This is a genomic window from Duganella sp. BJB1802 (assembly GCF_013369445.1).
GTDB lineage: Bacteria > Pseudomonadota > Gammaproteobacteria > Burkholderiales > Burkholderiaceae_D > Rugamonas > Rugamonas vulcania_A.
Genome location: NZ_JABWEF010000002.1, coordinates 114689 through 340406 on the forward strand (window position 1 = coordinate 114689; position 225718 = coordinate 340406).

At 64.7% G+C, this 225718-nt stretch carries 214 protein-coding genes, 2 tRNA genes, 4 pseudogenes and 2 riboswitches (2 of these 222 cut by a window edge); of the genes and pseudogenes, 103 read left to right on the forward strand and 117 right to left on the reverse strand.

Features of this window, described 5'->3' with window-relative positions; translation table 11 throughout:
• The 7 genes from ispC to rpsB form a co-directional block, all read right to left on the reverse strand.
• Positions 1 to 595: the 5' end (the start) of a 1-deoxy-D-xylulose-5-phosphate reductoisomerase gene (gene ispC, locus HUX88_RS03615; protein WP_176360884.1), read on the reverse strand. It extends 599 nt beyond the left edge of the window; the window shows 595 of its 1194 coding nt (coding positions 1–595); its start codon is at positions 593 to 595; its stop codon lies beyond the left edge, outside the window.
• 11 nt (positions 596 to 606) lie between these two features.
• Positions 607 to 1446, reverse strand: coding sequence for a phosphatidate cytidylyltransferase (locus HUX88_RS03620; RefSeq protein WP_176360885.1), 840 nt, complete (start codon positions 1444 to 1446; stop codon positions 607 to 609).
• Entirely contained in the window at positions 1446 to 2198 is a 753-nt protein-coding gene (uppS, locus tag HUX88_RS03625; protein WP_117011324.1) for a polyprenyl diphosphate synthase, read from the reverse strand. The genes HUX88_RS03620 and uppS overlap by 1 nt, the downstream gene beginning before the upstream one ends.
• Positions 2199 to 2307: 109 nt before the next feature.
• Positions 2308 to 2868: a ribosome recycling factor gene (gene frr, locus HUX88_RS03630; protein ID WP_116988648.1), complete on the reverse strand. Its 561-nt coding sequence runs from the start codon at positions 2866 to 2868 to the stop codon at positions 2308 to 2310.
• A gap of 27 nt (positions 2869 to 2895) precedes the next feature.
• Positions 2896 to 3612, reverse strand: coding sequence for a UMP kinase (gene pyrH, locus HUX88_RS03635; RefSeq protein WP_020702755.1), 717 nt, complete (start codon positions 3610 to 3612; stop codon positions 2896 to 2898).
• A gap of 154 nt (positions 3613 to 3766) precedes the next feature.
• Positions 3767 to 4678: a translation elongation factor Ts gene (tsf, locus tag HUX88_RS03640; RefSeq protein WP_117011325.1), complete on the reverse strand. Its 912-nt coding sequence runs from the start codon at positions 4676 to 4678 to the stop codon at positions 3767 to 3769.
• A 117-nt stretch (positions 4679 to 4795) separates the two neighbouring features.
• Positions 4796 to 5548, reverse strand: coding sequence for a 30S ribosomal protein S2 (gene rpsB / locus HUX88_RS03645; RefSeq protein ID WP_117011326.1), 753 nt, complete (start codon positions 5546 to 5548; stop codon positions 4796 to 4798).
• Positions 5549 to 5914: 366 nt separating this feature from the next.
• On the opposite strand from rpsB, the gene HUX88_RS03650 reads away from it, so the two are divergent.
• The 7 genes from HUX88_RS03650 (at position 5915) to HUX88_RS03680 (ending at position 16410) form a co-directional block, all read left to right on the forward strand.
• Positions 5915 to 6733 (forward strand): MHFG family PEP-CTERM protein, encoded by an 819-nt coding sequence (locus tag HUX88_RS03650; RefSeq protein WP_117011327.1) that lies wholly within the window; start codon positions 5915 to 5917, stop codon positions 6731 to 6733.
• Between the two features lie 172 nt (positions 6734 to 6905).
• Positions 6906 to 7727, forward strand: coding sequence for a type I methionyl aminopeptidase (map, locus tag HUX88_RS03655; protein ID WP_176360886.1), 822 nt, complete (start codon positions 6906 to 6908; stop codon positions 7725 to 7727).
• Between the two features lie 7 nt (positions 7728 to 7734).
• Complete coding sequence (locus tag HUX88_RS03660) at positions 7735 to 10317, forward strand: [protein-PII] uridylyltransferase (protein WP_229219189.1); 2583 nt, start codon at positions 7735 to 7737, stop codon at positions 10315 to 10317.
• Between the two features lie 31 nt (positions 10318 to 10348).
• Positions 10349 to 11098 carry a pseudouridine synthase gene (locus tag HUX88_RS03665; RefSeq protein ID WP_008449305.1) on the forward strand — a complete coding sequence of 250 codons (750 nt, stop codon included), beginning with the start codon at positions 10349 to 10351 and terminating at the stop codon, positions 11096 to 11098.
• Between the two features lie 226 nt (positions 11099 to 11324).
• The gene (locus HUX88_RS03670) at positions 11325 to 11996 is read left to right on the forward strand and encodes a flagellar brake protein (protein ID WP_117011330.1); all 672 of its coding nucleotides are present in this window, start codon (positions 11325 to 11327) and stop codon (positions 11994 to 11996) included.
• 66 nt (positions 11997 to 12062) lie between these two features.
• On the forward strand, positions 12063 to 15473 hold the full coding sequence (locus HUX88_RS03675; RefSeq protein WP_176360888.1) for an ATP-binding protein: 3411 nt from the start codon (positions 12063 to 12065) through the stop codon (positions 15471 to 15473).
• Positions 15457 to 16410 (forward strand): response regulator transcription factor, encoded by a 954-nt coding sequence (locus tag HUX88_RS03680; protein ID WP_176360889.1) that lies wholly within the window; start codon positions 15457 to 15459, stop codon positions 16408 to 16410. The genes HUX88_RS03675 and HUX88_RS03680 overlap by 17 nt, the downstream gene beginning before the upstream one ends.
• Here the strand turns inward: HUX88_RS03680 and HUX88_RS03685 are convergent.
• The 9 genes from HUX88_RS03685 to HUX88_RS03725 form a co-directional block, all read right to left on the reverse strand.
• Entirely contained in the window at positions 16352 to 16948 is a 597-nt protein-coding gene (locus tag HUX88_RS03685) for a trimeric intracellular cation channel family protein (RefSeq protein ID WP_117011333.1), read from the reverse strand. The two genes, HUX88_RS03680 and HUX88_RS03685, sit on opposite strands and share 59 nt — an antisense overlap.
• A gap of 102 nt (positions 16949 to 17050) precedes the next feature.
• Positions 17051 to 17323, reverse strand: a complete 273-nt coding sequence (locus HUX88_RS03690; RefSeq protein ID WP_147330530.1) for a hypothetical protein — start codon at positions 17321 to 17323, stop codon at positions 17051 to 17053.
• A gap of 89 nt (positions 17324 to 17412) precedes the next feature.
• On the reverse strand, positions 17413 to 18111 hold the full coding sequence (gene urtE, locus HUX88_RS03695) for an urea ABC transporter ATP-binding subunit UrtE (RefSeq protein ID WP_117011335.1): 699 nt from the start codon (positions 18109 to 18111) through the stop codon (positions 17413 to 17415).
• Positions 18112 to 18116: 5 nt separating this feature from the next.
• A complete protein-coding gene (urtD, locus tag HUX88_RS03700) occupies positions 18117 to 18926 on the reverse strand; it encodes an urea ABC transporter ATP-binding protein UrtD (protein ID WP_176360890.1) in 810 nt (269 codons plus the stop codon).
• Entirely contained in the window at positions 18923 to 20005 is a 1083-nt protein-coding gene (urtC, locus tag HUX88_RS03705; RefSeq protein WP_117011337.1) for an urea ABC transporter permease subunit UrtC, read from the reverse strand. Before urtC ends, urtD begins: the two co-directional genes overlap by 4 nt.
• On the reverse strand, positions 20002 to 21576 hold the full coding sequence (gene urtB, locus HUX88_RS03710) for an urea ABC transporter permease subunit UrtB (protein ID WP_176360891.1): 1575 nt from the start codon (positions 21574 to 21576) through the stop codon (positions 20002 to 20004). Before urtB ends, urtC begins: the two co-directional genes overlap by 4 nt.
• 70 nt (positions 21577 to 21646) lie before the next feature.
• Entirely contained in the window at positions 21647 to 22846 is a 1200-nt protein-coding gene (urtA, locus tag HUX88_RS03715; RefSeq protein ID WP_229213436.1) for an urea ABC transporter substrate-binding protein, read from the reverse strand.
• Positions 22847 to 22925: 79 nt separating this feature from the next.
• The gene (locus HUX88_RS03720; protein ID WP_229213562.1) at positions 22926 to 24038 is read right to left on the reverse strand and encodes a porin; all 1113 of its coding nucleotides are present in this window, start codon (positions 24036 to 24038) and stop codon (positions 22926 to 22928) included.
• A 129-nt stretch (positions 24039 to 24167) separates the two neighbouring features.
• Positions 24168 to 25535, reverse strand: a complete 1368-nt coding sequence (locus HUX88_RS03725) for a S41 family peptidase (RefSeq protein WP_176360892.1) — start codon at positions 25533 to 25535, stop codon at positions 24168 to 24170.
• A gap of 118 nt (positions 25536 to 25653) precedes the next feature.
• Here HUX88_RS03725 and HUX88_RS03730 point away from each other — a divergent pair, with 118 nt between their 5' ends.
• Both HUX88_RS03730 and HUX88_RS03735 read left to right on the forward strand, forming a co-directional pair.
• Positions 25654 to 25881 (forward strand): hypothetical protein, encoded by a 228-nt coding sequence (locus HUX88_RS03730; protein WP_161084789.1) that lies wholly within the window; start codon positions 25654 to 25656, stop codon positions 25879 to 25881.
• A 74-nt stretch (positions 25882 to 25955) separates the two neighbouring features.
• Positions 25956 to 27059 carry a DNA topoisomerase IB gene (locus tag HUX88_RS03735; RefSeq protein ID WP_176360893.1) on the forward strand — a complete coding sequence of 368 codons (1104 nt, stop codon included), beginning with the start codon at positions 25956 to 25958 and terminating at the stop codon, positions 27057 to 27059.
• On the opposite strand, the gene HUX88_RS03740 is transcribed toward HUX88_RS03735, so the two are convergent.
• Positions 27036 to 28061 (reverse strand): hypothetical protein, encoded by a 1026-nt coding sequence (locus HUX88_RS03740; protein WP_176360894.1) that lies wholly within the window; start codon positions 28059 to 28061, stop codon positions 27036 to 27038. The two genes, HUX88_RS03735 and HUX88_RS03740, sit on opposite strands and share 24 nt — an antisense overlap.
• A 117-nt stretch (positions 28062 to 28178) precedes the next feature.
• Here HUX88_RS03740 and HUX88_RS03745 point away from each other — a divergent pair, with 117 nt between their 5' ends.
• Entirely contained in the window at positions 28179 to 28601 is a 423-nt protein-coding gene (locus HUX88_RS03745; protein ID WP_117011505.1) for a hypothetical protein, read from the forward strand.
• Here HUX88_RS03745 and HUX88_RS03750 read toward each other — a convergent pair.
• The 7 genes and pseudogenes from HUX88_RS03750 to HUX88_RS03780 all read right to left on the reverse strand — a co-directional run bounded on the left by HUX88_RS03750 (position 28598) and on the right by HUX88_RS03780 (position 38717).
• Positions 28598 to 29563 carry an ion channel gene (locus HUX88_RS03750; RefSeq protein WP_117011345.1) on the reverse strand — a complete coding sequence of 322 codons (966 nt, stop codon included), beginning with the start codon at positions 29561 to 29563 and terminating at the stop codon, positions 28598 to 28600. The genes HUX88_RS03745 and HUX88_RS03750 overlap by 4 nt on opposite strands.
• 12 nt (positions 29564 to 29575) lie before the next feature.
• Positions 29576 to 30112 carry a peptide deformylase gene (def, locus tag HUX88_RS03755; RefSeq protein ID WP_176360895.1) on the reverse strand — a complete coding sequence of 179 codons (537 nt, stop codon included), beginning with the start codon at positions 30110 to 30112 and terminating at the stop codon, positions 29576 to 29578.
• Positions 30109 to 31007 (reverse strand): annotated as a pseudogene (galU, locus tag HUX88_RS03760) (UTP--glucose-1-phosphate uridylyltransferase GalU). Before galU ends, def begins: the two are co-directional and overlap by 4 nt.
• 15 nt (positions 31008 to 31022) lie before the next feature.
• Positions 31023 to 33359 carry an NAD-dependent DNA ligase LigA gene (gene ligA / locus HUX88_RS03765; protein WP_176360896.1) on the reverse strand — a complete coding sequence of 779 codons (2337 nt, stop codon included), beginning with the start codon at positions 33357 to 33359 and terminating at the stop codon, positions 31023 to 31025.
• 12 nt (positions 33360 to 33371) lie between these two features.
• A pseudogene (locus HUX88_RS33235) lies at positions 33372 to 34515 on the reverse strand (cell division protein ZipA C-terminal FtsZ-binding domain-containing protein).
• Complete coding sequence (gene smc, locus HUX88_RS03775; RefSeq protein ID WP_176360897.1) at positions 34512 to 38039, reverse strand: chromosome segregation protein SMC; 3528 nt, start codon at positions 38037 to 38039, stop codon at positions 34512 to 34514. The pseudogene HUX88_RS33235 and the gene smc overlap by 4 nt, the downstream one beginning before the upstream one ends.
• Positions 38040 to 38132: 93 nt before the next feature.
• Positions 38133 to 38717: a phosphatase PAP2 family protein gene (locus HUX88_RS03780; protein ID WP_229213428.1), complete on the reverse strand. Its 585-nt coding sequence runs from the start codon at positions 38715 to 38717 to the stop codon at positions 38133 to 38135.
• 190 nt (positions 38718 to 38907) lie between these two features.
• Between HUX88_RS03780 and HUX88_RS03785 the strand changes: the two genes are divergently transcribed.
• The 3 genes from HUX88_RS03785 to HUX88_RS03795 are packed head-to-tail and all read left to right on the forward strand — an operon-like array spanning position 38908 to position 40491.
• Positions 38908 to 39531 carry a glutathione S-transferase family protein gene (locus tag HUX88_RS03785; protein WP_176360898.1) on the forward strand — a complete coding sequence of 208 codons (624 nt, stop codon included), beginning with the start codon at positions 38908 to 38910 and terminating at the stop codon, positions 39529 to 39531.
• Positions 39532 to 39555: 24 nt separating this feature from the next.
• Positions 39556 to 40212, forward strand: a complete 657-nt coding sequence (locus HUX88_RS03790; protein ID WP_176360899.1) for a LysE family translocator — start codon at positions 39556 to 39558, stop codon at positions 40210 to 40212.
• A gap of 30 nt (positions 40213 to 40242) precedes the next feature.
• A complete protein-coding gene (locus HUX88_RS03795) occupies positions 40243 to 40491 on the forward strand; it encodes an addiction module protein (protein WP_176360900.1) in 249 nt (82 codons plus the stop codon).
• Here the strand turns inward: HUX88_RS03795 and HUX88_RS03800 are convergent.
• Positions 40488 to 43109, reverse strand: a complete 2622-nt coding sequence (locus tag HUX88_RS03800) for a DUF1631 family protein (protein ID WP_373886749.1) — start codon at positions 43107 to 43109, stop codon at positions 40488 to 40490. The genes HUX88_RS03795 and HUX88_RS03800 overlap by 4 nt on opposite strands.
• 244 nt (positions 43110 to 43353) lie before the next feature.
• On the opposite strand from HUX88_RS03800, the gene HUX88_RS32915 reads away from it, so the two are divergent.
• Together HUX88_RS32915 and HUX88_RS03810 are read left to right on the forward strand one after the other, a co-directional pair.
• Positions 43354 to 45129 carry a methyl-accepting chemotaxis protein gene (locus tag HUX88_RS32915; protein ID WP_176360902.1) on the forward strand — a complete coding sequence of 592 codons (1776 nt, stop codon included), beginning with the start codon at positions 43354 to 43356 and terminating at the stop codon, positions 45127 to 45129.
• Between the two features lie 157 nt (positions 45130 to 45286).
• A complete protein-coding gene (locus HUX88_RS03810; protein ID WP_176360903.1) occupies positions 45287 to 45496 on the forward strand; it encodes a hypothetical protein in 210 nt (69 codons plus the stop codon).
• Positions 45497 to 45545: 49 nt separating this feature from the next.
• Here HUX88_RS03810 and HUX88_RS03815 read toward each other — a convergent pair whose 3' ends face one another.
• Positions 45546 to 46106 carry an ATP-dependent Clp protease proteolytic subunit gene (locus HUX88_RS03815; RefSeq protein ID WP_117011358.1) on the reverse strand — a complete coding sequence of 187 codons (561 nt, stop codon included), beginning with the start codon at positions 46104 to 46106 and terminating at the stop codon, positions 45546 to 45548.
• Between the two features lie 131 nt (positions 46107 to 46237).
• Positions 46238 to 46324: riboswitch (glycine riboswitch) on the forward strand.
• 29 nt (positions 46325 to 46353) lie between these two features.
• Positions 46354 to 46471: riboswitch (glycine riboswitch) on the forward strand.
• Positions 46472 to 46549: 78 nt separating this feature from the next.
• Here HUX88_RS03815 and gcvT point away from each other — a divergent pair.
• The 3 genes from gcvT to gcvP all read left to right on the forward strand — a co-directional run bounded on the left by gcvT (position 46550) and on the right by gcvP (position 51125).
• Positions 46550 to 47671, forward strand: coding sequence for a glycine cleavage system aminomethyltransferase GcvT (gcvT, locus tag HUX88_RS03820; protein WP_176360904.1), 1122 nt, complete (start codon positions 46550 to 46552; stop codon positions 47669 to 47671).
• A gap of 35 nt (positions 47672 to 47706) precedes the next feature.
• The gene (gene gcvH / locus HUX88_RS03825; protein ID WP_117011360.1) at positions 47707 to 48087 is read left to right on the forward strand and encodes a glycine cleavage system protein GcvH; all 381 of its coding nucleotides are present in this window, start codon (positions 47707 to 47709) and stop codon (positions 48085 to 48087) included.
• A 143-nt stretch (positions 48088 to 48230) separates the two neighbouring features.
• Positions 48231 to 51125, forward strand: coding sequence for an aminomethyl-transferring glycine dehydrogenase (gcvP, locus tag HUX88_RS03830; RefSeq protein WP_176360905.1), 2895 nt, complete (start codon positions 48231 to 48233; stop codon positions 51123 to 51125).
• 83 nt (positions 51126 to 51208) lie between these two features.
• Here gcvP and HUX88_RS03835 read toward each other — a convergent pair whose 3' ends face one another.
• The 3 genes from HUX88_RS03835 to HUX88_RS31790 are packed head-to-tail and all read right to left on the reverse strand — an operon-like array spanning position 51209 to position 52507.
• Positions 51209 to 51586, reverse strand: coding sequence for a hypothetical protein (locus HUX88_RS03835; RefSeq protein WP_176360906.1), 378 nt, complete (start codon positions 51584 to 51586; stop codon positions 51209 to 51211).
• Between the two features lie 29 nt (positions 51587 to 51615).
• Positions 51616 to 52215, reverse strand: coding sequence for a putative adenosine monophosphate-protein transferase Fic (locus HUX88_RS03840; protein WP_176360907.1), 600 nt, complete (start codon positions 52213 to 52215; stop codon positions 51616 to 51618).
• Entirely contained in the window at positions 52205 to 52507 is a 303-nt protein-coding gene (locus tag HUX88_RS31790; RefSeq protein ID WP_217916218.1) for a YhfG family protein, read from the reverse strand. Before HUX88_RS31790 ends, HUX88_RS03840 begins: the two co-directional genes overlap by 11 nt.
• 149 nt (positions 52508 to 52656) lie before the next feature.
• Here HUX88_RS31790 and HUX88_RS03850 point away from each other — a divergent pair, with 149 nt between their 5' ends.
• Genes HUX88_RS03850 through HUX88_RS03860 form a run of 3 tightly spaced genes read left to right on the forward strand, consistent with a single transcriptional unit; the run spans position 52657 to position 53668 of the window.
• On the forward strand, positions 52657 to 52944 hold the full coding sequence (locus HUX88_RS03850) for a winged helix-turn-helix domain-containing protein (protein ID WP_229213427.1): 288 nt from the start codon (positions 52657 to 52659) through the stop codon (positions 52942 to 52944).
• 8 nt (positions 52945 to 52952) lie between these two features.
• Positions 52953 to 53210: a hypothetical protein gene (locus HUX88_RS03855; RefSeq protein WP_176360909.1), complete on the forward strand. Its 258-nt coding sequence runs from the start codon at positions 52953 to 52955 to the stop codon at positions 53208 to 53210.
• Positions 53211 to 53266: 56 nt separating this feature from the next.
• Entirely contained in the window at positions 53267 to 53668 is a 402-nt protein-coding gene (locus HUX88_RS03860; RefSeq protein WP_229219191.1) for a hypothetical protein, read from the forward strand.
• A gap of 5 nt (positions 53669 to 53673) precedes the next feature.
• Here the strand turns inward: HUX88_RS03860 and HUX88_RS03865 are convergent, their stop codons facing one another.
• Both HUX88_RS03865 and HUX88_RS03870 read right to left on the reverse strand, forming a co-directional pair.
• On the reverse strand, positions 53674 to 55305 hold the full coding sequence (locus HUX88_RS03865; protein ID WP_176360911.1) for a methyl-accepting chemotaxis protein: 1632 nt from the start codon (positions 55303 to 55305) through the stop codon (positions 53674 to 53676).
• A 9-nt stretch (positions 55306 to 55314) separates the two neighbouring features.
• Positions 55315 to 55752, reverse strand: coding sequence for a cache domain-containing protein (locus tag HUX88_RS03870; RefSeq protein ID WP_117011366.1), 438 nt, complete (start codon positions 55750 to 55752; stop codon positions 55315 to 55317).
• Between the two features lie 88 nt (positions 55753 to 55840).
• Here HUX88_RS03870 and HUX88_RS03875 point away from each other — a divergent pair, with 88 nt between their 5' ends.
• Together HUX88_RS03875 and HUX88_RS03880 are read left to right on the forward strand one after the other, a co-directional pair.
• Complete coding sequence (locus tag HUX88_RS03875; RefSeq protein WP_117011367.1) at positions 55841 to 56170, forward strand: hypothetical protein; 330 nt, start codon at positions 55841 to 55843, stop codon at positions 56168 to 56170.
• Between the two features lie 52 nt (positions 56171 to 56222).
• Positions 56223 to 56631 (forward strand): annotated as a pseudogene (locus tag HUX88_RS03880) (cupin domain-containing protein).
• Between the two features lie 6 nt (positions 56632 to 56637).
• On the opposite strand, the gene HUX88_RS03885 reads toward HUX88_RS03880, so the two are convergent.
• Genes HUX88_RS03885 through HUX88_RS03895 form a run of 3 tightly spaced genes read right to left on the reverse strand, consistent with a single transcriptional unit; the run spans position 56638 to position 59332 of the window.
• Positions 56638 to 58065, reverse strand: a complete 1428-nt coding sequence (locus HUX88_RS03885; protein WP_176360912.1) for a hypothetical protein — start codon at positions 58063 to 58065, stop codon at positions 56638 to 56640.
• The gene (locus tag HUX88_RS03890) at positions 58062 to 58937 is read right to left on the reverse strand and encodes an ABC transporter ATP-binding protein (RefSeq protein ID WP_117011370.1); all 876 of its coding nucleotides are present in this window, start codon (positions 58935 to 58937) and stop codon (positions 58062 to 58064) included. Before HUX88_RS03890 ends, HUX88_RS03885 begins: the two co-directional genes overlap by 4 nt.
• Positions 58934 to 59332, reverse strand: a complete 399-nt coding sequence (locus HUX88_RS03895; protein WP_117011371.1) for a GntR family transcriptional regulator — start codon at positions 59330 to 59332, stop codon at positions 58934 to 58936. Before HUX88_RS03895 ends, HUX88_RS03890 begins: the two co-directional genes overlap by 4 nt.
• 127 nt (positions 59333 to 59459) lie before the next feature.
• Here HUX88_RS03895 and xth point away from each other — a divergent pair, with 127 nt between their 5' ends.
• Positions 59460 to 60245, forward strand: a complete 786-nt coding sequence (xth, locus tag HUX88_RS03900; protein WP_176361087.1) for an exodeoxyribonuclease III — start codon at positions 59460 to 59462, stop codon at positions 60243 to 60245.
• A 13-nt stretch (positions 60246 to 60258) separates the two neighbouring features.
• Here xth and HUX88_RS03905 read toward each other — a convergent pair whose 3' ends face one another.
• The 9 genes from HUX88_RS03905 to HUX88_RS03945 all read right to left on the reverse strand — a co-directional run bounded on the left by HUX88_RS03905 (position 60259) and on the right by HUX88_RS03945 (position 72105).
• Positions 60259 to 61926 (reverse strand): peptide chain release factor 3, encoded by a 1668-nt coding sequence (locus HUX88_RS03905; RefSeq protein ID WP_161091475.1) that lies wholly within the window; start codon positions 61924 to 61926, stop codon positions 60259 to 60261.
• 81 nt (positions 61927 to 62007) lie between these two features.
• Complete coding sequence (locus tag HUX88_RS03910; protein ID WP_176360913.1) at positions 62008 to 66678, reverse strand: pilus assembly protein; 4671 nt, start codon at positions 66676 to 66678, stop codon at positions 62008 to 62010.
• A gap of 29 nt (positions 66679 to 66707) precedes the next feature.
• Positions 66708 to 67286 (reverse strand): hypothetical protein, encoded by a 579-nt coding sequence (locus tag HUX88_RS03915; protein WP_229213425.1) that lies wholly within the window; start codon positions 67284 to 67286, stop codon positions 66708 to 66710.
• Positions 67286 to 68473, reverse strand: coding sequence for a PilW family protein (locus HUX88_RS03920; protein ID WP_176360914.1), 1188 nt, complete (start codon positions 68471 to 68473; stop codon positions 67286 to 67288). Before HUX88_RS03920 ends, HUX88_RS03915 begins: the two co-directional genes overlap by 1 nt.
• Before the next feature lie 3 nt (positions 68474 to 68476).
• Positions 68477 to 68893, reverse strand: a complete 417-nt coding sequence (locus HUX88_RS03925; RefSeq protein WP_229213424.1) for a hypothetical protein — start codon at positions 68891 to 68893, stop codon at positions 68477 to 68479.
• An 8-nt stretch (positions 68894 to 68901) separates the two neighbouring features.
• Positions 68902 to 69543 carry a prepilin-type N-terminal cleavage/methylation domain-containing protein gene (locus HUX88_RS03930; protein WP_176360915.1) on the reverse strand — a complete coding sequence of 214 codons (642 nt, stop codon included), beginning with the start codon at positions 69541 to 69543 and terminating at the stop codon, positions 68902 to 68904.
• Positions 69531 to 69956 (reverse strand): type IV pilin protein, encoded by a 426-nt coding sequence (locus tag HUX88_RS03935; RefSeq protein WP_176360916.1) that lies wholly within the window; start codon positions 69954 to 69956, stop codon positions 69531 to 69533. Before HUX88_RS03935 ends, HUX88_RS03930 begins: the two co-directional genes overlap by 13 nt.
• 98 nt (positions 69957 to 70054) lie before the next feature.
• Positions 70055 to 71425, reverse strand: coding sequence for a sensor histidine kinase (locus tag HUX88_RS03940; RefSeq protein ID WP_176360917.1), 1371 nt, complete (start codon positions 71423 to 71425; stop codon positions 70055 to 70057).
• Positions 71422 to 72105: a response regulator transcription factor gene (locus HUX88_RS03945; protein WP_117011379.1), complete on the reverse strand. Its 684-nt coding sequence runs from the start codon at positions 72103 to 72105 to the stop codon at positions 71422 to 71424. Before HUX88_RS03945 ends, HUX88_RS03940 begins: the two co-directional genes overlap by 4 nt.
• Before the next feature lie 217 nt (positions 72106 to 72322).
• Here HUX88_RS03945 and HUX88_RS03950 point away from each other — a divergent pair, with 217 nt between their 5' ends.
• A complete protein-coding gene (locus tag HUX88_RS03950; RefSeq protein ID WP_117017720.1) occupies positions 72323 to 73129 on the forward strand; it encodes a Crp/Fnr family transcriptional regulator in 807 nt (268 codons plus the stop codon).
• Here the strand turns inward: HUX88_RS03950 and HUX88_RS03955 are convergent.
• The 12 genes from HUX88_RS03955 to HUX88_RS04010 form a co-directional block, all read right to left on the reverse strand.
• Positions 73026 to 74576 (reverse strand): CHASE3 domain-containing protein, encoded by a 1551-nt coding sequence (locus HUX88_RS03955; RefSeq protein WP_117011381.1) that lies wholly within the window; start codon positions 74574 to 74576, stop codon positions 73026 to 73028. The genes HUX88_RS03950 and HUX88_RS03955 overlap by 104 nt on opposite strands.
• 129 nt (positions 74577 to 74705) lie before the next feature.
• A complete protein-coding gene (locus tag HUX88_RS03960; RefSeq protein ID WP_117011382.1) occupies positions 74706 to 75338 on the reverse strand; it encodes a response regulator transcription factor in 633 nt (210 codons plus the stop codon).
• A gap of 141 nt (positions 75339 to 75479) precedes the next feature.
• The gene (locus HUX88_RS03965) at positions 75480 to 75896 is read right to left on the reverse strand and encodes a MerR family transcriptional regulator (protein WP_176360918.1); all 417 of its coding nucleotides are present in this window, start codon (positions 75894 to 75896) and stop codon (positions 75480 to 75482) included.
• Between the two features lie 17 nt (positions 75897 to 75913).
• A complete protein-coding gene (locus HUX88_RS03970) occupies positions 75914 to 76261 on the reverse strand; it encodes an integration host factor subunit alpha (protein WP_019919772.1) in 348 nt (115 codons plus the stop codon).
• 141 nt (positions 76262 to 76402) lie between these two features.
• A complete protein-coding gene (pheT, locus tag HUX88_RS03975; RefSeq protein WP_176360919.1) occupies positions 76403 to 78829 on the reverse strand; it encodes a phenylalanine--tRNA ligase subunit beta in 2427 nt (808 codons plus the stop codon).
• Between the two features lie 67 nt (positions 78830 to 78896).
• Positions 78897 to 79916, reverse strand: a complete 1020-nt coding sequence (gene pheS, locus HUX88_RS03980) for a phenylalanine--tRNA ligase subunit alpha (protein WP_117011385.1) — start codon at positions 79914 to 79916, stop codon at positions 78897 to 78899.
• A gap of 104 nt (positions 79917 to 80020) precedes the next feature.
• Positions 80021 to 80380, reverse strand: a complete 360-nt coding sequence (rplT, locus tag HUX88_RS03985) for a 50S ribosomal protein L20 (RefSeq protein ID WP_008449404.1) — start codon at positions 80378 to 80380, stop codon at positions 80021 to 80023.
• Positions 80381 to 80401: 21 nt separating this feature from the next.
• A complete protein-coding gene (gene rpmI / locus HUX88_RS03990) occupies positions 80402 to 80599 on the reverse strand; it encodes a 50S ribosomal protein L35 (RefSeq protein ID WP_008449407.1) in 198 nt (65 codons plus the stop codon).
• 212 nt (positions 80600 to 80811) lie between these two features.
• Positions 80812 to 81351: a translation initiation factor IF-3 gene (gene infC / locus HUX88_RS03995; protein WP_071658961.1), complete on the reverse strand. Its 540-nt coding sequence runs from the start codon at positions 81349 to 81351 to the stop codon at positions 80812 to 80814.
• A gap of 19 nt (positions 81352 to 81370) precedes the next feature.
• Positions 81371 to 83278, reverse strand: a complete 1908-nt coding sequence (gene thrS / locus HUX88_RS04000; RefSeq protein WP_176360920.1) for a threonine--tRNA ligase — start codon at positions 83276 to 83278, stop codon at positions 81371 to 81373.
• A 196-nt stretch (positions 83279 to 83474) separates the two neighbouring features.
• A tRNA-Val gene (locus HUX88_RS04005) sits at positions 83475 to 83551 on the reverse strand.
• A gap of 46 nt (positions 83552 to 83597) precedes the next feature.
• Positions 83598 to 83674: transfer RNA gene (locus HUX88_RS04010), tRNA-Val, on the reverse strand.
• Between the two features lie 141 nt (positions 83675 to 83815).
• Here HUX88_RS04010 and HUX88_RS04015 point away from each other — a divergent pair.
• Both HUX88_RS04015 and HUX88_RS04020 read left to right on the forward strand, forming a co-directional pair.
• Positions 83816 to 84763, forward strand: a complete 948-nt coding sequence (locus tag HUX88_RS04015; RefSeq protein ID WP_176360921.1) for a cation diffusion facilitator family transporter — start codon at positions 83816 to 83818, stop codon at positions 84761 to 84763.
• Positions 84756 to 85397: a CatA-like O-acetyltransferase gene (locus HUX88_RS04020; protein WP_176360922.1), complete on the forward strand. Its 642-nt coding sequence runs from the start codon at positions 84756 to 84758 to the stop codon at positions 85395 to 85397. The genes HUX88_RS04015 and HUX88_RS04020 overlap by 8 nt, the downstream gene beginning before the upstream one ends.
• A gap of 79 nt (positions 85398 to 85476) precedes the next feature.
• On the opposite strand, the gene HUX88_RS04025 is transcribed toward HUX88_RS04020, so the two are convergent.
• Positions 85477 to 86340 (reverse strand): LysR family transcriptional regulator, encoded by an 864-nt coding sequence (locus HUX88_RS04025; protein ID WP_176360923.1) that lies wholly within the window; start codon positions 86338 to 86340, stop codon positions 85477 to 85479.
• Between the two features lie 93 nt (positions 86341 to 86433).
• Between HUX88_RS04025 and gstA the strand changes: the two genes are divergently transcribed.
• The gene (gene gstA, locus HUX88_RS04030; protein WP_176360924.1) at positions 86434 to 87033 is read left to right on the forward strand and encodes a glutathione transferase GstA; all 600 of its coding nucleotides are present in this window, start codon (positions 86434 to 86436) and stop codon (positions 87031 to 87033) included.
• Here gstA and HUX88_RS04035 read toward each other — a convergent pair.
• From HUX88_RS04035 to HUX88_RS04045, 3 genes are read right to left on the reverse strand one after another with little or no spacing between them, the layout of a single operon-like run.
• A complete protein-coding gene (locus tag HUX88_RS04035) occupies positions 87030 to 89282 on the reverse strand; it encodes a bifunctional (p)ppGpp synthetase/guanosine-3',5'-bis(diphosphate) 3'-pyrophosphohydrolase (RefSeq protein ID WP_176360925.1) in 2253 nt (750 codons plus the stop codon). The genes gstA and HUX88_RS04035 overlap by 4 nt on opposite strands.
• Positions 89283 to 89289: 7 nt before the next feature.
• Positions 89290 to 89640 carry a RidA family protein gene (locus HUX88_RS04040; protein ID WP_117011392.1) on the reverse strand — a complete coding sequence of 117 codons (351 nt, stop codon included), beginning with the start codon at positions 89638 to 89640 and terminating at the stop codon, positions 89290 to 89292.
• Between the two features lie 16 nt (positions 89641 to 89656).
• Positions 89657 to 90535 carry an alpha/beta fold hydrolase gene (locus HUX88_RS04045; RefSeq protein ID WP_176360926.1) on the reverse strand — a complete coding sequence of 293 codons (879 nt, stop codon included), beginning with the start codon at positions 90533 to 90535 and terminating at the stop codon, positions 89657 to 89659.
• Positions 90536 to 90669: 134 nt separating this feature from the next.
• Here HUX88_RS04045 and HUX88_RS04050 point away from each other — a divergent pair, with 134 nt between their 5' ends.
• From HUX88_RS04050 to HUX88_RS04060, 3 genes are all read left to right on the forward strand, one after another.
• Positions 90670 to 91464 (forward strand): 3-hydroxybutyrate dehydrogenase, encoded by a 795-nt coding sequence (locus HUX88_RS04050; RefSeq protein ID WP_176360927.1) that lies wholly within the window; start codon positions 90670 to 90672, stop codon positions 91462 to 91464.
• 49 nt (positions 91465 to 91513) lie between these two features.
• Complete coding sequence (locus HUX88_RS04055) at positions 91514 to 92872, forward strand: dicarboxylate/amino acid:cation symporter (protein WP_217916219.1); 1359 nt, start codon at positions 91514 to 91516, stop codon at positions 92870 to 92872.
• Positions 92873 to 92943: 71 nt separating this feature from the next.
• Positions 92944 to 93582, forward strand: coding sequence for a M949_RS01915 family surface polysaccharide biosynthesis protein (locus HUX88_RS04060; RefSeq protein ID WP_373886750.1), 639 nt, complete (start codon positions 92944 to 92946; stop codon positions 93580 to 93582).
• Positions 93583 to 93594: 12 nt separating this feature from the next.
• Here HUX88_RS04060 and HUX88_RS04065 read toward each other — a convergent pair whose 3' ends face one another.
• From HUX88_RS04065 to HUX88_RS04075, 3 genes are all read right to left on the reverse strand, one after another.
• Entirely contained in the window at positions 93595 to 96000 is a 2406-nt protein-coding gene (locus HUX88_RS04065) for a DUF3857 domain-containing transglutaminase family protein (protein WP_176360929.1), read from the reverse strand.
• A 126-nt stretch (positions 96001 to 96126) separates the two neighbouring features.
• Complete coding sequence (locus tag HUX88_RS04070; RefSeq protein WP_117011398.1) at positions 96127 to 96777, reverse strand: CoA transferase subunit B; 651 nt, start codon at positions 96775 to 96777, stop codon at positions 96127 to 96129.
• Between the two features lie 21 nt (positions 96778 to 96798).
• The gene (locus HUX88_RS04075) at positions 96799 to 97497 is read right to left on the reverse strand and encodes a CoA transferase subunit A (RefSeq protein WP_176360930.1); all 699 of its coding nucleotides are present in this window, start codon (positions 97495 to 97497) and stop codon (positions 96799 to 96801) included.
• Between the two features lie 141 nt (positions 97498 to 97638).
• Here HUX88_RS04075 and HUX88_RS04080 point away from each other — a divergent pair, with 141 nt between their 5' ends.
• Positions 97639 to 98199, forward strand: coding sequence for a LuxR C-terminal-related transcriptional regulator (locus HUX88_RS04080; protein WP_117011400.1), 561 nt, complete (start codon positions 97639 to 97641; stop codon positions 98197 to 98199).
• Here HUX88_RS04080 and HUX88_RS04085 read toward each other — a convergent pair whose 3' ends face one another.
• Positions 98200 to 98976 carry an SDR family oxidoreductase gene (locus HUX88_RS04085; protein ID WP_070359926.1) on the reverse strand — a complete coding sequence of 259 codons (777 nt, stop codon included), beginning with the start codon at positions 98974 to 98976 and terminating at the stop codon, positions 98200 to 98202. It abuts the gene before it with no gap.
• 252 nt (positions 98977 to 99228) lie between these two features.
• Between HUX88_RS04085 and HUX88_RS04090 the strand changes: the two genes are divergently transcribed.
• The 3 genes from HUX88_RS04090 (at position 99229) to HUX88_RS04100 (ending at position 103098) form a co-directional block, all read left to right on the forward strand.
• On the forward strand, positions 99229 to 100857 hold the full coding sequence (locus HUX88_RS04090) for an electron transfer flavoprotein-ubiquinone oxidoreductase (RefSeq protein ID WP_117011401.1): 1629 nt from the start codon (positions 99229 to 99231) through the stop codon (positions 100855 to 100857).
• A 280-nt stretch (positions 100858 to 101137) separates the two neighbouring features.
• Positions 101138 to 102046 carry a flagellin gene (locus tag HUX88_RS04095; RefSeq protein ID WP_117011402.1) on the forward strand — a complete coding sequence of 303 codons (909 nt, stop codon included), beginning with the start codon at positions 101138 to 101140 and terminating at the stop codon, positions 102044 to 102046.
• 101 nt (positions 102047 to 102147) lie between these two features.
• Positions 102148 to 103098 (forward strand): hypothetical protein, encoded by a 951-nt coding sequence (locus HUX88_RS04100; protein WP_176360932.1) that lies wholly within the window; start codon positions 102148 to 102150, stop codon positions 103096 to 103098.
• Positions 103099 to 103165: 67 nt separating this feature from the next.
• On the opposite strand, the gene HUX88_RS04105 is transcribed toward HUX88_RS04100, so the two are convergent.
• The 7 genes from HUX88_RS04105 to HUX88_RS04135 are packed head-to-tail and all read right to left on the reverse strand — an operon-like array spanning position 103166 to position 109483.
• Positions 103166 to 105253, reverse strand: a complete 2088-nt coding sequence (locus HUX88_RS04105; RefSeq protein WP_117011404.1) for a flagellar biosynthesis protein FlhA — start codon at positions 105251 to 105253, stop codon at positions 103166 to 103168.
• On the reverse strand, positions 105250 to 106389 hold the full coding sequence (locus HUX88_RS04110; protein ID WP_117011405.1) for a flagellar biosynthesis protein FlhB: 1140 nt from the start codon (positions 106387 to 106389) through the stop codon (positions 105250 to 105252). The genes HUX88_RS04105 and HUX88_RS04110 overlap by 4 nt, the downstream gene beginning before the upstream one ends.
• Positions 106382 to 107170 (reverse strand): flagellar biosynthetic protein FliR, encoded by a 789-nt coding sequence (locus HUX88_RS04115; protein ID WP_117011406.1) that lies wholly within the window; start codon positions 107168 to 107170, stop codon positions 106382 to 106384. The genes HUX88_RS04110 and HUX88_RS04115 overlap by 8 nt, the downstream gene beginning before the upstream one ends.
• Before the next feature lie 13 nt (positions 107171 to 107183).
• A complete protein-coding gene (gene fliQ, locus HUX88_RS04120) occupies positions 107184 to 107456 on the reverse strand; it encodes a flagellar biosynthesis protein FliQ (RefSeq protein WP_008449457.1) in 273 nt (90 codons plus the stop codon).
• Positions 107457 to 107473: 17 nt separating this feature from the next.
• Positions 107474 to 108232 (reverse strand): flagellar type III secretion system pore protein FliP, encoded by a 759-nt coding sequence (gene fliP, locus HUX88_RS04125; RefSeq protein ID WP_117011407.1) that lies wholly within the window; start codon positions 108230 to 108232, stop codon positions 107474 to 107476.
• Positions 108229 to 108600, reverse strand: coding sequence for a FliM/FliN family flagellar motor switch protein (locus tag HUX88_RS04130; RefSeq protein WP_175001393.1), 372 nt, complete (start codon positions 108598 to 108600; stop codon positions 108229 to 108231). Before HUX88_RS04130 ends, fliP begins: the two co-directional genes overlap by 4 nt.
• A 4-nt stretch (positions 108601 to 108604) precedes the next feature.
• On the reverse strand, positions 108605 to 109483 hold the full coding sequence (locus HUX88_RS04135; RefSeq protein ID WP_217916220.1) for a FliM/FliN family flagellar motor switch protein: 879 nt from the start codon (positions 109481 to 109483) through the stop codon (positions 108605 to 108607).
• A gap of 590 nt (positions 109484 to 110073) precedes the next feature.
• Here HUX88_RS04135 and HUX88_RS04140 point away from each other — a divergent pair.
• The 9 genes and pseudogenes from HUX88_RS04140 (at position 110074) to HUX88_RS04180 (ending at position 117927) form a co-directional block, all read left to right on the forward strand.
• Positions 110074 to 110418 carry a flagellar hook-basal body complex protein FliE gene (locus HUX88_RS04140; protein ID WP_161093165.1) on the forward strand — a complete coding sequence of 115 codons (345 nt, stop codon included), beginning with the start codon at positions 110074 to 110076 and terminating at the stop codon, positions 110416 to 110418.
• A gap of 21 nt (positions 110419 to 110439) precedes the next feature.
• Positions 110440 to 112209, forward strand: a complete 1770-nt coding sequence (gene fliF / locus HUX88_RS04145) for a flagellar basal-body MS-ring/collar protein FliF (protein ID WP_117011410.1) — start codon at positions 110440 to 110442, stop codon at positions 112207 to 112209.
• Complete coding sequence (locus HUX88_RS04150; RefSeq protein WP_161087729.1) at positions 112193 to 113239, forward strand: flagellar motor switch protein FliG; 1047 nt, start codon at positions 112193 to 112195, stop codon at positions 113237 to 113239. The genes fliF and HUX88_RS04150 overlap by 17 nt, the downstream gene beginning before the upstream one ends.
• A pseudogene (fliH, locus tag HUX88_RS04155) lies at positions 113236 to 113942 on the forward strand (flagellar assembly protein FliH). Before HUX88_RS04150 ends, fliH begins: the two are co-directional and overlap by 4 nt.
• Positions 113939 to 115249 carry a flagellar protein export ATPase FliI gene (gene fliI / locus HUX88_RS04160; RefSeq protein ID WP_176360933.1) on the forward strand — a complete coding sequence of 437 codons (1311 nt, stop codon included), beginning with the start codon at positions 113939 to 113941 and terminating at the stop codon, positions 115247 to 115249. Before fliH ends, fliI begins: the two are co-directional and overlap by 4 nt.
• On the forward strand, positions 115246 to 115677 hold the full coding sequence (gene fliJ / locus HUX88_RS04165) for a flagellar export protein FliJ (RefSeq protein ID WP_117011414.1): 432 nt from the start codon (positions 115246 to 115248) through the stop codon (positions 115675 to 115677). Before fliI ends, fliJ begins: the two co-directional genes overlap by 4 nt.
• A gap of 102 nt (positions 115678 to 115779) precedes the next feature.
• On the forward strand, positions 115780 to 117195 hold the full coding sequence (fliD, locus tag HUX88_RS04170; RefSeq protein ID WP_176360934.1) for a flagellar filament capping protein FliD: 1416 nt from the start codon (positions 115780 to 115782) through the stop codon (positions 117193 to 117195).
• 32 nt (positions 117196 to 117227) lie between these two features.
• On the forward strand, positions 117228 to 117617 hold the full coding sequence (fliS, locus tag HUX88_RS04175; protein ID WP_117011509.1) for a flagellar export chaperone FliS: 390 nt from the start codon (positions 117228 to 117230) through the stop codon (positions 117615 to 117617).
• On the forward strand, positions 117610 to 117927 hold the full coding sequence (locus HUX88_RS04180; RefSeq protein ID WP_117011416.1) for a hypothetical protein: 318 nt from the start codon (positions 117610 to 117612) through the stop codon (positions 117925 to 117927). Before fliS ends, HUX88_RS04180 begins: the two co-directional genes overlap by 8 nt.
• Positions 117928 to 118643: 716 nt before the next feature.
• Here HUX88_RS04180 and HUX88_RS31795 read toward each other — a convergent pair.
• Complete coding sequence (locus HUX88_RS31795; RefSeq protein WP_217916221.1) at positions 118644 to 118892, reverse strand: hypothetical protein; 249 nt, start codon at positions 118890 to 118892, stop codon at positions 118644 to 118646.
• A gap of 130 nt (positions 118893 to 119022) precedes the next feature.
• On the opposite strand from HUX88_RS31795, the gene HUX88_RS04185 reads away from it, so the two are divergent.
• From HUX88_RS04185 to HUX88_RS33075, 8 genes are all read left to right on the forward strand, one after another.
• The gene (locus HUX88_RS04185) at positions 119023 to 119415 is read left to right on the forward strand and encodes a flagellar hook-length control protein FliK (RefSeq protein ID WP_176360935.1); all 393 of its coding nucleotides are present in this window, start codon (positions 119023 to 119025) and stop codon (positions 119413 to 119415) included.
• A 7-nt stretch (positions 119416 to 119422) separates the two neighbouring features.
• Positions 119423 to 119914: a flagellar basal body-associated FliL family protein gene (locus tag HUX88_RS04190; RefSeq protein WP_117011418.1), complete on the forward strand. Its 492-nt coding sequence runs from the start codon at positions 119423 to 119425 to the stop codon at positions 119912 to 119914.
• Between the two features lie 45 nt (positions 119915 to 119959).
• On the forward strand, positions 119960 to 120697 hold the full coding sequence (locus HUX88_RS04195) for a FliA/WhiG family RNA polymerase sigma factor (protein ID WP_117011419.1): 738 nt from the start codon (positions 119960 to 119962) through the stop codon (positions 120695 to 120697).
• Between the two features lie 54 nt (positions 120698 to 120751).
• Complete coding sequence (gene motA, locus HUX88_RS04200) at positions 120752 to 121672, forward strand: flagellar motor stator protein MotA (RefSeq protein WP_117011420.1); 921 nt, start codon at positions 120752 to 120754, stop codon at positions 121670 to 121672.
• Positions 121656 to 122678 carry a flagellar motor protein MotB gene (locus HUX88_RS04205; RefSeq protein WP_117011421.1) on the forward strand — a complete coding sequence of 341 codons (1023 nt, stop codon included), beginning with the start codon at positions 121656 to 121658 and terminating at the stop codon, positions 122676 to 122678. Before motA ends, HUX88_RS04205 begins: the two co-directional genes overlap by 17 nt.
• Before the next feature lie 38 nt (positions 122679 to 122716).
• Positions 122717 to 122992, forward strand: coding sequence for a flagellar biosynthesis anti-sigma factor FlgM (flgM, locus tag HUX88_RS04210; RefSeq protein ID WP_176360936.1), 276 nt, complete (start codon positions 122717 to 122719; stop codon positions 122990 to 122992).
• Positions 122989 to 123441: a flagellar export chaperone FlgN gene (gene flgN, locus HUX88_RS04215; protein ID WP_373886751.1), complete on the forward strand. Its 453-nt coding sequence runs from the start codon at positions 122989 to 122991 to the stop codon at positions 123439 to 123441. The genes flgM and flgN overlap by 4 nt, the downstream gene beginning before the upstream one ends.
• A gap of 488 nt (positions 123442 to 123929) precedes the next feature.
• Positions 123930 to 124178, forward strand: a complete 249-nt coding sequence (locus HUX88_RS33075; protein ID WP_308937112.1) for a glucosaminidase domain-containing protein — start codon at positions 123930 to 123932, stop codon at positions 124176 to 124178.
• Here HUX88_RS33075 and flgA read toward each other — a convergent pair.
• Entirely contained in the window at positions 124159 to 124872 is a 714-nt protein-coding gene (flgA, locus tag HUX88_RS04225) for a flagellar basal body P-ring formation chaperone FlgA (protein WP_229219192.1), read from the reverse strand. The two genes, HUX88_RS33075 and flgA, sit on opposite strands and share 20 nt — an antisense overlap.
• A 173-nt stretch (positions 124873 to 125045) precedes the next feature.
• On the opposite strand from flgA, the gene flgB reads away from it, so the two are divergent.
• From flgB to HUX88_RS04285, 12 genes are all read left to right on the forward strand, one after another.
• Positions 125046 to 125408 (forward strand): flagellar basal body rod protein FlgB, encoded by a 363-nt coding sequence (flgB, locus tag HUX88_RS04230; RefSeq protein WP_161091811.1) that lies wholly within the window; start codon positions 125046 to 125048, stop codon positions 125406 to 125408.
• Positions 125409 to 125418: 10 nt separating this feature from the next.
• Positions 125419 to 125841, forward strand: a complete 423-nt coding sequence (flgC, locus tag HUX88_RS04235) for a flagellar basal body rod protein FlgC (RefSeq protein WP_117011425.1) — start codon at positions 125419 to 125421, stop codon at positions 125839 to 125841.
• Positions 125842 to 125844: 3 nt separating this feature from the next.
• Complete coding sequence (locus tag HUX88_RS04240; protein WP_117011426.1) at positions 125845 to 126531, forward strand: flagellar hook capping FlgD N-terminal domain-containing protein; 687 nt, start codon at positions 125845 to 125847, stop codon at positions 126529 to 126531.
• A 14-nt stretch (positions 126532 to 126545) separates the two neighbouring features.
• Positions 126546 to 127811 (forward strand): flagellar hook protein FlgE, encoded by a 1266-nt coding sequence (locus tag HUX88_RS04245; RefSeq protein ID WP_176360938.1) that lies wholly within the window; start codon positions 126546 to 126548, stop codon positions 127809 to 127811.
• A 14-nt stretch (positions 127812 to 127825) separates the two neighbouring features.
• Positions 127826 to 128551 carry a flagellar basal-body rod protein FlgF gene (flgF, locus tag HUX88_RS04250; RefSeq protein WP_117011428.1) on the forward strand — a complete coding sequence of 242 codons (726 nt, stop codon included), beginning with the start codon at positions 127826 to 127828 and terminating at the stop codon, positions 128549 to 128551.
• Positions 128552 to 128582: 31 nt separating this feature from the next.
• A complete protein-coding gene (gene flgG, locus HUX88_RS04255) occupies positions 128583 to 129374 on the forward strand; it encodes a flagellar basal-body rod protein FlgG (RefSeq protein WP_175041667.1) in 792 nt (263 codons plus the stop codon).
• Entirely contained in the window at positions 129374 to 130054 is a 681-nt protein-coding gene (gene flgH, locus HUX88_RS04260) for a flagellar basal body L-ring protein FlgH (protein WP_176360939.1), read from the forward strand. Before flgG ends, flgH begins: the two co-directional genes overlap by 1 nt.
• A 28-nt stretch (positions 130055 to 130082) precedes the next feature.
• Positions 130083 to 131216 carry a flagellar basal body P-ring protein FlgI gene (locus HUX88_RS04265; protein WP_117011431.1) on the forward strand — a complete coding sequence of 378 codons (1134 nt, stop codon included), beginning with the start codon at positions 130083 to 130085 and terminating at the stop codon, positions 131214 to 131216.
• Between the two features lie 8 nt (positions 131217 to 131224).
• Positions 131225 to 131683, forward strand: a complete 459-nt coding sequence (locus HUX88_RS04270; RefSeq protein ID WP_176360940.1) for a hypothetical protein — start codon at positions 131225 to 131227, stop codon at positions 131681 to 131683.
• A 94-nt stretch (positions 131684 to 131777) separates the two neighbouring features.
• Positions 131778 to 133148 carry a flagellar hook-associated protein FlgK gene (flgK, locus tag HUX88_RS04275; protein ID WP_117011433.1) on the forward strand — a complete coding sequence of 457 codons (1371 nt, stop codon included), beginning with the start codon at positions 131778 to 131780 and terminating at the stop codon, positions 133146 to 133148.
• 11 nt (positions 133149 to 133159) lie between these two features.
• Positions 133160 to 134071 (forward strand): flagellar hook-associated protein FlgL, encoded by a 912-nt coding sequence (gene flgL / locus HUX88_RS04280; protein WP_117011434.1) that lies wholly within the window; start codon positions 133160 to 133162, stop codon positions 134069 to 134071.
• Between the two features lie 18 nt (positions 134072 to 134089).
• On the forward strand, positions 134090 to 135130 hold the full coding sequence (locus HUX88_RS04285) for a hypothetical protein (RefSeq protein WP_176360941.1): 1041 nt from the start codon (positions 134090 to 134092) through the stop codon (positions 135128 to 135130).
• Between the two features lie 10 nt (positions 135131 to 135140).
• Here HUX88_RS04285 and HUX88_RS04290 read toward each other — a convergent pair whose 3' ends face one another.
• The 4 genes from HUX88_RS04290 to HUX88_RS04305 form a co-directional block, all read right to left on the reverse strand.
• Positions 135141 to 137336, reverse strand: coding sequence for a bifunctional diguanylate cyclase/phosphodiesterase (locus HUX88_RS04290; RefSeq protein ID WP_176360942.1), 2196 nt, complete (start codon positions 137334 to 137336; stop codon positions 135141 to 135143).
• A gap of 71 nt (positions 137337 to 137407) precedes the next feature.
• Positions 137408 to 138073: an amino acid ABC transporter permease gene (locus HUX88_RS04295; RefSeq protein ID WP_117011437.1), complete on the reverse strand. Its 666-nt coding sequence runs from the start codon at positions 138071 to 138073 to the stop codon at positions 137408 to 137410.
• A gap of 2 nt (positions 138074 to 138075) precedes the next feature.
• Positions 138076 to 138879 carry a transporter substrate-binding domain-containing protein gene (locus HUX88_RS04300; RefSeq protein WP_176360943.1) on the reverse strand — a complete coding sequence of 268 codons (804 nt, stop codon included), beginning with the start codon at positions 138877 to 138879 and terminating at the stop codon, positions 138076 to 138078.
• 24 nt (positions 138880 to 138903) lie between these two features.
• Positions 138904 to 139311: a hypothetical protein gene (locus HUX88_RS04305; RefSeq protein WP_176360944.1), complete on the reverse strand. Its 408-nt coding sequence runs from the start codon at positions 139309 to 139311 to the stop codon at positions 138904 to 138906.
• A 74-nt stretch (positions 139312 to 139385) separates the two neighbouring features.
• Here HUX88_RS04305 and HUX88_RS04310 point away from each other — a divergent pair, with 74 nt between their 5' ends.
• Positions 139386 to 139604 (forward strand): DUF3460 family protein, encoded by a 219-nt coding sequence (locus HUX88_RS04310; RefSeq protein WP_176360945.1) that lies wholly within the window; start codon positions 139386 to 139388, stop codon positions 139602 to 139604.
• Positions 139605 to 139608: 4 nt separating this feature from the next.
• Here the strand turns inward: HUX88_RS04310 and HUX88_RS04315 are convergent, their stop codons facing one another.
• From HUX88_RS04315 to HUX88_RS04325, 3 genes are all read right to left on the reverse strand, one after another.
• Entirely contained in the window at positions 139609 to 140307 is a 699-nt protein-coding gene (locus tag HUX88_RS04315; protein WP_229213481.1) for a DUF882 domain-containing protein, read from the reverse strand.
• A 167-nt stretch (positions 140308 to 140474) separates the two neighbouring features.
• Entirely contained in the window at positions 140475 to 140912 is a 438-nt protein-coding gene (locus HUX88_RS04320; protein WP_147330566.1) for a hypothetical protein, read from the reverse strand.
• 106 nt (positions 140913 to 141018) lie between these two features.
• On the reverse strand, positions 141019 to 141843 hold the full coding sequence (locus HUX88_RS04325; protein ID WP_176360946.1) for an EAL domain-containing protein: 825 nt from the start codon (positions 141841 to 141843) through the stop codon (positions 141019 to 141021).
• A gap of 155 nt (positions 141844 to 141998) precedes the next feature.
• On the opposite strand from HUX88_RS04325, the gene HUX88_RS04330 reads away from it, so the two are divergent.
• On the forward strand, positions 141999 to 142796 hold the full coding sequence (locus HUX88_RS04330; protein ID WP_117011513.1) for a class II glutamine amidotransferase: 798 nt from the start codon (positions 141999 to 142001) through the stop codon (positions 142794 to 142796).
• Here HUX88_RS04330 and HUX88_RS04335 read toward each other — a convergent pair.
• Positions 142793 to 143338 carry a GNAT family N-acetyltransferase gene (locus HUX88_RS04335; protein WP_176360947.1) on the reverse strand — a complete coding sequence of 182 codons (546 nt, stop codon included), beginning with the start codon at positions 143336 to 143338 and terminating at the stop codon, positions 142793 to 142795. The two genes, HUX88_RS04330 and HUX88_RS04335, sit on opposite strands and share 4 nt — an antisense overlap.
• Positions 143339 to 143638: 300 nt before the next feature.
• On the opposite strand from HUX88_RS04335, the gene HUX88_RS04340 reads away from it, so the two are divergent.
• The 3 genes from HUX88_RS04340 to HUX88_RS04350 all read left to right on the forward strand — a co-directional run bounded on the left by HUX88_RS04340 (position 143639) and on the right by HUX88_RS04350 (position 146146).
• Complete coding sequence (locus HUX88_RS04340; protein ID WP_176360948.1) at positions 143639 to 144661, forward strand: sulfate ABC transporter substrate-binding protein; 1023 nt, start codon at positions 143639 to 143641, stop codon at positions 144659 to 144661.
• 83 nt (positions 144662 to 144744) lie between these two features.
• Positions 144745 to 144969 (forward strand): molybdopterin-binding protein, encoded by a 225-nt coding sequence (locus tag HUX88_RS04345; protein ID WP_117011445.1) that lies wholly within the window; start codon positions 144745 to 144747, stop codon positions 144967 to 144969.
• A gap of 304 nt (positions 144970 to 145273) precedes the next feature.
• Positions 145274 to 146146, forward strand: coding sequence for a serine hydrolase (locus HUX88_RS04350; RefSeq protein ID WP_176360949.1), 873 nt, complete (start codon positions 145274 to 145276; stop codon positions 146144 to 146146).
• 140 nt (positions 146147 to 146286) lie between these two features.
• On the opposite strand, the gene recD is transcribed toward HUX88_RS04350, so the two are convergent.
• Genes recD through HUX88_RS04370 form a run of 4 tightly spaced genes read right to left on the reverse strand, consistent with a single transcriptional unit; the run spans position 146287 to position 158571 of the window.
• The gene (gene recD, locus HUX88_RS04355) at positions 146287 to 148263 is read right to left on the reverse strand and encodes an exodeoxyribonuclease V subunit alpha (protein WP_176360950.1); all 1977 of its coding nucleotides are present in this window, start codon (positions 148261 to 148263) and stop codon (positions 146287 to 146289) included.
• Positions 148253 to 152008: an exodeoxyribonuclease V subunit beta gene (recB, locus tag HUX88_RS04360; protein ID WP_176360951.1), complete on the reverse strand. Its 3756-nt coding sequence runs from the start codon at positions 152006 to 152008 to the stop codon at positions 148253 to 148255. The genes recD and recB overlap by 11 nt, the downstream gene beginning before the upstream one ends.
• Entirely contained in the window at positions 152005 to 155418 is a 3414-nt protein-coding gene (recC, locus tag HUX88_RS04365) for an exodeoxyribonuclease V subunit gamma (RefSeq protein WP_176360952.1), read from the reverse strand. Before recC ends, recB begins: the two co-directional genes overlap by 4 nt.
• A gap of 36 nt (positions 155419 to 155454) precedes the next feature.
• A complete protein-coding gene (locus HUX88_RS04370; RefSeq protein ID WP_176360953.1) occupies positions 155455 to 158571 on the reverse strand; it encodes a CHASE domain-containing protein in 3117 nt (1038 codons plus the stop codon).
• Positions 158572 to 158767: 196 nt separating this feature from the next.
• Here HUX88_RS04370 and HUX88_RS04375 point away from each other — a divergent pair, with 196 nt between their 5' ends.
• The 4 genes from HUX88_RS04375 to HUX88_RS04390 all read left to right on the forward strand — a co-directional run bounded on the left by HUX88_RS04375 (position 158768) and on the right by HUX88_RS04390 (position 168290).
• Positions 158768 to 160363, forward strand: coding sequence for a CehA/McbA family metallohydrolase (locus tag HUX88_RS04375; RefSeq protein ID WP_176360954.1), 1596 nt, complete (start codon positions 158768 to 158770; stop codon positions 160361 to 160363).
• Between the two features lie 169 nt (positions 160364 to 160532).
• Positions 160533 to 162413: a bifunctional diguanylate cyclase/phosphodiesterase gene (locus HUX88_RS04380; protein WP_117011451.1), complete on the forward strand. Its 1881-nt coding sequence runs from the start codon at positions 160533 to 160535 to the stop codon at positions 162411 to 162413.
• 4 nt (positions 162414 to 162417) lie between these two features.
• Positions 162418 to 167322: a HAMP domain-containing protein gene (locus tag HUX88_RS04385; protein ID WP_117011452.1), complete on the forward strand. Its 4905-nt coding sequence runs from the start codon at positions 162418 to 162420 to the stop codon at positions 167320 to 167322.
• Entirely contained in the window at positions 167322 to 168290 is a 969-nt protein-coding gene (locus tag HUX88_RS04390; protein WP_176360955.1) for a CheR family methyltransferase, read from the forward strand. The genes HUX88_RS04385 and HUX88_RS04390 overlap by 1 nt, the downstream gene beginning before the upstream one ends.
• 6 nt (positions 168291 to 168296) lie before the next feature.
• Here HUX88_RS04390 and HUX88_RS04395 read toward each other — a convergent pair whose 3' ends face one another.
• Positions 168297 to 168923, reverse strand: coding sequence for a glutathione S-transferase family protein (locus HUX88_RS04395; protein WP_176360956.1), 627 nt, complete (start codon positions 168921 to 168923; stop codon positions 168297 to 168299).
• Between the two features lie 161 nt (positions 168924 to 169084).
• Between HUX88_RS04395 and HUX88_RS04400 the strand changes: the two genes are divergently transcribed.
• From HUX88_RS04400 to HUX88_RS04415, 4 genes are all read left to right on the forward strand, one after another.
• Positions 169085 to 171739: a M1 family metallopeptidase gene (locus HUX88_RS04400; RefSeq protein ID WP_176360957.1), complete on the forward strand. Its 2655-nt coding sequence runs from the start codon at positions 169085 to 169087 to the stop codon at positions 171737 to 171739.
• A gap of 379 nt (positions 171740 to 172118) precedes the next feature.
• Entirely contained in the window at positions 172119 to 172823 is a 705-nt protein-coding gene (locus HUX88_RS04405) for a YceI family protein (RefSeq protein ID WP_176360958.1), read from the forward strand.
• Between the two features lie 25 nt (positions 172824 to 172848).
• Positions 172849 to 173211 carry a glucosaminidase domain-containing protein gene (locus HUX88_RS04410; protein ID WP_229219212.1) on the forward strand — a complete coding sequence of 121 codons (363 nt, stop codon included), beginning with the start codon at positions 172849 to 172851 and terminating at the stop codon, positions 173209 to 173211.
• A complete protein-coding gene (locus HUX88_RS04415; RefSeq protein WP_176360959.1) occupies positions 173208 to 173558 on the forward strand; it encodes a hypothetical protein in 351 nt (116 codons plus the stop codon). The genes HUX88_RS04410 and HUX88_RS04415 overlap by 4 nt, the downstream gene beginning before the upstream one ends.
• A 179-nt stretch (positions 173559 to 173737) precedes the next feature.
• Here the strand turns inward: HUX88_RS04415 and HUX88_RS04420 are convergent, their stop codons facing one another.
• From HUX88_RS04420 to HUX88_RS04450, 8 genes are all read right to left on the reverse strand, one after another.
• Positions 173738 to 174586: a hypothetical protein gene (locus HUX88_RS04420; RefSeq protein ID WP_176360960.1), complete on the reverse strand. Its 849-nt coding sequence runs from the start codon at positions 174584 to 174586 to the stop codon at positions 173738 to 173740.
• Positions 174587 to 174772: 186 nt separating this feature from the next.
• Entirely contained in the window at positions 174773 to 175111 is a 339-nt protein-coding gene (locus HUX88_RS04425; protein ID WP_176360961.1) for a hypothetical protein, read from the reverse strand.
• 252 nt (positions 175112 to 175363) lie between these two features.
• Positions 175364 to 175540: a hypothetical protein gene (locus HUX88_RS31800; protein ID WP_217916223.1), complete on the reverse strand. Its 177-nt coding sequence runs from the start codon at positions 175538 to 175540 to the stop codon at positions 175364 to 175366.
• Between the two features lie 58 nt (positions 175541 to 175598).
• Positions 175599 to 176063, reverse strand: coding sequence for a hypothetical protein (locus HUX88_RS04430; RefSeq protein WP_176360962.1), 465 nt, complete (start codon positions 176061 to 176063; stop codon positions 175599 to 175601).
• 65 nt (positions 176064 to 176128) lie between these two features.
• A complete protein-coding gene (locus tag HUX88_RS04435) occupies positions 176129 to 176599 on the reverse strand; it encodes a hypothetical protein (protein WP_176360963.1) in 471 nt (156 codons plus the stop codon).
• Between the two features lie 387 nt (positions 176600 to 176986).
• Positions 176987 to 177205: a hypothetical protein gene (locus HUX88_RS04440; RefSeq protein WP_176360964.1), complete on the reverse strand. Its 219-nt coding sequence runs from the start codon at positions 177203 to 177205 to the stop codon at positions 176987 to 176989.
• A gap of 21 nt (positions 177206 to 177226) precedes the next feature.
• Positions 177227 to 177628: a biopolymer transporter ExbD gene (locus tag HUX88_RS04445; RefSeq protein ID WP_176360965.1), complete on the reverse strand. Its 402-nt coding sequence runs from the start codon at positions 177626 to 177628 to the stop codon at positions 177227 to 177229.
• A gap of 69 nt (positions 177629 to 177697) precedes the next feature.
• Entirely contained in the window at positions 177698 to 178327 is a 630-nt protein-coding gene (locus tag HUX88_RS04450) for a LysE family translocator (RefSeq protein ID WP_373886752.1), read from the reverse strand.
• A gap of 160 nt (positions 178328 to 178487) precedes the next feature.
• On the opposite strand from HUX88_RS04450, the gene HUX88_RS04455 reads away from it, so the two are divergent.
• From HUX88_RS04455 to HUX88_RS04465, 3 genes are all read left to right on the forward strand, one after another.
• The gene (locus HUX88_RS04455) at positions 178488 to 181364 is read left to right on the forward strand and encodes a hybrid sensor histidine kinase/response regulator (RefSeq protein ID WP_229219193.1); all 2877 of its coding nucleotides are present in this window, start codon (positions 178488 to 178490) and stop codon (positions 181362 to 181364) included.
• 86 nt (positions 181365 to 181450) lie between these two features.
• Positions 181451 to 182839: an MFS transporter gene (locus HUX88_RS04460; RefSeq protein ID WP_176360967.1), complete on the forward strand. Its 1389-nt coding sequence runs from the start codon at positions 181451 to 181453 to the stop codon at positions 182837 to 182839.
• 39 nt (positions 182840 to 182878) lie between these two features.
• Positions 182879 to 183538, forward strand: coding sequence for a class I SAM-dependent methyltransferase (locus HUX88_RS04465; RefSeq protein WP_176360968.1), 660 nt, complete (start codon positions 182879 to 182881; stop codon positions 183536 to 183538).
• Between the two features lies 1 nt (position 183539).
• Here the strand turns inward: HUX88_RS04465 and HUX88_RS04470 are convergent, their stop codons facing one another.
• Positions 183540 to 186665 carry an NAD(P)-binding protein gene (locus HUX88_RS04470; protein ID WP_176360969.1) on the reverse strand — a complete coding sequence of 1042 codons (3126 nt, stop codon included), beginning with the start codon at positions 186663 to 186665 and terminating at the stop codon, positions 183540 to 183542.
• A 122-nt stretch (positions 186666 to 186787) separates the two neighbouring features.
• On the opposite strand from HUX88_RS04470, the gene HUX88_RS04475 reads away from it, so the two are divergent.
• Positions 186788 to 187429, forward strand: a complete 642-nt coding sequence (locus tag HUX88_RS04475; RefSeq protein ID WP_176360970.1) for a phosphohydrolase — start codon at positions 186788 to 186790, stop codon at positions 187427 to 187429.
• On the opposite strand, the gene HUX88_RS04480 is transcribed toward HUX88_RS04475, so the two are convergent.
• Positions 187419 to 188126, reverse strand: coding sequence for a PEPxxWA-CTERM sorting domain-containing protein (locus HUX88_RS04480; protein ID WP_229213456.1), 708 nt, complete (start codon positions 188124 to 188126; stop codon positions 187419 to 187421). The two genes, HUX88_RS04475 and HUX88_RS04480, sit on opposite strands and share 11 nt — an antisense overlap.
• Positions 188123 to 188851 carry a PEPxxWA-CTERM sorting domain-containing protein gene (locus HUX88_RS32090; RefSeq protein ID WP_229219194.1) on the reverse strand — a complete coding sequence of 243 codons (729 nt, stop codon included), beginning with the start codon at positions 188849 to 188851 and terminating at the stop codon, positions 188123 to 188125. The genes HUX88_RS04480 and HUX88_RS32090 overlap by 4 nt, the downstream gene beginning before the upstream one ends.
• 170 nt (positions 188852 to 189021) lie before the next feature.
• Here HUX88_RS32090 and HUX88_RS04490 point away from each other — a divergent pair, with 170 nt between their 5' ends.
• Positions 189022 to 189426, forward strand: a complete 405-nt coding sequence (locus tag HUX88_RS04490; RefSeq protein ID WP_117015623.1) for a hypothetical protein — start codon at positions 189022 to 189024, stop codon at positions 189424 to 189426.
• Between the two features lie 15 nt (positions 189427 to 189441).
• On the opposite strand, the gene HUX88_RS04495 is transcribed toward HUX88_RS04490, so the two are convergent.
• From HUX88_RS04495 to HUX88_RS04505, 3 genes are all read right to left on the reverse strand, one after another.
• A complete protein-coding gene (locus HUX88_RS04495; protein WP_176360971.1) occupies positions 189442 to 189693 on the reverse strand; it encodes a hypothetical protein in 252 nt (83 codons plus the stop codon).
• A gap of 138 nt (positions 189694 to 189831) precedes the next feature.
• Entirely contained in the window at positions 189832 to 191271 is a 1440-nt protein-coding gene (locus HUX88_RS04500; protein WP_176361091.1) for a polysaccharide lyase family 1 protein, read from the reverse strand.
• Between the two features lie 188 nt (positions 191272 to 191459).
• A complete protein-coding gene (locus tag HUX88_RS04505) occupies positions 191460 to 191801 on the reverse strand; it encodes a hypothetical protein (RefSeq protein WP_176360972.1) in 342 nt (113 codons plus the stop codon).
• Positions 191802 to 191873: 72 nt separating this feature from the next.
• On the opposite strand from HUX88_RS04505, the gene HUX88_RS04510 reads away from it, so the two are divergent.
• Together HUX88_RS04510 and HUX88_RS32920 are read left to right on the forward strand one after the other, a co-directional pair.
• Positions 191874 to 192773 carry a PAS domain S-box protein gene (locus tag HUX88_RS04510; RefSeq protein ID WP_176360973.1) on the forward strand — a complete coding sequence of 300 codons (900 nt, stop codon included), beginning with the start codon at positions 191874 to 191876 and terminating at the stop codon, positions 192771 to 192773.
• A gap of 55 nt (positions 192774 to 192828) precedes the next feature.
• On the forward strand, positions 192829 to 192951 hold the full coding sequence (locus tag HUX88_RS32920) for a hypothetical protein (protein ID WP_301547081.1): 123 nt from the start codon (positions 192829 to 192831) through the stop codon (positions 192949 to 192951).
• Between the two features lie 78 nt (positions 192952 to 193029).
• Here HUX88_RS32920 and HUX88_RS04515 read toward each other — a convergent pair whose 3' ends face one another.
• Positions 193030 to 193221 (reverse strand): hypothetical protein, encoded by a 192-nt coding sequence (locus HUX88_RS04515; RefSeq protein WP_229213454.1) that lies wholly within the window; start codon positions 193219 to 193221, stop codon positions 193030 to 193032.
• Positions 193222 to 193386: 165 nt separating this feature from the next.
• Between HUX88_RS04515 and HUX88_RS04520 the strand changes: the two genes are divergently transcribed.
• Together HUX88_RS04520 and HUX88_RS04525 are read left to right on the forward strand one after the other, a co-directional pair.
• The gene (locus tag HUX88_RS04520; protein ID WP_117015619.1) at positions 193387 to 193965 is read left to right on the forward strand and encodes a chromate transporter; all 579 of its coding nucleotides are present in this window, start codon (positions 193387 to 193389) and stop codon (positions 193963 to 193965) included.
• Positions 193962 to 194549 carry a chromate transporter gene (locus HUX88_RS04525; RefSeq protein ID WP_117015618.1) on the forward strand — a complete coding sequence of 196 codons (588 nt, stop codon included), beginning with the start codon at positions 193962 to 193964 and terminating at the stop codon, positions 194547 to 194549. The genes HUX88_RS04520 and HUX88_RS04525 overlap by 4 nt, the downstream gene beginning before the upstream one ends.
• 1 nt (position 194550) lies before the next feature.
• Here HUX88_RS04525 and HUX88_RS04530 read toward each other — a convergent pair whose 3' ends face one another.
• The 7 genes from HUX88_RS04530 to ssuE form a co-directional block, all read right to left on the reverse strand.
• On the reverse strand, positions 194551 to 196326 hold the full coding sequence (locus HUX88_RS04530; RefSeq protein ID WP_176360974.1) for an amidohydrolase: 1776 nt from the start codon (positions 196324 to 196326) through the stop codon (positions 194551 to 194553).
• A 98-nt stretch (positions 196327 to 196424) separates the two neighbouring features.
• Complete coding sequence (locus tag HUX88_RS04535) at positions 196425 to 196991, reverse strand: YceI family protein (RefSeq protein WP_117015616.1); 567 nt, start codon at positions 196989 to 196991, stop codon at positions 196425 to 196427.
• 264 nt (positions 196992 to 197255) lie between these two features.
• Positions 197256 to 198059: an ATP-binding cassette domain-containing protein gene (locus HUX88_RS04540; protein WP_176360975.1), complete on the reverse strand. Its 804-nt coding sequence runs from the start codon at positions 198057 to 198059 to the stop codon at positions 197256 to 197258.
• 13 nt (positions 198060 to 198072) lie between these two features.
• Complete coding sequence (gene ssuC / locus HUX88_RS04545) at positions 198073 to 198843, reverse strand: aliphatic sulfonate ABC transporter permease SsuC (protein ID WP_117015614.1); 771 nt, start codon at positions 198841 to 198843, stop codon at positions 198073 to 198075.
• A gap of 1 nt (position 198844) precedes the next feature.
• On the reverse strand, positions 198845 to 199987 hold the full coding sequence (gene ssuD, locus HUX88_RS04550; protein ID WP_176361092.1) for an FMNH2-dependent alkanesulfonate monooxygenase: 1143 nt from the start codon (positions 199985 to 199987) through the stop codon (positions 198845 to 198847).
• Between the two features lie 16 nt (positions 199988 to 200003).
• Positions 200004 to 200960: a sulfonate ABC transporter substrate-binding protein gene (locus tag HUX88_RS04555; protein WP_176360976.1), complete on the reverse strand. Its 957-nt coding sequence runs from the start codon at positions 200958 to 200960 to the stop codon at positions 200004 to 200006.
• 21 nt (positions 200961 to 200981) lie between these two features.
• The gene (gene ssuE, locus HUX88_RS04560) at positions 200982 to 201569 is read right to left on the reverse strand and encodes an NADPH-dependent FMN reductase (protein WP_176360977.1); all 588 of its coding nucleotides are present in this window, start codon (positions 201567 to 201569) and stop codon (positions 200982 to 200984) included.
• A gap of 204 nt (positions 201570 to 201773) precedes the next feature.
• Between ssuE and HUX88_RS04565 the strand changes: the two genes are divergently transcribed.
• Genes HUX88_RS04565 through HUX88_RS04575 form a run of 3 tightly spaced genes read left to right on the forward strand, consistent with a single transcriptional unit; the run spans position 201774 to position 204119 of the window.
• Positions 201774 to 202586 (forward strand): methionine ABC transporter ATP-binding protein, encoded by an 813-nt coding sequence (locus HUX88_RS04565; RefSeq protein ID WP_176360978.1) that lies wholly within the window; start codon positions 201774 to 201776, stop codon positions 202584 to 202586.
• A complete protein-coding gene (locus HUX88_RS04570; protein ID WP_117015609.1) occupies positions 202579 to 203259 on the forward strand; it encodes a methionine ABC transporter permease in 681 nt (226 codons plus the stop codon). The genes HUX88_RS04565 and HUX88_RS04570 overlap by 8 nt, the downstream gene beginning before the upstream one ends.
• A gap of 14 nt (positions 203260 to 203273) precedes the next feature.
• On the forward strand, positions 203274 to 204119 hold the full coding sequence (locus HUX88_RS04575) for a MetQ/NlpA family ABC transporter substrate-binding protein (protein ID WP_176360979.1): 846 nt from the start codon (positions 203274 to 203276) through the stop codon (positions 204117 to 204119).
• Between the two features lie 10 nt (positions 204120 to 204129).
• Here the strand turns inward: HUX88_RS04575 and HUX88_RS32095 are convergent, their stop codons facing one another.
• The 3 genes from HUX88_RS32095 to epsC all read right to left on the reverse strand — a co-directional run bounded on the left by HUX88_RS32095 (position 204130) and on the right by epsC (position 206748).
• Positions 204130 to 204813, reverse strand: a complete 684-nt coding sequence (locus HUX88_RS32095; RefSeq protein WP_229219195.1) for a PEP-CTERM sorting domain-containing protein — start codon at positions 204811 to 204813, stop codon at positions 204130 to 204132.
• A gap of 130 nt (positions 204814 to 204943) precedes the next feature.
• Positions 204944 to 205786, reverse strand: a complete 843-nt coding sequence (yghU, locus tag HUX88_RS04585) for a glutathione-dependent disulfide-bond oxidoreductase (RefSeq protein ID WP_176360980.1) — start codon at positions 205784 to 205786, stop codon at positions 204944 to 204946.
• A 38-nt stretch (positions 205787 to 205824) separates the two neighbouring features.
• Positions 205825 to 206748 carry a serine O-acetyltransferase EpsC gene (gene epsC / locus HUX88_RS04590; RefSeq protein ID WP_176360981.1) on the reverse strand — a complete coding sequence of 308 codons (924 nt, stop codon included), beginning with the start codon at positions 206746 to 206748 and terminating at the stop codon, positions 205825 to 205827.
• A 114-nt stretch (positions 206749 to 206862) separates the two neighbouring features.
• On the opposite strand from epsC, the gene HUX88_RS04595 reads away from it, so the two are divergent.
• Both HUX88_RS04595 and HUX88_RS04600 read left to right on the forward strand, forming a co-directional pair.
• Entirely contained in the window at positions 206863 to 208044 is a 1182-nt protein-coding gene (locus HUX88_RS04595) for a multidrug effflux MFS transporter (protein ID WP_176360982.1), read from the forward strand.
• Positions 208045 to 208057: 13 nt separating this feature from the next.
• Entirely contained in the window at positions 208058 to 208843 is a 786-nt protein-coding gene (locus tag HUX88_RS04600) for an ATP-grasp domain-containing protein (RefSeq protein WP_176360983.1), read from the forward strand.
• Between the two features lie 33 nt (positions 208844 to 208876).
• Here HUX88_RS04600 and HUX88_RS04605 read toward each other — a convergent pair whose 3' ends face one another.
• On the reverse strand, positions 208877 to 209146 hold the full coding sequence (locus HUX88_RS04605; RefSeq protein ID WP_117015605.1) for a hypothetical protein: 270 nt from the start codon (positions 209144 to 209146) through the stop codon (positions 208877 to 208879).
• Between the two features lie 74 nt (positions 209147 to 209220).
• Here HUX88_RS04605 and HUX88_RS04610 point away from each other — a divergent pair, with 74 nt between their 5' ends.
• Positions 209221 to 210654, forward strand: coding sequence for a PLP-dependent aminotransferase family protein (locus tag HUX88_RS04610; RefSeq protein WP_117015604.1), 1434 nt, complete (start codon positions 209221 to 209223; stop codon positions 210652 to 210654).
• A gap of 53 nt (positions 210655 to 210707) precedes the next feature.
• Positions 210708 to 211160, forward strand: a complete 453-nt coding sequence (locus HUX88_RS04615) for an Rrf2 family transcriptional regulator (RefSeq protein WP_117015603.1) — start codon at positions 210708 to 210710, stop codon at positions 211158 to 211160.
• Between the two features lies 1 nt (position 211161).
• Here the strand turns inward: HUX88_RS04615 and HUX88_RS04620 are convergent, their stop codons facing one another.
• Complete coding sequence (locus HUX88_RS04620; protein ID WP_176360984.1) at positions 211162 to 211824, reverse strand: GntR family transcriptional regulator; 663 nt, start codon at positions 211822 to 211824, stop codon at positions 211162 to 211164.
• 131 nt (positions 211825 to 211955) lie between these two features.
• On the opposite strand from HUX88_RS04620, the gene dctP reads away from it, so the two are divergent.
• The 10 genes from dctP to HUX88_RS04670 are packed head-to-tail and all read left to right on the forward strand — an operon-like array spanning position 211956 to position 220987.
• On the forward strand, positions 211956 to 212972 hold the full coding sequence (gene dctP / locus HUX88_RS04625) for a TRAP transporter substrate-binding protein DctP (RefSeq protein ID WP_176360985.1): 1017 nt from the start codon (positions 211956 to 211958) through the stop codon (positions 212970 to 212972).
• Positions 212969 to 213532, forward strand: a complete 564-nt coding sequence (locus tag HUX88_RS04630; protein WP_161091208.1) for a TRAP transporter small permease — start codon at positions 212969 to 212971, stop codon at positions 213530 to 213532. Before dctP ends, HUX88_RS04630 begins: the two co-directional genes overlap by 4 nt.
• Positions 213529 to 214878 carry a TRAP transporter large permease gene (locus tag HUX88_RS04635; protein WP_117015599.1) on the forward strand — a complete coding sequence of 450 codons (1350 nt, stop codon included), beginning with the start codon at positions 213529 to 213531 and terminating at the stop codon, positions 214876 to 214878. The genes HUX88_RS04630 and HUX88_RS04635 overlap by 4 nt, the downstream gene beginning before the upstream one ends.
• 1 nt (position 214879) lies before the next feature.
• Entirely contained in the window at positions 214880 to 216532 is a 1653-nt protein-coding gene (gene mdcA, locus HUX88_RS04640; RefSeq protein ID WP_176360986.1) for a malonate decarboxylase subunit alpha, read from the forward strand.
• 10 nt (positions 216533 to 216542) lie between these two features.
• Positions 216543 to 216857: a malonate decarboxylase acyl carrier protein gene (mdcC, locus tag HUX88_RS04645; RefSeq protein WP_176360987.1), complete on the forward strand. Its 315-nt coding sequence runs from the start codon at positions 216543 to 216545 to the stop codon at positions 216855 to 216857.
• Positions 216854 to 217747 carry a biotin-independent malonate decarboxylase subunit beta gene (locus HUX88_RS04650; protein ID WP_176360988.1) on the forward strand — a complete coding sequence of 298 codons (894 nt, stop codon included), beginning with the start codon at positions 216854 to 216856 and terminating at the stop codon, positions 217745 to 217747. Before mdcC ends, HUX88_RS04650 begins: the two co-directional genes overlap by 4 nt.
• Position 217748: 1 nt before the next feature.
• Positions 217749 to 218465, forward strand: coding sequence for a biotin-independent malonate decarboxylase subunit gamma (mdcE, locus tag HUX88_RS04655; protein WP_117015595.1), 717 nt, complete (start codon positions 217749 to 217751; stop codon positions 218463 to 218465).
• Positions 218449 to 219150 (forward strand): malonate decarboxylase holo-[acyl-carrier-protein] synthase, encoded by a 702-nt coding sequence (mdcG, locus tag HUX88_RS04660; RefSeq protein WP_229219196.1) that lies wholly within the window; start codon positions 218449 to 218451, stop codon positions 219148 to 219150. Before mdcE ends, mdcG begins: the two co-directional genes overlap by 17 nt.
• Positions 219150 to 220064 carry a triphosphoribosyl-dephospho-CoA synthase MdcB gene (gene mdcB, locus HUX88_RS04665; RefSeq protein ID WP_176360989.1) on the forward strand — a complete coding sequence of 305 codons (915 nt, stop codon included), beginning with the start codon at positions 219150 to 219152 and terminating at the stop codon, positions 220062 to 220064. The genes mdcG and mdcB overlap by 1 nt, the downstream gene beginning before the upstream one ends.
• On the forward strand, positions 220061 to 220987 hold the full coding sequence (locus HUX88_RS04670) for an ACP S-malonyltransferase (protein ID WP_176360990.1): 927 nt from the start codon (positions 220061 to 220063) through the stop codon (positions 220985 to 220987). The genes mdcB and HUX88_RS04670 overlap by 4 nt, the downstream gene beginning before the upstream one ends.
• Positions 220988 to 221000: 13 nt before the next feature.
• Here the strand turns inward: HUX88_RS04670 and trxC are convergent, their stop codons facing one another.
• From trxC to HUX88_RS04695, 5 genes are all read right to left on the reverse strand, one after another.
• The gene (trxC, locus tag HUX88_RS04675) at positions 221001 to 221462 is read right to left on the reverse strand and encodes a thioredoxin TrxC (protein ID WP_161083229.1); all 462 of its coding nucleotides are present in this window, start codon (positions 221460 to 221462) and stop codon (positions 221001 to 221003) included.
• Positions 221463 to 221585: 123 nt separating this feature from the next.
• Positions 221586 to 222233, reverse strand: coding sequence for a phasin family protein (locus HUX88_RS04680; RefSeq protein WP_117015591.1), 648 nt, complete (start codon positions 222231 to 222233; stop codon positions 221586 to 221588).
• Between the two features lie 189 nt (positions 222234 to 222422).
• Positions 222423 to 223997, reverse strand: coding sequence for a hypothetical protein (locus HUX88_RS04685; RefSeq protein ID WP_176360991.1), 1575 nt, complete (start codon positions 223995 to 223997; stop codon positions 222423 to 222425).
• Positions 223994 to 224863 (reverse strand): ABC transporter ATP-binding protein, encoded by an 870-nt coding sequence (locus HUX88_RS04690; RefSeq protein ID WP_117015589.1) that lies wholly within the window; start codon positions 224861 to 224863, stop codon positions 223994 to 223996. Before HUX88_RS04690 ends, HUX88_RS04685 begins: the two co-directional genes overlap by 4 nt.
• Positions 224864 to 224949: 86 nt before the next feature.
• Positions 224950 to 225718 carry the final stretch of an OFA family MFS transporter gene (locus tag HUX88_RS04695; RefSeq protein ID WP_176360992.1) on the reverse strand. Its footprint extends 866 nt past the window's final position, so 769 of the gene's 1635 nt are visible here — the last part of the coding sequence; its start codon lies off the right edge, out of view — the gene reads right to left on this strand; its stop codon occupies positions 224950 to 224952.

The window sequence follows — 225718 nt, forward strand, 5'->3', positions numbered from 1 at the left end:
CATCCAGCGTGGCGACGTCGCGCGTCAGGAACGGGCCGCCGGAAGCGGTCAGCAGGATCTTGGCGATACCGGCCGCCTCGTCGCGCACCGCCGGCATGCGGCCGCCGAACTGCGGCATGCACTGGAAGATCGCATTGTGTTCACTGTCGATCGGCAGCAGCACCGCGCCGGCCTGCCGGGCGGCGTCGATGAACAGCTGGCCGGACATCACCAGCGCCTCCTTGTTGGCCAGCAGGACCTTCTTGCCGGCGCGGGCCGCGGCCAGCGTCGGCGCCAGGCCGGCCGCGCCAACGATGGCGGCCATCACGCTGTCGACTTCGGGCGCGCTGGCGATGCTGCACAGGGCGGCCTCGCCATATTCCACTTCGGTGTTGACGCCGGCGGCGCGCAGCAGTGCGCTCAGTTGACTGGCGCCGGCCGCCGTGCCGACCACCGCGCGCGCGGGACGGAACTGGATGCACTGGGCCGCCAGCTCCTCGACGCGGCTATGCGCCGACAGCGCGTAGACGCCGTAGCGCTCGGGATGGCGGGCCAGCACGTCCAGCGTGGACACGCCGATCGAACCGGTGGCGCCAAGGATGGTGATGCGTTGCATAGTCAATTCTTTCAGAACCAGGAGCCGATCAGCGCGGCCAGCGGCAGGACCGGGATCAAGGCGTCAATACGGTCAAGCACGCCGCCGTGGCCCGGCAGCAGGTTGCTGCTGTCCTTGATCGCGGCGCGGCGCTTGAGTTGGGATTCGAACAGGTCGCCGATCACCGACGCGGCGACGATCAGCAGCAGCACCAGCAAGGCCAGCGGCCAGCCGAAGCGCGCCTGCAATTGGACGGCGAAGGTGTCGCGCAGCCACGGCTGGCCGGCGGCCAGCAGCACGCTCGCCGACGAGATCGCCAGCACGGCGATGCCGCCGCCGATGGCGCCCTCCCACGACTTACCCGGCGAGATGGACGGCGCCAGCTTGCGCTTGCCGAAGGCCTTGCCGGAGAAGTAGGCGCCGATGTCGGCGATCCACACCAGCACCATCACCGACAGCAAATACAGCGCGGAGTGCTGGTACAGGCCGACGATGGCGAAGAAGCAGGCGAAGATGGCGAAGCTGAACGTGATCGCCAGCGACCAGTTGGCCGCGCCGGCCAGCGGCGGCAGGCCCAGGCCCAGCGACGGCGCATAGCGGATCAGCCACAGCAGGCAGGCCGCGCCGTACAGCGCGGTCAACGCGCCCGGCTTGCCCGAGTGCTGCAGCAGGAACACGAACAGCACGGCGCCGGCGATGCCGACCACGCGCGCGCGCATGGCGGACAGGCCGAACAGGCGGGCGGCCTCCCACATCGCGGCGCCCAGGAAGAGCGTGGCGACGACGGCAAACGCTGGGAAGTAGTTGAAGAACAGGACCGGCAGCAGCACCGCCAGCAAGACCACAGCGGTAATAATCCTCGTTTTCAGCATCAGCTTTTCTTTTCTGCCAGTTGCGCGCCGGTGCGGCCGAAGCGCCGCTCCCGGTGCTGGTAGGAGGCGATCGCCTCGTCGAGGCTCTCGATCGAAAAATCGGGCCAGTAGGTGTCGGTGAAGAACAGCTCGGTGTAGGCGAGCTGCCACAGCAGGAAATTGGAGATGCGCTGCTCGCCGCCGGTGCGGATGAACAGGTCGGGCTCGGGCGCGTAGGCCATCGCCAGGTGCGGCGCCAGCTGCTCTTCCGTGAAGTTGGCGGCGCCGGGATGGGCGGCCACCATCTGGCCGACCGCCTGCATGATGTCCCAGCGGCCGCCGTAGTTGGCGCACACGGTCACGGTCATGCGGGTGTTGTTGGCGGTCTTGCGCTCGGCGCTGGCGATCATGCCTTGCAGCTTCTCGTCGAAGCGCGACAGGTCGCCGACCACCTTGAGGCGGATGTTGTTGGCGTGCAGCTTGGAGACTTCGCGGTCGAGCGCCGTCACGAACAGGCGCATCAGCAGGGACACTTCCTCTTCCGGGCGGCGCCAGTTTTCGGAACTGAAGGCGAACAGGGTCAGGTACTCGACGCCGCGGCGGGCGCAGGCCTCGACCACGGTGCGCACCGCGTCCACGCCCTTGACGTGGCCCGCCACGCGCGGCAGGTAGCGCTTGGTCGCCCAGCGGCCGTTGCCATCCATGATGATCGCGACATGGCGCGGCACGGACGGCGCGTCTGGAACCTCAGTAGTCGAACTCGTATATTTCATGAAAACTTTGGTGCCAAAGTGTAAAGTATTGCAGGTGTGGCGCAAAAAAACAAGACGCCAGAGCGCCCCTCGGACGAGTCCGCGGGCCGGCTGCTGGCGTCCGCGGGTGTTAAACCGTCAGAACTTCTTTTTCCTTCTCGGCGACCATCTTGTCGATGTCGACGATGAACTTGTCGGTCAGCTTCTGCACTTCGTCGGTGCCGCGGCGCTCGTCGTCTTCCGAGATCGCCTTGTCCTTGACCAGCTTCTTCATGCCTTCATTGGCGTCGCGGCGGATGTTGCGGACGGCGATCTTCGCGTCTTCCGCTTCGCTCTTGACCAGCTTGACCATTTCCTTGCGGCGTTCCTCGGTCAGCGGCGGGGTCGGCACGCGGATCATGTCGCCCTGCGCCGACGGGTTCAGGCCCAGGTCGGCGTCGCGGATGGCCTTCTCGATGGTCGCGGCCATCTTCTTCTCGAACGGCTGCACACCGATGGTGCGGGCGTCGATCAGGGTCACGTTGGCGACCTGGGTCAGCGCGGTCGGCGAACCGTAGTACTCGACCTGCACGTGGTCCAGGATGCCGGTGTGGGCGCGGCCGGTGCGAACCTTGGCCAGATCGGCGCGCAAGGTTTCCAGCGATTTGATCATGCGTTCTTGCGCACTCTTTTTAACGTCAGCTACGGACATTGCTGCTCTCCTGTAATCGGGATATGTTTAAACGTGAACCAGTGTACCCTCATCCTCGCCCATGATGACACGCATCAGCGCGCCCGGCTTGGTGATGGAAAACACTTTGATCGGCAGTTTCTGGTCGCGGCACAGCGCGAAGGCGGTGGCGTCCATGACTTGCAGATGCTTGGCGATGGCTTCGTCGAAGGTGATGGAGCTGTACAGCGTGGCGTTCGGGTCTTTCTTCGGATCGGCGGTGTACACACCGTCGACCTTGGTGGCCTTGAGCACGATCTCCGCGCTCATCTCCGAGCCGCGCAATGCCGCCGCGGTGTCGGTGGTGAAGAACGGGTTGCCGGTGCCGGCCGCGAACACCACGACCTTGCCTTCTTCCAGATACTGCAAGGCTTTCGGGCGCACATACGGCTCGACCACCTGTTCGATGCCGATCGCCGACATCACGCGGGCGGTGATGCCGACATGGCGCATCGCGTCGGCCAGCGCCAGCGCGTTCATGACGGTGGCCAGCATGCCCATGTAGTCGGCGGTGGCGCGGTCCATGCCTTGCGCACCGGGGGCGACGCCACGGAAGATGTTGCCGCCGCCAATGACGATCGCCAGTTCCACGCCCAGTTTCGCGACCTCTGCCACATCGGCGACCATCCGTTCGATCGTGCCGCGGTTGATGCCGTAAGGATCATCGCCCATCAGGGCTTCGCCGGACAATTTGAGGAGGACGCGCTTGTAGGCTGGTTTTGACATGAGACGAGGCTCCTAAGTTGGGTTTATTCGGGTAAGGCTGCCGGCGCCTATGATACCTTGGTCGACGCCGGGAACGACTGAATGACTACGGGTGCTGCGGGTAAAACTTTGGTCAGGCTAAAAAAACGGGCCTCTCGGCCCGTTTTCTTTGGTATTACGCTCCTTTGGAAGCAGCCATCTGTGCGGCCACCTCTGCGGCGAAGTCGTCCACTTTCTTCTCGATGCCCTCGCCCACCACGTACATGGTGAAGGCCTTGACGGTGGTGGCTTTCTCTTTCAGCATCTGCTCGATCGATTGCTTGTCGTTCTTCACGAAAGCCTGGTTCAGCAGCGACACTTCTTTCAGGAACTTCTGTACCGAGCCTTCCAGGCGCTTGGCCAGGATTTCCGGCGATTGCGCTGGCTTGCCCTCGGCGGCGGCCTTGGCTGCGTCTTCTTCAGCTTTCAGTTTTGCAACCGAACGCTCTTTTTCGATCAGTTCCGCCGGAACCTGTTCCGACGACAGCGACACCGGCTTCATCGCGGCGATGTGCATGGCCACGTCTTTACCCACTTGCTCGTCGGCGCCTTCGAAGTCGACGATCACGCCGATGCGCGAGCCGTGCAGGTAGGAAGCCAGCTTGCCGGTGGTTTCGAAACGCTGGAAGCGGCGGATCGACATGTTTTCGCCGATTTTGCCGATCAGTGCTGCGCGCACTTCGTCCAGGGTCTTGCCGTCCAGCGGCAGCGCCAGCAGGGCTGCAACGTCGGCTGGGTTGTGCTCGACAACCAGGCGTGCTGCGTTGTTGGCCAGGGCCAGGAAGTCGTCGTTCTTGGCGACGAAGTCGGTTTCGGAGTTGACTTCAACCAGCGCGCCTACGCCGCCGGCGATGAAGGTTGCAACAACGCCTTCGGCGGTGATGCGTGCCGAGGCTTTCGATGCCTTGCCGCCCAGCTTGACGCGCAGGATCTCTTCCGCACGACCCATGTCGCCTTCGGCTTCGGTCAGTGCCTTTTTGCATTCCATCATAGGCGCGTCAGTCTTCGCGCGCAGTTCGCCTACCATTGCTGCAGTAATAGCTGCCATGTGATTCTCCTGTATTCGGTGTTCGGGTGGGATGGTGAGCGCAGCTCTAACCATTTACGTTAAAAAAAAGGGGGAGCTGTTGGCCACCCCTTTTTCCTTACAGCTTGTTGCGAACGATTAAGCCTGTTCGGAAACTTCGACGAATTCGTCGCCAGCTGCAGCTTTAACCATTTCAACTACTTCGTTACCGGCAGCAGCACGGCCTTCCAGGATCGCATCTGCGACGCCGCGGGCGTACAGAGTGATGGCTTTCGACGAGTCGTCGTTGCCTGGAATGACGAACTGAACGCCTTCTGGCGAGTGGTTGGTATCGACCACGCCGATAACTGGGATGCCCAGTTTTGCGGCTTCGGTGATGGCGCCTTTATGGTAGCCAACGTCAACGACGAAGATTGCGTCAGGAACGCCGCCCATGTCCTTGATGCCGCCGATCGATTTTTGCAGCTTGATCATTTCGCGTTGGAACATCAGCGCTTCTTTTTTCGACAGCTTCTCAACCGAACCGTCTTCGATCGAGGCTTCCATGTCTTTCAGGCGCTTGATCGAGGTCTTGATGGTCTTGAAGTTGGTCAGCATGCCGCCCAGCCAACGCTGGTCGACGAAAGGAACGCCTGCGCGTGCCGCTTCAGCAGCGATGATCTCGCGGGCTTGACGCTTGGTGCCGACCATCAGGATGGTGCCACGGTTCGAAGCGACCTGTTTCACGTGCTTCATCGCTTCTTGATACATACCCATCGTCTTTTCCAAGTTGATGATATGGATCTTGTTGCGGTGACCGAAGATGAACGGAGCCATCTTTGGGTTCCAGAAACGGGTTTGGTGACCGAAGTGGACACCGGCTTCCAGCATTTCGCGCATAGTTACGGACATATTAAACTCCAGGGTTGGGTCTGGAATCCGATCAGTCACCATAGAGGCACCCTTGTCGACCGGATTCGCGTTTATTAATAGAAATTAACAACTTGATTTTGCAACATTGCTCAAACCGAATTCAAGCAACCCGAGATTCTACCCTGAAAACAGCCACTTAGGCAAGCACCGCACACCGCCAACCAGCCGACGCCCCAACCTGGTGCGCCGCCCCGAATTTTCGCACCCAATTGTTGCGCATCAAATAAAAAGTTATTTTTTTAGGCATGAGTAGCGATTTTGTAATACCATTGCGTAAATTAAAATTACATCTCAACAATAGATATTGATTTGCAAGACACAAATCCTTGGTAAAGGCACAACCTTATGTCCATCCTGTTAGCCATGACGCTTGCTGCAGCCTCCACTGTCCAGCCCAGCTGTTCCTGGGATCATCCGGGCGTCAATCCCTACACCGGCAAGACCTCGGCCGCGATCGACCGCTACACCGATATCCCGGACGCCGTGCGCAGCACGCTCAAGCGCCGCATGGAGGAAGGTCAGTCCGACGACAAGGTCACCATCACCCGTGACGGCATCGCCGGCAAGAACCAGTACGACCCGACCATCCGCGACATGCACTTCGGCGCCGCCTCGGTGTGCACCACCGTCACCCGCGGCAAATGGAGCCCGCAGCGCCAGGAGCCGGGCGCGGTCTACTGCGTCGGCGAGCACTGCATCCTGGTGCCGAAAATCTGCGGCAACGTCAGCCGCATCACCCGCAAGCCGGACACGGTCGCCAAGGCGCCGGTCGCGCCGCCTCCGGTCGCCAAACTGGGCAACAAGGTGGGCAACAAGGACCTGGGCTTGGTCGATGCCGAGCCCGTCGAGCCGGAAGAAGCGGAACCGGCGGATCGCACCAGCCAGCAACGCCAGGCCGCCCTGGACGCCTTCAAGCAAATCAATCCGCCGGGCGTCGAAGAATTCAACCTGCCGGAGAAGTTTGAATTCGAGACCGACCCAGACGGCAATCTGGTGGTGATCGACCCGCATCCGCTGACGCCCTTCCTGCCGCACGGCGGCGACGACGGCATCTCGCCCGGCCCCAGCGCCGTGCCGGAAGCCGACACCTGGGCCATGCTGCTGGCCGGCCTGGGCATCCTGGGCGTGGCCGCGCGCCGCCGCCAGCGCCGCCAGCCGGGCTGAGTCCCCCGCACCCGGCTGTGGCGCCCGCGCGCCACAGCGGGCACCATCCTTGCATTCCCGAGCGGGGCCGCCCCGCGTCGTTTATAATTTCAACATATTTGCACGCCGCGAGCCGATCCGATCCGCTCGCCGCCTGCGTTTTTACCGTTTACTTTGCTGATTGCGATCCACTATGTCTATTTCCATTAAATCCGCCGAAGATATCGCCGGCATGCGCGTGGCCGGCCGCTTGGGCTCCGAAGTGCTGGACTACATCACGCCCTTCGTCAAGGCCGGCGTGACCACCGGCGAACTGGATCGCCTCTGCCACGAATACATGGTCAACGTGCAGGGCACCATCCCGGCGCCGCTGAACTACTGCCCGCCCGGCTACACGCCCTACCCCAAGGCCATCTGCACCTCGGTCAACGACGTCATCTGCCACGGCATCCCCGGCGACAAGGTGCTCAAGAACGGCGACGTGGTCAACCTCGACATCACCGTCATCAAGAACGGCTACCACGGCGACAACAGCCGCATGTTCTTCATCGGCGAACCGTCGATCCTGGCCAAGCGCCTGTCCGACATCACCTACGAGTGCATGTGGCTGGGCATTTCCAAGGTCAAGCCGGGCGCCCACCTGGGCGACATCGGCCACGTGATCCAGCAGCACGCGGAAAAAGCCGGCTACAGCGTGGTGCGCGAGTTCTGCGGCCACGGCATCGGCAAGATCTTCCACGAGGAACCGCAGGTGCTGCACTACGGCCGCCCCGGCACGCTCGACGAGCTGCAGCCGGGCATGATCTTCACCATCGAGCCGATGATCAACGCCGGCAAGCGCGAGATCCGCGAAATGGGCGACGGCTGGACCATCAAAACCAAGGACCGCAGCCTGTCGGCCCAGTGGGAACACACCATCCTGGTCACCGAGACCGGCTACGAGGTGCTGACGCTGTCGGCCGGCAGCCCGCCGCCGCCGGCGTTTATCGCCAACGCCGCTGCCGTCGCGGCATAGGTACGGGATGCCAGCCGCGGCGATGAAGAAGGAACTGCGCGAACAACTCAAGCGTCAGCTGAAGGCCGACCGCCAGGTCGTCATCGCCGGCTTCCAGGCGGACGGCATGCCGGAGAAGCTGCTGCGCAGCCTGCGCCAGAGCGTGGACGCGGTGCTGACCACGGCCTGGCACGAAGCCCGGCTGCCGGCCAACACGGCGCTGGTCGGCGTGGGCGGCTACGGCCGCGGCGAGCTGTTCCCCTATTCCGACGTCGACCTGCTGATCCTGCTGGAGCGCGCCCCCGACGCCGACACCACCGCCAAGCTGGAGGAGCTGGTGCAACTGCTGTGGGACCTGGGCCTGGAGATCGGCCACAGCATCCGCACCGTGGACGAGTGCCTGAGCGAATCGGCGGCCGACATCACCGTGCAGACCAGCCTGCTGGAAGCGCGCCTGATCGTCGGCGACGAGCCGCTGTTCCAGCAACTGCAGCAGCGCTACCAGGCGGCGATGGACCCGCGCGCCTTCTACCACGCCAAGGTGCTGGAGATGCGCCAGCGCCATGCCAAGTACGAGGACACCGCCTTCAGCCTGGAGCCGAACTGCAAGGAAAGCCCGGGCGGCCTGCGCGACCTGCAGGTGATCCTGTGGATGGTCAAGGCCGCCGGCCTGGCGAGCTCGTGGCGCACCCTGGCCACCAGCGGCCTGATCACGCAGACCGAGGCCAAGCAGCTGATGGAGAAGGAGCGTGCCTTCAAGGACATCCGCGTGCGCCTGCACCTGCACGCCGGCCGCCGCGAGGACCGGCTGGTGTTCGACGTCCAGACCGCCATCGCCGAATCGCTGGGCCTGCAGGCCACCGGCAGCGGCGTCAACATGCGCCGCGCCAGCGAGTACCTGATGCAGCGCTACTACTGGGCCGCCAAGACCGTCACGCAGCTGAACACCATCCTGCTGCAGAACATCGAGGAGCGGCTGTTCCCCAAGTCGGGCGAGGCGGTACGCATCAACGAACGCTTCAACGACGTCAACGGCCTGATCGACATCAGCGACGACGACACCTTCGCCACCACGCCGTCGGCGATGCTGGAGATCTTCGTGCTGATGACCGAGCGCCCCTCGCTGCAAGGGATGACCTCGCGCACCATGCGCGCGCTGTGGCACGAGCGCTTCAAGATCGACGCCGCCTTCCGCGCCGATCCGGTCAACCGCGCGCTGTTCCTGCGCATCATGCAGGCGCCGGTGGGCATCATCCACGCGCTGCGCCGCATGAACGACCTGTCCATCCTGGGCCGCTACCTGCCCAACTTCCGCAAGATCGTCGGCCAGATGCAGCACGACCTGTTCCACGTCTACACGGTGGACCAGCACATCCTGATGGTGGTGCGTAACATGCGCCGCTTCACGATGGCCGAGCACGCGCACGAATACCCGTTCTGCAGCCAACTGATGGCCAACTTCCCGCAGCCGTGGCTGCTGTACCTGGGCGCGCTGTTCCACGACATCGCCAAGGGCCGCGGCGGCGACCACTCCAAGCTGGGCACGGTCGACGCCGAGCAGTTCTGCGTCGAGCACGGCCTGAGCGCCGAGGACACCGAGTTGGTGGTGTTCCTGGTCGAGAACCACCTGACCATGTCGCAGGTGGCGCAGAAGCAGGACCTGTCGGACCCGGACGTCATCGCCGCCTTCGCCAAAGTGGTCAAGGACGAGCGCCACCTGACCGCGCTGTACCTGCTGACGGTGGCCGACATCCGCGGCACCAGCCCCAAGGTGTGGAACGCGTGGAAGGCCAAGCTGCTCGAAGACCTGTACCGCATCACGCTGCGCGTGCTGGGCGGCGAGCCGCACAGCGCCGACCACGAACTGAAGAACCGCCAGCAGGAGGCGCTGGCCACCTTGCGCCTGTACGGCCTGCCGCCGGACGCGCACGAGCCGTTCTGGAAGCAGCTCGACGTCGCCTACTTCCTGCGCCACGACGCCTCCGACATCGCCTGGCAGACGCGCGCGCTGTACGACCGCTTCACCAGCGACCGGCCGGTGGTCAAGTGCCGCCTGGCGCCAATTGGAGAGGGCTTGCAGATCGCGGTCTACATCAAGGACCAGCCGGACCTGTTCGCGCGCATCTGCAGCTACTTCGACCGCAAGAACTTCAGCATCCTGGACGCCAAGATCCACACCACGCGCCACGGCTACGCGCTCGACACCTTCCTGGTGACCGAGCAGAACTTCGCCAAGAGCTACCGCGACATCATCAGCCTGATCGAGCACGAGCTGTGCGCGCTACTGACCAACCCGGAACCGCTGCCGGCGCCGGGCAAGGGCCGGCTGTCGCGGCTGTCGCGCACCTTCCCGATCCAGCCGACGGTGGACCTGCGCCCGGACGAGCGCGGCCAGTACTACCTGCTGTCGGTGGCCGCCAACGACCGCACCGGCCTGCTGTACTCGATCGCCAACGTGCTCACCAAGTACAAGATCAACCTGCACACCGCCAAGGTGATGACGCTGGGCGAGCGCGTGGAGGACGTGTTCCTCATCGACGGCGCCACACTCAACAACGCCCGCAGCCAGATCCAGCTCGAAACCGACCTGCTGGACGCGATCAAGGTATAAACTTAGCTTCACCTTTCATAGAAAACGCATCATGTCCGAAGAATTATTACGCCTGTCCAAACGCATGTCCGAACTGGGCCTGTGCTCGCGCCGTGAGGCCGACGAGTGGATAGCGCGCGGCTGGGTACGGGTGGACGGCCAGGTCGTCTCCGAACTCGGCACCAAGATCTACCCGAGCCAGCGCGTCACGGTCGAGCGCCAGGCCGCCGCCGAGCAGTCCAAGCGCGTGACCGTGCTGATCAACAAGCCGATGGGCTACGTCAGCGGCCAGGCCGAGGACGGCTACCAGCCGGCCGTGGTGCTGGTCAAGCCGGAGAACCGCTGGCCGGACGATCCGTCGCCGGAGATCTTCCACCCCACCCAGCTGCGCTCGCTGGTGCCGGCCGGCCGCCTGGACATCGACTCGGTCGGCCTGCTGGTGCTGACCCAGGACGGCCGCGTGGCCAAGCACCTGATCGGCGAAACCACCGACGTCGACAAGGAATACCTGGTGCGGGTCGAATACACCAAACCGGGCAAGCTGCCCGATAGCGACCTGAAAAAACTCAACCACGGCCTGTGGATGGACGGCAAGCCGCTGCTGCCGGCCAAGGTGCGCTGGCAGAACGACGACCAGCTCAGCTTCACGCTGCGCGAAGGCAAGAAACGCCAGATCCGCCGCATGTGCGACATGGTCGGCCTCAAGGTAGTCGGTTTGAAACGTGTACGTATCGGCAAGGTCAAGCTGGGCGACCTGCCGGTGGGCCAATGGCGCTATCTGCGCCCCGAAGAACAGTTCTGATCAGGCAGGCGTGGACCAGAACGCACAGTGACCGAAATATTCTTGCCATTTAGCAAGCCAAGAGCGCGAATAGATTGTAAACTGTGTGGATCGACCTCGCATCGTAGAGTCATTACCAAAGAGATATGCCGTCGTGAACGATCCTATACCAAATGAATTTCGCCGCGGCCCGCCCAGCCTAAAAGACGCTGTGGAACCCATACCGGCGGGTTCGAAGCCGCATGACATGACCGATGAGCATGACATCGGCGATTCGCTGACCCTGCTCGCCGACAACGGCGACCCGATCTCGATTTATCCGTCCAGCACCACCAATGTGGTGATGGCGCGCATCAAGTCGGTCGATCCCGAGAATCCGTACTTTGTGCTGGAGCTCAACGAGGGCGAGTTCCTGCCGCCCGGCGACGCCATCTTCGTGGCCTGGCTGCGCTCGGCCAAGATCCAGTTCAAGCTCACCTCGGCGGACTGGGCATGCAAGCCCGGCGAGCCGACGCTGATCCCGCTGGAATTCCCGCTCAAGTGCCAGGTGCTGAACCGCCGCGCCTCGACCCGGCTGGAAACCCCGCTCGGCATCTACTACATGGCCTCGTTTGTCCTGAACGGCAAGCCCTACGAACTGCAGCTGTACGACTTCTCGGCCGGCGGCGTCGGCATGCGGGCGCCGCCGCGCGACTGCGTCGGCCTGTACGTGGGCCGCAAGCTGCAGCGCGTGCGGCTGGAGCTGGGCCCGGATTCGGTGATGATCGCCGACCTGGAGATCCGCCTGTCGCGCACCTTCCGCTCCTTCCTGCTGGGCGAGCAGGTGCAGATCGGCTGCCAGTTCCTCAACCTGTCGCCGTCGATGCAGGAAGAACTGTCCCGCCTGCTGGACAAACTCAACAGCGGCAAGCAACGCTGAACTTGCCGGGCATGCAACTTGCTTAAAAAAAGCAGCTTAATAGCTGCTTTTTTTTATGGGCCCGGCATGGCAACGACAGAGACCGAACCGACGCAGCGCATCGTCAAGATCCGCCGCGACTACAACACCTGGGTGGCCAGCGAAACCATCGAGGACTACGCGCTGCGCTACACGCCGCGCGCGTTCCGCAAATGGTCGGTGTTCCGGGTCTCCAACACGGCCTTCGGCGCGATCTCCTTCCTGGTGCTGGAGGCGATCGGCGGCACCATCACCGTCAACTACGGCTTCATCAACGCGCTGTGGGCCATCATGGCGGTGGGCCTGATCATCTTCCTCACCGGCCTGCCGATCAGCTACTACGCCGCCACCTACGGCGTCGACATGGACCTGCTGACGCGCGGCGCCGGCTTCGGCTACATCGGCTCGACGATATCGTCCTTCGTCTACGCCTCGTTCACCTTCATCCTGTTCGCGCTGGAGGCGGCCATCATGGCCTACGCGCTGGAGCTGTACTTCCACCTGCCGCTCTACCTGGGCTACATGGTCAGCGCCCTGATCGTGATCCCGCTGGTGACGCACGGCGTCACGCTGATCAGCCGCATCCAGATGCTGACGCAGCCGGTGTGGCTGGTGCTCATGGCCCTGCCTTTCATCGCCATCCTGCGCAAGCAGCCGGAATTGCTGCCGCAGCTGCTGCACTACGCCGGCCGCTCCGGCGAGAACGGCCACTTCAACGTGCTGATGTTCGGCGCCGCCACGGCGGTCGGCGTGGCGCTGATCACGCAGATCGGCGAGCAGGTCGACTTCCTGCGGTTCATGCCGCAAAAGACCGCCGCCAACCGCTTCCGCTGGCACATGGGCGTGTTGATCGCGGGGCCGGGCTGGATCCTGCTCGGCATCGCCAAGATGCTGGGCGGCGCGCTGCTGGCCTTCCTGGCGTTCAGCAGCGCGGTGCCGCTGGCGCAGGCCGTCAACCCGACGCAGATGTACCTGGCCGGCTTCGGCCAGGTGTTCGCCAACCCGTCGACGGCGCTGCTGGCCACCGCGCTGCTGGTGGTGATCTCGCAGGTCAAGATCAACATGACCAACGCCTACGCCGGCTCGCTGGCCTGGTCCAACTTCTTCGCGAGGCTCACGCACAGCCATCCGGGGCGCGTGGTGTGGGCCGTGTTCAACGCGCTGATCGCGGTGCTGCTGATGGAGCTGGACGTGTTCCAGGCGCTCGACCAGGTGCTCGGCCTGTACTCCAACATCGCCATCTCGTGGATCACGGCGGTGGTGGCGGACCTGGTGGTCAACAAGCCGCTGGGCCTGAGCCCCAAGGGCATCGAGTTCCGCCGCGCCTACCTGTACGACATCAACCCGGTCGGCGTCGGCGCCATGCTGCTGGCGTCGGCCCTGTCGGTGGCGGCGTTCATGGGATTGTTCGGCCACCAGGCGCAGGCCTTCTCCGCCTTCATCGCGCTGCTGACGGCCTTCGTGGCCGCGCCGCTGATCGCCATCGCCACCAAGGGTAAGTACTACACCGCCCGCAAGCCGGTGCATGTGCACAGCAAGACCTGCGTGATCTGCGAAAAGGAATACGAGTCCGAGGACATGGCGCACTGCCCCGCCTACCAAGGCTCGATCTGCTCCCTGTGCTGCTGCCTGGACGCGCGCTGCAACGACGTCTGCAAGCCGCACGCGAAGGTGTCGTCGCAATGGCAAGCGGCGATGCAGGCGCTGCTGCCCAAGTCCCTGTGGCGCTACCTGAGCAGCGGACTGGGACACTACCTGCTGCTGATGATCGTCACGGTGCTGTTCTTCGGCGCGCTGCTTGGCCTGATCTACTACCACGAACAATCGGTGCTGCCGGCCGGCGACGCCGCGCTGCTGCCGCAACTGCGGCTGGTGTTCTTCAAGATCTTCGCGGCGCTGCTGCTCACCAGCGGCATCGTCGCCTGGTGGCTGGTGCTGACCAGCGAAAGCCGGCGCGTGGCGCAGGAGGAATCGAACCGGCAGACCGGCCTGCTGACGCGCGAGATCGAACTGCACAGCCAGACCGACGCCCAGCTCCAGCAAGCCAAGAAGACCGCCGACCTGGCCAACCAGGCCAAAAGCCGCTACATCGCCGGCATCAGCCACGAGATTCGCACGCCGCTCAACTCCATCCTCGGCTACGCGCAGCTGCTGGACAACGACCCGTCGATACCGGAGCACCGCCAGCAGGCGATCCGTGTGATCCGGGGCAGCGGCGAGCACCTGCTGTCGCTGATCGAGGGCACGCTCGACATCGCCCGCATCGAGGGCGGAAAATTCAACTTCGACATGAAGGAGCTGAACTTCCCCGACTTCATCGGCCAGATCGTGCGTATGTTCGAACTGCAGGCGGCCAACAAGGGCCTGGCCTTCCGCTACGAGCTGACCGGCGTGCTGCCGCGCATCGTGCGCGCCGACCGCAAGCGGCTGGGGCAAATCCTCATCAACATCCTCGGCAACGCAGTCAAGTTCACCAGCAGCGGCGGCATCGTGCTGCGGCTGCAGTATGCGCGCGAGATGGCCTCGTTCGAAATCGAGGACACCGGCCCCGGCATCCTGCAGGAGGAGATCGACCATATCTTCGAGCCCTTCTCGCGCGGCAGCGCCAGCGCGCACGCCAACGCCAGCGGCACCGGCCTTGGCCTGCCGATCTCCAAGATGCTGACGCAGCTGATGGGCGGCGAACTGAATATCCGCAGCACGCCGCAGCAAGGCAGCGTGTTCCACATCCGCCTGTTCCTGCCCAGCGTGCACGCCTCAGCGCGCGAGCTGCAACGGCTGGAGCAACCCTCGGCGCAGCGCACCGGCTACCACGGCACGCGGCGCCGCATCCTGGTGGTGGACAACGAGCGGGTGGACCGCGAGATGCTGCTCAATATCCTGCAGCCGCTGGGGTTCGAGGTGGCGCTGGCCGAATCCGGGCTGGAATGCCTGGACCTGCACGCCTCCTTCCAGCCGGACCTGATCCTGATGGACCTGGCCATGCCGGCCATGGACGGCTGGGAAGCCAGCTACATCCTGCGCCGCCGCCAGCTGTCGCAGGTGCCGATCGCCATCGTCTCCGCCAACGCCTTCGACAAGGGCATGGAAAACGCGGCCGGCATCACGGCGGCGGACTTCATCGTCAAGCCGGTCAACGTGGCCGAGCTGCTGGACTGGATAGGCCAGCGCCTGGCGCTGGAGTGGATCACGCAGCCCGCCATCAGCATCGAGGTGGCTGCGGCCGCGCCGGAGCTGAAGCAATTGATACTGCCGCCCGCCGCGTACCTGGAAGCCTTGAATGAACTGGTCCGCATCGGCTATGTGCGCGGCATCCAGAACAAGCTCGATGAAATCAGCGCGCTCGATGCGCGCTACCTGCACTTCACGCAAACCATGCGCAACTACGCCGCCCGCTTCCAATTGGACGCGATGGCCGACTTCCTCCGAAAGAACCAAGACAATGAACTTCAACACTGACCGCGCCGTGGTCCTGGTGGTGGACGACGTGCCGGAAAACCTGGCCGTGCTGCACGATGCGCTGGACGAATCGGGCTACACCGTACTGGTGGCGAACAACGGCGCAACCGCCTTGCAGCGCGCCGCCGAGGCGCAGCCGGACGTCATCCTGCTGGACGCCGTCATGCCTGGCATGGACGGCTTCGAAACCTGCCGCCATCTAAAAGCCAGCCTGGCCACGCGCCACATTCCGGTGGTGTTCATGACCGGGCTGACGGAAGCGGAGCACGTGGTGGCGGCCTTCGCGGCTGGCGGCAACGATTATGTCAGCAAGCCGGTGCGCACGAGCGAGGTGCTGGTGCGGATCGCCGCCCACATGCAGACCGCCCGCCTGATGGACCAGGCCCGCAGCGCGCTGGACGCCTTCGGCAACGCGGTGATCGCGATGACGCCTGGCGACGGCAAGATCGTCTGGCAAACGCCGCTGGCGCGCACGCTGATGCAGGGTTACGCGGTCGATACGGAGTTGACGGCGTGGCTGGCGGCAACGCAGCTGGCGCACAGCCAGGGCCAGTCGCATCCGCCGCTGACGCTGCAGCGGGCCAGCCGCCGCCTGATCTTCTCGGCGGCGGAGTTCAGCGAAAACGAGCAGTGGATGATCGTGCTGCGCGAGGAATCGGACAGCGCACAGATCGAGAAGCTGATGGCGTCCTTCAAACTGACGCAGCGCGAATCGGAGGTGCTGAACTGGGTCATCAAGGGCAAGACCAACCGCGACATCGGCGACATCCTCGGCACCAGCCCGCGCACCGTGAACAAGCACCTGGAACACGTGTTCGTCAAGCTGGGCGTGGAAACGCGCACCTCGGCCGCGGCGGTCGCGATGGGCAAGCTGCGGATCAGAACGACGGCAGACGCAAGCCCAGTTGAATCGCCAGCAGGCGCACCACCACGATAGAAACCAGGCCGGCGCCGAACGCCCAGCGCTGCGGCATGCCGGCCTTCTTAAGCAGGATGTACAACAGGATGCCGGCGATGGCGGCGGTCGCGTAGATATCCTTGCGCAGTATCAGCGGCACCTTGGCCGACAGGATATCGCGCACCAGGCCACCGCCAACGCCGGTCAGTGTGCCCATCAGGATGACGATCAGCGCGCGGCAGCCCTGCGCCTCCGCCACCTTGGCGCCGGACATGGCGAACAGCGCCAGCCCCAACGCGTCGGCGATCAGCAAGGCATCGGTCGGTATCGGCAGCACCTGCACCCACAGGATCGTAAAGAGCGCCGAACCGACGATCACCAGCAGCGGCTTGGGGTCTTCGATCCAGAACACCGGATGGCGGTTCAGCAGCAAGTCGCGCACGGTGCCGCCGCCGATGGCGGTCATCGCGGCCAGCACCATCACTCCCAACAGATCCAGATGGGAAGCCATCGCCGCCAGCGTGCCACTGGCGGCGAAGACGGCAACGCCGATCAGATCGAGGATATAAAAAAGCAAACGCAACTCCACGGGGAACCTGACAAATAAAAAAGGACCGATACTTTATCAGTTATCGTGGAAGCGGCCAACTTCCGGGCGCATGGCGCGCGGGCGCGACGTCTACTCCGACGATTCGGCCGAGCCGGCGCACCGCGACTCTTCCGCGGATTTCTCGGCATCGGTCGCCGGCCGTACATGGTCGCCATCCGGCACGCTCAGATTGCCGGTGCGTTGGAAGTCCGAACAGCTACGCGCCAGCCTGACGTCGTCGTGGGCAGCGTCCCGGCGCGCCGTCACCGCCGGGCCATCGCCGGGGCGGCTCGATATCCAGTAAAGCACCAACAGCACAAACGGCACCAGCAAAAATACATAACGTGACAATCGTGGATTCATGATGACTACAAAGTGACAAGAAGGACAATGTAGCATGAAATTTAAGTGCGAAATGCACGCTTTGTCACTGCCGTGCAGCCGGCGCCCGCCTAGACGGCCAGATGGCGCTTGACCTCCGGGTCGTTCATCGCCGCCTGCGCGCCGGATGCCACCACCTCGCCGCGCGACAGCACGATGAACTGGTCGGCCAGTTCATGGGCAAAATCGAAGTACTGCTCGCACAACAGGATGGCCATGTCGCCGCGCTGGCGCAGCAGCCGGATCACGTTGCCGATGTCCTTGATGATGGAGGGCTGGATGCCTTCGGTCGGCTCGTCGAGGATGATCAGCTTGGGCTCCGCCAGCAGCGCCCGGGCGATCGCCAGCTGCTGCTGCTGGCCGCCGGACAGGTCGCCGCCGCGCCGGTGCAGCATGTCCTTCAACACCGGGAACAGTTCGTACACCTCGCCCTTGATGGTGGAGGCCTTCCTGCCGCTGTGCGTGGCGAGGCCCATCAGCAGGTTCTCCTCCACCGTCAGGCGGGCGAAGATCTCCCGTCCCTGCGGCACGTAGGCGATGCCGGCCCGCGCGCGCTGGTGCGGCGCCATGCGCGTGATGTCGCGCCCTTCCAGCCTCACCGTGCCGGCCGATACCGGCAGCACGCCCATCAGGCATTTGAGCAGCGTGGTCTTGCCGACGCCATTGCGGCCCAACAGCGCCATGCACTTGCCCCGCTCCAGCTCCAGCGATACGCCGCGCAGCGTGTGCGAGGAGCCGTAGTACTGGTTGATTTTTTCGACTTGCAGCATATTCGTCAGCGCCCCAGATAAACTTCAATCACTCGCTCGTCGGACTGCACTTGCGCCATCGTCCCCTGCGCCAGTACCGAGCCCTCGTGCAGCACCGTCACCACGCCTTGCTGCGCGATCTCCGTCACGAACGCCATGTCGTGTTCCACCACCATGATCGAATGCTTGCCGCGCAATTCGTTGAGCAGTTCCGCCGTGCGCGCCGTTTCGGCGTCGGACATGCCGGCCACCGGTTCATCGAGCAGGATCAGTTGCGGCTCCTGCATCAGCAGCATGCCGATCTCCAGCCACTGCTTCTGCCCATGCGACAGCAGGCCCGCCAGCCGCCGCTCGCTGCCGTTCAGGCGTATCAGCTTGAGGATCTCGTCGATCTTGCCGTGCTGTTCGGACGACAGGCGCGCGAACAAGGAGGGCCGCACGCGCTTGTCGGTCTTCATCGCCAGTTCGAGGTTTTCAAACACCGTGTGCTGTTCGAAGATGGTCGGGCGCTGGAACTTGCGGCCGATGCCGGCGTGGGCGATCTGGTATTCCGTCATGCGGCTCAGGTCCATGGTCTGGCCAAAGAACGCCGTGCCGGATGTGGGCCGCGTCTTGCCGGTGATGACGTCCATCATCGTGGTCTTGCCCGCGCCGTTAGGCCCGATGATGCACCGCAGCTCGCCCACCGAAATATCCAGACTCAGTTTATTCAAGGCGCGGAAGCCGTCGAACGACACCGTGATCTCTTCCAGGTACAGGATGGCGCCGTGCGTGGTGTCCAGCCCCGGCTCCGCCACGCGCCCCGACGAGATGTTCAAATGTTCGTTGGCGCTCATGGCTGCTCCTTGCGCAAGCGCGCGGCCAGTCCGGCTATGCCCTGCGGCAGATAGCGCGTCACCAGGATAAAAATCAGGCCAAGCGCGAACAGCCACAGGTTCGGGAAGGCGCCGGTGAACCAGCTTTTCAAACCATTGACCGAGAACGCGCCGATGATGGGGCCCAGCAGCGTGCCGCGTCCGCCCACCGCCGCCCAGATCACCATCTCGATCGAATTCGCCGGCGACATCTCGGACGGATTGATGATGCCGACCTGCGGCACGTACAGCGCGCCGGCGATCCCGCACAGCACCGCCGACAGCGTCCAGACGAACAGCTTGAACCACAGCGGGTTATAGCCGATGAACATCAGCCGCGATTCCGAATCGCGTACCGCCTGCAGCACGCGCCCCAGCTTGGACTTGACGATCCAGCGGCACAGCAGCAGCGAGCCGGCCAGCATCGCCAGCGTGACCAGGTACAGCGTGGCCTTGGTGGCGGGTGCGCTGATGGAGTAGCCCAGTATCCGCTTGAAGTCCGTGAAGCCGTTGTTCCCGCCAAAGCCGGTGTTATTCCGGAAGAACAGCAGCATGAACGCATACGTCATGGCTTGCGTGATGATCGAGAAGTACACGCCCTTGATGCGCGAGCGGAAAGCGAAGAAACCGAACACGAACGCCAGCACGCCAGGCACCAGCACCACCAGCGCAAGGCAGTACCAGAAGCTGTCGGTGGCGGTCCAGTACCAGGGATAGGTTTTCCAGTCGAGGAAGACCATGAAATCCGGCAGGTCGCTCTGGTACACGCCTTCCCTGCCGATGGCGCGCATCAGGTACATGCCGTGTGCGTAGGCACCCAGCGCGAAGAACACGCCGTGGCCCAGCGACAGGATGCCCGCGTAGCCCCACACCATGTCGAGCGCCAGCGCGGCCAGCGCGTAGCACATGAATTTGCCGACCAGGCTGACCATGTAGCTCGGCACATGCAGCGGATGGCCGTCCGCAAAGGCCAGGTTCAGCACCGGCAGCGCGGCCAGCACAAGGCAGCAGGCGGCGATGCCGCTCCACGCCCGATGGGAAAAGAGAGAGGGTTGATTCATTCCGCGCTCCTGCCTTTCATGGCGAACAGGCCCTGCGGCCGCTTCTGGATAAACATGATGATGAAGACCAGGATGGCGATCTTGGCCAACACCGCGCCCGCCACCGGTTCCAGGAATTTGTTCGCTTCGCCCAGTCCCAGCGCGGCGATGATGGTGCCCGCCAGTTGGCCGACGCCGCCCAACACCACCACCATGAAGGAATCGACGATGTAGCTCTGGCCCAGGTCCGGCCCCACGTTACCCAGCTGCGACAAGGCCACTCCGCCCAGCCCCGCGATGCCGGAGCCCAAACCGAAGGTCATCATGTCGATCTTCGCGGTGGACACGCCGACGCAGCCGGCCATGCGGCGGTTCTGCATTACGGCGCGGACGAACAGGCCAAGCCGCGTCTTGTTCAGTATCAGCCAGACGCCGGCCACCACCAGCAGCGCGAAGACGATGATGACGATGCGGTTGTAGGCCAGCACCAGCGAGCCAAGCACCGTCACGCCGCCGGACATCCACGACGGATTGGCCACTTCGACGTTCTGCGCGCCGAAGATGGTGCGTACCGCCTGCATCAGTATCAGGCTGATGCCCCAGGTGGCAAGCAGGGTTTCGAGCGGACGCCCGTACAGCCAGCGGATCACCGTGCGCTCCAGCGCGATACCGACAGCGGCCGTGACCAGGAAGGCGGCGGGCAGCGCGGCGATCAGATAGCAGTCCACAGCCGAGGGAAAGTAGTTGCGGAAGGCGAGCTGGCACAGGTAGGTGGTGTAGGCGCCGATCATCAGCAGCTCTCCGTGGGCCATGTTGATGATGCCCATCAGACCGAAGGTGATGGCCAGGCCCAGTGCCGTCAGCAGCAGCACGCTGGCCAGCGAGATGCCATAGAAGACGTTACCGATAAATTCGGTGCGCGCGAGGCGGCTGTCCAGCGCCTGCAAGGTGTGGGCGGCGGCCACGCGCACGGCCTGGTCGGGCTCCTTCTCGCCCTGCATCGCTTGCAGCAGCGGGCGCAGATTGGCGTTGCTGCTGTCGGACAGCGCTTCGACGGCGGCCTTGCGCTTGGCGGCGTCCGGCGATTGCAGGTTGGCGGTGCCGGCGACCAGTTGCAGCATGGTGCGGATGTCCGGGTCCTGCTCCTTCGCCAGCGCTTTTTCGATCAGCGGCGCCTGTGCCAGCGTGACGTTTTTTTGCAGCTCGGTGGCTGCGGCAAGGCGTTGCGCGCGATCCGGCGAGAACAGCTTGAGCGCGGACAGCGCGTCGTCGACGGCACCGCGCAGGCGGTTGTTGACCATCACGCCGTCCAAGCCTTCGGGCAGAGGGCCGGTTTCGCCGGTCGCCGGGTTGTAGGCCTTGTCGTCGGTGACGATGAAGACGTGGCCGTCCGGCGTGGCGTACAGCGCGTCGGTCTTGAGGGCCGTCAGCAGGCGGGTGGCGTCGTCGTTGGCCAGCGCGCCGATCTTGACGATGGCGTCGACACGGGCGTCGGGATCGCCACCGGCCAGGGGCGCCAGCAAAGCGCTGTCGATGGCGGCATGTGCGGCGCAGGACAGCAGCAGGCAAGCCAGGAGCAGGAGTTTTTTCAAAATAGTGTCCTCAGGTGATGCAGGTTTGGCGCCCGGCCCCGTCGCACCGACCGGGGCCGTGCCGCACGGCTTACAGCTTCTGCTTACCCTCGTTACCCGGAATGTACGGGCTCCAGGGATTCGCGCGCACCGGGCCAGGCGTTTTCCACACGACGCTGAACTGGCCGTCCGGGCGGATCTCGCCGATGAACACCGGCTTGTGCAAGTGGTGGTTGGTCGGGTCCATCGTCAACGTAAAGCCAGATGGCGCCTTGAAGGTCTGGCCGGCCATCGCCGCGATCACCTTGTCGGTGTCGGTCGACTTGGCCTTCTCCACCGCCTGCGCCCACATGTGGATGCCGACGTAGGTCGCTTCCATCGGATCGTTGGTCACGACCGTGTTCGCGTTCGGCAGCTTCTTCGCGACCGCGTAGGCCTTCCACTTCTTGATGAATTCCGTATTCACCGGATTCTTCACCGACTCGAAGTAGTTCCACGCCGCCAGGTGGCCCAGCAGCGGCTTGGTGTCCACGCCGCGCAGCTCCTCCTCGCCCACCGAGAACGCGACCACCGGCACGTCGGTCGCCTTCAGGCCGGCGTTGCCCAGCTCTTTGTAGAACGGCACATTGGAATCGCCGTTGATGGTGGAGATCACCGCCGTCTTGCCGCCGGCCGAGAACTTCTTGATGTTGGCGACGATGGTCTGGTAATCCGAGTGGCCGAACGGCGTGTACACCTCGTCGATGTCGCTATCCTTCACGCCCTTGCTCTTCAGGTAGGCGCGCAGGATCTTGTTGGTGGTGCGCGGATAAACGTAGTCGGTCCCCAGCAGCACGAAGCGCTTGGCGCCGCCGCCCTCCTTGCTCATCAGGTATTCCACGGCGGGTATGGCCTGCTGGTTGGGCGCCGCGCCGGTGTAGAACACATTCTTCTCCAGCTCCTCGCCCTCGTACTGCACCGGGTAGAACAGCAGGCTATTGAGCTCCTTGAACACCGGCAGCACCGACTTGCGCGACACCGACGTCCAGCAGCCGAATACCACGGACACCTTGTCCTGCGCGATCAGGCCGCGCGCCTTTTCTGCGAACAGCGGCCAGTTGGAGGCCGGATCGACCACCACCGCCTCCAGCTTCTTGCCCATCACGCCGCCCTTGGCGTTGATTTCGTCGATGGTCATCAAGGCCACGTCCTTCAGCGACGTTTCGGAAATGGCCATCGTGCCGGACAGCGAGTGCAGGATGCCGACCTTGATGGTGTCGGCGGCATAAGCTTGCGCCCCGGCGGCCAGCATGGCGGTGGCTGCGGCGATGCGGCTCAGGGAGGCGATGAAATTGCGGCGATTTTGCATGAGATAGCTCCGTGTGGTGGAATTAGAATTGCAGCTGCAAGGTGACAGAGAACTTATCCGTATCGGCGGCGTTGGTGATCTTGGTCTTCGAATACACGGCGCTGACCTGCGCGTTGTAGCCGTCGATGATGTAGTTCACGCCCGCGTCGTACTGTTTGGTGTCGATGTCGGTGTCGGCGGCGAACTTCTGCCAGCGCACGAAGGGCTGGAACTTGCCCCAGCCGGCCTTCTGATCGAAGATCCAGGAAGCGCCGGCCGAATAGGCCTTGCCCTGTTCGGACTTGATGATGTCGTCGGTGTTGTAGTCGTACCAGGCAGCTTCCAGCGCGAAGGCGCCGGAGCCCTTGACCCGCTTCTCCATCAGGAAGTCGACGTTGTAGGAGCTGTACTTGCCGCTCTTGGCGACGGTGAGGATGCCGTCCTTCTGGTAGCGTCCCGCCACGCCGATGGAGAGGATGTCGGCGGCGCCGAGGTAGTTGCCGGTGCCGTAGTAGCCAGGCTCCGCGTCCCAGAAGTCGTATTGCAGGCGGCCCGCGTACATCAGCGAATCGTCGGCCTTGATACCGGCCGCCTTGGCCTGCGACTGCGTCATCGAACCGATGCCGAAGGTATGGCCCTCGAAGGCGCCGAAGGAGTAACCCAGCTTGCCCTCGGCGGCATTGCCCCACACGACCACGCCATCGTCGCGGCCACGGAAGATGCCGCCGTTGTAGCCGTAGCGCGAGGCCACGCCAGCCCAGTAGCCGCCGCCCAGCGAGTAGTATGGGCCTGCCATGTTGGCGCGGTCGCTCGGCGACAGCAGGCGGCCCGCCCAGATGTTGAGCTCAGGCGAAATGGCGAACTGGCCGGCGGCGTCCAGGATGCGGATCTTGTCGCCGTCCCACTCGGTGTTCAGCATGCCCTTGATGTTCTTGTTGAGCGAAGCGCCGAAGAACAGCCGGGCAGAATCCAGATTGAAATCGCTGGAGCGGTCGGTGCCGTCGGGCGCGCCGTTCTTGGCGCTGGTGTAGCTCTCGCGCATGCCGAAGCCGACGCTGACCGACTTGTCATCGCCAAAATTGATCGTGGCGCCGGCGCACGCATTACCTGCCACCGCCACTGCCGCCGCCAGCAGCATTCCCCGTTTCACACCCATCTTGTTCCCCTTTTCGGTTTTGGATGCTGCAAGGTTAGCCAGCAGACAAGCCGTGAGGAATACGTCGAATGACGTAGTGGTATCGGAGGGACAGGAGGAAGCGCCGCCGCGCGGGCGGCGCCGGAAGGCTTACTGTTTGCGCAGTTCGGCGACGGCGCGGTCGAGCACCGGATCGGCGCCGGAGCGCAGCGAGGCCACGGTGGGGTGTACCTCGACGTCGGGCGTTACGCCCTTGCCGACAAACTCGGTGCCGTCCGGGAAAACGTCGCGCTTGATGCAGATGCGCGCCTTGCCACCGCCCGGCAGGTCGAGGAATAAAGGCTGGCCGGTGCTGCCGCCGGTGGGCTCGCCGACGATGATCCCGCGCTTCAGCATCCTGAAGGAGACCGCGAAGTCTTCCGCCGCAGAGAAGCTTTGCGCGCTGGTAAGCACCGCGACCGGGCCGTTGAATACATCCTTATGCTGCGCCTTGTACGTCTCGCCATTTAAACTCATCGGCGTCCAGCGGATGGCGGAAGTGCCTTGCGCGCGCCGGTAGGCATCGTCGTCGCGCCGGTACGCGTAGGCGCTGCCGATAGGCTGGCGGGTAAGCCAGGACAAGATCCGCAAGCCGTATTCGCTGGAACCTCCACCGTTGCGGCGCACGTCGATCACCAGTCCCTTGGCCTTCAGGATCTCGGGGACGACGATCTCGAACATCGCCACGCTTTCGTCGCTTTCGAAATGGTCGATGGAGATATAGGCGATATCGCCCGGCAGCGTCTTGAAGACAAAGCGCGGGGGGCCCTGATAGCTGCCGGAGCGGTCCACCACTTCATCGCGCTCGGCGCCGTCCGCAGTGCGCAAGCGCAGCGTGACCGGCTTGCTGGCGGGGCCCGTCAGCAGTTGATAGGAGTACGTGCGCATCTCCCGATCCTGCGGCGTGGACGCGCTGACGAAAGGCTCGATATGCCGCCGCCCATATTCCAGCGCCGGTTCGCCGTCGATGGCGACGACCTCCTCGCCGACATGCAGGCGCGCCTGCAGCGCCGGATTGCCCACCCACTCGACCAGCACCGTGCCCTCGACCAGCGCGGTGCGCATGGGCGGGCGCGCAAAAAATTCGTTACCCAGCTCCCTGGGCGGATAAATATTGGTGTGGCCATCCTGCAGCAGAGGCGCCAGCTGCATCATGATCCGATAGTAGTCGCGCGTGGTCGGCGCGGCGATCACCTTGGTCAGGTATTCCATGTAGACCTGGTCCCACGCCAAGTCGGGCACGTGATCGAAATGAACGAAGCTGCTGCGCGCCTCGGCCCAGAACAAGGACAGGCCGGCGACTTTTTCCTCCACCGTCAATACCGGCTTGTACGGCGTGGCGATGGCGGGCGCCTTGTACAACCGTTCCGACAACGGCGATGTCTGCGGTGCGGCTTTGAAGCGCGGCACATCGGCGGCATTGGCCAGCTGCGCGGCCAACGCGAACGTCATCAGCATGGCTAGGGGTTTGATTTGCATGGTGTCCCGGGTTGGTTGCGAAAGTACGCGCGATGTTGACATAAAAGCACGCCCACCGCAATCGCCGGCTGGCCGGATTTGGTGGCACAATAACGGCTTCATTTTTGGGAGTACCACCATGACTATTTTTGCCGCCTCCGTTTTCGACGCTACCGTGATCTACGAAGGCAATGAACTCTTCAAGGGCCAGGGCGCGGCGCGCGGCTGGGCCGAAAAGCTGGCGAAGGAACTGGAATGCGAGATCGGCGTCGAGAAGATCGGCACCGGCTGGGTACTGACCGGCACCGTCGACGGCGAAGCCTGCAAGTGGAGCATCGTCGGCCAGCGTCTCAAGCGCATGGACTAAAGCGTGCGTTAGCGCACAACATCGCCAATCCTTGCCGGGTACGATTTCCGATAATCTGCCCACCAAGGATAGCGATGAAACGCGATACGCCCGCAGCGCCCGGCGAAGCCGCCCTGTCCGCCCCCACCGCCGCCAGGTCGGCCGGCCTGTGTTATGTGCACGACTATCAGCCCGGCATCGCCCGCCGCAAGCGCGGCAAGCACTTTTATTACGTCGCCGCCGACGGCAATACCATCAAGGATGCCGACACGCTGGCCCGCATCAAATCGCTGGCGATTCCTCCCGCCTGGACCGACGTCTGGATCTGCGTTCACCCACGCGGCCACCTGCAGGCCACGGGGCGCGATGCGCGCGGCCGCAAGCAGTACCGCTACCACCCGCGCTGGCGCAGCCACCGCGACGAATCCAAGTACGACCGCATCCTAGGCTTCGGCAAGGCCCTGCCGGCGATACGCCGCGCGGTCGGCGCCGCGCTCCAGCTGCCAGGCCTGCCGCGCGAGAAAGTGCTGGCCACCGTCGTCTACCTGCTGGAGGCGACCATGATGAGGATCGGGAACGAGGAGTACGCGCGCACGAACAAATCCTTCGGTCTGACCACGCTGCACGACCGCCATGTGCGGCTGGACGGCGGCAAGATTGAATTCCGCTTCCGGGGCAAGAGCGGCGTGCATCATGCCGTCGCGGTCGAGGACCGCCGGCTGGCCAGCATCATCCGCCGCATCCGCGACCTGCCCGGCCAGGAGCTGTTCCAGTACATCGGCGACGACGGCCTTCCTCACGCCATCGGTTCGTCGGACGTGAACGAGTACCTGCAGGCCATCGCCGGCGAGGACTACACCGCCAAGGACTTCCGTACCTGGTCCGGCACGGTGCTGGCGGCGGTGGCGCTGCGCGAATATGAAAAGTTCGATTCCGAAGCCCAGGCCAAACGGAACGTGGTGCAGGCCATCGAAGCGGTGGCGAAAAAGCTGGGCAATACGCCCACCATCTGCCGCAAGTGCTATGTGCATCCGAGCGTGATCGAGTGCTACCTGGACGGCACGATGTTGAAGGCGGCGCGCAGCCGCGCGAAGCAGCAGCTACAGGATGGCCTGCACACGCTGCGACCGGAAGAGGCGGCGGTGCTGGCGTTGTTGCAGCACCGCCTGCAGGCCTCAGCGGCCAGCGACCGGCGGTGACGCCTCGGCGCGCAGGACAATCACGGCGGTGGCGATATCCTCATGGCGATTGCGCGCCGGCGAATTGACGGTCATGTAAACCTTCACCGCCGCCAGCGAAGCGTGGTCGCCGAAAAACGCACCCTCCGCATCGTAGCGCTCCGGGAAGTTCTCGTTATTCAGCGGACAGGCCGTCGATTCATTCTTCCCGCGGTTCGGGCGATTTTCGCACCGTGTGTAGCTGTCGCCATTGACGGCGGCGGCGATCAGATGGTCGGTGGGCTGATCCAGCATCACGGGAAAACTGAAGCGGCGCGGAACCCCGTCCACCTTCATCTCGAAACTGAGCACGCCCTTGTAGGCAGGCAGGTTGTCCAGTTTGAGTTTTGCGTCCGATATTTTTCCGGGCGGGATAAAGCCGTCGCCACCCAACCCGCCACGGAACGTCGCGTCGGTACCGCCGATCTGGCGGTACTCCATGCTGCGGTGTATGAATAGCAGATTGTCATAGGCCGATTGCGGAATCGGCTTGTTGGCCGCCATCGCCTGGGCCTGCGCCACTATCGCCAGCATACGCGCCTGCCGTTCCGCCGGGCCAGGCACAGGCCCGCGGCCGGCCTCCATATTCAGGCGCACCTTCGACTCCTGGCCGACAAACAAATGCATATTGTCGCGCCGGCCCCACCACAACTCGCCAACCGGGCCACTGCTGCCGGACTGCTCCCATGCGGCGGGATCGTAGGTGTCTTTGGGCGTCGGATCTTCGCGGCCCAGATCGGGATTGCGAAGACCGGCCAGCTTACCGTCCTTGCTGAACGCCGCCATCTTGTACGAGCCACCGTAATTGATGGCGCCGACGCCGCCATTGGACGCATATTGCGAACAGGCGTTCTGGCTGGCGCCAGGGGGCAGCCATGGCTTGACCGTCGGCGGGCAGCGCTCCAGCGTTTCCGGGCCAGCGACGGCGGGCAGCGTCACCCACAGCGCGGCGAACAGCGGCAGCATCGAGTACGTGTTTTTCATGAGGCGTCTGTTTGAATTTAAAAAAATATTATATATACAATAATAATTTGATGCCGCACGACGTGGGGGTTCGGAGTAGAATTTAGCTCCCGCGTGTTGTCGCCGAGCCGTTTCGCCATGCCTGAAGCATTGCCCTTCCAGATTCGAAAAGAATGCCCGCCGGGCGCCTGCGAATGCCGGCGCGACGAGCTGCTGGAACAATGGGACAAGGCGCCCGACGATACCGACATCCGCATCCTGCGCCTCACCCGCGAACAGGAGAAGGTGCTGATCGCCCGCATCGAGAGCATCGCCAGCTACGAAGAACTGGGCCGCATCGAACAACGCATGCAGGAACAGCTGGGCATCCGCCTGACGATCACGCCCAGCGCGAATGGCGTACGCACCGTGATGGGCCTGCAGATCCGCCTGGCGGAGCAGCCGGGCCTGTGCCGCCGCACCCGCGAGCAGGTGCCGGCGGCGGTGCGCCGCTGCCTGAACAAACATCCCGATATCGTCTACGCGCTGCTGAACGCGCGCGACCTGCTGGGCGCCGGTTAGCCGGGGTGCGCCAGCGCCGCGCCGGGCATGCTGCCGCCGGTCGATCCGTCCGGGTAGATGTCGTGGAATTTGCTGTAGTCCAGTATCCGCACGTTGCCGTCCTGCTTATCCGACATGATGTCGGCGAAGTGGTGGTTGAAGAAGATATGCTCGGCCGAGTAGGTCTGGCGGGCGTGGACGAAATCGTTGAGCGTATCGTCGGTGCCGGAGACGGCCACCGACAGCGTGGCGCCCTCCTTCTGCAGGTCTTCCTTGGTCTTGCCCCAGAACGGGCTCGATTCGTCGATCTTGTGCAGGATGGTCCAGGTCAGCGCGAACACGCCGGAACGCTCGCGCTCCAGCTGCAGGTCGTAGAACCGGGTGAAGATCTGTCCTTCCAGCGTCATCTCGCGGCGGATCAGCGTGGCGCGCACCGAGGCTTCCAGTATCAGGTTGCCGCGTTCGTTGCCGGACCTGAGCATCAGCGTCGGCACGCCGTTGAATGGCGTGATCACGGCGACGTCGGAGAACATGATGCGCGACGTGGGCCGCGAGAAGCGCGCGAACAGCAGGCCCGTTACCGTCGCCACCTCCACCATGCCGAGCAGGATTTCGGTCGAGGCGACAACGTGGCCGTAGGTGGAGCCGGGGTTCATGTAGCCGTAACCGACCGTGGCCAGCGTCTCGATCGAGAAGAAGAAGGTGTCGAGGAAGGAGCCGGGCCGCGCATTGGAGACCGAGCCTGGCACCAGGTAGAACGCCAGCGCGAAGCCCACGTTGGTGACCATGTACAGCACACCGACCAGCAGGAAGAAACGCGGCCAGCTCAGGGTCAGCATCCAGTGGTAGATGTCGCCCCAGTACCTGGGCCCGAGGCCCACGCGCTTGATCTGCGAAGTCCCCATCCTGAACACACCGCGGTCGTTGCCCACCCGTGGACGGATAACCTTTTGCGCCGGTTGGCGCACCGGACCTTCACTCATGATAGACCTGCCTTAGTCGTCGTCGTTGGGATCGAGGCCGGGGAACATCACCTCGGTGTAGCCGAATTTGGAGAAGTCGGCGATACGCATCGGGTACAGCACGCCGAGCAGGTGGTCGACTTCATGCTGCACCACGCGCGCGTGGAAGCCGTCGACGTCGCGGCTGATCGGCTGCTGGAACTGGTCCACGCCCTCGTAGCGCAGCTGGGTGAAGCGCGGCACGCTGCCGCGCAGGCCAGGCACCGACAGGCAGCCTTCGAAGCCCTCTTCCTTTTCGTCCGACAGCGGCGTGAGGACGGGATTGATCAATACCGTTTCCGGCACCTGCGGCGCATCGGGATAGCGGGCGTTCTGCTTGAAGCCGAAGATCACCAGCTGCAGGTTGACGCCGATCTGCGGCGCCGCCAGGCCGGCGCCATTGGCCGCGTGCATGGTGTCGAACATGTCGGCGATCAGCTCGCGCATGGCCGGGGTATCGAACTCGGTCACCGGTTCGGCCACGCGCAGCAGGCGCGGGTCGCCCATCTTCAGGATTTCGCGCACCGTCATTTGCCGCCTCCGTTGATCTCGCACTGCATCTCGCGCAGGAACTTGCAGTATTCGGCGCCGGTCTCCGGGTGCTTGAGGCCCATGGCGGTCATCGCCTTCAGGTAGCCCAGCTTGGAGCCGCAGTCGTAGCGCTGGCCGTCGTAGCGGTAGGCCAGCACGCGTTCGTCCTTCATCAGCGCGGCGATGCCGTCGGTCAGCTGGATCTCGCCGCCGGTGCCGGTGCCGAGGTTCTCCAGGTACTGGAAGATACGGCCCGACAGCACATAGCGGCCCACCACCGCCAGCGTGGACGGCGCCACGTCCGGCGACGGCTTCTCGACGATGCCGTTACCAGCTCCAGCTTGGGCTGGTAGGCCGAGGCGCTGACGATGCCGTACTGGCGCGTGGCTTCACGCGCCACTTCCTGCACCGCCAGGATGCTGCAGCGTTCATAGGCATACAGGTCGGTCATCTGCGCCAGCACCGGCTTGACGCCGTCGGCGGTGTCCATGAAGTCGTCCGCCAACAGCACGGCGAACGGCTCATCGCCGATGACGGGGCGCGCGCACAGCACCGCGTGGCCCAAGCCCAGCGGCTCCGACTGGCGGATGTAGATGCAGTTGACGTTTTTCGGAATGACGTTTTGCACCAGCTCCAGCAAGGCTTGCTTGTTGGCCGCTTCCAGTTCCGCTTCCAGTTCGTAGGCCTTGTCGAAGTGGTCCTCGATGGCGCGCTTATTGCGGCCGGTGATGAACACCATTTCCGTGATGCCGGCGGCGACCGCCTCCTCCACCGCGTACTGGATCAGCGGCTTGTCGACGATGGGCAGCATCTCCTTCGGCTGCGCCTTGGTCGCGGGAAGAAAACGGCTGCCAAGACCGGCGACCGGGAATACTGCTTTTCTGATTTTGGACATGATATCGATCTGTTTTTATCCGGCTTCCAGCAGTGCCAGCAGGCCTGCTTCGTCCAGTATAGTGACTTCAAGTTCCTGGGCCTTGGCCAGCTTGCTGCCGGCGTCGGCCCCTGCTACCAGGTAGTGCGTTTTCTTGGATACCGAACCGGATACCTTGCCGCCCTGCGCCTCGATCATGGCGCCAGCCTGGTCGCGGCTCAGATTCGGCAGAGTGCCCGTCAATACAAAGGTCTTGCCGGTCAGCGGGCCTTCTGCCGCCTGCTCGGGCAGCTGCGCCAGCAGATCCTTGCGCAGTTGGTCCAGCGCCAGCAGTTGGTCGCGGTGGCCTGGTTCGGCCATCCACGCTTCCAGCGCTTCGGCCACGCCAGCCGGCAGGCCGAACACCGTGAACACCTGCAGGTGCGCCAACACTTCCAGCGTTATCTCCTGTTCGACCAGCTGCTTGCTGCGCGGTTCGGTCAACTTCGGAATGCCCATCGCGGCCAGCAGCTTGACGGGGTCGAGCTTTTCGCGCAGCTTGGCGCTGGGCGCATGCTCGCCGGTCGGCGCGACGCCGGCGGCCAGCAAGGCATCGATGGCTTCCTGGTTCTTCGGTTCGGCGAAGAAGTCGGCGATCGATTCGGCGACGATGCCGCCGATATCGGGCAGCACGCGCAGCAGCGCGGCCGGCACGCGGCGCACCAGGTCGAAGCGGCCCAGCCATTCGGCCAGTGTCTTGGCGGTCGACTCGCCCACATGGCGGATGCCGAGCGCGAACAGCATGCGCTCCAACGGCGGGTTCTTGCTGGCGGCGATGGCTTCCAGCAGATTGTCCGCCCACTTGGTGGCGATCTTGCCCTGTGCGACAGTCTCCGGCGTGGTGCCTTCGCGCTCGTCGGCGAGGCGCTTCATCTCGAGCAGGTCTTCAAGCTTCAACGCATACAGGTCGGCGACCCGCTGCACCAGGCCATGTTCAACCAGGTTGTCGATGTAGCGGTCGCCCAGGCCTTCGATGTCCATCATGCGGCGGCCGGCGAAGTGGCGGATCGCCTCCTTGCGCTGGGCGGAGCAGAACAAGCCGCCGGAGCAGCGCGCGATCGCTTCGCCCTCTTCGCGCACGACGTGCGAGCCGCACACCGGGCAGGTCTTCGGCAGCACGTAGGCCTCCGGCTCCGGCGACGGCCGGCGCTCCAGCACCACGGACAGCACCTCGGGGATGACGTCGCCGGCGCGGCGGACGATGACGGTGTCGCCAACGCGCACGTCCTTGCGGCGTACCTCATCCTCGTTGTGCAGCGTGGCGTTGGTGACGTTGACGCCGCCGACGAACACGGAGGCCAGCCGCGCCACCGGCGTGATGGCGCCGGTGCGGCCGACCTGCACTTCAATCGCCTGCACGGTGGTCAGCGCTTCCTCGGCCGGGAACTTGTGCGCCAGCGCGAAACGCGGCGCGCGCGAGACGAAGCCCAGTGTGCGCTGGTCCTGCAGCAGGTTGGCCTTGTAGACCACGCCGTCGATTTCGTATGGCATGGTCGGGCGGGCTTCGCCGATCCGTTTGTAGTAGGCCATCAGGCCGTCGTAGCCGCGCACCACGTCCGCTTCTTTCGCCACCGGCAGGCCCATGCCGCGATACCAGTCCAGCAGCGCGGAATGCGACAGCGGCATCTCCGCGCCTTCCAGCGCGCCGACGCCATAGGCGAAGAAACTCAGCTTGCGCGACGCGGTGATGCGCGAATCGAGCTGGCGCAGGCTGCCCGCCGCCGCGTTGCGCGGGTTGACGAACTCCTTCAGGCCGGCCTCGCGCTGGCGGGCGTTCATCGCTTCGAAATCGCTCTTGAACATCAACACTTCGCCGCGCACATCGAGGACGGCCGGCGGCGTCGGAGTGTTCAGGCGCAGCGGAATCGAGCGGATGGTGCGGATATTGGTGGTGACATCCTCGCCGGTGTAGCCGTCGCCGCGCGTGGCGGCTTGCACCAGCAGTCCGTCGACGTAGCGCAGGTTGATGGCCAGGCCGTCGTATTTGACTTCGGCCGCGTATTCGACGGCGGCCGCCGCGTCCAGGCCTTCGCGCACGCGGCGGTCGAAGTTCTCGATATCCTCGTCGGTGAAGCCGTTATTCAGCGACAGCATCGGCACCGTGTGCGTGACCTGGTCGAACTGCGGCAGCGGCGCCGCGCCCACGCGCTTGGTGGGCGAGTCGGGCAGCGCGAACTGCGGGTGGGCTTCTTCCAGCTTTTGCAGTTCGATGAACAGCTTGTCGTACTCCGCGTCCGGGATGGTGGGCGCGTCTTCAACGTGATAGGCGTGCAGGTGCTTGTTGAGTTCTGCGCTCAACGATTCGATGCGCGCCTTGTAATCCACTTCAGTCATTACCGCTTCCTGCTAGCTAAACAAACGCAACGCGCGAATCGAACCGGCCGGAATATCGGCGTCGTTCATCTCGGCGTAGAAATCCTGAACCTGGCCTGCGATCTCCGCCAGCGAGGCGTCCGACAACGGCTGGTTGTAGTCGTCGACGATGGTTGCGTCCAGGCGGCCCACCAGCGACTTGGCGCAGGCGACCATGGCGCCGAAGCCGTCGCGGGACGGCGCCACGCAAGGCACGTCCAGCAGCAGCGTCAAACGCGGCGTGGTTTCCTCGGCCAGCGTGACGTTGGTCGACAGCGAGAACAGGTGGCCGCCTTCGCCATCCGGCATCACGTAGCGGCCGTCGGGACGCACGTCGAAGCCCTGCTTCTCCAATGCGCCCAGCAGCGTGGTGATGGCCCACGGCGCGCCGTTGGTCTGAAGGTTCACGCCCAGCTGCGCGTCGTGGCCGGCGACGAAGCGGTGCAGGTTGCGCGCTTCGGCCATCACTTCGATCATGTCCGGGATTTCCGGCTCGGCGCCGATTTCGTCGGCCATCGCGCGCAGGCGGGTGACCAGCTCCGAGTATTCCAGTTCGTTCAGCGCGGTGCTGCGGCTGGCCAGCTGCACGCCGCCCTGCAGCTTGGTGTAGACGCCGCCGTGGACGATGGGCTCCCATTCGCCGCTGACGGCCAGGCCGATGTAGTGCACAGGCTTGTTGCCGACCATGCGCAGCGTTTGCAGCACCGGCAGCAGCTTGTCGCCGCGCGCCGGGCCTTCCAGCGCCAGCGGCAGCAGGCAATCGATCAGCGGGTCGACCAGCGCGGTGGCCTGTTCGGCGGCCGGGTCACGCCGCCGGCGTGCGGCGCGGCCGGTGGCGCCGTCGGATCGGCGGGATCGCTTTCGAATTCGGGGGCGGGGGGGCGCGGCCGGCCGCTGCGGCGGAGGCTTCACCGCCGGCCACGCCGGGCGCCGCGCTGTCGAGCGAGAAGCTAGGCTCGTGGCGCGCGCCGGACGACGGCGGCGCATCGCCGGTGCGCATCAGCACATCGTCATGGTCGGTCGAGAAGGCGCGTTCCACGCTCTTCTTGGCTTTGTATTCCTGGATCTTGTTGTAGCCGAAAACGCCGGCGACGAATACGCCGGCGATCCCGATCAAACTCATTTGAAGGTCTGTCATGCTGCTTGTGCCTCGGAAGCGAAGTTTGCGGCGGATTCCATATCCACCGCCACGATGCGCGATACGCCCTGCTCTTGCATCGTCACACCGATCAGTTGATTGGCCATCTCCATCGCAATCTTGTTGTGCGAGATGAAGAGGAATTGGGTGTGGTCAGACATGCGTTTGACCATCCGGCAGAATCGTTCGGTATTGGCGTCGTCCAGCGGCGCGTCGACCTCGTCGAGCAGGCAGAACGGCGCCGGGTTGAGCCGGAACATCGAGAACACCAGCGCCGTTGCGGTCAGCGCTTTTTCACCGCCGGACAACAGGTGAATGGTGGCGTTCTTTTTGCCCGGCGGCTGGGCCATGACCTGCACGCCGGAGTCGAGGATTTCGTCGCCGGTCATGATCAGCTTTGCCTGGCCGCCGCCGAACAGGATCGGGAACAGTTCGGAGAAGTGGCCGTTGACGCGGTCGAAGGTGTCTTGCAGCAGATCGCGCGTCTCCTTGTCGATGCGCGCGATCGCGTCTTCCAGCGTGTTGATCGCCTCGTTCAAGTCGGCGTTCTGCGCGTCGAGGAAGTTCTTGCGTTCGGAGGCCGTCGCCAGTTCGTCCAGCGCCGCCAGGTTGACCGCGCCCAGCATCGAGATCGCGTTGGTCAGGCGCGTGACCTCGCCCTGCAGGTAGGAGGCCTTCATGTCGGGATGCAGCTTCTCGGCCAGCGCCGCCTCGTCGGCCTGCACCTCGGCCAGCTGCGCCGCGAACTGCTCCTGGTTCAGGCGCGCGGCCTGCTCCTTCAGCTGCATCTCCATGATCTTGTCGCGCTGCGGCTGCAGCGCGCGCTCGGTCGACATGCGGCCTTCCTCGAACATGCGCAGCTGCTGCGCGATCTGGTCGAGTTCATGGCGGGCGTCGGACAGCGCCTTCTCCTGGCTGGTGCGGCGGTCCAGCAGCTCCTGCAGGCCGTCGTTGGCCTGGCCGGATTCCAGGCTGGCCAGTTCGTTCTGGCCCGCCTCCAGGCTTTGCGTGACCTGCACCACCTGCGCGTTCGCGGTGGCGATGGAGCGGCGGAATTCCTCGATCTTGCTGCGCTGGGACTTCTCCGCGAACTGCGCTTCCTGCGCGGCGCGTTCCAGGTCGCGCAGGGCTTCGCGGGCGTCGGCCAGGCGCTGCTCTTTTTCCAGGAACAGGGTCTGGCCTTCCTCGTGGTCGCCCTGCAGGTTGCCGAGCTCCATATCGAGCTGCTCGAACTTCTCCTCGGACTCCATCTTGACCTGGGTTTGTTCCTCTTCCTGCGCGGCGATTTCGGCCAGGTCGGTTTCGATCTGGTTGCTGCGCTGGTTGAAGCGCGCCTCGATCTCCGACAACTTGACCACGTCCAGCTGCAAGGTATGCACCGACTGCTGCAGGCTTTGCAGCTTCGCGCGGTACTCGGTCAGCCGGCGCGTGAGCTCGGAGACCGCGGCATCGGCACGCACCGAGCGGGCGCGCGCTTCATCGGCCAGCATCTGCTGCGCGCGCAGCTGCTTGGTGATGTTGTCGATTTCCTGCTGGCGGCCCAGCATGCCGTCCTGCTCCGAATCGGCGGCGTAGAAACGCACGCTGCCCTGTGTGACGGCGTGGCCCTGGCGCGTGACGAAGCAACCGCCGGCCGGCAGCTTGGCGCGTTCGGCGAAGGCTTCGGCCGTGTCCTCGGCGATGTAGACGTTGTGCAGCCAGTCCTGCAGCAGGCCGCGCAGGCCCGGGTCGTTCAGCTTGAGCAGGTTGAGGAACGGCTTCAGGCCGGGCACTTCCACCGGCGCAGGCGGCACGGCGGTCGACGGCGCGAACAGCGCCAGCTTGGCCGGCGGCGCGTCGCCGAAGAAGGCCTTGGCCCATTCAATGTTCGACATCTGCAGCGCCGAGGTGCGCTCGCGCAGCACGGATTCCAGCGCGGTCTCCCAGCCGGATTCGATGTTCAGCTTTTGCCACAGGCGCGGCAGTGTATCCAGCTCGTGCTTCTGCAGCCAAGGCGTGACCTTGCCCTGCGTCTGCACGCGTTCCTGTAACTGGCGCAGCGCGTTCAGGCGCGCTTCCAGCTGGGCGTTGGCGGCGGTCTCGGTGTTGACCTGCTGCTGCGCGGCCTGGCGTTCCTCTTCCAGCTTGGGCTGCTGTTCCAGCGCCTCTTCGAGCAGGAAGCCTTGCTCTTCAAGCGCTTGCTGCTTTTCTTCCAGCTGCATGCGCAGGTTGCTCAGGTGCGCGCTGTCCGGCAGATTGAGGCCGCTCTTTTCCTGCTGCAGGCGCTCGCGCCGCACGGCCAGGCCGTTGAGGATGTTGTTGGCGTTGCGCTGGTGCGCCGACTCCAGCTCCAACTGCTGCTGCGCCTGCATGATGCGGGCGCGCGATTCGGTGCTCTTGGTCTGCGCCTCGCGCCACACCTGCTCCAGCATCGGCAGCGACTCGGCCTTTTGCTCGGCCATCATCTGCGATTGTTCGACCTTGGCCGACAGCTCTTCCAGCGTGAACTCGGCTTCCTCGATCTGGCCGCCGTATTCGCTGGCCTGCTGCTGCCACTGGTCGCGCTGCGCGGTCAACGCGGCCAGCTGCGCCTGCAGGCGGCTGCGCGATTCGATGACGAACTTGATCTGCGCTTCCAGGCTGCCGATTTCGGCGTTGGTCTGATACAGGCTGCCCTGCGCCGTGTGCAGGCGGTCGCCGGCGGCGAAGTGCGCCTGGCGCATCTGCTCCAGCGACAGCTCGACGTTGCGCAGCTTGGCGGTCTGCTCTTCCAGGTCGTTCTGCGCCTGCTCCATCTCGCGGAAGTACTTTTTCTGCTCGTTCTCGGCCTCGATCTTGCGCAGCAGCCAAAGCAGCTTTTGCTTTTCCTCCTGGTCCGATTGCAGCTGATGGAACTTGGTGGCGACGGCGGCCTGGCCTTCGAGCTTTTCCAGGTTCGAATTCAGTTCGCGCAGGATGTCCTCCACCCGCAGCAGGTTCTCGCGGGTGTCGTGCAGGCGGTTCTCGGTTTCGCGGCGGCGCTCCTTGTACTTCGAGACGCCGGCCGCCTCCTCCAGGAACACGCGCAGTTCTTCCGGCCGCGATTCGATGATGCGGCTGATCATGCCCTGGCCGATGATCGCGTAGGCGCGCGGACCGAGGCCGGTGCCGAGGAAGATGTCCTGGATGTCGCGCCGGCGCACCGGCTGGCCGTTGATGTAGTAGGTCGAGGTGCCGTCGCGCGTGAGCGTGCGCTTGACGGCGATTTCGACGTACTGGCCCCACTGGCCGGAGGCCTTGCCTTCGTTGTTGTCGAACACCAGCTCGACCGAGGCGCGCCCGGCCGGCTTGCGGTGCGTCGAGCCGTTGAAGATAACGTCCTGCATGGACTCGCCGCGCAGCTCGGAAGCCTTGGATTCGCCCAGCACCCAGCGCACGGCATCGATGATATTCGACTTGCCGCAACCGTTGGGACCCACCACGCCAACCAACTGACCCGGCACCTGGAAATTGGTGGGATCAACGAAAGACTTAAATCCCGACAATTTGATGGAAGATAGACGCACGTTGTTATCTGGGCAGAGGGCTGGAAAAGTTCACAATAATACCATTTTGCGCATCAAATCAGGCCGAAAACGCGTCATGGAGGGCGAGTTCACCTATCGTAGCGGGGATTGGGGCTCACGCCAAATGGCACGCGTGTACGGTTTGTCGTGGCCCGACAACCACAGCGCCGCCTCGGTGATCCAGGTTTCGGCCGGAATCGGCTCCACGCGCGGCGCGATCAGCATGATGGGAAGACACAACACCATCAGCAGCCGGCCCAGCGCCATGTGGTGTTCGGTGCTGGCGTACCAGATGAAAATGGCCGCCACCACCAGGCCAAGCAGGCTGCCGGTCACCGACTCGGACACTGAATGGGCTTGCACATAAACGCGGGAAATGGAGATCAACACGGCCAGCAGCACGCCCAGCAAGGTGCCCAACACTCGCAACGGCGGCGGCGCCGAGCGGAACACCAGGAAGAACGCCACCGGGAACACGGCGGCGGCGCGCATCGCGTGACCGCTGAAGCCGGCGAATTCCACCGATTCGACGCCGATGCCCCAACCAACGAAAGCCATCTTGGTGGCGACGACCAGGGCCATGCCGACGCCGAACAGGACGCACCAGGCCGCCGTCAGGCGCCAGGATTTGCCGGCAAGCAGCCACACCGCAATCGCCACGCCGATCGGCCCGGTCACCGCCAAGCTCCCCGCCACACTCAAACCATGCCACCACATCATCATCTAAAAAGCCCTATCGTTGTCTTTTGCACCGCGTCATTTAAACACATGCGCGCGCATTGTATCGAAAATTACTGGGCGGCAACAGTGTGCGGCGAAATCCGGCGCTGTCCGACGTGCTCCGGCGGGGCGTGGCATACTGACATCCATGCTCACCATTCTCGGAAAATCCTCCTCCATCAACGTCCGCAAAGTGCTGTGGACGTGCGCGGAAATCGGCCTCGATTACCGCCTGGAGCAATACGGCAGCGGCTTCCCGCCCACCACCACGCCGGAATTCCTGCGCATGAATCCGAACGGCATGGTGCCGGTCATCATCGACGACGGGCACAGCCTGTGGGAATCGAACACCATCTGCCGCTACCTGGCCGGCAAGCACGGCCGCACCGATCTGTTGCCGGCCGAGCCGATGGCGCGCGCGCAGGTGGAGAAATGGATGGACTGGCAAGCCACCGAATTGAACAGCGCCTGGCGCTATGCCTTCATGGCCATGATACGGCAGAGCCCTGCACATGGCGATGCGGCGGCGCTGGCCGCCAGCGTGTCCGAATGGAACCGGCTGATGGGCCTGCTGGACACGCATCTGGCCGCCGGCGGCCCGTACGTCTGCGGCGGCGCCTTGACCCTGGCCGATATCGTGCTCGGGCTGTCGGCCAACCGCTGGCGCTCGATGCCGATGGCGCGCCCCGCGCTGGCCTCCGTCGATACCTGGTTTGCCCGCTTGAACGAACGTGAAGGTTTTCGCATCCATGGCTGCAACGGCCTGCCCTGACATTTACTTTTCTGGAGTTTAGCAATGACTTTATCGACCTGGCTGTTGTTCTTATCGGTTTCGCTGGCGGCGGCGTTCAGTCCTGGCCCGGGCGTGCTGATGGCCATCTCGACCGCGACCACCATGGGTGCGCGGCGCGCGTTCTACAGTTCGGCGGGCAATGCGCTGGGCGTGTTTATCGTGGCGACCACGGCGGTGGCCGGCCTGGGCCTGTTGCTGAAGACGTCCGCGTTGGCGTTCGGCGCGTTGAAGGTGGCCGGTGCCGCCTACCTGATCTACCTGGGCATCAAGGCGTGGCGCCACGCCGGCCAGGTGACTGAAACGACGGAGAGCGCCGCAACGGCGGCCCCGGCGGCGAGTGCGGCCGAGGCCAGCCGCCTGAGCACGTTCCGCAGCGGCCTGCTGGTCGCGGTCAGCAATCCCAAGGCGATCCTGTTCTTCACCGCCGTGTTCCCGCAGTTCATGCCGCCCGACCATGTGGACCCGGTGCGCTTCCTGCTGTTGACGTCGACCTTCACCAGCTGCACGCTGCTGTCGCACTTCTTCTATGTGGCGTGCGCGTCGTGGTTGAAGCGCAGCGTCAAGCAGAGCATCGCCCGCACGCGCCTGGCCAAGCGCACCACCGGCGTGATCTTCGTCGGCATGGGCGGCGCTTTGCTGACGTTGACGAACTCGAAGTAAGCCGACGACAGATGGCGGTACAATTGTTCCATGAATGCCGCCCTCAAAACTTTGGTCGCCGAAGCACTTAAACTCGATACGCACGAGCGTATGGAATTTGTTCAAGTGCTTCTGGCCAGCCTGCACGAAGGCGCCGAGCTCGACGAGGCCTGGACTGCCGAGATTGCACAGCGCATCGCCGATATAGAAAGCGGCATCGAGCAAACCATTCCAATGGCCCAAGCGCTGGCTCAAGTCCGCAATAATCTTTATTTGCGCGGCCGAAACACGAAGATTTAGCCGAAGGCCGAAGCGGGCGGATCGATGTTGGCGTCGTTGTCGGCATTGCGGGCCAAGGCTTGCGACAAGGCGACGGCGACCACGCCTTCGCTGCGCACCACTTGCACCGTCTGCTCAAGGAAGCGCTTGGCCAGCTGCTCGCCGGACATCGAGAACGCTTCCTGCCGCGCCGCCGTCGAGAAGATGTACAAGGTGCGCAAGGGACTGATCCACGCCAGCTTGACCTTGCGGCTGCCGCCATCTTCCTGCTCGAATTCCAGCCACATGCCGCGCATCAGGCTGTCCACTTCGATGGCGGCGTCCTCCTCTTCGGGCGCGGGCTGCTGCGCGGCGCGCGCTTCGGCCTCCGCCTTGGCCACGGCCTCAGCCTTGGCTTGCAGCTCCAGGCGCCGTTCGGCCGCCTGCTGCGCCACCTGCATGGAAATCTCCAGTTGGCGTTCCGGCGAAATCTCCAGCGGTGCGCGCACGATGGAGGCGTGGCATTCGGCCAGCTCGGCAAAGAATTGCAGACGGTCGGCGTCCTGCCACTTGATGATGTCCAGCCATTTGTTCAGCGTGGACAGCAGCACCGGCAGCTTGGCGATCAGCTGCTTGCGGTCCTCCGCGTTGAGCTTGGGACGCACGCTCCAGATCAGGTCGTCCATGGTTTTGGTGGCGTTGTTGACGGCGCCCGGTTTGTCGTCCTCGATGCTGTAGGCGATGGTCAGCACCGACACCCAGCGTTGTTCGAGGAAGGCTTCCACCACGGCGATCACTTCGCCGGTGCCGATGCGCAGTGCGACCGCGTTCCTGGCCAGCTTGCTCGACTCGGCCATCTTCTCCTGCTTCAGCGCGGCGGCGATGGGCTCGGCGATGGCGGCTGCGGCGGCGCGCTCCTCGGCCTGGATAGACGCTTCCAGTTCGTCGACGGCTTCGGTGAAGACCGACAGTTCATGATCGTAGTCGCGGCCGACGCGGTCCACGCTGCGCTGCATCGCCTGGAACAGCGGGTCTTCCGGTCCCTTGCGCTGCTCCCAGCCCATGCGCGACAGCAGGTCGATCAGGCGACGCGCCGGATGGGCTTCCTGGAAGAAGAAGTTCTTGTCGACCAGCGCCGCCTTCAGCACCGGGATTTGCAGGAAGCGGATCAGGTCGCGGATTTCCTGCGAGATGTTCTGGTCGCGGAAGACGGTGTCGAAGATCGCCGACAGCAGGTCGATGGTGCTTTCGTCGGTGCGCGACAGGCTGCCCTGCGGCATGCTGGCCTTGATGTTCGGCAGGTAGAAGACGTTGCCGCCGGCCGCTGCCGCGCCTGGGACTGCGCCTGCGCCAACGTCGGCGGGCGCGGACGGCGATGGCACGGCGGCCATGCCGGCCACCGCGCCCAGCGTGCCGATGGATTCGTACGGCACCGCTTTTTGCAATTGCGTGAGATACGCCAGCACCGGCTGCTTGGCGCCGATCTGCGACAGGCGTTGCGCGTCTTCATTGCTCAAGGCGCCGGCCACGAGGCCTTGTGCCGGACCTTGCACCCAGGCGCCGCCCTGCACTGCGCCCGCCGGCAGGAAGCCGCCGCCAGCGGCGGCCGGTGCGCCCGCCATGCCGACGGCAAAGCCGGGAGCCATCAACACGCTACCCGGCGTGCCGACCGCGGCGGGCACGAAACCCTGCGCAGCATCACGCGATCCCACCGGCAGCGCCGCACCATGCGCGACAGCGCCTGCCGCTCCAGCCGCACCCACGGCGGCCTGCCCGGCGGCGACATTCGGCACCCACACGGCGCCGGAATTCAACGCCGACATCGGCAGGTCGGGAATGCTGAGGTCCACACCCTGCATCAAACCGTCGGCGATGTTGTCGACGATCTCGCCCGCAGCCGAACCGGCCACGTCGCTCGACGCGAAGAACTGCCGCAGCTGCTGCGCCAGCGCCGCCTGGTTGCCGCGCACGCGCGACGGCGCGGCCGCCTTGGGCTTGTCGGTCTTGCGGCCCTTGAAACCGTCCACCGAGCCCGGCAGCACGCCCTTGCTCTGCAAGGCCAGGTTCAGCGCATCCAGCATCGGCCCCAGCTCGATGAACATGCCCGGCTTGATCAAGGGCTGCAACAGCGGCGCGGCGTCGGCCTCGGTATCGAATTCGGTCCAGGCCTGCTGCAAGGCGACCAGGAACACCTCCGGACGGAACGGGTTCTGGCTGACACGCAGGATATCGCGGTCCAGCAGGAACGCCAGCCGCACGTTCAAGGTCTGCAGCTGGTCCGAATACAAGCTCTCGAACGGCTTGCTGACGCCGCTCAGCGCCACCTTGTTATCCATCTCCTCGAACGGCACCAGCGACAACGGCTGTTCGCTCGCGCGCGGCTTGCCCTTGGCCGCCGGCGACAGCTCGGCGATCTCGCGCCGCAGCGCCTTCTCCAGCGTGCTGGAAGCCAGGTGCAGGAAGGCGAAATTCCGGTTGCGCAGCTGGTTGCCGGCCCGGATGCGCTGCTGCATGGTGCGCGGATCGCCACCGGTGGCGTCGATCAGTGCGCCGGCCAGGCGGGTCGCCAGGTCCAGGTACTGGTCGCCGGCATGCTTGGTGGCGATGCCGATCAATTCCTCCAACAAGGCATGCCGCGGCGAGACCGTCTTTTTCGGCACCGGGGGCGTTGTGGAAGATGCAACCATGGTGTGACCTGCGTAACGTGGAATATCGATTTACCACATTCTTGCACATTCTTTCCACATGGCAATACCCAAAAGGAAAGACTGTGCAATATTTCGCGTATTTTTGTGTTTTCCCACAAGTTTAAGGCCATGAAACCCAGCATTGACGGGGCGCAAAGGACAAGGTTGAAGTTTCCCTAACATAACAATTTCCTGCCGTCGCCACCAAGGACCCGTCATGAAATTCCTGCATAACCTGGAAACGTCCAGCAAGCTGCTGGCCTCCTTCGCCGTCCTGCTCGGCCTGACTTTGCTGATGGGCCTGAGCGACCTGTCGCGCATGGCCCGCATCGACGACGCCTCCTCCGAATTGTCCGACAAATGGCTGCCGCAGACCATAGCTGTGCTGTCTCTGCGCAACGATTTGCTGGAGGTGCGCAAGCTGGAGCACGTGGTGGTGGGCGACAAGGACAGCATCGCCGATGCCGACCGCAAGCTGGGCGCCGCCTACACGGCGCTGCGCGGCCACACCGGGCAGCTGGCGCAGGTGCTGGCAGAGACCCCGGTGAAGCTGCTGGCCGCCGACATGCTGCGCCTGGCCGCCGACTATGGCGCCGAGCACGAGCGCATGATGGCCCTGGCCGCCGAGGGCAAAAAGGACGAGGCCGCCGCCGCGCTGAAGGGCCGCTCGCAGCAGACGATGGACGCGCTGAACGGCCAGCTCGACAAGCTGCTGGCGGCGCAAAAGGCCGGCAGCCAGCAGGCGGCGCACGTCGCCGACGACCTGTACGACGGCGCGCGCATCGTCGCGATGAGCACGCTGGCCATGGCCGTCTTCGGCGGCGCCTTGCTGGCGCTGTGGCTGGCCCGTTCGATCTCGGCGCCGTTGCAGCGGGCGATGCAGGTGGCGCAGCGCATCGCCAACGGCGACCTGAGCACACGCATCGGCGAGACCGCCAACAACGACACCGGCCGGCTGCTGCAGGCGATGCAGCACATGAACGACAGTCTGCTGTCCATCATCGGCCAGGTGCAGCAAGGCGCGCGCGCCATCGACGGCGCCGCGCGCGAGATCGCAGAGGGGAACCTGAACCTGTCGACCCGCACCGAGCAGCAGGCCGCATCGTTGGAGGAGACCGCGTCCTCGATGGAGCAGCTGACCGCCACCGTCAAGCAAAACGCCGACCACGCGATGCAGGCCAACAAGCTGGCGCTGTCGGCGTCGGCCGTGGCGCAGCGCGGCGGCGCCGACGTCGAACAGGTGGTGGGCACGATGGCGTCGATCGACGACAGCTCGAAAAAGATCGCCGAGATCATCGGCGTCATCGACGGCATCGCGTTCCAGACCAATATCCTGGCGCTCAACGCCGCCGTGGAGGCGGCCCGTGCCGGCGAACAGGGACGCGGTTTCGCGGTGGTGGCGTCGGAGGTGCGCAACCTGGCGCAACGCAGCGCGGCGGCCGCCAGGGAGATCAAGGAACTGATCGCCGACTCGGTCGACAAGGTGGCGCGCGGCACGCAGCTGGCAGACCAGGCGCGCACCACGATGGACGAGGTGGTGGGCAGCGTCCAGCGGGTGACCGGCCTGATCGGCGAGATCGCCGACGCCAGCGCCGAGCAGACCGCCGGACTGGAGCAAGTGAACCAGGCCGTGGCGGAAATGGACCAGGCCACGCAGCAGAACGCGGCGCTGGTCGAGCAGGCCGCCGCCGCGACCGCCGCGATGCAGGACGAGACAGGCAAGCTGAACGAGGCGATCGGCGTGTTCTCCGTCGCGCGCGGCGAGCCGGCGGCGTCCCCTGCCCTCGCGGCCGGGCTCGCGCCGCAGGCCATCGGCGCCGCGCCCGCCACCATCCGCGCCGTCAAGGCCGCACCGGCCAGCGGCCGCTCCGTCAAGCCCGCGGCGTCGACCGCGCGGCCAGCGCGGACGCCGCCGCCCAACCCGGCACGTCGCAAGCCCGCGCCCGCATCAGGCGGACACAGCAGCAAGGAAGTCGAGTGGGAAGAATTTTAGGCAGGCAGCAAGGCATGCTCCTACATGCCACCAAGAGAAATTCCGATAGCGATCACCGGATCGAGCCCGCATCATTGCGATACCAAAAACACGCCGGAATGCAAGCGTCGGCGTGGTTCTGGCGAGTACGCTCTTTCACTTTCGCAAAGGAATTGACATGAACTCGAATCAAAAAGGCAGTGGTAGCAAGCAGGGCTCGACCTCGGGCAGCAACAAGCAGTCGGGCGACCAGGGTTCGTCCAGCGGGTCGCGTGGCAGCGGCACCCAGGGCGGCACCCAGGGCGGCACCCATGAGCAGCATGTGGAGGCCGGCCGTCAAAGCCACAAGAACGACGCCAACAAGCAGTCCGGCAAGAAAGACCGTTGAGTAGGCCAGCGCGGTCGATGCGGCGCCGCCACAGGCGCCGCATACCTCGTCAGATGTTCGCCACCCGCTGTCCGCGCGGCGGCACGAAATCCTTCACCGCATTGATCATCCCCACTTTCAAGCCTTCGGTCGCCGTCAGGTGCAGGTCCGAGTACTCGTGCGTGCGCCAGTGTTCGTCCGTCAGCTGGACATGGTCGCGCAGGATCTGCTCGGTGCGCGCGTCGTCAGCCTGCAGGCCCTCGACGATGATGCGCAGCGCGTCCGGCCGGGCGCCGTGCGGCGCGCTGGCGTGCGACTTGTGCACCATGAAGCGCGCCGTCTCGCTGGCGTAGCGCTCGGCGCCGGCCAGGAACAGGATCACCGCGATCGACGCCACCGCGCCGGCGTTGTAGGTGACGATCTTGATCGGCAGCTTGCTCAGGTAGTTGTACAGGCAGATGCCGTCGCTGACGTAGCCGCCGTTGGACTGGATCAGGATGTGGGCGGTGGTGATGCGGTCTTCCGTCATGTCGGCAACGGCGTCGAAGACGCGGCGCACCATGTCGCTATTGACGTCTCCGGACAGGGTGAACCACGCGTGGCCCTCGTAAGTAGTGGAATCTTGGCTCATGGCTGGGCTCTCGAATAGGTGTGGCCTATTCTAGCAAATAGTTGTTTTTCAAGCTTCATTATGGCACTTCATTCGTGCGCAGGGAAAACAGGGTTCAGATTGACAACACGGTACTTCTGACATATATTCCCGAGTCTTGATCGGGAGAGGGCAAACCAGCGTTGCCGCCGAAGGGGCACTACCCAAAAACTCTCAGGCAAAAGGACCGATCAAGGGACCAGCGCGACCGTATCGACGGGACGCCAACTGGACCAACTCTGGAGAGCGGTCGCGGCGCAAGCCGGCGACCCACCGAAGGGGCGCACGGGAATCAGGAGTCACCCTCCTCCCGTAATCTCTCAGGTACCAAGGACAGAGGGGTCTGCGATCATTGTGGAATCAGCTTCTTTTTGGCGTTTCCTTGTATGTTCTGTTAACCCCTATTCGATTTGGACCGAGGAATTATGACGCTCAAAGCCACCCCACTCAACAATGCCCACCGCGCCGCCGGCGCCAAGATGGTCGACTTCGGCGGCTGGGACATGCCGGTCAACTACGGCTCCCAGATCGAAGAGCACAACGCCGTGCGCTCCGACGTCGGCATGTTCGACGTGGCCCACATGTGCGTGGTCGACATCAAGGGCGACAATGTGCGCGCCTTCCTGCGCGGCCTGCTGGCCAACAACGTCGACAAGTTGCAGGTGTCGGGCAAGGCGCTGTACTCGTGCATGCTGAACCCGCAAGGCTTCGTCATCGACGACCTGATCGTCTACTTCATCAACGAGAGCTGGTTCCGCCTGGTGGTCAACGCCGGCACCGCCGAAAAAGACGTGGCCTGGATGCAGCAACAAAACACCGCCACCAACAGCGGCCTGACCATCACCCAGCGCCGCGATGGCGCCAACGCCATGGCGCTGATCGCCGTGCAGGGCCCGAACGCGCGCGCCAAGGTGTGGCAAGTCATCCCCGAATCGAAGGAAGGCACGGCCGACATGAAGCCGTTCAACGTCGCCTTCGCCCAGAGCGCGGCCTTCGGCGAGGCGATGATCGCCCGCACCGGCTACACCGGCGAAGACGGCTTTGAAATCGGCGTCGCCGCCGAGCAAGCGGAAAACCTGTGGAACGCGCTGGCTGCGGCGGGCGTCAAGCCGGCCGGCCTGGGCGCGCGCGACACGCTGCGCCTGGAAGCCGGCATGAACCTGTACGGCCAGGACATGGACGAAACCGTCAACCCGCTGGACGCCGGCCTGGCCTGGACCATCGACCTGGTCTCCGAGCGCGACTTCATCGGCAAGGCGGCGCTGCAGGCGATGGGCCAGAACGCCCAGTTCGTCGGCCTGATCCTGCGCGAAAAAGGCGGCGTGCTGCGCGCCCACCAGAAGGTGGTCGTGGCCGGCACCGACGCCGTCGGCGAGATCACCAGCGGCACCTTCAGCCCGACCATGCAGCAGGCGATCGCGCTGGCGCGCGTGCCCAACGGCGTGGCCGTCGGCGACACCGTGCACGTCGAGATCCGCGACAAGAAACTGGCCGCGTCGGTGGTCAAGCTGCCGTTCGTGCGCAACGGTAAAATCCTCGCTGTTTAAATTAGTACCCTGACACCCACCATCTGGAGCTTTACATGAACATCCCTGCAGACCTGAAGTACACCGAATCCCACGAATGGGTACGCGCTGAAGCTGACGGCACCGTCACCGTCGGCATCACCGAGTTCGCGCAGGATGCGCTGGGCGATATCGTCTTCGTCGAACTGCCGAAAGTCGGCGCGACCTACGGCGCCGGCGACGACGCCGCCGTGGTGGAGTCGGTCAAGGCCGCCAGCGACATCTACGCGCCGGTCGCCGGCGAAGTCATCGCCGTCAACGACGACGTGGTCAACGCGCCCGAGTCGATCAACAGCGACGCCTACGCCGCCTGGCTGTTCAAGATCAAGCCGGCCGACGCCGCAGCGATCAACGGCCTGCTGGACGCCGCCGCTTACGGCAAGACCACCGAAGCGTAATTCGCCGCCACCGCCGTCATTCCCGCGCAGGCGGGAATCCATGGAACGCCGGCCTCCGACGCTCAGCATGGGTTCCCGCCCGCGCGGGAACGACGGCGGCCGCTTTGCCGTTCCGACCACCTATTCAGCCCCTCGCCCATATCATGACCCGCACCAGCCTGACCCAACTCGAAGCCCGCGACGCCTTCATCGCCCGCCACATCGGCCCTGACGCCGCAGAACAGGAAGCCATGCTGTCGGTACTCGGCTACGCCTCGCGCGCAGCCCTGATCGACGCCCTGGTCCCCGCCAACATCCGCAACAAAGGCGCCCTGCCGCTGGGCGCGTACGCGCAGCCGATGCCGGAACAGGAAGCGCTGTCCAAGCTGAAGAAGATCGCCTCCAAGAACAAGGTGCTCAAGTCGCTGATCGGCCAGGGCTACTACAACAGCGTCACGCCTGGCGTGGTACTGCGTAACATCTTCGAAAACCCGGCCTGGTACACCGCCTACACCCCGTACCAGCCGGAGATCTCGCAGGGCCGCCTGGAAGCGATCCTGAACTTCCAGCAGACCATCACCGACCTGACCGGCATGGGCATCGCCAACGCGTCGATGCTGGACGAAGGCACGGCCGCCGCCGAAGCGATGACGCTGATCCAGCGCGTGGGCAAGTCGAAATCGACCGTGTTCTATGTCGCCGAAGACGTGCTGCCGCAAACCCGCGAAGTGGTCGAGACCCGCGCCAAGCCGCTGGGCATCGAGGTGAAGACCTTCCACCCGGCCGAACTGTCGGCGGTGGGCGATTGCTTCGGCGTGCTGCTGCAGTACCCGGGCGTGAACGGTGCGGTGCGCGACTACAAGGCCGACGTGGAAACGGTCAAGGCCAAGGGCGCGATGGTGGTGGTCGCCGCCGACCTGCTGGCGCTGACCATGCTCACGCCTCCGGGCGAATGGGGCGCGGACGTGGTGGTCGGTAACAGCCAGCGCTTCGGCGTGCCGCTGGGCTTCGGCGGCCCGCACGCGGGCTACCTGTCGACCCGCGACGAATTCAAGCGCAGCATGTCCGGCCGCCTGGTCGGCGTCACCATCGACGCCCAGGGCAACAAGGCCTACCGTCTGGCGCTGCAAACCCGCGAGCAGCACATCCGCCGCGAAAAAGCCACCTCCAACATCTGCACCGCGCAGGTGCTGCTGGCGGTGATGGCGTCGATGTACGCCGTCTACCACGGCCCGAAAGGCCTGCAGCAGATCGCCCAGCGCGTGCACCGCTACACCGGCGTGCTGGCCGCCAACCTGAAGACGCTGGGTTACACCGTCACCAACGACACCTTCTTCGACACGCTGACCGTCGCCGTCAAGAGCGCCGAGCAGCTGCACGCGTCGGCCCACTCGCATGGCGTGAACCTGCGCGTGATCGACGCCACCCATGTCGGCGTGTCGCTGGACGAAACCACCAGCCGCGAAGACATCGCGCTGCTGTGGACCGTGTTCGCCCACCCTGTCGGCGGCCCGGCCCACGGCCCGGACTTCGACACCGTGGAAGCGGCCGTCGCACAGGCCTTCCCGGCATCGCTGTCGCGCACCAGCGACTACCTGACCCACCCGGTCTTCAACCGCTACCACTCCGAAACCGAAATGCTGCGCTACCTGCGCAGCCTGGCGGACAAGGACCTGGCGCTGGACCGCACCATGATCCCGCTGGGTTCGTGCACCATGAAGCTGAACGCGACCTCGGAGATGATCCCGGTCACCTGGCCCGAGTTCTCGAACATCCACCCGTTCGCGCCGGACGCGCAGACGGTCGGCTACCGCGAGATGATCTCGCAGCTGGAAGAGATGCTGTGCGCGCTGACCGGCTACGCAGCCGTCTCGCTGCAGCCCAACGCCGGCTCGCAGGGCGAGTACGCCGGCCTGCTGGTGATCAAGGCCTACCACGAGTCGCGTGGCGAAGGCCACCGCAACATCTGCCTGATTCCATCGTCGGCGCACGGCACCAACCCGGCGTCGGCCAACATGGTCGGCATGCAGGTGGTGGTCACCGCCTGCGACGCCAGCGGCAACGTCGACCTGGCCGATCTGAAGGCCAAGGCTGAACTGCACTCCAAGAACCTGGCTTGCGTGATGGTGACCTATCCATCGACCCACGGCGTGTTCGAGGAAGGCATCCAGGAACTGTGCGAGATCGTTCATGGCCACGGCGGCCAGGTGTACATCGACGGCGCCAACATGAACGCGCTGGTCGGCGTGGCGGCTCCGGGCTCGTTCGGCGGCGACGTCTCGCACCTGAACCTGCACAAGACCTTCTGCATTCCGCACGGCGGTGGCGGCCCAGGCGTCGGCCCGATCGGCGTGGGCGCGCACCTGGCCAAGTTCCTGCCGAACCAGCGTTCGAACGGCTACATCCGCGACAACGCCGGCATCGGTTCGGTCAGTGCCGCGCCGTTCGGTTCGGCCAGCATCCTGCCGATTTCGTGGATGTACATCGCGATGATGGGCGCGGAAGGCCTGACCGCCGCCACCGAGACCGCGATCCTGAACGCCAACTACATCGCGCGCCGTTTGTCGCCGCACTTCCCCGTGCTGTACTCGGGCCACGACGGCCTGGTGGCGCACGAGTGCATCATCGACCTGCGTCCGCTGCAGGATGCCACCGGCATCAGCAACGAAGACGTGGCCAAGCGCCTGATGGACTTCGGCTTCCACGCGCCGACCATGAGCTTCCCGGTACCGGGCACGCTGATGATCGAGCCGACCGAGAGCGAATCGAAGGCCGAGATGGACCGCTTCATCGACGCGATGATCGCCATCCGCGGCGAGATCGCCAAGGTTGAAAGCGGCGAGTTCGACAAGCTGGACAACCCGCTCAAGTTCGCACCGCACACCGCCGAGGTGCTGACCGCCGACAAATGGGAACGCAAGTACAGCCGCGAAGTGGCGGCCTACCCAGTGCCGTCGCTGCGCAAGCAGAAGTACTGGCCGCCGGTCGGCCGCGCCGACAACGTCTACGGCGACCGCAACCTGTTCTGCGGCTGCGCGCCGATGAGCGACTACGAGTAATTCAGGGAAGCGCGGTTCGCCGCGCCAACCGCACAACGCAGGCGAGCCACCCGGCCCGGCCTGCGTTTTTTTATGCCTGCGTCTTATACCTGCGTGGAACGCGCCAGCGCGATGACGCCGATGGTGAGCAAGACGATCCAGGACGGATGCCTGCCGCGCGTGAACACCAATGGCAGCAAACCGGCAGCGATCAGGGTCAAGCCCATGGCCTGCGCTGTGGAGGCGGCGCTCAGCCGCCCCTCGGCCAGTTGGAGCAACAGCGCGGCGAAGCCAAACAGCGCCACCGTCACCTCATGCCAGACGAAGCGCAGCGTGCCGGTGGTGAACGCGGTACCGCCCAACAGCTGCGGCAGGTTATCGCGCCGGAACAGACGGATCAGGATATAGCGTTCCCCCAAGATGGAGTGCGCCAGGCCGACGACGACTACAAGCAATGCGGAAAAATAGAGTAGCGCCGTCATGGCCTATTCTTTATATGTTTGATCCCGTACTACAGGATAATTTCAGTCACGGCCGCGTCGAGCAAATCCTTGAGGTTATCAAGCCGCCCCCAGAACGCCTCAACATTGGCAGGGATCCATAATGATGGATCGATCGGCTGCCATCGAATTTCAAACCCAGCGTTAATTGCGATACTTTCGAACAAGAGCCTTTGCGCCCTGCCATTGCCGTCACGAAAAGGGTGAACGACATTGAGTTCGCAAAAATAGTGCGCCATCCTGGCGATAAAGTTCTGCCGGTCCAAACCTTTCAAGTAGCGTTCGTCCTTTAACTGTTCAAAAAGCTTTTGAGCTTCAGGCTCAATGCGATCACAGGTGGCGAAACGGGTGCTACCCTTGCTTATATCGACAGCTCTTAACTCGCCAGCCCATTCGTAGATGTCTTGAAAAAGATAGAAGTGGATATTTTTCAGCGTGGTTAAAGAGACATCGCGGAATACCGGATAATCATATTGACTCAAACGTAGTCTGGTGAACTCCACCTCAGCTTGATTCAGCGATGCACTATCGGTAATGCCAAGTAAGTTGATCAGTACGTCGGAGCCGGGATAGCAATACCAATCCTGGCCCTCGCCGTATTTATCGGGCATATTTGCTCCGTAGCGCTTCGAGCGTTAGCGGGGCCGCGTCCGAGCGCACGTCGAATCCCTCGAGGCGCAGGCTTGCCAAATAATTTTCCTCTCGCAACCTGATGAAGACCTGCCGCTTCATTTCGTCCGTAAGTTTTGTCGCTGCATCGATGTCCAAGCGAAACGCCGCCGCCCTGTCAATTTCCTGTTGAAATGCCAAAGCCTTTTCTGTATGCCGCTGAGATTCAGAACCACTTGCGGCCGCCTGCTGCTTGCCACGCAACGTCTTCAACTTACCCATCTTGGCGCTCATTTATTTTCTCCTGCTTCAGCCGTTAGGTAATTGTACGTCATCGGCGCCCCGATTCTTCTGCATATGTGCTTGACGAGATTTCATATGTCAGATATTCTTTACATATGAAATCAAAAACGCCCACTCCTAGCGGGGATCAGTTGCTGAGCATGCTTGCGGCGCTGTCCAACCCGCACCGCTTGCGCATCATCGCGATGCTGCGGTCGGGCGGCCGCAACTATGTGAGCCAGCTGGCGCGCGAGCTGGGCATCAGCCGGCCCTTGCTGCACCTGCATCTGCAAAAGCTGGAGGATGCCGGCCTGGTCGTCAGCCAGATGGAGCTGTCGCAGGACGGCAAGGCGCTGAACTATTTTGACGTCAGCAATTTCGACTTCGAGCTGACCCCGGCCTCGATCGCCGAGGCGGTCAAGTCGTTGTCCACCAACCCTGAACAATAGAGGCAATTATGGCTGAGCATGTATATCTTTTGACGATAGGCCTGCCGCTGCTGGCCATCGTGGTCATCGCGGCGATGCGGCATTTCTCCGCCATCCAGCAGGCCAGGCTGCGCTTCTCCCATGAGGAGGCCTACCGCGCGATCGCCGAGAAGGCCGTCGCCGCGCATACCGAGGCCGCCGCCGCGCTCACGTCCATGGACGCCTCGCTGGCGGACCTGAAGGCGCGCGTGTCGGCGATCGAGAAGATCTTGAAGGAAGTCGAGTAGTCCCAATCACCACCAGGAGCCACCAAATGAACGAAGTGTCGTTAGTGCGTCTGTACATGCTGAGAGCCGTATATCTGATTATCGCGGTGGGACTGGGCCTGGTGGTGTGGCCTGGCGTGCTCCATCACGACAAGCCGTGGAGCCTGATGGGGGGCGTGGTCAATTGCATGCTGGCGGCGTTCGGCCTGTTGTGCGCGATCGGCGTGCGCTATCCGCTGCAGATGCTGCCCGTGCTGCTGTGGGAGCTGACGTGGAAAATCATCTGGATGCTGGTGGTCGTCGTGCCGGCATGGCGCTCCGGCACGATGGACGCGGGCACGATGGAGATCCTGGTGCAGTGCACGGTGGTGGTGATCATCCCGATCGCCATGCCCTGGGGCTACGTCTTCAAGAAGTACCTGCAACAATCAGGCGACCGCTGGTCCCGCGCCGCGCCGCCCAGCCGCCAGGGCGCCTGATCCGCTCAGTTGCGCACCGACGCCAGGCGCAGGCGGACCACGCGGGGCGAGCCGGCGGGGAGCCTGGATGGCGGCGGCTCCATCCCCTCGTCCAGTTTGAACATCGCCACCGCCTCCGATAAATTGACCGCCTGCCGCTGCAAGCTCGATGCCGCGCTGGCGGCTTGTTCGACCAGCGCCAGCTTCTGCTGCGTCACCTGATCCATCTCGACGATGGCCTGGTGCATGCCCTGCAAGCCCTGCGCCTGCACCACGCTGGCGGCGCTGACCTGGTCGATGATGTCCCCCACCTGCTGCACCGACGCCACGATCTCCGCCATGCTGGCGCCGGCCTCCTCCACCGAGCGGCTGCCGCCCTCGATCTCGGCCACCGACTCGGCGATCAGCTGCTTGATCTCGTGCGCCGCCGTGGCCGAGCGCTGCGCCAGCGTGCGTACCTCGCCCGCCACCACCGCGAAGCCCTCGCCATGCGCGCCCGCGCGCGCCGCCTCCACCGCCGCGTTCAGGGCCAGCAGATTGGTCTGGAAGGCGATGCCGTCGATGACGCCGACGATCTCCACCACCTTGCGCGAGCTGCCGCGGATGGCCGCCATCGTCACCACCAGCCGCTGCACCACGCTGCCGCCGCGCACCGCGAAGTTGGTGGCGCAGCGCGCCAGATGATTGGCCAGTTGCGCGTTGTTGGCGGTCTGCGTGACGGTGTCGCTGAGCTCCTTCATCGAGCTGCTGGCCTCTTCCAGCGTGGAGGCCTGGGCCTCGGTGCGCTGCGTCAGGTCGACATTGCCCTTGGCGATCTCGCGCGAGGCCGTGTCGATCGACTGCGCCGACGCCAGGATGGTCTTCAAGGTGGTGTTCAGGTTGCGGATGCTGGTGTCGAGCGCGCGCGAGGTCTCGGCGATTTCGTCCTTGCCGTAGACCCGGTTCTTCACCGTCAGATTGCCCTCGGCCAGGTCGATCGCGGCCGCGCCGATTTCGCTCACGTCCCTCAACATGGCCCGCCGCACGGCCATCGTCACCAGCAGCGACAGCGTGATCGACAGCACCACCAGCGCCGGCATCAAGATCGACAAGGTCCTGAACTCCGCCTCGGCGTCGTTGTAGGCGCGCGTGCTGAGCGCCGCCTCCAGCCGCGACAACTCATCAAGCCGGCGCGCCACCACGTCGAACGCCCGCTCGGCCGTCGACATGGCGTTGACCGCCATCGACTGGTCGACCATGCTCAATTCGACGACGTCGCCGATGGCCTTGACGTACAACGCGTGCGCCGCCTGCGACTGGGCGACGAAACGGCGTTCGGCCGGATCCGCCTGGGTCGCCATCTCCAGCTGCGCGTACTGGCGGTCCAGCGCGGCCTGGCGGGCGTGGATGTCGCGCACCAGCGCGTCGATGCGCGCCGGCGAGAAGCTGGCGTTGATCCAGGTGAGCAGCTGGTAGATCTCGGTATGCGCGCGGTTGGCGCCGGCCACCAGGTCGGCCGCCGCCTTGAGCCGCACGGCGCGCTGCTGCACCATGTCCTCCAGCCGGTGGTTCTGCCGCACCAGCCCGGCGAAGGCGCCGACCGACAGCACGATCAGCAGGATCAGCACCACGCCCGGCGCCAGCAGCAGCTTGGGCCCTATTCGCAGTTTGCTGAGCATGTCCGTGGCTCAGTGTTTGTAGATGCCGGCTTCCAGCGTCACATCCTCCACCCGCAGCACGTAGGTGCTCTTGGCCTCGACCTTGCCGGTCTGCGGATTGCGGAACTTGTAGTCGACCCAGCCCGAGCCCTTGCCCTTGGCCAGCGCCAGCATCTCCTGGCGGAAGGGCTTGCCGTCGGCGTCCGGCACATCCAGCAGGTTCTTGCCGATCAGCGCGTTGGTCGGGTGGGCGATGGTGATGCCGTTCAGGTCGCGCATGGCCAGGTACAGGGCGCCCTGGTTGAATTCCGGGTCCTTGCGGTTGATGCGGGCGATCATCTCGGCCTTGCCGTGCGCGCGCACGAACTGCGCGCCCTTCTCGGCCAGGGCGACCGCGTCTTTTTCGTTGGGGGCGGCGTGGACGCACATGGAGCACAGCAACAGGGCGATACCGAATATAGCGCGCATGATTCTCTCCTGCATGTAAGATGTTGTACTCTAAGCCGCTTGCTGCGGCGCAATTTTGCGTTTGGTCAAAGTCCTCCTCAGGAGCAACATGAAAGCATCGATCAAGGCCGCCCTGATTTCGGCGTTGGTATTTCCCGGCCTCGGCCACCTGGTGCTGCGGCGCGGCGCGCGCGGGCTGCTGTTCATTGTGCCGACGCTGCTGGCGGGCGGCTACCTGCTGCGCGCCACGCTGACTTTGGCCGGCACGCTGATGGATGAAGTCAACAGCGGCAGGCTGCCGCCCGATCCATTGCTGGTGCTGGAGCGCGTGCACAGTTCGGGCATCGACAACCCGCTCACCAACGGCGCGGCGCTGGTCTGCATCGTTTGCTGGATAGGCGCGGTGGCCGACGCGCTGTGGCTGGGGCGACACCGCTAGCGGCGCGCGGCGGCGTACAATCGCCCGATCCCCCCACCTGAAAGGATCCGCCATGCCTGCCCGCCAGCCTGTCCTCCAACTACTGCCCGCCGTCGCCGCCCTGCTGCTTGCCGTGTCGGCCGGCGCCGTGCACGCCCAGGCCTCCGCCATCCACCGCACCGTGGTCACCAAGGCCGACGTTTCGGTGCCGGGCCGCGAGGCGGTGGTCGCCAGGGTCGAGGTGGATGTGGGCGGCGTCGCCGGCCGGCACTCGCATCCGGGCGACGAGATCAGCTACGTGCTGGAGGGCGAAGGCGAATTGCGCGTCGACGGCGAGGACCCGCGCCGCGTCAAGGCCGGCGAGGCCTTTGTGATCCCGGCCGGCGTCGTCCACGACGCGCTCAATGTCGGCAAGGTGCCGCTCAAGCTGGTCGGCGTGTACGTGGTCGACGGGGCAGCCGCTGGCCACGCCGGGCAAATAACGCCGCTTATTCCAGCAGGCGGCCGGCGGGCAGCACGGCGGGCAGCGCCATCAGGCGCCGCCACCGCCAGCCCAGCGCCAGCAGGGACGCCAGCACGATGGCCGCGCAGACCCAGAACACGGGGAACGCCGGCCACGTGCGCTCGACGCCCAGCATCATCAGGTAAGCGACGATGGTCAGGAAGGTCGCTATCAAGGTGGCGGTCTGATTGGCGGACGCCGGCATCTTCGCGTAATCGCACAGCAGCGTGCAGGCGAGCGGCAGCATCAGCGCCGACAACACGCAGGTCGAAGCATACAGCTGCGGCGCGCCGTGCATCACCATGTCGATGGTGGCCGCGCACGCCACCGTCACCAGCCACACGCGCAGGAACCGCTTCAACAGCGCCGCGCCCAGCAGGCGGTTGAGCTGCGCAGCCGCCGGAGCGCCCGGCGTCAGCAGGTACAAGGCCTGCTCGGCGCCGTGCCGCACTACGCTCTTCTGCAACTCGGCCGCGTAGATCACCACGCTCGCCAGCACGCAGGCCTGCAGCAGCGAGGTGCGCGCCATCTGCCGCAGCAGTTCGGAGTCGTCGAAGCCGTGCAACACCAGCAGCGCCAGCAAAATCAGCAGCGCGCCGCCATGGTAGCCGCCTTCATGCGCGGCCGGGCCGAAGGTGTACGGCAGCATGCGGCCCGGCGCGGCGCCGCCACGGCTGTCGCGCCGCAAGCTGGTGCGGTAGCCGATCCGCAGGCGCATGGTCCAGCGGCTCCAGCTGGCGGCGTCGCCGGGCTTGGGCGCGTCGCCCTGCACCCTGCGCACGGTCGCCATGCGGCGCGCATGCCAGCTCCAGTGGCTGTCGCCCCCGCGCGGGAACGCCGCCCGCATGCCGAAGCCACCCATCACCGACGCCACGATCATGCCGATGCCGGTCAATGCCGGCTCGCCCATCCAGCCTATCGCGTCCCACATCGCGTGCAAGGGCGCCTTGAGCACCGACACCGACAGGAGGATCAGCAGCGACGGCAGGAACGCCAGCACCGTGTAGCGCTGCGCGTACAGGATGAAGCTGTAGAACAAGCAGGCGCCGACCAGCGCATAGCCGAAGTGTCCGAACACCGCGCCGATCATCGCAGCGATCAGCAAAGTCATGGTCCCGTACAGCATCAAGGTCAGCACGATCAGCCGGTGGCGCAGCTTCGGCACCAGGCAGGCGTAGGCCGGCTGGTTCTGCTGCACGGCGCTCTTCAGCAAGGCGCCGCCCCAGATCAGGATCAGGAACGACCACGCGCCGGTCAGCATGCCCCAGCCCAGTTCCGCGCGGTCGATGTAGCGCGCGAACACCAGTGCCGCCACGCCCACCACCAGAGCCAGCCAGCTGATGCGCACCAACGTGCGGCTGGCGCAGCGGTCGCGCACCACTTGCAGCAGCAATTGCGAATAGGCCGCGTTCATTTGGTCACCTCGACGAACAGGTCTTCCAGGCTCAGGGTTTCCACCCGCAGGTCCGGGCCGGCGCGCAGGTCGGCCGCCTCCTGCCCGTTCAGGCGCGCCACGATGCTGACGCCGCCGCTGCGGTCCTGCTGGCGGCGGATCTCGTCGCGCAGCTGCAGGCGCGCCAGCGCCGCCGCCGTGCCGGTGATGCGGTGCGCGCTTTCCAGCAGCTCGTCCAGCGGCGCCTGCAGCGTGATCTTGCCGCCCTGGAGGAAGGCCACGTCCAGCGCCACCCGCTCCAGGTCCGACAAGATGTGGGTGGAAAAGATCACCGTGGTGTCGCGCTCGATCACGTCGTCCACCAGCTCGTGCAGGAAGTCGCGGCGGCCGACCGGATCGAGGCTGGCGACCGGTTCGTCCAGCACCAGCAATTTCGGGTCGTGCGCCAGCGCGCGGATGATCGACAGGCGCTGCTTCTCGCCGCCGGACAGGCGGCCGATCTGCTTGTGGCGCGCGTCGCCGGCGAAGCCCCAGCGCTCCAGCAGGCCGTCCACCTTGCCGGCGTTCCAGCGCGGGTACAGCGCCTTGAAGTAGTCCAGCATCTGCACCGGCGTGAGCCACTCGAACAGGTCGGACTTCTGCGGCACGTAGCCGATCCAGGCGCGCACCTCGTCGCCCAGCTGCGTGGACGGCTGGCCGAACAGCGTGCAGCCACCGGCATTGGCTTCGCGCAGGCCGAGCAGGCATTCGAGCAGCGTCGATTTGCCGGCGCCGTTGCGGCCCAGCAGGCCGACCACCTGGCCGGGCGCGATGTCCCAGTTCACGCCCTGCAGCACCTGTTGGCCGCCGAACGACTTATGCAGGTTGGCGACATTGACGACGGATGGTTTCATGGTTCTTCCTTGAGGATTTTATTGAACAGAGCAAGTACGGCATCGGGATCGAGTTCCAGCTGGCGCGCCTCCTCGGCGGCCCGCTCCAGCGTGGGCCGCAGCAGGGCCTCGCGTTCGCGGGTGTTGTGCGCGTTGGCCTTGCGTTCGGCCACCAGCATGCCGATGCCGCGGCTGCGCGTGAGCAGGCCCTCGGTCTCCATCATGTTGTAGGCCTTGGAGACGGTCATCGGATTGACGGCCAGCGCCAGCGCGACGTCGCGCACGGACGGCAGCACGTCGCCCGGCGCCAGCACGCGGGCGGCCAGCAGGCGGCGGGTCTGCTCGATCAGCTGCCGGTAGATCGGCTCGGACGAGCCGGTCGCGATCGAGAACAGGGAGGCTGTATGGGAGGTCATTTTTTTGTATCGGTGTATTAGTTGACTAATACATTAATCCTGAAAACGCGGCTTGTCAAACAAAATCGCGATGGGCTATGTGCGCAGCCGCACGGTAGGCGCCGGCCGGGCTGCGCATACTGGCGGCATGCGTATCGCCACTTTCAACGTCAACGGCATCACGAGCCGCCTGCCCGCCCTGCTGCAATGGCTGGACGAGACCCGGCCGGACGTCGTTTGCCTGCAGGAGTTGAAGGCGCCGCAGGAAAAATTCCCCGAACCGGCCATCAACGCGGCGGGCTACCAGGCGATCTGGCACGGACAGAAAAGCTGGAACGGCGTCGCCATCCTGGCGCGCGGGCGGCTGCCGATCGAAACGGGACGCGGCCTGCCCGGCGATCCGGAAGACGCGCAAAGCCGCTACATCGAGGCGATGGTGGATGGTGTGCTGGTGGCCGGCCTGTATCTACCGAACGGCAATCCGGCGCCCGGTCCCAAGTTCGACTACAAGCTGAAATGGTTCGAGCGGTTGATCGCCCACGCGGCGGAGCTGATCGAGAGCGGCGCCGACACTGTGCTGGCGGGCGATTTCAACGTCATGCCGACCGAGCTCGATGTCTACAAGCCGGAGCGCTGGGTGGACGACGCGCTGTTCCGGCCCGAGGTGCGCGCCGCCTTCCTCCGGCTGCTGGCGCAGGGCTGGTGCGACGCGCTGCGCACCATGCATCCGGGCGAAACGATTTATACCTTTTGGGATTACTTCCGCAACGCCTATGGCCGCAACGCCGGCCTGCGGATCGACCACCTGCTGCTCAGCCCCGGCCTGGCGCCGGCGCTGAAGGCGGCAGAAGTGGACCGCGACGTGCGCGGCCGCGACAAGCCCAGCGACCATGCACCGGTGTGGATAGAACTGGACCTGGAGGGGCGAGCATAGTACCCCAACGGTGTTAGACCAGTTTGGCCGAGTGCTCGCGGGTGGCGTGGAACTGCAGCTTCGGCCAGCGTTCCTGCGTCAGGCGCAGGTTGACGCTGGACGTGGCCAGGTAGGCCAGGTTGCCGGCGGCGTCGTAGGCGACGTTGTGGCCCAGCGCATCCTCGAAGTCCGACAGCGCTTTCTTGTCGTCGCTGGAGACCCAGCGCGCGCTGCTGATGCTGGTGCCTTCGAACACGGCGTCGACGCCGTACTCGTTCATCAGCCGGCTGGCGACCACTTCGAACTGCAGCACACCGACCGCGCCCAGTACCAGCTCGCCGCCCTGCACCGGCTTGAAGACCTGCACCGCGCCCTCCTCGCCCAGCTGCTGCAAGCCCTTGTGCAGCTGCTTGATCTTCAACGGATTGCGGATACGCACCGAGCGGAAGAAGTCCGGCGCGAAGTACGGAATGCCGGTGAAGGTCAGCATCTCGCCCTCGGAGAAGGAATCGCCGATCTGCATGTTGCCGTGGTTGGGCAGGCCGATGATATCGCCGGCGTAGGCCTCCTCCACCTGCTCGCGCGAGGACGCCATGAACGTCACCACCGACGACACCTTGATCTCGCGCCCCAGGCGCAGGTGCTTGACCTTCATGCCGCGCTCGAAACGGCCGGAGCACACGCGCAGGAAGGCGATGCGGTCGCGGTGCGCAGGGTCCATATTGGCCTGGATCTTGAACACGAAGCCGGTGAACGGCTCTTCCTTCGGATCGACCGAACGCACGGTGGCGTCGCGCTCGCGCGGGGCCGGAGCCCAGTCCACCAGCGCCGACAGGATCTCGCGCACGCCGAAGTTGTTGATCGCGGAGCCGAAGAACACCGGCGTCTGCACGCCGGCCAGGAACTGCTCCAGGTCGAACGGATGCGAGGCGCCGTGCACCAGCTCCACTTCCATCTTCAGCTGGTCCATCTCCAGCGGGAACATCTCCATCAGGCGCGGATTGTCGATGCCCTTGATGATCTCGAAGGCGCCGTCGGCCTTTTCCTCGCCGGCCTTGAACAGCATGATGGTGTCGTTGAGCAGGTGGTACACGCCGCGGAAGTTCTTGCCCATGCCGATAGGCCAGGTCACCGGCGCGCACTGGATCTTCAGCACCGATTCCAGTTCATCCAGCAGTTCCAGCGGATCGCGGGTCTCGCGGTCCATCTTGTTCATGAAGGTGACGATCGGCGTATTGCGCATGCGGCAGACGTCGAGCAGCTTGATGGTCTGCGCTTCCACACCCTTGGCGGCGTCGATCACCATCAGCGCCGAGTCGACCGCCGTCAGCACGCGGTAGGTGTCTTCAGAAAAGTCCTGGTGGCCCGGGGTGTCGAGCAGGTTGACCACGTGGTCGCGGAACTCGAACTGCATCACCGACGAGGCGACCGAAATGCCGCGCTGCTTCTCGATTTCCATCCAGTCGGAGGTGGCGTGGCGACCGCTCTTGCGCGCCTTGACCGTGCCGGCCATCTGGATCGCGCCCGAGAACAGCAGCAGTTTTTCCGTCAGCGTGGTCTTACCTGCATCGGGGTGGGAAATGATGCCGAAGGTGCGGCGGCGCTGGACTTCGCGCGCTATCAGCGCTGGCGTGCGGGCGCTGGCGGTGGCCGGGGCGTCGTCGTTATTCTCGGGTGTTGCGTTTTCGATATCGTTGACCATTTGTTCGCGATCTGAGGCGGGGCTGCAAAACCCTCGATTTTACCGATAGTTGGCCCCGCCGTGTGAACTGTTTGCCCCCGCCTACTCCCCTTTCACCCTGCGCCAGCCCGTGCGGTGGGCGTCGGGCGAGGTCTGCTCGGCCAGCGGCGAGGTCTTGTTGGTGCCGTCGGCCAGTGTGGTGATCATCTTCAGCTGGCCGTTAGGCAGGCGGATGATGATGAAGCCGACCGCCGCCGAGGTGTTCGACAAGGTCGCGCCGGCCGGATGGGTGCCGATCGCCTGGCCGTTGCAGACGTTGACCTGGTACAGGTTGCTGGAGCCGCCCACCGAGCACGACGACGACGAGGTCGGCAGGTTGGTCACCACGTTGGCCACGCCGCTGACGATCTGCGGGTCCAGGTTCATGCGCTCGCCGGCGTTGACCGACCAGTCGAAGTACCAGCCGTCCTTCTGCGACAGGTCGACCGGGTTGGCGGTGATCTGGTAGGTGTTGACGTTGCTGCTGGAGCCCAGCAGGCTCAAGGTCTGCTTGACCATGGTCGCGCCCCGGATGTCGCCGATCAGGGTGCCGCTGTCCTTGAGCAGGTACAGGCTCTGCACCGAGGTGTCGGTGGTGTCCGGCACGTCCAGCAGGCGGCCGGTGCCGAACAGCACCACCCGCACGCCGCCCGTGGTGACGGTCGGCACGCCGGCGACCAGGGTGGTGACCTGCACCGCGCAGGTGGTCACGTCCGGCCGCGTGGTGATCGGCTTGGAGGTGCCGGCGTTGCCCATCAGGTTGACCGTGATCGCGCCCGAGGCCGCGGTCAGGTCGAAGCGCCACATCTGGCCCTGGTTGTCGCCGCCGTACACGTACTGGATGCGCGGGTCGGCGCCGGGGTCGTTGCTGATGGCCGAGATCTTGGCCAGGCCGGACGGCGTGGTGGTGTCGCCCGAGTTGTTGCCGATCTTGTTGAGCAGCTCGCCGGTGTAGGCGTCCAGCACGTACAGGAAGCCCTTGCCGGTGCCGGTGCCGACGCCGTCGGTGCCGGGCACGTTGTTGTAGCCCGAGGTCAGGAACACCACCCAGCGGCCGTTGGCCAGGGTGCCGAACTGCGGGTTGCCGAAGGTCAAGCCGAGGTCGCCGTCGCTGAGCGCGCAGACGGCGGAGTCGGCGCAGAATTCCCACAGCTGCTTGGGATGGGAGGTGTCGGTGATGTCGAGCGCGTAGTAGCCGCGGCCGCCGCCGTTCAGGCCGGCCACCAGCACGGTGCGCCAGCCCAGCGCGCCGGCCTTGATGTCGGCCACCTCGGGCGAGCCGTCGGTGGTGAACTGGTGGTTGGTGCCGTAGGTGGTGCCGGCCAGCGCATACAGCTTTTTCATCGTGATGCGCGGCACGTAGGCCCACAGCTCGCCGCCGGTGGCCGAGTCGAAGGCGTGCAGCATGCCGTCGTTGGCGGCGGTGAACACCGCGCCGCTGCGGTGCGTGGGGTTGTTCGGGTTGCCGTAGGTGTCCTTGAAGGTGGCGTAGTCCGGGTCCGGATAGTCGTTGCGCGGGTCGCGCACGAAGGCCGGCTTGGACGAGGCGATGTCGCCCAGCACGATGGGGATAGGCCCCGAGGCGCCGGCCGGCGTGTTGAGCGTGAGCGTGTAGGCGCGGAACAGGCTGTCGTCGGCGTACTGCTGCTGGCCGCGCAGGTAGTTGACCATGTTGTTGCCGTCGTTGACGATGGCCTTGTCCGACGCCGACAGCAGCACGCATTGCGACAGCGACGCGCACTTGTTGGCGAACCAGCCCGCCGCCGGCCCGGTCATGTTGGCGTAGCGGAAGTCGCTCGGCGTGCTGGCGTTGCCGCCGGCCGTGTCGAACATGTAGATGGTGCGGGTGTCGCTGCTGTTGCCGACCTTCTTGCCCAGCGTGTCGCTGGTGGTCCAGGTGGCGCTGTTGCCGACGCTGCCGTCGGTGCTGTCGATCTTCTTGTCCGACAGCTCGCCGTACCACTTCACGGTGGTGAAGGTGTCGGAGAAGATGTCGTTGTCGGTCAGCGTGATGTTCGGGGTCGAGGTGGCGGCCGCCGCGGCCGCGCCCACGTGCACCTGCATGTTCGACAGCGCCTCGCTCAGGCCGCCCACCACGTCCTTCGGATCCTGGGCGCTGAAGTACTTGCCGTGGCCGTTGATGGCCGCGTGCCACAAATCGTCGACCCGCTCCTGCACCGTGCTGGCGGTGTTGGTGACGTCCGGATCCGGCCACACATAGGCGCCGCTGCCGTTCCACGGGCAGCCGCTGGTGGCGGCGGTGATCAGGTTGTAGAAGTCGCCGCCAGTCTTGGGCGCGGTGTCGTAGTTGGGCTCGTAGGTCATCACGCCGTCCACGCCCAGGCCCAGCGTGTAGGTGTTCATGTGCAGGTGGGTGTTCTCGCCGCCGGCCGCCGGCACCGAGCCGGGCTTGCTCATGTCCGGCTCCAGCGACGGCCGCAGCGACACCGTGGTGGTGCTGGAGCCGCCGTTGTACCAGTGCAGCGCCACGTCCGAGATCGACGGCTGCGACTGCGCCCGCGTGTCGACGCAGCCGCGCGCCTGGGTGCAGAAGCGCGCCGGGTTCTCGACGTTGTCGTTGTTGACCACGTTGGCGGTGGAGCTGCCGTTCCAGTAGCCGTCGGTGGTCAGTATCATGAAGTTCTGCTGGCACGGGTACTGCACCACCTCCTGCCCGGCCGCGTAGTTGTACGGCGTGAGGTTGGAGAACATGCGGCCGACGTTGTCCATCGCGGTGCGGATCGGCGTCGAGCCCGAGGTGGTGGTGTTGTACAGCGTGGTGTACCAGCTGGCGCGGGCGCTGCCGGTGAAGTCGGCCGGCTTGAGGTCGATGGCGCCGCCAATGCCCGCGACCGACAGCCTGACGTAGCCGACCTTGTAGTTGGCGGTGATGGCCGAGAACGCGATGCCGATCGAGCTCTTCATCATTTGCAGCCGGCTCTTGTAGTAGACATACCAGTTGGCGAAGTTGTTCATCTCCTCGGCGTAGGTGCAGGTGGTGCCGGCGCAGTCGGTGCGGTCGGCGGCCTTCGGATAGGTCTGGCCGCTGACGATGTTGACCCGCACGAAGGGATTGGGCGCGCCGGAGCCGGCCGACAGCGCCGTGGTGCTGGTCGGGATGGTGTCGTTGACGGCCGCCACATAGCCGCTGGAACCGGTGCTGGCCCAGCTGATCGAGCCCTGGTTGTCCATCGTGAAGGCGCTGATGGTGGCGGTGTTATCGGTGGAGGCCCAGTTCAGCAGGCAGACGCTGGTGGCGGTGTAGCCGGCCGGGCAGTTGCTGTTGTTGCCCAGGTAGGCCTTGATGGTGCCGGTGGTGCCGATCTTGCCGACCAGCGCCGAGGCGATCTGCGACGGTGTCTGGCTCTTGCCCAGGCTCAGGTAGGTGGGCGAGCTATTAGACGCGCCGCCCACCAGCGTGGTGCCGGCGTAGCTCAGGTTCTTCAGGATGGCGGTCTGCGACGACGAGGTGACCGTGCCGGCGAAGGTGACCACCGCCCTGGCCGGCGCGTAGGCCGTCACCACGGTCGTTGGCGAGGTGACCGCGATGCCCCAGCCGGCGCGCGAGCTGTCCGACACGGTCACGCAGTTGCTGACGGTGACGCTGCCGGTGCAGCTAACCGGCAGCACCGCCACCAAATTGTCGGAGCTGAGGGCGATGCCGAACACGCTGCAGGCGGGCACCGTGGCCTGGCCGGTCGGGGTCTTGACGCAGGCGTAGTACAGGCTGGTGGAGGCGGCGCCCTTGCCCACCGAGGTGGCGATGATGTTGGCGGCCAGCGCGCTGGCCAGCGTCTGTTGCTTGATCAGGCTGTTGGTGCCGGTGGCGGCATTGACGGCGGCGTTGGTGATGGTGGTGCTGCCGTTGACCACCACGCTGCTGATGCTGAGCGCGCTGGCGGTGGCCGAGGCGCCGATGGCGATGGTGCCGTAGGACGCGGTGGCGCCGGCCGGCATCGAATAGCCGGGGTAGATGAAGGCCCCCACCCGCTTGCCCTGGCACTGGGTCAGCAGCTTGTCGCTGCACCAGCGCACCTTGACCGGCACCGGATAGCCGGCCGGGGCCGCCGCGCCGACGGCGGTCGAGACGCAGGTCTTCATGGTGTCGTCGGTGCAGTACTGGCCGACGCCGATGGTGTAGTAGTACGGGCCGGTGGTGATGGCGGTGGCGCTCTGGTAGGTGGCGTCCGGGTAGGTGTAGCTGGCGGTGTTGAACTGGCACACGCCGCTGCCGTTGCACCACTTCAGGTCGGGGAAGCCGGTCACCAGGTTGATGTTGGACGACACCGTGTTGCCGAACAGGTCGGCCTTGTGGGCGCCGAAGCCGTCGCCGCTGACCGAGGTCCAGTTACTGGTGTTGGCGGCGTTCTGCTCGGGATAGTAGCTGCCGTCGGACTTGATCGGCACCAGGTAGCGGATCTTGGGGTTGTAGTACTGCTTGTTGAAGTCCGGGCTCATGAACGGCGGGTGGCCGACCGCGCACGCGGTGATGCCGGCCTGCAGCGTGGCGGCGCTGCGGCACAGGTTGTCGTTGACGTAGTCCGGCGTGTAGGTCTGGTCCATCGAGCCGGAGTTATCGAACAGCAGCATCAGGTTGGGCTTGACGGTGCCGGTGCCGGTGATGTTGAGCAGCGGCACCTGGGCGATCTGGGTGGCTGCGGCCATGGCCGCCTGCGGTGCGCACAGCGCGGCGCCGAGCAGCAGGCCGGCCAGCGTCGAAGAGAACTTGTTCATGATGGCTTCCATTCAAAAAGACTGCGGCCTCACGGCCCTTTCATGACGACCGCCTGCGTGACCACGTTGCCGCCGCGCGCGCCGACGATGCGCGCCGTGACCACGTAGTGCAGCTGCGGCTGGTCCTGGTAGTTGGGGCTGTCGGCGCGGTTGCTCTTGCCGTACGACGTGGGCGACTTGGAGTTCGGCCGCGCCGAGGTCAGCAGGCAGCGGTTGCCGGGCGGGTTGACGGGGCCGGCGAAGTCGCACAGCCGGTGGATCACGTACTCGACCCGGTTGCCGGCCGCGTCGGCCGGCAAGGTGACCGAGCCGATCCAGAAGGCCGGGGTGCTGACGGTCCAGGTCGGCGTCAGCGTGGCGACGTAGCCGTTGGCCGGCTGGTTGTTTTCCAGCTGAGACGAGGTCGGTATCGAGCGCAGGTAGGCGAAGGCCGTGTGGATGCCGAGGTCGGCCGACTTGCTCAGCGCCGCGTCGTAGGCCAGGTTGGCCGTGGTCAGCGTGGTCGAGGTGCTGGACTTGAGCAGGTAGATGCTGCTGACCAGCATCACCGTCAGCATGATCAACATGATGGGCAGCGCGATGCCGCGCTGTCGGGAAGGCAGGCGCATCATGGCCTCCATTGGGAATTACGGATCTGCACGATGGTCTCGAACACGCGGTAGCGGTAGCACTGCCACGGCACCACGTCGCCCGCCACCGCCACGTTGACCTGCACCGGCGCCGCCGCCACGCCGGTCGGCACGCTGGTGGCGAACACGGTCGGCAGCACCGTGGTGGCGCCGCACTGCCCCGCCGAGTTCGGCTTCTCGGTGTTCTTGCTGCGCGCCACCACGGCGATCCGCACCGCCGCGATGCGCTGGTAGTCGCCGGGGCTGCCGACCACGCCGTCGCTGTCGGCGTCCACCATGGTGGCGCTCCACTTGGTGACCTGCATGCCGTCGGCGCCGGGGTTGGGGTCGTAGGCCTTGGGGCCGGGCGGGCGCGCGTCGAAGCCGTACTGGGCCTTGATGCTGACCACGTTGTCGGTCACCGACACGCCGGCCTGCTCGGCGCCGGCCAGCTCGGCGGCGCGCAGCAGCAGCACGCCGTTGGCCACCGTCCAGGTGTGGAAATGCAGCTGCGTCGGCGCGCCGAGGTTGTAGATGTAGGCCAGGTTCTGCTTGTAGGGCAAGGGCAGGCCGTCGATCGGATTGAAGCGGTAGCGCCCGCCGCTGCTGACCAGGATGGTGCTGTTGGTCCCGGCGCCGAAGCCGGACAGCTGGAACAGCGTGCACTGGCCGCTGCCCGGCGTCAACGGCGCCATCACCATCACGTCGCCGTCGTTGAAGGCGTAGGGGTTGCGGTTGTCGATGGTGAGCGTGTTGCCGACCGTGTAGTCGGCGAACAGCTTGACCGAGCCGGCGCCCGCCTGCGAGGTGCCGCTGTTGAAGGAGATCACGTCCGGGTCGGGGCCGTTGGACTGGATCACCGCCGCCGCCAGCGGCGTGAAGTTGGCGCCGTTGCGCTGCATGGTCGGCAGCACGTAGCCGTTGGCGTCGGAGAACACGGTGTCGCAGCCGGCCAGCATCGGATCGTTCAGGCCCCAGCCCGCCTCGGTGGCGTCGCTGCTGAGCGAGAACAGCGCCAGCATGCCGTTCTGCATGCTGTCCGAACCGCCCACGGCGGCATCCTTGTTCTGCTCGCCGCTGACCACCAGGCGGGTGGCGAACAGCAGCGCCAGCAGGCCGATCACCACGCTGACCATCAGTTCCACCAGCGAGAAGCCGCCACGGCGGCGGGACAGGGAGAGGTTCATGGTTCAGATCGCAATATAGGAGGTGACCAGATGCTGGTTGGTGACGCCGCCGGCCTTGCGCTTCCACTTGATGGAAATGTCGACCTGGACCCGCAGCTGCTGCGGCGTGACGGTGACGGCGATGATGGCGCCCGGGATCGCGGCCTGGGTCTCGTCCACCCACGGCTGGGTGGCGGCGGTGACGGCGCCGCCCTCGATGACGCCGTAGTTCAGCACGTTGTTGCTGTCGGCGTTCATCACGCCCAGCAGTTTTTCGCCGGCCAGCGTGGCCTCGGCGCGCAGGCTGGCGTCCGACAGCGCCGAGTAGGCGCGCGCCTGCAGGCCGATGGTGCCGAGCAGGCCGATGCCGAGGATGACGATGGCCAGCATCGCCTCCAGCAGCGCGATGCCGCCCTGGCGGCGGGAGGGACGGGGATGCATGGACGGTTTCATGGTGGACAGGCCCTGGTGTCGCTGGCGGGAAGGCGCGGGTCGCACTTGCTGGCCATGCCGGCCAGCGTGACCACCAGCGCCACCACCGGCACTTCGTTGGCGTATTTGGCGGCCGGATCCAGGCGCAGGCTGGTCAGGCGCTGGGCGAAGCGGGTGTCGACCCAGCCGATCGGGGTGTAGTAGACCTGCGAGCTGCCTTCCGGCTGAGTGCTCGGCAGCAGCACCTCCGAGTTCGGCAGCGATTCGGCCGCGCGGTACACCGACTTGTAGCCGGCCGCGCCCTCGGGATCGTTGGCGGCCGGGGCGTTGACCGTCGACCAGCCGGTTTCGGCCGCGCCGCACTGGGTGGCCGGCGAGACGAAGCAGATGTCGACCTGCCAGTCCATCTGCCCGCTGTTGACGTTGGGCGACAGCGAAATCCGGCTGAAGCTGTTGTGCATGACGGCCTGGCGGCGCGCCAGGCTGAAGCCGTCGGCGTAGAACTCGCTGGCGCTGCGCGCGCGGTTGCTCAGCAGCCAGTTGCTGGCGTTCGGGATGCCGATCGCCAGCATGAACGCGAAGATGGTCAGCGTCAGCAGCAGCTCCAGCAGCGTGAGGCCACGCTGGGGGCGCCGAGCCGGCGGCGTCAGTTGGAACATGCGCCACCCTTGTGGTCCACCCAGCACGAGGTGCTCACGCCCCAGCCGGTCGGGCTGCCGGTGGTGGCGTGGGTGCCGTTCTGGTCGATGGTGTAGACGAAGCCGTTCATCTTGCCGATGCCGGTGGCCGTCAGCGTGTAGCTGGAGGCGGTGGCCGCGCTGAGCGCGTAGCGGAAGTTGGGGGTGGCGACCGGGAAGGTGCTGACGCCGTCAAAGCCGACATAGGTGCGGTTGTTGGACCAGAACTGCTCGGCCGCCGGCTGGGCGCCGCCCAGCGCGGTGAACGCTTCGCTGAGGCGGCCCCGGGTCACGTAGTCGCTGTAGGCCGGGATCGCCACCGCCATCAGGATGCCGACGATGGCCACCGACACCATAATCTCGATCAAGGTAAAGCCCTGTTGGACACGCTTCATGGCCCGCTCCCGCTGACTGTTCACATGCCTGGAGTGTAGCGGGCCCAGCTTGCATTACCCTGAGGAAATGCTGACAAATTCCTGACAAGGGCAACTATTCAGGGAAAGTGCACGGAAAACAGCGCGCCCCGGCCGCCGGCGCCGTCGGCGATGGTCAGCGCGGCGCCGTGCACGATGGCGATGTCGCGCACGATGGCCAGGCCCAGGCCGCTGCCAGTGGTCTTGTCGTCCAGCCGCACGTAGCGGCTGAACACCTGCTCGCGCCGGGCCGGCGGGATGCCGGGGCCGTTGTCCTCGACCGTCAGCCAGCCGCCCTCGCCGTCCGGCCGGCAGGCCACCGTCACCGTGCCGTGGGGCGGCGTGTAGCGGATGGCGTTGTCGATCAGGTTGTCGATCAGGTCGCGCAGCAGGAAGCGGTCGCCCATGATGGTCAGCGGCCGCAGGTCGAAGCCGAGGTCGATGGACTTGAGCGTGGCGCGGTCGACAAAGGACTGCACCGCCTCCTCCACCAGCGCGTTCAGTGCCACCGGTTCGAGCCGGGTCTTCTCGAAATGGCCGGGCTCGGCGCGGGCCAATGCCAGCAGCTGGTTGGTCTGCCGTATCATGCGCTCGGTGGCCGACAGCATCAGCTTGACCGACTGCGCGGTCTCCGGCTCGGCGTGGCGCGCGCCCAGCCATTCGAGCTGGGTCTTGAGGCCGGCCAGCGGCGTGCGCAGCTGGTGCGCGACGTTGGCCAGGAACTCCTGGCGCGCCCGCGCGCCCTCGCCGACCTTGTCCAGCAAGCCGTTGAAGGCCGACACCACCGGCTCCAGCTCGTACGGCACCTGGGTGGCCGCGATCGGTTCGAGGTCGTCGCCGTCGCGGGCGTTGAGGCCGGCGCGCAGGCGATTCAGCGGCAGCAGGCCGTTGCTGACCGAGAACCAGATCAGGCCGACGCAGGCCAGCGCGAACAGCGATTCCAGCAGCACCAGCGCGCGCACCACGGCGTGGCGGATCTGGGTGCGCTTGCGCAGCGTCTTGGCCACGCCGATGTCGGCCTGGACCGGCGCGCCCGAGGCGACGGGCAGGCTCAGGCGCAGCGCCACGCCGCGCACCGCCTCGCCGCGCTGGCTGGCGTCGAAGGGCACGGCGCGCCCGGCCGCGTGCTGCGGTGCGGCGCCCGGCAGCGGCGGGAAGTCGGCGTCGCCGGCGATGGTGTGGCCGGCCGCGTCGCGCACCCCGAAGTAGACGGCGTCGGCGTCGTCGGTGCGCAGCACCTGCTCGGCCTGGCGCGGCAGGTCGATGCGCAATTGGCCGCCGTCGGCGCTCAGGCGCGCGCCCAGCGCGGCGGCGGCGTCGGACAGGCTCTGGTCGAAGGCTTGCTGGGCCGGCAGCCAGGCCAGCATGTAGGTCAGCGCGCCGCCGGCCAGGTTGATCAGCAGGATGGGCCCGATCAGCCATTTCAGCAGCCGCAGCCGGATGCTGTTCATTCCGCGTGCGCGGCCGGGGCCTGCTCCAGCATGTAGCCGAAGCCGCGGATGGTGCGGATCGAGACGCCGGCGTCGGCGATCTTCAGGCGCAGGCGCGAGATGTAGACTTCCACCGCGTTCAGGGTCAGGTCGTCGCCCCAGGGCAGGATGGCGTCGATGATCTGCTGCTTGGACACCACGCGCGCGCCGTGCTGCAGCAGGTATTCCAACACCGCCCACTCGCGCACCGACAGCTCGATGGTCTTGTCGCGCACGCGGGCGCGCTTGGCCGACAGGTCCAGCGCCAGGTCGCCCAGCGCCAGCACGGCCGGCTTGGGCGTGTTGCGCCGCGCCAGCGCCCGCAGCCGCGCCACCAGCTCGGCGGTGGCGAAGGGCTTGACCAGGTAGTCGTCGGCGCCCAGCTCCAGGCCGCGCACCCGGTCCTCGATGGCGTCGCGCGCGGTCAGCAGCAGCACCGGCACCTGGCTGCCGCGCGCGCGCAGGCGGCGCACCACCTCGAAACCGTCGATGCCGGGCAGGCCGATGTCGAGCACCACCACCTCGGTATGCTCGGCCCGCTGCAGCAGCGCGTCGGCCTGGGTGCCGTTGCCGACCACCTCGACCGCCATGCCGTGGCCGCTCAACACGCGGCTCAGGCCATCGGCCAGCACCGCGTCGTCCTCCACCACAAGTACATGCATGATCTGTGCGCCACTTGATTTGAATTTGTGCATTATGCACGCGCGCTGCCGAGAAAAATAGAGCTCGTGTAGGACCAGGACTACAAAGTGCCATGTTGCAAGCCTACACGGGTGCGTCCCCTCCTCTTATGTTCGCAATTTAACAAAGCCCTCAAAATTATGCCAACACTGAAGCACGCCTTTGGTGCTCTTGCATAGCCAGATTGTGAGGAACAAAATGAACAACACCCAACTTAACGCAACCGACAAAACCGCAGCGCCACGCATGACGGTGAACTCGAAAGAATTCAACGTTGCGTCACGGCCTGTTGTCAGCATCAGCGGCGCCCAGCAGAACGAGTTGCTGGCCGCGCTGCCCCGCGACGTGCTGGAATCGTTGTTTGAGCACCTGGAATTGGTGACCCTGCCCTTCGGCAAAGAATTGTTCGAGTTCGGCGGCGCGATGGACTACGTCCACTTCCCCACCACCGCCATCGTCTCGCTGCTGTACGTGATGGAAGACGGCGCCACCACCGAGATCGCGGTGGTCGGCCATGAAGGCGTGGTCGGCGTCTCGCTGTTCGAGGGCGAGCGCGCCATGTGCAGCGCCGTGGTGCAGGCGGCCGGCTACGGCTACCGCATGAAGGCCCAGCACCTGCGCGACGCCTTCAACCAGGGCGGCGCCCTGCCCGCGCTGCTGATGCGCTACAACACCGCGCTGTTCGCGCAGATGGCGCAGAACGCCGTCGGCGGCCGCCACAGCTCGATCGAACAAAAGCTGTGCCGCTGGCTGCTGGACCGCCTGGACCGCTCGCCATCGAACGAACTGAAGGTGACGCAGGAAATGATTTCCATCATGCTGGGCGTGCGCCGCGAAAGCATCACCGCCGCCGCCGGCAAGCTGCAGGACGAAGGCTTGATCGCCTACCGCCGCGGCAACATCACTGTGCTTGATCGGTCAGGCTTGGAGGCGTATGCGGGTGAGTGCTACAAGGTGGCCCGGACGGAATATGAACGTCTGCTGGTGGATGTAGCACGCTGCTAAGCACATCGCTGATGGCCGGTGGCAGCGTCGTCATGTCGGCGCGGCGCTCCTCCGCCGGCGGGCGGTTGCGCAAGGGAATAGAGACTTCAATACAAGTGCCGGCGTCGTTGCGGCCACGGCGGATGGTCAGCGTGCCGCCCAACAGCAAGGCGCGTTCGCGCATGCCCAGCAGTCCATGCGACATGGGCTTGACGATGTTGTTGGCGGCGATGCCGATACCATCGTCGATAATGCGCAGCATCAGCCCGCCCTGGTTGCGGCCCAGGGTGACGGTTACGCGGCTGGCCTTGGCGTACTTGCGGATATTGGTCAGCGATTCCTGCACGATGCGGAACAAGGCGATCGACAAATCGCCCGACTGGCGCGCGGCGCTTTCGATTTCGGCGGCCACATCGCAGTCGCAACGGACCTGGGCCAGACGGCTGAACTCGCTGCAATAGCTTTCGATGGCGGCGCACAGGCCCAGGTTGTCGAGCAGGCTCGGGCGCAGGTTCTCGACGATGCGGCGCTTCATTTCCACTGTTTCCACCAGCGTGGCGCGGGCGCGCTTGAGCTGGGTCGCCAGTTCGGGATCGGTCTTTTGCAATTGCTGGGTGACGGCGGCGATGTCCATGCTGATCGAGGTCAGGTTGGCGCCCATTTCGTCGTGCAGCTCACGCGACAGCCGCACCTTTTCCTCCTCGCTGATGCTGATCAGGTGGCGCGACAACACCGACAACTGCTCGGTACGCTGCTCGACCTGCGATTCCAGGTTTTCATTGGCGCTTTGCAGCGCGTGCTCGACCTGCGCGCGGTTGGCGAAACTGCGCCGCACCAGCTGGTAGAACATGACCAGCACAAAGATGGCCAGCGCGTTGATCCCCATGCCCAGCAACACGGCTTTCTGGTATTCCTGATAAAAGGTGGCGCTGCGCGTGACCAGCGTCTCGTTCTGCTCCTGCTCCATGATGACCACCTGCAGGCGGATCTCGTCCATGCTGGCGCGGCCGTCGCTGAGCTTGGCGATCTTGACGATCTCCTCCAGCCCGCCCTCGCGGTAGACGTCGATGGCCTGGCTCATGATGGAGAGGCGGCGGCGCACCAGCGTGTGCAGTTGCGCCAGGTTCTTCAGCTGCGACGGGCTATCGGCCAGCAGCTTTTCCAGTTCCTTGAATTCGATTTCGGTCTCGGCCAGCGCGGTCTTGGTCGGCCCCAGGTAGGCGTCGCGTCCGGACAGGAAGTAGCCGCGCATGCTGCTCTCGGCGTCGAGCACCAGCACGTTGAGGTATTGCAGGCGGTCGGCCACCCGGGCGGTCTGACCCAGCTGCACCTGCGCCCCGCGCAACGCTTGCAAATTGTGGAACAGGCTGAATCCGTTAACGATCAGCAGGAGCGCACAGGTCACGCACAAGACGGTCTTGTACAGCGGCAGGCGGTGATGCGGCGCTGTTTCGACGGTGAAATACATCCTGACGAGTTTCCTTCACAAGGGTTAATCCGGGGCGGACATACGCCACACTAGCCGGATTATAGTCCGATGGGGGAAGGCATGCTGAATGGGGCAGCGGCAACAGTGCGCGCCCCAGCAAGTAGCTTGCTAATCGAGGAGGTTGTTCTTCATGGCGTAGTAGGTCAGGTCGGAATTCGACTGCATGCCCATTTTTTCCATGATGCGGGTGCGGTAGGTGCTGACGGTCTTGATGCTCAGCGACAGCGCCACGCCGATGTCGGACACGGTGGCGCCGCGCGCCAGGCGCAGGAAGACCTGGAACTCGCGGTCCGACAACTCGGTATGCAGCGCGGTGTTCGGATCGCGGTCGAAGCTCTGCGCCAGCAGTTCGCCGACGGTCGAGCTGACATAGCGGCGGCCCTGGTACACGGTACGCACGGCGGAAATCAGCTCGTCGGCCTCGCATTCCTTGTTCAGGTAGCCGTTGGCGCCCATCTTGAACAGGTTCAGCGCGTACTGCTGCGCCGGATAGCCGGACAGGATCAGCACCGGCAGGTCCGGTTGGCCCTGGCGGATGGTGCGCAAGGTGTCGATGCCGCTCTGGTCGGGCATGGCGATATCGAGCAGCAGCACGTCGCAAATCTCGCGCCGCGCGATTTCCAGCGCCTCACGCCCGGTACCGGCTTCCGCCACCACGTCGAAATCGTCCGCGGACGAAAAAATCTGTTTGAATCCTGCTCTTACTATCTGATGGTCGTCACAAATGGCAACGCGTATCATTGTTTCCCCTCGTCTTGTCCGGCTGTTGCGCCATGGGCCCCAACGGACTTCACGCCACCGTCTATCAGCGTCGCTGATGTGAATAATGTTGAAATTATAGCAGCAATCATTCCGCCAGCCGCACTTCACGGCAGTAGTGCGCTAGGACTGCTTGAGCAACGTCAGTATCGCCAGCAGTTCGCCGCGTATCATGTCGCGGTCCAGCGGAGCAGGAACGTCCGCCGGCGGCTGGCCGTTGACAGCCAAGCCACCATCATACTCCGCCGCGGCGGCATCGTACGCGCGGCTGTCGAGCTTATTGCGGGCGCCGCTGATGGTGAAGCCCTGTTCGTACAGGAGTTCACGGATGCGGCGTATCAACAGCACCTCGTGGTGCTGGTAGTAGCGGCGGTTGCCGCGCCGTTTGACCGGCTTGAGCTGCGTGAACTCCTGCTCCCAGTAGCGCAGCACATGCGGCTTCACGCCGCACAGCTCGCTCACTTCACCGATCGTGAAATAGCGCTTGGCCGGGATCGGCGGCAGCACAACCAGTTCGGATTTGGCGAGGCGGTCATTCATCACGGCTCAGTCCCAGCTCAGGCGGCGCGCGCCATAGGATTGCTCTCTTCGACCATGCCCTTGAGTTTTTGGCTGGCATGGAAGGTCACCACGCGGCGCGCGGTAATCGGGATTTCCTCGCCGGTTTTGGGGTTGCGGCCGGGGCGCTGCGGCTTGTCGCGCAACTGGAAATTGCCGAAACCGGACAGCTTGACGGCTTCGCCGCGCTCGAGCGCATTGCGAATCTCGTCGAAGAAGGTCTCCACCATGTCCTTGGCCTCGCGCTTGTTCAGGCCGACCTGTTCGAACAACAGCTCGGCCAGCTCCGCCTTGGTCAGCGTAGGCAAATCTTTCTCTGCATCCTGGCGTACCTTGGCCACCTGCATGGCCCGATGCAAATCGGCAGCCAATGCGGATTGGAGTACGGCGGAATCGACGTCGTTATTATTAATTTTCCTGCCCTGCCTTATCTAAGAACGAATGAGTCCGGCACAGGCCGGACTCCCAGATGATCAAAAAAGTCGCTATCAAGTACGCAGACGGGCGCCGTGTTTTTGCGTGGCGGCTTCGCCGACCGCGCTCATCACCGCTTCCACCACATCGTCCTGCAGCGTATTTTGAGTATCTTGCAAGCTAAAGCGGAAAGCAAGCGATTTTTCGTCCGCCTCCAGTCCTTTGCCACGATATTCATCAAACAAAACAATGGCTTGCACGATCTTGCCATGTGGACTTACTTGCACTGCTGCATTAAACGCGTCCAGCAGATCTTGCGCTGGAACATGCTGCTTGACCACCACGGCCAGGTCGCGCGTGGCGCCCGGGAACTTGGAGATCTCGGCGTATTCTGGCACAGTTCGTTGCTGCAAAGCAACAGCATCGACCTCGAACACCACCGGTGCGTGCGGCAGTTCGTACTTTTGCAGCCAGCGCGGATGCAGCTCGCCGATGAAGCCGACCACTTTGCCGTCCAGCAGCACGTGCGCCGAGCGGCCCGGATGCAGCGCCGGGTGTTCTGCCTTGACGAAGCGCAGCGGCAGCGGCGCGAACAGGTGCTCCAGGTCGGCCTTGAGGTCGAAGAAATCGACCGCGCGGTTGTCCTGGCCCCACTGCTCGTCGGCCACGTTGCCGTAGGCCATGGCGGCCACGCGCTTGGGCTGGTGGTAGCCGGCCACGGTCAGCGGGCCGTCGGCCACGCTGTCGTCGCGCAGGTAGACCGCGCCGATCTCGAACAGGCGCACGCGGCTGGTCTTGCGGTTCAGGTTGTAGCGCACGTTGGCCACCAGGCTGCCGATCAGCGTCGAGCGCATCACGTTCATCTGGCTGGCGATCGGATTCTGCAGCTTGATCGGGTTGGCGTTGCCGCCGAAGTCCTGCTCCCAGGCCGCGTCCACAAAGCTCATGTTGACCACTTCCTGGAAGCCCAGGTCGGCCAGCTGGTGGCGTACGGCGAACAGCGAGCGGGTGTTTTCCGGCGCGATGATCATCGTGTTGGCGGCCACCGGCGCCACGGTCGGGATGTTCTCGAAACCGTAGACGCGCGCGACTTCCTCGATCAGGTCTTCCTCGATTTCGATGTCGAAGCGGTACGACGGGGCGGTCACCGAGAACACGCCATCGGCCAGCGTGAACGGCAGCGCCAGGCGGGTGAAGATGTCGGCGATGGTCTTATCGTCCAGCGCGACGCCGATCACTTTCTGGGCGCGGGCGGTGCGCAGTTGCACCGGCGCGCGCTGCGGCACGTTGACGATCTGGTCGTCGACCGGCCCCACCTGCGTGGTCGCCGTGCCGCAGATCTCGATCAGCAGCGAGGTGATGCGCTCGATGTGCTCGACCGTGGTCGCGTAGTCGACGCCGCGCTCGAAGCGGTGCGCCGCGTCGGTCGAGAAGTTGTACTTGCGGGCGCGGCCCTGGATGGCGTTCGGCCACCAGAACGCCGCTTCCAGATAGATCGATTCGGTCTCCAGCGAGACGGCCGTGGCGTCGCCGCCCATGATGCCGGCCAGCGATTCGATTTCCTTGTCGTCCGAGATCACGCCGACCCATTCGTCGACCGTGACGGTGTTGCCGTTCAGGAGCTTGAGCGTTTCGCCGGCCTTGCCCCAGCGGACGTTCAGGCCGCCGTGGATCTTGGCCAGGTCGAACACGTGGGTGGGACGGCCCAGCTCGAGCATCACGTAGTTGGAGATGTCCACCAGCGCCGACACCGAGCGCTGGCCGCTGCGCTCGAGGCGCTGCTTCATCCAGTCCGGCGTGGCGGCCTTGGCGTTCAGGTTGCGGATCACGCGGCCGGAGAAGCGGCCGCACAGGTCGGGCGCGGAGATCTTCACCGGCAGCACCTCGGCGCTGTTGACGGCGACCGGACGGAACGACGGCACATGCAGCGCCACGCCGGTCAGCGCCGACACTTCGCGCGCCACGCCCAGCACCGACAGGCAGTCCGCCTTGTTCGGGGTCAGCTTGATGGTGAACTTGAGGTCGTTGAGCGCGTAGTAGTCGCGGAAGTTCTGGCCGACCGGCGCGTCGTCCGGCAGTTCCAGCAGGCCGCTGCCCTCTTCCGACAATTTCAGTTCCTTGGCCGAGCACAGCATGCCCTGCGACTCGACGCCGCGCAGCTGGCCGACCTTGATTTCAAACGGCTTGCCGTCGGCGCCGGGCGGCAGGATGGCGCCGGCCATCGCGCACACGACCTTCAGGCCGGGACGCACATTGGGCGCGCCGCACACGATGTTGAGCAAGGTGCCGGTGCCGACATCGACCTGGCAGACGTTCAGGCGGTCCGCGTTCGGATGCTTGGCCATCTCGCGCACGTGGCCGACGACCACGTTGGAGAACGGTGGCGCCACCGCTTCGACCTCTTCCACTTCCAGGCCGGACATCGTCAGCAGATGGGCCAGTTCGTCCGAAGTCATCTTCGGATCGACCATGGTACGGAGCCAGTTTTCGGAGAATTGCATAATCAAGCCTTCAAAGATAGTCCGACGGGAGCGCGCGCCTCGGCGGCGCTCGACCGTTTCGTTATTGTTAGTTGAACTGCTTCAGGAAGCGCAGGTCGCCTTCGTAGAACAGGCGCAGGTCGTTGACGCCGTAACGCAGCATCGTCAGGCGTTCCAGGCCGGAGCCGAACGCGAAGCCGATGTACTTTTCCGGGTCGAGGCCGAAGTTGCGCACCACCGATGGATGCACCTGGCCCGAACCGGAAATCTCCAGCCAGCGGCCCTTCAACGGACCGGAACCGAAGGCGATATCGATCTCTGCCGACGGCTCGGTGAACGGGAAGTACGACGGACGGAAGCGCACCTGCAGGTCGTCGGTCTCGAAGAAGGCCTTGACGAAGTTCAGGTACACGCCCTTGAGGTCGGCGAAGCTGATGTTCTCGGCGATCCACAGGCCCTCGACCTGGTGGAACATCGGCGAGTGGGTGGCGTCGCTGTCGACGCGGTAGGTGCGGCCGGGCGCGATCACCTTGATCGGCGGCGTGTGGCTGCGGGCGTAGCGCACCTGCATCGGGCTGGTGTGCGTGCGCAGCAGCAGCGGCTTGCCTTCGCTGTCGTTGCCCTCGATGTAGAAGGTGTCCTGCATCGAGCGGGCGGGATGGTTTTCCGGGCTGTTGAGCGCCGTGAAGTTGGTCCAGTCGTTTTCGATTTCGGGGCCGTCGGCCACGTCGAAACCGATGGAGCGGAAGATTTCTTCCACACGTTCCCAGGTCCGCATCACCGGATGGATGCCGCCGCCGGCGCGTCCGCGGCCAGGCAGCGAGACATCGATGGCCTCGGCGTTCAAACGGGCTTGCATCTGGGCGTCGGCCAGCGCGTCGCGCCGGGCCGTCAGCGCCGCTTCAATCCGCCCCTTGGCAGCATTGATCAGGGCGCCCTGCGCCTTGCGCGCTTCAGGGTCGAGCTTGCCCAACCCCTTCATCAATTCGGTGATCTGGCCGGTCTTGCCCAGATATTTGGCTTTGGCATTTTCCAGTGCGGCGGCGTCATCTTTGACCGCGTCGAAATCCTGCACTGCTGAGGCGACGAGTTGTTCCAGGGAGTCCATGCGTTTTTCTTATCCTCAATCAAAAACGGGGCACAGGTTTCAACCTTTGCCCCGTTCTCAGTCGCGGACCCGTTGCCGGGATCGCGCGTCCAAATCAATGCGTATTAAGCAGCGATTTTTGCTTTCACAGCGTTGACAATCGCAGCGAACGCTGGCTTGTCCATCACTGCCATATCGGCCAGGACTTTACGGTCCAGTTCGATCGAAGCTTTCTTCAGACCATTCATGAAGACGCTGTAGGTAACGCCATGCTCACGGGAAGCGGCGTTGATACGAGCGATCCACAGACGGCGGAAGACGCGCTTCTTGTTACGACGGTCGCGGTAAGCGTACTGGCCAGCGCGCATCACTGCTTGCTTGGCAATACGGTATACCTTGCTGCGACGACCGCGGTAACCCTTGGCCAGGTTTAATACTTTTTTATGACGGGCACGAGCTGTAACCCCACGTTTTACTCTAGGCATAGTAACTCCTTAGTTGTGAGATTAAGCGGTTGGCATCATACGCATGACGGACGTGACGTCCGAAGCGTTGATGTTACGGGTGCCGCGCAGCTGACGCTTGTTCTTGGTGGTCTTCTTGGTCAGGATGTGGCGCTTGAACGCCATACCCGATTTAACAGTACCACCCGGACGCACGCGAAAACGTTTTTTCGCGGAGCTTTTGGTTTTCATTTTTGGCATAGCAATCTACCCTCTTGGGTAGCTCCATATCAAACAGGATTGCAGGTGGCGACACTACGTCACACTTAGATGCCTGCTTTCACTTGTTTTTGCAGCGGATGCGAGTCCACTACATTTACAACAGCCGGCAATTATAGACCAGATGCTGCAATTCTGCACCACAAATTATAAGAGGCGCCGGAGCGCCTCTTATGCTTGCGGTTACAACAAGATTACTTCTTTTTCTTAGGCGAAAGGACCATGATCATCTGGCGGCCTTCCATCTTCGGGAACTGCTCGACCTGGCCGTATGGCTCCAGGTCGGCCTTCAGGCGCTCCAGCATACGGAAGCCAATATCCTGGTGCGCCATTTCACGGCCGCGGAAACGCAGCGTGATCTTGGTTTTGTCGCCTTCATCCAGGAACTTGATGAGGTTACGCAGCTTGATATTGTAGTCGCCGTCATCGGTGCCCGGACGGAATTTGACTTCCTTCACGGCGATGATTTTCTGCTTCAATTTCGCTTCGTGAGCCTTCTTCTGCTCCGAATACTTGAATTTACCGTAGTCCATCAAACGGCAGACCGGCGGGACCGCGGTAGGCGCGATCTCGACCAGGTCGACGTTTGCTTCTTCCGCCAGGCGGAAGGCTTCGGCCAAACTCACGATACCGAGAGGCTCGTTATCGACCCCACTTAAACGCATTTCAGGGGCAGTGATTTCGCCATTGATGCGATGCGACTTGTCAGTAGCTATGGTGATTCCTTTTAAAATCTAATGAAGGACTGCGCGATCAGGCTTTGTTGGCGACGTCTTGCTGAAGTCGCTCGATCAGGGCATCGACGGACATGACGCCCAGATCGACATTGCCCCGTGCCCGCACAGCCACGGTATTGGCATCCCGCTCTTTATCGCCAACCACAAGAATGTAGGGCAGTTTTTGGACGGAATGTTCGCGTATTTTATAGGTTATTTTCTCGTTGCGCAAATCGGTCTGCACGCGGAACCCGCTCCGGCGCAGCTTTTCAGCCACTTGTGCCACATATTCGGCCTGCGCGTCGGAGATGTTCAGCACCGATACTTGCACCGGTGCCAGCCATGCCGGCAAGGCGCCCGCGTAGTTCTCGATCAGGATGCCGATGAAGCGCTCCATCGAGCCGACGATCGCACGGTGCAGCATGACCGGCACCTGGCGGCTGTTGTCGGCCGCCACATACTCGGCGCCCAGGCGCTCCGGCATGAAGAAGTCGACCTGCATCGTGCCGACCTGCCATGGGCGGCCCAGCGAATCCTTCAGGTGATACTCGATCTTCGGACCGTAGAACGCACCCTCGCCCGGCAATTCGGTCCAGGTCACGCCGCAGGCGCGCAGGCCCGAACGCAACGCGTCCTCGGCCTCGTCCCACACTTCGTCGGTGCCGATGCGGTTGTCCGGACGCAGCGCCAGCTTGACTTCGATGTTGTTGAAGTCGAAGTCCTTGTAGACTTCCATCGCCTGCGTGTGGAAGGACACCACTTCCGGCTCGATCTGCTCTTCGGTGCAGAAGATGTGGCCGTCATCCTGGGTGAAGCCGCGCACGCGCATGATGCCGTGCAGCGCGCCCGACGGCTCGTTGCGGTGGCACTGGCCGAACTCGCCGTAGCGCAGCGGCAGGTCGCGGTACGAGCGCATGTTGCTGTTGAAGATCTGCACGTGGCCCGGGCAGTTCATCGGCTTCAGCGCGTAGGAGCGGTTTTCCGACTCCGTCACGAACATGTTTTCGCGGTAGTTGTCCCAGTGGCCGGTCTTGCCCCACAGGCTGGAGTCCAGGATCTGCGGCGCCTTCACTTCCTGATAGCCGTTGACCTGGTACTTGTTGCGCATGTATTGCTCAACCTGCTGCCAGATGGTCCAGCCCTTCGGATGCCAGAACACCAGGCCCGGCGCCTCGTCCTGGAAGTGGAAGAAGTCCAGCTGCTTGCCCAGCTTGCGGTGGTCGCGCTTTTCCGCCTCTTCCAGTTGGAACAGGTACTGCTCCTGGTCTTCCTTCTTGGTCCAGGCGGTGCCGTAGACACGCTGCAGCATCTCGTTCTTGCTGTCGCCGCGCCAGTAGGCGCCGGCCAGCTTCATCAGCTTGAACACTTTCAGCTTGCCGGTCGACGGCACGTGCGGGCCGCGGCACAGGTCGGTGAAGCTGCCCTCGGTGTACAGCGACACATCCTGGTCGGCGGGAATCGACGAGATGATCTCGGCCTTGTAGGCTTCGCCGATGGACTTGAAGTAGGCCACGGCCTCGTCGCGCGGCAGCACCTTGCGGGTGACCGGCTCGTCCTTCTTGGCCAGCTCGGCCATTTTCTTTTCGATGGCGACCAGGTCGTCGGGCGTGAATGGACGCTTGTACGAGAAGTCGTAGTAGAAACCGTTTTCAATGACCGGGCCGATGGTCACTTGCGCATCGGGGAACAGCTCCTTCACCGCGTAGGCCAGCAAGTGGGCGGTCGAGTGACGGATCACGTCCAGGCCTTCGGGGTCCTTGTCGGTGATGATGGCCAGGTCGGAATCTTTCTCGATCAGGAAAGAGGTATCCACCACTTTGCCATCCACCTTGCCGGCCAGCGCGGCCTTGCCCAGGCTGGTTGCAATGCTGGACGCCACTTGTGCAACGGTGACTGGGCCGTCGAACTCACGGGCAGAACCATCGGGAAGGCGAACTGAAAGCATAGTGATCTCCATTTTCGGCACACGGGCCAGGTAGTGGTACAACGAATAATAAAAAACGCGGACGAAAAAAAACGCGGACTAGCCGCGTTTTCTCTTTTTTTGAGCAAAAGAATCCCGATCGACTAGCGTCACTCCCAAAGCTTGGTAGTAGTTCGCGGTGTCATAACCGGATTGCCTTTCTCGCTCTTACATGTTCTGGTGGGCGGTGCAGAATTCGAATCTGCGACCCCTTGGATGTCGACCAAGTATTCTAACCAGCTGAACTAACCGCCCGTGGTACTGCTATTTTACTGCGCTTTTACTGCTTTACTACGTAATCTGGTGGGCGGTGCAGAATTCGAATCTGCGACCCCTTGGATGTCGACCAAGTATTCTAACCAGCTGAACTAACCGCCCGAAGACCAGCATTATAGAGAGCGATCAGGAGAAAAACAAGGGCATTATTCGGAAACATTTACAAATTGCACTATGAGGATGCCATACGCGGGTCATCGACATCCTTTAAACTATGGGGGTTCCCACTACAACAAGAAGCCGATGCAAGCCGAAACCCGCGCCAACACTAGCATAGAGCTGCCACCCTCCCCGTCCGCCCACCTGCACGAGCACCGCGACGGCGACGCCCAACATGCACACTTCAACGTGCAGCGTAGCCAGTCGGTGCTGGCGTGGTCGCTGGCGCTGACATTGGGATTCGCCGTGGTCGAAGTCGTCACCGGCTTCATGTCCAACTCGCTGGCGTTGATTTCCGACGCCGGCCACATGGTCACCGACGCCGCCGCGCTGGGCCTGGCCTTGCTGGCGCAGCTGATCGCCAAGCGGCCGCCATCGGCGCGCCACTCGTTCGGCTTCGGCCGCGCCGAGGCGCTGGCGGCTTTCGTCAACAGCCTGGTGTTGCTGCTGCTGGTCGGTTGGATTGTGTTCGAGGCGGTGCAGCGCTTCTCCAAGCCAGAGCAGGTGCAAGGCGGCACCGTGTTTGTGGTGGCGGGCATCGGCCTGCTGATCAACCTGGTGCTGGCCTACATGCTGTCGCGCGGCGACAGCAATATGAACACGCGCGCCGCGCTGGTCAACGTGATCGGCGATCTGCTGGGCTCGGTGGCCGCGCTGATCGCCGGCGCCGTCATCTACTACACCGGCTGGATGCAGATCGATCCGCTGCTGTCGATCTTTGTCGCGCTGCTGATTTTGAAATCCACCATCGACGTGCTGCGCGAGTCGTATCACTTCCTGATGGGCGGGGTGCCGGAACAGATCGATTACCTGAACGTCGGCGCCGACCTGGGCAAGATAGACGGCGTCTGCTCGGTGCATGACCTGCATGTATGGGACATGTCGCCCGGCCATCCGGCGCTGATCGGCCACATCGAAATCACCGACCTCGCCTGCTGGCCCGAGATCCTGCTCAACATCAAGTCCATGCTGCTGGAAAAGCATGGCATCGACCACATCACCTTACAAGCAGAAGTAGCCCACGATGCATAATTTTGAAAAACGCCGCGACCGATACAACGCCTTTGCCTCATTTGAAAACCCGCTGGTCAACCTGAGCTTCGAACTGGAGGTGGCGGACTTCCGCCCCTTCTGCAAAGAACACAAACTGCCGCCGTTCCACGTCTTCCTGTATTGCGTGCTGAACTCGCTCAAGGAGAACGACAACTTCATGTACCGCGTCCACGAAGGTGAGGTCATCAAGATCGACGATTTCATGGCGTCGTACACTGTGCTCAACCGTGACAACAACCTGAACTTCGCGCGCTTCACGCGCTCGTCGGACCTGCATGAGTTCGTTGAGCGCAGCGTAGCGGCGAAGAAGATCGCCGAGGCCAGCGACGCGCTGGTCAACACCACCGAAGCGCTGAGCCCGCTCGACAAGAAGCGCAACGTCCACATCACCTGCATGCCGTGGCTGAAGCTGGTGGCGATCGAGCATCCGATTTACTGCCACAAGAACTACGACATCCCCTCGCTGGCCTGGGGGCGTTTCAGCGACCCACGCGCCGACGGCAGATTGACGATGACGATGTCCGTGCTGGCCCACCACGGCTTCGTCGACGGCTACCACATCAACCTGCTGGCCAAGGCCATCGAAGCGCGCGTCGCGAAAATCATCGCTTAAAACCGGTGGGGTCAAGTCTGACATTCGGACACGAGCTCTTCTGTAGCATGCCCGCTACGGAAGAGCTCGTGTCCGAATGTCAGACTTGACCCCAAAGTTTTTGGGCGGCAGCGGAGGCGCGGCCGGCTTGCGAACGGAGCAGGCCGAACTCGCGATACAGGCGCGGCTGTAGTTGCATGATGCGCAGTCCGCGCCGGTCTTCCGGCAACGCCGATTCGGGAATGATTGCCACGCCCAGCCCTTCCCTCACCAGCACGGCAGCGCTGCCCAGGTCGCGCACCGTGACGCGGATGTCGGTCAGCGTGACGCCGGCTTCCTCTGCCAGACTCTGCGCATGCACCGTGCAGCCGCCGGTCGCCAGCACGAACGGCTCATTGGCCAACTCGGCCAATGCGATGCCTTGCTCGCTCGAACGCCGCCCCAGCGGATGATGGGTCGGCACCACCGCCACCCAGGCATCTCGGCCGATGATGGCCGCCTCCCGCCCCGGCGCGGGATTCAGCACCACGCCCAACTCGACCGTGTCATCCGCCAGCCACTGCTCCACCTCGTCGTCCGTCCCCTCCAGCGCCACGACGTCGATGCCCGGATGGCGGCGCTTGAACGCTTGCAGCAACGGCGGCAGCACGGTGGTCATCACGGACGGGAAGCCGGCCACCCGGATGCGGCCGGCATGCAAGCCTTGCGCGGCATGGGCCAGCGAACGGATCGCATCGAACTCCACCAGCATCGCGCGGGCATGCGCGACGACCTGCTCCCCGAATACGGTGACGCTGACCTCACGCCGCTCGCGTATCAACAACTGCGCGCCGAGCGACGCCTCCATCTGCGCAATCGCCTGGCTGGCGCCGGATTGCGTGATGCCGACCTGCTCCGCCGCCCGCGAGATGTTGCGTGTATCGGCGGCCGCGAGCAGCAGGCGCCAATGGGCCAAATTCATCATTAGAAAACCTAATACCTAGCTTATGGAGCATTAATTTTACAGCCAAGAACCCGACGCCTACAGTGAAGCCTCATCTTTCTTATGGAATCCGATATGAAGCTATATTTCGCACCGCATACCTGCTCGTTCTCGCCGCACATCGTATTGCGGGAGCTGGGCCTGCCTTACGAGCTGGTACGCGTCGATAACCAGACCAAGCTGACCGCCGACGGCAGGGACTTCCGCAGCATCAACCCGAAAGGATATGTCGCGGCACTGGAATTGGAGAATGGAGAGGTGCTGACTGAAGGCGTGGCCATCGTTCAATATCTGGCGGACTTGAAGCCGTCGGCCGGACTGGCGCGGCCGCCCGGCAGCTGGCAGCGCGTGCGCTTGCAGGAGTGGTTGAATTTCATCGGCAGCGAAATCCACGCCGGCGTGGCCCCGCTATTCAATCGCGCGATGCCTGAGGCCGCCACCGCCATCTTCCGCGACAAGCTGCAGAAGCGCATGACGTTCCTGCAGCACACGCTGCAACAGCAGGACTATCTGATGGGCGATAAGTTCACCGTGGCCGATGCCTACCTGTACACGGTGCTGGGATGGTTTGCCTTCTTCGATATCAGCCTGGACAACTGGCCGGCCGTGGCGGCCTATTCAAACCGCATCGCAGCCCGCCCCTCGGTGCAGGCCGCGATGCAGGCCGAAGCCTAGGCGCGCCGGGCTTCCTGGACGCCGCTCACTTCGGCAATGGCGTTCAGGGCCTTCTGCAATTGCGCGGTGGCGCCGATCTCGGCCGTGAAGGTCATGCGCGCGAAGCCCTTGGCGCTCTGCGTGTTGACGCCGATGACGTTGATCTTCTCGCGCGAGAAGATCTCGGAAATATCGCGCAGCAAGCCCTGGCGGTCGCCCGCCAGAATGAAGATGTCGACCGGGTAGACGGTGTCCGATCCGGCCCGTCCCCACTCGGTCACGATCACCCGCTCGGGCGCCTTGGCGCGCATCTCGGCGAAGTTCTTGCACGTGGCGCGGTGGATCGACACGCCCTTGCCACGCGTGACGAAGCCGACGATGCCGTCCGGCGGCGCCGGCTTGCAGCACTTGGCCAATTGCGTCATCAAGCCGTCTGTGCCCACCACCAGCACGCCCGACTTGGCGCCCTGGTCCACGCTGGACGCCTTGCTCTTGCCCAGCACCACCGCGTCTTCCGGCTCGACCGGCTCGCCGGTGTCGTGCAGCGCCTGCTCGACGTGGCGCAGGCTGAACTCGTCCTTGCCCACCGACAGGAACAGGTCATCGACCTTGGCGAAGCCCAGCTTGTTGGCCAGCGCTTCCAGGTTAACCGCCGTCTTGCCTTCGCGCTGCAGGGATTTCTCCACCATCGCCCGGCCGTGCGACAGCGTTTCCTGCATGTCGATGGCGTGGAACCAGGCGCGGATCTTGGAGCGCGTGCGCGTGGACACCGTGTATTCGTCGCTGAGCCAGTCGCGCGACGGGCCGGCCGTGCCGGGCGCGCCCTTGGCGGTGATGATCTCGCAGGTCTGGCCGTTCTTCAGCGGCGTGTTCAGCGGCACCATGACGCCGTCCACGCGCGCGCCGCGGCAACGGTGGCCGACGTCGCTGTGCAGGTGGTAGGCGAAGTCCACCGGCGTGGCGCCGACCGGCAGTTCCAGCACGCGCGCCTGCGGCGTCAGCACGAAGATGCGGTCGTCCAGCGCGGCGGACTTGAGCTTCTCCACCCACTCGCGCTGCTGCTCTTCCTGCCCGACCACGGCGTCGGCCACGTCGGTCTTCCACGCCAGCAGCTGGCGCAGCCAGGCGATTTTCTCGTCGTACTTCTGGCCGGCGAAGTTGGAGCCGCCCTCTTCCTTGTAGCGCCAGTGCGCCGCCACGCCATACTCGGCGAAGCTGTGCATCTCCTGCGTGCGGATCTGCACTTCCAGCGGCCGGCCGTCCTCGGCCGTCACCACCGTGTGCAGCGACTGGTAGCCGTTCGATTTCGGCCGCGAGATGTAGTCGTCGAATTCCTTCGGGATCGGGGTCCAGATGTTGTGCACCACGCCCAGCACCGTGTAGCAGGTCTTGACGTCGGCCACGATCACGCGGAAGGCGCGCACGTCGTACAGGTCGGTGAAGTCGAGCTCCTTGCCCTTCATCTTGCTCCAGATGGAGTAGATGTGCTTGGGCCGCCCGAACACTTCGGCCTGGATGCCGGCCGCCGACATCTCCGACTGCAGCCGAGCGATCGACGAGGTGACGAAGCCTTCGCGCATCATGCGCTTTTCTTCCAGCATCTTGGCGATGCGCTTGTACGCCTCCGGTTCGATGAAGCGGAACGACAGGTCCTCCAGCTCCCACTTGAGCTGCCAGATCCCCAGCCGGTTGGCCAGCGGCGCGTACAGGTCCAGCGTCTCGCGGCCGTAGGCGCAGGTCATGTCGTTGAACAGCTTGATGTCGGCGAAGTAGCGCAGGGTCGTCACGCAGGACGCCAGCCGCACCAGCACCACGCGCATGTCCGAGGCCATGGCCAGCAGCATCTTGCGCAGCGTTTCGACCTGCGCCACCGCCATCTGCGCGGCGTTGCGGCCGCGCGCGACGGCGCCCTGCGGTCCCTGGGTTTGCGTCAGCTCGCGCAGGCGGATCAGCTGGCGCACGCCGGCCACCAGGTCGCTGACCTCCTGGCCGAAGCGCGGTTCGATGATGGGCGCCTGCGCCGTGTCGAGCAAGGTCAGCTCGAACATCAGGCCGGCGATGCGGGTCTCGACGTCGGTACGCATGAAGGCCAGCGTGCCGGCCACGCCGACCGCGAAGTCGATGGCGGCCTGGCCGCTGGCGCAGACCTTGTCGCCGTAGGCGTCGCTGGCGAAGTCCAGCGCCGCCAGCATGCGCGCGCTGTCGTCCGGCGACAGGCCCTGGACCAGTTGCTCCGACGTTGCGCTGGTGAGCGCGGTGATGGAAACCATGATGCCCCTAGCGCTGCGCCGCGACGACGATGATCTCCACGCGCCATGCCGGATCGGCCAGCTTGGCTTCCACGGTGGCGCGGGGCGGCGTGTGCCCGCTCGGCACCCAGGCGTCCCACTCCTCGTTCATGCCGGCGAAGTCGGCCAGGTCGGCGATGTAGATGGTGGTACTGAGGATACAGGTCTTGTCGCTGCCGGCTTCGGCCAGCAGGCGGTCGATGTGGCCCAGCACTTCGCGGGTCTGGCCGCGGATGTCCTGTGTCTTGTCGTCGGCGATCTGGCCCGCCAGATACACGGTGCCGTTGTGGATGGCCGCTTCGGACAAGCGTTTGCCTACATGCAGTCGTTTGATTTCCATACTCTTCTTCTTTACATTAACCCAACAGGAATTGCTTGACGATGGCGATCTGGTCGTCGTGAATAAAGGTCGGCGCGTGGCCGACGTTCGGGATTTCCACCAGCGCCGGTTTCGGGCCGCGCTGCGCCATCAGCGCCGCCGTCTCGGCGGTCAGCAGATCGGACTCGGCGCCGCGCACCAGCAGCGTCGGGCAGCGGATCGCGTCGTAGGCCGCCCACAGCATCGCCTCGTCGGCCGCGGCCGATTCCGGCGTGGCCGAGCGGAACGGCAAGGCCAGCCCCATATCGTAGTGGCGTATCCACTTGCCGTCCTTATCCTGGCGCAGCACGTCGCTCGCCAGTTTATGCCATTCGGCCTCGGTGTGCTGGCCGAAGGTCAGCGAGACGTCGCGGATGAACTTGGCGGCCTCGTCGAAGGTGTCGAAGCGCAGGTCCTGGCCGATGTAGTCGCCGATGCGCTGCAGCGCCGCCGGCGCCAGCACCGGGCCGATGTCGTTGAGGATCAGCTTGCGCACCGGGTTGTCCGGCAGCGAGGCCAGGCCCAGGCCGATCAGGCCGCCCATCGAGGTGCCGAACCAGTCGACGCGCGATTGCGCGCCGGCCGGCAGCACGCGCGCCAGCAGGGTGACGATGTCGCTGACATACTGCGGAATGCGGTACAGCTGCGGATTTTTCAGCCAGCCGGAGCGGCCGCGGCCGACGATGTCCGGGCAGATCACGCGGTAGTCGTTGGCCAGCGCGCGCGCCATGTTGTCGAAGTCGTCGCCCACGCGGGTGACGCCGTGCACGCACAGCAGCACGTTCGGGTTGCTCTCATCGCCCCATTCCTTGTACGACATGCGGTGCAAACCAGCCAGAGACAGACATTGAACAGACTTTATTTTTGCTTCGAACATGCGACTTCCTTGGTGGTTTTTATAGTGATTTGTGCAATGCTGTTTAGAAATACCATTTTACCGGGCGTTACGCTTAAAATCCTACCGAAGTGTAGCGCAGCACGACTTTAATCTCCAACCCCACTGAGGACACTATGGCAAACAAGACTTTGAGCGGCAAGACGGCATTGGTGACCGGCTCCACCTCCGGCATCGGCCTGGGCATCGCCCGCACGCTGGCGGCGGAAGGCGCCAACGTGCTGCTGAACGGCTTCGGCGACGCCGCCGAGATCGCCCAGCTGCAGATCGGCCTGGCCGCGGAATTCGGCGTCCAGGTGGCGTACCACAATGCCGACATGTCCAAGCCGGCCGAGATCGAAAACATGATCGCCTTCGCCGGCGACAAGTTCGGCGGCGTCGATATCCTGGTCAACAACGCCGGCATCCAGCACGTGGCCAACGTCGAGGACTTCCCGGTCGAGAAGTGGGATGCCATCATCGCCATCAACCTGACCTCGGCCTTCCACACCTCGCGCCTGGTGCTGCCGCGCATGCGCGCCAACAACTGGGGCCGCATCATCAACCTGGCTTCCACGCACGGGCTGGTGGCGTCGGCCGGCAAGTCGGCCTACGTCGCCGCCAAGCACGGCCTGCTCGGACTGACCAAGGCCAGCGCGCTGGAGACCGCCACCACCGGCGTGACCGTCAACGCGATCTGCCCGGGCTTCGTGCTGACGCCGCTGGTGCAGAAGCAGGTCGACGCCCGCGCCGCCAAGGACAGCATCAGCAACGAGGACGCCAAGAAGGCCCTGCTGGCGGACAAGCAGCCGTCCGGCGAGTTCGTCACGCCGGAGGAACTGGGCGCGCTGGCCGTGTTCCTGTGCAGCGACGCGGCCAAGCAGGTGCGCGGCGTGGCGTGGAATATGGATGGTGGTTGGGTGGCACAATAACCTTGCATAAGGGATATCACTGTTGTGAATGCGGTTAACCACAATGGTGATGTCTCCTATTTTGTCGGATGATGGTCTCCTCACAAGAACGCGAGGAGACCCCGTGAAAAAGCCGTTTTATAAAGTTCTATACGTCCAGGTATTGTTCGCCATCGCATGCGGCATCCTGCTGGGCGCCTTCTACCCATCCGACGCGGTCGCCATGAAACCGCTCGGCGACGGCTTTATCAAATTGATCAAGATGATCATCGCACCGGTGATCTTCTGCACCGTGGTCTCCGGCATCGCCGGCATGCAGGACATCAAGAAAATCGGCCGCGTCGGCGGCAAGGCGCTGTTGTATTTCGAGGTCATCTCCACCTTCGCGCTGGTGATCGGCCTGTTCGTGGCCAACATCATGCGCCCGGGCGCCGGCTTCAACGCCGACCCCGCCACGCTCGACACCAAGGCCATCGCCGAGTTCACCGAAAAAGCCAAGCACCAGTCGACCATCGACTTCCTGATGAACATCATCCCGAACACCGTGGTGGACGCCTTCGCCAAGGGCGACATCCTGCAAGTGCTGCTGATCGCCATCCTGTTCGGCTTCTCGCTGTCGCTGCTCGGCGAGCGCGGCAAGCCGGTCACCAAGCTGATCGACGAACTGTCGTCGGCCATCTTCGGCGTGGTCGGCATCGTGATGAAGGTCGCCCCGCTGGGCGCGTTCGGCGCGATGGCCTTCACCATCGGCAAATACGGCATCGCCTCGCTGATGCCGCTGGCCAAGCTGATGGGCTGCTTCTACCTGACCTGCTTCCTGTTCGTGGTGGTGGTGCTGGGCACCGTGGCGCGCCTGACCGGCTTCTCGATCTTCAAGTTCATCAACTACATCAAGGAAGAACTGCTGATCGTGCTGGGCACCAGCTCGTCGGAAAGCGCCCTGCCTTCGCTGATGACCAAGCTCGAACGCCTGGGCTGCTCCAAGTCCGTGGTGGGCCTGGTGGTTCCGACCGGCTACTCGTTCAACCTGGACGGCACCAACATCTACATGACCATGGCCGCCCTGTTCGTGGCGCAGGCCACCAACACCGACCTGACGCTGATGCAGGAACTGACCATCCTCGGCGTGGCGATGCTGACCTCGAAAGGCGCGTCCGGCATCACCGGCGCCGGCTTCATCACGCTGGCGGCGACGCTGGCCGTGGTGCCGACCATTCCGGTGGCCGGCATGGCGCTGATCCTGGGCATCGACCGCTTCATGAGCGAATGCCGCGCGCTGACCAACTTCGTCGGCAACGGCGTCGCATCAGTGGTCGTGTCGCACTGGGAAAAAGAGTTGAACCACGACACGCTGCACAAGGAACTGAACAATCCCGGCTCGACCGTGACCGACCCGGACCTGCAACCGCTGACCCGCCACGCGCACTGATCAGCCTTGCCCGGCCACGCCCCGCACGCTGCATGACGGCCTGCGGGGCGTTTTTCATATATATTCCGGGCATGACCATGAACTCATCCCACCACGCCACCGCCATCGCGCTGTGGCTGGCAGCCGCCACCTGCGCCGCCGCCGAACCCGCCCCCAAGATCGACGCGGTGTACCTGGCCGCGCGCCACATCGGCTACGCCGGCACGCTGGTCGGCGCCAAGCGCGTCGAGGACCGCGAGGGCGAGCACCTGCTGGTGCTGAGCCGCAAGGCCAGCCGCTCGCAGATGGCCAATTCCGACAGCGATGAAGACTACCTCGAACTGGCCGCCACCTACTACGGCCGCAAGGAGGGTCGCTGGGTGACCGAGTGGACGGTGCGCGACTCGGTCGACTGCCCGATCCTGGACCATGTGGCGGAATTCTTCCCCTCCGCCGTCCGCATCACCGACCTGAACCACGACGGCCGCAGCGAAGTCACCATACCGTATCGATTGTTTTGCAGCGGCGGCGTGGACTACTCGACCGTCAAGGTGATCCTGCGCGAAGGCGCGACCAAGCTGGCCATACGCGGCGAACTGGAGTTCCACGACACCGGACCCGCGCTGCAAGGCAAGCGCCAATACGACGCCGCCCTGCTGCAACCAATCAACGCCGCCTACAAGAAGCATATGGACGCGGTCTGGAAAACCGTGGTGCACCACCACGATTAACGCCGGGCCTGGCTAGCGGCTCAGCACCTGGGCCGCGTAGCTGCCCAGCATGAGCCAGCCCAGCAACGGCGGCAACTTGCGGGCCAGCGACCACAAGGCCATCGTCAATGGATCGCTCCTCAAGCCGTAGCAACGACGGGCCCAGCGATAGAGCGGGTGGGTGGCCGGCACCAGCGCCACGCCCTCCCACAGATATTTCGCCAGCATGGCCAACACGACGGCCGACACCGGCAACGAATACCGCAGCGGGATCGCCGTCAGGCCGATCAACGCGAACATCGCCCCCAGCAGACTTCCTGCCAGCGCCAGGCGCCGGTTCACTTCGCGGTGCTCGGGAGCGGCGCCGCGCCCCGCAGGCAGCAGCACCCGCCGCAGCCCTACCACGCTCAGTGCGGCCAGCCCCAACAGCCACCCAGGCCCCCCCAGACCGCTGCCGGATGCGGCTGGCGCCTCACCGGCCACGCGATCGCCCGGGGCGTCGGTGTAAAGCTGATAGCCCACCATCTCGCGCGCCTTCTTCAAGTGGGCGGCGTAATTGCCCATGTCGCCAGGATCGACGTGATCGCTCAGCGCGCGGTAGTTCGCCGTGATACGCACGCTCTTTCCATCGGCGGCCGGCGCCACCTCGTAGGAGAACTCGAAGGCCGCATCGTGCACCTCGGCTTTCTCGCTTTTCAAATTCCAGCGTTCGGGCAGGCGCACCTCGGTCACTTCGCTGATATTGTTCGGATATTCCAGACGCAGCGGCGCGTTGCGGCCGATCGCATCCGGCGCCTTCAGCGGTCCCGTGACGTCCGACGCCTCGATGTTGGCCTCGAGCCGGCCGCCCTTCCCGCTGCGCTCCCAGAAACCGGCGATGCGGTAGGACTCCACCAGCGTCAAGGCGTTGGCGGGCGCATTGTCCTGCACCTTCAGCTCGCCGTCGGCGCGGATGCCGGCATAGCTGCGCGCATAAAAATTGCGGTACTGCGTGACCAGCTCGGCCTTGTTGCTAACCAGCTGGTCGCGCAGGCTGTCGGCGCCGCGCCCCTCGAATGTGGTCGTCACCGTGTAGCCGACCGGCTGCGCGAGACCGGCGCTGGCGTCGAACAGCGCGCGCACGGTCTTGCGCGGGGCGGCCCGGCCCGCCATCGGCGACAAGCCTGCGGCACCCGGCTCCAGCACCAGCGCATAGCCGTAGTCCGGCTGATATAGGTGCTCCAGGTCGCCTTGTTGCAGGGAGCGCGTCGGGTCCAGCCAGTACAGCTTGCCGCCCGTACGCACCCGCACCAGCACATGGTTGAACGCGGTCGGCGTCGGCGCCCAGGTCGCCACCTCGCGCGCGATGGCGGTGTTGACCAGCGCCGGCGCGGCGTCGATGCCGAGCGCGTCCAGCATCGTCACCACCAGCAGCGCCTTGTCCTTGCAGTCGCCGAAGCGGCGCTGGAACACCGTGGACGGCGCGGTCGGCGCATGCGATCCGGGCCCGACCTCGATGCCCAGGTAACGGATGTCGCGCTGCACCAGCTTGAGCACCTCGGCCACGCGGCCGGCCGGGTCCGCGTGTTCACGGGCGATCCGCTCGACTTCGCGGCGCAACGCCTCGCCCATGTCGCGCTGCGGCCGGTACAAAGGCAGGGCCCATCGCACCACCTCGGCCCAGTCGCGGAACTCGGTCCATTGCACCGAAGCATAGGGGTCGTACCACTCGGGCGCGCCGCTGTCGACGCGCAATTCCGGCACGTTGTGCAATTCCCAGCGGTAGTCGCGGTAGTCGTCCGCTTCGCGCAACTGCGGTTTCAGCTTGCTGTGGCGCGGCGCGATCCAGACCGGACGGCTGGATGGCACCAGCAGCCGCACGAAGGCATGCTCCACCGGCACCGCCCACTCCAGGTCGGCCTTGCCCGTCACCTTGTTCTGGAACACCGGGTTGCTGCCGTCCACGCTGTACGCGTATTCGACGATGTCGCCGATGCGGACGTCGTCCAGCATGACGCTGGCGGTCATGCTGCCGTCGTAGATCTGGGAGTCCAGTTCGGTCTCGCGCTGCAATACGTGCACCTTGGCGCTGGCCAGCCGGGGCGCCAGCTTGCCGTCGCGGATCACATTGATCGCATGCAGCGTCAGGCTCTGGTAGGTGGGGTCATAGCTGATGCTGATCGAGGCGACCTTCTCCACCCCGCTGCTATCGAGCGCCCGCTTGGCCACGTGCAAATACGTCACCTTTCCGCGCTGGTCGACGCGGGTCTGGTAGTCCTGCAGCAGATAGGCCACGCCGCCGCGCGGAGGCAGCGGTGTGGCGGCCGGCGGGTGCAGCGGCGATACCGGCACCACCCATGGCGCGGCGGCGCCGGTCTTGTAGTCGGCTGGTTTGGCCCAGGCCTGGACACAGACCAGGCAGGCCAAAAAGTACAGTACCGCGCATCGGATCGATTTCATTGAGAAATAAGATAGTTATTTTTCTAACAGTCTATCCGTTGGATTTCTCAAATACAAGTTTATGCCGGCGCGGCGGAGCATAAAAAAAGGCACGCCGAAGCGTGCCTTGCTGTGTGCCGGCGGCGCTTAGACGGCCGACATGTCCAGCGGCACGCCGGTGGCGGCCTGGATCTGCTCCTTGCTGACGCCGGGCGCCAGTTCGGTCAGCTTCAAGCCTTTGGCGGTCACTTCCATCACGCCGAGGTCGGTCACGATCAGGTCCACCACGCCGACGCCGGTCAGCGGCAGGTCGCATTTCTTCAGCAGCTTGTGCGAGGTCGAGCCGTCCTTGGCGGTGGCGACGTGCTCCATCAGCACCACCACGCGCTTGACGCCGGCCACCAGGTCCATCGCGCCGCCCATGCCCTTGACCATTTTGCCCGGGATCATCCAGTTGGCCAGGTCGCCCTGCTCCGACACCTGCATCGCGCCGAGGATCGCCAGGTTGATCTTGCCGCCCCGGATCATGCCGAACGAGTCGGCCGAGCTGAAGTACGCCGCGCCCGGCAGCGCCGTCACGGTCTGCTTGCCGGCGTTGATCAGGTCGGCGTCGACCTCGTCGTCGGTCGGGAACGGGCCGATGCCCAGCAAGCCGTTTTCCGATTGCAGGAACACTTCCATGCCGGCCGGGACGTAGTTCGCCACCAGCGTCGGCAAGCCGATGCCGAGGTTGACGTAGTAACCGTCTTGCAATTCCTTCGCCGCGCGCGCGGCCATTTCGTCACGAGTCCATGCCATGATATTTACTCTCCGATATTCTTAGTTGGCGCGCACGGTGCGCTGCTCGATGCGTTTTTCCGGCGTGGCGTTGACCACGATGCGGTGCACGAAAATGCTCGGCAGGTGCACGGCGTCCGGGTCGATCTCGCCGATTTCCACCAGCTGCTCGACTTCGACGATGGTGACCTTGCCGGCCATCGCGGCGTTCGGGTTGAAGTTGCGGGCGGTCTTGCGAAACACCAGGTTGCCGGCCTTGTCGGCCTTCCAGGCCTTGACCAGCGCCACATCGGCCACCAGGCTGCGTTCCATCACGTACTGCTCGCCGTCGAATTCGCGGATTTCCTTGCCCTCGGCGACGATGGTGCCGACGCCGGTCTTGGTGAAGAAGGCCGGAATGCCGGCGCCGCCGGCGCGCAGCTTCTCGGCCAGCGTGCCCTGCGGCGTGAATTCCAGCTCCAGCTCGCCGGCCAGGTACTGGCGCGCGAACTCCTTGTTTTCACCCACGTAGGAGGCGATCATCTTCTTGATCTGCCGGGTTTCCAGCAACTGGCCGAGGCCGAAGCCGTCCACGCCGGCGTTGTTGGAGATCGCGGTCAGGCCGGTGACGCCGGAATCGCGCAGCGCGGCGATCAGCGCCTCAGGGATGCCGCACAGTCCGAACCCGCCGACGGCGATGGTTTGACCGTTTTGTACGACGCCGGCCAGCGCGGCGGCGGCGTCAGGATAGATCTTGTTCATGGGTGTCCCTTATCTTATTTGCTCAACACGTGTTGCTAAATCCGTTGCTAACATTGTTAAATGCGCTAGCGACGAGGCGTCTCAGCATAGAATACGCACATCAAAAGCACAATACCGTAGAACTACCTGCCGCCCCCACACATGAACAACGCTCCGGTCATCGACTACGAATCCATTTTCCTGCACGCGCCGGTCGGCATGTGCATCTCGGAAAACCGCGTCATCCAGTCCTGCAACGAGGCGCTGGCGGCGATGTTCGGCCACCCCCGCGAGCAGCTGCAGGGCCAGTCCTTCGTGGTGCTGTATCCGACCATGGACGAGTTCCTGCGCACCGGCGACCGCATCATCCCCATCATGAACGCCAGGGGCCGCTATTCGGACGAGCGCATCATGCGCCGCGCGAACGGCGAACTGTTCTGGTGCCACGTCACCGGGCATTCGATGAAGGCGTCCGAGCCGCTGGGGCCCGGCATCTGGACCTTCGAGGACGTCAGCGAAAAGCGCCCGGTGACGGCCGAGCTGACGCCGCGCGAGCGGGAAATCGCCGCCCTGCTGGTCGAGGGCAAGACCAGCAAGACCATCGCCCGCCAGATCGACCTCAGCCCGCGCACGGTGGAAATGCACCGCGCCAAGCTGATGCGCAAATTCTCGGCCGCCACCTCGTCGGAACTGGTCCACAAGCTGGTCGGCCTGCAGCTCTGATTACGTTGCCGTCATGCCGTCGTCGGCGGAAATAATCGCGCCGTTGATGAAGTTGGAGTCCTCCCCCGCCAGCAGCAGCAACAGCCCGTCCAGGTCCTCCGGCTTGCCCGGGCGCTTGCGCGGCAGCATGTTGATCAGCTTCTGCCCCTGCTCGCTGGCGAAGTATTCCTCGTTGATCTCGGTCGAGATGTAGCCGGGGCAGATGGCGTTGGTGTTGATGCCGTACTTGCCCCACTCCACCGCCATGGCCTTGGTCATCTGCACCACGCCGGCCTTGCTCATGCAATACACGCCGATCTGCGGCATCACCCGCAGCCCCGCCACCGAGGCGATGTTGATGATGCGGTGCTTCTTGGTCGGATCCCCCTTGGCGCGCGCGATCATGCGCTTGGCGGTCTGCTGGGCCACGAAGAAGGCGCCGCGCAGGTTGGTGTCCATGACGAAGGCATAATCCTCCGGCGTCACGTCGACCAGCCGCTGGGTGGTCGACACGCCCGAGTTGTTGACCAGGATGTCGATCGGCCCGGCCTCGGTCTCGGCATGGGCGATGGCCGACTTGATGCTGGCGTAGTCGGTCACGTCCAGGCTGACCACATGGGCGGCGCCGCCGTCCGCCTCGATTTCGGCGCGCAGCTCCTTCAGGCGCTCGGTGCGGCGCGAGGCCAGCACCACCTGGGCGCCGGCCTGGGCCAGCACTTTGGCAAACCGGGCTCCGAGACCGCTGGAGGCGCCGGTGATCAGCGCAATTTTTCCCTCAAAGTTGACTTCTATGCCCACGAGCTACTCCTAGTATTTGGTAATGGTGATGAATTTCCGACAGCGTAGACTGTCGAATCGTTATGATTACACAAATCGCCAGTATTAGATTGCAGTGTCTAATAATGTCCCTCAAAATGGCGCCCACATTGCAATCCGGACGAAAAAGAAGCACACTCGTGCTTAAATTTTCCTCCACCCATTTGACCACTATAAGAACAGACCATGACACAGCCACAAAATCTAGTAGAACAGTACGGCCCGCGCGATGCGATGGAGTATGACGTCGTGATCGTCGGCGGCGGCCCTGCGGGCTTGTCGGCGGCCATCAAGATCAAGCAGCTGGCCGCCGAAAAAGGCCAGGAAGTGTCGGTCGTCGTGCTGGAAAAAGGCGGCGAGCTGGGCGCCCACATCCTGTCCGGCGCCGTGATGGACCCGAAGGCGCTGACCGAACTGATCCCCGACTGGAAGGAAAAAGGCGCGCCGCTGAACACCGCCGTCACCGAGGACCGCGTGCTGTTCCTGACCGAAACCAAGGCCATCAAGACCCCGAACTTCCTGCTGCCGGCCTGCTTCGAGAACCATGGCAACTACGTGATTTCGCTGGGTAACGTGGTGCGCTGGCTGGGCCAGCAGGCAGAGGCGCTGGGCGTGGAGATCTTCCCCGGCTTCCCCGCCGCCGAGATCCTGTACAACGACGACGGCTCGGTCAAGGGCGTGGCGACCGGCAACATGGGCGTCAAGCGCGACGGCGAGGCCGGCTCTGACTTCCAGCTGGGCATGGAATTGCACGGCAAGTACACGCTGTTCGCCGAAGGCGCGCGCGGCCACCTGGGCAAGCAGTTGATGACCAAGTACGACCTGAACAAGGGCAAGGACCCGCAATCGTACGGCATCGGCATCAAGGAACTGTGGGAAATCGACCCGGCCAAGCACCAGCCGGGCCTGGTGGTGCACACCACCGGCTGGCCGCTCGACAGCAAGACCTACGGCGGCTCCTTCCTGTACCACCTGGAAAACAACCAGGTCATGGTCGGCTACGTGGTCGGCCTGAACTACGAGAACCCCTACCTGTCGCCGTACGAGGAATTCCAGCGCTACAAGACCCACCCGGCCATCAAGACCTTCTTCGAGGGCGGCAAGCGCATTTCCTACGGCGCCCGCGCGATCACGGCCGGCGGCCTGCAGTCGCTGCCCAAGCTGGTGTTCCCGGGCGGCGCGCTGATCGGCTGCGACGCCGGCTTCCTCAACATGAGCCGCATCAAGGGCAGCCACGCCGCCATCAAGTCCGGCATGCTGGCCGCCGAATCCGTGTTCGAGGCGCTGGGCGCCAGCCGCCAGCACGACGAGCTGGCCTCCTATCCTGTCGCGTTCGAGAAATCCTGGCTGCACGAGGAACTGCACGTGGCGCGCAACGTCAAGCCATGGCTGAACAAGGGCCTGTACCTGGGCTCGCTGATGACCGGCATCGACCAGCTGGTCTTCCGCGGCAAGGCGCCGTGGACACTGCACCACACCCACGCCGACCACGAATGCCTGAAGCCGGCCTCGCAGTGCACGCCGATCAGCTATCCCAAGCCGGACGGCAAGCTGACCTTCGACCGCCTGTCGTCGGTGTTCATCTCCAACACCAACCACGCCGAGGACCAGCCGATCCACCTGACCCTGAAGAACCCGAGCGTGCCGGTGGACGTCAACCTGGCCCAGTACGCGGGTCCGGAGGCGCGCTACTGCCCGGCCGGCGTGTATGAATTCGTCAAGACCGACGAGGGCGCGGACCGCCTGCAGATCAACGCCCAGAACTGCGTGCACTGCAAAACCTGCGACATCAAGGATCCGACCCAGAACATCGTCTGGATAACGCCGGAAGGCGGCGGCGGCCCGAACTATCCGAACATGTAAGCCAAAAAAGCAACAATGCTGAAGCGGCGCGTCCTTGGTGGCGCGCTGTTTTTTATTCCGGGAACGATTTATTGCACCTCCCCCGGCAAAACCGTCTCATAATCGAACGATGGAGGGCCGGCGCCGCAGGCCGCAACCGCGCGAATTCACCCTTCATGGAAAAATATTTTAGAAATTTCCACAAAGCATTTAATGTCCTTCCAGATACGGTCGTCTTGTACTTGGGAGAGCACAAAGGATCCGTTGCTCCGAACTGAATCCACCTACCAGGAGTTATTTCATGCTGAGCCTTCACACTAACGCTGCGGCCCTTTCCGCACAGAACTCGATCTCCCGCACCCAGATGTCCCTGTCGACTTCGCAGACCCGCCTGAGCACCGGTTTCCGTGTCAATTCGGCCATGGACGATGCTGCCGGCCTGCAGATTGCAACCCGTCTGAAAGCACAATCGAGCGGTATGGCCATGGCAATGCGCAACACCCAGAACTCGATCTCGATGCTGCAAACCGCCGAAGGCGCGTTTGACGAAGTCACCACCATGCTGACCCGCATGAAAGATCTGGCCACCCAGGCAGCCGATGCCTCGTCGACCGCAAAAGACCAGGCTGCTCTGCAGTCCGAGTTCGACGCGCTGGGTAGCGAACTGAACAACGTAATGAAAAACACCACCTTCGGCGGCGCCAAGCTGATGGACGGCGGCACCCTGTCGGCATCGATGACCTTCCAGATCGGCGCCACCAAGGCTGAAACCATGTCGATCGACCTGTCGGCCGCCATGACCACCCTGACCGGCGCAGGCGGCCTGGGCGGTGTTTCGGCACGTTACGCAGCAGGCGGCGCGGCCGTCGGCTCCGAAATCTCCGACGGCACCGACGGTACCGCATCGGCCAGCAACGCCGCCGGCCAGACCGCAGCGAACGCCACCATCGACACCATCAGCACCGCCATCGACCTGGTCGGCGGCGTGCGTTCGTCGCTGGGTGCGGCCGCCAACCGTCTGGACCACGTGTACAACAACCTGTCGAACATTTCGACCAACACCAAAGCTGCAACTGGCCGTATCATGGACACCGACTTCGCTTCGGAATCGTCGAACATGACCTCCAGCCAGATGCTGCTGCAGGCCGGCACCGCCATGCTGAAGCAGTCGAACAGCACGTCGTCCCTGGTTATGTCCTTGCTGCAGTAATCGTAGCGCCTTCCTGACCTGCTCGCGGGTCGGGAACACAAGGAGCCAACCGGAAGTTCGGTTGGCTTTTTTTTCACCGGTTTTTTTCGAGAGCAAGCCTGATGGCTTTAGACCGCATCGGACCCACAACGCGCCCGCTGGGCATCCCGGACCGGCAGTCCACGCAGCCGGGACCGGTCGCGCGCGCGCCCGGCGCCACGCCGCTGGACGCCGACTATCCGGTCGGCCCGCTGGCGCCCGATGGTCCCGGCGCGGTCGGCGTGCTGCTCGACGGCCCCGAGGGCCTGCCGCTGCCGCAATCCGGCGTCGAGGCGCTGGCGGCCGCGCTGGCCGAGGTGCCGAACGCCGGCGATCCGGCCGCGATGCGCCCCAATCAAGTCTTTTTATCGCGCCAGCTGGTCTGGCAGCCGCCCGACACCCAGATGATGGCCGCCTCGTGGCAAGTCATGGTGCGGACCTACGCCGAACAGCGCGCCGCCTGGCTGGAACAGGCCACCGGCCAGCACATGCCGTCCAGCCTGTTCATGGCCGACCACACGCCGGCCGCCATGCGCGAGGGCCGCCCCGGCCTGCCGCTGGTGACCGAGATGGAACCGTGGCGCTTCGCCGTCTACGCCTGGGGCGCCGAGCGCCTGGTGCTGAAGGTGATCGTCAAGGAGGACGAGGAGCAGGACCGCAGCAACCGCCGCCGCCGCGCGCGCGTGGCGCTGCGGCTGGAATTGATGCTGCCCGGCGTGGGCCGGGTGGTGATCCAGATGGAACCGGCCACCGGCAACGGCGTGGCGCTGGAGGTGGGCGCGGCCCAGACCTCGGCCATGCAGCACATGCGCGAAATGCTGCCGCAGCTGGCGGCCACCGTCAGCCGCTGCGGCCTGACGATACTGCGCTGCCGCCTGCGGCGCGAACTGCCCACCATCAGCGGCGAGCACACCCACCCCACCCGCGCCCACACGGCGGCGCTCACGCAAGCCATCTTCAAGGCCATGGCGGAACTGGCCGTGCTGCTGTCGCAACCGCTGCCGCCGGACGACCTGCTGTCCGAATCCGCCTGAGCGCCATCGCATAAAAAATGCCGCCCGGTCCGTGGACGGGGCGGCATCGTGCCGGGCGCGGCCGGGATCAGCCGACCGTGCCGATGATGCTGACCTCGCGGTTTTCCGGGATCTCGTTGTAGGACAGCACGTGCAGGCCGGGCGCGAACAGCCGCGCGTAGCGCGCCAGCAGCGGACGGATCTGCGGCAGCACCAGCAGCAGCGGCGGCGTGGCCTGCTGCTTCATCTGCTCGCGCGCCACCGGCATGTTGACCTGCAGCTGCGCCAGCAGGTGCGGGTCGATCGGGTAATTGTCCAGCACCACCTTGCCGCTCTGGCGCGCCTGGTTCAGCGAACCGAGCAGCATGTTCTCCAGGTCGCCGCCCAGGTTGAAGGCCTGCATCTCGGTCCTCTGCCCGAACAGGCCGGTGACGATCTGGCGCCGCAGCGCGCAGCGCACCTCGGCCGCCAGCAGGATCGGGTCCTTGGTGGTCTCGGAGCTGTCGACCAGCGTGGTGGCGATCGGCACGATGTCCTTGAGCGACACGTTCTCCGCCAGCAGCACGCGGAACACGCGCAGCATCTGCGTGTGCGTCAGCGCCTTGTCCAGCGAGGCGGCCAGCTTGGGCGACAGCGCCGACAAGCGGTCCATCAGCGCCGGCACGTCCTCGTGGCGGAACAGCTCGGGCAGGTATTCGCGGATCAGCTTGGACAGGTGGGTGGCGATCGCGCTCGGCGCCTCCACCACCTGGTAGCCCAGGCCCAGCGCGTTGGCCTTCTCGCTGGTCTCGATCCAGGTCACCGGCATGCCGTAGGCCGGCTCGATGCCGGGGATGCCGTCGATCTGGCCGTAGACGTTGGGCGACGGGATCGCCATCAGGCGGTCGGCGAACACCTCGGCCTGGGCCACCACGCTGCCCGACAACATCACCGAATACTGCGACGGCTTCAGGCCGAGGTCGTCGCGCACGACGATCGGCGGCAGCAGCAGGCCCATCGCTTCGGACAGGCTCTGGCGCACGCCCTTGACGCGCTTGGTCAGCGGCTCGCCATGGGCCTTGTCGATCAGGCTGACCAGCTTGTAGCCCAGCGCCACCTGCAGCTGCTGCACGGCCGGCAGGCTGTGCCAGTCGAGCTCGGGCGCGCGGTCGTCGCGCAGCGCCGCCTCGATGGCGTCGAGGTTGCTGGTGTCGGGCGCCTTGACCCGCTGCATCAGCCGCCAGCCGACATAGGCCAGCACCAGCGCGAACGGGACGAACATCGGCCACGGCATGCCCGGCACCATGGCCAGGATCAGCAGCATGCCCGAGGCGCTCAGCATCACCTGCGGCGAGGCCAGCAACTGGCCGCCGACCTGCTGCTCGAAGTCGCCGGAGTCGGAGATGCGGGTCACCAGGATCGCGGCCGCGGCCGACAGCAGCAGCGCCGGGATCTGCGCCACCAGGCCGTCACCGATGGTCAGCAGCGCGTACTGCCGGAAGGCGTCGCCGAAGGACATGTCCTGCATCAGCGCGCCGATGGCCACGCCGCCGACCATGTTGATGATCAGGATCAGGATGCTGGCGACGGCGTCGCCGCGCACGAACTTGGAGGCGCCGTCCATGGCGCCGTAGAAGTCGGCCTCGGCCGCCACGTCGAGGCGGCGAGCCTGGGCTTTTTCCTGGTTGATCAGGCCGGCGTTGAGGTCGGCGTCGATCGCCATCTGCTTGCCGGGCAAGGCGTCCAGCGTGAAGCGGGCGGACACCTCGGAGATCCGCTCGGCGCCCTTGGTCACCACCATGAAGTTGATGATCATCAGGATCACGAACACGACGATACCAACGACATAATTGCCGCCGATGACGACCTTGCCGAAGGCCTCGATCACCTGGCCGGCCGCGGCCGTGCCCTCATGGCCGTGCAGCAGCACCACGCGGGTCGAGGCCACGTTCAGCGTCAAGCGCATCATGGTGGTGGCCAGGATCACGGTCGGGAACACCGAGAAGTCCAGCGGCCGGCGGGCCGACACCGACACCAGGATCACGATCAGCGCCAGCACGATATTGAACGTGAACATCACGTCCAGCAATATCGGCGGCAACGGCAGGATGATCATCGCCAGGATCACCAGCAGGAATGCCGGCGTGGCGAACTTGTGGCGACGCGCTTCTGCGACCAGCCTGTTCAAAAAATTCATGACTTGCTTGCCTCACTCATGGATGTTGGGACATCGACTTCTTTCGGATACACCGGCTCGGCGCTGCGCCGTCCGGTACGGAATGCCTGCAATTGCAATACATAGTTCAGCACCTGCGACACCGCCTGGTACAGCTGGACCGGGATCTGCTGGTTGACCTGGCTGGTGTTGTAGATGGCGCGCGCCAGCGGTGCCAGCGGCATCACCTCGATCTTGAACTCGGCCGCCAGCTGGCGGATGTACAAGGCCATCTCGTCGATGCCCTTGGCCACCACATACGGTGCTTCGGCACGGCCCTGGTCGTACTTGAGCGCCACCGCGTAGTGCTCCGGGTTGACGATCACCACGTCGGCGGTCGGCACGGTCTTGCGCGCGCTGCGCCGCGCCATCGCCCGCTGCAGCTGGCGGATGCGGCTCTTGACCTCGGGCCTGCCCTCGGTCGACTTGTGTTCCTCCTTCTGGTCCTGCTTGGACATGCGCTGGTTCTTGGCGAAGAAATACGCCTGCGCCGGCACGTCGATCAAAGCGAAGATGATAAACACCGCGATCAGCGACATCAAGCCGTCCAGCATCAAATTCGAGCCGGACATCATGGCCTGGCCCATCGGCATGTGCTGCAACTGCGTGTAGTTCTGCACGGTCGAGCGGGCCACGTGGATCAGCACGGCGATCAGCACGCCGGCCTTGGCCAGCGAGATCAGGAATTCCGTGCCGTGCTTGGCGCTGAACAGGCGGCCCAGGTTGGCGGCCGGGCTCAACCGTTCCATCTTGGGTTCCCAGTGCTTGGTGGTGATCACCCAGCCGCCCGGCACCATCGCGCCCAGCACGATGAAGAACGGCACCACGAACAGCGGCAGCACCATCTTGATCAGCAACCACATCGACGAGCTGAACACGGTGGACATGGCGTTGTCGATCGAACCGGTGGCGCCCAGCGGCGCGTAGCTCTGGTGGAAGATCTCCAGGAACTCGGCCAGGTAGTCGGGCAGCAGGTAGACGAACAGCTTGAGGCTGACCAGGATGCCGATCGCGGTCGACAGGTCGCGCGAGCGCACCACCTGCCCTTCCTGGCGCGATTTCTTGAGCTTCTGTTGTGAAGCCTTCTCTGTCTTGTCGGCGCTGTCCTGCTCAGCCATGGACCGCCGCCTGCATCTGCTGGCGGATCAGCTCCAGCACCATATTGGTCATCCGCACATAGTGATCGGGAATGAAGCGCACCACCTGGGCCAGCATCATCAGGCCGAAGATGGTGATCACCGAGAAGCCCAGCGCGAACAGGTTGAGCGCCGGCGCCACGCGGTTGAGCAGGCCGAAGCCCAGCTGCACCACCAGCGTGGAAAACACCACCGGGATGGCCAGCAGCATGGCGGCGGAAAAAATCCAGGCGACGTTGTAGGCGATCGCGTTGAGCAGCAGCGGCTGGTAGCCGTGGCCCAGCGGCCAGGCCTTGAAGCTCTGGCCAATGACGTTGGCGATCACCAGGTGGCCGTCGATGGCGAAGAACACGATGATCGACAGCACCGACAGCAGCGCCGACACCACGTCCGACGACTGGCCGTTGACCGGGTCGTTCATCACCGCCATCGAAAAGCCCATCTGCGACGACACCATGAAGCCCAGCACGCTGATCACCGACATGGCGAAGTGGAAGGCCAGGCCCAGCACGAAGCCGATCAAGGCCTGCTCGGCGCTGGCGGCGATGCCGCCCATGGAGAAGGGATCGATGGTGGCGGCGCCGGCGCCGGTGGTCAGCGGCAGCATCAGGATGGCCAGCACCAGCGCGATCAGGATGCGCACCGTGACCGGCGTGACCGCCTCGCCCAGCACCGGGGCGCCGATGAACATCGCCAGGATGCGGCAGAACGGCCACCACAAGGCGGTGAGCAGGGGCAGCAGCTGGCTCAGTATCGGTTCCATGACGGCGGGGAAGCTAACCGACCAGCGTGGCCGCGCGGGTGAAGATGGAGACGCAGAAATCCATCAGGTAGCCGGCCATCCAGCGCCCCATCAGGATGATGGCCAGCAGCGTCACCAGCAGCCTGGGCAAAAAGCTCAGCGTCTGCTCGTTGATCTGCGTGGCGGCCTGCACCAGCGCCACCACCAGGCCGGTGATCAGGCCGGGCACGACCAGGATCACCACCAGCAGCATGACGATGTGCAGCGATTCGACCACCAGGTCGACGGCAACTTCGGGAGTGAGCATCGTGGCCGCCTATCTTGTCAGTACGCCTGCACGCTGGTCACGAGCGTGTTGACGGTCAGGGTCCAGCCGTCCACCAGCACAAACAGCAGCAGCTTGAACGGCAATGAAATCACCAGCGGCGACAGCATCATCATGCCCATCGCCATCAGCACCGACGACACCACCAGGTCGATCACCAGGAAGGGAATGAACAGCATGCAGCCGATCTGGAACGCGGTCTTGAGCTCGGACAGCACGAACGCCGCCAGCTTGACGGTGAAGGCGTGCTGCGACGGCTCGGTGATCTTGTCCTCGCCGGCCAGGTGGGCGATCTGCTGCAGCGCGGCCTTGCTGGTCTGGGCGAGCATGAAGCGCGCCACCGGCTTCTCGGCGATCTGCAGCGCGGTCTCCAGGCCGATCTTGTCCTGGTCGTAGGGCACGAAGGCGTCCTTCCAGATCTGGTCGCCGATCGGGCGCATCACCAGCAGGGTCAGGATCAGCGCCACGCCGGTGATGATGCGGTTGGGCAGGCCCTGCTGCAGCCCCAGCGCCTGGCGCAGCAGCGACAGCACGATGACGAAGCGGGTGAAGCTGGTCATCATCATCACCATCACCGGGAGCAAGCCCAGCAAGGTCATGATGATCAGGATCTGGGTCTTGACCGTCAGCTCGGTTTTCGCGCCGGGCACCACGTTGGCCAGCAGGTCGACCGCGTGGGCGGGCCCGGCGGCGCACAGGGCCAGGCCGGCCAGGCCAGCCAGGCCGGCCAGGCGGCGCGGCGTCATGCTCCAGGTCATGGAGTCATCATGTCGAGATTGAGGCCGTCCAGGTCGATGACTTTGAGGCCGTAGTTCTCGCCCGCCACCACCACCTCGGCGCGGCCGATGGCGGTGCCGTTGACCTTGATCACCAGCGGCTCGCCGGCCAGCACGTCGAGTTCGACCACGCTGTCCGGGCCGATCGCCATCAGGTCCTGCAGCGAGATGCGGGCCGAGCCCACCTCCAGCGTCAGCGTCACGGGGATCTTGCGCATCATGGCCGGCAGGTCGCGCCGCACCGGCGTGGCCGGCACGTCGGTCAGCTCGGTGCCGACCTGATCGATGATCATCTCTTCGGACAGGTCTTCCAGCAGGGCGTCGCTAGGGTTGGCTACGTTCATGTTCATCATGTTATTCGGCGTCTTCAAAAGAGGTTAAACAGAGTTTGCCTTTGTGTTCGGTCACGGCGGCGGTGAAGATGCGGGAATCCTCCAGCAGCACATCCGCTCTGTTCAGGCTGATCGGGATCACGTCGCCGACCTGTAAATCGTAGAGGCTGCCCAACGGCACCTCCTTGCTGGCCAGGCGGCCGACCAGGCCCACCTGCAGGCGCTGGGCCAGCGGCGCGACCGCCTTGGGCTTTTTGCCGGCGTCGCGGTCGCGCAGCAGGCCGCGCAGCACGCTGGTCATCAGCGTCTTGTCCAGCGCGAACCAGTACTTGCCGGTGGCGCCGCTGGCGATGTCGGCCAGGGTGACGGTGATGATCCAGCTGCCCTTGGGCGGATGCGAGCCGGGGGCCGGCTTGAATTCGCTGTCGGCCGCTTCCGGCTCGCCTTCGGCGGCGGGGGCCTTGTCCGGCACCGGCAGGTTCAGTTCGATGCGGCCGGCCAGCGTGCCGGCCAACTGTTGCCCCAGCACCACCGCCAAGCGCTCCTCGGTGGCGGTCACCCGCACCGCGTTCTCGTCCAGCGCGGCGGCGTCGGCCTTGCCGCTGCCGTAGCGGTAGTTCAGCACGCTCAGCAGCACCTTGCGCTCCAGCGAGAAGGCGATGTGGCCGGCCGGCGCGGCAAAGCTGAGCCAGCGGCTGCGGATCTCGTCGCCCTCGAGCCGGCTGAAAGCGACGTCCTCGACCTGGAAGCCGCCCCAGTAGCGGCGGTTCATGTTCAGCCGCATCGACTGGGACAGGTCGTCGCGCAATTGGGCGGCGAAGATGTGCAGCAGGTGCACAGGCCGCCCCAGCAGGCAGGGATCCAGCACGAGGGGTGGCGCTGTCTGTTTTGTCGTTGTCATGTTTTCGCCATGTCGGAAATTCTTCGCTACATCACCATCATCGCACTATCCAGCTAAAAACTGGTTACTTCCAGCGCACTATTTGGGGAATATTACCTATCGTAACTTAAAGTCATGCGATGTCGGTAGCACAGGATACATCAAAATTCACATTATTTCCATCCAACAATATTTGACCGTAATTCCGTGTGGCAAATAAGCCTTTACAAGAGTATTGCCAGCCAGTAAGCTTAACCCGCTCCAGTCGTTTGACGCTGCTGTGCAACACACTTGAATAAATGGCGCTTAGTGAATGATTTATAACGATATTTGCCGTAGGAAAACAGTCCGCACGGGCTACCAGCCGTCTGGCGCCCCATTTTCCCCCTATGAGTCGGCAATTGTGACATCGGCCCCAACGCGGCGACCTGGTCACACTCCAGGCCGGCATTCCTACACTGCCTTTCTTACAAGACTGTGACATACATATCGTTATGTCGTTTGATTGAGAACAGCTACCGACAGATAAACAACGCGGGACTTGCTGCTTTCTGGCAATCTGGATATGGTAGATGGATGGGACTAACGTCGCATAAACGGGAGATAGCAAGATGAGTAACGGAATCTCTAACCTGATACAAGCCGACCTCGCGTCGCTCACCAACGCGGCGCAAAACCTGGCCACCCAGACCGTGGCCCCGGCCGCGCAGTTCGGCGCCGGCGACGCCCAGCCCGCCTTCTCCTTCGCCCAGTCGATGAAGGACGCGGTCCACAAAGTCAACGACGCCGACGCCAACGCGGCCCAGCAGATGTCCGACGTCGATGCCGGCAAGAGCGACGACCTGGTCGGCGCCATGCTGTCCAGCCAGGAAGCCAGCCTGTCCTTCTCGATGTTGATGCAAGTGCGCAACAAAGTGATGGGCGCCGTGGACGAGCTCATCAAATTACCGCTGTAAGTCTTCGCGAAAGCCATCAACGTGATCAACCCCATCAAGTCCGCCTTCGAGCGCTGGCGCGCCAGCCCCGTCGCGCTGTCCCTGCCGCCCAACCTGCTGAAAAACCTGTACCCGCTGCTGTTGCTGGCGATCGGCGTGACCGCCATGGTGCTGATGTACCTGTGGAACGTCCAGGCGGGCTATAAGCCGGTGTTCGGCGCGCACGAGAAGGTCGCCGCCGCCGACATGATGACGGTGCTCGACGCCGACCACATCCCCTACCGCCTGCATCCCGACAGCGGCCAGGTGCTGGTGCCCAACTCGATGCTGGGCAAGGTACGCATGCTGCTGGCCGCCAAGGGCGTGACCGCGCAGCTGCCGGCCGGCCTGGAGCTGATGGACAAGAACGACCCGCTGGGCGTGTCCCAATTCGTGCAGGACGTGCGCTTCCGCCGCGGCCTGGAAGGCGAGCTGGCGCAATCGATCATGACGCTGGACGCGATCGCCCACGCGCGCGTGCACCTGTCGATCGCCAAGTCGACCTCCTTCGTGTCCTCCGACGGCGAGAAATCGTCGGCCTCGGTGGTGCTGGCCTTGAAACCGGGCCACACCATGGCGCCCGAGGCGATCGCCGCCGTGGTGAACATGGTGGCCGGCAGCGTCGCCAGCCTGAGCCCGCAGCGCGTGAGCGTGGTCGACCAGGCCGGCAACCTGCTGTCCTCGCACGTCGACCTGGCCGACGGCTTCGACGCCGGCGCCGCCAGCAACGAGAACGGCAAGCGCATCCAGGACGAGGTCAAGGCCAACGTGCGCAACCTGCTGGGCCCGGTCATCGGCGACGACAACTTCCGCATGAGCGTGATGGCCATGGTCGACAACGACAAGGTCGAGGAAACGGTGGAGAAATACGGCGCCGATCCCAAGGTCACCAGCGAGGCCATGCGCGAGGAGATGGACCGCAACCGCGTGGCGCAGGGCGTGCCGGGCACGCTGTCGAACCGGCCGCCGCCGGCCAACGCCAACCCGGCCGACGCCGCCAAGCCGGCCGCCGCCAACGATCCCAACAATCCGGCCGACGGCACCGCGCGCAAGAACGCCACCACCCGCCAGTACGCCTACGACCGCAGCATCACCCAGACCAAGCGCAGCCGTGGCCGCCTGGAGAAGCTGAGCGTGGCCGTGGTGCTGGCGCAGGCCGCCTCGCCCACGCCCAAGACCGGCTGGAGCGCCAACGAGATCGCCAACATCGACAAGATCCTGCGCAACGGCCTGGGCATCAACACCGAGCGCGGCGACCAGCTGGTGGTGTCGGCCATGAACTTCCCGCCCAAGGCCGCCGTCACCCCATGGTGGCAGGAACGCGACACCGTGGTCGACATCAGCTCCTACGTGATGTACGGGGTCGGCATCATCCTCGGCTACTTCCTGCTGCTGCGTCCGCTGATGCGCCTGGCCACGGTGCGCTTCACCCCGGCGCCGCAGGAACTGGCGCGCATCGCCGCCGAGCGCCGCGCCGCCGAGCAGGCCGCCGTGGCGGCCGCCAAGGAGGCCAAGGAGGCCGCCGCCGCAGCCGCGCCGGCCCTGGCCGGCCAAGGCGCGCCGGGCACGCCGGGCGCCGCCCCCGCCCTGCCGGGCGCCGCGATCCAGCCGGGCATGCCGGTGGTGCCGCTGCTGGAAAACTACGATCTGCCGCCGCCAGGCTCGGCCGTCGACGTCATGGTCGACCACCTGAAAGTACTGGCCGCCAAAGAACCGGAACGTGTCGCCGAAGTCGTCAAACAATGGATGCAGAAAAATGGCCGAACTCAATAACCCGCAGAACGACGAGGACTACGGCAACGCAGTCCACAACGCCCAGCTGTCGCCGGTGGAACAGGCGGCCATCGTGCTGCTGAGCATAGGCGAGGAGCCGGCCGCGGCCGTGCTGCGCTGCCTGACGCGCGAGGAATTGCTGGAGGTGACCCAGGTCATGTCGCGCATGAGCGGCATCAAGGTCGAGTCCGTCAAGACCGCGATGCAGACCTTCTTCGACGACTACCGCCAGCAGTCCGGCGTGCACGGCGCCTCGCGCAGCTACCTGAAGCGCTCGCTGGACCTGGCGCTGGGCGGCGACCTCGCCAACACCGTGCTCAACAACATCTACGGCGACGAGCTGCGGCCCAAGATGGCGCGCCTGCAGTGGGCCTCGCCGAAATGGCTGGCCGAGTACATCTCCAACGAGCACGTGCAGATGCAGGCGGTGTTCCTGGCCTTCCTGCCGCCGGCGCTGGCCGGCCAGATCATCGACGCGCTGCCGGCCGACGGCCGCGACCTGGTGCTGCTGAACCTGGCCCGCATGGAGGAAGTCGACCGCGACCTGCTGCTCGAACTCGACGAGCTGGTGATGCGCTGCCTGTCCTCGTTCGATTCGCAGAGCACCAGCGTGGAAGGCATCCGCCAGGCCGCCGAGATCCTCAACCGCCTGCCGAGCAACCGCGCGCAGATGGTCGAGCTGCTGCGCGCGCACGACCCGGACGTGGTGTCCAAGATCGAGCTGTCGATGTACGACTTCTTCATCCTCGGCAACCAGTCCGAGGTGGCGATCACCCGCATCATCGAGGAAGTGCCGCTGGAGCAGTGGGCGATCGCGCTCAAGGGCGCCGAAGTGTCGATCCGCGACGCCATCCTCAAGACCATGCCGAAACGCCAGGCCCAGGCCTTCGAGGACATGATGCGGCGCGCCGGCCCGATGCCGCTGTCGCGCATCGAGCAAACCCGCCAGGAAATCATGGCCACCGTCAAGGCGCTGGCCGACGTCGGCGAGATCGAGATCCAGCTGTTCGCCGAACAGGTGATCGAATGAAGCAGTTCCGCGCCTACCGCTTCCCGCCGCTGGCCCAGTTCACCAACCTCGCGCACCAGCGCGCGGTGGCGCAGAGCCACAGCCAGAGCGGCGACGGCGGCGCCCAGTGGGCCGCCTCGGTCAGCGAGGGCTTCGAACAGGGCCAGCGCGACGGCTACGAGATCGGCCTGCCTGCGGCCAGGAGGACGGCTTCGAGGCCGGCCGCGCGTCCGGCCAGGAGCAAGGCGAGGAAGGCCGCCACGAAACTCTGGTGGCCTACGACCAGATGGCGCGCCCGGTCGACGCCATGCTGAAAAGCCTCAAAAAGCTGCGCTCCGACTACCGCGCCGCCCAGCGCAAGGAAGTGGTCGATCTGGTGGCCAAGGTGGCGCGCCAGGTGATCCGCGCCGAGCTGGCGCTGCAGCCGGTGCAGCTGATGGCCCTGGTCGAGGAAACGCTGGCGTCGATGCCGCCCACCCGCGAGGAGATCGACGTGTTCCTCAATCCGGAAGAGCTCAAGCGCATCGCCGAGCTGGACCCGAAACGTTCCAAGCGCTGGAACCTGATCCCGGACGCCCGCCTCGACGCCGGCGAATGCCGCATCAAGGCCGGCGACAATGAAGTCGATGCCGGATGTCATCAACGTCTTGCGGCTGTCATGGAACAGGTCGATAATCAACTTCAAGCTGCCGACGGCGGCGATGAACCGGAGAGCGAAGAGTGATCGCTGACGCCTTACGCAATCTCGAACTGGGTTCCGTGCCCATGGCGACCCCGACCGGTCGCCTGGTGGGGGCGTCCGGTTTGTTGCTCGAGGCCGTGGGTTGTCCCTTGCACACCGGCCAGCGTTGCCAGATTGAGACAGTCGGCGGCGAGTGGCTGGACGCGCAAGTGGTGGGTTTCCGCGACAAGCTGTCGTTCCTGATGCCGTTCAAGAAGGCCATCGGCCTGACCACCGGCGCGCGCGTGCTGCCCTCCCCCGAAAAAGTGAACCTGCAGATCGGCTCCGGCTGGCTGGGCCGCATGGTCAACGGCCTGGGCGAGCCCATCGACGGCCTGGGCAAGCTGTCCGGCGACTTCCCGCTCGAACCGCTGCCGCCGCGCATCCATCCGCTGAAGAAAAAACCGGTCACCGAGGCGCTCGACGTTGGCGTGCGCGCCATCAACGCCATGCTGACCCTGGGCAAGGGCCAGCGCGTGGGCCTGATGGCCGGCTCCGGCGTCGGCAAGTCCGTGCTGCTGGGCCTGATGACGCGGCAGACCGTGGCCGACGTGGTCGTGGTCGGCCTGATCGGCGAGCGCTCGCGCGAGGTGCGCGAATTCGTTGAAATGTCGCTCGGCAAGGAAGGCCTGTCCAAGGCCGTGCTGGTGATCGCGCCGGCCGACGAGAGCCCGCTGATGCGCATCATGGCCACCGAACTGTGCCACTCGATCGCGGCCCACTACCGCGACCAGGGCAAGAACGTGCTGCTGCTGGTCGATTCGCTGACCCGCTACGCGATGGCGCTGCGCGAGGTGGCGCTGGCGCTGGGCGAGCCGCCGGCCACCAAGGGCTATCCGCCGTCGGTGTTCTCGGCGCTGCCGCAACTGATCGAATCGGCCGGCAACGGCGAAAACCAGAACGGCAGCATGAGCGCGATCTACACCGTGCTGGCCGAGGGCGACGACCAGCAGGATCCGGTGGTCGACACCGCCCGCGCCGTGCTGGACGGCCACATCGTGCTGACCCGCGAGCTGGCCGAGCGCGGCCACTACCCGGCGATCGACATCGCCGCCTCGATCAGCCGCTGCATGACCCAGGTCATCACCCACGAACACATGCTGGCGGCGCGCGCGCTCAAGGCCAGCATGGCGCGCCACGACCGCGTGCGCGACCTGATCCCGCTGGGCGCCTACGTGCCGGGCGCCGACCCGGTCACCGACAAGGCGGTGCAACTGCACCCCAAGGTCGAGGATTTCCTGTGCCAGGGCACCAAGGAAGAGGCGCCGTTCGCGCCGTGCATCCACCAACTTGAAAAGCTGATGACATGAGCCAACACAACATCCGCAACCTGACCACCCTCGTCGCCCTGCGCAACACCGAGGTGGAGCGCCTGCAGACCGAGCTGGCGGAGAAGGAAAGCCTGCGCGAACGTTATCAGAAAAACCTGGAACGCCTGACCGGCTTGTACACCAACAGCGGCCCCAGCGGCAACCTGCATCCCGCGCTGGCCGGCAACTGCGGCGACTACAAGCAGGCCGTGATGCAGATGGCCGACAGCCACCGGCTCGACCTGCACATGCACGAGGCCGACATGGCGGTGTCGCAGCAGGCGCTCAACGCGGCCTGGGCCAAGCGCGAGGTGCTGGGCAAGGTGCTCAGCAAGCAGCAAAAAGTGGTGCTGGCCCAGCAAAATGTCCAGGAACGCAAGCAACATGACGAACTGGCAACGCAACTCTGGATACGCGGCCAAAAATAGCGCTGTGGCGAAAAAAAATAGTTAGGAATATTTTCATAGGGAAACGATTAAGGTCGCCTTATATCAGGGTACACTTCAATCATCCTTACCGGGAGCACGATCATGGCAGTCATCAGCAGTCCAACCTACGACCCGCAAACCACGGCGACCAACCTGGCCAACGCCTATGTGGCGCCGACCAAGGCCAATCTGGACGCCCGCAACGCCCAGGCGACCGCCACCGTCTCCGCCCTCACCACGCTGGGCAGCGCGCTGAGCGCGTTCCAGTCCTCGATCCAGTCGCTGGTGACCGGCACGGCCAGCGTCAGCGCGGCGGCCGCCGCCAGCAGCAACACCGCGATCGCCACCGGCACCGCCAGCGCCAACGCCGTGGCCGGCACGTACTCGTTCTACGTCGAGCAGCTGGCCACCGCCGGCCAGGTGTCGTACAACGTCAACGACAGCGCCGCCACCAACGCCGGCTCGCTGAAGGTGATGCTGGCCGACGGCTCCAACTTCCAGGTCGACCTGGCCAACGCCGACAGCAATATGGACGGCAAGCTGTCGGCCAAGGAAATCGCCGCCGCGATCAACGTGGCCGCCACCAACAATTCCCGCGTCACCGCCTCGACCATGACGATCAACGGCCAGACCAAGCTGGTGATGACCTCGACCCAGACCGGCGCCAACAACGCGGTGTCCTCGATCGACGTGTCCGGCCTGGCCGACGCCGGCCTGCAGTCGGACCTGTCGACCCAGAAGGTCGAGTCGGCCGCGAAGGACGCCATCGTCTGGATGGGCGACCAGAACACCGGCACCAAGGTGACCCAGGCCTCCAACACCTTCAGCACCATCGACAACGTCAAGTTCACCGTCAAGCAGGCGCAGACGCCGGGCGCCACGCCGGTGCAGCTGACCGTCGGTCCCGACAACACCACCACCGCCGCCAACGTGCAGGCCTTCGTCGACGCCTACAACAAGCTGCTGGGCGTGTTCAAGACCGTCACCGCGGCGGGCGACCACACGCCGACCTCGCCCACCGACAGCTCGCCGCGCTCGTCCGACGCCGCGCTGCACGGCGATTCCGGCGTGACCGCGCTGCAGGCCGCGCTGGGCTCGGCGCTGCGCGCCGTCACCGGCGGCAAGTCGCTGATCAGCTTTGGCATCACCGCCGCGCGCGACGGCAGCCTGTCGCTGGACACCGCCCGCCTGCAGAAAACCGTGGCGGCCGATCCGGGCAAGATCGACACGCTGTTCGGCCGCGCCGGCCTGGCGGCCGATGCCGGCGTGCTGGGCAAGATGAACAAGCTGGTGACGACCTGGACCAATTCCGCGACCGGCCTGATCGGCAGCCGCAAGACCGCCGCCACCAAGGTGCAGGACGACGTCGCCAAGCGCCAGATCGCGCTGCAGACCCAGTTCGACAATTCCTACAAGCGCTATCTGGCGCAGTTCAGCGCGCTGCAGCAGCTGCAGTCGTCGATGACCAGCACGTCGAACATGTTCACGGCGATGTTCTCACCCAACAGCAGCAACTAAGTTAACGAACCACAACCAGTACGGTGAACACCATGTTGAACCACGAAGCTTACAGCAGTTATCACTCCACCAATCTGGACGCCCAGGTGGCACGGGCGTCGCCGATCGAACTGGTGCTGGTGCTGACCGACGGCTTGCTCGAAGAGCTGGCGCGCGCGCGCGGCCACATCGTCGGCAAGCGCTACGAGCTCAAGGCCAACAGCCTGAACAAGTGCACCGACATCATCAACGGTCTGTCCAGTTCGCTGGACTTCGACAACGGCGGCGAGGTGGTGGAAAACCTCGGCCGCCTGTACGACTACTGCGCCGGCCGCCTGTACACGGCCGGCGTCAGCCTGGACCCGACCATCATCGACGAAGTGACGACGTTGCTGACCACCATCAAAAAGGGCTGGCTGGGTGTACAGGCCAAAAATGGATAGGCAACGCACCTTGCTGCAGCTGGCGCAGAAGATGAGCGCCGCCATCGCGTCCCAGGACTGGAAGACGCTGGCGGCGATTAACACGTTAATGGCCACCGCGCTGCCGCAGATGGCGGCGCAGGGCCAGTGGAGCAGCAGCGAACGGGCCGCCCTGGCGGCGCTGCGCGGGCTGCACGAACAAGCGGTACAAGCATGCAACGCCGCCACCGAGGACCTCGGGCGGCGCTTGCACGACATGCAGGCCAACAAAGAAGGCTGGCTGGCGTACGCGCTGGACAGCGAACAGTTAGAAACCGGAATCCAAGCATGAGCATGACACTCTCGAACGCCACCGCCGCGGCCAAAGCCGCGAAAGCCGAACTGACCGCTCCGGTGGCCGCCAACCATGGCGGGCTCGACAGCATGCCGACGCGCCAGGCCGCCCATGAAGGCGGCACCACGGTCGACCGGGGGGCTGTCGCCGCCGCTGACCGGCAACGGCAAGAACCAGCAGGCCAGCGCCAGGCCGGCCCCCGGCCCACGGGGCGCCGTGCCCGGCCGGCCAGAACGACCCGGTCAGCCATCCGGCCCGCGACGCCGCCGACCCCGCCGACGAGACGCAGGACCGCACGCCGCTGTTCGCCCAGCTGCCGCAGCTGACCGATCCGCTGGCGCTCGACGCCAGCGGGCGTTGCTCGCCACCGCCGACAGCCCGGCAGTAAGCAGCGACGCGACGCCACCGATGCCGGCGCCACCGCCGCCACCGACGCGCTGGTGCCCTCGCCATGGTCGGCGCTGCTGAACAGCGCCATGCCGGCGCCTGCGCCGGCGGTGGCCGCCAGCGCGCGCCGGCGCCGGCGCGCACCGAGGCCGTACGTCGGCGCCACCTCGACGCTCAACAACGCCGCCACCCGGCTGAACCTGTCCGCGGCCAGCGTGGCGGTCACCGCCGCGCCGCTGCCGCTGACGCCCGCCCCGGCCGCCGGCGACGCGCCTGTCGCCGCCCTGGCGCTGGTCGCCGCCGCGCAGGTCGTCGCCGCAAAACATCTACGCCATGGCCAACAGCGCTGCTTCGGCGCGCAGGCCCAGCAGAACCAGGGCGGATGCGCCGGCCGTCAACGCCGGCCCTGCCCCGGCCGCGTCCGCCGCCAGCTTCCGGCACCCGCCGCCGCGCCGCTGCTGAGCGCCGCCTTCACGCCGGCGCTGCTGCGGGAGCCGGCGCGGCCGCACGCGTCCGCCGCTGACACCGATTACAACGCCACGCACCACCGCTGCCGTCACGGCGGCGGCCGCCAAGGACGACAGCCTGGGCCGCGCCAGCGCGCCCGCGCCCGCCCGGAAGTCGGCAACAGCGTCGGCTCAGCCAGCGCGACTGCCGCGCCAGCGCCTGCCACTGTGGCTCGCTGGCCGGCGCGCCGGACCAGTGGTGCAGCCGCTGCGCGAGGCGCTGGGCGACCGCCTGCAGGTGCAGCTGCAACGCAACAACGACCACGCCGTGATCCGGCTGGAACCGCCCAATATGGGCAGCATCGAAATTTCGATCCGCCACAGCGCCGGTTCGCTGCAGGTGAACCTGAGCGCCAACCACAGCGAGGTGCTGCGCCAGCTGAACACCATCGGCGACAGCGTGCGCCAGGATCTGTCGACCCGCCAGTACGCCGACGTCTCGGTCACGGTCTCGTCCTCGCGCGCCCAGGCCCAGGCCGACAGCGGCGGGCGCAACGGCCAGCAGCGCGAGCAGGACCAGGGCCGCGCGCCGGGCCGCGCCCTGGCCGACGACGACACCACCACCTTTGCCATGACGTCCGAGCGGGAGTAATCAGTAGATGAAGAACATGAAAATGATCATAACGCTGGCGCTGGTCGCGGTGGTGGGCGCGGCGGTGGCCGGCGGCGCAGTCTGGTATATGTCGAAGGGCAAGGACGAGACGGTGGCCGAGGCCGACGGCAAGGGCGCCAAGAAGCCGGTCAAGAAGGAAGAGAAAAAGGAAGACAAGTCGGCGCCCAAATACCTGACGGTGGACAAGGTGGTCATCATGCTCAAGCGCCAGCCCGGCGACACGCTGTCGCACTACATGTCGGCCGACCTGGTGATCACCACCACCGAGAAGAAGGAAAAGGAAGCCAAGGAACAGTTGCCGCTGCTGCGCAGCGTGGCAGTACGCACGCTGTCCAACCTGCCGATGGCCACCGCGCAGGTGATGACCATCGACCAGTTCGCGGCCGAGCTGAACAAGGCCTTCGACGCCACCTACGAGCACGAAGGCCGGGAAAAGCCTTTCAACGAAGTCATGATCGGCAAGCTGATCATTGAGTAGCTTGCGGCCAGCATGAAAACGAGTGAAGCGACCACTGGAGCGGGCATGGCCTATGTAGAGCAATTCGCGGACGCTTACGCCGAAAGTTATGGCGAGCCCGGCGTCGCGCCGGTCGCGCACAGCGTGGCCGACGAGCAAAAACACCTGCTGGCCTACGCGCCGCTGGTCAAGCGCATCGTGCGCCAGCTCAATTCGCAGATCGCCGGCGCCATCGACCGCGACGACATGGAACAGATCGGCCTGATGGGCTTGCTGGAGGCGCTGCGCCGCTACGGCGAGCCGGACGGCGCCTTCGGCAGCTACGCCAGCCTGCGGGTGCGCGGCGCCATCCTCGACGAGCTGCGCCGCCAGGACTGGCGCCCGCGCGCGGTGCGCCAGCAAAGCCACAAGCTGCGCGACGCCGTGCGCGCGCTGACCCGCACGCTGGGCCACGAGCCGAGCGAGCAGGAGATCATGAGCGGCCTGAAGCTCACGCCCGAGGCCTACCAGGCCTACCAGATGGACGAGAACGCCGAGCTGATCGCCAGCTTCGACGAAGTGCTGCAGGACAGCGTCAGCAACGACAGCGCGCCCAGCCCCGAGGACCAGCTGATGGTGCGGCGCAGCCTGGAGCAGGCGCTGCGCGGCCTCGACGAGCGCGAGCAGCGGGTGGTCCAGATGTATTACGAATTCGAGCTCAGCTACAAAGAAATCGCCGCCGTGCTGGACCTGACCGACGCCCGCGTCTGTCAGCTCAACAAGGCGGCGCTGGGCAAGATGAAGGCAGTATTGCAAAGCGCCTGATCCAGAGCGGGCGCAAGGCAAGATTAGAAAAATGACGCGGAAAGGCGAATCATCATGCAGCAAATAGTCGGCATACTCATAGTTTTAGGCAGCGTCTTCGGCGGCTTCTTCATGATGGGCGGCGCCTTCCATCAGATCTGGCAGCCGATCGAGCTGATCGTGATTGCCGGCGCCGGCTTCGGCGCGCTGGTGATCGGCAACCCCAGCCACGTGCTGAAGGAGGCGGTCACCCAGATCAAGAAGATCGTGTTCCGCAAAAAATACGACTCCGAATTCCAGCGCCAGTTGCTGCTGCTGATGTACGAGCTGCTGCAGCTGGCCGCCGGCGGCCTGAAGGCGCTCGACGCCCACGTCGAGGCGCCCAAGGACAGCCCGCTGTTCCAGCGCTATCCGCGCGTGCTGGAGGAGCCCAAGCTGCTGGCCTTCATCGTCGACAACTTCCGCCTGATGGCCATGGGCAAGATCAACGCGCACGAGCTCGAAGGCGTGCTGGAGCAGGAGCTGGAGGCCATCCACACCGAGCTGGAACAACCGGCCAAGTCGCTGGCCAAGATCGGCGAGGCGATGCCGGGCTTCGGTATTCTGGCCGCCGTGCTGGGCATCGTGATCACCATGAACACCGTCAGCGAGGGCGCGACCTCGGGCGAGATCGCCGAGCACGTCGGCGCCGCCATGGTCGGCACCTTCATCGGCATCTTCTTCTGCTACGGCATCCTCGATCCGATCTCCAGCATGATGAAGCAGCTGGTCAACCAGGAGGCGTCGAACAAGGAAACCGTCAAGGTGGTGCTGGTGACGCACGTGGCCGGCAAGCCGCCGCTGCTGGCGATCGACGCCGGCCGCCGCCTGGTGCAGCTGAACATCAAGCCGAGCTTCGCCCAGCTGGAACGCTGGATCAACGACCTGGAAGGCCGCGACAGCGCGCCGGCCGAGGACAGCTCGCGCAGAGGAGGCCGCGGTGCTAAAGTCGCATGACAAGGGCCATGAGCAAACCATCGTCAAGCGCGGCGGTGGCAAGCACAAGCACGACGACCACGGCGGCGCCTGGAAGGTAGCCTTCGCGGACTTCTGCCTGGCGCTGATGTGCTTGTTCCTGGTGCTGTGGCTGATGGCGGCCCGCAACTTCGAGTCGCTCGAGCAGATCCTGACCGAGGCCGACGGCGCCAAGACCGACCAGGGCAAGGGCGTCATGCCCGAGCAGGTGGGCGGCCCGCGCGGCAGCCTGATCGACCGCTTCCCGATGCCGCACACCGGCAGCACCGAGGAGCCGGGCGACTTCAAGGCCAAGGGCGAGGCCCACACCAAGGTCACCGGCGAGGCCGAGCCGGTGGTCGAGACGCCCAAGATCAAGTACGACAGCCCGAGCGACCTGGCGGCGCTGTCGAAGGCGCTGACCAAGATGAGCGCCGAGGCCGGCCTGACCAGCAACCTGGAGTCGGTGATCACGCCCTACGGCTTGCGCGTGATGCTGCACGACACCGACCACCAGGGCATGTTCATGCGCGGCTCGGCCGTGCCGACCGACAAGTTCCGCGCGCTGCTGCGCAAGATGGGCCCGCTGTTCCGGCAGATGGAGAACCAGATGCTGATCGTCGGCCACACCGACTCGCTGCAGTACGCCGACCGCAGCTACGCGGCCTTCTCCAACTGGACGCTGTCGGCCAACCGCGCCATGTCGGCCCGCTCGCAGCTGCTGGCCGGCACCATGAACCCGGAATCGGTGCTGCAGGTGGTGGGCATGGCCGACCGCGCGCCGCTCGACACCAAGCGCGCCGACGCCGGCGTCAACCGCCGCATCGAATTGCTGATTTTGACCACGGCGCAGGCCAAGTCGATCGCCACCATGTTCGGCATGCCGGAGGGCAGCAGCGCGCTGACCGAGGATGTCGACACGGCACTGCCCGACGCCACCCTGCTGGAAAAACTGCGCAGCAAGCTCGGCGGCGCCAGCCCGCTGCGCGACCCGCGCCGCAACAAATAATACGACGTATGGAAACCAAGCCAACCCGAGGCACACGTATGAGAATCTCCACAGGAAGTCCGGACGGCGTCGCCGTCCAGCGCGTGGCGGAGGCGGCCCCGGCCGAAGCCGCCGAGGCGCTCGCGCCGCCGGCCGCGCAGGCGCCGCTGCAGTCGGCGGTGATGCAGCCGGCGCTGCAGGCGATGCGCGAGATGCCGGAAATCGACCAGGAAAAGGTCGACATGCTGCGCGACGCGCTGGCCAAGGGCGAGCTGCCGTTCGACCCGGCCAAGCTGGCCGGCCTGATCCAGCGCTTCCACGGGAGCGAGAAGTGAGCGACGCGGCAAGCTTGCAGTCCAGCCCGACCTCGCGCCAGGACGCCATGCGCCAGCTGCTGGCCGGCGTCGCCGACGACCTGCTGGCCTACGCCGAGCTGCGCGGCCTGCTGGACCAGCAATTCGACGCCGCCGTGCGCCACCAGGGCCCGCAACTGACCGCCGTGGCCGAGGCCATTTCCGCGCTGGTGGACGTGATGCAGGCGCGCCGCACGCAGCGCGTTGCGCTGGTACAACGCCTACTGGGCCCGGCCGGCACCATGTTGCAGGCTTTTGCCTTGCTGAAAAATTCGGCACGGGAGAGAATGGCGAACGACTGGAACACGCTGGAACAGATGGTTATCGAATGCAAGCGTTTGGGCAAGCGCAATAGCGACTTGCTGGTAGAACAGTACAGCATCATGCAGCGCGTGCTGCATGGCGAGGAGCAGATCTATGCACCAGCTTGACCGGATGCCATCGACCGCACCCACGGCTGCCACCGTATCGAACATGACGCCCAGCCGCCCCACCGCGGCGCTGGGCGGCATGGCGTCGGCGGGGGCGTTCGCCTCCACCTTCGCGCAAGTGCAGCACGACGTCGGCGCCTTCATCGCGCAGGGCGGCGGCTTCAGCTCCCCCGCCCCGGCCGCCAACGGCGCCACCCCGGCCATGAACCTGCAGGCGATGGCCCTGCGCCACCAGGGCGCCGGCGCGATCGACGGCGGCGCCGACACCGACACCCAGCAGCAATTCCTGGCCGCGATCAAGCCCTGGGCCGAGGAGACCGCCGGCAAGCTGGGCGTCTGCCTACCGCCGCCCACGCGGCGCTGGAATCGGGCTGGGGCCGCAATCCGCTGCGCCAGGGCGGCGCCGACAGCAACAACCTTGTTCGGCATCGCGCCGGCGGCGCTGGCAGGGCGCGGCGGCCGCCACCACCGAATTCGAACACGGCGCCATGCTGAAAAAGGTCGAGCGCTTCCGCAGCTATCCCGACACCGCCAGCGCCTTCCGCGACTACGCCGAGCTGTTGACCGGCAACCCGCGCTACCAGGGCGCGCTCAACACCGGCAGCGACGCCCGCGCCTTCGCGCACGGGCTGGCGCAAGGCGGCTACGCCACCGATCCGAACTACGCGGACAAACTCAGCAAGCTGGCGGCGCAGCTGCAACGCGCCGGCGGCAAGCTCACTGCGTCGGGGAACTAGTGGACACGGGCATATCGACAGGCTCCACCGTCGCCGCGCCCGTCACCCTGGCGCGGATCACGGTACCGTTGGCGTTGCGCACCCGCACCATGGTGCCGCGCGCGCCGTTGTCGAGCGCCTCGCCCGCCATGCTGACCTCGATCTGCTCGCGCCTGGCCACGATGCGTACCGCGTCGCCGCGCTTGACCAGGGTCGGCGCGCTCAGCAAGGCCATCCGCAACACCTCGCCGCTGCGCAGCGCGCGCCGGCCGGCCAGCCCCACCACGTCCTGCGGATCGGACACGCTGTCGGCCAAACCGGAGATGTCGTGGCGCTCCAGCAACACATCTTCATCTGTCAGAATTTTTCCTGATGGCACATCGCTCGCCATGATCGCAATGCGCGCCGAGACCTGCGCGCGCACCACGAACTCGTACCGCCAGCCGTCGGCGCCGGCGCAGACGGCGGCGAAACGCATGCGGCTGGGCAGCCGCGTGTCGAGCGCCTCGACCGTCACAGCTTGGCTGCATGCGGCCAGCGGCCTGCTGCCGCGCACCACGGTCAGCTCGAATTTCGGCTCCACCAGCCCGCTGCTGTCGGCCCAGCGCTGCACATGGGCGCGCGCCGCCGCCTCCACCGCCAGCGGCACCTGTTCGGCGCCGGTCGGACCGGTCGCGGAAAAAGCCGCGGAAAATGAAGTGCAAAACAGCAACATTGCACGCAAAGCGGTTACAATACTTTTGTTGAACATGGGCAATACCTCTACTATGATGCCGGGAGCCGTAACGTCTCGGGCGCATGATGCGCCCGGGCGCCATTCTACCCCGGCGCCGGCGGTTTTCACTCATGCAACATCGTTTTACAGCAATGCTTACACAGGGGATGAACATGGCGATTAATTTCAAAGACGCGGTGGGCCTGCATGCCGACGCGCTGCACCTGCGGGCCGAGCGCACCCGCATCCTGGCCTCCAACATCGCCAACGAGAACACGCCCGGCTTCCAGGCGCGCGACATGGACTTCGCCGCCACGCTGGCCAACACCCAGGCCGAGGCCACCGGCGACATCGGCGGCGACGACGACGCCGCCATGATGTACCGCGTGCCCTTCCACCCGACCCGCGACGGCAACACCGTCGAGATCGGCGTCGAGCAGGCGGCGTTCTCGCAGAACGCCTCGGACTTCCAGACCAGCCTGACCTTCGTCAACATGAGCCTCAAGGGCCTGGCCAAGGCCATCAACGGCCAATAAGGAGCGCCAAATGTCGTTCAAGAATATCTCCGAAATCGCCGGTTCGGCCATGGCCGCGCAGTCGGTGCGCCTCAATACCATCGCCAGCAACCTGGCCAACGCCGATTCCGTGGCCGGCACCGAGGCCGACACCTACCGCGCCCGCAAGCCGGTGTTCGCCGCCGTCATGACCGACAGCATCGGCGACATGGGCAACACCGGCGGCAAGGTCCAGGTGCTGGACGTGGTCGAGTCGGCCGAGCCGCTGCGCAAGGTCTACGAGCCGGGCCATCCGATGGCCAACGCCGACGGCATGGTGTTCTACCCCAACGTCAACCAGGTGGCCGAGATGACCGACATGATGTCGGCCTCGCGCGCCTTCGAGACCAATGTCGAAGTACTCGGCCGTATCCGCACGATGCAACAATCCCTCCTCAAACTCGGTGAAGGTTAAGCCATGACAGTCAGTCTCCTCAACAACGGCGCCAGCGCCAACGCGCCGGCCACCGGCGGCAGCATCACCGGCAACAGCGCCAGCGCGACCTCGGACATGTTCACCAAGCTGCTGGTGGCGCAGATCAAGAACCAGGACCCGCTGTCGCCCAGCGACCCGGCCCAGTTCGTCCAGCAGCTGACCCAGCTGTCGCAGACCGAGTCGCTGCAGAACCTGTCGAGCCTGACCAGCGCCAACGCCAGCGTGCTGCAGAGCATGCAGGTGCTGGCGCTCGGCGCCCAGGTCGGCTCCGACGTCATGGCCGAGACCGGCACGCTGACGACCGACGGCAGCACCAAGGTGCACGCCCAGACCACGCTGTCGGCGACCAGCTCGAGCACCCGCGTGGTGCTGACCGGCATCGACGGCGCCAAGCACAACGTCAACCTGGGCGTGGCGGCGGCCGGCACCGTGCCGTTCACCATCGACCCGACCGCGCTGGGCCTGCCCGCCGGCACCTACACCATGACGGTGGAAACCAGCACCAAGGAAAACCCGCCGGTCGACCTGCAGGGCCGCCTGAACAGCGTGCGCCTGTCCTCGGCCGGCAGCGTCGTCCTGAACATCGGCAACATCGGCGAGGTCGCGCCGACCGCCATCACCGCTTTCAACGGTAAATCCACCGCTTCTGCCACCCAATCTAGTCTCTAAGGAAGGTATCCATCATGAGTTTCGGTATCGCATTGTCTGGCATCCAGGCCATCAACGAAGCGCTGGACGTTACCAGCCACAACATCGCCAACGCCGGCACCTACGGCTACAAGTCGTCGCGCGCCAACTTCTCGTCGCTGGTCGCGGGCGACCAGCCGACCGGCGTCAACATCGGCTCCAAGACCCAGAACATCGGCCTGTCCGGCGGCATCCTCAACACCGGCCGCTCGCTGGACGCCTCGATCAACGGCGCCGGCTTCTTCATGGTCAAGGACAGCAGCAACACCATCAACTACACCCGGGTCGGCATCTTCGACACGTCCAAGGACGGCTTCCTGACCGACGCCAGCGGCCGCCGCGTGCAGGGCGCCACCATCACGCCGCCGAGCACCACGCCGGGCGCCCAGGGCGACATCACGATCCCGACCGGCCAGATCCCGGCCGTCATCAGCGACAAGCTCAACTACGTCGGCAACCTGTCGGCCGACTGGAAGGTGACCACCTTCCCGGCCACCGTGACGCCGACCACGCCGCCCGACCCGTCGACCTTCAGCATGTCGAAGACCAGCATCATCTACGACACGCTGGGCGGCCAGCACACGCTGACCCAGTACTTCGGCGCCTCCGCGCAGGGCAAGGTGGACGTCAACTACATCGTCGACGGCAATTCCATCGGCAAGACCACCACGCTGGAATTCAACCTGACCTCGGGCCAGATGACGGTGCCGGATCCGACCGACCCGGCCGTCAAGGGCGTCTTCGACATGGGCGACCTGAGCGGGATCGACACCAGCGACGCGGCACTGTGGCCGGGCTTCACCAGCGGCGCCAAGCTGACCAGCGATTTCAAGGTCGACTACACCGGCACCACCTACTTCGCCGGCGAGGCCACCACCTCGACCAACGCCGCCAACGGCTACGCCTCCGGCACCTTCGCCGGCGTCGACCTGGCCAAGGACGGCTCGGTGATCGCCAAGTACAGCAACGGCCAGAAGCAGGCGGTCGGCAAGCTGACGCTGGCCACCTTCCCCGACGAGGGCGCGCTGACCCAGGTCGACGACACCAGCTGGGTGCAGTCGCTCGGCTCGGGCACGCCGCTGGTCAACTACGCCGGCGTCGGCACCACCGGCACGCTCAACACCAGCTCGCTGGAACAGTCGAACGTGGACATCACGTCCGAACTGGTCGGCCTGATGACCTCGCAGCGCAACTACCAGGCGAACTCCAAGGTCATCCAGACCGAGAGCCAGATGATGCAATCGCTGATGCAAGCGATCTAAGGACAAGCCGACCCATGGATGCGCTGATCTACACCGCCATGAGCGGGGCCGAGCGGGCCCTGCGCGGCCAGCAGGTACACGCCAACAACCTGGCCAACATCGAAACCGGCGGCTTCCGCGCCAATATGGAGCTGTCGTCGGCGCAGACCGTCAACGGCTACGGCTACGACGACCGCCACATGTCGCAGCTGCAGGCCAACGCGGTCTCGACCCGCCAGGGCACGCTCAAGGCCACCGGCCGCGAGCTGGACGTCGCCATCTCCGGCGACGGCTTCCTGGCGGTGCAGGGCCCGACCGGCGAGGCCTACACCCGCGCCGGCGCGATGACGCTCGACGAGACCGGCACGCTGAAGATCAACGGCAACGTGGTGCTGGGCGAAGGCGGCCCGATCACCCTGCCCCAGTACAGCAAGATCGCGGTGGGCGCGGACGGCACGGTGTCGATCCAGAGCCCCGGCACCACCACCATGCAGACCATCGACAAGCTCAAGCTGGTCAAGGCCGAGGCCTCGGAGCTGACCAAGAACGAGGCCGGCCTGCTGGTGGCGCGCAGCGGCCAGCCGCTGGCCACCGACGCCACCGTGGTGGTCAAGCCCGGCCACCTGGAGGGCAGCAATGTGTCGGCGGTCGAGGAAATGGTCGCCACCATGAGCTTGAACCGCACGTTCGAGATCCAGATGAAATTGTTCAAGGCCAGCGATTCGATGGCCGAAACCGGTAACCGCCTGATCGGCGGCTGAGCCGGTCCACGTTACACCCAAGGGAGAAATCATGAATCCAGCAATGTGGATCAGCAAAACCGGCGTGCAGGCGCAGGACGAAAAACTGCAGGCCATCGCCAACAACCTGGCCAACGCCAACACCGTCGGCTTCAAGCGCGACCGCGTGGTGTTCGAGGACCTGTTCTACTCGATCGAGCAGCAGCCCGGCACCCAGCGCGCCGACAACAACACCTTGGCGCCGTCCGGCGTCCAGCTGGGCAACGGCGTGCACATGGTCGGCACCCAGAAGGTGTTCAGCCAGGGCTCGCTGCAAACCACCGGCAACCAGCTCGACGTGGCGGTGATGGGCAACGGCTTCCTGTCGGTGCGCCAGCCCAACGGCGAGACCGCCTACACCCGCGCCGGCCAGCTGCAGGTCGACGCCAACGGCATCCTGGTCAACGCCCACGGCCTGCCGCTGATCCCGCAGATCACCATCCCGGCCAACGCCACCTCGCTGACCATCGGCGAGGACGGCGTGGTCTCGGCCACGCTGGCCGGCAACACCACCGCCAGCCAGCTGGGCCAGCTGACCCTGACCAGCTTCATCAACCCGACCGGCCTCTTGGCCCTGGGCGAGAACCTGTTCGCCGAGACGCCGTCGAGCGGCACGCCGACCGACGGCAAGCCGGGCGACGCCCAGTGGGGCAAGCTCAAGCAGGGCACGCTGGAGGGTTCGAACGTCCAGGTGGTCGAGGAGATGGTCGACATGATCGCCGCCCAGCGCACCTACGAGATGAACACCAAGGTGCTGTCGGCCGCCGACAACATGCTGCAGTACCTGTCGCAGGCCGCGCGATAATGAAAGCCGTCCGTTCCACCCAGGCCGGCGCGCTGTGCGCGCTGGCCGCGCTGCTGACCGGCTGCGCCGCGCTGCAGCCGCCGCCGGTGCGGCCCGGCCCGTCCGACGAGCCGCCCACCGTGTCGCGCGTGGTCGGCCCGAAAGGCACCTCGGGCGGCGTCTACAGCCCCGACCTGGGCCTGTCGCTGACCTCGGACAGCCGCGCCTTCCGCGTCGGCGACGTGGTCACCGTCAACCTGCAGGAAACCACGCAGGCCAGCAAGAAGGCCGGCACCAGCTATTCCAAGAATTCGGCCGACAACATCACCGCCCCCAACCTGCTGGGCAAGACCTTCGGCAAGGCCGCCATCGGCCTGGGCGCCTCCAACACCTTCGCCGGCGACGCCACCAGCACCCAGCAGAACGCGCTGACCGGCGCCATCACCGTGATCGTGCAGGAAGTGCTGCCCAACGGCCTGCTGCGCGTGTCCGGCGAGAAGACCCTGACCCTGAACCAGGGCGAGGAATTCGTCCGCCTGCGCGGCTACCTGCGCGCGGCCGACATCGACGCCGACAACCAGGTGTCGTCGCTGCGCATCGCCAACGCCCGCATCGCCTACTCGGCCCAGGGCACGCTGGCCGACACGCAATCGGCCGGCTGGCTGTCGCGCTTCTTCAACGGTCCGTTGATGCCGTTCTGAACGACCGTAGTCTTTGATAGGTGAACCCATGAATTTCCGCAAGCGCCTCAGTTCCCTCCACCGCCTGCTGGCCCTGCCGCTGGCCTTCTGCGTCGCCTTGGGCGGCGCCGGGCCGGTCCAGGCCGCGCAGGTGCTGCGCAACCTGGTGGCCGTCGAAGGCATGCGCGACAACCCGCTGGTCGGCTACGGCCTGGTGGTCGGCCTGAACGGCAGCGGCGATTCGACCCAGGTCAAGTTCGCCAGCCAGTCGGTGATCAACATGCTCAAGCAGTTCGGCGTCAAGGTGCCGGACGGCACCGACGCCAAGTCCAAGAACGTGGCCACCGTGATGGTGTCGGCGGTGTTCCCACCCGGCTACCGCAAGGGCCAGAACATCGACGTGGTGGTGTCCTCGATGGGCGACGCCAAGAGCCTGCGCGGCGGCGCCCTGCTGCTCACGCCGCTGCGCGCGGCCGACAACGAGGTCTACGCGCTGGCCCAGGGCAACGTGGTGGTCGGCGGCTTCAGCGCCGCCGGCAAGAGCGGCTCCTCGGTCACGGTCAACACCCCGACCTCCGGCCGCATCCCGAGCGGCGCGGCGATCGAGCGCGAGATCGCCACCGACTTCGCCACCAAGCCCACCGTGCGCCTGTCGCTGCGCCACCCGCACTTCCAGACCGCGATCAACATCGTCGACTCGATCAACAAGCGCTTCGGCGACATCGCCACCACCACCGACGCCACCAGCATCGACGTGGTGGCCCCGGCCAACCCGACCCAGCGCGTGGCCTTCATGGCCAAGCTGGAGGCGCTGTCGATCGACGTCGGCGACGATTCGCCCAAGGTGGTGTTCAATTCGCGCACCGGCACCGTGGTGATCGCCGAGGGCCTGCGCGTGCGCGCGGCCGCCGTCACCCACGGCTCGCTGAAGGTGGTGATCTCCGAGTCGACCAAGGTCAGCCAGCCGAACGCCCTGGCCCAGGGCAACACCGTGGCCACGCCGCAATCGCAGGTCAGCGTCGACCAGGGCTCGGGCCAGATGTTCAAGTGGCCGGCCGGCGCCAAGCTGCAATCGATCATCGACGTGGTCAACAGCCTGGGTGCCTCGCCGGACGACATCATGGCCATCCTGCAGGCGCTGGACCAGGCCGGCGCCATCGAAGGCGAACTGGTCGTCATCTAAGGAACACCATGAACTTCGATCCCAGCAAATTCGACGGCAGCACCATGCGCATCGGCGTGGCCGACAAGCTCAGCGAAACGCCCGCCGTGGCCGCCCCGGCGGTCGACGACGGCGTCGACCCCAAGTACCGCGCCAAGGCCACCGAGGCGGCGGTCAAGTTCGAGAGCTTCTTCATCGGCCACATGCTGCACCAGATGCGTTCCGGCACGCGCGAGCTGGCGGCCGAGGACAGCGTGTTCAAGGACAAGATCAACGAGGACATGCTGGACATGGCCGACAACCTGGTGGCCGACCAGCTGGCCGGCCAGCGCGCCTTCGGCGTGGCCGACTGCATCCTGCGCCAGCTGCTGCCGGCGGCCGGCGGGCCGTCGACCATGCAGGCCAGCCTGCCGGGCCGCGCCGCCGCGCCGGCGTCGAATATTGCCCAACCGCAAAATATTTCCTCAACGCTTAATCCGGCGCGGTAAACCGTCGCCCTTAACTGTTAACGGACCAGTGAGCGCTATTTAAACACTGCAAGCGACTGGTCCTCCGGCCTTCACCAGGAAAGACCCTTGCAATATGAGCATCTCTTACAACGCACTGTCCGGCGCCCTGGCCGCCCAGGCTGCCCTGAACACGGTCAGCCAGAACATCGCCAACGCACAAACCAAGGGCTACACCCGCCAGGGCGTGCTGCTGCAGGCGAACGCCGGCGACGGCTCCGGCCTGAGCCCCGGCAACGGCGTGCAAGTGGGCTCCCTGCTGCGTTTCAGCGATTCCTACAAGTCCCAGCAGATGTGGCGCGCCGCCTCCGACCTGGGCCAGCACACCCAGGTCCAGCCCTACCTGACCCAGATGGAAAAGGTCATGAGCGACAGCAAGTCGAGCCTGAGCTACGGCATCGACACCTTCTTCAAGGCGCTCAACGCGGCCGGCGTCGACCCGACCTCGACCCCGCTGCGCCAGCAGGTGATCACCGCGGCCAACTCCATGTCGCAGCAATTCAACAGCATCTACAACGTCACCGCCAACCAGCTGATCTCGGTGCAGCAGCAGCGCTCCGCCATCCTGCCGGGGCTCAATGAATCGGTCGCCGGCATCGCCGCGCTGAACCAGAGGATCATCGCGGTCGGCGCCAACGGCACCAACACCTCGGCCTTGATCGACCAGCGCGAACAGCTGATCGACAGCGTGGCCTCGCAGGTGGGCGTCGAGGTCGTCAACAACCCGGACGGCACCGCCAGCGTCTCGCTCAAGAGCGGACAGCCGCTGGTGGTCGGCAACCTGTCGGCCAGCATGGCCTTCGACACCAGCAGCGGCGTCGAGCAGCTGAACCTGACCTTCGCCAACACCACCTTCAAGCTGGACGACACCAAGGTCGGCGGCCAGCTGGGCGGCCTGGCGGACTACCAGGAAAACACCCTGAAGCCGCTGCAAAAATCGATCTCCGAGATCGCCGAGCAGATGTCGACCAAGGTCAACGACCAGCTCAAGGCCGGCTTCACCAGCCCCGGCGTGCCGGGCACGGACTTGCTGGTCTTCAATCCCGCCAGCGCCACCGGCCTGTTGCAGGTGGTCGACGGCTTCCAGACCGCCGACCTGGCCTTCTCCGGCGACGGCCAGCCGGGCGACACCGGCAACCTGCAACAGCTGGTCGCCATCAAGGGCCAGCCCATCACGCTGACCTCGCTGGGCAGCGTGCTGCTGGGCGACGCCGATACCCAGCTGGTCGGCAAGCTGGGCATCGACAGCCGGCAGAACCAGGCGCAGCTCAACACCGCCACCACGGTCCGCCAGCAGTCCGAGGACGACTGGAAGTCGACCAGCGCGGTCAACACCGACGAGGAAGCGATCAACCTGGTCGAGTTCCAGAATATGTACCAAGCCAACATGAAGGTGATCGCGGTGGCCAACACCCTGTTCGACGCCACCATGAAAATGTTCGGTTAAGGAGAGCCCGCATGCGTATCGCCACCAGCCAGTTCCAGTCCACCATGAACCGCGGCCTGCAGGACAACCAGAGCCACCTGGCCCAGATCACCTCGCAGATGGCCTCCGGCGACCGGATCCAGCTGCCGTCCGACGACCCGGTCGGCAACGTCCGCCTGTCGCGCCTGGAGCGCGAGGAAGCCATCGTCGGCCAGTACCGCGACAACATCGCGGCCGTCAAGATCCGCCTGTCGACCAACGAGACGTATCTGCAGAGTATGACCAACGACATCACCCAGACCCACGACCTGCTGGTCTGGGCCTCGGACGGCAGCAACACCGCCGCCGACCTGAAGTCGATGGTCAACCCGATGACCTCGCTGCGCGACAGCCTGTTCTACAGCGCCAACGAGAAAGACCAGGAAGGCCGCTACATCTTCTCCGGCACCGCGACCAACACCGCGCCCATCAAGTTCGATGCGACGGCCCCGATGGGCTCCCGTTACACCTTCGAAGGCAACCAGAACGAGCAGAAGACCGTGGTCGGCAACGGCATCACGCAGACCACCAACGTCGACGTCAAGGGCCTGGAAGACTTGCTCAACCAGATGGACACGACCATCGACCAGCTGTCGTCGCCGACGCTGACGGTGGGCTCGCCCTCGCTGACGGCCGCGCTGGGCGCCAACATGGACGGCGCCAGCGCCACGCTGGACCTGGTGGCCGGCAAGATCGCCGACTTCGGCGGCGCCCAGAACGTGCTCGAGACGCTGGACGGCAACCACGCCAACGTCAGCCTGTCGAACCAGACCGCGATCCTGGACCTGGGTCAATTGGACTACGGCGAGGCCGCGACCGAACTGAACGGCTATAATCTGGCCTTGCAATCGTCGTACAAAGCGTATTCCAAGATCAGCAACCTGTCGCTGTTCAACATCCTGTAATCCCGAGCCGAGCACCCTATGCAAATTTCGCCCAACACCAACCCGAGCGTCATTGTTCCTGGCAACGCCAGCAATGCCAGCGCGGTGGACGGCACCGCGCTGGGGCTGCACGGCGAGAACGCCGCCACCGCCACGCCGGTCACGCCGACGCCGACCTCGGCCGCCCCGCTGCGCCGCGGCCTGAACAACTGGGACCAGCCGCTGCAGGGCGACATCTCCGGCGCCCAGCAGGCGCTCGACTTCCTGGAACAAAGCGCGGCCCAGCTGCGCAACCTGAAGGCCGACCTCAGCGCGCGCCTGGCCAACCGCCAGCGCGCCGACGGCACGCTGGACGCGCGCGTGCGCCAGTTCAGCAACACCTGGCGCAGCCGCAGCACGGCCTCCGGCGGCACGCTGGACGCCCGCCTCAAATTCAGCAACAAGACCAGCACCACCCGCTTCACGGTGCGCGGCATGACCATCGGCAACCTGCGCACCGGCGGCCGCGAGGTGCTGGCGATCTCGCTGGGCGGCGGCCAGAACCTGCGTTCGGTGGTGCTGGAACCGGGCCTGTCGGACGAGGAAATCGCCCAGCGCTTCGACGACGCGCTGGCCCCGAGCGGCGTGCGCGCCGAGCTCAACGAGGACGGCCAGATGGAGTTCTCGACGCCGGAATCGTCGTGGACCAATGTGCGCGACACCATCGCCGTGCAGGGCGGCGGCATCCGCTTCCCGACCGGCCAGCTGAACCGCGTGAAGGCCGAGGCCGAAGCGCCGGCCGTCGATCCCGACAACTGGCAGACCGCGGACGTGGACGGCATCCGCGCCACGCTGCAGCAAGTGGTGCAGGCGCTGGCGCAGGTGGAACAGGCGATCGCCTCGGTGCACACCGCGCTCAACCAGGTGAGCGCCCGCGTGCAGGACGCCACGCCCAGCGACACCACCGACGGCATGGACCAGGTGGCGCGGAATTTCGTCTCGACCGCCAAGCAGCCCGGCTACCAGTCGCTGCTGTCGATCACCTCGGCGCTGGCCGGCATCAGCCGCGAGCGCGTGATCTCGCTGCTGAGCCTGCGCTAGGCGCCCCGCCTTACTCTACTGCCACGCGCGGCAGCCCGCGCCTGGCCAGCTCGCCGAACTGCGCGGCCGGCATCGCCTCCGCATACACATAGCCCTGCGCGAAATCGCAGCCGGCCAGCGCCAGCAAGGCGCTCTGGGCCGCCGTCTCCACGCCCTCCGCCACCACCCGCAAGCCCAGCTTGTGCGCCATGACGATCAGCGCCTCGCACATCGCCAGGTCGCCGCTGTCGCTGGCCAGGTGCTGGATGAAGCTGCGGTCCAGCTTGAGCAGGTCGATGCCGAAGTGCTTGAGGTGCGACAGCGACGAATAGCCGGTGCCGAAATTGTCCAGCGCCACCTGCACGCCCATCTCGCGCAGCTCACGCAGCCGGTCGGCGATCTTGGCGATGCCGTCCATCAGCACGCCCTCGGTGATCTCAATGACGATGCTGCGCGGCGCCAGTTGCAGCTCGGCCACATAGTTGAGCCAGCCCACGTACAGCGCGGTGTCGCCGCGGAACTGCGCGGCCGACTGGTTGATGCTGACCTGGAAACCCGGCCCCAGCTCGTCCTGCCAGCGGCGCGCCTGCAGCGCCGCCTGGCGAAACACCCAGTCGCCGATCTCCATCATCAGCCCGCCCGCTTCCGCATGCGGCAGGAAATCGGCCGGCGCCAGCAGGCCGCGCTGCGGATGGCGCCAGCGCAGCAGCGCCTCGGCCCGCTCGATCGCGCCGCTGCGCAGGTTGACGATGGGCTGGAAGTACAGCTCGAACTGCCGCTCCGACAAGGCCGAGCGCAGGTCCTGCGCCACCTGCTGGCGCGCCTGCGCCGCCCGCTGCAGGTCGGCCGTGAAATAGCTGTAGCGGTTGCGGCCCGATTCCTTGGCCGCGTACATGGCCTGGTCCGCCTGGCGCAGCAGGTCCTCCGGCGCCACCGCGTCCGACGGGTACAGCGCGATGCCGATGCTGGCCGAGATCGACGGCTGGGCCGCGCCCAGCGCGAACGGCCGGTTCAGCAGCGCCAGCATGGTCTGCGTGATGCGCTCGATGCCGGCGGTCTGCTCGATGCCGGACAGGATCACGGTGAACTCGTCGCCGCCCAGCCGCGCCACCGTGTCCGAGGCGCGCACGCAGGCGCCGATGCGGCGCGCCGCCTCCACCAGCAGGGTGTCGCCGTGCGCGTGGCCGAGCGTGTCGTTGACCTGCTTGAAGCCGTCCAGGTCGATGAACAGCAGCGCCAGCTGCATGCCCTCGCGCTGCGCCTTCTTGACCTCGTGGCCCAGCCGGTCCTGGAACATGTGGCGGTTGGGCAGCGACGTCAGCTGGTCGAAATTGGCCTGATGCCAGATGCGTTCGGTGGTCGCGCGGCTGTCGGTGATGTCGCTCACCAGCGCCAGCGCGCCCAGGTAGGCGCCCTCGGCGTCGAAGATCGGGTTGGTGGCCAGCGTGGCCCACAGCTCGCTGCCGTCCTTGCGCAGGAACTTGAACTCGTGGCGCTCGGCCACGCCCTGCTGGCGCCGCGCGATGTTGCGCTCCAGGATGGCGCGGCCCTCGTCGTCCATGAAGGCCACCAGCGGCTGGTCCAGCATCTCCTCGATGGTGTAGCCCAGCATGGCCGCCATCTTCGGATTGACAAAGCTGGTGCGGGCGGAACCGTCGATTTCCCAGATGCCCTCCTCGGCGCTGTGGACGATGCGGCGGAAGCGCTCCTCGCTGCGCTCGAGCGCCGCCAGCTTGCCCTCGGCCAGCTCCAGCACCACGCGGATGGCCTGGCCGCTGCTGTCGGCGCTGGCGCGCAGCGTGACCGGGAAGCCCTGCTGGTTGCGCGCCCGCGTCATCTGCAGCGAGCATTCCTCGGCGTGCGCGCTGTTGAGCGCCAGCCGCACGAAACGGTCGAAATCGTCGTGGAAGCGCGGGGCGATGAACTGACGCAGCGGCAGCTTGGCCGGATTGTTGCGCGGCACGCCGAGCAGGTCGGAGCCGACCACGTTCATTTGCAGGATGGTGGTGTCGAAGCCGAGCACGAAATAGCCGACCGGCGCCAGCAGGTACACGTCGTTGAAGCAGGCTTGCTCGGCGCTGAGCGGGGACGCGGCGGGCGGCGCCGTGAACGCCAGCGCGGCCGCGCCTTCGTCGACAATAGCCATGCTGGTCAGCCCGTCGATGCGCGCCGTGGAGATCGGCTGCCGGCCGCCATGCAGTTCGGTAGTGTGTGTAGGCTTCTGCATACCACCCCTTTGCGTCGGTAGGTATCCAGACTAGCATTTAAGCCGCGCACTGTCGAGCGCGCGGCGACGCCTCAGCGATGCGCGCGGTTCAAGCGTTGTTCCGCGCGCCGTTGCAGCGCCTCGAACAGCAAACTGAGCATCCAATAAATGCCGGCGGCGGCCAGGTACAGCGGCAGCGGCCGGAAGGTGGTCGCGATCACCTCCTTGGTCGACAACATCAGCTCGGTCATGGTGATGACCGACACCAGCGAGGTGTCCTTGATCAGGCTGATCAGCGTGTTGCTCATGGCCGGCACCGCGATGCGCAGCGCCTGCGGCAGCACCACGAAGCGCAGCGTGCGCCAATAGCCCAGGCCCAGGCTGTAGCTGGCCGCCCACTGCCCCTTGCTGACCGCCGCGATGGCGCCGCGCAGGCTCTCGGACAGGAAGGCGCCCGCGTTCAGGCTCAGCGCCAGGATGCCGGCTGTCACCGGCGTGAATTCGATGCCCACGCTGGGCAGGCCGTAGTAGATGACGAACATCTGCACCAGCAGCGGCGTGCCGCGCATCAGGCTGACGTACACCCCGGCCGGCCAGCGCAGCGCGCGGTACGGCAGGATGCGCATCACCGCCACCGGAAAGCCGATCAGCAGCCCGCCCAGCATCGACGCCAGCGCGAACACCACCGTGTAGCCGGCGCCGCGCAGCATGACCGGCGCGGCCTCGCGCAGCAGCTCCAGCAGCCCCTGACTATCCATGCTCAGGGCGCCTTGCTGACGTCGGTGCCGAACCACTTCAGCGAGATCGCCTTCAGGCTGCCGTCGGCGGCGGCCTCGGCCAGCGCCTTGTTCAGCGCCTCCTTGAATTGCGGATTGCCCTTCTGGAACGGGATGCCCATGCGCTCGACCGCGCCCACCTGCGCGCCGGCCTTGATCGGCAGCTTGGATATCTTCAATAAATAAGCGGACATCAGGCTGTCGTTGAGCGCCGCGTCGATGCGGCCGAAGGCCAGGTCGGACATGGTGTCCGGCGCGGCCGCGTAGCTGCGCACCTCGATGCCCGGCACCGCCTTGGCCTGCTGCTCGTAGACGCTGCCCTGCCCCACGCCCAGCTTCTTGCCCTTGAGGTCGGCCAGCGCCTTGTAGACCGCCTTCTCGTCCTTGCGCACGATCAGCTGCGGCATCGAGTAGATATACGGTGCCGAGAAATCGAACGCCTGCTCGCGCTTGGGATTGATGCCGACCTGCGAAATGATCACATCGTATTTATTGGCCGACAGCCCGGCCAGGATGCCGGCCCATTCGCTGCTGACGAACTCCACTTTCACGCCCAGCTTGCCGGCCAGCAGGCGCGCCACATCGACGTCGTAGCCGGCCAGTTCGCCGCTCTTCTGATCCTTGTAGTTGAACGGCGGATAAGTGCCCTCCATCGCCACCTTGAGCGTGCCGCGCGCCTTGACCGTGGCCAGCAGGTCGGCCGCCGACGCCGGCAAGGCTGCGGACGTCAGCGCCAGGGCCAGCAGCGCGCCTTGCGCCAGCTTGAAAGTGAAATCGCGTTTATGCATGAAATTCCTTGTAAGTGACGGGCGCTACCACGCGCCCATGCGGCGGCGCAGGCCGAAATCGTGGCCGACCACCAGGATGGAACTGGCGATCAGTCCGCTCAAGCCTATCATCAACTGTACCAGCTTATCGTCCGGCAGCACCCACAGCCGGCCCTGCGGCGCCTCGTCGACGCGCGCGGCGGCCATGATCAGCGGCGACACCCATTCCGCTTCCGGCGTAACATCCAGGATCAAAGCGCCGTCCTGCGTGGTCTGCATATAGATCTCGCCGCCCTCGGCCAGCGTGAAGCACACGCCATAGCCGGTTTCGTTCTTGGCGATATGTTCCTGCAGGCTGAGGTCGTGCTCGGCTATCCACAGTTCCACATCGGCCGGGGTTTCCAGCCCGCTCCACGGCACCGGACGGAAGCGCGGCTTGTTATCGTCTTGCATATTTTCCTGCTGAGTTAGTCTGCTGAGTTAGTCTTTAAGCAGCCGCCAGTGTAATCGATGGAAGGACATCAGCCATGAAATATAAATACCCCTACGGCCCCGGACGCCGCGAATACGAGTCCGAATTCACGCAGTTCCTGAACAGCTACCTGCGCCAGCACCCCGAAGTGCAACGCGACCAGGTGCTGGGATGGCGCATTTTTTGGGAGCGTCCGGTCGATCCGCAAAGCGTGGACCGCGAACGCGAGGCCGAGTTGAAGCCGACCGTCTACCACTCGTACTTCTACGAATAGGCGCTCAACCCTTCCAGGTGCGGTTGAGGCCGGTGTCCGCGTGGATCCAGCCGCCGCGCGGCCCGGAGCGGTAATAGAAGCCGACGCCGCCCTGGCGGAAGCTCTTCACGAGGCCGCCCAGCACCTCGGAATTCAGGCTGGCCAGCCGGATGTCGGCGGCGCGGCCCTCGATGTGCAGCGACTGGCGCGCGGCCGGCACGCCCGCCTCGCGCAGCTTCTGGTTCGACGCCTGGGTGCGGTAGCCGGACAGGATCTCCAGCGGCGTGTCGATGCCGTAGCGCGCCACGAAGGCCTGCGTGCCCCACAGCGTCTCGAACAGCTTGGGATCGATGCGCGCGGTTTCCTTGCCGTTGACGTCGCGCAGCAAGTGGCACAAGTCCTGGTAGGCCGATTCGATGATCTCGCCGTCGCGCCAGTACAGCAGCTTGGCGCGCTCGCCGGAAGCCGGCCGCACCACATCGATCGTGCGTGGCTTGAGCCAGAACTCCAGGTCCAATGCCTGCGCGTCGAAGATATCGGGCGGCGGCGCCAGTTCGCCGAAGCCGGATGGCGCGCTGGCGCGCGGCATGCTGGCGGCCGGCTTGACCTGCGCCACGGCGCCCGGCGCGCTGGCGCCGCTTGCGGCCGGATGCGGCGCCGGTTTCGGCGCGGCGGCCGCGCTATGTTGAACCGTGCCGCGGGAAGCGCATCCAATCAGCGGCACCGATAAAAAACTCGCTCCCGCCACACCCAACCCCTGCTGTAAAAACTTTCTGCGCGATGCCATAGCCCACCCGTGAAAAACGATATGGATACTATAGCGTATGCAGGGGGAAATGAAAAAGGGAACGCGCCCGATTTCCGGCAAAAAAAATCAGGCGCAGCCCGCCGCTAGCGCATCGCCAGATGCATCACCTGCTCCGGAACGACACTGCCATCGGACAGGTTCCGCGCCGGCACCACCATCGTCAACCAGCCGTGCGCGCCGTTGTCGTCGTCCAGATGGATTTCCATTTTCAGCTGGCGATCCAGCGCGACGTAGTTGTCGCGGCCGGTGGCGACGATCTTGTGCTCCGGCCCCTGGTCCACGTAGGCATACATATTCAGGCCGCGACTGACGATCGACAGCGTCTGGCCGTTCGACAGCGTGTAGTTGGCCACAAGATCGCGGTAGTCCTGCGGCCACATCTTGGCATACGAATCGGGCAACTCGATGCGGGCCTGATTGGCCGGAACCGGCACCCGCAAGGTCTCTTCGGACTGCTGCGCTTGCAAAGCCGACGACAACGCAAGTCCCCCCACAACCACTGCGATGTAGATTGTTTTCATGATGACATCCCCCGTGTTGGAGATTCCATTTAAGCAGTCGCCGCGCAAAAAACAAATTCATTGTGGCTATCATGAATGACGGCGGATACATATTTGAAATGGCTCATCAGGCCGCCGCCACCTCGCGTTCCGTGGACAGCAAGTCCGCGCGCGGCTCGTCCAGCATATAGCCCTGCACCAGCAACGGCACATCCGCTGCCTCGCCCAGCTGCCGCAGCACGGTCAACGCCGGCGTCGATTCCAGCCGCTTGAACACCAGCGCCACATGGTCTTGCGCGCTGCGCTTCAACAGGGCCAGCAGCGCCTCGCTGTCCTGCAGCTCGCGCGCATCGAGCTTGAGCACATCGGGCCGCAAGCGGTCCAGCAACAGCAAGCCCTCGCGCGCGCTCGGCACGTTGACCGCGAACCGGAAACCGTTGCGGCGGTAGTTGTCGGACACATAGTTCAACAGCCAGCCCTGCTGCGGCGAGGCCGCCGGCAATTGCAGCACCACGCGTTGCAGCGGCAGTTCCAGCGCGTCGAGGATGCGGCGGAAGGCGTGGCCGTGATTGCTGCTGACCGCGCTCAGCAAGCGGTCATGCACGTTCAGGTACAAGTCCTGCGGCCCGTCGCCCGCCTGGCGGAAGAAATTAATCGCATGCAGCATGCGACACAAACGATCGAGCTCGATCGACTCGTCGTCGCTGGCCGCATGGTCCAGCAGCCGCCACAGCGACAAGCCCTGGTCCTGCGCCGACACGCTGCGCGCCAGGCCCTCGTAGGCGCGCACCTCGCCCGACGCCAGCTGGCGAATCGGCTGGAAGGCGCTGCTGAGCGTGCAGTTGAAGAAGCGTCCGTGGGCCTTGCCCTCGTGATCGAGCCAGATGCTGGAAGCCGCGCCGCTGGCGTCGGACAAGCGCGCCAGATATTTTTTCAAGATGGGAAATGACATGGAACTCCTCGACGGACGCTGACAATACCGACAGCGTAAGCCCGCGCGCGGCCCCGGCGAACGAATGCTTTCAGCTATGCATATGCCAAAACATTCGTTCCACCGGCGGCATGGCGCCGCTATCGTTGGCCATCGCCACTCTCCGCCCGTACACCATGTGCCAACTACTCGCCATGAGCAGCAGCAAGCCCGCCGCTGTCGACTTCTCCTTCGCCGGCTTCGCGCTGCGCGGCAGCGAGCACCGCGACGGCTGGGGCATCGCATTGCATACGCCCAGCGGCTGCAAGCTCTACACCGATTCGCTGGCCTCGACGCATTCGCCGCTGGCCGCGCAGATCCGCAACCATCCGATCAAGGCCAGGAACGTGGTCGCCCATATCCGCAAGGCCACGCAGGGCCGCATCTCGCTGGAAAACAGCCACCCGTTCACGCGCGAGCTGTGGGGCCAGACCTGGTCCTTCGCGCACAACGGAGACTTGAAGCTGTTCGATCCGAATCCCAGCCTGTACTCGCCGCACGGCGACACCGACAGCGAGCGCGCCTTCTGCCACCTGCTGTCCGGCCTGGCGCTGCGCTTTGAAACGCGGCCGCCGCGCCACGTGCTGTTCGGCGCGCTGGAGACGCTGGCCGGCGAAATCGCCGCCTACGGCAGCTTCAACTTCATCCTGTCCAACGGCGAGCTGCTGTTCGCCCATTGCAGCACGGACCTGCACGTGGTGGTGCGGGAATATCCGTTCTCGGTGGCGCAGCTGGTCGATTGCGACCTCAGCATCGACTTCAGCAAGCACAACCATCTGGACGACCGCATCGCCGTCATCGCGACCCAGCCGCTGACGTCGAACGAGGCCTGGACCCGATTCGCGCCGGGCGAGCTGAAGCTGTTTGTCAATGGCTTGGAAGTGGGATCGGCGCCGGTGCGGCGCCAGGAGTGGGAACTGGAGATCTGCTGCTAGACCGGGTTGCAGTTGCAGAAGCGCTTGCGCTTGCCGCCGTCCGGGGCCTCGGCGCCGGCGTCCAGCTGCTTCCAGAAGAATACGGTTTCCACGCCATACGGCGAGCGCACCTTGCCCGCATCGATATAGCCGCGCCTGGCAAAAAACTCCTGACCGGTGGCCGTGCTGTGCAATTGCAGCGCCTTCACGCCCCAGCTGCACGCCTGCTCCTCCATGCGCGCCAGCAGCGCCTTGCCGACGCCCTGGCCGCGCGCCTCCGGCAGCAGATAGCACAAGGCCAGCTTGCCGGCGCCGGTCAGCAGCGCGACGCCGACGACCACGCCATCGCTGAGCGCGACCAGCGAAAAATTCGTCGGCGAGTTAAACCAGTTGGCCACCATCTGCGGGGTTTTGTTGCCCAGCCAGGCATCCAGGATGGCGGGATCGTTCTTATGATCCAGATCGCAGCACTCCGTGATCGAGCGGCGCAACACCGTGCAGGCCGCATCCGCATCTGTCGAAGCAGCAATACGAATTTCAAGACTCCGAATTTCAAGACTCATGTACGCTCACAAATATTCCCATTAGCAAAAATGAAGCGCTTCGCCGTTGTACCGCGCGCCTTCTTCAGTGCCTGAAACCGACTATACACCAAGCAGCAAAAGCCGTTGCGGGAGCACCCGATTGACTCATGCAGCCTAGTGGCTGGCCCTGCTTTTGCCCACGAATGTTTTCAAAAATCGTTATGCGGTTTTTACTGAAAACCTCGTGTTAACCATACCTACTAAGCATATTACGAAAAATTCGTATCTTTTCCGGGCGAAATTTTACACCATGGGCGTCTGTTATTACGAAAGCTCATTATGACCACCAAAAAACCTGCTCGCCGCGTGATTATTTCCTCGTTCCTGGCCGCTTCCGCCGTGTTGCTGGGTCTGCCCCAGCAGGCCCAGGCCGCAGAAACCGTGCTGTTGAACGCGTCCTACGACGTCGCCCGCGAGCTGTTCAAGGACATCAACCCGCTGTTCGTCGCCGACTGGAAGAAGACCACCGGCGAAACCCTGAGCATCAACCAGTCGCACGGCGGCTCGTCCAAGCAGGCCCGTTCGGTGGCCGACGGCATGGAAGCGGCCGTGGTCACGATGAACCAGGCAAACGACATCGACATGCTGGCCGACAAAGGCCTGGTGGTGCAGGACTGGGCCAAGAAGTTCCCCAACAACGCAGCGCCCTACTACTCGACCATGATTTACCTGGTACGCAAGGGCAATCCCAAGCAGATCAAGGACTGGGCCGACCTGGCCAAGCCGGGCGTCAAGGTGGTCATTCCCAACCCCAAGACCGCCGGCAACGGCCGCTACACCTACCTGGCGGCCTGGGGCTCGGTACTGAAAAAGGGCGGCACGGAAGCGCAGGCGCGCGAGCTGGTCACCAAGATCTTCAAGAACGTGCCGGTGCTGGACGCAGGCGGGCGCGGCGCGACAACCACCTTCACCCAGCGTGAAATCGGCGACGTTCTGGTCACGTTCGAGAACGAAGTGAACCTGGTGCGCGCCGAGTTCGGCAACAACTTCGAAGTGGTCTACCCGTCGATCTCGATCCTGGCGGAATCGCCGGTGGCGGTGGTCGACAAGGTGGTCGACCGCCGCGGCGTGCGCAAGCAGGCCACGGGCTACCTGAACTTCCTGTACAGCGAGCAGGCGCAGGAAGTCATCGCCAAACACTACTTCCGCCCACGCTCCGAGACGGCGTTCAAGAAGTACAACGCCAACTTCCGTCAAATCACGCTGTTCACGGTGGATGACGTTTTCGGCGGCTGGAGATCGGCGCAGAAGAAGCATTTTGACGACGGCGGCGAGTTTGACAAGATTTACCAGACCAAATAAGGATATCCGAATCGATTCGTTTGCAAATGGCCTGCCGGCCCGTAATCTGGACACGTAGCAACCAACCAGATAAAGGAAGCGCGATGGCCATTTCTGAAATTAACGTACGTAACCAGTTCCGCGGCAAGATCAAGGAAATCATCTTTGGGCCGGTCGTCTCGGAAGTCGACGTGGAAACCCAGCACGGCATCGTCACCTCGGTGATCACGTCGCGCTCGATTCATGACCTGGATTTGAAAGTCGGCAGCGAAGTCATTGCCCTCGTGAAATCCACCGAAGTCTCCATCGCCAAAGTCAGCAGCAACTAGGCCATATATTTACGGCCAAAAAATTTGGGGTCAAGTCCGACATTCGGACATGGGCTCTGCCGTAGCGAGCGCTACGGCAGAGCCCGTGTCCGAATGTCAGACTTGACCCCAAATGCTTAGAGGCACCTTAAGACGTATCCGCAGCACAAAATAAATAGAATCGTGGAGTTACATTCAATAGACGAGAAACCACTTTAATGTTATCTTCTATCCTCAGGAAATATTGCCGCATAGCTAGACTAGTTTTGCGCCGCGTCAACTTCTGACGCCCGATACACTCCTCTCTCCCTAGAAGTTACCTAACATGCTCAAGAAAATTGTCGCTGTATTGCTGAGTTCGTTTACTGCGGCCGCGCTCGCAGTGCCGCTCGGCTCGCAGTCGGTGCTGGTCGTCGAAGACGGTACCGGCAAAGTGCTGCTCGAAAAAAATTCCAACGTTCAAGTACCGATCGCCTCGCTGACCAAGCTGATGACCGCGATGGTGGTGCTCGATTCCAAGCCGGACATGGATGCGCCCATCAGCATCGATAAAACCGACGTGGACATGATCAAGCACAGCACCTCGCGGGTGCCGGTCGGCGCCGAACTGGCTCGTCGTGACGTGCTGCAACTGGCGCTGATGTCGTCAGACAACCGGGCCGCCGCATCGCTGGCGCGCACCTATCCGGGCGGTCCCGAAGCGTTTAAGAAAGCGGTCAGCGCCAAGATCCGGGCGTTGGGTTTGACCCAGACCGTGATCGAGGAACCGACCGGCCTGTCGCCCAACAACCGCTCCACCGCGACCGATCTAGTCAAAATGGCAACCGCCGCCTCGGCCTACCCGGACATCCGCCGCATCACCACCGACACCAAGGACGTGATCAATATCAAGGGTCGCCAGGTGGAGTATCACAACACCAACCGCCTGGTCGGCGCCAAGGGTTGGGACGTCGGCTTGTCGAAGACCGGCTACACCGAAGAGGCCGGCCGCTGCCTGATCATGCGCTTCAAATCGGCCGGCAAGAACGCCACCCTGGTGTTGCTCAATGCCAAGGCCAACTCGGCTCGATTGATGGACGCCTTCAATATTCGCCGCTTCGTCGCCGGCCCGGATGGGGAACCAAAAGTAATGAAGGTTTCGGCGCATCGTCACAAAAAGGCAGCCAAGTCGGCCGGCCGCCGCCGCCGCGCCGCCTGATCTTTCAGCCCGCCGAAATCACAGCCGGACCTGGTGTCCGGCTTTTTTTCGCCCTCCACAAGCCAGTTTCTGGTGTTTATGTGCCAATTTTTAGCATGATTCAGCTATGACGATGCCCGGAACAGGCATCGTGCGGGGAATCAGTTGCCGAGGAGCGTGCGCAGGCCGCTGGCGCGCTGGGTGCGCTGGGCAATGGCGTCAAGCAGCACCTGGCTGTTCGGCGTGAGTAACGTAAAGTAGTCGCGGGCGCGCGTGATGCCGGTGTAAATTAGCTCGCGCGCCAGCATGCCGCCGCTTTCCTTGGGCAACACCAGCACCGTGTGCTGGAACTCGGAACCTTGCGATTTATGCACCGTCATGGCAAACGCCGTTTCGACATTGCGTAGCCGTGTGGCAAGAACGCTGCGCACATTGCCGCCCTCCGAGAAGTACACGCGCAGCGCGCCGGGACGCGCCGGATCGGGCAAAGTCAGGCCGATATCGCCGTTGAAAACGCCGGTGCCGTAATCGTTGCGCGTGACCATGACCGGCCGGCCGACATACCATTCGCCGCTTCTGCGCAGCAATCCGGCCGATTGCAATCTTTGTTCGATGACATCATTCAATCCGGCAACACCCCACTCGCCTTCACGCACGGCGCACAAAATCCGGAAGGTTTCAAAGCTCGTCAGCACGGATTTCACCCATGCAAGATGTACGATCTCCTCGCCCTCCGGCGCCCCGGATTTGACCATTTTGAGGTAAGCCTGGTAGCCGCCGGAGGCCCCGGCGCGGCCCGCCAAAGCCAGCTGAAGCAGGTCGGAAGACTGCGCCGGATCGATCCAGGCGACCTTGCAATCGATTCCATCACGCAACACTTGTAGTGCAGAAGCAGCATTTCCGGCGTTGACGGCGAGCGCCAACGCCCCGATCGGGCCGCCGAAACGCCGGCTTTCACGCAACATTACTGTCTGCTGAGCAATGGGCCCGCCGTCGCCGGCGTAGCTGTCCGGAATCTGTTGACCTGCGCTTGCTTGCACATAAGACAAGGTTTCGGACTCGTAGGCGCCCGCTTCCGCGTTGTGGCACAGGTCGCCCAGGACCGCGCCCGCCTCCACCGAGGCCAGCTGATCTTTATCGCCAAGCAAGATCAAGGTGGCATCCGGCGGCAAGGCGGCCAGTAAAGCGGACATCATCTCCAGGTGGATCATTGATGCCTCGTCAACAATCAACACATCGACTTCCAGCAGATTGCCGGCGTTGTGCTGGAACGCGCGCGTGCCGGGCCGGGCGCCGAGCAGGCTGTGCAGCGTCCGGGCCGCGCCCATGCGGGCAGCCAGTTCGCGCAAAGGCAAGGCGGCGCCGACTTTTTCGGCCAGATCGTCCAGCGCCGAATCGATCGATTGCTTGAGCCTGGCCGCCGCCTTGCCGGTCGGCGCGGCCAGCGCCACGCGCAAACCGGACTGGCGCGCGCCGGCCGTCGCGAACAGCAACGCCAGCAATCGCGCCACGGTGTAGGTTTTCCCGGTGCCGGGACCGCCGGTGATGATGCCCAGCTTGCCGCGCATGGCCACAGCGCAGGCGATTTTTTGCCAATCCGTGGCGCCGCCGCGCGGCGCGTGCGGGAACAATATATCGAGCCAATGACGGATATCGGAGGTGCTGGTCTCGGCATCCATGGCGATCAACCCGCCCAGCGCGCGGCCGCGCACGGCCTCGGCGACCAGCGTTTCATCGCGCCAATAACGGCGCAGGTACAGGCGCTCGCCGTCCAGCACCAGCGGTTGCTGGAAATCCAGGTCGCCAACCGGCCAGACCTGGTCGCAGCCTGCCAGCAGCGCCCGCCAGGCGGCGGCGTTCCTGGGCCAGGCGCCGGCGGCATCGCGCAGCGCGCGCCACTCGTCGCTGGTCCAGCCGAGCTGGCCCGAGGGATCGCCTGCCAGCTCATCCAACATCAGACAGCTGTGGCCGCGCCCTTCAAGTTCAGACAACAGCACGCAAGCCGCCATCAACTGCGGCGAACTGGTACCAACCGACGCGATAAAGCGCGCAAACGCCCCGCTCAGGCGGCGCAGCTGGCCGTTTTCGGTCAGCGCGTCGACTTGCTCAAACAAGGCTGCGGACGTTTCAATACTCATGCGGTGCCTCTGCTTGCGCTGCGCCGGACTCGTCCAGCAACCGGTCCAGCCCGTCCAACAGCGCCGGATCGGGTTCTATCAGGTAACAACCGCGCGTTTGCGGATTCGCAATGCCGCGCAGGAAAAGGAAAATCGCGCCGCCCAGGTGCTCGGCCGGATCGTATTCGTCGCCCAGTCGGCTCTGCAGCAGCCGGTGCAAAGCCAGCATGTAGATCGCGCCCTGGATGTCGTAGCGGTGCTCGGCCATCGCGGCCACCAGCGCCGGTTGGTGATAGGCGCCGTCCCCCGCGCCCAGCGCGTTCGACTTGTAGTCCAGCACCCAGAAGCAGCCCTCGTGCTCGAACACCAGGTCGGCGAAGCCTTTCAACATGCCGTGCAGCTGACGCTCCGGCAGCGCCGGCCGCGCCGCACCGCCCAGCAGATGCGTGGCGCACAGGCCATCGAGCGCGCCGGTGCTCAGGCGCTCGCTGGGGAACCAGAACTCCATCTCCGGCAGCGGCGCATCGATGGCGCTCAGCGGCGCCTCCAGATACGGCAAGGTGGTGCCGGCGATCTCGCGCAGCCACGCCAGCGTGTCCTCCAGGCGGTTGCCCCAGCCGGCGCGCTCCACCCGGCGCGTCAGGCGCGATTCGAAATGCTCGTGATCGACGATGGCAAAGCCCTCCTGCCCCATCCACTCCAGCTGCTCGTGCAGGAAGTTACCCGGCACCGAGCCGCGCGGGAAGCGGTGCCACGGCGCGTCTTCCACGCGGCCAGGCAGCGCGATGGACGGCAGGTCCGCGCCTTCCAGCAGGTTCTCCTGCAGGCCGTCGCGCGGCACGGGCAAGGCCGGCGCGGCGCCGCCGATGGTGCCGGTCGGCCCGGTGCGCCGCGCCAGCGAGCTGAAACTGCCCACCGACCAGTCACGTTCGAAACGGCCGGTGTAAAGCTGCGGCTCCAGCAACGGCGGGCGTTCTTCCACGCGGCTCAATCGCGTGTACTGCTGCATCGCCATCTCCAGCGTCTCGATGCTGATGCCGTCGCAGCCTTTGCAGGCGTGGCCCCAGCGCTCCATCATCAGGTCCGACGGCAGCGCTTCGCCACCAGTCAGCAGATAGCCCAGCGCCGATTCGTGCAGCGTGTTGTCGCCGGCCTTGCGGGCGGCCAGCGCCGTCACGCCCAGCCACAGGAAGTGGCGCGCGCGCGTCAGCGCCACGTACAGCAGGCGCAGGTCCTCCTGCAGGCGCGCGCGTTCGACCAGTTCCATCGCGGTGTCGGTGAGCGCCATGTCGATCTGACGCACGCCGTCGTCATCGCTGAATTCGAAGAAGCTGCGGTTGCGCCGCTCCACCTTGCGCGCCGTGACAGCGAACGGCAGGTACACCAGCGGATACTCCAGGCCTTTCGATTTGTGGACGGTGACGACCTTGACCAGCTCCGCATCGCTTTCCAGCCGCAGCACACGCTCGTCGCCGGCGCCCTCGCCGCCTTCGATCTGCTCGGCGAGCCAGCGTATCAGCGCCTGTTCGCCATCCAGCTGGCGGCTGGCCGATTGCAGCAGCTCGGCCAGATGCAGCAGGTTGGTCAGGCGCCGTTCGCCGCCCGGCTGCTGCAGCAAGGCCGCCGGCAGTTTCAGCTCGTGGATGAAACGGCGCAGCATCGCCAGCACGCCCTGCCGCTGCCACACGATGTGCAGCGCCTTCAACTGCTCGACGCGCGCCTCCCACGCCAGTTCGTCCGACGACAACAACGCCAGTTCCGCCAGCGGCAAGCCGGCGGTGCGGGTGGCGAAGGCGGCCCGCGCCAGCGCGCCGTCCAACGGACTGGCGACCGCCGACAGCCAGCGCAGCACGTCGGCCGCTTCCTCGCTGTCGGTGACGGAATCCTTGTCCGACAAATAGACGCTGGCGACCTGGCGCCGCTGCAGCGCGCGGCGTATGGCGGCGGCCTCCTTGCGGTCGCGTACCAGCACGGCGATGTCGGCCGGCTGCAGGCGCACAAAGCCCTTCGGGCCGTCGAAGCCCGCGCGTTCGTCGTTGAGCTGTGCGACGATATGCTCGGCGCAGTGCCAGGCGAAGAATTCGCGGTAGCTGTCCGCCTTCAGGTCCTGCGCGGCGCTGCAGGCGATGACCAGCGCCGGCACGTCGCCGTCGGTGTTGACCATGCGCTCATTGCGTCCCTTGGCACCGACCGCTTCGAACGGCAGCGGATTCTCGCGTGTGCCGGGATCGCGGAAGCGGAAGGCGCCGCGTCCAAAGCCGCCTTCCGCCGGCTGGCCCTCGGCGTACATGAACAGGTGGTTGACCGCGTCCACCACCGGCTTGGTCGAGCGGTAGTTGGTGCCCAGCTGGTAATGGCGGCCGGCGGTGGCCTTGCGCGCGGACAGGTAGCTGTGAATGTCGGCGCCACGGAAGCCGTAGATCGACTGTTTGGGATCGCCGATCAGGAACAGGCCAGTCTCGGGATCGTTGTCCGCCACGCGGTACAGCAGGTTGAAGATCTGGTACTGGTTGGGCGCCGTGTCCTGGAATTCATCGACCATCGCCACCGGATACTGGTCGGTGATGCGCTTGCGCAGCGCGGCGGCGTTCTCGCCTTGCAGCGCGGCGTTCAGGCGGTCCAGCATGTCGGCGAAGCCGAACTGGCGGCTGCGCTTCTTCAATTCGTCCATGCGCCTGGCGACCGCGCCGGCGGCGTGGCGGTACAGCGCGTGCGACAGCGGCTCGATGTCGTCCAGCGCCTTCTTCAGCGGCTCCATGGTCTCAAAGTCCTCCGGGATCGAGGCCGTGTAGCCTTTCGCGTAGGCGTCTTCCAGGCCGTGCGGCGTCAGGCGCTTCCAGGCGGTGTCCGAGATGTCGGGCATGACCATGGCGGCATCGTCGGCCCATGCACGCAGGCCGTTGAACCAGCTGACCAGCGACTCGGCGCGCATCTTGTTCCCATTGAAGCACTTGGGCGAGAGCACGCGCTCCGTCGCGATCCACTGTTCCATGCGGTTGGCGCGCTCCACCCAGCCGGTCTTCAGGTGCGCCAACTGTGCCTGCTGTTCGCGCTGGACGGCGGCGATCAGTTCACCCAGCGATTCGATTTGCGCGCCGTCGCCGATGATGTCGGCGCGTTTGACCAGCTCCCGTATGGAGCGCTTCAACGCGCCCACGTCGCCCCAGCACGACAGCAGCGCATCCAGCGAGACCGCGTTCAGCGGATAGACCTGCTGGCGCCAGTAGTCGTGCGCGGCGTCCTCGAACAGGGCCTGCTCATCGCTGACCAGCTCCTCGTCGAACAGGCTGCCGCTGTCGAAGGCGTGCTCGCGCAGCATGCGCTGGCACCAGGCATCGATGGTGAAGATCGCCGCCTCGTCCATCGTCTCCGCCGCCAGCATCAGCCGGTGCGCGGCCTGTTGCTGTTCGCTGTGGCTTGGATAGGATTCGAGGATCGCGTCCAGATAATCGTCGCGCGCCACACCGCTGTCCGCGCCCAGGCCCATGGCCGAATAGCCGCGGAAGTAGGCCGCCGCCTCCACCAGCCGCTCGCGCACGCGGTTCGACAGCTCGCGCGTGGCGGCGCGGGTGAAGGTCATCACCAGGATATCGGCCGGCAGCAAGGGGCGGCGATAGGCGTTGTCGCCGCCATGGCCCAGCACCAGCCGCACGTACAGCGCGGCGATGGTCCACGTCTTGCCCGTACCGGCGCTGGCCTCGATCAGGCGCGAGCCGTGCAGCGGGAAGCTCAGCGGATCAAGTGAGTTGGCGGTGTTGCTGCTCATGCTGATTCCTCGCCGTCGATGGCGTCTATCGTGATGTGTTGTTCCAGCCAGTCCGCCAGCGGGCCGTAGAGCGCTTGCGAGACATCGGCAAAATCCGGCTCGGCGCTGAGGGCCGCGAAGTCCGGCCACAGGCGCGCCAGGCACAGGTCGTCGTTCTCGCCGGAGATTTCGAAGCCGCCGTCGTACACGGCGCGCGCATCGCCGCCCTGCGCCAGCGCCAACGCGGTTTTGCAGGCGGTCGGCAACGGGCGGTTCATGCCGTCGCGCCAAAGACAGACCAGCTCCCGCAAGGCTTCCAGCGCGTCGGCCTGCGCCAGTGGTTTCATGGTGACGATGGCGTCGCGCGCCACCAGGAAGCCGGCGACAGGCATGCCGGCCGCCGACACCGCAAGCTGGCGCAGCCACATGGCGATCAATTTATCGCCGCGCGGCTTGCCCTGCTTGTCCGTGACCTTGGACGACATCTGCGCCAGCCACACGGTTTCGGTGCCGTTGCTGCGCAGCTGGTCGATCCAGTCGTCGATCTGCACGCCGGCCAGCTGGAGGCTCAACGCCACCTTGGATGCCGCCTTCGGATAGCGCTCGCGCAGCGTCAACCACGCGCAGCGCACCGGCACCAGCGCCTGCACCAGCTGGTGTTGGTACTGCTGGCCGATCAGGCCTATCGGCAGCACGCCTTCCCGCGCAAGGCGCTCGGCGCGTTCGGTCATCTTGTCGTAGACCTGGTGCAGCTCTTCGGCTTCAGCGCCGTCGTCCAGCATCGTATCTTCGAGCAGGTAGCGTTCCAGCGCATTCAGCGAGAATGGTTCCTCGTCCTCACCCACCAGCGCGGCGTCGCCGAACATCACGCCCAGGCGCTGACGGAAGAAGAAACGCACCGGCTGGCGCATGAAATTGTTCAGGCTTATGAGCTTGAGGCGGAATTTGTCGTCGATATCGAACTGCGGCAGCTCGGCGGCGACGGCCTCGCCGGTCTCCTCGCCGTGCGCCTCACGCCATTCACGCGCATAGGTCAGCAGACCGCCGTCCTCGAAGTAGCGGCGGCTGAACGGCTGCAGCGCGTGTTCCGTGGTGCGCGCGTGCAGATGTTCATCCTTCAGCGCCCAGGCGTTGACCAGGTAATCGCGCAACTGCGACACCAGCACCGACGGCGGCTGCTCGCTGTTGTCGCGCACATTGCGTCCGACCCAGCTAATATACAGCTTGTCGCGCGCGGCCAGCAGCGCCTCCAGCATCAGGTAGCGGTCATCGTCGCGGCGCGAGCGGTCGCCCGGCCGCGCCATGCCCGGCTGCGCCAGCAGGTCGAAGTCGGCCTTGGGCGCGCGGCGCGGGAAGTCGCCGTCGTTCATGCCCAACAGGCAGACCACACGGAACGGCACCGCGCGCATCGGCATCAGCGTGCAGAAGGTCACGCCGCCGGAGACGAATTGGTGGTTCAGCGTCGGCTCGTCCAGAAGGCCCAGCCACGCCTCGCGCAACACGGCCAGCGGCACGGCTTCGTCGTACTGCGCGCCTTCGCAGGTCTCCAGCCAGTTGTTGAGCGCATCGTCCAGCTGCGCCAGCGTCAGGCGGTCGCCCTCCTCGCCGGTCTTGAAGAAGGCCGCCAGCAGCGCGCGCGCCTGCACGCCCCACTCGGCCGGCGTATGGGCTCGTGCCAGCACCTCGCGCCAGTGCAGCAGCGCCTCGACCAGCTGCGCCAGCGATCCTGCCAGCGCCGCATCCAGTCCGCCCACTTCGCCATAAGCCTCGATGCCCGCGAAGGCCGCATTCTCGCCGCTGGCGTAACCCAGCAGCATGCGCCGCACGCCGAACAGCCAGGAATTCTGCTCGCCCGCCGCGCCCAGGCCAAGGCCGGCGCGGTGTTCGGTATCGAGGCCCCAACGCACGCCGGCGCCCTCGATCCACACGCCCAGTGTCGGCAGGTCGTCGTCGCCCAGGCCGAAACGCGCGGCCCGCGCCGGCACGTCCAGCAGGTCGCGCACCTCGCTCTGGCGGCAGCGCTGCTTCGGCAACCGCCGCAGCCACTCCAGCGCCACCAGCAGCGGATTGACGCTGCGGTCGTTGACGTCGCCGATCTCGAACGGGATGTGGCGCGGATCGCTGCGGCGGTGCTGCGCGAACACCGCGTGGATGGCGGCGGTGAAGGTGTCGATGTCCGGCACCATCACCACAACGTCGCGCGGACGCAGCCCGCTGCCGTCGGCGAACATCGCCAGCAGCTGGTCGTGCAGCACTTCGACTTCGCGCTGCACGCTGTGGGTGACGTGGAATTCGATGGAGCGGTCGTCGTCCGGCGGCGGCGTGTGCGGATGCTCCGACAATGGCAGCAGGTCGCGGATCGCCGCCTGCACCTGCGACAACAGCGTGCCGTTATCGCCTTCGCTAAACAGATCGATGCGCAGCGGCGCAACGTCGTCGTTTTCGGCCGCAGCGGCGGCCGAGGCTTCGTCGAATTCGTCCAGCATGCGGATAAAGTCGCGGCCCTGCCGCCCCCAGCTCGCCAGCAGCGGATGGCTGTGCGCGTGCAGCTCCTCCAGCGGAATCGCGCCCAGGTCCTGGCCGTTGCGCAGCTGCTGGCGACGATGCGCGGAGCGCAGCAGGTCGCGCCCTTCGATGATGTCGCCCCAGTAGAACTGGCAAGGATTGGGCACCGCCAGCACCACCTGCGTGTAGCGCGCCAGTGAGGCCAGCGCCTGCAGGCTTTGATACGGCAGCGCGGAAACGCCGAAGATCACGATGCGGCGCGGCAGTCGGCCCAGCGGTTCCTCGCCGGCCGCGCTGGCGCGCACGAATTCGGTGTGGACGGTGGCGCGGCCCAGCTCCCGCTCGTGCGGTTCGACGTCGTCGATCACGGCGCGCCACAACTGGCCCTGCCAGCGCTGGTCCTCCGGCAGCGGCTGCGCCTCGTTGCGGGCGTTGCGCAGCTGGTCGCGGCCATGCGCCCAGTCGTCCAGCCAGTCGGCGCGATAGACCTGGTATTGATCGAACAAGTCGGCCAGGCGTTCGGCCAGTTGCAGCCGGCGTTCCGCCTCGCCGTCCGCCAGGAAATGGCGCAGCGGCGTGAACACGGGATCGGCCAGCAAGGTAGGCAACAGGCGCATCAGGCGCCAGGTCAGCGGCCCCTTGTCGAAGGCCGAGCGCACCGGCACGCGCTCGCGCCCCAGCATGCCACGATAGGTCTCCCACAGGAAGCGCGCCGGCAGCGCCACACGGGTGGCCGCGCAAACCCGCATCTCCTCGGCCAGCGCGATCTTCAGCCATTCGGCCACGCCGTTCGACTGCACCAGGAAGATGTCCGATTCGAGCGCGCCCAGAGGATGATTGCGCAGCCATTGGAACACCGCCGCGCGCAGCTGCTCCATTTGATTACCGTGCAAAATCAGCAGGCCGGGGGTGATGCTCGAACGCATAGGGCTCTTCGTGGGAATGAAGCCCGTATTATCGCTCTAGCCGGGATCGTAGGCCAGTAGTTCCTGCTCCATGCGCTGGTCCAGCACCGCCAGCATGGCGTGCAGCTGCTGCACCAACTGGCGCGCGTTGGCGCAATCGGCGTCGTGGCGCACCTTTTCCAGCGCCAGGCACAGGTTCCCGAAGCGCATCGCACCGACCGCGCGGGCCGAGGATTTGATGCGGTGTCCCAGCTCGGACAAATGCGCCAGGTCTTCCTGCGCCAGCGCCGCGTCGACCTCCAGCATGCCGTCGCGGGCCGACTCCAGGAACAGCAAGGCGTACTTGCGCATCTTGTCGGCCTTGCCGCCGAAGGTCTGGGCCAGCGCGGCCACGTCCAGCAGCTCCGCCTCCTCCGGCAATGGCTCCGGCGTGGACGGCGCCACTTCGGCATGCGCGGCGGCCGGCTCCATCGCCCGCAGCGGCGGCTGCAGCGGCGCGGCGGCGCCATCGGCCATGGTGAAGTAGGACGGCGGCGGCGGCGCCAGCGGCCGCGCGAAACTGGCCGTGCGCGCCCGTTGGCTCATCCACTTGGACAGCATGTTGAACAGCAGCTTGGGCGCGATCGGCTTGGTGACAAATTCGTCCATGCCCGCGCCCAGGCAGCGCTCCTGGTCGTCGCGGCCGGCGTTGGCGGTCATCGCGATGATCAGCGTGGCCGACAACTTGGGATGGGCGCGGATCAGGCGCGTGGTTTCGTAGCCGTCCATGACCGGCATCTGCACGTCCATCAGCACGCAATCGAAGCGCTCCTTGAGCAGCAGGTCGATCGCCTCCTTGCCGTTGTTCGCCACGCAGACGGTGGCGCCGGCGTCCTCCAGCAGTTCCTGGCCCACCTGCTGGCTGAAGATATTGTCCTCGACCAGCAGGATGGAGGCGCCGCGTATACTGTCCAGCACATCCGGCTGCACCGATTCGTCGCTGGCCTGCAGCAGGCTGACGCCCTTGGCCAGCCGCGCCGTGAACCAGAAAGTGCTGCCGGCGCCCGGCCGGCTCTCGACACCCACGCCACCGCCCATCAACTCCGCCAGCTGCTTGCTGATGACCAGCCCCAGGCCGGTGCCGCCGTAGCGGCGCGTGGTCGACGTGTCGGCCTGGTGGAAGGACTGGAACAGCTGCTCCAGCTGCTCGGGCGACATGCCGATGCCGTGGTCCTCGACCTCGAAGCGCACCAGGATATGGCCGTCGCGCTCCTCCAGCGGCCGCGCGCGCACATACACCTTGCCATTCTCGGAGAACTTGATGGCGTTGCTGGTGAAGTTCAACAGCACCTGCTCCAGCCGCAACGGATCGCCGCGCAACTGCTGCGACAATCCCGGCCAGATCTCGTACACCAGCTCCAGCCCCTTGGCGGCCGCGCTCTCGCCCAGCTGGCTGGACATGTTGGACAGCAGCGAGTCGAGCGAAAAGTCCAGCACCTCCAGGTCCATCTTGCCCGCTTCGATCTTGGAGAAGTCCAGGATGTCGTTGATGATGCCCAGCAGGTGCTGGCCCGAATGGTAGATCTTCTGCAGGTAGTCGCGCTGCTTGGGATGCGTGACCGACTTCAGCGCCAGGTGGGCCATGCCGATGATGCTGTTCATCGGCGTGCGGATCTCGTGGCTCATATTGGACAGGAAGTCGCTCTTGGCCTGGTTGGCGATGTCGGCTTCCTCCTTCAGCTGATGCAGTTCGGTGACGTCGGTCGACAGGCCGATGACGGCCGTGACGGCGCGGTCGATCTCCACCGGCACCTTGACGGTCCACAGGTGCTGCACCACGCCGTCGCGGCCTACGTACTGGGTTTCGCCGGAGCGCTTGACGTTGTCGGCGAATACAGGCCGCTCCTGCGCCCACGCCGCGTCGGCCACGGAGGTCGGCATCAGCTCGCGATCGAGCTTGCCGACGATCTGCTCGACCGGTAGCCCCATCGAATCGGCCATCTTAGCGTTGACGTAGATGTAGCGGCGCTTCTGGTCCTTCATGTAGACGTGGGCGTCGACGTTGTTGAGCACCGTGTCGAGCAGCACGCCCTGCTTGAGCGCGCGCCGGCGCGAGGTGTACAGCACGAAGAAGTAGCTGTACAACAGCATGGTGCCGGCGAAGCCGGTCAGGCCGGCGATCCACGGAAAATACACGTCGAAGCCGGTCAGCAAATCGGTCTTCCTGACCTGGAACTGCGCCTTCCACAGGCTGCCGTTGAAATCGATCGGCAGCACCGATTCGTAAAACTGGCCCTTCGCCGCCGACGGAATCGGCGAGTCCTGCACCGTGCCGTTATCGTTGAACAGCAGATGGTCGCTCTTCTCGATCACCAGGCGGCGCTGCTCGACGTCCTTGCTGCCGTCGGCATACAACATCAGGCGCACCTGGCGCACGGTCATCTCGTCGATCGCGCCCTGCACCAGCTTGGGCACGCTGAAGCCGATGCCCACCGATCCCAGATAGGCGGCGCGCCGGCCCGCCACGTCGGCCACCGGCATGTTGCGGCGGTAGACCGGCAAGCGGATGCCCAGGCCGATGTGCGGCGTCGGATGCTGGACCACGATAGGCTGGCCCGATGCGATCACCTGGCCGCTGTCGCGCGACGCCGCCACCATTTTTTCGATCGCCGGATTGGCCGTCACATCGACGCCCATTTTCTCGCTCAACATCAGCGCCGGCTCCAGATAGGTCAGCACCGCATAATGCGGGCGGCGGCCGGGCGGCTTGATATCGAACGCCGGATAGCCCTGCGGCGACATGCTGCGGTCCGCGCGCACGCGGGCGATGAAGGCGTCGCGCTGATCGTCGCGCACCAGCGGCGCCCAGGTCACCGCCTCGATCGCCGGGAAGTGGCGCGGAATCTCCAGGCTGGCCACGTACTGGTGAAACTGCAGGCGTGTCAAATCATCGCTGGTCTGGAACAGCGCCACCAGCCCGCGCGTCAGATCGGAATACGATTTGATGCGGGCCGAAATGCCATACTGCGTGCCGCGCGCCAGGTTCTCGAAACGCTGGCGGGCATCGTCGTCGACCGTCTTGGCAGCGGAGCCATACAGGGCCGCGCCGACGGCCAGCGCCAGCACGCCACCCGCCAGCCAGAACAGCAGGCGGGGGCTGCGGACCGCTTCCGTCGCGTTACCCGATTTCAGCATGCGCGATCACTTTTGGTCGATATATTGGCGGAAAATTTTGCATCACAGCAGCATACTATTAATGCCGCTTGGGAACCAGTGAAACAATTGGAGAGAATTTCTCCGGCAGCCTTTCAAAATTAAAGGGAACCTTATGCGATAAGGCGCGCTCTAAAAGATGAGGCCGGCAATCCGCCGGTATTGAGGGAGACTCATCATGCGCGCGCCATCCATCTCGGCGATTTTATTCGCAAGCATCCTTTGTGTTCCGGCGGCCAGTCATGCGACGACTGGCGACCACCATGAATTCAACGCCTGGCTGGAGGCGCCCTTCCGCGCCGACGCGCTCGGGGCGCGCACGCTGACGCTGCATTTTTCCGCGCCCGACCCGCAAGCCGGCGACACGCTGCGCTGGCGCCTCACCCTGCTGGCGCCGGACGGACGCGCGCTGCGCAACTGGCGTGGCACGCGGCAACCGGACGAACCGGCCGGCCCCGTGACGCTACGCTGGCGCACGCCGCCGACGTTGCGCGCGGGCGTCTACAGCCTGCGCTTGCGCGCCAGCGCCGGCGACGGCCCCACGATCGAGCAAAGCTGGAACGTGGCGGTGGGCGCGGCGCCGCTGGCGTCCCCGCTGGCGCCGCCGACCGGCGACGCGCTGCCCTACGCCGTCTACCTGGGCAACCTGCACAGCCAGACCAGCCACAGCGACGGCGGCGGCGCGCTGGACCACTGCACCGGCGCGCAGCCACCGCAAAGCGCGGCGCTGGGGCCATCGGACGCGTACGCCTACGCCCAGCAACACGGGCTGGATTTCCTGATGACATCCGAACACAACCACATGTACGACGGTTCGGACGGCACCAACAGCGCGGCCGACCCGGCCGCCGCCAAGGCCCTGTACCAGAGCGGCCTGCAGGCGGCCTCAGCGTGGAACCAGGCCCATCCGGCGTTCCTCGCCATCTACGGCCAGGAATGGGGCGTCATCAACAAGGGCGGCCACCTGAATATCTTCAACAGCGGCGAACTGCTGGGCTGGGAACGCAACGCCAAGGGCGAACTGATCGCCGACACCGAAACGCCCAAGAGCGACTACGCCTTTCTGTACCGGCTGATGCGCGAACGCGGCTGGTTCGGCCAGTTCAACCATCCGCAAGACGACCAGTTCGCCATCGGCGGCAAGCCGCTGGCCTGGAACGCGGACGGCGACCAGACCATGCTGCTGTGCGAAGTGATGAACAGCAGCGCCTTCTCGTCCCGCAGCGACGAGGGCGAAACCCACCTGAGCAACTTCGAGCCGGCCTGCAACAAGCTGCTGGAGGCCGGCTACCACCTCGCCTTCAGCAGCGACCAGGACAACCACTGCGCCAACTGGGGCAGCGCCTACAGCAATCGCACGGGCGTGCTGATGCCGCCCGGCGCGCCGCTCGACGCCGCCGGGCTGCTGGACGCGCTGCGCGCCCGTCGCGTATTTGCCACGATGGACAAGAACGCCCAACTGGTGCTCACCGCCAACGGCCACCTGATGGGCGAACGCATCGTCAACAACGGCAAGCTGACCTTGCAGGCGAACTACGCCAGCAAGACCGGCCACGCCGTTGCCGCCGTCACCATTTTCCAGGGCGTGCCGGGGCGCAACGGCACGGTCGCGGCCCTCAGCGACAAGCCCCGGAGCGTGATCCGCCCGGCCATCGGCGAGCATTTTTATTACGCCAGGGTGACCCAGGACGATGGCAAAATGCTGTGGAGCGCACCCATCTGGGTCAGCCAGCGCGGCCGCAATCGTGCGCTGGGGAAAATTGAGTTGCGATAATATTTTTTCTGGTAAAAAATATTCCACAAGTCGATTGTCAGATTGATAAAATGAGGCTTTCACCATTCTTTGGCAGAGCCTGATTTTGCTTGACTCCCGGACACACAAGAGTATCTTTTACCTTACAGACACAGTGCGATTGCCCGACACCTCAACCGTTCAGCTAGCCGTGCCTATTCCCAAAGTCCTCCTCGTCAACGACGACCCGGCCAGCCTGTATGCGCTGGAGAGCTTGCTGTCGGAGGCGGCCGACCAGCATGTCTATGAACTATTGACGGCGGGCTCCGGCAAGGAGGCGCTGCGCCAGGTGCTGCTGCACGAATTCGCCGTGATCCTGCTCGATGTCAGCATGCCCGGCATGGACGGCTTCGAGACGGCCGAGGCGATCCACTCCCATCCCCGCTCGGCCAGCGTGCCGATCATCTTCATCACCGCGCACTACGCGGACGAAATCAACCGCCTCAAGGCCTACCAGAAAGGCGCGGCCGACTACCTCTTCACGCCGGTGATACCGCAAATCCTGCAGGCGAAGGTGGCGGTGTTCGTCGAGATGACGAAGAAGAATATCCTGCTGCGCAAGAAGAGCGAACAGCTGGCGCGCCTGAACCAGGACCTGCGCGTGCAGCGCCTGCAGGACCTGGAGCGCATCAACGCCGAACTGGAACAGGAAATCAAGGACCGCAAGCAGGCCGAGTCGCGCGCCCACGAGCTGTCCACCCGCGACGCGCTGACCAACCTGGTCAACCGCCGCGCCCTGATCCAGCAGTTGGAGCACGCCGTGGCCACGTCGGACCGCAGCGGCGCCGGCTTCGCGCTGCTGTTCCTCGATCTGGATAAATTCAAGCAGATCAACGACAGCTACGGCCACGAAGCCGGCGACGAGCTGCTGCGGCAGGTCGCGGCGCGGCTGACGGCCGCGGTGCGCGTGGCGGACGTGGTGGCGCGCCTGGGCGGCGATGAATTCGTGGTGTTGATCGAAGGCCGGGCTGCTGCGGCCAATGCCGCGCGCGTGGCGCGCAAGATCGAACTGGCCTGCGCCCTGCCCTTCGAGATCGGCAGCAACCGCCTGAAGACCGCGGCCAGCATCGGCATCGCCATCTATCCGCAGGACGGCGCCAACGCGCAGGCGCTGATGAAGAACGCCGACACCGCCATGTACCACGCCAAACAGAACACCGCCGGACCGGTGCAGTTCTTCCACGAAGAGCTCAATGTGCGCGAACGCGAACGCGAACAGTGGGCGCTGGAGCTGCGCAAGGCGCTGGCCGCCGGCCAGCTGGAACTGCGCTATCAGCCGCAGGTCGATATCGCCACCGGCCGCACCGTCGGCGCCGAGGCACAGCTGTACTGGCGCCATGCCACCAGGGGCTTGCTGGAGGCCGGGCAGTTCCTGCCATTCGTGCAGGAGCGCGGGCTGCTGGACCGCGTCGACACCTGGGTGATCGCGCAGGCCTGCGCACAGGCCGCGCTGTGGCAGCCGGTGGCTGTCGCCGCCTATGGCGCGGCGCCGTGCATCTGGATCAACCTGGCCACGCCGCAGATCAACGGCGACCTGCCGCAAACGCTGCTGCCGGCGATCCGCAAGCACCGGCTGCCGCCGGGCAGCATCGGCGTGGAGCTCAACGAGAAGCAGCTGCAAGGCGCTGCCGAGCCGCTGACCCAGTTGCTGCTGCAATTGCAGGCCGGTGGCGTGCGCGCCGCGCTGGACGATTTCGGCAGCGCACGCTCCTCGCTGGCCGCCTGCAAACGCTGGCAGCTCAATGTGTTGAAGATAGACCGAAGCTTCATCCACGCCATCGGCAACGACGAAGGCGGCACCGACATCGTCGCCGCCGTCATCCACCTGGCCCGCGCGCTCGCCATGCGGATCGTGGCGATGGGTGTGGACGAAAGCGCGCAGCTCGACGTGCTGCGCGCGCTGGGCTGCGACAGCTGCCAGGGCGAACTGTTTTTCCCGCCGCTGACCGCGGCGGCATTGATCGAACAAGCGGAAGCCAGACAACACGCCACCGCCATCCAAACCCATTCCCTCCTAAACGACGAGGATTAAGCCGATGAACAATATGACCGACATGGGCGAACAGGTAGACGCCAAGCGCCTGCTGGCGACCCTGATGGCGCTGAAGAAAGGCGACTTCACCGCACGCATGCCGTCCGACTGGACCGGCATGGCGGGCAAGATCGCCGACACGCTCAACGAGATCATCGAGACCAAGGAAAAAATGGTGTCGGTGGTGACGGAAGTCAGCCGCGTGGTGGGGCGCGAAGGCCGCCTGACGCAGCGCGCGCAGGTGCCCAACATGGCCGGCGGCTGGGCCTCCATCATCAGCGCGGTCAACGCCCTGATCGACGACCTTGTGCGCCCGACCACCGAGATGGCGCGCGTGATCGGCGCCGTGGCGAAGGGCGACCTGTCGCAGACCATGGCGCTGGAGGTGGACGGCGTGCCGCTGAAGGGCCAGTACCTGCGGGCGGCCACCACGGCCAACACCATGGTGGAGCAGCTGTCGTCGTTCTCGTCCGAGGTGACGCGGGTGGCGCGGGAGGTCGGCACCGAGGGTAAGCTGGGCGGCCAGGCGCAGGTGAAGGGCGTGGCCGGCACGTGGAAGGACTTGACCGACTCGGTGAACTCGATGGCGGGTAACCTGACGTCCCAGGTGCGTAACATCGCCGAGGTGACCACCGCCGTGGCGAACGGCGACTTGTCCAAGAAGATCACGGTGGACGTGCGCGGCGAGATCCTGCAGCTGAAGGACACCATCAACGTGATGGTGGACCAGCTGCGCTCCTTCGCGTCGGAGGTGACGCGGGTGGCGCGCGAGGTGGGTACCGAGGGTAAGCTGGGCGGCCAGGCTTATGTGCCGGGCGTCGGCGGCACCTGGAAGGACTTGACCGACAACGTGAACTTCATGGCGTCCAACTTGACGGGCCAGGTGCGTAACATCGCGGCGGTGACCACCGCGGTGGCGAACGGCGACTTGTCCAAGAAGATCACGGTGGACGTGAAGGGCGAGATTCTCGAACTGAAAAACACCATCAACGTGATGGTGGACCAATTGTCCTCCTTCGCATCGGAGGTGACGCGGGTGGCGCGCGAGGTCGGCACCGAGGGGAAGCTGGGCGGCCAGGCCCAGGTGAAAGGCGTCGCCGGCACGTGGAAGGACTTGACCGACTCGGTGAACTCGATGGCGGGTAACTTGACGGGCCAGGTGCGCAACATCGCGGACGTGACCACCGCCGTGGCGAACGGCGACTTGTCCAAGAAGATCACAGTGGACGTGAAGGGCGAGATCCTGGAACTGAAAAACACCATCAACGTGATGGTGGACCAATTGAACTCCTTCGCATCCGAGGTGACGCGGGTGGCGCGCGAGGTGGGCACCGAGGGTAAGCTGGGCGGCCAGGCCAACGTGCCCGGCGTGGCCGGCACCTGGAAGGACTTGACCGACGGCGTGAACTCGATGGCCGGTAACTTGACGGGCCAGGTGCGTAACATCGCGGACGTGACCACCGCCGTGGCGAACGGCGACTTGTCCAAGAAGATCACGGTGGACGTGAAGGGCGAGATTCTCGAACTGAAGAACACCATCAACGTGATGGTGGACCAATTGTCCTCCTTCGCATCCGAGGTGACGCGGGTGGCGCGCGAGGTGGGTACCGAGGGTAAGCTGGGTGGCCAGGCGTATGTGCCGGGCGTCGGCGGCACCTGGAAGGACTTGACCGACAACGTGAACTTCATGGCGTCCAACTTGACGGGCCAGGTGCGTAACATCGCGGCGGTGACCACCGCCGTGGCGCGCGGCGACTTGTCGAAGAAGATCACGGTGGATGTGAAGGGCGAGATCCTGGAGCTGAAGGACACCATCAACGTGATGGTGGACCAATTGTCCTCCTTCGCGTCCGAGGTGACGCGGGTGGCGCGTGAAGTGGGTACCGAGGGTAAGCTGGGCGGCCAGGCCAACGTGTCCGGCGTGGCCGGCACGTGGAAGGACTTGACCGAGAACGTCAACCAGCTGGCGGCAAACCTCACCAACCAGGTGCGCGCGATCGCCGAGGTGGCGACCGCCGTGACGCGCGGCGACTTGTCCCGTTCCATCCAGGTGGAGGCGCGCGGCGAGGTCTCCTACCTGAAGGACAACATCAACGAGATGATCCGCAACCTGAAGGACACCACGCTGAAGAACGCGCAGCAGGACTGGCTGAAGACCAACCTTGCGCGCTTCACCCGACTGCTGCAGGGCCAGCGCGACTTGCAGGCCGTGACCAAACTGATTCTGTCCGAGCTGGCGCCGCTGGTGTCGGCCCACCACGGCGTGTTCTACATGATGGACTCGCAGGAATCGGACGCCCGCCTGCGCATGATCGCCAGCTACGGCTACCGCTCCAGCCGCAAGTTGCCGACCTCCTTCCTGCCGGGCGAAGGCCTGGTGGGCCAGTGCGCGGTGGAGAAGGTCCGCATCTGGCTGACCGACGTGCCGCGCGATTACATCGTCGTCTCGTCCGGCCTGGGCGCGGCGCCGCCGACCAACATCGTGGTGCTGCCTATCCTGTTCGAGCAGCAGGTCAAGGCGGTGATCGAGATCGCCTCGCTGGACCGCTTCACCGAAACCCACTTGTCCTTCCTCGACCAGCTGATGGAATCGATCGGCGTGGTGCTGAACACCATCGAGGCGAACAGCCGTACCGAATCGCTGCTGACGCAATCGCAATCGCTGGCGCAGGAACTGCAGCAGACCAACCAGGAGCTGGCCGAAAAAGCCCGCCTGCTGTCTGAGCAGAACATCGAGGTGGAACGCAAGAACCGCGAGGTGGAACAGGCCAAGCTGGCGCTGGAGGAAAAGGCCACCCAGCTGGCACTGTCCTCCAAGTACAAGTCCGAGTTCCTGGCGAATATGTCGCACGAGCTGCGCACGCCTTTGAATTCGCTGCTGATCCTGGCGCAGCAGCTGGGCGACAACCCGGACGGCAACCTGTCCGGCAAGCAGGTGGAATTCGCCAAGACCATCCACGGCTCCGGCTCCGACCTGCTCACGCTGATCAACGACATTCTCGACCTGTCGAAGATCGAATCCGGCACCGTGACGCTGGACGTCTCCGAGTACCGCTTCCAGAACCTGCGCAACTACGTCGACCGCACCTTCCGCCACATGGCCGAGGCCAAGCACCTGGGCTTCTCCGTGGAGCTGAAGGACAACCTGCCGACCGCGATGATGACCGACACCACGCGCCTGCAGCAAGTGCTGAAAAACCTGCTATCGAACGCGTTCAAGTTCACCACGCACGGCCAGGTGTCGCTCAATATCAGCCTGGTGAACAGCGGCTTCTCCAGCGACCACCCCAACCTGCTGCACGCGGACGCGGTGCTGGCCTTCGCGGTCAGCGACACCGGCGTCGGCATCGCCGCCGACAAGCTGCAGCTGATCTTCGAAGCGTTCCAGCAGGCCGACGGCTCCACCGCCCGCAAGTACGGTGGCACGGGCCTGGGCCTGTCGATCTCGCGCGAGCTGGCGCGCCTGCTGGGCGGCGAGATCCGCGTCGAATCGGCGGTCGGCAACGGCTCCACGTTCACGCTGTTCCTGCCGTATAACCGCGCGGGCTTCATCAACTACGACATGGGCCGCCAGCCGCAGGTGCGCCTGCCGACGCCCGCCCCGCAAGTGGTGTACACGCCGCCGCACTACAGCGAGCTGTCGATGCCGGAGCACGACAACGGCAACGCCATCACCGACATCGACACCGACATGGAGGAATACAGCAGCAGCGACGACCGCGGCCTGGTGGCGCCGGGCGATCCATCGGTGCTGATCATCGAGGACGACGAGCGCTTCTCCAAGATCGTGCTCGATTTCGCGCGCGAGAAGAACTTCAAGGGCATCGTGACGATGCAGGGCGATTCGGCACTGAGCTTGGCGCGCGACTACCTGCCGTCCGCCATCCTGCTCGACCTGGACCTGCCGGACATCGACGGCTTCACGGTGCTGGACCGCCTGAAGCGCGACCCGAGCACGCGCCACATCCCGGTGCATGTGATGTCCAGCCTGCGCGAGCGCGAACGGGCGCTGCGCCTGGGCGCGATCTCCTACCTGAACAAGCCGGTCAGCAAGGCCGCCCTGCAGGAGGAATTCACGCGCATCCAGAAGTTCCTGCTGGGCGGTAAGCGCAGCCTGCTGGTGGTGGACGACGAACAAATGCAGCGCGACGCCATCGTCGCCCTGATCGGCGACGCCGACCTGCACATCGTCGCCGTCGACACCGGCCAGGCGGCGCTGGACGCGCTGCGCGAAGCGCACTTCGACTGCATGGTGCTGGACCTGACGCTGCCCGACATCAGCGGCTTCGACCTGCTCGACATCATCGGCAAGGACGAATCGCTGCGCGACCTGCCCATCGTGATCAACACCGCCAAGGAGTTGAACCGCAAGGAGGTGGCAAAGCTGAAGCGCTACGCCAAGACCATCGTCATCAAGGACGCCCGCTCGCCGGAACGCCTGCTGGACGAAACCGCGCTGTTCCTGCACCGCTCGCAGGCCAGCCTGCCCGAGGCGCAGCGCCGCATGCTGGAGGAGATCCACGCGGCCGACGGCGGCCTGGCCGGCCGCAAGGTGCTGATCGTCGACGATGACTTGCGCAACATCTTCGCGCTGTCTTCGCTGCTGGAGCGCCAGCAGATGCAGGTGTCGTTCGCCGAGAACGGCCGCGACGGCATCGAGGTGCTGGAAAAGGATCCGACCATCGAGATCGTCCTGATGGACATCATGATGCCGGAGATGGACGGCTACGACACCATGCGCGCCATCCGCCGCATCCCCAAATTCAAATCGCTGCCGATCATCACGCTGACGGCGAAGGCGATGAAGGGCGACCGAGACAAGTGTATCGCGGCCGGCGCGTCGGACTACATCACCAAGCCGGTGGACGTGGCGCAGCTGCTGTCGCTGATGCGGGTGTGGCTGCACTGATGAGCGTCATGAACTCGTTGTGGCATCGCTGCGCGCAGCTGCGGCCCGCCATTTACCGGCGGGCGGCCGGCGATCCGCGGGCGTCCGTGGCTTCCACAGCTTCCACACTCGGCGAGGTCCATGCCGGCGCCCAGCGCCGGCATTCCCCGTCCACGGTGGAGGAGCTGGAACTGGAGCTGCTGCTGGAGGCCGCGTTCCAGGTCTATGGCTACGACTATCGCGGCTACCAGCGCGACGTCGTCGCGCGCCGCGTGCAGGCGGCGATGGCGCAGCTGTCCTTGTCCACCATCTCGGCGCTGCAGGCCCGCGTGCTGCACGAGCCGCATGCGTGGAATGTGCTGCTGCGGGAGCTTTCGGTGGAACCGGCGTTGATGTTCGACGACGCCGCCGAAGCGTCGCTGCTGCGCATGTCGCTGGGCGTGTGCCTGCACGGCGCCGCGCTGCCGCGCGTGTGGCTGGCCGACTGCGCCGGCGCCCAGCAAGCGTGGACGCTGGCCATCCTGCTGGAACAGGAGCAGCTGGGCGCGCGCACCGAAATCTACGCGACCGTCTCCAGCGACGCCCTGCTGGCCGAAGCGCAGACCGCAAGCCTGCCGATGGCGCGGCTGGGTGAACTGCAGGCCAATTACATGCGCAGCGGCGGCACCGGCAAGCTGCTCGACTATTTCGAAGTCAGCGGCGACGGCCTGCATGCGACGCTGCGGCCGCAGCTGCGCAACCGCATCACGTGGGCGCAGTACAACCTGGTCACGGACGCCTCGTTCAACGAGTTCCAGATGATACTGGGGCGGCGCGCCCTGCCCGACTTCGGCCCGGCGCTGCGCCAGCGCGTGCTGCGGCTGTTCGACGACAGCCTGGCACCGACCGGCATGCTGGCGCTGGACCGGCCGCTGGATGCGGGCGATCCGCTGGCCGCCCGCTACAAACCCTTGTTCCCGCAGCAGCCCTGGTACAAGCGCGTGGCCTGAGCGTTGCTAGTACACGGCCGAAGCGCTCGGCCGTTCCGCAACGCGGTCGCGCCAAGCCTGCAGATGGTTCATGCCCTCCGCGCCCGGCCGGAACTTCATCAGGCCGCGCGCAAACTCCAGCGCGCAAAAAGCCGTGATGTCGGCGATGGTGAAGCGCTGCCCCGCCACGAACGGCTGGCCCGCCAGCACGCCATCCAGCCAGCGCGCCGTGTCGCGCATCTTCTCGCCCTGCGAGGCGCCGAAATCGGCGAACTGCGGCTGCTCCAGTATCGCCAGGCCCGGATGCGTATGACGTATGCAGTTGGCGATGCCCAGGAACAGATGCAGCTCGACGCGGCGATCCGTCATCTCGATGAAGGCGCGCTCGTCGAAGCCGTCGCCCATCAGGTTGGGCTCCGGCGCGTAGCCCTCCAGCCAGGTGCAGATGGCGCGCGTTTCGCACAGGATGCGGCCGTCGTCCAGCTCCAGCGCCGGCACGCGGCCGAACGGATTCTTCGCCAGATACGCGGCGCTGCGGTGCGCGCCGCCGAGCAGGTCGATCGACACCTGCTCGATATCGGCCAGTCCCTTCTCGGCCATGAACATGGCGACCCGGCGCGGATTGGGGGTGCGCGGCGAGGTATAGAACTTCATGGTGGTTCCTTTCATCGGATGGTCATACCGGCATCATAGCTTGAACCACGGCCACCAAGATTGACATTGTGACCAGATAGCCGTAGATTGCTCGTTGGCCCACGAAGCCAATAACGGTTTATATCGTTTGCCTATCGGCTCACCCTACTGAAGGATCATGCATGAAACGCAGTTTGATATCGCTCGCCGTGATGGCGCTGCTCGGCCTCTCCACCGGCCTCGCCCCACTGACCGTGGCCGCCGCGCCGGCCGCCAAGGCCGCCAAGGCCACCACCCAGCTTCCCCGCAACGCCGTGCCCACACACTACGCGGTTTCGCTGGTGCCGGATGCCGCCAACAGCAGCTTCAGCGCCAGCGTCGTCATCGCGCTAGACATCAAGCAGGCCAGCAACAGCATCACCCTCAACGCCGCCGACCTGAAATTCAGCGCCGCCGCGATCAGCGCGGGACCAGGCAAGCCTGCGCTGGCCGCCAGCAAGATCAGCGTCGACAACGACAAACAAACCGCCACCTTCGAGTTCGCCCAGCCGCTGGCGGTGGGCAGCTACCAGCTCAAGCTGGACTACACCGGCGTGATCGGCACCCAGGCGGCCGGCATCTTCTCGCTGGACTATCAGAACGGCGGCGAAAAGAAGCGCGCCCTGTACACCCAGTTTGAGAACTCCGAAGCGCGCCGCATGATCCCGTCGTGGGACGAGCCGTTCTACAAGGCCACCTTCGCGCTGGAGGCGACCGTGCCTGCCGGCCAGATGGCCGTGTCGAACATGCCGCTGGCCTCCACCAGCAAGCTGGCCGACGGCCGAGAGCTGGTGCGCTTCGCCACCTCGCCGAAGATGTCGACCTACCTGCTGTTCTTCGGCCTGGGCGAATTCGAACGCGCCAGCGCGGTCGAAGGCGGCACCGAATTGGGCGTCGTCACGCAGAAAGGCTCGCTGGGCCAGGCCCAGTTCGCGCTGGACTCGTCGGTGGCCGTGCTGAAGGAATACAACGACTACTTCGGCGTCAAGTACCCGCTGCCAAAGCTGGACAACATCGCCGCGCCGGGCCGCAGCCAGTTCTTCAGCGCGATGGAAAACTGGGGCGCGATCTTCACCTTCGAAGCCGCGATCCTGCTCGATCCGCGCGTCGCCACACAGTCGGACAAGGAAACCTCCTTCCTGGTGGCCGCGCACGAAATGGCGCACCAATGGTTCGGCGACCTGGTCACGATGACCTGGTGGGATGACCTGTGGCTCAACGAAGGCTTCGCCTCGTGGATGGAATCGCGCACCACCACCCGCCTGCACCCCGAATGGAATTGGGAGCTGCGCGCCGTCGGCACCCGCGAGCAGGCCATGGGCCGCGACGCGCTGGTCACCACCCATCCGGTGGTGCAGCACATCGCCACCGTGGAACAGGCCAGCCAGGCCTTCGACAGCATCACCTACCAAAAGGGCGAGTCGGTGATCCGCATGCTGGAGAACTACGTCGGCGACGACGCCTGGCGCGCGGGCGTGCGCAGCTACATGGCCAAGCACGCGTATGGCAACACGGTGTCCGACGACCTGTGGCGCGAAGTGGAAAAAGCCGCGCACAAGCCGATCACCGCGATCGCGCACGACTTCACGCTGCAACCTGGCGTGCCGATGATACGCGTGGCCGATGCCGTCTGCAAAAACGGGCAGACCACCATCGCGCTGACGCAGGGTGAGTTCAGCAAGGACCGGACCGACAAGAAGCCGTTGAGCTGGCGCGTGCCGGTGATCGCCCAGACCGTGGGCGGCGCGCCGGTGCGCGCCCTCGTCAACGGCAAGGCCAGCATGACGCTGCCCGGTTGCGGCACGGTGCTGGTCAACGCGGGCCAGAGCGGCTACTACCGCACGCTGTACGCGCCGAAGGCGTTTGCCGCGCTGACCGACAGCTTCGCCGGCCTGCCGGCCATCGATCAACTGGGCCTGCTGTCGGACAGCTGGTCGCTGGGCATGGCGGGCCTGATGCCGGCCTCCAGCTTCCTCGACCTGGCCAGCAAGGCGCCGCTGGACGCCGCGCCGCAGGTGTGGGAGCAGATCGCCGGTTCGCTGGCCGCCCTGCACCAGAGCTACGAAGGCAAGCCTGAACAACAGGCCGCGTTGGACCGCTACGCGCGCAAGCGCCTGGCGCCGGTGCTGGCGCGCGTCGGCTGGACCAAGGCCGCGGATGAAGCCGCGCCGGTGGCCAACCTGCGCGAAACGCTGATCAACGTGCTGGGTGCCGTCGGCGACGAAGGCGTGGTGGCGGAAGCGCGCCGCCGTTATGCCGCCTCGGCCACCGACAAGGATGCGATGCCCGCCGCGCTGCGCCGCCCCATCCTGGGCGTGATCGCCGCCAATGCCGATGCCGCGACCTGGGACCAGCTGCACGCAGCCGCCCGCGAAGAAAAATCGACCATGATCAAGAGCGAGCTGTATGACCTGCTTGCCATCGTCAAGGACAAGGCACTGGCGCAGCGCGCGCTGGAACTGGCGTTGACCGACGAAGGCGGTGCCACCGAAGGCGCGTCCATCCTGAACCACGTGGCCGGCCATCACCCGGACATGGCCTACGACTTCGCCGTCGGCCATCACGGACAGCTGGAGAAGAAGATCGATGCCACCTCGCGCAGCCGCTACTTCCCAGGCCTTGGCGGCCGCTCGGCCGATCCGGCCATGATCGACAAGCTGCGCGCCTACGCCAAGCAATACCTGCCGGCCGAAGCGCAAGGCGACACCCGGACCGCGATCGCCTCGATCCAGTACCGCGTGAAGCTGCGCACCACGCGCCTGCCGGAAATCGACGCCTGGCTCGCCAAGCACGGCTGATTGGGCAAAAAAAAAACCAGCGTCATCGCGAGATGATGCTGGTTACGAAAACGCTCGAAAGCGTGGGGATGGCTGTTTGTCCGGCGGCGATGGTGCCGCCTGGACGAAATTTGTGCCGGGCTTGATGGAGTCCGGCAACCGGGCGCGAGGCTTGAACCGCGCGCTACAGGTGTCACTTTGCCAGCGATCGACTGGCATAGGCTTAGGGATTCATTAAAGGGAGATGGTGCCGGTGTTTCAGGCCACCGGCGAGCCTGCTGAGTCATGCTTTGTGAAATCCCGCACCGGCTTGGGCGCGGAGACCAGCTAGAGCACGCTGGAACCAGCGAGACGCATCATAATCGGGCATTATGACGGCCAAATGACTACCGGCGCAGCGATGAGAAAATTCTATAAATATCTGAAGGTGGGCGTGTTGAGCGGCTGCGTGGCCGCGTGTACGCAGCTGCCCGGCCCCGCGCAGGAGACGCCCGTCGCCGCCCAAGCCCCGGCGCCCGCGATGCCGGCCGCCTCCATCGCCCATCCGCCCCGTCCGGCGACGCCTGCCGCAGCCGTGCTGAACATCGATAGCGGACTATCGCTGATCGCCGTCACCGTGCGGCGCGGCGGCCTGCTGGCGCGGCTGGGCCACGACCATGTGGTCGCCAGCCGCCACATCACCGGTACCGTCGCGCCGGCCGATAACCGGGCCGATTTCCAATTCCGCCTGGACCAGCTCACGGTCGACGAGGCCGATCTGCGCATCGCCGCCGGGCTGGAGAAGCAACCCTCCGCCGACGCCATCGAAGGCACCCGCAACAATATGCTGACCAGGGTGCTGGATGCGGAACGTTATCCGCTGGTGCAGGTGCACGCCGAACGCGGCGCGGCCGGCCAGCCGCTGCAGGTGGCAATCACGCTGCACGGCGTTACCCGCAGCATGGCCATTCCTGTGGAGATCCGCGACGCCAAAGGCGTGATGACCGTCACCGGCAACGTCAACCTGAAACAAAGTGATTTCGGCATCACGCCGTTTTCCGTGATGGCCGGCGCGCTGGCCGTGCAGGATCAGATGGAGCTGCGCTTTACGCTGGTGGCCAAGTAACCTGCATGAAGCCAGCCAATCCGCCCTGGAAAGTAACTGGGGCCGGTCAGTCAAGGAGAATGCTTATTTTGGAATAAAAGGCAAATCGACAGCCGGGTGCTCGACCACCTTCGCCACGCATGAAGTGACGTTATCGGGGAAACGGATCAGTGAGGTCGATGAATTTCGCGCATACGCCAACTACGCAGAAGCTGCCGCCGATTACGCTTCATTAATACAACGAAAATACTCCACTGTCATGGCCCACCGTACCAATCCGGCAGAATTCGCCGAAGCTGTCTCCAGACGAGGTTACGCCACGGATCCGCAATATGCGACGAAGTTAAAATCCATCATCCGTGTGCACAGCGCACCGCAGCTGAAAAGTAAAAATGTGGTGAAACCATGAAAACACCCCGCTACCTGACGGCAGCACTGTTTTTCGTATCGACATTAGCATACGCGGGCCAAATACGGACCAAGGATGAGGCAAGCAGACTGGCAATTTCCGCGATCCACAAATATGGTTTAACCACGCTGAAAGATGAATGCGGAGCAATCGATGTGATCGATCAACCGTTGTACTTCGAGATCGTGGTGCGTGAACGCCATACGCAAAAATGTGGCGGCCTTCCAGAAACAGGGCCGCGTCTTTTCAACGTACGAGTAAGAAAAAAAGACGGTCAACTGACCAGCGATGTTTACGACGGAACGAATTACAAGCTGGTAAATCACACACCTGTATGGACAAAATAAACAATTATATCTAGAGCGCGAACTTAACTTATTTCTGCGACAAGGACGAGTCCGTTTTCGCCCCATTTCGGACTATCGGAAATCGTAATTAATTCAACATTTCAATAATCTGCATCAAAAACGAAAACATCATTATTAGTCGTACGCACTCGAAAATAATTTTCAAATTTCTATTTTAGTTACCCATCAAATTTAAACGAATAAATCCCTTCGAAAGGCCTTATTTCTATAAAATCTGCCGTGTAGCGCAAGTAAACTCTATGTAATTCATTTTTATAAAACATCCCTTTTAGAGTTGCTTCTGAAGATTCCCATTGGTATGTTAAACGAGCGGGCTTGAAAGAATTATCAATGCTACCGCTGGCATGCGCCCTAAACGTTGCATCTAGTACTTTAAAACATTTAACCACCTCTGAATGAAAAACAAAATCATCTATAACCGCATTTGACTCTTCTTTCCATTGATGGGCTTGAACAAAAACATATCGAAAATTCCAACTGCTTTTTCCAGATTCATAATTTTCCACATACAAATTACAAACCAAATTGACATCCCCATTTTTATTATAAATTAAATTCACGGATGGTTTCAAGACAACTCCCTGGGCACCCTGTGTCTTTTTACTTGCTAGAAGAGTACCTCGTCCGCTAACAACTTCATTAAAGTAAATATTAGGAATGTCGACGGCGACCCCTTTGCCGAATGGAGAGGGCGCTACTGCAGTCTGATCCGTTCCATCTCCCTGGGTAATCATGAACGCAATTCCTGCGTCGGCATTTCCTGCGGCAACTCCGCCAGCAACTCCACTGGCAATATGTCCTAATACATTTTTAAGAGAGCTAGGATCGGTAGTGTATGCTACTCCAACACCGCCCCGAATCTGACTTGTCGCATGCGGTACAAACGCCGGCTGAATCGCAGCATTTTCTATGCTTTTAGCTTCAATTCTTACTGGCCTAACGCTACCATAATTTGCGCAGCCCGAAAGAATAAAAAATACACTCAAAAAAGAAAAAAATTTAGTCATTAAAAAATTTTAAATATAACCTATAAAAATATCTTCGAAGAATTACCATTAGGGCACTAGACAAAATAACTCCGCCTAACGCTTTTCTTACTTAGTTGATATACGTCTGCGCCTCGGCAAAGTGTGTCAGGCTATCAGAAAGCAGATAAAAAGCATTCGGCATGGTCCGTTTTTGGCCGGTTACAGTCAGCTTCCAGCACACTGTTCAACGAGGGCCTTGAATTTTGCACGTTTTTCAATTAGAAGTAACCAAGATACCATCATTCCAATGGGTACGAATAATATAGGAAGTAGGCCAAAGTAGACCCAGCTACTGCCGAGAAGCTGTGCAGACCGTCCAAGTACGTAGTGAGGATAGATAAAACCAACAACGAAGCAAAGAAGAATTCCAAAAACATAAGCAATATTTTCATGCTTTAAATTCATAAAACCAAGAATTCCGCCTAAAAAAATAATGAAAACCAAAACAAAAGGTGTTAAAAACAAAAAAATCTTAGTTTTCTTTAATACTATCTCGTCATTCATAAATTTCCAAAGAAAAAATATTTCAATATTATTGACTAAATTTTTCAAAACTTGGTAAAGTCCGCTGTTGGCCGGCTGCCGCTACACGCGCTCTATCGAATAGGGCTCAATTTCCCAACCCCAGCCGCCGAAGTGTCCGCAGCCCCCCGGTCCACGAGGCCCCCGTAGTATACCGGTCACCAATACTCGCTTACCGGTCCACTTCGAAAGAAATTTTTCGTTGAGTTGAATGCTTCCAATTCCAAAGGCAAGCTATACACTCGACTGGTAGTATGGTGGCTCAATTTCCTCGGTAATTTCTCTGCGCTCAGCTTTTGGAAAATGTCCAATGGAGGTATTTTCAAATTCGAACGTCAACAGCCCGGTGACCTCAACTGGCTGCCCATCAAGTTCGGGGAAACGGTCGATAACCTCGTTTACCGTTAGCACGACTACTGCTCCTTTAACTTCGACAAATTCGAACGACCGCTGCTGGCTTTAAGCCACATCAGTTGGCGGAGTCTTCTGGGTTAACAGTCCAGAATGACATGCCCGAATGACTGCGGTCAACGAAGTAGTGATGATTCTTCCTCTTAATAGCATCTATCGCAGCTGCCGCATCCTCAGCAGTCTTCGCATCCGAATGCTTGAGCAATTCCTTCAGGTGAGGAATCGCATCGGCACGCAAAGAATACGCACAGATACAGCACGCACGATAGCGAACCAGTGTCGCTTTGTCATTCAGAGCACGGATACCTAGTTCGAATGCAGCTTGTGAAATGCGTGCATAACGAATAGTGTGAAAGGCGAGAGCTATGCGACCTTGTGCTTTTTTTGTGCTGCCATAGGCGTCGGCCAAGAACGGAACGACGTCCACGCCAAGCGGGCGTAACTGAGCCCAAGCTGCTTCCTGGTCGCCTGCACTTGTCGTATCAAGGCTCTTTACCAATTCCCGTATTTTCAAATCATCCATTCGCTAGATCGCATATTTTTTTCGAGTGACTGCTGCTGGCCGGATCCCGTCGATTGTATTTCAGGCTAGGATGGGCATTGGTTTTTTATCTCTTCGGTTGGCGGAGCATATCCCTCCGAAATATTAAACATAATTAACTCAGCTCTTCCATGTGACATCGCCCAGGCCAGTTTTTCGGTAACCTTCCCCTTTTCGTATTCAGACAAATACACTAATCGTACTTGAAGCGGCAAACATGCCGTACCCGCTTCAGTGGCTTTTTTGAACTGGCCAAAACGAGCATAGCTTTCCGTCGCACTTTGCACAAAAACCTCCCTACTAACTGACTCACGCATTTGGGGCGTACCCAAGTCATAGATTTCTGAAAAACGCTGTTCATTGTATAGCTTACGCAGTCTATGAGTAGCATCCTCGGACGCCAGCCTGTCTTGGTAGAAATCTCCAGCTTGAAAATTGCATCCAGAAATAAATATTGCGGATAATAATATAAAGAATATAGTTCGTATGATCATCCAAATTTTTCCCTGAAATTGCATGTCCGTTTTTGGCCGGTAGCAGTTGGAGCCGTCTTAACTACTTCGCCGCTTTGCACTCGACGAATAGGTTGTTCGGCGTAATCATAGGTACGGATGACGCAGACCCGTACCCTCCTGAAATATTAGCATTGCCAAGCTGGCCGAGATATCGAGCACCGTCGCTAGTCAAGATATTGTATCCACTCGGACAGATTTCGCCAGCTTTCTCATAGCACGCGCTCAATGCAGCCGCACCGCATTTAATCGCATAGGCCGGGGAGCCATTTGGGCCGATAATTTGTTTGGACGTCGCGCAGGCTGACAAGAGCGCACCGACTAGGAAAAGCACAATGATTTTCATTTTCAAGGCTCTTTTAAGTGAACGCCTGCTGCTGGCCAAACACCGTCTTACGTTAGCCGCACCGCATCGCAGTTTCGAGGCGTAGCATTCTCATGATATAAGTCCGCCAGATATTCACACAGATCATCCTCCGCGATATCACTTGGCACCACAAAGTCTGCTGGCCTGCGCTTCCCATCGGTCCCAAGATAAAAAGCTTTCCAGGCCCCTTCCGAACCGGTAATGGCGATAAGAGCGCCAAATATTTTAAATCTAAATTCTTTCACGGACAGTAATCCTCCGCAGTGTCAGGTTTCCACCAGCTTTCCATCGACAAGGATGCGAACCCGTTCGCCCACAAAACCGACGCGGTGACTGCCGTAAATAGCCTTGCCGATAGCCTCGTAGTGTGAGGATGTGTCTGCTTCGATCGAAATGGTCGCATCTGGATTGTCGGCGTAGATCTTCCCCAGAGCCTCGGCAACCTCATTTGTCGAAGCCAGCTTCGCGCCATTCAAATCCACGTACACATCATCGGAAATCTTCAAAACAATTATTTCACTCATAATCGCCGCTCCAATCTTAATGTCCTGATAATGACATGAAAAAGTTGCAAGTGCAATTCCCGCCGCGAAGGACAAAAAAAAAGCCCGCAGCACAAAGAGGCGCGGGCGAAAAGTTTTCAAATCGGGAGAGACTTGAAAGAGCAAAGCCAGTATTGCAGCGCAACATTACGCGCTGATGACAAACAGCGCCGCGAACAGACTTTTTTTACTCTTTCAACGGGAGACGATCAATTTCAGCCCCAGGCCGACGAAAATCGTGCCGGCCACACGGTCCATCCACGTGCCCGCGCCCGGATGGCGGTTGATCCACGCGCCCACCGCGCCGGAAAAATACCCCAGCAAACCGAACAAGACCACGCCCTGCGCGGTGAACAACAAGCCCAGCTGCGCAGTCTGCCAGCTGGCGTCGCCCCGCTCTGCCACGACGAACTGCGGCAGGAACGACAGGAAGAACAGCACCACCTTGGGATTGACGGCGTTGGCGAACAAGCCTTTGACAAACAGCCTGCCCAAACTCTCATCCGGCACGCCGGCGCCCTCGACACGCGCACCGCCACGGCTGCGCAGTGCGCCTATGCCCAGCCAGATCAGATAGCCTCCGCCCAGCAGCTTGAGCGCGCCGAACGCCAGCGGCGATGCCTTGATCAGCGCGCTCACGCCCAGCGTCGCCAGCAGCGTGTGACTCAAGCAGCCTAGCGCGCAGCCCAGGCCGAACACCATGCCCTGCCGCCTTCCGCGCGACATGCCGACGCTGAGCACCATCAAATTATCCGGGCCCGGCGAAATCGTGATCAGCAAGGCGGCGCTGAGAAAGCCGATGAATTGTTCTGGGGAGATAAGCACGGTCGCGCTCCTGTGGTGCAAAGGCGCCATCTTACCCGGCTCGTCCGGCGCGCGCCAAGTATCGTTACATGCCTCAGGTCAATTTTTGAATAAAACAATAAGTTCTCGTTTAAAATGGAAAAAACCTAACTTATCGAGACCGGCGGCCTTCGGAATACTAATGAGTAAAGCTTGCAAGATGTCCTACGGTCTGACGCGTGGCTTATGGGTCGTGCTGCTGGCGATGCTGGCTTGGTGGCAGCTGCCGCCCGCCGCCGCAGCGTCCGCCGAGACGTTGCCGGCCGCCATCAGCGTGAATACCGCAAGTATCGATCTCATGACGACAGGCAAGCTGTACCTGGACGAAGGCCAGCCCTTCCCGGTCGACGCCGCCGGGCTGCCCAAGCTGCTGGCGCAGCTCAAGCCCGCGCCCAAGGTCGATCTGCTGGGCGGCAGCTACTGGCTGTACGCCGAGCTGCGCAACGACAGCCACCAGCCCGCCTGGGTCATCGATCCCAACGACACGCTGATCGACATGGTCGACATCCAGGTGTTCGGCCCCGACGGCAGCGCGCGCCAGATGCTGACCGGCTACCGCCAGCCCCACTCCTATCTGCTGCACTACGGTAAAGACGTCGACCTGCAACCCGGCCAGCGCTACCAGGTGCTGATACGCTTCGCCAGCCCCTACTATGCACGCACGCCGGTGATGTCGGTGCTGCCGCGCACGGCCTACCAGCAGCTGGTGGCGCGCGAGAACGTGCTGATCATCGGCTCCATCGGCGCGCTGCTGGCGCTGACGGTGTTCAACTTCTTCATCTACTCGATCACCCGCGACAACTCCTCGCTGTACTACTCGCTGTACGTGCTGTGCTACGCCATCGCCTGGGGCATGACCTTCCACCTGACGGCGGACCTGTTCGGCTGGCACAACCTGCAATGGCACTACGTACCCTTCTTCCTGCTGCCGGTGCTCAGCACCATGTTCTACACGAACTTCCTGCGGCTGGAGGAGCATTCGCCGCTGCTGTACAAACTCAGCCGCATCAACATCGTGCTGCCGTTGCTGACGCTGCCGAGCTGCTTCTTCTACCTGAGCTACGCCCACACCATCGCCACCATCGTCATCTCGATCTGGATGACGATGGCGCTCACCAGCGGCATCGTGGTCTGGCGGCGCGGCTATTATCCGGCGCGCTTCTTCGTGCTGGGCTTCGTGGCGCTGATGGTGCCGGGGCTGTTCATCCTGCCGGCCAACGTCGGCCTGATCCCGGCCGTGGTCACCAACGCCCAGCTGTTCACGCTGCTGGGCGGCACGCTGGACGGCGTGCTGCTGGCCTTCGCGCTGGCCGACCAGATCCGCCTGCTGCGCAACACGCTGGAGCAGCGCGTGCAGGAGCGCACCGCCCAGCTCACCGAGGCCAAGGAACACGCCGAAGTGGTCAGCCGCCACCGCATCGACTTCCTTTCGGCGATGAGCCACGACATCCGCACGCCGCTGGCCGGCGTGATCGGCATGATCAAGTTCGCCATGCGCGACCAGTCCGTGCGCGGCCGCACCGAGGAATACCTGCGCATCGGCCTGCAGAACAGCGAATCGCTGCTGGCCATCCTCAACGACATCCTCGACTTCTCCAAGATCGACGCCGGCCGCCTGTCGATCGAGACGGTGGACTTCGACCTGATCGCGCTGGTGGACGACGCCATCGGCATCCTGCAGGGCCAGGCCGACGCCAAGAGCCTGCTGCTGCGCTGCGACCTGGCGCTGGACATGCCGCGCTACGTGCGCGGCGATCCGACCCGCCTGCGCCAGATCCTGCTCAACCTGCTGGGCAACGCCATCAAGTTCACCGACCGCGGCGAAGTGCGGCTGGACGCCTCGGCCCTGATGACGGTCGACGGCCGCACCAGCGTCAGCTTCGACATCACCGACACCGGCCCCGGCATCCCGGCCGAGACCCTGCCCCGCCTGTTCCAGAAGTTCGAGCAGGCCGACCATTCGACCACGCGCCGCTACGGCGGCACCGGCCTCGGTCTGGCGATCTGCAAGGAGCTGGTCGAACTGATGGGCGGTTCGATCGCCGCCGAGAGCCGGGTCGGCGTCGGCTCCACCTTCAGCTTCACGCTGCCGCTGGCGCTGGGCGCGGTGCCGGCGATCGATCCTTCCAGCCTGCCGCGCAAGGAACACCACGCCTATCGCCTGCGCGTGCTGTGCGCCGAGGACGTTCGCACCAACCAGATCATCGTCAGCACGCTGCTGGAGAACATGGGACACGACATCCGCGTGGTGGAAAACGGCCTGCAGGCGCTGCACGCGCTGAGCACCGCCGCCTACGACCTGGTGCTGATGGACGGCCGCATGCCGATGATGGACGGCGAACAGGCCGCGCGCCTGATCCGCAGCGGCGGCAGCGAGGACTACCGCGTGCTCGATCCCGGCATCCCGATCATCGCGCTGACCGCCAACGCCAGCGACCATGACCGCGCGCGCTACCTGGCGGTCGGCATGGACGGCTTCCTCAGCAAGCCGGTCGACGAGCGCCTGCTGTACGACCAGATCGAAAAGACCATCGCCCAGCACCTGAGCCGCGGCCGTCCGCTGCGCCCCACCGACGCGGCGCGCCTCGCGGCCGCGCGCGTCGAATCGCTGGACGAGCAGTTCGGCGTGGCGCCCGCCATCGAAAAGCGCATCGATCCGTCCACGGTGCAGATCATGCCGCTGGCCGGGCTGTCGCACTCGCACATGCAGCGCATCACCCAGGCCTTCCTGGACGAGGCGCCGCGCCGTCTGGACACGGCGCGCGCCGCCGTGGCGGCCGGCAACGCGCACGCGGCGGCGGCGGCGATCCACGCGCTCAAGGGCAGCGCCGGTTATCTGAGCTCAACCCACCTGCACACGCTGTGCCACGAAATGGAGGCGGCAGCCGCCGCCGGCGACCTGGATGAAGTGACCCAGCGCCTGCCCGGCGTGGCCGCCGCGCTGGACCAGGCCTGCAACGATCTGCGCCGCGCCGCCAGCAACGACGTCGACATCTCGCAGTCCGCATCCACGATCTGATCCCGTGCCGCCGGCCTGGCGGCTGCAAATGCCGGCGTTTTGCGCCACAATGACGGGCCCTATCATCTCATCCACAGGAATCGTTCATGTCTGCTACGTTCAGCGCCGACGCCACCCTGGCCGCGCGCGACGGCCTGCCGCCCGATGCGCGGCGCTGGGCCATGCTGTCGGTCGCCATCGGCGTCAGCATGGCCTCGCTGGACACGGCCATCGCCAACACCGCCCTGCCCGCGATGGCCGCCCAGCTGCACGCCACGCCGGCCGCCTCGGTCTGGATCGTCAACGTCTACCAGCTGGCCATGGTCGCCACCCTGCTGCCGTTCGCCGCGCTGGGCGAAGTGGCCGGCTACCGGCGCGTGTGCCTGTTCGGGCTTGCGCTCTTCACGGCCTCCTCGCTGGCCTGCGCGCTGGCCTGGTCGCTGCCCTCGCTGGTCGCCGCGCGGCTGCTGCAGGGCGTCGGTGGCGCAGCCTTGATGAGCGTGAACACCGCCATGCTGCGCGCGATCTTCCCCACCAAGCTGCTGGGGCGCGGCTACGGCTACAACTCGCTGGTGGTCGGCATCTCGTTCGCTGTCGGACCGACGGTGGCCTCGCTGATCCTGGCGGCGGCATCCTGGCCATGGCTGTTCGCGGTCAACGTGCCACTGGGGCTGATCGCCATCCTGCTCGGCCGCCGCGCGCTGCCGCATACGCCACGCGCCGCGCACAAGATCGACCTCGCGACGGCGGTCCTCAACGCCTTCGCCTTCGGCCTGCTGATCCTCACCTTCGGCGACGCCGCCCACCAGGAAAGCTGGCGCAGGCTGCTGCCGGAAGCCGTGGCCACGCTGGCCTTCTTCGCGTTGCTGCTGCGCCGACAGCGCGGCCACACGGCGCCGATGCTGCCGGTCGACCTGTTCCGCCGGCCGCTGTTCGCGCTGTCCGCGCTGACGGCCGCCTGCACCTTCGCCGCGCAAAGCATGGCCTTCGTCTCGCTGCCGTTTTATTTTGAATCCACGCTGGGCCGCTCGCCGATCGAAACCGGTTTCCTGATGACGCCCTGGGCGGCGCTGGTGGCGGTGATGGCGCCCATCGCCGGCCGCCTGAGCGACCGCTACGCGCCCGGCGCGTTGGGCGGCATCGGCCTGGTGATGCTGTCTTCCGGCCTGGTGGCCCTGCTGCTGATGCCGGCGCAGCCGTCGGTGCTGGACATTTGCTGGCGCATGGCCTGGTGCGGCATCGGCTTCGGCTTCTTCCAGGCCCCCAACCTGAAAGCCATCATGGGCAGCGCACCGCCGGAGCGCGCGGGCGGCGCCAGCGGCATCGTCGCCACCGCGCGGCTGACCGGACAGGCCACCGGCGCGGCGCTGGTGGCCTACTGCTTCATGCTCTCGGCCTCGCACGGCACCCGCTACGCGCTGGCGCTGGCCGCGGCGTTCGCGGCGGTCGCCAGCGTCGCCAGCTTCGCGCGGCTAGCAGTGCGCAAGCCTGGGTGACGCTGTTACACTCGCTGCACCCAATCCAGGAGACGCCATATGTCCAACCGCACACTCAACCTGACCGACCCGTTGTACGACTACGTGCTGGCGCATTCGCTGCGCGAGCACCCGGCGCAAGCCGCGCTGCGCGACGCCACGCGCGGCCATGAGCGCGCCACCATGCAGATCGCGCCCGAGCAGGGGCAGTTCATGGCCATGCTGGTCAAGCTGACCAGCGCCCGCAACACCATCGAGATCGGCGTGTTCACCGGCTACAGCGCGCTGTCGGTCGCGCTGGCGCTGCCGGCCGATGGCCGCATCCTGGCCTGCGACATCAGCGACGACTACACCCGCATCGGCAAGCCTTTCTGGGCGCAGGCCGGCGTCGCCGACAAGATCGACCTGCGGCTCGGCCCCGCGCTGGCCACGCTGGACGCGCACCTGCAAGCCGGCGAGGCGAACCTCTACGACTTCGCCTTCATCGACGCGGACAAGGTCAACTACGACGGCTACTACGAACGCTGCCTGCGGCTGGTGCGTCCGGGAGGCCTAGTCGTCATCGACAACACGCTGTGGAGCGGCCGCGTCGCCGAACGGGCCGACAGCGACGACACCGCCGCGCTGCAAGCGCTCAACATCAAGCTGCACCACGACGAGCGCATCGACCTGTCGCTGCTGCCGCTGGGCGACGGCCTGACGCTGGCGCGCAAGCGCTGACCTAGACGTCGGTCTCGCCCTCGATGACGGCCGGGTGGCCACTCATCGCGCGCGAAGTCTGCATGCCGGCCATCACCGCCGCCTCCACGCAGCCGGCGTTCAAGCCGGTCTTGATCCAGTCGCCCGTCAGGTACAGGTTGGAGAAGCCCGATTGGTCGGTCTGCAAACGGTACTTGGTGCTGTTCACCACCGACATCACGTAGCGTTCGGACGGATCGACGTTGGCGCGCCAATACTGGCTGTCGAAGCGCGCCACGCCGGTCGCTTCGCTGCCGTCCACCAGCCATTGCCACGGGAACGCGCCGGCCGGTCCGGCCGCCGACCACAGCGAGGCTATCCTCTTGCTCAACTGTTCGACCGCGCCCTCCTTCGCCTTCGCCGCCATCAGCGCCGGGAAGCCGGTCTCGCTGGACGGCGGGTAGCTCTCCACCGGCAGCGCGCTGCAGAAGTAGGACACGTTGCGCGGATTGAGCGCGGGCGGCCAATCCTCGCGGCACAACAGCTGGTCCATCGGCGCCCAGGTGTCGTAAGGTTCGCCGAAGCCGCTCAGCACCGGCTGCTGCCCGTCGGGCTGATAGTCCCAGCCCATCTGCGTCAGGTCCTTGTCCAGCCAGACCTGGTAGGCCTGCGTGGCCACAGTCCGCACCTGCTCATACGTGGTGTTGAGCGCCGGGCTTTGCGCCAGCAGCTGCGGGCACAAAGGCTTGAGCGAGGCGATCGAAATGCCGAACACCACCTGGTCGAAATCGACGCCGCGCTTGAGCGTCAACACCGGTAGCTCCTTGTCGAACTGTTGATGATAAATTTTGGCCCAGTCGCTCCACCACGATTCCAGGTTAACGCCGTGCTCCTGCAGCAGCGCGGCCTGCGCCGGATCAATCTGGCTGTAGTCCGGCGTGCTGGGCCAGCAGGCCAGTCCCTTGACGTCCACCAGCGGATCGTAGTCCGCGCCCTTCAGCGCCACCTGCTGCGTCATGCGGATGCTGCCGATCTGGCGGCCATCCGGCACCAGCTCCTCGACCTTGTGGAAGAACTTGAACTTGACGCCGCGCGCCAGCAAGGCCTGGTACAGCGGCGTAAACACCGTGTCGCCCATCCCCGCCTGCATCTTGAACATGATGCCGCCCTTGTAGGCCAGGCCGATGCGGGCCATCGCGCGCAGCAGCGTGCCGGCTTCGATATTCGGCTTGCCGAAATCGCCGCCCTCGTAGGCGAACACCAGATCGTAGAAGCCGCGCACCGGCGCCGAGTCCACGCACAGCTCCTCATCGCCGCCGTGGTTGCGCAGCCATTGTCGGAAATCGACATCGTTGATGACGTCGAAGCCGTTGCGGATCACGCCGTCCTCGAACACGCCCTTCATCACCGTCACGCCGAGGTCCACGCAGATGAACAGGCGGCGTATGTCGTCGTTGGTGTCGCTGTCGGCCTGGTCGATCAGCTTGCGGTAGCGCGAATGCAGCCGTTGGCGCACGCCCACCAGCGCGCCGGCCAGCGCCAGATGCTCGCCCGCCGTGTGCTGCGCCGCATCGGCCGACATGTTGACCACCATGCCGTACAAGGCGCTGCCCAGCAGCGACATATCCTCCAGCAGCTCATGCGCCGACGACGTCACGCCTTCGGCCAGGTGATACAACCAGTCCGGCAGCACGCCGGTGTGGGGTTGGTGCGGAGGCAGTTCCAGTTCGCGGGTCAGCTTGTCCAGGCTCTTGATCCATTGTTCGATCCAGCCGACCATCGCCACCGCCAGCTGCCACAACGTGATCTGCTCATCACCCTCGCCCGGCTCGCCCGGCAGCGTCGGAAACACGATGGACCAGTTGCGCCACTGGCCGCCGACCTGCTCCGACAGCGCCACGTAATCGTGCTGCTTGAAGGCGTCGCGCCAGGTCGCCAGCGGCGCGCCGGCCGGGCGGTCAAGGCTGGCGTATGCGGCCTTGATCATCTTGAACGCGTTGGAATAGAAGCCGAACCAGATGTGCAGGCCGTGTTCCTCGATGCGCTGGCCGTATTGCGCATTGCGTCCGCTGGCGCCCTTGCCGCCCAGGCGCCAGCCCTGCTGGTAGACCGTGATGTCGTAGTTGTTCTGCCAGCCCGGCTGGTCGCTCAGGTAGTAGGCCGCCGTCATCGAACCGACGCCGCCGCCGAGGATGGCGATCTTCTGCGGCGCGATGGAGGAATTGTCGACCAGCTCCTCGCCCGGCTGCGCGGTGAAGTCGAAGTTCAGGTTGTACGGCAGGATGGCCGCTTGCGGCCCCAGTTGCAGGCCGAGCGTCTCGTTGAGCGGGAAGCTGTCGAAGGCGTGCAGCACGCACTGGTATTCGTAGCCCAGCAGTTTGCCGCTGTGGATCTTGTCGATGGTGGCCGGCGCCGCCAGGATGGCCTGGTACACGGCCTTCAGGCCGGCGCTATCCGGGAACTGCTTGAGGAAGACCTGGTCGATGCGCGGATTGCGCAGCAGTGAGATGATGTCGTCCCAGCCCGCCACGTCCAGGTTGAAAAAATCGGGGATGGACAGGAACAGTTCTATCGCCTGCTCGATCAGATCCAGCACGCTGGCGATGGGCCTCTCGATGCCGGTCTTGCGCGTCGCCGTCACATCCAGCAGCGGATGCATGGCGATTTTGGTCTCGGGCGAAAACACCTGGAAGCCCTTGGCAGCGACGGAGCAGCGCAGCGGTTCGGCGTCCGCCGCCGGGATCTCGTACTCGCACAGGTACTTGGGGTAGCCGAACAGCTCGCGGCCGTTAATCAGCGCCATCGCATCGTCGACGAAGATGTGCGCGGGGTAGTAGTAGATGTGGGCCAGCTTGCCCTCGTCGTCCATGGCGCCGACCATGATCCAGGTGACGATGTCGATCTCCGTGATCCAGCCCTTGGCATGGTCGACCGGGGCCGCCGAATCGGCGTGGTTGACGCGCGTGAACGTCAGCAGCACATACGGCGAGATCGCGTTGAAGCGCATGCGCTGGCCAGCCACCTGGTTCAAGGTGTCGTCCAGCGTGGCCTGGAGCTTGGCCAGGTCGCCCTTGACGAAAAAGCCGTACATCTCGGAATTCTTCAATTGCAGCGGCGAGTGCATCATCACCGAGCCGCCCTGGTAGATATATGAAGGTCTGGTCGCCATGAGCTCTTCCATCACGAAGTCAAGATCCGTCCAGTGTATTGCAAATCCACCACTGCTTACCAAAAAATAATTGTCGGCTTGGGTGTAGGATGTGGCTGTGAACCACAGACCAGGAAAGCCGCATGGGCCGCAATCATCAGGAAGACCGCGCGTGGGTACGCATGCCGTCGGAGCGCCGGCTGGACCTGCTCGATCCCACGCCGTTCGACTGGGAGGACAGCGATCTCGCGCTCGGCCTGGCGCGCACCTATCGCTGGGGCGGGCACTCCGCGTGGCCGCTGCCGCTGTCGGTGGCCCAGCATTCGCTGACGGTGATGCACTTGCGCGCGGCTGCCTGCAAGGCGGTCGGGCTGGAGCTGCCGCCGCTGGCCGCGCTGCGCGAACTGCTGCACGACGCGGAGGAAGGCTTGCTGGGCTTCGATTGCGTCTCGCCGCTCAAGCCCTTCCTGGGCGAAGGCTTCAAGGCGTTGACGGTGCGGTTGGAAAGCGCGGTGTTCCTGCGCTACGGCCTGCAGCGCTGGACGCCGAAGGAACACGCCGCCCACAAGATGGCCGACCGCCTGGCGGCGGCCAGCGAGGCGGTGCACGTGGTGGGCTGGTCGGCGAACGAGGTGCTGAACACACTGAAGATCACCGTGCCGCCGCTGAATGACGATCCGCTGCAGGCGATCTACGGCGGCACCGCATGGGAGCCGTGGGCGCCGGCCGTCGCCAGCGAGCGCTTCCTGGCGGAGCTCGACCGGCTGAAAGCGCTCAGCGCGTGAGCGCCCCCAATCGGCGCCGCGCCGCGCCACCGGCCAGGGCCAGGCCGGCCAGCAGCATGGCGTAAGTCTGCGGCTCGGGGACCGCCGGCAGCGGTACTGCGACCTGGTCGAAGTTGTACATGAGGGCCGAGATGCCGACTTCGCCATACCCGCCATGTCCGTAGTCACGCATGTAGGCTAAATAGTTGCCATCGATGGCGATCGTGGAGAACTCGCCAAGAGCCCGATGTAAACTGGCTTCGTCATGCCACAAGCCGTTGTATTGGCCCGGCTTCGGGAACATACGCGCCGTGAACACAGTGGCGTTCCCTCCCCCTATGTACTGGAAGACACCGTTGTTGATCGAGCCGATCCGGGTCTCGACGTAACCATCCGTCTTGAACCACGCATTTTCCGACAGGACCGCAAAATAGCCTTGCATATCGACGCCGCCACCACCCGTGAGCGCGTGTCCGCTGTGCGCGACCGCAAAAACCTGGGGACCTTGAGTGGCCACCACTTCGAAAAATCCGCGGGGTGGCTCGAACATCAGTGAGTCGCCCAAAGCGAAAGCCTTCGCACCGCCAAACGTATCCGCTAGATAGTAGAAATCAAGAGAAGTCCCCACCACTTTGGTGTACACAGGACTCGCCGCTGCGCCGGACATGACGCCTGCGGCCATCGCCAAGGCTAGCAGAGCCCGGAAGAGTTGGTTCATTGTTGTTTCTCCTTGAGTATGCGCGACGAACGGCGGCGCGCCGTCGCGCCCACCAGGCCCAGCCCGGCCAGCAGCATGGCGTAGGTTTGCGGTTCAGGCACCGGCAGTGGCGGCGCCTGCAATGCTTCTTGGTTGAAGCTGAAGATGACGTTCGTGAGTACCGCCTCGCCACCCGACCGGACGTCTGGATCGCTGGCATTCACCAGATAGTGGGCGAACAGGCCAACCGCCGAGAAATCCCCCCGGTCAGACTGGTCGGAGGCGCGTCCCTGCCAGAAGCCGGCGGACGGGCTGTCGCGCAACGACTGCAAGTCAAAAGATTGCCCAGCGTTGAAATAAGAAGTGGTGGGGGTGAACGCACCATATTCGAAGGTCCCGCCTTGGGCAGAAGAAAAAATTTGTGTCCTCAGGACGCTATTGCCGGTGGTGACGAGATAATAGCCTCGCACTTGCGTGCTGCTGCCGCCGGTGAGGACGTGGCCGCTATGGGCCACCGCAATCACCATGGGCGAGATGCGATTCAGGTCGGTCATGTAACGAGAGCTGTCAAGCATCAGTGAATCGCCGAGAGCGACTGCATGGGCGTTCGGATACAGCTGGACGTCGTAGTAGAAGTCCAGATTGACCCCCTCCACCTCGCGGTAGACAGTGGTAGCCGCCGCGCCGGCGAGCACGCCGCAGGACAGCGCAAGGGCGAGCGTTGATCGGAGCAGTATGGCCTTCATGTGGACTTCCTTTTGAGATTGCAGATCAGAAGCTGGTCATTATAAAAATTTACACACATCGGACCTATAGTCCATTTGGACTGTTCGGCGGGCGCACTGCACTTTTAGCGCATAGGCAATCGCGTTGCGGATGGGTACACTGGCGCTTCAAGCTAACTCAGGAGGATCTCATGGCTTTACCGGACAACGAACTGGCCAACAACGCCAAGCTGACGGCGCTGGCGCGCGCGCTGCGCGACCTGCACAAGCAGCTGATTCATGTGGAGACGCAGTATTTTGGCGCGGTCGGCAGTCCGCTGGAGCATTTGCAGCTGGTGGCCAACCATCCGCATTTCGCCTGGCTGCAGAAGCTGTCCGGCCTGATGACGCAGATGGATGAGCGGCTTGATGAGCCGGAGCCGGTCACGGCCGCCGAAGCCGTCGCCTACCGCAAGGCGATCGAAGCGCTGATCGGCCCGTCCGAAAACGGCGACGCGGAATTCCGCGCCAAGTACAACACGCTGCTGCACGACGGCACCGAGATCGTCATGGCGCATGGCGCCGTGCGCAAGCTGCTCGCCGGGATCACCGGCTGATTACGCCACTCCCGCCTATTGACGAAACAGGACGGACAGTTTGGCGTCCGATTTCTTGCCGCAGCTGCCGCGCAATTGCGCGTCGGTCAGCTCGTCGTCGAACGACACCTGCTGCAGCATGCCCTTCAGGGGCAGTGTCAGCGTGACGGTATCGTCATAGAACATCAATATCTGCGGCAGGGCCTTGCCCTTGCCGTCCTCGGGATTGAAGACATCCAGCACCACCTTGCCACCCTTCTCTTCAAAACCAGCGGTCGCACGCCCCACTACCTTGAGACGGCAACCGGCGGCCTGCTGTTCGTACACATAGTCAAACCGAAATCCCGATAAAACATATGTGGGCCGGAATGTTATCACGAAGATAAAGCAGCGCCGGCCGGCACGCCTCGACGGCCGGCGCCTGGCTTATTTCACGGATATCTTGCCTGTCCCGGCATTGCTCAAGACGGAGGCCTTAACCGCCGTCGCGTTCAGCAGGGGGGCGGTGTAAGGCAAGGTCCACCCCACCGCGCTGCTGAAGCTGCACGCACTGGCGGCGTTCAGCGGGTTGCCGTTCAGCAGAGAACCCACATCGGTGACCGCGCCGGTCTTGCTCGACGATCCCGGATTGGTCATGATGTTGGTGCAGCTGGAGGCGCCGGCGATGTCGAAGGCATTGTTCTGCGAGATGATCTTCGCCTTGTAGGCCACGCCGATGCTGTACTGATGCGGATAAACCGGATGCGAACGCGATCCCTCGAAGTAGTTGTTGTAAATGTGGACCTTGCCGAAACGTACGCGCGGCGCGCGCTCCGCCACGTTCAGGAAGTGGTTGTTGTTGAAGGTGACCGTCAAATGGCCGTCGTCGCTGGTCTTCGAGTCCGACGAGCCTATCAGGTTGTTCTTCTCGTGCAGTTCGAAGCGGTTGTTGGAGACCGTCACGTAGTCCGAGCCGTTCTTGACGTCCAGCGCGCCATCGTGACACTCCTTGATCTTGCCGTTTTCGATCGGCAGCTGGTCATCCGTCTTCGGCGCGTCGGTGAAGACATTGTGGTCGACCCAGACGTTCTTCGAGGCCAGGATGGTCACGCCGTCGTATTCTGAATTCCAGTTGCCGGCGCTGCCATCGTTCGGATCCCAGACCGGCGCGATGTCGCAGGGATTGACGATGTTGATGTTGCGGACGATGACGTTCTGCTTGCCGTTGATGACGATGTTGGCGTTGACCAGCTTGGTATCCCCGCCCATGCCGATCAGCGTGGTGTTGCTGCCTAGCTTGATCTGCAGACGCGCTGCCTGGTCGGTGGTGCTTGTGTACGGGCCGCCGTTGTCCGCGGAAGTGGGATCGATGGTGCCGTACAGTTTGATGATCTTCGGATTGTCGCCCTGGGCCGAGATGGCGGCCATCAATTGCGACGCCGAGTTGACCTTGTAAATGGCCGTGGCGGGCGCCGCCGCGCCACCGGTCGTGCCACCGTTCTGGCCAGCCCAGCCGGTGGCCGGCGCGGCTTCGAAGGTTGCGTCGGCTGGAGTTGGCGTTGGGGTGGGAGTCGGCGTAGGGGTTGGCGTAGGAGTTGGCGTCGGCGTTGGAGTCGGCGTGGACAGCGGGCCGACCGCGCACTTCTTGGCCAGGCCCGGATATGGATCGCTGCCGAAAGTGGCCGTGGCACAAACCAGGTCGCCGGAAAGGGTCGCGATCACCCATTTGTCCTTGATGCCATACGAGACCAGCCGGCTGCTCGCGCCCGCCTTGCAGGTTCCGCCCTCGTCGGCACATTTCGAATATCCGCTTGGCCAGTCGGCCGCGAACGCCTGATTGCCACATAACAAAGCCACGGCGCCAAAGATGATGGTTTTTCTTGTCATCACAACTATTCTCCTCAGGTATGTTATTGATTTATGCAAGCTCCAACACGCCGTGGCCGGCGACTCGAAAACGATAGTCATCGTACAACGGCGAGCAGTCATCATACGACCAAAGGCGTAAAAAGCGGGAAGTGGCGCGAAATAATGTCAATAAACCCAACAAAAGCCGTAAAATAGCCACACTGAGATCATATCTCTTGCCGCGAGAAATTATTCAAGATTGCCAAGTGGCGAGCCTGACGCGATTCCTGAGGAAAAGCCGATAAGCCGCCGTATTTAAAGCGCTTTTCCCAGATATCCACATCAACTGTGGATAAGGTTGTGAATAACCGCCACTTGACAGCCGAGAACGCCTTTAACGGCGCGGGTTTTAATAAAATGCCTAATCCACAGGCATTATTTTTACCCAATAAAATCAGATACTTACGCCGACGACGATTCAGGCGCCAACAGCTTTCCAGCGCACTTGAAAAATATTTTTTTGTGCATAAGTAGGTCTGGCGCGCACGCGCCGGGGAATCCTTTGACAAAAGTGCTGGCGAGGAATAGTGTCACTGTGAAGGTCCGCAATTCCCTTCTTCGACCTCTCGCGGGATTGACGCATGAACCAGAACGACGACACCGATTGGATGATAGAGGATGAAGCACCGCCGGCAAGCCAGCCCCAGGCAGGCAAGCCCGGGACCGCGCCGGCGCCGGCACCTTGGCGGGTGCTGATCGTCGATGACGACGTCGATGTCCATGTGGTCACCAAATTCTCATTGAGCAACGTCTGCTTCCAGGGCCGGCGGCTGAGCTTCCTGCATGCCTACAGCGGCGAGGAAGCGCTGACCACGCTGCGCACCACGCCCGACATCGCGCTGGTGCTGCTGGACGTGATCATGGAAACCAGCGACGCCGGCTTGAATGTGGCCCGCCACATCCGCGACACCCTGCACAACAACCTGGTACGCATCGTGCTGCGCACCGGCCAGCCGGGACAGGCGCTGGAACACAGCATCATCCTCGACTACGACATCAATGATTTCTGGTGCAAGACGGACCTGACCACGCGCAAATTGTTCACCACGGTGATCTCTTCGCTGCGGGCCTACTCCGGGCTGGAGCAGGCGCACCGGCATGCGCAGGCGCTGCAACAGGAGCTGGACCAGGCCAAGGCCTTGCTGGCGGCGGTGGACCAGCATGCGGTGATCGTCACGCTGGACGAGCGCGGCAAGATCGTCACGGTCAACGATAAATTCTGCGCCGTGTTCCAGTACAGCCGCGAGGAGTTGCAGGGCGCGGACCCGCGCCTGCTGCACGCCCCGCCCTACCCGCCGGACCAGCTGACCGACGCGCTGCAAGCGCTGAAGGACGGCGAAGCGTGGACCGACGTGGTCAGCGCCTGGCGCCGCGACGGCCAGGAAGTGCGGCTGCGCGCCACCGTGACGGCCAGCGCAGAGTTGCCGCGCCGCTACATTATTGTCGCCAGTGTCCTGCAGGCGCTCAAAAAACCGTTGTAAGTAGCGGATTGTTATAGCACTTTTGGGGATATCCACAGACGCTGTGGATATCTATGTGGATATCACCCTCTTGACACCGCAGGGAGGCTTTACCTATGCGGTCTTCAACAAACTGCCCATCCAAAAGGCAATTTTAAACCCCTTACAAATCAATGACTTGGCAGCCAGCGCTTTGTGACAAGAAATCGTTTTGAAAAAAAATCTTGTCAACATGGTTTGTGTATAAGTAAACCAGAAACCAGCATGCGCGGCGGCCTCAATGCGGGGCTTTTCGGCGCTGTTCGGGGTGTAATAGCACCCGTTCGATCACGCGTGGATCCACGTTATGGGATTTCATGTATTCGATCGCGCAGACCGTGTTGAAGCTGGACTGCACCTGAATGCCGCGATTGACTGCGGCACTGCATTGCTCGTCACTGCGTTGCTGTAAAAGCGAAACGTTCATCATGATCCTTAGCAAAAGTTGGTGGCGGGGACTCTGATCTGCGTCATGCTAAGGGAGTATGGCCGACAGTGGACCAAAGTCAATGTCAGCTTCCTATCAATCCTGAATTAATATTCATCCCGCTGCGGGGCTAATAGACAGGCGGCAATACCGGCGCGATAATAAGCCATGCCTATCGATCCGCCCCGCCCCCGCCCCAAGTCGCTACTTGATCTATTCGTCTCTTTCACCATCCTGGCGCTGCAGGGATTCGGCGGCGTGCTGGCCGTCGTGCAACGCGAACTGGTGGAACGCAAGCGCTGGCTGACGCAGGAGGAATTCGTCGAGGAATGGGCGGTCGCCCAGATCATGCCCGGCCCCAATGTGGTCAACCTGGCGCTGATGATCGGCAGCCGCTACTACGGCTTGCGCGGTGGCATGGTCGCCCTGGCCGGCATGCTCACGCTGCCCCTGCTGCTGGTGCTGGGGCTGGCCATGCTGCACTCCCACTACGCCGGCCACCCCGGCGTGACCGGCGCGCTGCGCGGCATGGCGGCGGTGTCGGCGGGCATGATCGCCGCCACCGGCCTCAAGCTCGCTTCCGCGCTCGGCAGGCATCCGCTGCCGCAGTGGCTGAACGCCGCCATTGCGCTGCTGTGCGTGGTGTTCGTGGTGGCGCTGCGTCTGCCGCTGGCCTACACCCTGCTCATCCTGGGCAGCGTCGGCGTCACCCTCACCTACCGCAAGATGAAGGGACGCCAGCCATGAACGACGCGCCGCTGCACCTGGTGCTGAGCCTGTCCGACTGGGTCAACCTGTTCGCACACTACATGCTGCTGTCGCTGATGTCGATCGGCGGCGCGATCTCCACCACGGCCGAAATGCACCGCTTCCTGGTCGAGGAACACCACTGGCTGACGCAATCCCAGTTCAACGATTCGATCGCCATCGCCCAGGCGGCGCCGGGGCCGAACGTGCTGTTCGTGGCCTTGATGGGCTGGAACGTCGGCCTGAACGCGGGCAGCTACACGGCGGCGCTGGCCGGCGTGCTGGTGACGATGGTGGGGATCATGCTGCCGAGCACCACGCTGACCTATCTGGCGGCGCGCTGGGGGCATCGGAACCGGGACCTGCTGGGCGTGCGCGCCTTCAAGCAGGGCATGGCGCCGGTGGTGGTGGGATTGATGGTGTCGGTGGGGATCATACTGGGCAGCGCCCACCGCGACTGGACCACCGACTGGCCCTTGTGGACGCTGTCGGTCGCCGCCGGCCTGGTGATCTGGCGCACCCGCATCCACCTGCTGTGGCTGCTGGCAGGCGGTGCGGTGCTGGGCTGGTTCCAGCTGGTGTGACTTATTTGTTCTGGTAGCCGCCGTAGTATTTCACGGGGCTCCAGTCCGGCTGCACTTCAGGCAGGGCCGGCGCGTACTGCTTGAACTCCCGCGCCGCGTACACCACCTTGCCGTTGACGATGGTCAGGCTGCTTTCCAGGTTCTTGATCTGCTCGGCCGCCATCGAGAAATAATCCTGCGGCAGTATCAGCAGGTCGGCGTACTGCCCTGCGGCCAGCGTACCCTTGAGCTTTTCCTCGCCGCTCATCCATGCACTGCCCTGGGTCATCAGCTTGAGCGCCTGGTAGCGGCTCAGCACGTCCTTGGGCTGCCACACGCGCAGGCCGCCGGCCGTCTTGCCTGTCACCGCCCAGTAGATCGACGGCCATGGCGCGTAGCTGCTGACGCGCGTGCCGTCCGTGCCCAGGCCGACAGGGATCTTCATCTCCAGCATTTTTTTAATCGGCGGCATCTGGCGGGTCTGCTCGCCATACTGCTTCCAGTACAGCTCGCCCTGGAAGTACATGCGGTTCTGCACCGCGATGCCGCCGCCCAGCGCCTTCACCCGCGCCAGTTGCTTGTCGCTGATGGTCTCGGCGTGGTCGAAGAACCAGCGCAGGCCGTTCAGCGGCGTATCCTGGTTGACCTTTTCAATGACGGCCAGGTCGCGGTCTATGCTCTCGTCGTAGGTGGCGTGGATGCGGAACGGCCAGCGGTTCTTGATCAGCAGGCGCAGCACCGGCTCCAGCTCGCTCTCCATCTGCTGCGGCATGTCCGGGCGCGGCTCCAGGAAGTTTTCGAAGTCGGCCGCGCTCCACACCAGGTTCTCGCCGCCGCCCTCGGTGTTGTAGCCGTTGGCGTAGAACAGGTGGTCGTTGCGGTCGGGCTTGGTCATGGTCAGCCAGCGCTGATAGTCCTCCAGCTCCTTGCCCGGCTTCTGCGCGAACAGGTAGTAGGAGGTACGCACGGTCAGCTTGCCGCTCCTGGCCAGCTCCAGGCTGACCGCGTAGTCGTCGGGATAGGCTTGCCCGCCGCCGCCGGCGTCGATGGCGCTGGTCAGGCCCAGGCGGTTCAGCTCGGTGTAGTACTGCTGCGTGGAGTTGAGCTGCTGCTCGCGCGGCAGCACGTTGGTCTTGCCCAGCGTGGTGTACAGGATCATCGCGTTCGGCTTGGCGATCAGCAGGCCGGTCGGCTTGCCGTCCGCGCCCAGCTCGACCACGCCGTCCTTGAATTTGGTGTCGGCGTTGTAGCCCAGCGTGGCGATGCCCTTCTGGTTCAGGAAGCCCAGGCCGTACAGGTACAGCAGGAACACCGGCTTGTCCGGCACCGCTTCATTGATTTCGGCCAGCGTCGGCAGGCGTTTTTCCTCGAACTGGAATTCGTTCCAGCCGCCGACCACCTTGATCCACGCGCCGTCCGGTGTGCGCGCGGCCTGCTCCTTGAGCATTTGCAGCGCCTTCTTCAGCGAGGTCACGCCGTCCCAGCGCAGCTCGGCGTTGTAGTTCAAGCCTTCGCGGATGATGTGCAGGTGGGAGTCGTTGAGGCCGGGGATGACGGTCTTGCCGCCGGCGTCGATCAGCTGGGTGCCGGCCGCCTTGAGCTTCAGGATCTTGGCGTTGCTGCCGACGGCCAGGATCTTGCCGTCCTTGATGGCGAGGGCTTGCGCAAAAGCTCCCTCCCTGGTCATCGTGGCGATCTTGCCGTTGCTGATGATGAGGTCCGGCGCGGCCGGACCTGCGGCGTGCGCCACACCGGCGCAGGCCAGTGCGGCCGCGACCGCGAGCTGGTTCAATGTCATGCTGCTGCTCCTAAAAATAAACGGGCCGGCGCGGTACCAGGAGTAGTACCGCGCCAGCCCACATCAGGAGCTAATGAATTGAGCCAGGCTCAGTTCGATTAGTCCTTGATGGATTCGACTGCGAAAGTCAGGGTTACGTCGTCGCCGACGTAAGGTGCGTATTTACCGGCGTTGAATTCGGTACGCTTGATGGTGGCGGTGGCGTTGGCGCCGCAAGCCAGTTTCTTCAGCATCGGGTGATCCATGCACTGCATGTGGGTCACGGTCAGCTTGACCGGCTTGGTCACGCCCTTGATGGTCAGGTTGCCGTCGATCGACGCCACTTTGTCGCCGTCAAAGTTGAACTTGGTCGACTTGTAGGTGATGGTCGGGAACTTGGTGGTGTCCAGGAAGTCCTCGCCCTGGATGTGGCCGTCGAACAGTTTCGAACCGGTGTCCACCGATTTGGTATCGATCACGGCTTCAACCGAGCCGGTCTTGGCGACGCGGTCCAGCACGATCTTGGCGGTCGTGTTGTTGAAGCGGCTTTGCTGGGTCGAGTAGCCGAAGTGGCTGTACTCGAAGCGGGCAAAGGTGTGGTTGGCGTCGGAGGTGAAGCTTTCCGGCGCGGCGAAGGCGGACAGCGAGATACCAGCGGCGACCAGCAGGGCGAAGATTTTTTTCATTAGTGAGACTCCAGAATGTGGGAACAATGTATAAGAACTCGACCCGACCTATGCCAGCGCCTGGTGCATGTCTTCGAGTGAAGCGATTATGCTCGTCACATCTAAAGTTGTAAAACGAAAAATTTACCGCCTTACTATCGATTAAATCGATCATAAAGCCGGCGACTCATGCGGGAATGATAACGCCGCAGGCATCAAACGACGATCTGCCTTAAGGCCGGTGGCCGCACTACCCGGCGGAGTAATGCGGCCACGGAGGGCATGTCAGGCCGCGGCGGCCACTGCGCCCGGTTGACGCAGGATGCGGCCCAGCAGCCGCTGCTCCAGCGCCGCGAACCCCGCGCTGCCACGTGCGCGCGGACGAGGCAGATCCACCTTCAGGTCCAGCGTGATGCGTCCCTCCTCGATCAGCACCACGCGGTCGGCCAGCGCCAGCGCCTCCTGCACGTCGTGCGTGACCAGCACGGCGGTGAAGCCGCGCGTCTGCCACAGCGCCTCGATCAGCTGCTGCATCTCGATGCGGGTCAGCGCGTCGAGCGCGCCCAGTGGCTCGTCCAGCAGCAGCAACTGCGGCTCGTGCAGCAAGGCGCGCGCCAGCGCCACTCGCTGCCGCTGGCCGCCCGACAATTCCGCCGGCCAGTCGTCGGCGCGGTCGGCCAGGCCCACGGTGGCCAGCGTGGCCGCCGCCGCGTTCAGGGAGAGCGGCATGCCGATCGCCACATTCTCCAGCACCGATTTCCACGGCAGCAGCCGAGCCTCCTGGAACATGATGCGGATGCTGGCCGCAAGGCTGCCATTGCCGACGGCGATGCTGCCGGCGTCGGCGCCGTCCAATCCCGCGATGGCGCGCAGCAGCGTGCTTTTGCCGCAGCCGCTGCGACCGACCACGGCGACGAATTCGCCGGCGCGCAGTTCCAGCCGCACGTCGCTCAGCACCGGCCGCGCGCCGAACGATTTGCTCACGCCGTCCAGCGTCAGGGACACGCCCTGCCGCCGGGTGGGCGCGGGGGCGGCGGACCGGCGGCTCACGGCATGGCCGGTGTCGAATAAAGCGGTCGAGATATGCATGGGGTTTCCTTCATCAACGATAAGCGGGATTCCAGCGCAGGAAGTGCTGCTCCATCCCGCGCGACAGCAAGTCGGCCAGCTTGCCCAGCAAGGCGTACAGCAGGATGCCCACCAGGACCACGTCCGTTTGCAGGAACTCGCGGGCGTTCATGGTCATGTAGCCGATGCCCGCCTGCGCCGAGATGGTTTCGGCCACGATCAGCAGCACCCACACCAGGCCGAGCGAAAAGCGCACGCCCACCAGGATGGATGGCAGCGCCGCCGGCAGGATCACGTCGCGGTACAGCGGCCAGCCGGACAAGCCGTAGCTGCGCGCCATCTCGATCAAGCCCTGGTCGGCGGAGCGAATGCCATGGAAGGTGTTCAGGTACACGGGGAAGAACACGCCCACTGCCAGCAGGAACAGCTTGGCCGTTTCATCGATGCCGAACCACAGGATCACCAGCGGGATCAGGGCCAGCGCCGGGATGTTGCGCACCATTTGCAGCGTGGTGTCGAGCAGCGTCTCGGCGCGGCGCACGCTGCCGGTCAACAGGCCAAGCAGCAGCCCCGCGCCGGCGCCGATGGCAAAGCCGCTGGCCGCGCGCCACAGGCTGGCGCGCAGGTGCAGCCACAACTCGCCGGAGACGGCCAGGGTCCAGAAGGCCTTGGCCACCGCCCACGGCGCCGGCAGGATGCGGCTGGACAGCCAGCCCAGTTGCGACGCGGCCTGCCAGCCGGCGATCAGCAACAGCGGCAGTATCCACGGCGCGAAGGCGTTGGGGCGCGGAGCGGTGGTACGCATGTCACGCCGCCTTCTTCGGCACGATGGTGTTGGCCATCACCTCGCCGAACGGACCGCTCAGCGACTGCTCGCCGGCCGCCCTGCCCTTGCCCAGCAGCGGGAACACCAGCTCGGCGAAGCGGTACGATTCCTCCAGGTGCGGGTAGCCGGAGAAGATGAAGGTCTCGATGCCCAGGTCCGCATATTCGCGAATGCGCGCCACCACGGTCTGCGGATCGCCCACCAGCGCGGTGCCGGCGCCGCCGCGCACCAGGCCCACGCCGGCCCACAGGTTGGGCGACACTTCCAGCTTGTCGCGGCGGCCGCCGTGCAGCGCGGCCATGCGCTGCTGGCCCACCGAATCCATCTTGCCGAACGCCGCCTGCGCCTTGGCGATGATGTCGTCGTCCAGATGGCTGATCAACTCCTCGGCGGCGCGCCACGCCGCCTCGTTGGTCTCGCGGACGATCACGTGCAGGCGTATCCCGAACTTCACCGTGCGGCCATGCGCGGCGGCGCGGGTGCGTATGTCGGCGATCTTCTCGGCCACGGCGGCCGGCGGTTCGCCCCAGGTCAGGTAGACGTCCATCTGCTCGGCCGCCAGCGCGTGCGCCGGTTCCGACGAGCCGCCGAAGTACAGCGGCGGATGCGGCTTCTGCACCGCCGGATACAGCGTCTTCGCGCCCTTGACCTTGATATGCTTGCCCTCGAAATCGTAGCCCGCCTCGCCGCCTTCGCCGGACAGCGAGGCGCGCCACACGCGGATGAATTCATCCGAGATCTCGTAGCGCTTGGCGTGGTCGGCGAACAGGCCGTCCGCTTCCAGCTCGCCCTGGTCGCCGCCGGTGACGACGTTGATCAGCAGGCGGCCGTTGGACAAGCGGTCGAAGGACGCGGCCATACGCACCGCCAGTCCCGGCGTGGTCAGGCCCGGACGGATCGCGACCAGGAACTTGAGCTTGCGCGTGGCGCCGATCAGCGACGAGGCCACCACCCAGGCGTCCTCGCAGGAGCGGCCGGTGGGCAGCAGCACGCCGTCGTAGCCCAGCGTGTCGGCGGCGACCGCGCACTGCCGCAGGTAATCGGCATCGACCGGGCGCGCGCCCGTGGAGGTGCCGAGGTAGCGGCTGTCGCCGTGCGTGGGGATGAACCAGAAAATATTCAGCGACATGATGGTCTCCTTATAGCGCGTCTTTGACCACGATGGCTTTCGGGATCAGTTTCAGGTTGGAGAAGGCGTCCGCCACCTTTTGCTGCTGCTCGATCACGGCGGCGTTGACCGGCTTGACGCCATAGGCATAGCGCGACGCGGCCAACGCCACCACGTCCACATCCAGGCCGGTCTGCGCGGCGAGGATGGCGGCGACTTCCTTCTGGTTCCTGGCGCCCCACTCGTCCACGCTGGCGATTTCCTCAAGCACGATGCGGACGATTTCCGGGTTCTTCTCCGCGTAGCTGCGCGAGGCCAGGTAGAACTGGTGGTTGGATACCAGGCCCTTGCCGTCGGCCAGCACGCGTGCGCCCAGCTGCTTCTCGGCGGCGGCCAGGAACGGGTCCCAGATCACCCAGGCATCCACGCCGCCGCGTTCGAACGCGGCGCGCGCGTCGGCCGGCGGCAGGTAGATCGCCTGGATATCCTTGTACGCCAGGCCGGCCTTCTCCAGTGCCTTGACCAGCAGGTAGTGCACGTTGGAGCCTTTGTTCAGCACCACCTTCTTGCCCTTCAGGTCCGCCAGGCTGCGTATCTTCGAGTCTCTGGGCACGACGATCGCCTCGCTGGACGGCGACGGCGGCTCGTTGCCGATATAAACCAGGTTGGCGCCGGCGGCCTGCGCAAAGATGGGCGGCGCCTCGCCGACGGTGCCGAAGTCGATGCTGCCGACGTTCAGCCCCTCCAGTAGCACCGGGCCAGCCGGGAACTCGGTCCATTTGACGCTGACGTTCTTGGCGGCCAGGCGCTGCTCCAGCGTGCCGCGTCCTTTCAGCAAAGTCAGCGTGCCGTATTTCTGGTAGCCGATGCGGACTTCCTGCCTGGCTTGCGCGCTGGCGGCCGACGGCGCGCCGGCCGCGAATACGCCCGCCGCGAACAGCAGGCCCAGTGTGTGGCGGCGCGATGCGCGTTTCGATTCGATGCTCATGGAGTTCCTTTGTTGTGGTGATCAGCGTGCCAGGCGTACCGGCTGCAGCGACGCCACGTACACGTCTTCGGTGCGGCCGGCCAGCGCCTGCAGGCCGGCCGACAAATCCTCGATGCCGGCGTCCACGCGCCAGGCGACGTCCGGATCCAGCGTCAAGCCGCCGTCGTCGCTCCATGTCAATTGCTGCGAGGTGGCGTAGACGCTGGCCAGCACCTGGCGCGCTTCAAGCGCATGCAGCACCGGCCGCAGCGCGTAGTCCAGCGCCAGCATGTGCGACTGGCTGCCGCCGGTGGCCAGCGGCAGCACCAGCTTGCCCGCCAGGCCATCCTGCGGCAGCAGGTCGAGAAAGGCTTTCAGGATGCCGGTAAACGACGCCTTGTACACCGGCGTGGCGATGACGATGGCGTCGGCGGCGGCCACCGCGGCCAGCGCGCGCTTGATCGCCAGATCCGATGTATCGCCTTGCAGCAGCGCCCGCGCCGGCAGGTCGCGCACCAGCAGGGTGCTGCGCCAGTGTCCTTGGATGGACAGCTTCTGGCCCACATGATCCAGCAATCGGCCGGTGCTTGAAGGGATTGCGGGACTGCCGCCTATCAGAAGTACGCTCATTGCTGCTCCCTGTGTTGTTCGTGGAAGCCAGATTAATTCCGCACCAGTGAAATCAAAACGAATAGTTTTACGTTTTGATATGCACTTTCCTCTTTATAATTTTTAGGCATATAGAAAGCGGAATAACTTCGTTTGCCGCATGAGCCGCAGATGCGATACTGCGCGCACCGGAACCTTACACCCGGCACCAACCGCTTATTCCTGATGACTACACCTCTGATTCGCATCGATCATGCGAGTAAAACCTTTGCGCTGCCCGACGGCGGCGCGTTCCACGCGGTACGCGACGTTTCCCTGGAAGTGAATACCGGCGATATCTTCGGCCTGATCGGCAAGAGCGGCGCCGGCAAGTCGACCTTGCTGCGCCTGTTTAACCTGCTGGAGCGGCCGGACAGCGGCCGCGTGTTTGTCGACGGCCGCGAATTGACCGCGCTGTCCAAGCGCGAACTGCGCGACGCGCGCAGCAATATCGGCATGATCTTCCAGCAGTTCAACCTGCTGCAAAACGCCACCGTGTTCGACAACGTCGCCTTCCCGCTGCGCATCCACGGCGGCCATACGCCGGCGCAGATCACGGCCCGCGTCAATGAATGCCTGGAGCTGGTGGAGTTGAGCGGCAAGGCTGCCAACTATCCGGCGCAGCTGTCGGGTGGCCAGAAGCAGCGCGTCGCCATCGCGCGCGCGCTGGCCAGCGGACCGGCCGTCATGCTGTGCGACGAGCCCACCTCCGCGCTGGACGCCGAGACCACGCGCGCGCTGCTCGCCACGCTGCGCGACATCAACCGCCGCCTGAACGTCACCATCGTCATCGTCAGCCATGAGTTGTCGGTGCTGGGCGAGATCTGCAACCGCGTGGCCGTCATCGAGGATGGCGCGATCGCCGAACAATTCGCGCTGGACGACGCCGCAAGCCTGGCCGAGCCGCGCAAGACCGCGCTGGGCCGCGAACTGGCGCAGCACGGCGCCGCCAGTGCGCTCGCCGCAAACACTGTCAACACGGAGGCCGCCTATGTCTGAATATCTCGCCTCGCTCGACGCCATCCTCGCCATGCTGCCGGAGATGTGGACCGCCCTCGGGCAAACGCTGACCATGCTCGGCATCGGCCTGACCGCGGCGGTGCTGATCGGCGGCCCGCTCGGCATCCTGCTGTTCCTGGTGGCGGACGGCCAGTCGCTACAGAATCGCCCGGTCGCCCTGGTGCTCGGATGGCTGGTGAACGTGGTGCGCTCCTTCCCGTTCATCATTTTGCTGGTGGCGCTGGTGCCGTTCACGCGCATCATCGCCGGCACCTCGATCGGCCCGCTGGCCGCCGCCGTGCCGCTGTCCTTCGCCGCCGTGCCCTACTTCGCCCGCATGGTCGAACAGAACCTGCGTGAAGTACCGCGCGGCGTGATCGAAGCCGCCCACGCCATGGGTGCCTCGGAACTGCAGATCGTATTGCGCGTGCTGCTGGTTGAGGCCCGCTCCGGCCTGGTGCTGGCGCTGACCGTGCTGTCGATCAGCTTCCTGTCCTACTCCGCCGTGGCCGGCGTGGTGGGCGGCGGCGGCATCGGCGACCTCGCCATCCGCTACGGCTACTACCGCTTCGAGACCGACATCATGGTCGCCACCGTCGCCGTCCTGATCGCCATGGTGCAGCTGATCCAGTTCACCGGCAACCGCATCGCCAAACGCCTAGACAAACGCTAATCAAAGGAACACATATGAACGCACCCCGCCGCAACCTGCTGCTCGCCGCATTGACCATCGCCCTCGGCATCGCCGCGCCGTCCTACGCCAAGGACCCGAAAGAAATCGTGATCGGCACCAGCTCCGGCCCGTATGCGGACCAGATCAAACTGGGCATCAAGCCTATCCTGGAAAAGCAGGGATACAAGGTCAAGCTGGTGGAGTTCAACGACTACATCCAGCCGAACTTCGCGCTGGCCGAGGGTTCGCTGGACGCCAACGTGTTCCAGCACATCGTCTACCTGAATGAATTCGCGGCCAAGAACAAGCTGCCGCTGGCGGACCTGGTGAAGATCCCGACCGCGCCGATCGCCATCTACAGCAAGAAGCACAAGACGCTGGCGGAGGCGAAGGAAGGCACGACCGTCGCCATGCCGAACGATCCGACCAACCAGGCGCGCGCGCTGGTGATGCTGGATCAACTGGGATGGATCAAGCTGCGTGAGAAGTTCGACCCGGTGAAGGCATCGGAGAAGGACATCGCCGTCAACGTCAAGAAGGTCAAGCTGATCGCGCTGGAAGCGGCGCAGCTGCCACGCTCCCTGCAGGACACCGACTACTCCTTCGTCAACGGGAACTACGCGCTGGCCTCGGGCATGAAGCTGAAGGAAGCGCTGCTGACCGAGAAGATCTCGTCCAACTACATCAACCTGGTGGCGATCCGCGCCGCCGACAAGGACAAGCAGTTCGCCAAGGACATCGCGGCGGCCTACCGTTCGCGCGAGTTCCTGGCGGTCACCAACAAATACTTCCCCGACTACTCGAAGACCGAAGACCAGCTGGCGCTGGAAGCGGCCGGCGCGGCCAAGCCGGGCAAGTAAGGATAGCGGATCAGCCGCGCTGCTTTTTCCTGCGCGCGGCGACTCCAGACACCAGCGCCAGACCGGCCAGCAGCATTGCGTAGGACTCTGGCTCAGGAACGGCTGACACTTTGGTAATAGAGGTCAGCATGCCACTCATGTTCAGGGACCGGTCATTGGCCCAGTCATACACGCTGAGTCCCGCGTTCGCGTTGAACCATGCGTTCAAATTGAAATTCGAGGGAATGGACAGGTCGGACAAAATAGTGGAGCCGGGGTTATTAAACCAAAAGAAAATACTTGAGATACCAAGCGACTGCGGAGCAATGAAGATGGAATCGCTGGAACCAGCAGCGTGAAACACATTAATACTGGGGGCGCCGAACAGCGACGAAACAGAGGTGCCCGTCTTATCAAAGGTCATGTAGGAAGCTGGCGCGGCCGGCGAGTTTGGCGACGGCATGTAACGAGCGACGCCTGGCGTGCCGGAGTCAAGAGGAATGCTGGTATCGATTACAAATGCGCCATGAAAATCATCGCCGACACGGACGCCACCAGCAACCATCTTGCTAGACACAACCGAATGGCTGACAGTGACTGCAAGGTTGGACTCCCGCAGAGTATTAATGGTGCCCGTATATTCAAAAGTAATGAGTTCGGCATGAGCCGAAGCGGCACAAAAAAGACCAAGCAAGACAAGTGCGAAGCGACGCATAGCGATTTCCGATAAAGTTAAGGAAACGTCACTATATTGCCGATACATTAATTTCGCAATAGAAATATTAAAAGATTAAGCATTGGAGTCAATTCACAGCATGGCGGCCTGCCGACCGCCATCTGAGGGTTCAATCCAGGTCTGAAGCGCTATGCCGTTCGCTCACCTGCTCTTCCGGCTCACCGAACGTGCGATTGACCTTGCGGCCACGGATCACCGCAGGACGCGCGGCGATGTCGTCGGCCCAGCGCTTGACGTTCTTGTACTCGTGCACCGACAGGAACTCGCCGGCGCCGTAAATCTTCCCGAGCACCAGAACACCGTACCACGGCCAGATCGCCATGTCGGCGATGGTGTACTCGTCGCCCGCGACATAGCGGTGATCGGCAAGCTGGCGATCGAGCACGTCGAGCTGGCGCTTGACTTCCATTGCATAGCGGTTGATCGGGTACTCCAGCTTTTCCGGCGCGTAGGCGTAGAAGTGGCCGAAGCCTCCGCCTAGGAACGGCGCGGAACCCATCTGCCAGAACAGCCAGTTCAAGGTCTCGGTGCGCGCCGTCAGTTCCTTCGGCAGGAAGGCGCCGAACTTCTCGGCCAGGTACACCAGGATCGAGCCGGATTCGAACACGCGCAACGGCTTGGCGCCGCTGCGGTCGACCATCGCCGGGATCTTCGAGTTGGGGTTGATGTCGACGAAGCCGCTGGAGAACTGCTCGCCTTCGTTGATGCGGATAAGCCAGGCGTCGTACTCGGCGCCGCTGTGCCCTGCGGCCAGCAGCTCCTCCAGCATGATCGTCACCTTGACGCCGTTCGGCGTTCCCAGCGAATAGAGCTGCAGCGGATGCTTCCCGACCGGCAGTTCCTTCTCGTGGGTAGGCCCCGAGACCGGGCGGTTGATGCTCGCAAAAGTGCCGCCGGATGGCGCGTTGGCCACCCAGACTTTCGGCGGTACATAGTTCGATTGATCCGTCATTCCAAAAACTCCGTGCGTATTCAAACCAAAAGCATACCCTAATCGTTGCGCATCTGCGCTTGGGACACATTGCTCCCCGCCGGCACGCTCTGCGTGAGCCACACATTGCCGCCGATGGTGGAGCCGGCGCCGATGGTGATGCGCCCCAGGATGGTGGCGCCGGCGTAGATCACCACGTCGTCCTCCACCACCGGATGGCGCGGCACGCCCTTGATCAACGCGCCCTTCTCGTCCGCCGGGAAGCGCTTGGCGCCCAAGGTCACATGCTGGTACAGCCGCACGCGCTGGCCGATGATCGCCGTCTCGCCGATCACCACGCCGGTGCCGTGGTCGATGAAGAAGCTGCCGCCGATCTGCGCGCCCGGATGGATGTCGATCCCCGTCAGCGAATGGCCGATGTCCGAAATCAGCCGCGCCAGGAACGGCGAGCCAAGCCGGTGCAGGCTGTGCGCCAGCCGGTAGTACAGGATGGCGATGGTGCCCGGATAGCACAGCATGATCTCGGCGACCGACGTCGCCGCCGGATCGCCCGAGAACGCCGCCTGCACGTCGGACACCAGCAGCCCGCGGATGCCCGGCAGCCCTGCCGCGAACTCGCGCGTGATGGCGTGGGCCTGGCGCGTCAGCGCATCCTCATCGGCCGCCGCGTCCTCCAGCGAAAACTGCAGGCCGCGCCGGACCTGTTCCGTCAGGCGGTTCAAGGTGGTGTTGAGCGTGTCGCCGACGAAGTAGTCGATGCTCTCGTCGGTCAGGTTGGGCCGCCCGTAGTGCGTCGGGAACAGCACCGCCGACAGGCCGTTGACGATGATCGTCAGCGCCTCGCGCGACGGCAGCTCACGCACCTTGCCGTGATGGCGGATATTGTGCGTGGCCTCGCGCGACACGCGCAGCTGCTCGATCACGCCGTCCAGGTTCCAGTGCGACGGCTTGACGCCGGTTCCATCATAGGTATCGATAGTCATAGTGTCTCGAATTATAAAAACGTCGGCAGCAGGGCGAAGGAATGATTTCGCCCTTGGATATGCGATGGCCGCATATCGCGTAAAATGCTCGGCTCACAGAACAATACGCCTTTCATGAATATTTTGCTGACACTGCTGCTGGCCGGCCTGAGTATGGTCGGGCCGCTGGCCATCGACACCTACCTGCCGTCGTTCCCCGCCATCGCCCTGGCCTTCGACGCCAGCCCGTTGCTGATTCAGCAGACCCTGAGCATGTTCCTGTTCTGCTTCGCCTTCATGATGCTGTTCTACGGCACGCTGTCCGACTCCTTCGGCCGCCGCCCGGTGATCCTGGTGTCGCTGGTGGCCTACGTGGCCGCCTCCATCGTCGGCGCGATGGCGCCGTCCATCGGCGTGCTGCTGGCCTGCCGCATCGTGCAGGGCCTGGCGGCCGGCGCCGGCTCGGTGGTCGGCCGCGCCATCGTGCAGGACCGCTTCTCCGGCGTCGCCGCGCAGAAGATCCTGTCGCACATCATGATGATCTTCGGCCTGGCGCCGGCCATCGCACCGGTGCTGGGCGGCTGGCTGCAGGTGAGCTTCGGCTGGCGTTCGATCTTCTGGTTCCTCAGCGGCTTCGGCATCCTGATGTTCATCGCCGTGCAGCGCGCGCTGCCCGAGAGCCTGGCCGTCAAGGACCGCCATCCCTTCCACCTCGGCGTGATCGCCGCGAACTACTGGAAGGTGCTGTGCCACCACCAGTTCCTGCTGCTGTCGATCGCGGTCGGCATGAGCTTCGCGGGCGTGGCGCTGTATATCGGCTCGGCCGCCTACTTCGTGATGAACATCCTGCACCTGCCGGAGACCGCGTTCGCATGGATGTTCGTGCCGCTGATCAGCGGCATGGTGATCGGCTCCGCGCTGTCGGGCAAGTTCGCGCACAGGTTCTCGCGCAGCGCGCAGGTGTGGATGGGTTTCGCGGTCATGATCGCCTCCGGCGTCATCAACGTGGCCTACAACAGCGCCTTCGTGGCCGCCGTGCCGTACGCAGTGCTGCCGCTGTTTATCTATTCCTTCGGCCTGGCGTTGTCGATGACGCCCCTGTCGCTGATCGCGCTGGAGTACTTCCCCAACAATAGCGGGCTGGCGGCGTCGATGCAGTCCTTCATCCAGATGCTGCTGTTCGCGCTGGTGTCCGGCCTGGTGGCGCCGCTGCTGTTCGACAGCGCGCTGAAACTGGCCTGGGGCGTGCTCGCCAGCCTGGTCGTCAGCGTGATCGCCTGGCTGCTGGCGCAGACCGGCAAGCCGGTCACGCACTAAGCCCAGGCATCCGATGAGACTACTCTACCCCTGCGACCCGTTTAACAGCAAACTGCCAGATGAGGAGTATCGCGAGGAGTTTGATGCGGCCATTGCCAGTGGCCTTGCCTGCTCACTGTTTTCGTTAGAAGACTTCCAAGGCGGAGAGTTTAAGCCGCGACCAAAATTTGATGAGGCAGAAGTAGTCGCCTACCGAGGCTGGATGCTGGACATCGACGATTATTCTCGTCTGAGCGCCGCGATGATTGATGCTGGCGCCAAGCCACTCGTCAACGCCGTTGAGTATCAGCGTTGCCATCACTTACCAGGCTGGTATCAGGTTTGTGTCGAGTGGACTCCCGAAACCGTCTTCGTCGACCAAGACATTAACTTCACTATCGAACTCGCCAAACTGAATTGGCCTGCCTACTTTGTAAAGGACTACGTCAAGTCGCTGACTACGTCGCGCGGCTCTATTGCAAAGAATGCCGAGGAAGTGACGGAGCTGGTCGCGCTTATTAAGCAATATCGGGGGAAAATTGAGGGGGGTATCTGCATCCGTCGTTTTGAGTCCTTGCAGCCTGATACCGAAGAACGTTATTTTGTCCTTCGTGGCACGCCATATGGCAGAGATGGGACAGTCCCCGATCTGGTCCGACGAATAGCAGCAGCTGTCGACAGTCCGTTTTTCTCTGTCGACACCGTACTCTCAGCGGATGGACATCTGCGCCTGATTGAACTCGGTGACGGTCAAGTGTCCGACCGAAAGCTATGGCCGGCGGAGAATTTTGCCAGGATGCTTGCGCAAAGCGGCATCTGATCGAGAGCGAGACCCATCATCAAGTAGGATCAATCAAGGCCAGGGCGTCGGATTCACGTCGATGTATTGAGCGCCGCCCTGCTCCGGCTCACGGGCGTCGCCCCCGGCGCTGGCCGACGCGGGCCGGCCCGGCGCTTGGGCCGGATTGCGCAGGCCCAGTATCTCCTTGCGGGTCTCGACAAAGTCCGCGCTGGACAGGGGATGCTCCTTGTCCGGCCAGTTCTCTTCCGCCCATCGCTGCAACTCCTCGTAGCGCTGCCAAAGCTCGTTGACGAACTGGCGGCGCGCGGTTTCCTGATCCATGGTTCCTCCTGTGTGGCTTGCAAGTCTGTGGCAAACTGCCGGGTATTGTCTGTCAGGCGCCGCACAAACATAACATGGAACTCCACATCGTCATCGAGGGCACGAAGGATTTGAGCGGGCAGCTGTACCGCCAGCTGAGCGATTCGATCCGCAGCGGGCGCCTGGCCGACGGCCAGCAGTTGCCGCCCACCCGCTTGCTGGCCGAGCAGCTTGGCCTGTCGCGCAAGACCGTCTCCGATGTCTATACCCGCCTGACGCAGGAGCGGCTGGTGCTGGGCCAGGTCGGCAAGGGCAGCTTCGTGAGCGCACCGGTGGAGGCCAGGCCGCGCCGCCAGGTCGCCGCCAACCTCGCCAGCGCCGCCATCGTCGCCAAGTGGGACGCCATGCACGCGCCGCTGCGCAACCCGTTCCCGGAAGGCCGCTCGCGCCATGAGTTCATCGGCGGCTGCATCACGCCCGGCCTGTTCCCCGCCGACGAGTGGCGCCGCTGCGTGCTGCACGGCCTGCGCCAGGACGCCAGGACCGGCGGCATGTACCGCCAGGCGGAAGGCATCCCCGAGCTGCGCGCGGCCATCGCCCACCACGCCGCCTACGCGCGCGGCGTGGTCTGCACCGCCCACAATGTGGTGGTCACCAACGGCGCCCAGCAGGCGCTGGACCTGCTGGGCCGCGTGCTGCTGGAGCCGGGTTGCGTGGTGGCGGTCGAGGAGCCGGGCTATCCGGCCGCGCGCATGCTGTTCGCCAGCCAGGGCGCGCAGGTCGTGGGCATCGGCGTCGACCGCGAAGGCATGCTGGTGGACCAGATCCCGCAAGGCACGCGGCTGATCTACACCACGCCGGCCCACCAGTTCCCGCTTGGGATGCCGATGAGCGTGGCCCGGCGAGAGGCGCTGCTGGCGCGCGCGCTGGAGATCGGCGCCATCATCATCGAGGACGACTACGACAGCGAATTCCGCTACGAGGGCCGGCCCACCGATTCGCTGCAGAGCATGGACCGGCACGGCGTGGTGGCCTTCGTCGGCACCTTCTCCAAGGTGATGCTGCCGGAGCTGCGGCTCGGCTACGCGGTGCTGCCGGAGGCGGTGCTGAACGCGGCCCTCACCGTCAAGCACCTGAACGACTGGCACACCGCCACCGCCAGCCAGCACGCGCTGGCCAAGTTCATCTCGGACGGCTACCTGTCGCGCCACATCCGCCGCTGCAGCGAGATCTACGCGACGCGGCGCGAGCGCCTGCAAGCCCTGTTTGCCGGGCCGCTGTCGCCGTGGTTCGAACTGGTGCCGGCCAGCGCCGGCTTCCACGTGGCCGCGCTGTGCAAAAAGCCGCTGGACCTGGACCTGCTGCGGCGGCTGGCGCGGCGCGCCGACGTCGGCCTCTATCCGCTGTCGAACTTCTACGCCTTCACGCCGCCCAAGGCCGGCCTGTTCCTCGGTTACGGCGGCATCGAGACGCTCGACATCGACACCGCGCTGCTGCGCGTGCGCGACATTCTGCAACAAATGGAGTAAAGCTTCATGAGGATGTAGAATGGTGAATTGACCTGCAACAGACACTCCGAGCCATGCGCCTGACATCCTTCACCGACTACTCCCTGCGTACCTTGCTGTACCTGAGCGCGCACCGGGACCGGCTGGTCACGATCCAGGACATCGCCGACATGCACGCGATCTCGAAGAACCATCTGATGAAGGTGGTGTACCAGCTGGGTCAATCCGGCTTGGTGGAGACGGTGCGGGGCCGCAACGGCGGCCTGCGGCTGGCGAAGGAGCCGAAGGACATCAACATCGGCGCGCTGGTGCGGGCGACCGAGACCGATTTCTTCATGGCCGAATGCTTCGACCGCGAGACCGACACCTGCCCGCTCACGCCCAACTGCGCGCTCAAACACACGCTGAACGACGCCACCAAGGCCTTCCTGGCGGTGCTGGATAAACAAACGCTGCAGGACATGCTGCCGCAGGCCCCGTCCAACGCGGCCAAGCCGGTGCGGATGGTGCGCGGCGCTGCCAGCTAATTCAGGCCGCGTCCCGCTGCAGCTGCGGCAGGGACGCCATCAAATCCGAGAAGCGCTGTCCCTGTATCATCACGTGCTCGCGCAGCAGGCGCGCCGCCAATTCGCCGTCGCCGCCGACAATCGCCTGCACCACGCCGTCATGCTCGTGATAGGACGTGGACAGCCGGTCGCGCACCCGCAGCTGCAGGCGGCGGTAAGGCCGCAGGCGCCGGTACAGGTTGCGCGTCTGCTCGATCAGGAACTGGTTATGGCTGCCGGCGTAGATCGCCTCGTGGAACAACTCGTTCTTGTAGTAGTAGACGTCCGGCTCCTGCGCATCGCGCGCTTCCTGGCAGGCCTGGTGGGCCGCCAACAAAGCCTGCTGCTCCACGGGCGTCATGCGGCGCGCGGCCAGGCGGCCGCAGGTCGCCTCCAGTTCCGACATCACCTCGAACATCTCCACCAGCTGCTGCGGTCCCAGCTCCGCGACGATGGCGCCGCGCCGGGGGCGTATCACCACCAGTCCCATGGAAGCCAGCTGGATCAGCGTCTCGCGCACCGGCGTGCGGGAGACGCCGAAGCGCGCGGCCAACTCGGTTTCATCGAGGTGCTGGCCCGGTTTGAGCTCGCCGATGGCGATCATCTCTTCAATTTCTTCGCGCAGCGTGGCGGAATGGGTGGTCATGGTGTTCGCAGCCTTGTGTATATCAAGCTTCATTATAAGTCGCTTATTTAGCTTGACAATGTATTCGAACCAGATATTCTTGTATACACAAAACAAAGCGTTGCATATTTGACTTACCCCTTGGAGGAATGATGAGCGTAATCACCCGCAGGTCCGTACTGGCCGCCCTGGCCGCCAGCCCGTTGTTGCTGCAACCGGCATGGGCGCAGAGCACCACCCTCAAGATCTCGCACCAGTTCCCCGGCGGGACGGTCACCGACGGCGATTTCCGCGACCGCCTGACCCGCATGTTCGCCGCCGAGGTGGAAAAGCGCAGCAAGGGCAGCCTCAAATTCGAGATCTATCCCGGCTCCTCGCTGATGAAGACCAACGCCCAGTTCTCCGCCATGCGCAAGGGCGCGCTGGACATGTCGCTGGTGCCGCTGTCGTACGCCGGCGGCGAGGTCCCGGAGGTGAACATCGGCCTGATGCCCGGCCTGGTGACATCCTACGAACAGGCCTACGGCTGGAAGAACGCCGAAGTGGGCAAGGAGTTGAGCCGCATCCTGAACGAGAAGGGCATCATGCTGGTGAGCTGGATCTGGCAGGCCGGCGGCGTGGCCTCGCGCACCAAGCCGGTGATCGATCCTGACGATGCCAAGGGCATGAAGATACGCGGCGGCTCGCGCGAGATGGACCTGATCCTCAAGGCCGCCGGCGCCGCCGTGGTGTCGCTGCCGTCCAACGAGATCTACGCCGCCATGCAGACCGGCGCGATGGAGGCGGCGCTGACCTCCTCCACCTCGCTGATCTCGTTCCGCCTGGAGGAAGTGTCGAAGGCGCTGACCACCGGCCGCGCCGGCGCCTACTGGTTCATGTTCGAGCCGCTGATGATGTCCAAGGCCGTCTTCGACCGTCTGACAAAGGAACAGCAGGCCACCATCATGGCCGTCGGCGCCGAGATGGAAGCGTTCGCGCTGACCTCCGCCAAGGCCGACGACACGGCCGTGGCCAACGTCTACGCCAAGGCCAAGGCCAAGGTGGTGGACCTGAATCCGGCCGCGCTGAAAAAATGGCAGGCCATCGCCCGCACCACCGCCTGGAAGGACTACAGCGACCGCAATGAGAGCTGCGCCAAGCTGCTCAAGCTGGCGGAGAAGACGCTGTGAGCCACGGCATAGAGCTGGAGCCGCCGCGCGCGGCCGCGCCGCCGGACAACGCGGCCGTGGCGCTGGCGACCGCGCTGCTGAACAAGCTCAATCACGGGCTGATGCTGGTGTCCATGGTGGCGCTGGTGCTGACTGCCCTCGTGCTGACCTACTCGGTGGTGTCGCGCTACTTCTTCCACGCGCCCACCGACTGGCAGGACGAGGCCTCCGTGTTCATGCTGGTCGGCGTGACCTTCTTCTGCACCGCCTATGTGCAGTCGCATCGCGGCCACATCGGCATCGAGGCGCTGGCTTCGCTGCTGCCGGCGCGCGTGAACGCGGCGCGGCTGTTCATGGTGGACGTGGTGTCGGCGCTGTTCTGCGCCTTCTTCTCGTGGAAGTCGTGGACGCTGTTCCATGAGGCCTGGGTGGACGGCCAGACCACCTCCTCGACCTTCGCCCCGCCGCTGTGGATACCCTACGCCATGATGGCCGCCGGGATGAGCATCCTCACGCTGCAGATCGTGCTGCAAACGCTGGCACGGATGACCAACAAACCTTCATCGGAGCGCGCGGCATGAGCGACCTGACACTGGGCGCCCTGTACGGCGCCGTCACCCTGGTGGTGATGTTCTCCGGGATGCCTATCGCCTTCGCACTGGGCGTGGTGGCCACCGGCTTCATGTACTTCTGCATGCCGCCCTCCTCGCTCGACACGATCACCCAGAACGTGTACGAGGAGATGGCGTCGATCACGCTGCTGTCCATCCCCCTGTTCATCCTGAAGGGCGCGGCCATCGGCAAGTCCCCGGCCGGCAAGGACTTGTACTCCGCGATCCACACGTGGATGCACAAGATACCGGGCGGCCTTGGCATCGCCAACGTGTTCGCCTGCGCGCTGTTCGCGGCGATGGCCGGCTCGTCGCCCGCCACCTGCTCGGCCATCGGCTCGGCCGGCATCCCCGAGATGCGCCGCCGTGGCTACTCGCCCGGTTTCGCGGCCGGCATCATCGCCGCCGGCGGCACGCTGGGCATCCTGCTGCCGCCGTCGATCACCATGATCCTGTACGCGGTGGCCGCCGAGCAGTCGCTGGGCCGCCTGTTCCTGGCCGGGATAGGCCCGGGCGTGCTGCTGGTGCTGCTGTTCGCCGGCTATGCCGTCTACCGCGCGCACAAGGAATACAAGGCCGCGCTGGTCATCTACCAACAGGGCGGCGCCAAGTCGGCCTACCTGGAGGACGAGCACTACACGCTGGCGCAGAAGGTGGAGATGCTGCCGCGCGTGCTGCCCTTCATCATCCTGCTGATCGGCGTGATGGTCGCGCTGTACGGCGGTTTCGCCACGCCGTCCGAGACCGCCGGCTTGGGCGCCTTGCTGGCGCTGGTGCTGCTGGCCGCGATCTACGGCGTGTGGCGGCCGAAGGACCTGTCGCCCATCCTCAGCTCCTCGATCAAGGAATCGACGATGCTGTTGCTGATCATCGGCATGTCGCTGTTCTATTCGTACGTGATGAGCTACCTGCACATCAGCCAGTCCGCCGCCGCGTGGGTGGTCAGCCTGCACCTGTCGAAATGGCTGCTGCTGGCGGTGATCCTGCTGATGGTGATCGTGTTCGGCTTCTTCCTGCCGCCGGTGTCGATCATCCTGATGACGGCGCCCATCATCCTGCCACCGCTGAAGGCCGCAGGCTTCGATCTGATCTGGTTCGGCATCGTGATGACGGTGGTGATGGAAATGGGCCTGATCCACCCGCCGGTGGGCCTGAACATTTTCGTCATCAAGAACATCGCGCCCGACATCCCGCTCAAGGATGTGGTGTGGGGTGTGTTCCCGTTCCTGATTTTGATGTTCGTGGCGGTGCTGCTACTATGCCTGTTCCCGTCCATTTCCACCGGCCTGCCGGACATGATCATGGGAGCAAAATAAAATGAACTGGAACACCCTGCAGCAGAACCGCGCCGCGCGCTTGCAGCGGGCGCGCGGCGCCCTGGGTAATGAACTGGACGGCAAGAGCCTGCCGGCCGCGCGCGTCGCCGACCTGCTGCACGCGGCGCTGGAGTGCGGCGACCGCGTCTGCCTGGAAGGGAACAACCAGAAGCAGGCCGACTTCCTCGGCCACGCGCTGGCCAACCTGGACCCGGCGCGCATCAACAACCTGCACATGCTGCAGTCGGTGCTGGCGCTGCCGGAGCACCTCGACGTGTTCGAGCGCGGCGTCGCCTCGCGGCTGGACTTCTCGTTCTCCGGCCCGCAGGCGGTGCGCGTGGCGCGGCTGGCCTCCGCCGGCAAGCTCAATATCGGCGCCATCCACACCTACCTGGAGCTGTTCAGCCGCTACTTCATCGACCTGCCGCCGCGCGTCTGCCTGATCGCGGCGGAGGCGGCCGACCGCCACGGCAACCTGTACACCGGCCCGAACACCGAGGACACGCCGGCCATCGTCGAAGCTACCGCCTTCAAGCAGGGCATCGTCATCGTGCAGGTCAACCGCATCGTGGACACCGTGCCGCGCGTGGACGTGCCGGGGGACTGGGTCGATTTCGTCGTGCAGTCGCCGCGCCCCTACTACATCGAGCCGCTGTTCACGCGCGATCCGGCGCAGATCTCCGAGATCCAGGTGCTGATGGCGATGATGGCCATCAAGGGCATCTACGCCGAGTATGGCGTGCAGCGCCTGAACCACGGCATCGGCTTCGACACCGCCGCCATCGAGCTGCTGCTGCCGACCTACGCCGAGTCGCTGGGCCTGCGCGGCAAGATCGGCAAGCACTGGGCGCTCAATCCGCACCCGGCGCTGATCCCGGCCATTGAAGCGGGCTTCGTGCAGTCGGTGCATTCCTTCGGCTCGGAGCTGGGCATGGAGGACTACATTCATGCGCGGCCGGACGTCTTCGCCATCGGCCCGGACGGCACCATGCGCAGCAACCGCGCCATGTGTCAGGCCGCCGGCCACTACGCCTGCGACATGTTCATCGGCTCGACGCTGCAGATCGATTTGCAGGGCAATTCATCGACCGCCACGGCGGGCCGCATCTCCGGCTTCGGCGGCGCCTCCAACATGGGCGCTGACGCGCGCGGACGGCGCCACGCCAGCCCGGCGTGGCTGAAGGCGGGCGAGCAGGCGCGCGCGGGCCGCAACACCATCCCGCGCGGCCAGAAGCTGGTGGTGCAGATGGTGGAGACCTTCCGCGAGCATATGCAGCCGGCCTTCGTGGAGAAGCTCGACGCGTGGGAGCTGATGGAACAAGCCAAGATGGCGATACCGCCGGTGATGATCTACGGCGACGATGTCAGCCACATCCTGACCGAGGAAGGCATCGCCAACCTGCTGATGTGCCGCACCGACGAGGAGCGCGAGCAGGCGATACGCGGCGTGGCGGGCTACACGCCGGTCGGCCTGGCGCGCGACAAGCGGATGGTGGAGAACCTGCGCGACCGGGGCATCATCCAGCGCGCGGAGGATCTGGGCATCGACAAACGCATGGCCACGCGCGACCTGCTGGCCGCCCGCAATATGAAAGACCTGGTGCGCGCATCGGGTGGCTTGTACCAGCCGCCCAAGCGTTTCCGCAACTGGTGAGGAGCTGACAATGGAAACACTGAACTACCGATTCGAACAAGGCACGCAGCGCCTGAAGGCCGCGCCGCACGTGGTGGGCGTGGTCGGTTCCGGCAATCTGGAAGTGCTGATCGAACCGGCCGACCTGGCCGGCGCCTGCACCATCGAGATCACCACCGCCGCCGTCGGCTTCGGGCCGATCTGGGAAGCGGTGATGCGCGACTTCCACCAGCGCTGGCTGCTGGCCGATACCCGCATCTCCATCAACGACATGGGCGCCACGCCCGCCGTGGTCAGCCTGCGCATGGACCAGGCGGTGCAGACCATGCTGGGAGAATCGCAATGAGCAGCTACCAGGAAGCGAACGCGCGCGAGCGTCTGCAGCAGCTGTTCGATCCGCACAGCTTCGAGGAATTCCTGCCGCCGTCGGAGCGCATCGTCAGCCCCCACCTGGGGCAGCTGAACGCGCCGGTGGCGTTTGACGACGGCGTCGCAGTCGGCCGCGCGAAGCTGGGCGGCGTGACCGTCTACGCGGCGGCGCAGGAAGGTGGATTCATGGGCGGCGCGGTCGGCGAGGTGCACGGCGCCAAGCTGGTCGGCCTGCTGCGGCGCGCGGTGCGCGACCAGGTGGCGGCGGTGGTGCTGCTGGTGGAATCGGGCGGCGTGCGCCTGCATGAAGCCAACGCCGGCCTGATCGCGGTGTCGGAAGTGATGCGCGCATTGCTGGACGTGCGCGCAGCCGGCATCCCCGTGGTGGTGCTGGTGGGCGGCTCGAACGGCGCCTTTGGCGGCATGGGCATCGTCTCGCGCTGCGCCAACGTGGTGGTGATGTCGGAGGAAGGCCGGCTGGCGATGTCCGGCCCGGAAGTGATCGAGACCGCCAGCGGCGTCGAGGAATTCGATTCGCGCGACCGTGCGCTGGTGTGGCGCACCAGCGGCGGCAAGCACCGCTACCTGATGGGCGATTGCCAGCGCATCGTGGCCGACGATATCGCCGCCTTCCGCGAAGCCGCCCGCGAGGCGCTGGCCGCGCTGGCGGGCCGGCCGGTGGAGCTGACGCTGGAGGCGCTGGAGGCCGAGCAGCAGATGCTGGACGAACGCATCGCCCGCTTCGGCGCCCTGCCCGATCCGGTCGACATCTGGAGTGCGATGCACATCGCGGATGCGGCCAATATCCCGATGCTCGATGTGGACAGTTTTATCGCGGCCGCCGGCCAGCACCGTTTGGGAGTCTGAGATGGATTGGAAAAAACTGGCTGACACGCTGTTCCCGCAAGGGCACGCCATCGTCGAGCAGGACGATTTCCTGTGCGGCAGCGCGCAGGTGGATGGACAGGCGGTGGCGGTGATCGGCACCACGGCCCATACGCCGATCGGCGTGGAGATCGCGATGGCGCAGGCCAAGGCCATCCTGCGCACGGTGCGCGAATTCCCCGGCATGCCGATACTGATGCTGGTCGATACGCAGGGCCAGCGCCTGCGCCACCGCGACGAGATGTTGGGCATTAACAGCTACATGGCGCACCTGGGCAAATGCGTGGACCTGGCGCGGCGCAAGGGGCACAAGATCATCGGCCTGGTGTACGACCAGGCGCTGTCCGGAGGCTTCATCACCAGCGGCCTGCTGGCCGACGCCTGCTACGCCCTGCCCGACGCCACCATCCGCGTCATGGGCTTGCCGGCGATGGCGCGCATCACCAAGGTGCCGGAGGAGCGCTTGACGGAACTGGCGCAAAGTAATCCGGTGTTCGCGCCGGGGCCGGAGAACTATCTGCGCATGGGCGGACTCGAAGCGATCTGGGAAGGCGACCTGGCCGCGCACTTGCGCGCCGCGCTGGCCGCGCCGGCCAATGGCGACCAGCGCAGCGCCCTGGGCCTGCAACGAGGCGGCCGGCGCTGGGCGCAGCCGGTGATCGATGCAGTGATGACCGACAGCCATGTCCGCGTTGCCTGAACCGGCGCGGACGATGCAGGCCGCCGGGCGCGGCCTGGAACGGCATATGCTGGTGTGGCTGTCCGAGGCGGGCTGGCAGGAGGTGATGCGCGTGGCCGAGCCGAGGCACAAGGCCGCGCTGACGCTGTGGCAGGGACAGGACTGGCCTGCCGTGGTGCGGCGCGTCGACATCGATGCGCCGCCGGACGAGATCTGTCTCGGCCTGCCGCTGCCGCCGGACGAGGACACCGGCGAGAAGGTGCGTATATCGCTGCGCGCGCAGACGGCGGAAATCAGCAGGACATCGCCGGCGGTGGAGCTGCGCGCGGCCTTGCGCAGCGCTGGATCGTGGCGCGAGTCGCTGACGGCGCTGGAGAGCGAGACGGCGCACCTGCACCTGCGCATCTACGGATCGATGGCGATGCAGGCGCTGACTGGGCTCCTTTATTTGACGCCGACCTCGGACATCGACATCCTGTTCCATCCGCGCAGCCGGGAAGAGCTGCATGACGGCGTGGCGCTGCTCTCGCGGCACGCGACGCACGTTCCGCTCGACGGCGAGATCGTGTTCCCCGGCGGGCAGGCGGTGTCGTGGAAGGAGTGGCGCACGGCGATGGACAATCCGGCCAGGGTGATCGTCAAGGAACTGCATGGGGTGCGGCTGGTGGATACGGCGTCGCTGCTGGCGACGTTGGAGGATAGCTGATGCGCGCCATCCGCACAAACGTGCGCCGACGCTTGCCGGTACCGATGCCGAATGCGGAGGATCGCAAAGCGCGGCGCAGCTTTGCCGGCGACGTGGCGCGGATGGCGGTCGGCAGCCTGCACGCGGAGCTTTGCCTGTATCCGAAGCCGGGATTGGTATCGCCGGTGGACACCGGCAGCCATGACGACATGGACGCGCAGACCTTCATGCGCAGCCTGTTCTCGCTGCGTCACTACTTTAAAAAAATCTGCCTGGCGGGATGGGACGACGCGCCGTTCGCGCGGCTCAAGCAGTTGGGCATCGAAGCCGAGGCGGCGATGCTCAAGGCGACGCACGGCATCAACACGCATCGCGGCGCGATCTTCAGCCTTGGCCTGCTGTGCGCCACCGCCGGACGCGCCCGTGCACAAGGCACGCCGATGACGCCCGCCGCGCTGCGCGCCGCCATGCTGATACGCTGGGGCGGCGAGCTGGCCATGCACGCGGCGCCGCCGGAGGAAAACAGCAACGGCCTGCGCGTGGCGGCGCTGTATGCGGTCAGCGGCGCGCGGGAGGAAGGCGCGCTCGGGCTACCGTCGGTGTTCGACATCGGCGTGCCGGCGTTGCAGGCAGCGCGCGCACGCGGCGCACGCATGACGCATGCGCGCATCGACACCCTGTTCACGCTGATGGCCTCCATCAACGACAGCAACGTCTATCACCGCGCCGGCCCGCAAGGCGCGCAGGCCGTGCGCGCACATGCGCAACGCTTCATCGACCTTGGCGGCACGGCCAACGCCGAGTGGCATGCCGAGGCATTGGCCAGCCATCGGGAGTTCGTGCGGCAGCGCCTGTCGCCGGGCGGCGCGGCGGATCTGCTGGCGGCCAGCTGCCTGGTGCACGCCTTCGCCTCGCTGGATCGCGGACGGGCATGACTATGTCCTACGGCGCGCATTCCCGCCTGCTGCTGCTCTGCCCCGGCCAGGGCGGCCAGCACGCGGCGATGTTCGACCTGGCCCGCAGCAGCCCCGCCGGCGACGCCACCGCCGGCACGCTGCTGGCCGGCCTGGCGCTGGCCGGCGATGCGGACATCTACGCCAACCGCAACGCCCAGCCGCTGATCGTCGCGGCCACGCTGGCGATGTGGGAATCGATCCGCGCGTTCGCGCCGCAGCCCGCGCTGGTGGCCGGCTACAGCATCGGCGAGCTGGCCGCATACGGTGTCGTTGGAGCCTGCCCGCCGGAGACTGCGGTGCGGCTGGCCGTCGAACGCGCACGGCTGATGGACGGCTGCGCCCTCGCCCTGCCCGGCCAGACGCTGACGGCCATCTCCGGCCTGGCGCTGCCGCGCGTGGCGGTCCTGCTGGCCGAACACGATTTTTACATGAGCATAGAAAACGGCGACGACGCCTGCATCGCCGGCGGCCCGGCCGCGAGCGCCGAAGCACTGGAGCGCGCCGTACACGCGGCAGGAGGACGCAGCACGCGTCTGCCGGTGGAAGTAGCCTCGCACACGCGCTACATGCAAGCGGCCGTGGCCCCGTTCGCGACGGCCTTGCAGCAGGTGGAATTCAAGCCGATGGTCGCGCCGGTATTGTCCGGCATCGGCGCGACGGCCGTCACCACCAAGGCGCAGGCGGTGGACCAGCTCTCGCGCCAGCTGGCGGAAACCATCCACTGGGCCGGCTGCATGGACGCCGCCGCCGAAGCCGGCATCACCTACGCGCTGGAGCTTGGCCCGGGCGCCGCGCTATCGCGCATGCTGCAGAGCCGCCACCCGCACATCAACACGCGCTCCGTGGCCGATTTCCGCACGCTGGACGGCATCCGCAAATGGCTGGAGCGCGTCGCCGAATAAGCGGCGGCAAACCTCAACCGCGATTATTCTGCGTCGCCCACGCGACGATATTTGCCGCGTCCATCGCGCCCGGCTGGCGCGCCACTTCGCGCCCGCCCTTGAACAGCGCCAGCGTGGGTATGCTGCGGATCGCATAGCGCGCCGCCAGTTCCTGGGCTTCCTCGGTGTTGAGCTTGACCACGCGGAACTGCGGCTCCAGCCGCTGCGTGGCCTGCGTATAGAACGGCGCCATGGTCCGGCACGGGCCGCACCAGGGCGCCCAGAAATCCACCAGCACCGGAATGTCGCTGCGCTCGATATGCTTGAGAAAGCGCGCGGCCGACAAGTCCACCGGCTGGCCGGTGAACAGCGCCTTCTGGCACTTGCCGCACACGGGCTGCTGGGCCAGTTTGGCGGCGGGCACGCGGTTGACGGCGTCGCAATGCGGGCAAACGATGTGCAGCGATTCAGGCTGCGCGGCGGCGGTATTGGTCATCTTTATCTCCAGACAGCGTCAAGCCGCCCATGATAAAGCATGGACAAAAAAAAATGCCGCGGCGCGCGACGGGGGATCGCACGGCGCGGCGGGAATCAGGGCTTATCGGCCCCGTCGCCCGTCTCAGGTTTCCTTGCGGGCGCCAGTCTGTTTGCTGGCTTGAGCAGCTTGAGCGGCGGTTTGGGCCTGCGAGGCTTGCCCGCCTTGCATGCTGCCTTCGCGGCCTTCACGGCTTTCGGTGCCGTTATGGCCGGCGCTCTGCATGGTCGAGGTGCCGCGCATTTCATTGCCGCGCGATTGACGCATGCCGTCCGTGTGCGAGACGAAAGGATCGGAGAAGCGCTCCACCGCGTCCTGATGGCTGCGCAGCGTTTTTTCCGTTTCTTCCGACGTCACGCGCGCCACTTCGTCCGCCAGCGCCTTGGCGGTGCGGCTGGTTTCCTGCACGTGTTCCTCCGCCACTTTGGACAAGTCGACCTGGGTGTCGGCGGCGATGCGCGACAGGTGCTGCTGGTAGGCGCGCAGCTTTTCCGCTGTGGGCTGGGCGTGGGCGGCGGCGGCGGCGATCGCCTCCGTCGGACGGTGCGCGGTGATGATCTGCTGGCCCGTCATCGTGCTTTCTTCCAGCAGGGTTTGAGCCAATTGAATGTTCAGGTCGCTGTACTGCTGCACAGTGCGGAACAAGGACTTCGACATGTCGTTAAAGAACGACAACTGAGCTTCCATATGGGTTTTGGCTGCCGGGGTGACAGATTGGGAAAATGGATACATAGATTTGCCTCGAAAAGAAAGTAAAAGGATGGCCTGGGGAGTGTCGAACCGGTTTCGACGCCGCGTTGGCAGCGCGAATGCCAAGGCTACGTTAGACAGTCCCGCGACATCTGATCTAGATCAAACGTGCGGGATGCACATCGCCGGATCCCCGCAATCAGGATTACTCCAGAGCCACACCTTCTTCATTCAATCGCGCGCGGCGCGCCACCTTTCATGCCAGAGGCCACCCGTGGCCAGCGCCAAGCCCAGCAGCAACTGCACACCCACCGTTTGCGGCGTGGCGACGCCGTTGAAGCCGACCACGTCCAGCACGGGCACCTTGGTCGCCTGTGTCGCGACGTACATGCCAAACAGAAACAGTGCGAGGAAGACGCGGCTGCTGCGGCTGGTGCTCCCGAGCACGCTGGCGGCGCCGGCCAGCGCCAGCACGCCGGTCAGCAACGCGGCGGCGCGCAGTGGCACCGCCATCGTCCAGCGCAGCAACACCGGCGCGGTGAACAGCAGCGCCAACATGCAGGACGCCAGCAACTGCGCGCCATAACGGCGCCCGCCGCCGCCTGGCGCCGTGCCGCTCATCGCGTCCACGTCGTGCTGATGGTCGCGCACGCTGATCTCGCTCACCAGCACGCCCCAGACGGCGATGGCCGCGACGATCACGCCGCCCAGCGCCGCCGCCGGCAGCACGCAGCCGACGATCCACAGCACCAGCGCCGCCATTACCGCCGCCGGATTGGACACCAGCGTCAGCGCCAGCACCGCCAGCGCCTGGCCGGCCATGCCCGGCACGCGCGCGGCCAGGCCGAACAGCGGACGCACCAGCCGCAGCAACGGCCGCAGCAGGCGATTGGCCAGGGCCAGCGGCGACCAGCGGCCGCCGCCCGGTGCGCGCACCTTGACGCGGTCCGGCGCGAAGCGATGGAACAGCCATTGGGCCGGCAACAGCGGCAACAAGGCCACCAGCGCGCAACCGAAGCGCGTGGCCGTCAGCTGCGCGCTCCACAGCCAGGTGGGCAGCACCAGCGGCGCCAGCGCCGGATTGAATTCGCCGCCACCGATGGTGAAATTGGAAGTGTGCAGTATCGCCTTCACGGTCAGCACCGACGCGCCCATGCCGGAAAAATCGATCAGCAGCAACGGCGACCATAAGCCATTGCTCTCAGCGGTCAACGCAATGGGTGCCGCCAACTGCGCCACGTAGAGGATGAAGTACAACACGTCGCCCCGCTTGCCCATCAGCGGCGCCCACGCGTCGCACAGCAGCGCCATCGCGGTGGTGAAGAACACCAGCGGCAGCAACAGCACCGCGAAGGTCTGCAGATAGACCAGCGGCTGGATCGGCCCCTGGCCACGCACCATGTGCAGCACCAGCATGGTCAACATGAAGATGAACAGCAGTCCGCACAGGTAGGCCACGCCGCCCAGCCAGCGGCCGAACAGGAACACGGCGTTGCTGACCGGCGTGGCCGCCAGCACCGCGCCGGCGCCGCTGCGCACATCCTCGCTCATGCGCCCGCGCACCAGGTAGAAGCCGGCCAGCCCGAAAAACAGGCCGCCCAGCGCCGCGCTGCCGAAGGCCAGGCAGCTGCTGGTGTAGGCCACGCGCGTGTCGTCGGCGGTGATCATCGCCACGCCCCTGGCCGGATCGCCCACCATCACCCAGGTCAGCGCGATCAGCGCCAGCACGGCCACCAGCGTGCCGGTGCGGCGCATGCGCAGCCGCACCTCGGTCAGCAGCAACAGCTTCAGTGCCAGCGCGTTCATGCCGCCGCTTCCTGCACGGCGTAGCGCTGCGTCATCAGCGCTTCCTCCAGCGTCGGTTCGGCCGGCACCGCGCCGGCGCACGGCGAGGACGCGTGGGCGATGCGCAGGCTGATGCCGTGCTCATTGCGCTGCGCCTGCAGCACCTGCACCTCGCCGCGCAGGGCCTCGTAGTGTTGCGCCTCCACCGTGACCGACCACACCTTGCTGCGCGCGTCGCGCACGAAGCTGTCCGGCGTGTCGTAGGCCATCAGCCTGCCCTTGTTCATGATGGCCAGGTGGCTCGCCATGTTCTCGATATCGGAGACGATGTGGGTCGACACGATCACCAGCTTGCGGAAGCCGATCTCCGACAGCAGGTGGCGGAAGCGCAGCCGCTCCTCGGGATCGAGGCCGGCGGTCGGCTCGTCGACGATCAGCACATCGGGATCGTTGAGCAGCGCCTGGGCGATGCCGAGCCGGCGCCGCATGCCGCCCGAGAAGCCGGCCGCCTGCCGGTTCGCATGCTCGTGCAGGTTGACCATCTCCAGCAGCAGCCGCAGGCGGGCCGGATCGCGCACGCCCTTCAACGCCGCGAAGTACTGCAGGAACTCCAGCGCCGTCAGGTTCGGATACACGCCGAAGTCCTGCGGCAGGAAGCCCAATCGGCCGCGTATGGCGTCGGGCTGCTTGACGATGTCGGCGCCGTCGAACAGGATCTGGCCACTGGTCGGCCGGGTCAGCGTGGCGATCATCTGCATCAGCGAGGTCTTGCCCGCGCCGTTATGGCCGATCAGGCCGACCACGCCGGCCGGCAAATTCAGACTGACGTCGTCGACCGCCCGCACGTTCTTCGCATAAGTTTTAACGACGTTGCGTAATTCAAGCATGTACCAAGGGCTCCCGAAAATGAAAGCGGGGCCGGCCCGGCACGATGCCGGACCAGCCCCGCGAACTGGCGCCCTATTCTACTGTGTTATTTAAATAACACGGCAGCTTTTTGCACCGTCAGCCACACGCCGATCGCCAGCGGAATGCCGACCGCCAGCCAGCCGAAGGCCACGGCGGCGGGACTGGTCACGCCGTTCGACGCGACCGCCGTGCCGCTCGATGCGGCGGCGTCGCGCTCGTGCGCCAGCTTCTTCTCGGCGGCCAGTTCGGCCTCGGTCATGAAGTGCTTGTCGGCCACCGGGCGCACCATCAGGTTGCACAGCAGGCCAAGCACCAGCAGGCCGGCCAGCACGTACATGGTGATGTCGTAGGCCTGCGCCTTCGGCACGCCGTGCGCGATCTGGTATTCGCGGATGTAGGTCACCAGCAGAGGACCGAACACGCCGGCCACCGACCACGCGGTCAGCAGGCGGCCGTGGATCGCACCCACCATCTGGGCGCCGAACAAGTCGGCCAGGTACGCCGGCACGGTGGCGAAGCCACCGCCGTACATCGACAGGATGATGCAGAAGAAGCCGACGAACAGCGCCAGCTGCCCGCCGTGCGCCATCGACGGCACCAGGCCATACAGCGCGATGCCCAGCACCAGGAAGATGCCGTAGGTGGCCTTGCGGCCCAGGTAGTCCGAGCACGAGGCCCAGACGAAGCGGCCGCCGATGTTAAACAGCGACAGCAGGCCGGTGAAGCCGGCCGCGATGGCGGCGATCTGGCCCTTCTGCGCCAGCGTCAAATCGTTGAACGCGACGTTCACGCCCAGCAGCCGGCCGGCGAAGATCTCCTGCAGCAGCGGCGAG

Excerpts from the sequence above, each read along its gene's own strand:
- HUX88_RS04530 (WP_176360974.1), bottom strand. The coding sequence starts at position 196,326 with ATGACATTGAACCAGCTCGCGGTCGCGGCCGCACTGGCCTGCGCCGGT.
- mdcC (WP_176360987.1), top strand. The coding sequence starts at position 216,543 with ATGGAAACACTGAACTACCGATTCGAACAAGGCACGCAGCGCCTGAAG.
- HUX88_RS03660 (WP_229219189.1), top strand. The coding sequence starts at position 7,735 with ATGCCAGCCGCGGCGATGAAGAAGGAACTGCGCGAACAACTCAAGCGT.
- ligA (WP_176360896.1), bottom strand. The coding sequence starts at position 33,359 with ATGACTGAAGTGGATTACAAGGCGCGCATCGAATCGTTGAGCGCAGAA.
- urtD (WP_176360890.1), bottom strand. The coding sequence starts at position 18,926 with ATGAGCGCCAACGAACATTTGAACATCTCGTCGGGGCGCGTGGCGGAG.
- HUX88_RS32095 (WP_229219195.1), bottom strand. The coding sequence starts at position 204,813 with ATGCGTCGCTTCGCACTTGTCTTGCTTGGTCTTTTTTGTGCCGCTTCG.
- HUX88_RS03950 (WP_117017720.1), top strand. The coding sequence starts at position 72,323 with ATGAACAACACCCAACTTAACGCAACCGACAAAACCGCAGCGCCACGC.
- fliP (WP_117011407.1), bottom strand. The coding sequence starts at position 108,232 with ATGACCTGGAGCATGACGCCGCGCCGCCTGGCCGGCCTGGCTGGCCTG.
- HUX88_RS03935 (WP_176360916.1), bottom strand. The coding sequence starts at position 69,956 with ATGAAGCGTGTCCAACAGGGCTTTACCTTGATCGAGATTATGGTGTCG.
- uppS (WP_117011324.1), bottom strand. The coding sequence starts at position 2,198 with ATGAAATATACGAGTTCGACTACTGAGGTTCCAGACGCGCCGTCCGTG.
- HUX88_RS04535 (WP_117015616.1), bottom strand. The coding sequence starts at position 196,991 with ATGAAAAAAATCTTCGCCCTGCTGGTCGCCGCTGGTATCTCGCTGTCC.
- HUX88_RS04480 (WP_229213456.1), bottom strand. The coding sequence starts at position 188,126 with ATGAACCAACTCTTCCGGGCTCTGCTAGCCTTGGCGATGGCCGCAGGC.
- HUX88_RS04555 (WP_176360976.1), bottom strand. The coding sequence starts at position 200,960 with ATGAGCATCGAATCGAAACGCGCATCGCGCCGCCACACACTGGGCCTG.
- HUX88_RS03745 (WP_117011505.1), top strand. The coding sequence starts at position 28,179 with ATGCCTGAAGCATTGCCCTTCCAGATTCGAAAAGAATGCCCGCCGGGC.
- HUX88_RS03860 (WP_229219191.1), top strand. The coding sequence starts at position 53,267 with ATGCTGAGAGCCGTATATCTGATTATCGCGGTGGGACTGGGCCTGGTG.
- HUX88_RS03720 (WP_229213562.1), bottom strand. The coding sequence starts at position 24,038 with ATGGGTGTGAAACGGGGAATGCTGCTGGCGGCGGCAGTGGCGGTGGCA.
- HUX88_RS03960 (WP_117011382.1), bottom strand. The coding sequence starts at position 75,338 with ATGATACGCGTTGCCATTTGTGACGACCATCAGATAGTAAGAGCAGGA.
- HUX88_RS04295 (WP_117011437.1), bottom strand. The coding sequence starts at position 138,073 with ATGGATAGTCAGGGGCTGCTGGAGCTGCTGCGCGAGGCCGCGCCGGTC.
- mdcE (WP_117015595.1), top strand. The coding sequence starts at position 217,749 with ATGGATTGGAAAAAACTGGCTGACACGCTGTTCCCGCAAGGGCACGCC.
- HUX88_RS04270 (WP_176360940.1), top strand. The coding sequence starts at position 131,225 with ATGAACTTCGATCCCAGCAAATTCGACGGCAGCACCATGCGCATCGGC.
- fliJ (WP_117011414.1), top strand. The coding sequence starts at position 115,246 with ATGAGCCAACACAACATCCGCAACCTGACCACCCTCGTCGCCCTGCGC.
- xth (WP_176361087.1), top strand. The coding sequence starts at position 59,460 with ATGCGTATCGCCACTTTCAACGTCAACGGCATCACGAGCCGCCTGCCC.
- HUX88_RS04245 (WP_176360938.1), top strand. The coding sequence starts at position 126,546 with ATGAGTTTCGGTATCGCATTGTCTGGCATCCAGGCCATCAACGAAGCG.
- HUX88_RS03970 (WP_019919772.1), bottom strand. The coding sequence starts at position 76,261 with ATGCAGGTGGCCAAGGTACGCCAGGATGCAGAGAAAGATTTGCCTACG.
- HUX88_RS04065 (WP_176360929.1), bottom strand. The coding sequence starts at position 96,000 with ATGAAATCGATCCGATGCGCGGTACTGTACTTTTTGGCCTGCCTGGTC.
- urtC (WP_117011337.1), bottom strand. The coding sequence starts at position 20,005 with ATGAATCAACCCTCTCTCTTTTCCCATCGGGCGTGGAGCGGCATCGCC.
- HUX88_RS04595 (WP_176360982.1), top strand. The coding sequence starts at position 206,863 with ATGAATATTTTGCTGACACTGCTGCTGGCCGGCCTGAGTATGGTCGGG.
- HUX88_RS04405 (WP_176360958.1), top strand. The coding sequence starts at position 172,119 with ATGAGAAAATTCTATAAATATCTGAAGGTGGGCGTGTTGAGCGGCTGC.
- HUX88_RS04265 (WP_117011431.1), top strand. The coding sequence starts at position 130,083 with ATGAATTTCCGCAAGCGCCTCAGTTCCCTCCACCGCCTGCTGGCCCTG.
- HUX88_RS03925 (WP_229213424.1), bottom strand. The coding sequence starts at position 68,893 with ATGCATCCCCGTCCCTCCCGCCGCCAGGGCGGCATCGCGCTGCTGGAG.
- ssuC (WP_117015614.1), bottom strand. The coding sequence starts at position 198,843 with ATGCGTACCACCGCTCCGCGCCCCAACGCCTTCGCGCCGTGGATACTG.
- HUX88_RS04620 (WP_176360984.1), bottom strand. The coding sequence starts at position 211,824 with ATGACCACCCATTCCGCCACGCTGCGCGAAGAAATTGAAGAGATGATC.
- HUX88_RS04540 (WP_176360975.1), bottom strand. The coding sequence starts at position 198,059 with ATGCATATCTCGACCGCTTTATTCGACACCGGCCATGCCGTGAGCCGC.
- HUX88_RS04520 (WP_117015619.1), top strand. The coding sequence starts at position 193,387 with ATGCCTATCGATCCGCCCCGCCCCCGCCCCAAGTCGCTACTTGATCTA.
- HUX88_RS04020 (WP_176360922.1), top strand. The coding sequence starts at position 84,756 with ATGCATAATTTTGAAAAACGCCGCGACCGATACAACGCCTTTGCCTCA.
- HUX88_RS04025 (WP_176360923.1), bottom strand. The coding sequence starts at position 86,340 with ATGATGAATTTGGCCCATTGGCGCCTGCTGCTCGCGGCCGCCGATACA.
- map (WP_176360886.1), top strand. The coding sequence starts at position 6,906 with ATGTCTATTTCCATTAAATCCGCCGAAGATATCGCCGGCATGCGCGTG.
- HUX88_RS04060 (WP_373886750.1), top strand. The coding sequence starts at position 92,944 with ATGACCATGAACTCATCCCACCACGCCACCGCCATCGCGCTGTGGCTG.
- HUX88_RS32090 (WP_229219194.1), bottom strand. The coding sequence starts at position 188,851 with ATGAAGGCCATACTGCTCCGATCAACGCTCGCCCTTGCGCTGTCCTGC.
- mdcA (WP_176360986.1), top strand. The coding sequence starts at position 214,880 with ATGAACTGGAACACCCTGCAGCAGAACCGCGCCGCGCGCTTGCAGCGG.
- HUX88_RS04575 (WP_176360979.1), top strand. The coding sequence starts at position 203,274 with ATGAACGCACCCCGCCGCAACCTGCTGCTCGCCGCATTGACCATCGCC.
- HUX88_RS04135 (WP_217916220.1), bottom strand. The coding sequence starts at position 109,483 with ATGACAACGACAAAACAGACAGCGCCACCCCTCGTGCTGGATCCCTGC.
- HUX88_RS04670 (WP_176360990.1), top strand. The coding sequence starts at position 220,061 with ATGACTATGTCCTACGGCGCGCATTCCCGCCTGCTGCTGCTCTGCCCC.
- HUX88_RS04465 (WP_176360968.1), top strand. The coding sequence starts at position 182,879 with ATGTCCAACCGCACACTCAACCTGACCGACCCGTTGTACGACTACGTG.
- HUX88_RS04320 (WP_147330566.1), bottom strand. The coding sequence starts at position 140,912 with ATGAAAACAATCTACATCGCAGTGGTTGTGGGGGGACTTGCGTTGTCG.
- HUX88_RS03940 (WP_176360917.1), bottom strand. The coding sequence starts at position 71,425 with ATGAACAGCATCCGGCTGCGGCTGCTGAAATGGCTGATCGGGCCCATC.
- HUX88_RS04350 (WP_176360949.1), top strand. The coding sequence starts at position 145,274 with ATGCTCAAGAAAATTGTCGCTGTATTGCTGAGTTCGTTTACTGCGGCC.
- HUX88_RS04100 (WP_176360932.1), top strand. The coding sequence starts at position 102,148 with ATGGCTTTAGACCGCATCGGACCCACAACGCGCCCGCTGGGCATCCCG.
- mdcG (WP_229219196.1), top strand. The coding sequence starts at position 218,449 with ATGTCCGCGTTGCCTGAACCGGCGCGGACGATGCAGGCCGCCGGGCGC.
- rpmI (WP_008449407.1), bottom strand. The coding sequence starts at position 80,599 with ATGCCAAAAATGAAAACCAAAAGCTCCGCGAAAAAACGTTTTCGCGTG.
- HUX88_RS04470 (WP_176360969.1), bottom strand. The coding sequence starts at position 186,665 with ATGGCGACCAGACCTTCATATATCTACCAGGGCGGCTCGGTGATGATG.
- HUX88_RS04040 (WP_117011392.1), bottom strand. The coding sequence starts at position 89,640 with ATGGAAATCAAACGACTGCATGTAGGCAAACGCTTGTCCGAAGCGGCC.
- HUX88_RS03670 (WP_117011330.1), top strand. The coding sequence starts at position 11,325 with ATGACCGATGAGCATGACATCGGCGATTCGCTGACCCTGCTCGCCGAC.
- HUX88_RS04130 (WP_175001393.1), bottom strand. The coding sequence starts at position 108,600 with ATGAACATGAACGTAGCCAACCCTAGCGACGCCCTGCTGGAAGACCTG.
- HUX88_RS04390 (WP_176360955.1), top strand. The coding sequence starts at position 167,322 with ATGAGCGTCATGAACTCGTTGTGGCATCGCTGCGCGCAGCTGCGGCCC.
- HUX88_RS04515 (WP_229213454.1), bottom strand. The coding sequence starts at position 193,221 with ATGATGAACGTTTCGCTTTTACAGCAACGCAGTGACGAGCAATGCAGT.
- urtA (WP_229213436.1), bottom strand. The coding sequence starts at position 22,846 with ATGCTGGCCGCCGGGGCGCAAGCTTATGCCGCCGACACCATCAAGGTC.
- HUX88_RS31790 (WP_217916218.1), bottom strand. The coding sequence starts at position 52,507 with ATGAGCGCCAAGATGGGTAAGTTGAAGACGTTGCGTGGCAAGCAGCAG.
- motA (WP_117011420.1), top strand. The coding sequence starts at position 120,752 with ATGCAGCAAATAGTCGGCATACTCATAGTTTTAGGCAGCGTCTTCGGC.
- HUX88_RS03735 (WP_176360893.1), top strand. The coding sequence starts at position 25,956 with ATGAAACGCGATACGCCCGCAGCGCCCGGCGAAGCCGCCCTGTCCGCC.
- fliD (WP_176360934.1), top strand. The coding sequence starts at position 115,780 with ATGGCAGTCATCAGCAGTCCAACCTACGACCCGCAAACCACGGCGACC.
- HUX88_RS03815 (WP_117011358.1), bottom strand. The coding sequence starts at position 46,106 with ATGAGCCAAGATTCCACTACTTACGAGGGCCACGCGTGGTTCACCCTG.
- HUX88_RS03955 (WP_117011381.1), bottom strand. The coding sequence starts at position 74,576 with ATGTATTTCACCGTCGAAACAGCGCCGCATCACCGCCTGCCGCTGTAC.
- HUX88_RS03665 (WP_008449305.1), top strand. The coding sequence starts at position 10,349 with ATGTCCGAAGAATTATTACGCCTGTCCAAACGCATGTCCGAACTGGGC.
- HUX88_RS04335 (WP_176360947.1), bottom strand. The coding sequence starts at position 143,338 with ATGAGTCTTGAAATTCGGAGTCTTGAAATTCGTATTGCTGCTTCGACA.
- HUX88_RS03910 (WP_176360913.1), bottom strand. The coding sequence starts at position 66,678 with ATGAACAAGTTCTCTTCGACGCTGGCCGGCCTGCTGCTCGGCGCCGCG.
- HUX88_RS04500 (WP_176361091.1), bottom strand. The coding sequence starts at position 191,271 with ATGACAAGAAAAACCATCATCTTTGGCGCCGTGGCTTTGTTATGTGGC.
- HUX88_RS03890 (WP_117011370.1), bottom strand. The coding sequence starts at position 58,937 with ATGAAACCATCCGTCGTCAATGTCGCCAACCTGCATAAGTCGTTCGGC.
- HUX88_RS04635 (WP_117015599.1), top strand. The coding sequence starts at position 213,529 with ATGAGCGACCTGACACTGGGCGCCCTGTACGGCGCCGTCACCCTGGTG.
- HUX88_RS04680 (WP_117015591.1), bottom strand. The coding sequence starts at position 222,233 with ATGTATCCATTTTCCCAATCTGTCACCCCGGCAGCCAAAACCCATATG.
- fliQ (WP_008449457.1), bottom strand. The coding sequence starts at position 107,456 with ATGCTCACTCCCGAAGTTGCCGTCGACCTGGTGGTCGAATCGCTGCAC.
- HUX88_RS33075 (WP_308937112.1), top strand. The coding sequence starts at position 123,930 with ATGCTGAAAAAGGTCGAGCGCTTCCGCAGCTATCCCGACACCGCCAGC.
- HUX88_RS04105 (WP_117011404.1), bottom strand. The coding sequence starts at position 105,253 with ATGAATTTTTTGAACAGGCTGGTCGCAGAAGCGCGTCGCCACAAGTTC.
- HUX88_RS03740 (WP_176360894.1), bottom strand. The coding sequence starts at position 28,061 with ATGAAAAACACGTACTCGATGCTGCCGCTGTTCGCCGCGCTGTGGGTG.
- flgG (WP_175041667.1), top strand. The coding sequence starts at position 128,583 with ATGAATCCAGCAATGTGGATCAGCAAAACCGGCGTGCAGGCGCAGGAC.
- HUX88_RS04400 (WP_176360957.1), top strand. The coding sequence starts at position 169,085 with ATGAAACGCAGTTTGATATCGCTCGCCGTGATGGCGCTGCTCGGCCTC.
- HUX88_RS04430 (WP_176360962.1), bottom strand. The coding sequence starts at position 176,063 with ATGGATGATTTGAAAATACGGGAATTGGTAAAGAGCCTTGATACGACA.
- HUX88_RS04565 (WP_176360978.1), top strand. The coding sequence starts at position 201,774 with ATGACTACACCTCTGATTCGCATCGATCATGCGAGTAAAACCTTTGCG.
- urtE (WP_117011335.1), bottom strand. The coding sequence starts at position 18,111 with ATGCTGCAAGTCGAAAAAATCAACCAGTACTACGGCTCCTCGCACACG.
- epsC (WP_176360981.1), bottom strand. The coding sequence starts at position 206,748 with ATGACTATCGATACCTATGATGGAACCGGCGTCAAGCCGTCGCACTGG.
- HUX88_RS03680 (WP_176360889.1), top strand. The coding sequence starts at position 15,457 with ATGAACTTCAACACTGACCGCGCCGTGGTCCTGGTGGTGGACGACGTG.
- HUX88_RS03840 (WP_176360907.1), bottom strand. The coding sequence starts at position 52,215 with ATGCCCGATAAATACGGCGAGGGCCAGGATTGGTATTGCTATCCCGGC.
- HUX88_RS03835 (WP_176360906.1), bottom strand. The coding sequence starts at position 51,586 with ATGACGGCGCTACTCTATTTTTCCGCATTGCTTGTAGTCGTCGTCGGC.
- HUX88_RS03895 (WP_117011371.1), bottom strand. The coding sequence starts at position 59,332 with ATGACCTCCCATACAGCCTCCCTGTTCTCGATCGCGACCGGCTCGTCC.
- HUX88_RS04650 (WP_176360988.1), top strand. The coding sequence starts at position 216,854 with ATGAGCAGCTACCAGGAAGCGAACGCGCGCGAGCGTCTGCAGCAGCTG.
- HUX88_RS03675 (WP_176360888.1), top strand. The coding sequence starts at position 12,063 with ATGGCAACGACAGAGACCGAACCGACGCAGCGCATCGTCAAGATCCGC.
- HUX88_RS04310 (WP_176360945.1), top strand. The coding sequence starts at position 139,386 with ATGAAATATAAATACCCCTACGGCCCCGGACGCCGCGAATACGAGTCC.
- HUX88_RS03930 (WP_176360915.1), bottom strand. The coding sequence starts at position 69,543 with ATGTTCCAACTGACGCCGCCGGCTCGGCGCCCCCAGCGTGGCCTCACG.
- HUX88_RS04115 (WP_117011406.1), bottom strand. The coding sequence starts at position 107,170 with ATGGAACCGATACTGAGCCAGCTGCTGCCCCTGCTCACCGCCTTGTGG.
- flgH (WP_176360939.1), top strand. The coding sequence starts at position 129,374 with ATGAAAGCCGTCCGTTCCACCCAGGCCGGCGCGCTGTGCGCGCTGGCC.
- HUX88_RS04325 (WP_176360946.1), bottom strand. The coding sequence starts at position 141,843 with ATGTCATTTCCCATCTTGAAAAAATATCTGGCGCGCTTGTCCGACGCC.
- HUX88_RS04425 (WP_176360961.1), bottom strand. The coding sequence starts at position 175,111 with ATGAATGACGAGATAGTATTAAAGAAAACTAAGATTTTTTTGTTTTTA.
- HUX88_RS04080 (WP_117011400.1), top strand. The coding sequence starts at position 97,639 with ATGAACAACGCTCCGGTCATCGACTACGAATCCATTTTCCTGCACGCG.
- HUX88_RS04510 (WP_176360973.1), top strand. The coding sequence starts at position 191,874 with ATGAACCAGAACGACGACACCGATTGGATGATAGAGGATGAAGCACCG.
- thrS (WP_176360920.1), bottom strand. The coding sequence starts at position 83,278 with ATGCTTTCAGTTCGCCTTCCCGATGGTTCTGCCCGTGAGTTCGACGGC.
- flgB (WP_161091811.1), top strand. The coding sequence starts at position 125,046 with ATGGCGATTAATTTCAAAGACGCGGTGGGCCTGCATGCCGACGCGCTG.
- HUX88_RS04435 (WP_176360963.1), bottom strand. The coding sequence starts at position 176,599 with ATGCAATTTCAGGGAAAAATTTGGATGATCATACGAACTATATTCTTT.
- HUX88_RS04600 (WP_176360983.1), top strand. The coding sequence starts at position 208,058 with ATGAGACTACTCTACCCCTGCGACCCGTTTAACAGCAAACTGCCAGAT.
- HUX88_RS04070 (WP_117011398.1), bottom strand. The coding sequence starts at position 96,777 with ATGGCATGGACTCGTGACGAAATGGCCGCGCGCGCGGCGAAGGAATTG.
- HUX88_RS03920 (WP_176360914.1), bottom strand. The coding sequence starts at position 68,473 with ATGAACCTCTCCCTGTCCCGCCGCCGTGGCGGCTTCTCGCTGGTGGAA.
- flgF (WP_117011428.1), top strand. The coding sequence starts at position 127,826 with ATGGATGCGCTGATCTACACCGCCATGAGCGGGGCCGAGCGGGCCCTG.
- HUX88_RS04075 (WP_176360930.1), bottom strand. The coding sequence starts at position 97,497 with ATGAACAAGATCTATCCTGACGCCGCCGCCGCGCTGGCCGGCGTCGTA.
- frr (WP_116988648.1), bottom strand. The coding sequence starts at position 2,868 with ATGTCCGTAGCTGACGTTAAAAAGAGTGCGCAAGAACGCATGATCAAA.
- gcvP (WP_176360905.1), top strand. The coding sequence starts at position 48,231 with ATGACCCGCACCAGCCTGACCCAACTCGAAGCCCGCGACGCCTTCATC.
- HUX88_RS04050 (WP_176360927.1), top strand. The coding sequence starts at position 90,670 with ATGGCAAACAAGACTTTGAGCGGCAAGACGGCATTGGTGACCGGCTCC.
- HUX88_RS04195 (WP_117011419.1), top strand. The coding sequence starts at position 119,960 with ATGGCCTATGTAGAGCAATTCGCGGACGCTTACGCCGAAAGTTATGGC.
- pheT (WP_176360919.1), bottom strand. The coding sequence starts at position 78,829 with ATGCAATTCTCCGAAAACTGGCTCCGTACCATGGTCGATCCGAAGATG.
- HUX88_RS04610 (WP_117015604.1), top strand. The coding sequence starts at position 209,221 with ATGGAACTCCACATCGTCATCGAGGGCACGAAGGATTTGAGCGGGCAG.
- HUX88_RS04110 (WP_117011405.1), bottom strand. The coding sequence starts at position 106,389 with ATGGCTGAGCAGGACAGCGCCGACAAGACAGAGAAGGCTTCACAACAG.
- HUX88_RS04525 (WP_117015618.1), top strand. The coding sequence starts at position 193,962 with ATGAACGACGCGCCGCTGCACCTGGTGCTGAGCCTGTCCGACTGGGTC.
- gcvT (WP_176360904.1), top strand. The coding sequence starts at position 46,550 with ATGACGCTCAAAGCCACCCCACTCAACAATGCCCACCGCGCCGCCGGC.
- HUX88_RS04685 (WP_176360991.1), bottom strand. The coding sequence starts at position 223,997 with ATGAACGCGCTGGCACTGAAGCTGTTGCTGCTGACCGAGGTGCGGCTG.
- HUX88_RS04615 (WP_117015603.1), top strand. The coding sequence starts at position 210,708 with ATGCGCCTGACATCCTTCACCGACTACTCCCTGCGTACCTTGCTGTAC.
- HUX88_RS04375 (WP_176360954.1), top strand. The coding sequence starts at position 158,768 with ATGCGCGCGCCATCCATCTCGGCGATTTTATTCGCAAGCATCCTTTGT.
- HUX88_RS03620 (WP_176360885.1), bottom strand. The coding sequence starts at position 1,446 with ATGCTGAAAACGAGGATTATTACCGCTGTGGTCTTGCTGGCGGTGCTG.
- yghU (WP_176360980.1), bottom strand. The coding sequence starts at position 205,786 with ATGACGGATCAATCGAACTATGTACCGCCGAAAGTCTGGGTGGCCAAC.
- HUX88_RS03790 (WP_176360899.1), top strand. The coding sequence starts at position 39,556 with ATGACTTTATCGACCTGGCTGTTGTTCTTATCGGTTTCGCTGGCGGCG.
- HUX88_RS04045 (WP_176360926.1), bottom strand. The coding sequence starts at position 90,535 with ATGTTCGAAGCAAAAATAAAGTCTGTTCAATGTCTGTCTCTGGCTGGT.
- HUX88_RS04035 (WP_176360925.1), bottom strand. The coding sequence starts at position 89,282 with ATGGTTTCCATCACCGCGCTCACCAGCGCAACGTCGGAGCAACTGGTC.
- HUX88_RS03795 (WP_176360900.1), top strand. The coding sequence starts at position 40,243 with ATGAATGCCGCCCTCAAAACTTTGGTCGCCGAAGCACTTAAACTCGAT.
- recC (WP_176360952.1), bottom strand. The coding sequence starts at position 155,418 with ATGCGTTCGAGCATCACCCCCGGCCTGCTGATTTTGCACGGTAATCAA.
- mdcB (WP_176360989.1), top strand. The coding sequence starts at position 219,150 with ATGCGCGCCATCCGCACAAACGTGCGCCGACGCTTGCCGGTACCGATG.
- HUX88_RS03965 (WP_176360918.1), bottom strand. The coding sequence starts at position 75,896 with ATGAATGACCGCCTCGCCAAATCCGAACTGGTTGTGCTGCCGCCGATC.
- dctP (WP_176360985.1), top strand. The coding sequence starts at position 211,956 with ATGAGCGTAATCACCCGCAGGTCCGTACTGGCCGCCCTGGCCGCCAGC.
- HUX88_RS04330 (WP_117011513.1), top strand. The coding sequence starts at position 141,999 with ATGTGCCAACTACTCGCCATGAGCAGCAGCAAGCCCGCCGCTGTCGAC.
- HUX88_RS04015 (WP_176360921.1), top strand. The coding sequence starts at position 83,816 with ATGCAAGCCGAAACCCGCGCCAACACTAGCATAGAGCTGCCACCCTCC.
- HUX88_RS03875 (WP_117011367.1), top strand. The coding sequence starts at position 55,841 with ATGAAAGCATCGATCAAGGCCGCCCTGATTTCGGCGTTGGTATTTCCC.
- HUX88_RS04055 (WP_217916219.1), top strand. The coding sequence starts at position 91,514 with ATGTCTCCTATTTTGTCGGATGATGGTCTCCTCACAAGAACGCGAGGA.
- HUX88_RS04345 (WP_117011445.1), top strand. The coding sequence starts at position 144,745 with ATGGCCATTTCTGAAATTAACGTACGTAACCAGTTCCGCGGCAAGATC.
- flgK (WP_117011433.1), top strand. The coding sequence starts at position 131,778 with ATGAGCATCTCTTACAACGCACTGTCCGGCGCCCTGGCCGCCCAGGCT.
- HUX88_RS03870 (WP_117011366.1), bottom strand. The coding sequence starts at position 55,752 with ATGCGCGCTATATTCGGTATCGCCCTGTTGCTGTGCTCCATGTGCGTC.
- rpsB (WP_117011326.1), bottom strand. The coding sequence starts at position 5,548 with ATGTCCGTAACTATGCGCGAAATGCTGGAAGCCGGTGTCCACTTCGGT.
- HUX88_RS04090 (WP_117011401.1), top strand. The coding sequence starts at position 99,229 with ATGGAGTATGACGTCGTGATCGTCGGCGGCGGCCCTGCGGGCTTGTCG.
- HUX88_RS04455 (WP_229219193.1), top strand. The coding sequence starts at position 178,488 with ATGAGTAAAGCTTGCAAGATGTCCTACGGTCTGACGCGTGGCTTATGG.
- HUX88_RS03650 (WP_117011327.1), top strand. The coding sequence starts at position 5,915 with ATGTCCATCCTGTTAGCCATGACGCTTGCTGCAGCCTCCACTGTCCAG.
- HUX88_RS03885 (WP_176360912.1), bottom strand. The coding sequence starts at position 58,065 with ATGAACGCGGCCTATTCGCAATTGCTGCTGCAAGTGGTGCGCGACCGC.
- HUX88_RS04385 (WP_117011452.1), top strand. The coding sequence starts at position 162,418 with ATGAACAATATGACCGACATGGGCGAACAGGTAGACGCCAAGCGCCTG.
- gcvH (WP_117011360.1), top strand. The coding sequence starts at position 47,707 with ATGAACATCCCTGCAGACCTGAAGTACACCGAATCCCACGAATGGGTA.
- ssuE (WP_176360977.1), bottom strand. The coding sequence starts at position 201,569 with ATGAGCGTACTTCTGATAGGCGGCAGTCCCGCAATCCCTTCAAGCACC.
- HUX88_RS04420 (WP_176360960.1), bottom strand. The coding sequence starts at position 174,586 with ATGACTAAATTTTTTTCTTTTTTGAGTGTATTTTTTATTCTTTCGGGC.
- HUX88_RS32915 (WP_176360902.1), top strand. The coding sequence starts at position 43,354 with ATGAAATTCCTGCATAACCTGGAAACGTCCAGCAAGCTGCTGGCCTCC.
- rplT (WP_008449404.1), bottom strand. The coding sequence starts at position 80,380 with ATGCCTAGAGTAAAACGTGGGGTTACAGCTCGTGCCCGTCATAAAAAA.
- HUX88_RS04415 (WP_176360959.1), top strand. The coding sequence starts at position 173,208 with ATGAAAACACCCCGCTACCTGACGGCAGCACTGTTTTTCGTATCGACA.
- HUX88_RS03725 (WP_176360892.1), bottom strand. The coding sequence starts at position 25,535 with ATGCAAATCAAACCCCTAGCCATGCTGATGACGTTCGCGTTGGCCGCG.
- HUX88_RS04690 (WP_117015589.1), bottom strand. The coding sequence starts at position 224,863 with ATGCTTGAATTACGCAACGTCGTTAAAACTTATGCGAAGAACGTGCGG.
- tsf (WP_117011325.1), bottom strand. The coding sequence starts at position 4,678 with ATGGCAGCTATTACTGCAGCAATGGTAGGCGAACTGCGCGCGAAGACT.
- HUX88_RS03850 (WP_229213427.1), top strand. The coding sequence starts at position 52,657 with ATGCTTGCGGCGCTGTCCAACCCGCACCGCTTGCGCATCATCGCGATG.
- HUX88_RS04180 (WP_117011416.1), top strand. The coding sequence starts at position 117,610 with ATGGATAGGCAACGCACCTTGCTGCAGCTGGCGCAGAAGATGAGCGCC.
- flgL (WP_117011434.1), top strand. The coding sequence starts at position 133,160 with ATGCGTATCGCCACCAGCCAGTTCCAGTCCACCATGAACCGCGGCCTG.
- HUX88_RS04475 (WP_176360970.1), top strand. The coding sequence starts at position 186,788 with ATGGGCCGCAATCATCAGGAAGACCGCGCGTGGGTACGCATGCCGTCG.
- HUX88_RS04285 (WP_176360941.1), top strand. The coding sequence starts at position 134,090 with ATGCAAATTTCGCCCAACACCAACCCGAGCGTCATTGTTCCTGGCAAC.
- HUX88_RS03810 (WP_176360903.1), top strand. The coding sequence starts at position 45,287 with ATGAACTCGAATCAAAAAGGCAGTGGTAGCAAGCAGGGCTCGACCTCG.
- HUX88_RS04570 (WP_117015609.1), top strand. The coding sequence starts at position 202,579 with ATGTCTGAATATCTCGCCTCGCTCGACGCCATCCTCGCCATGCTGCCG.
- HUX88_RS04305 (WP_176360944.1), bottom strand. The coding sequence starts at position 139,311 with ATGCAAGACGATAACAAGCCGCGCTTCCGTCCGGTGCCGTGGAGCGGG.
- flgM (WP_176360936.1), top strand. The coding sequence starts at position 122,717 with ATGAGAATCTCCACAGGAAGTCCGGACGGCGTCGCCGTCCAGCGCGTG.
- recB (WP_176360951.1), bottom strand. The coding sequence starts at position 152,008 with ATGAGCAGCAACACCGCCAACTCACTTGATCCGCTGAGCTTCCCGCTG.
- HUX88_RS03690 (WP_147330530.1), bottom strand. The coding sequence starts at position 17,323 with ATGAATCCACGATTGTCACGTTATGTATTTTTGCTGGTGCCGTTTGTG.
- HUX88_RS04370 (WP_176360953.1), bottom strand. The coding sequence starts at position 158,571 with ATGCTGAAATCGGGTAACGCGACGGAAGCGGTCCGCAGCCCCCGCCTG.
- fliS (WP_117011509.1), top strand. The coding sequence starts at position 117,228 with ATGTTGAACCACGAAGCTTACAGCAGTTATCACTCCACCAATCTGGAC.
- HUX88_RS03855 (WP_176360909.1), top strand. The coding sequence starts at position 52,953 with ATGGCTGAGCATGTATATCTTTTGACGATAGGCCTGCCGCTGCTGGCC.
- recD (WP_176360950.1), bottom strand. The coding sequence starts at position 148,263 with ATGAGTATTGAAACGTCCGCAGCCTTGTTTGAGCAAGTCGACGCGCTG.
- HUX88_RS04095 (WP_117011402.1), top strand. The coding sequence starts at position 101,138 with ATGCTGAGCCTTCACACTAACGCTGCGGCCCTTTCCGCACAGAACTCG.
- HUX88_RS03945 (WP_117011379.1), bottom strand. The coding sequence starts at position 72,105 with ATGCATGTACTTGTGGTGGAGGACGACGCGGTGCTGGCCGATGGCCTG.
- def (WP_176360895.1), bottom strand. The coding sequence starts at position 30,112 with ATGACGGTGCGCGAAATCCTGAAGATGGGCGACCCGCGCCTGCTGCGC.
- pyrH (WP_020702755.1), bottom strand. The coding sequence starts at position 3,612 with ATGTCAAAACCAGCCTACAAGCGCGTCCTCCTCAAATTGTCCGGCGAA.
- HUX88_RS04490 (WP_117015623.1), top strand. The coding sequence starts at position 189,022 with ATGGCTTTACCGGACAACGAACTGGCCAACAACGCCAAGCTGACGGCG.
- HUX88_RS04240 (WP_117011426.1), top strand. The coding sequence starts at position 125,845 with ATGACAGTCAGTCTCCTCAACAACGGCGCCAGCGCCAACGCGCCGGCC.
- HUX88_RS04150 (WP_161087729.1), top strand. The coding sequence starts at position 112,193 with ATGGCCGAACTCAATAACCCGCAGAACGACGAGGACTACGGCAACGCA.
- HUX88_RS04190 (WP_117011418.1), top strand. The coding sequence starts at position 119,423 with ATGAAGAACATGAAAATGATCATAACGCTGGCGCTGGTCGCGGTGGTG.
- HUX88_RS04460 (WP_176360967.1), top strand. The coding sequence starts at position 181,451 with ATGTCTGCTACGTTCAGCGCCGACGCCACCCTGGCCGCGCGCGACGGC.
- HUX88_RS03750 (WP_117011345.1), bottom strand. The coding sequence starts at position 29,563 with ATGAGTGAAGGTCCGGTGCGCCAACCGGCGCAAAAGGTTATCCGTCCA.
- trxC (WP_161083229.1), bottom strand. The coding sequence starts at position 221,462 with ATGACCAATACCGCCGCCGCGCAGCCTGAATCGCTGCACATCGTTTGC.
- HUX88_RS03730 (WP_161084789.1), top strand. The coding sequence starts at position 25,654 with ATGACTATTTTTGCCGCCTCCGTTTTCGACGCTACCGTGATCTACGAA.
- HUX88_RS03865 (WP_176360911.1), bottom strand. The coding sequence starts at position 55,305 with ATGCTCAGCAAACTGCGAATAGGGCCCAAGCTGCTGCTGGCGCCGGGC.
- HUX88_RS04300 (WP_176360943.1), bottom strand. The coding sequence starts at position 138,879 with ATGCATAAACGCGATTTCACTTTCAAGCTGGCGCAAGGCGCGCTGCTG.
- HUX88_RS03785 (WP_176360898.1), top strand. The coding sequence starts at position 38,908 with ATGCTCACCATTCTCGGAAAATCCTCCTCCATCAACGTCCGCAAAGTG.
- HUX88_RS04395 (WP_176360956.1), bottom strand. The coding sequence starts at position 168,923 with ATGAAGTTCTATACCTCGCCGCGCACCCCCAATCCGCGCCGGGTCGCC.
- flgC (WP_117011425.1), top strand. The coding sequence starts at position 125,419 with ATGTCGTTCAAGAATATCTCCGAAATCGCCGGTTCGGCCATGGCCGCG.
- flgA (WP_229219192.1), bottom strand. The coding sequence starts at position 124,872 with ATGTTGCTGTTTTGCACTTCATTTTCCGCGGCTTTTTCCGCGACCGGT.
- HUX88_RS04140 (WP_161093165.1), top strand. The coding sequence starts at position 110,074 with ATGAGTAACGGAATCTCTAACCTGATACAAGCCGACCTCGCGTCGCTC.
- pheS (WP_117011385.1), bottom strand. The coding sequence starts at position 79,916 with ATGGACTCCCTGGAACAACTCGTCGCCTCAGCAGTGCAGGATTTCGAC.
- HUX88_RS03905 (WP_161091475.1), bottom strand. The coding sequence starts at position 61,926 with ATGGTCAACGATATCGAAAACGCAACACCCGAGAATAACGACGACGCC.
- HUX88_RS03915 (WP_229213425.1), bottom strand. The coding sequence starts at position 67,286 with ATGCGCCTGCCTTCCCGACAGCGCGGCATCGCGCTGCCCATCATGTTG.
- gstA (WP_176360924.1), top strand. The coding sequence starts at position 86,434 with ATGAAGCTATATTTCGCACCGCATACCTGCTCGTTCTCGCCGCACATC.
- HUX88_RS04605 (WP_117015605.1), bottom strand. The coding sequence starts at position 209,146 with ATGGATCAGGAAACCGCGCGCCGCCAGTTCGTCAACGAGCTTTGGCAG.
- HUX88_RS04340 (WP_176360948.1), top strand. The coding sequence starts at position 143,639 with ATGACCACCAAAAAACCTGCTCGCCGCGTGATTATTTCCTCGTTCCTG.
- HUX88_RS04290 (WP_176360942.1), bottom strand. The coding sequence starts at position 137,336 with ATGCAGAAGCCTACACACACTACCGAACTGCATGGCGGCCGGCAGCCG.